This is a genomic window from Paenibacillus sp. FSL L8-0436 (assembly GCF_038593025.1).
In the GTDB taxonomy this organism is placed as follows: domain Bacteria; phylum Bacillota; class Bacilli; order Paenibacillales; family Paenibacillaceae; genus Paenibacillus_AQ.
Window position 1 is genome coordinate 3973162 of record NZ_CP151955.1, and the last position, 230686, is coordinate 4203847.

At 47.7% G+C, this 230686-nt stretch carries 204 protein-coding genes, 3 pseudogenes and 2 riboswitches (2 of these 209 running past the window's edge); of the genes and pseudogenes, 76 read left to right on the plus strand and 131 right to left on the minus strand.

Going from position 1 to position 230686, the window contains the following annotated elements; translation table 11 throughout:
- Positions 1-24, plus strand: the end of a protein-coding gene (locus tag NSS79_RS18025) for a hypothetical protein (RefSeq protein ID WP_342435559.1). Its footprint begins 474 nt before the window's first position; the window shows 24 of its 498 coding nt (coding positions 475-498); its start codon lies beyond the left edge, outside the window; it ends in the stop codon at positions 22-24.
- A 200-nt stretch (positions 25-224) separates the two neighbouring features.
- On the opposite strand, the gene NSS79_RS18030 is transcribed toward NSS79_RS18025, so the two are convergent.
- On the minus strand, positions 225-1190 hold the full coding sequence (locus NSS79_RS18030) for a nitronate monooxygenase (RefSeq protein ID WP_342435560.1): 966 nt from the start codon (positions 1188-1190) through the stop codon (positions 225-227).
- A 182-nt stretch (positions 1191-1372) separates the two neighbouring features.
- Here NSS79_RS18030 and NSS79_RS18035 point away from each other — a divergent pair, with 182 nt between their 5' ends.
- The 7 genes from NSS79_RS18035 to NSS79_RS18065 all read left to right on the plus strand — a co-directional run bounded on the left by NSS79_RS18035 (position 1373) and on the right by NSS79_RS18065 (position 7729).
- Positions 1373-2050, plus strand: coding sequence for a response regulator transcription factor (locus NSS79_RS18035; protein WP_342435561.1), 678 nt, complete (start codon positions 1373-1375; stop codon positions 2048-2050).
- Entirely contained in the window at positions 2047-3054 is a 1008-nt protein-coding gene (locus NSS79_RS18040; RefSeq protein ID WP_340898090.1) for a HAMP domain-containing sensor histidine kinase, read from the plus strand. The genes NSS79_RS18035 and NSS79_RS18040 overlap by 4 nt, the downstream gene beginning before the upstream one ends.
- A 92-nt stretch (positions 3055-3146) precedes the next feature.
- The gene (locus NSS79_RS18045; protein WP_342435562.1) at positions 3147-3860 is read left to right on the plus strand and encodes an ATP-binding cassette domain-containing protein; all 714 of its coding nucleotides are present in this window, start codon (positions 3147-3149) and stop codon (positions 3858-3860) included.
- Positions 3857-4606, plus strand: coding sequence for an ABC transporter permease (locus NSS79_RS18050; RefSeq protein ID WP_342435563.1), 750 nt, complete (start codon positions 3857-3859; stop codon positions 4604-4606). The genes NSS79_RS18045 and NSS79_RS18050 overlap by 4 nt, the downstream gene beginning before the upstream one ends.
- Positions 4603-5361, plus strand: a complete 759-nt coding sequence (locus tag NSS79_RS18055; RefSeq protein WP_342435564.1) for an ABC transporter permease — start codon at positions 4603-4605, stop codon at positions 5359-5361. The genes NSS79_RS18050 and NSS79_RS18055 overlap by 4 nt, the downstream gene beginning before the upstream one ends.
- A gap of 369 nt (positions 5362-5730) precedes the next feature.
- On the plus strand, positions 5731-6714 hold the full coding sequence (locus NSS79_RS18060) for an alpha/beta hydrolase (RefSeq protein WP_342435565.1): 984 nt from the start codon (positions 5731-5733) through the stop codon (positions 6712-6714).
- A 22-nt stretch (positions 6715-6736) separates the two neighbouring features.
- Positions 6737-7729, plus strand: coding sequence for an alpha/beta hydrolase (locus tag NSS79_RS18065; protein ID WP_340898085.1), 993 nt, complete (start codon positions 6737-6739; stop codon positions 7727-7729).
- A gap of 230 nt (positions 7730-7959) precedes the next feature.
- Here the strand turns inward: NSS79_RS18065 and NSS79_RS18070 are convergent, their stop codons facing one another.
- On the minus strand, positions 7960-8517 hold the full coding sequence (locus tag NSS79_RS18070) for a sugar O-acetyltransferase (RefSeq protein ID WP_340898084.1): 558 nt from the start codon (positions 8515-8517) through the stop codon (positions 7960-7962).
- A 113-nt stretch (positions 8518-8630) separates the two neighbouring features.
- Entirely contained in the window at positions 8631-9206 is a 576-nt protein-coding gene (locus NSS79_RS18075; protein ID WP_340898082.1) for a TetR/AcrR family transcriptional regulator, read from the minus strand.
- Between the two features lie 135 nt (positions 9207-9341).
- Here NSS79_RS18075 and NSS79_RS18080 point away from each other — a divergent pair, with 135 nt between their 5' ends.
- The gene (locus NSS79_RS18080; RefSeq protein WP_340898081.1) at positions 9342-10328 is read left to right on the plus strand and encodes a zinc-binding dehydrogenase; all 987 of its coding nucleotides are present in this window, start codon (positions 9342-9344) and stop codon (positions 10326-10328) included.
- An 870-nt stretch (positions 10329-11198) separates the two neighbouring features.
- On the opposite strand, the pseudogene NSS79_RS18085 reads toward NSS79_RS18080, so the two are convergent.
- Positions 11199-11330, minus strand: a pseudogene (locus NSS79_RS18085) (hypothetical protein); the annotation flags it as partial.
- 261 nt (positions 11331-11591) lie between these two features.
- On the opposite strand from NSS79_RS18085, the gene NSS79_RS18090 reads away from it, so the two are divergent.
- The 10 genes and pseudogenes from NSS79_RS18090 to NSS79_RS18135 all read left to right on the plus strand — a co-directional run bounded on the left by NSS79_RS18090 (position 11592) and on the right by NSS79_RS18135 (position 21643).
- Positions 11592-11894: a MazG-like family protein gene (locus NSS79_RS18090; RefSeq protein WP_340898080.1), complete on the plus strand. Its 303-nt coding sequence runs from the start codon at positions 11592-11594 to the stop codon at positions 11892-11894.
- Between the two features lie 466 nt (positions 11895-12360).
- On the plus strand, positions 12361-13041 hold the full coding sequence (locus NSS79_RS18095; protein WP_342435566.1) for a hypothetical protein: 681 nt from the start codon (positions 12361-12363) through the stop codon (positions 13039-13041).
- Positions 13038-13289: a hypothetical protein gene (locus NSS79_RS18100; RefSeq protein ID WP_342440497.1), complete on the plus strand. Its 252-nt coding sequence runs from the start codon at positions 13038-13040 to the stop codon at positions 13287-13289. The genes NSS79_RS18095 and NSS79_RS18100 overlap by 4 nt, the downstream gene beginning before the upstream one ends.
- A 14-nt stretch (positions 13290-13303) precedes the next feature.
- Positions 13304-13822, plus strand: a complete 519-nt coding sequence (locus NSS79_RS18105; protein ID WP_342435567.1) for an immunity 42 family protein — start codon at positions 13304-13306, stop codon at positions 13820-13822.
- 133 nt (positions 13823-13955) lie between these two features.
- A pseudogene (locus NSS79_RS18110) lies at positions 13956-14636 on the plus strand (hypothetical protein); the annotation flags it as partial.
- Positions 14637-14951: 315 nt separating this feature from the next.
- Complete coding sequence (locus NSS79_RS18115; RefSeq protein ID WP_342435568.1) at positions 14952-15464, plus strand: hypothetical protein; 513 nt, start codon at positions 14952-14954, stop codon at positions 15462-15464.
- 1377 nt (positions 15465-16841) lie between these two features.
- Positions 16842-18035, plus strand: a complete 1194-nt coding sequence (locus NSS79_RS18120; protein ID WP_342435569.1) for a transposase — start codon at positions 16842-16844, stop codon at positions 18033-18035.
- 66 nt (positions 18036-18101) lie between these two features.
- The gene (locus tag NSS79_RS18125; RefSeq protein WP_342435570.1) at positions 18102-19262 is read left to right on the plus strand and encodes a hypothetical protein; all 1161 of its coding nucleotides are present in this window, start codon (positions 18102-18104) and stop codon (positions 19260-19262) included.
- Positions 19263-20534: 1272 nt separating this feature from the next.
- On the plus strand, positions 20535-21029 hold the full coding sequence (locus NSS79_RS18130; RefSeq protein ID WP_076114631.1) for a hypothetical protein: 495 nt from the start codon (positions 20535-20537) through the stop codon (positions 21027-21029).
- Positions 21030-21049: 20 nt separating this feature from the next.
- Positions 21050-21643 (plus strand): hypothetical protein, encoded by a 594-nt coding sequence (locus NSS79_RS18135; protein ID WP_076114630.1) that lies wholly within the window; start codon positions 21050-21052, stop codon positions 21641-21643.
- 275 nt (positions 21644-21918) lie between these two features.
- Here the strand turns inward: NSS79_RS18135 and NSS79_RS18140 are convergent, their stop codons facing one another.
- Positions 21919-23055 carry an acyl-CoA dehydrogenase family protein gene (locus NSS79_RS18140; protein WP_256718294.1) on the minus strand — a complete coding sequence of 379 codons (1137 nt, stop codon included), beginning with the start codon at positions 23053-23055 and terminating at the stop codon, positions 21919-21921.
- A gap of 229 nt (positions 23056-23284) precedes the next feature.
- On the opposite strand from NSS79_RS18140, the gene NSS79_RS18145 reads away from it, so the two are divergent.
- The 14 genes from NSS79_RS18145 to NSS79_RS18210 all read left to right on the plus strand — a co-directional run bounded on the left by NSS79_RS18145 (position 23285) and on the right by NSS79_RS18210 (position 57391).
- Positions 23285-24130 (plus strand): 3-hydroxyacyl-CoA dehydrogenase family protein, encoded by an 846-nt coding sequence (locus tag NSS79_RS18145; protein ID WP_076114510.1) that lies wholly within the window; start codon positions 23285-23287, stop codon positions 24128-24130.
- A 40-nt stretch (positions 24131-24170) separates the two neighbouring features.
- Positions 24171-24407, plus strand: coding sequence for a phosphopantetheine-binding protein (locus NSS79_RS18150; RefSeq protein WP_076114511.1), 237 nt, complete (start codon positions 24171-24173; stop codon positions 24405-24407).
- Between the two features lie 33 nt (positions 24408-24440).
- Positions 24441-25520 (plus strand): HAD-IIIC family phosphatase, encoded by a 1080-nt coding sequence (locus tag NSS79_RS18155; RefSeq protein ID WP_076114512.1) that lies wholly within the window; start codon positions 24441-24443, stop codon positions 25518-25520.
- Positions 25521-25532: 12 nt separating this feature from the next.
- Complete coding sequence (fabD, locus tag NSS79_RS18160; RefSeq protein WP_342435571.1) at positions 25533-26489, plus strand: ACP S-malonyltransferase; 957 nt, start codon at positions 25533-25535, stop codon at positions 26487-26489.
- Between the two features lie 25 nt (positions 26490-26514).
- Positions 26515-27483 (plus strand): 2,3-diaminopropionate biosynthesis protein SbnB, encoded by a 969-nt coding sequence (gene sbnB / locus NSS79_RS18165; RefSeq protein WP_342435572.1) that lies wholly within the window; start codon positions 26515-26517, stop codon positions 27481-27483.
- A gap of 16 nt (positions 27484-27499) precedes the next feature.
- On the plus strand, positions 27500-29947 hold the full coding sequence (locus NSS79_RS18170; RefSeq protein WP_342435573.1) for a penicillin acylase family protein: 2448 nt from the start codon (positions 27500-27502) through the stop codon (positions 29945-29947).
- Between the two features lie 93 nt (positions 29948-30040).
- A complete protein-coding gene (locus NSS79_RS18175) occupies positions 30041-38503 on the plus strand; it encodes an amino acid adenylation domain-containing protein (protein WP_342435574.1) in 8463 nt (2820 codons plus the stop codon).
- A gap of 28 nt (positions 38504-38531) precedes the next feature.
- Positions 38532-48416 (plus strand): amino acid adenylation domain-containing protein, encoded by a 9885-nt coding sequence (locus tag NSS79_RS18180; RefSeq protein WP_342435575.1) that lies wholly within the window; start codon positions 38532-38534, stop codon positions 48414-48416.
- 20 nt (positions 48417-48436) lie between these two features.
- Positions 48437-52534: a thioester reductase domain-containing protein gene (locus tag NSS79_RS18185; RefSeq protein WP_342435576.1), complete on the plus strand. Its 4098-nt coding sequence runs from the start codon at positions 48437-48439 to the stop codon at positions 52532-52534.
- A gap of 23 nt (positions 52535-52557) precedes the next feature.
- Positions 52558-53577 carry a 2,3-diaminopropionate biosynthesis protein SbnA gene (gene sbnA, locus NSS79_RS18190; RefSeq protein ID WP_342435577.1) on the plus strand — a complete coding sequence of 340 codons (1020 nt, stop codon included), beginning with the start codon at positions 52558-52560 and terminating at the stop codon, positions 53575-53577.
- Positions 53574-54839 carry an MFS transporter gene (locus NSS79_RS18195; protein ID WP_342435578.1) on the plus strand — a complete coding sequence of 422 codons (1266 nt, stop codon included), beginning with the start codon at positions 53574-53576 and terminating at the stop codon, positions 54837-54839. Before sbnA ends, NSS79_RS18195 begins: the two co-directional genes overlap by 4 nt.
- A gap of 36 nt (positions 54840-54875) precedes the next feature.
- The gene (locus tag NSS79_RS18200) at positions 54876-55589 is read left to right on the plus strand and encodes an alpha/beta fold hydrolase (protein WP_342435579.1); all 714 of its coding nucleotides are present in this window, start codon (positions 54876-54878) and stop codon (positions 55587-55589) included.
- Between the two features lie 1079 nt (positions 55590-56668).
- The gene (locus NSS79_RS18205) at positions 56669-57037 is read left to right on the plus strand and encodes a hypothetical protein (protein ID WP_342435580.1); all 369 of its coding nucleotides are present in this window, start codon (positions 56669-56671) and stop codon (positions 57035-57037) included.
- A 153-nt stretch (positions 57038-57190) separates the two neighbouring features.
- Entirely contained in the window at positions 57191-57391 is a 201-nt protein-coding gene (locus NSS79_RS18210; RefSeq protein ID WP_342435581.1) for a hypothetical protein, read from the plus strand.
- Positions 57392-57504: 113 nt separating this feature from the next.
- On the opposite strand, the gene NSS79_RS18215 is transcribed toward NSS79_RS18210, so the two are convergent.
- Positions 57505-58725, minus strand: a complete 1221-nt coding sequence (locus NSS79_RS18215; protein WP_342435582.1) for an IS256 family transposase — start codon at positions 58723-58725, stop codon at positions 57505-57507.
- 75 nt (positions 58726-58800) lie between these two features.
- Between NSS79_RS18215 and NSS79_RS18220 the strand changes: the two genes are divergently transcribed.
- Together NSS79_RS18220 and NSS79_RS18225 are read left to right on the plus strand one after the other, a co-directional pair.
- Positions 58801-59643 carry an ATP-binding protein gene (locus NSS79_RS18220; RefSeq protein ID WP_342435583.1) on the plus strand — a complete coding sequence of 281 codons (843 nt, stop codon included), beginning with the start codon at positions 58801-58803 and terminating at the stop codon, positions 59641-59643.
- 21 nt (positions 59644-59664) lie between these two features.
- Positions 59665-61155 carry a hypothetical protein gene (locus NSS79_RS18225; RefSeq protein ID WP_342435584.1) on the plus strand — a complete coding sequence of 497 codons (1491 nt, stop codon included), beginning with the start codon at positions 59665-59667 and terminating at the stop codon, positions 61153-61155.
- A 774-nt stretch (positions 61156-61929) separates the two neighbouring features.
- Here the strand turns inward: NSS79_RS18225 and NSS79_RS18230 are convergent.
- The 3 genes from NSS79_RS18230 to NSS79_RS18240 form a co-directional block, all read right to left on the minus strand.
- On the minus strand, positions 61930-62379 hold the full coding sequence (locus NSS79_RS18230; protein ID WP_342435585.1) for a YdeI/OmpD-associated family protein: 450 nt from the start codon (positions 62377-62379) through the stop codon (positions 61930-61932).
- A gap of 51 nt (positions 62380-62430) precedes the next feature.
- Positions 62431-62901 carry a DinB family protein gene (locus NSS79_RS18235; RefSeq protein ID WP_342435586.1) on the minus strand — a complete coding sequence of 157 codons (471 nt, stop codon included), beginning with the start codon at positions 62899-62901 and terminating at the stop codon, positions 62431-62433.
- 274 nt (positions 62902-63175) lie between these two features.
- Positions 63176-63823, minus strand: a complete 648-nt coding sequence (locus tag NSS79_RS18240; RefSeq protein WP_342435587.1) for a FusB/FusC family EF-G-binding protein — start codon at positions 63821-63823, stop codon at positions 63176-63178.
- 634 nt (positions 63824-64457) lie between these two features.
- Here NSS79_RS18240 and NSS79_RS18245 point away from each other — a divergent pair.
- Together NSS79_RS18245 and NSS79_RS18250 are read left to right on the plus strand one after the other, a co-directional pair.
- Positions 64458-64871 (plus strand): MarR family transcriptional regulator, encoded by a 414-nt coding sequence (locus NSS79_RS18245; protein ID WP_342435588.1) that lies wholly within the window; start codon positions 64458-64460, stop codon positions 64869-64871.
- 3 nt (positions 64872-64874) lie between these two features.
- Positions 64875-65627 carry a glucose 1-dehydrogenase gene (locus NSS79_RS18250; RefSeq protein ID WP_342435589.1) on the plus strand — a complete coding sequence of 251 codons (753 nt, stop codon included), beginning with the start codon at positions 64875-64877 and terminating at the stop codon, positions 65625-65627.
- Between the two features lie 149 nt (positions 65628-65776).
- On the opposite strand, the gene NSS79_RS18255 is transcribed toward NSS79_RS18250, so the two are convergent.
- Positions 65777-66121, minus strand: coding sequence for a hypothetical protein (locus tag NSS79_RS18255; protein WP_342435590.1), 345 nt, complete (start codon positions 66119-66121; stop codon positions 65777-65779).
- A 183-nt stretch (positions 66122-66304) separates the two neighbouring features.
- On the opposite strand from NSS79_RS18255, the gene NSS79_RS18260 reads away from it, so the two are divergent.
- On the plus strand, positions 66305-66646 hold the full coding sequence (locus tag NSS79_RS18260) for a hypothetical protein (protein WP_342435591.1): 342 nt from the start codon (positions 66305-66307) through the stop codon (positions 66644-66646).
- 85 nt (positions 66647-66731) lie between these two features.
- On the opposite strand, the gene NSS79_RS18265 is transcribed toward NSS79_RS18260, so the two are convergent.
- The 5 genes from NSS79_RS18265 to NSS79_RS18285 all read right to left on the minus strand — a co-directional run bounded on the left by NSS79_RS18265 (position 66732) and on the right by NSS79_RS18285 (position 70928).
- Positions 66732-67370 carry an ABC-2 transporter permease gene (locus NSS79_RS18265; RefSeq protein ID WP_342435592.1) on the minus strand — a complete coding sequence of 213 codons (639 nt, stop codon included), beginning with the start codon at positions 67368-67370 and terminating at the stop codon, positions 66732-66734.
- The gene (locus NSS79_RS18270) at positions 67363-68232 is read right to left on the minus strand and encodes an ABC transporter ATP-binding protein (protein WP_076111109.1); all 870 of its coding nucleotides are present in this window, start codon (positions 68230-68232) and stop codon (positions 67363-67365) included. The genes NSS79_RS18265 and NSS79_RS18270 overlap by 8 nt, the downstream gene beginning before the upstream one ends.
- The gene (locus tag NSS79_RS18275; RefSeq protein ID WP_342435593.1) at positions 68229-68609 is read right to left on the minus strand and encodes a GntR family transcriptional regulator; all 381 of its coding nucleotides are present in this window, start codon (positions 68607-68609) and stop codon (positions 68229-68231) included. Before NSS79_RS18275 ends, NSS79_RS18270 begins: the two co-directional genes overlap by 4 nt.
- A gap of 166 nt (positions 68610-68775) precedes the next feature.
- A complete protein-coding gene (locus tag NSS79_RS18280) occupies positions 68776-69456 on the minus strand; it encodes a succinylglutamate desuccinylase/aspartoacylase family protein (protein WP_342435594.1) in 681 nt (226 codons plus the stop codon).
- Between the two features lie 173 nt (positions 69457-69629).
- Positions 69630-70928: an alpha-glucosidase/alpha-galactosidase gene (locus tag NSS79_RS18285; RefSeq protein ID WP_342435595.1), complete on the minus strand. Its 1299-nt coding sequence runs from the start codon at positions 70926-70928 to the stop codon at positions 69630-69632.
- A 273-nt stretch (positions 70929-71201) separates the two neighbouring features.
- On the opposite strand from NSS79_RS18285, the gene NSS79_RS18290 reads away from it, so the two are divergent.
- On the plus strand, positions 71202-72062 hold the full coding sequence (locus tag NSS79_RS18290) for an AraC family transcriptional regulator (protein ID WP_081965845.1): 861 nt from the start codon (positions 71202-71204) through the stop codon (positions 72060-72062).
- Positions 72063-72176: 114 nt separating this feature from the next.
- On the opposite strand, the gene NSS79_RS18295 is transcribed toward NSS79_RS18290, so the two are convergent.
- Positions 72177-72437: a hypothetical protein gene (locus tag NSS79_RS18295; RefSeq protein ID WP_342435596.1), complete on the minus strand. Its 261-nt coding sequence runs from the start codon at positions 72435-72437 to the stop codon at positions 72177-72179.
- A 574-nt stretch (positions 72438-73011) separates the two neighbouring features.
- Between NSS79_RS18295 and NSS79_RS18300 the strand changes: the two genes are divergently transcribed.
- On the plus strand, positions 73012-73233 hold the full coding sequence (locus NSS79_RS18300) for a hypothetical protein (RefSeq protein WP_076111114.1): 222 nt from the start codon (positions 73012-73014) through the stop codon (positions 73231-73233).
- Between the two features lie 78 nt (positions 73234-73311).
- Here NSS79_RS18300 and NSS79_RS18305 read toward each other — a convergent pair whose 3' ends face one another.
- Positions 73312-73635, minus strand: coding sequence for a YolD-like family protein (locus NSS79_RS18305; protein WP_076111115.1), 324 nt, complete (start codon positions 73633-73635; stop codon positions 73312-73314).
- A gap of 188 nt (positions 73636-73823) precedes the next feature.
- The gene (locus tag NSS79_RS18310) at positions 73824-74222 is read right to left on the minus strand and encodes a hypothetical protein (RefSeq protein WP_342435597.1); all 399 of its coding nucleotides are present in this window, start codon (positions 74220-74222) and stop codon (positions 73824-73826) included.
- Positions 74223-74457: 235 nt separating this feature from the next.
- Here NSS79_RS18310 and NSS79_RS18315 point away from each other — a divergent pair, with 235 nt between their 5' ends.
- Both NSS79_RS18315 and NSS79_RS18320 read left to right on the plus strand, forming a co-directional pair.
- The gene (locus NSS79_RS18315; RefSeq protein WP_341093553.1) at positions 74458-74649 is read left to right on the plus strand and encodes a hypothetical protein; all 192 of its coding nucleotides are present in this window, start codon (positions 74458-74460) and stop codon (positions 74647-74649) included.
- 313 nt (positions 74650-74962) lie between these two features.
- Complete coding sequence (locus tag NSS79_RS18320) at positions 74963-76093, plus strand: C45 family peptidase (RefSeq protein ID WP_342435598.1); 1131 nt, start codon at positions 74963-74965, stop codon at positions 76091-76093.
- 86 nt (positions 76094-76179) lie between these two features.
- Here the strand turns inward: NSS79_RS18320 and NSS79_RS18325 are convergent, their stop codons facing one another.
- Positions 76180-76707, minus strand: a complete 528-nt coding sequence (locus NSS79_RS18325; RefSeq protein WP_342435599.1) for a GrpB family protein — start codon at positions 76705-76707, stop codon at positions 76180-76182.
- A 167-nt stretch (positions 76708-76874) separates the two neighbouring features.
- On the opposite strand from NSS79_RS18325, the gene NSS79_RS18330 reads away from it, so the two are divergent.
- The 5 genes from NSS79_RS18330 to NSS79_RS18350 all read left to right on the plus strand — a co-directional run bounded on the left by NSS79_RS18330 (position 76875) and on the right by NSS79_RS18350 (position 80696).
- Positions 76875-77045 (plus strand): hypothetical protein, encoded by a 171-nt coding sequence (locus NSS79_RS18330; RefSeq protein WP_342435600.1) that lies wholly within the window; start codon positions 76875-76877, stop codon positions 77043-77045.
- A 161-nt stretch (positions 77046-77206) separates the two neighbouring features.
- The gene (locus NSS79_RS18335) at positions 77207-78142 is read left to right on the plus strand and encodes a LacI family DNA-binding transcriptional regulator (RefSeq protein ID WP_342435601.1); all 936 of its coding nucleotides are present in this window, start codon (positions 77207-77209) and stop codon (positions 78140-78142) included.
- Between the two features lie 55 nt (positions 78143-78197).
- Positions 78198-79460, plus strand: coding sequence for an MFS transporter (locus NSS79_RS18340; RefSeq protein ID WP_342435602.1), 1263 nt, complete (start codon positions 78198-78200; stop codon positions 79458-79460).
- Positions 79461-79478: 18 nt separating this feature from the next.
- Positions 79479-80264, plus strand: coding sequence for a GNAT family N-acetyltransferase (locus NSS79_RS18345; protein ID WP_342435603.1), 786 nt, complete (start codon positions 79479-79481; stop codon positions 80262-80264).
- A gap of 87 nt (positions 80265-80351) precedes the next feature.
- Positions 80352-80696 carry a DUF4190 domain-containing protein gene (locus NSS79_RS18350; RefSeq protein ID WP_342435604.1) on the plus strand — a complete coding sequence of 115 codons (345 nt, stop codon included), beginning with the start codon at positions 80352-80354 and terminating at the stop codon, positions 80694-80696.
- 86 nt (positions 80697-80782) lie between these two features.
- Here the strand turns inward: NSS79_RS18350 and NSS79_RS18355 are convergent, their stop codons facing one another.
- The 10 genes from NSS79_RS18355 to NSS79_RS18400 form a co-directional block, all read right to left on the minus strand.
- The gene (locus NSS79_RS18355) at positions 80783-81991 is read right to left on the minus strand and encodes a response regulator (protein ID WP_342435605.1); all 1209 of its coding nucleotides are present in this window, start codon (positions 81989-81991) and stop codon (positions 80783-80785) included.
- Positions 81988-83754, minus strand: a complete 1767-nt coding sequence (locus NSS79_RS18360; RefSeq protein WP_342435606.1) for a sensor histidine kinase — start codon at positions 83752-83754, stop codon at positions 81988-81990. The genes NSS79_RS18355 and NSS79_RS18360 overlap by 4 nt, the downstream gene beginning before the upstream one ends.
- A 77-nt stretch (positions 83755-83831) precedes the next feature.
- Positions 83832-84656, minus strand: coding sequence for a carbohydrate ABC transporter permease (locus NSS79_RS18365; protein ID WP_342435607.1), 825 nt, complete (start codon positions 84654-84656; stop codon positions 83832-83834).
- Positions 84657-84673: 17 nt separating this feature from the next.
- Entirely contained in the window at positions 84674-85564 is an 891-nt protein-coding gene (locus NSS79_RS18370; protein ID WP_038592609.1) for a sugar ABC transporter permease, read from the minus strand.
- Positions 85565-85679: 115 nt separating this feature from the next.
- Positions 85680-87047 carry an extracellular solute-binding protein gene (locus tag NSS79_RS18375; RefSeq protein WP_342435608.1) on the minus strand — a complete coding sequence of 456 codons (1368 nt, stop codon included), beginning with the start codon at positions 87045-87047 and terminating at the stop codon, positions 85680-85682.
- A 236-nt stretch (positions 87048-87283) separates the two neighbouring features.
- Complete coding sequence (locus NSS79_RS18380; RefSeq protein ID WP_342435609.1) at positions 87284-89482, minus strand: DEAD/DEAH box helicase; 2199 nt, start codon at positions 89480-89482, stop codon at positions 87284-87286.
- The gene (locus tag NSS79_RS18385) at positions 89479-90798 is read right to left on the minus strand and encodes an ATP-binding protein (RefSeq protein ID WP_342435610.1); all 1320 of its coding nucleotides are present in this window, start codon (positions 90796-90798) and stop codon (positions 89479-89481) included. The genes NSS79_RS18380 and NSS79_RS18385 overlap by 4 nt, the downstream gene beginning before the upstream one ends.
- Positions 90799-90806: 8 nt before the next feature.
- Positions 90807-92396 (minus strand): TerB N-terminal domain-containing protein, encoded by a 1590-nt coding sequence (locus NSS79_RS18390; RefSeq protein ID WP_342435611.1) that lies wholly within the window; start codon positions 92394-92396, stop codon positions 90807-90809.
- Positions 92397-92591: 195 nt separating this feature from the next.
- Positions 92592-93803, minus strand: coding sequence for an MFS transporter (locus NSS79_RS18395; protein ID WP_342435612.1), 1212 nt, complete (start codon positions 93801-93803; stop codon positions 92592-92594).
- Between the two features lie 81 nt (positions 93804-93884).
- Positions 93885-94652, minus strand: coding sequence for a DUF1836 domain-containing protein (locus NSS79_RS18400; RefSeq protein WP_342435613.1), 768 nt, complete (start codon positions 94650-94652; stop codon positions 93885-93887).
- A gap of 115 nt (positions 94653-94767) precedes the next feature.
- Here NSS79_RS18400 and NSS79_RS18405 point away from each other — a divergent pair, with 115 nt between their 5' ends.
- Positions 94768-96090 (plus strand): hemolysin family protein, encoded by a 1323-nt coding sequence (locus NSS79_RS18405; protein WP_076111129.1) that lies wholly within the window; start codon positions 94768-94770, stop codon positions 96088-96090.
- Between the two features lie 130 nt (positions 96091-96220).
- On the opposite strand, the gene NSS79_RS18410 is transcribed toward NSS79_RS18405, so the two are convergent.
- Positions 96221-96655, minus strand: coding sequence for a GNAT family N-acetyltransferase (locus tag NSS79_RS18410; RefSeq protein ID WP_342435614.1), 435 nt, complete (start codon positions 96653-96655; stop codon positions 96221-96223).
- Between the two features lie 46 nt (positions 96656-96701).
- Positions 96702-97055: a VOC family protein gene (locus NSS79_RS18415; protein ID WP_342435615.1), complete on the minus strand. Its 354-nt coding sequence runs from the start codon at positions 97053-97055 to the stop codon at positions 96702-96704.
- A gap of 145 nt (positions 97056-97200) precedes the next feature.
- Between NSS79_RS18415 and NSS79_RS18420 the strand changes: the two genes are divergently transcribed.
- Positions 97201-98553, plus strand: coding sequence for a TrkH family potassium uptake protein (locus NSS79_RS18420; protein ID WP_342435616.1), 1353 nt, complete (start codon positions 97201-97203; stop codon positions 98551-98553).
- A gap of 78 nt (positions 98554-98631) precedes the next feature.
- Here the strand turns inward: NSS79_RS18420 and NSS79_RS18425 are convergent, their stop codons facing one another.
- Positions 98632-98910: a hypothetical protein gene (locus NSS79_RS18425; protein WP_038592629.1), complete on the minus strand. Its 279-nt coding sequence runs from the start codon at positions 98908-98910 to the stop codon at positions 98632-98634.
- Positions 98911-99073: 163 nt separating this feature from the next.
- Here NSS79_RS18425 and NSS79_RS18430 point away from each other — a divergent pair, with 163 nt between their 5' ends.
- The 3 genes from NSS79_RS18430 to NSS79_RS18440 all read left to right on the plus strand — a co-directional run bounded on the left by NSS79_RS18430 (position 99074) and on the right by NSS79_RS18440 (position 102028).
- Positions 99074-100306: an aminopeptidase gene (locus NSS79_RS18430; RefSeq protein WP_342435617.1), complete on the plus strand. Its 1233-nt coding sequence runs from the start codon at positions 99074-99076 to the stop codon at positions 100304-100306.
- Positions 100307-100338: 32 nt separating this feature from the next.
- Complete coding sequence (locus tag NSS79_RS18435; protein WP_342435618.1) at positions 100339-101568, plus strand: aminopeptidase; 1230 nt, start codon at positions 100339-100341, stop codon at positions 101566-101568.
- 286 nt (positions 101569-101854) lie between these two features.
- Entirely contained in the window at positions 101855-102028 is a 174-nt protein-coding gene (locus tag NSS79_RS18440) for a hypothetical protein (protein WP_342435619.1), read from the plus strand.
- Positions 102029-102254: 226 nt separating this feature from the next.
- Here NSS79_RS18440 and NSS79_RS18445 read toward each other — a convergent pair whose 3' ends face one another.
- The 10 genes from NSS79_RS18445 to NSS79_RS18490 all read right to left on the minus strand — a co-directional run bounded on the left by NSS79_RS18445 (position 102255) and on the right by NSS79_RS18490 (position 109691).
- Positions 102255-102944: a hypothetical protein gene (locus tag NSS79_RS18445; protein ID WP_342435620.1), complete on the minus strand. Its 690-nt coding sequence runs from the start codon at positions 102942-102944 to the stop codon at positions 102255-102257.
- Between the two features lie 58 nt (positions 102945-103002).
- Positions 103003-103575, minus strand: a complete 573-nt coding sequence (locus NSS79_RS18450; RefSeq protein ID WP_342435621.1) for a WHG domain-containing protein — start codon at positions 103573-103575, stop codon at positions 103003-103005.
- 1 nt (position 103576) lies between these two features.
- Positions 103577-104296 carry an MBL fold metallo-hydrolase gene (locus NSS79_RS18455; RefSeq protein WP_342435622.1) on the minus strand — a complete coding sequence of 240 codons (720 nt, stop codon included), beginning with the start codon at positions 104294-104296 and terminating at the stop codon, positions 103577-103579.
- A 92-nt stretch (positions 104297-104388) separates the two neighbouring features.
- Complete coding sequence (locus tag NSS79_RS18460; protein WP_342435623.1) at positions 104389-104853, minus strand: DUF6773 family protein; 465 nt, start codon at positions 104851-104853, stop codon at positions 104389-104391.
- A 2-nt stretch (positions 104854-104855) separates the two neighbouring features.
- Positions 104856-105029, minus strand: coding sequence for a helix-turn-helix transcriptional regulator (locus NSS79_RS18465; protein WP_342440395.1), 174 nt, complete (start codon positions 105027-105029; stop codon positions 104856-104858).
- 196 nt (positions 105030-105225) lie between these two features.
- Positions 105226-105828 carry a nitroreductase gene (locus NSS79_RS18470; protein WP_342435624.1) on the minus strand — a complete coding sequence of 201 codons (603 nt, stop codon included), beginning with the start codon at positions 105826-105828 and terminating at the stop codon, positions 105226-105228.
- A gap of 198 nt (positions 105829-106026) precedes the next feature.
- Positions 106027-106803: a phosphate ABC transporter ATP-binding protein PstB gene (gene pstB, locus NSS79_RS18475; protein WP_342435625.1), complete on the minus strand. Its 777-nt coding sequence runs from the start codon at positions 106801-106803 to the stop codon at positions 106027-106029.
- A gap of 37 nt (positions 106804-106840) precedes the next feature.
- Positions 106841-107737, minus strand: a complete 897-nt coding sequence (pstA, locus tag NSS79_RS18480; protein WP_341093602.1) for a phosphate ABC transporter permease PstA — start codon at positions 107735-107737, stop codon at positions 106841-106843.
- Positions 107734-108636: a phosphate ABC transporter permease subunit PstC gene (pstC, locus tag NSS79_RS18485; RefSeq protein ID WP_342435626.1), complete on the minus strand. Its 903-nt coding sequence runs from the start codon at positions 108634-108636 to the stop codon at positions 107734-107736. The genes pstA and pstC overlap by 4 nt, the downstream gene beginning before the upstream one ends.
- A gap of 101 nt (positions 108637-108737) precedes the next feature.
- Positions 108738-109691: a phosphate ABC transporter substrate-binding protein PstS family protein gene (locus NSS79_RS18490; protein WP_342435627.1), complete on the minus strand. Its 954-nt coding sequence runs from the start codon at positions 109689-109691 to the stop codon at positions 108738-108740.
- Positions 109692-109947: 256 nt separating this feature from the next.
- Here NSS79_RS18490 and NSS79_RS18495 point away from each other — a divergent pair, with 256 nt between their 5' ends.
- Positions 109948-110844, plus strand: a complete 897-nt coding sequence (locus NSS79_RS18495) for a LysR family transcriptional regulator (RefSeq protein ID WP_342435628.1) — start codon at positions 109948-109950, stop codon at positions 110842-110844.
- 226 nt (positions 110845-111070) lie between these two features.
- Here NSS79_RS18495 and NSS79_RS18500 read toward each other — a convergent pair whose 3' ends face one another.
- The 11 genes from NSS79_RS18500 to NSS79_RS18550 all read right to left on the minus strand — a co-directional run bounded on the left by NSS79_RS18500 (position 111071) and on the right by NSS79_RS18550 (position 119192).
- A complete protein-coding gene (locus tag NSS79_RS18500) occupies positions 111071-111904 on the minus strand; it encodes a class I SAM-dependent methyltransferase (RefSeq protein WP_342435629.1) in 834 nt (277 codons plus the stop codon).
- A gap of 50 nt (positions 111905-111954) precedes the next feature.
- A complete protein-coding gene (locus NSS79_RS18505) occupies positions 111955-112878 on the minus strand; it encodes a DMT family transporter (RefSeq protein ID WP_342435630.1) in 924 nt (307 codons plus the stop codon).
- Positions 112879-113215: 337 nt separating this feature from the next.
- Positions 113216-113401, minus strand: a complete 186-nt coding sequence (locus tag NSS79_RS18510; protein WP_342435631.1) for a hypothetical protein — start codon at positions 113399-113401, stop codon at positions 113216-113218.
- 7 nt (positions 113402-113408) lie between these two features.
- The gene (locus NSS79_RS18515) at positions 113409-114248 is read right to left on the minus strand and encodes a VanW family protein (protein ID WP_342435632.1); all 840 of its coding nucleotides are present in this window, start codon (positions 114246-114248) and stop codon (positions 113409-113411) included.
- Positions 114245-114763 (minus strand): cysteine hydrolase family protein, encoded by a 519-nt coding sequence (locus NSS79_RS18520; RefSeq protein ID WP_342435633.1) that lies wholly within the window; start codon positions 114761-114763, stop codon positions 114245-114247. Before NSS79_RS18520 ends, NSS79_RS18515 begins: the two co-directional genes overlap by 4 nt.
- A gap of 180 nt (positions 114764-114943) precedes the next feature.
- On the minus strand, positions 114944-115666 hold the full coding sequence (queE, locus tag NSS79_RS18525; protein WP_342435634.1) for a 7-carboxy-7-deazaguanine synthase QueE: 723 nt from the start codon (positions 115664-115666) through the stop codon (positions 114944-114946).
- Positions 115659-116141: a 6-carboxytetrahydropterin synthase gene (locus tag NSS79_RS18530; RefSeq protein WP_342435635.1), complete on the minus strand. Its 483-nt coding sequence runs from the start codon at positions 116139-116141 to the stop codon at positions 115659-115661. The genes queE and NSS79_RS18530 overlap by 8 nt, the downstream gene beginning before the upstream one ends.
- Positions 116141-116803, minus strand: a complete 663-nt coding sequence (queC, locus tag NSS79_RS18535) for a 7-cyano-7-deazaguanine synthase QueC (RefSeq protein ID WP_038592673.1) — start codon at positions 116801-116803, stop codon at positions 116141-116143. Before queC ends, NSS79_RS18530 begins: the two co-directional genes overlap by 1 nt.
- Before the next feature lie 30 nt (positions 116804-116833).
- Positions 116834-117334, minus strand: coding sequence for a preQ(1) synthase (gene queF / locus NSS79_RS18540; RefSeq protein WP_038592676.1), 501 nt, complete (start codon positions 117332-117334; stop codon positions 116834-116836).
- Positions 117335-117505: 171 nt separating this feature from the next.
- Positions 117506-117549: riboswitch (PreQ1 riboswitch) on the minus strand.
- A gap of 114 nt (positions 117550-117663) precedes the next feature.
- A complete protein-coding gene (locus NSS79_RS18545; RefSeq protein ID WP_342440396.1) occupies positions 117664-118338 on the minus strand; it encodes an ABC transporter permease in 675 nt (224 codons plus the stop codon).
- A 5-nt stretch (positions 118339-118343) separates the two neighbouring features.
- A complete protein-coding gene (locus NSS79_RS18550) occupies positions 118344-119192 on the minus strand; it encodes an ABC transporter ATP-binding protein (RefSeq protein ID WP_342435636.1) in 849 nt (282 codons plus the stop codon).
- Positions 119193-119347: 155 nt separating this feature from the next.
- On the opposite strand from NSS79_RS18550, the gene NSS79_RS18555 reads away from it, so the two are divergent.
- Positions 119348-119683 (plus strand): hypothetical protein, encoded by a 336-nt coding sequence (locus NSS79_RS18555; RefSeq protein ID WP_342435637.1) that lies wholly within the window; start codon positions 119348-119350, stop codon positions 119681-119683.
- 81 nt (positions 119684-119764) lie between these two features.
- Here the strand turns inward: NSS79_RS18555 and murB are convergent, their stop codons facing one another.
- The 20 genes from murB to NSS79_RS18655 form a co-directional block, all read right to left on the minus strand.
- Entirely contained in the window at positions 119765-120676 is a 912-nt protein-coding gene (gene murB, locus NSS79_RS18560; RefSeq protein WP_342435638.1) for a UDP-N-acetylmuramate dehydrogenase, read from the minus strand.
- A gap of 186 nt (positions 120677-120862) precedes the next feature.
- Positions 120863-121672 (minus strand): (2Fe-2S)-binding protein, encoded by an 810-nt coding sequence (locus NSS79_RS18565; RefSeq protein WP_342435639.1) that lies wholly within the window; start codon positions 121670-121672, stop codon positions 120863-120865.
- A gap of 44 nt (positions 121673-121716) precedes the next feature.
- A complete protein-coding gene (locus NSS79_RS18570; protein WP_342435640.1) occupies positions 121717-122523 on the minus strand; it encodes an ABC transporter ATP-binding protein in 807 nt (268 codons plus the stop codon).
- Positions 122524-122640: 117 nt separating this feature from the next.
- Positions 122641-123675, minus strand: coding sequence for an iron ABC transporter permease (locus NSS79_RS18575; RefSeq protein WP_342435641.1), 1035 nt, complete (start codon positions 123673-123675; stop codon positions 122641-122643).
- Positions 123672-124733 (minus strand): iron ABC transporter permease, encoded by a 1062-nt coding sequence (locus NSS79_RS18580; protein ID WP_342435642.1) that lies wholly within the window; start codon positions 124731-124733, stop codon positions 123672-123674. The genes NSS79_RS18575 and NSS79_RS18580 overlap by 4 nt, the downstream gene beginning before the upstream one ends.
- Before the next feature lie 225 nt (positions 124734-124958).
- Positions 124959-125987 (minus strand): iron-hydroxamate ABC transporter substrate-binding protein, encoded by a 1029-nt coding sequence (locus tag NSS79_RS18585; RefSeq protein ID WP_342435643.1) that lies wholly within the window; start codon positions 125985-125987, stop codon positions 124959-124961.
- 174 nt (positions 125988-126161) lie between these two features.
- Entirely contained in the window at positions 126162-127979 is a 1818-nt protein-coding gene (locus tag NSS79_RS18590) for an APC family permease (protein ID WP_342440397.1), read from the minus strand.
- A gap of 125 nt (positions 127980-128104) precedes the next feature.
- Positions 128105-128264: riboswitch (cyclic di-AMP (ydaO/yuaA leader) on the minus strand.
- 227 nt (positions 128265-128491) lie between these two features.
- On the minus strand, positions 128492-128923 hold the full coding sequence (locus NSS79_RS18595) for a disulfide oxidoreductase (RefSeq protein ID WP_341097689.1): 432 nt from the start codon (positions 128921-128923) through the stop codon (positions 128492-128494).
- Positions 128923-129651, minus strand: a complete 729-nt coding sequence (locus tag NSS79_RS18600; RefSeq protein WP_342435644.1) for a thioredoxin domain-containing protein — start codon at positions 129649-129651, stop codon at positions 128923-128925. Before NSS79_RS18600 ends, NSS79_RS18595 begins: the two co-directional genes overlap by 1 nt.
- A 107-nt stretch (positions 129652-129758) precedes the next feature.
- Positions 129759-131678 carry an ATP-binding protein gene (locus NSS79_RS18605; RefSeq protein ID WP_342435645.1) on the minus strand — a complete coding sequence of 640 codons (1920 nt, stop codon included), beginning with the start codon at positions 131676-131678 and terminating at the stop codon, positions 129759-129761.
- A 178-nt stretch (positions 131679-131856) separates the two neighbouring features.
- Positions 131857-133173, minus strand: coding sequence for a hemolysin family protein (locus NSS79_RS18610; protein ID WP_342435646.1), 1317 nt, complete (start codon positions 133171-133173; stop codon positions 131857-131859).
- Between the two features lie 508 nt (positions 133174-133681).
- Positions 133682-134137: a spore coat protein GerQ gene (gerQ, locus tag NSS79_RS18615; protein ID WP_342435648.1), complete on the minus strand. Its 456-nt coding sequence runs from the start codon at positions 134135-134137 to the stop codon at positions 133682-133684.
- Between the two features lie 150 nt (positions 134138-134287).
- On the minus strand, positions 134288-134710 hold the full coding sequence (locus NSS79_RS18620; RefSeq protein ID WP_342435649.1) for a cell wall hydrolase: 423 nt from the start codon (positions 134708-134710) through the stop codon (positions 134288-134290).
- A 176-nt stretch (positions 134711-134886) separates the two neighbouring features.
- Positions 134887-135642: a glucose 1-dehydrogenase gene (locus NSS79_RS18625; RefSeq protein ID WP_342440398.1), complete on the minus strand. Its 756-nt coding sequence runs from the start codon at positions 135640-135642 to the stop codon at positions 134887-134889.
- 147 nt (positions 135643-135789) lie between these two features.
- A complete protein-coding gene (locus tag NSS79_RS18630; protein ID WP_038599942.1) occupies positions 135790-136182 on the minus strand; it encodes a DUF2500 domain-containing protein in 393 nt (130 codons plus the stop codon).
- A gap of 220 nt (positions 136183-136402) precedes the next feature.
- Positions 136403-136579, minus strand: a complete 177-nt coding sequence (locus NSS79_RS18635) for a hypothetical protein (protein WP_342435650.1) — start codon at positions 136577-136579, stop codon at positions 136403-136405.
- Positions 136580-136737: 158 nt separating this feature from the next.
- Entirely contained in the window at positions 136738-137364 is a 627-nt protein-coding gene (locus NSS79_RS18640; RefSeq protein WP_342435651.1) for a pyridoxamine 5'-phosphate oxidase family protein, read from the minus strand.
- A 114-nt stretch (positions 137365-137478) separates the two neighbouring features.
- The gene (locus NSS79_RS18645) at positions 137479-138771 is read right to left on the minus strand and encodes a hypothetical protein (protein WP_342435652.1); all 1293 of its coding nucleotides are present in this window, start codon (positions 138769-138771) and stop codon (positions 137479-137481) included.
- Between the two features lie 26 nt (positions 138772-138797).
- The gene (locus tag NSS79_RS18650) at positions 138798-140180 is read right to left on the minus strand and encodes an amino acid permease (protein ID WP_342435653.1); all 1383 of its coding nucleotides are present in this window, start codon (positions 140178-140180) and stop codon (positions 138798-138800) included.
- A gap of 40 nt (positions 140181-140220) precedes the next feature.
- Positions 140221-140838, minus strand: a complete 618-nt coding sequence (locus tag NSS79_RS18655) for a LysE family translocator (protein ID WP_342435654.1) — start codon at positions 140836-140838, stop codon at positions 140221-140223.
- A gap of 154 nt (positions 140839-140992) precedes the next feature.
- Between NSS79_RS18655 and NSS79_RS18660 the strand changes: the two genes are divergently transcribed.
- Positions 140993-141919, plus strand: coding sequence for an L-lactate dehydrogenase (locus tag NSS79_RS18660; RefSeq protein WP_342435655.1), 927 nt, complete (start codon positions 140993-140995; stop codon positions 141917-141919).
- 184 nt (positions 141920-142103) lie between these two features.
- Here the strand turns inward: NSS79_RS18660 and NSS79_RS18665 are convergent, their stop codons facing one another.
- The 4 genes from NSS79_RS18665 to NSS79_RS18680 all read right to left on the minus strand — a co-directional run bounded on the left by NSS79_RS18665 (position 142104) and on the right by NSS79_RS18680 (position 146240).
- The gene (locus NSS79_RS18665; protein WP_342435656.1) at positions 142104-143120 is read right to left on the minus strand and encodes a glycosyl hydrolase family 53; all 1017 of its coding nucleotides are present in this window, start codon (positions 143118-143120) and stop codon (positions 142104-142106) included.
- A gap of 751 nt (positions 143121-143871) precedes the next feature.
- Positions 143872-144336 (minus strand): VOC family protein, encoded by a 465-nt coding sequence (locus NSS79_RS18670; protein ID WP_342435657.1) that lies wholly within the window; start codon positions 144334-144336, stop codon positions 143872-143874.
- Between the two features lie 19 nt (positions 144337-144355).
- Positions 144356-145273: a tyrosine-type recombinase/integrase gene (locus NSS79_RS18675; RefSeq protein ID WP_342435658.1), complete on the minus strand. Its 918-nt coding sequence runs from the start codon at positions 145271-145273 to the stop codon at positions 144356-144358.
- Positions 145274-145304: 31 nt separating this feature from the next.
- A complete protein-coding gene (locus NSS79_RS18680) occupies positions 145305-146240 on the minus strand; it encodes a LysR family transcriptional regulator (RefSeq protein WP_342435659.1) in 936 nt (311 codons plus the stop codon).
- Positions 146241-146382: 142 nt separating this feature from the next.
- Here NSS79_RS18680 and NSS79_RS18685 point away from each other — a divergent pair, with 142 nt between their 5' ends.
- The 3 genes from NSS79_RS18685 to NSS79_RS18695 all read left to right on the plus strand — a co-directional run bounded on the left by NSS79_RS18685 (position 146383) and on the right by NSS79_RS18695 (position 150879).
- Positions 146383-147678, plus strand: coding sequence for an amino acid permease (locus NSS79_RS18685; RefSeq protein WP_342435660.1), 1296 nt, complete (start codon positions 146383-146385; stop codon positions 147676-147678).
- 555 nt (positions 147679-148233) lie between these two features.
- Positions 148234-149184, plus strand: a complete 951-nt coding sequence (locus NSS79_RS18690) for an alpha/beta hydrolase (RefSeq protein WP_342435661.1) — start codon at positions 148234-148236, stop codon at positions 149182-149184.
- Positions 149185-149559: 375 nt separating this feature from the next.
- Entirely contained in the window at positions 149560-150879 is a 1320-nt protein-coding gene (locus NSS79_RS18695) for a PQQ-binding-like beta-propeller repeat protein (protein ID WP_342435662.1), read from the plus strand.
- Between the two features lie 13 nt (positions 150880-150892).
- Here the strand turns inward: NSS79_RS18695 and NSS79_RS18700 are convergent, their stop codons facing one another.
- The 3 genes from NSS79_RS18700 to NSS79_RS18710 all read right to left on the minus strand — a co-directional run bounded on the left by NSS79_RS18700 (position 150893) and on the right by NSS79_RS18710 (position 158022).
- Entirely contained in the window at positions 150893-152113 is a 1221-nt protein-coding gene (locus NSS79_RS18700; protein WP_342435663.1) for an aminotransferase class I/II-fold pyridoxal phosphate-dependent enzyme, read from the minus strand.
- A gap of 393 nt (positions 152114-152506) precedes the next feature.
- Entirely contained in the window at positions 152507-157285 is a 4779-nt protein-coding gene (locus NSS79_RS18705; RefSeq protein ID WP_342435664.1) for an S-layer homology domain-containing protein, read from the minus strand.
- A 155-nt stretch (positions 157286-157440) separates the two neighbouring features.
- Positions 157441-158022, minus strand: a complete 582-nt coding sequence (locus NSS79_RS18710) for a hypothetical protein (protein WP_342435665.1) — start codon at positions 158020-158022, stop codon at positions 157441-157443.
- 340 nt (positions 158023-158362) lie between these two features.
- On the opposite strand from NSS79_RS18710, the gene NSS79_RS18715 reads away from it, so the two are divergent.
- Positions 158363-158530, plus strand: a complete 168-nt coding sequence (locus NSS79_RS18715; protein WP_342435666.1) for a hypothetical protein — start codon at positions 158363-158365, stop codon at positions 158528-158530.
- A gap of 241 nt (positions 158531-158771) precedes the next feature.
- Here the strand turns inward: NSS79_RS18715 and NSS79_RS18720 are convergent, their stop codons facing one another.
- On the minus strand, positions 158772-159323 hold the full coding sequence (locus NSS79_RS18720) for a hypothetical protein (protein WP_342435667.1): 552 nt from the start codon (positions 159321-159323) through the stop codon (positions 158772-158774).
- A 135-nt stretch (positions 159324-159458) separates the two neighbouring features.
- On the minus strand, positions 159459-161246 hold the full coding sequence (locus tag NSS79_RS18725) for an ABC transporter substrate-binding protein (protein ID WP_342435668.1): 1788 nt from the start codon (positions 161244-161246) through the stop codon (positions 159459-159461).
- 141 nt (positions 161247-161387) lie between these two features.
- Between NSS79_RS18725 and NSS79_RS18730 the strand changes: the two genes are divergently transcribed.
- Positions 161388-162617 carry an MFS transporter gene (locus NSS79_RS18730; protein ID WP_342435669.1) on the plus strand — a complete coding sequence of 410 codons (1230 nt, stop codon included), beginning with the start codon at positions 161388-161390 and terminating at the stop codon, positions 162615-162617.
- Between the two features lie 308 nt (positions 162618-162925).
- Here the strand turns inward: NSS79_RS18730 and NSS79_RS18735 are convergent, their stop codons facing one another.
- Complete coding sequence (locus NSS79_RS18735) at positions 162926-163627, minus strand: hypothetical protein (protein WP_342435670.1); 702 nt, start codon at positions 163625-163627, stop codon at positions 162926-162928.
- 134 nt (positions 163628-163761) lie between these two features.
- The gene (locus NSS79_RS18740; protein WP_342435671.1) at positions 163762-164718 is read right to left on the minus strand and encodes a YafY family protein; all 957 of its coding nucleotides are present in this window, start codon (positions 164716-164718) and stop codon (positions 163762-163764) included.
- Positions 164719-164840: 122 nt separating this feature from the next.
- On the opposite strand from NSS79_RS18740, the gene NSS79_RS18745 reads away from it, so the two are divergent.
- Complete coding sequence (locus NSS79_RS18745) at positions 164841-165788, plus strand: Gfo/Idh/MocA family oxidoreductase (protein WP_342440399.1); 948 nt, start codon at positions 164841-164843, stop codon at positions 165786-165788.
- A gap of 341 nt (positions 165789-166129) precedes the next feature.
- Here the strand turns inward: NSS79_RS18745 and NSS79_RS18750 are convergent, their stop codons facing one another.
- From NSS79_RS18750 to NSS79_RS18810, 13 genes are all read right to left on the minus strand, one after another.
- Positions 166130-166996, minus strand: a complete 867-nt coding sequence (locus NSS79_RS18750; RefSeq protein WP_342435672.1) for an SDR family oxidoreductase — start codon at positions 166994-166996, stop codon at positions 166130-166132.
- On the minus strand, positions 166993-167502 hold the full coding sequence (locus tag NSS79_RS18755; protein WP_342435673.1) for a hypothetical protein: 510 nt from the start codon (positions 167500-167502) through the stop codon (positions 166993-166995). Before NSS79_RS18755 ends, NSS79_RS18750 begins: the two co-directional genes overlap by 4 nt.
- A gap of 108 nt (positions 167503-167610) precedes the next feature.
- On the minus strand, positions 167611-168177 hold the full coding sequence (locus NSS79_RS18760; protein ID WP_342435674.1) for a MarR family transcriptional regulator: 567 nt from the start codon (positions 168175-168177) through the stop codon (positions 167611-167613).
- Positions 168178-168327: 150 nt separating this feature from the next.
- Positions 168328-169131 carry an undecaprenyl-diphosphate phosphatase gene (locus NSS79_RS18765; protein ID WP_342435675.1) on the minus strand — a complete coding sequence of 268 codons (804 nt, stop codon included), beginning with the start codon at positions 169129-169131 and terminating at the stop codon, positions 168328-168330.
- A 220-nt stretch (positions 169132-169351) separates the two neighbouring features.
- Positions 169352-169825: a flavodoxin domain-containing protein gene (locus NSS79_RS18770; RefSeq protein ID WP_342435676.1), complete on the minus strand. Its 474-nt coding sequence runs from the start codon at positions 169823-169825 to the stop codon at positions 169352-169354.
- Positions 169826-169859: 34 nt separating this feature from the next.
- Positions 169860-170480: a TetR/AcrR family transcriptional regulator gene (locus NSS79_RS18775; RefSeq protein WP_342435677.1), complete on the minus strand. Its 621-nt coding sequence runs from the start codon at positions 170478-170480 to the stop codon at positions 169860-169862.
- Between the two features lie 308 nt (positions 170481-170788).
- A complete protein-coding gene (locus NSS79_RS18780; RefSeq protein ID WP_342435678.1) occupies positions 170789-171292 on the minus strand; it encodes a hypothetical protein in 504 nt (167 codons plus the stop codon).
- Positions 171289-171477 carry a putative immunity protein gene (locus NSS79_RS18785; RefSeq protein ID WP_342435679.1) on the minus strand — a complete coding sequence of 63 codons (189 nt, stop codon included), beginning with the start codon at positions 171475-171477 and terminating at the stop codon, positions 171289-171291. The genes NSS79_RS18780 and NSS79_RS18785 overlap by 4 nt, the downstream gene beginning before the upstream one ends.
- 246 nt (positions 171478-171723) lie before the next feature.
- Positions 171724-172647 (minus strand): hypothetical protein, encoded by a 924-nt coding sequence (locus NSS79_RS18790; protein WP_342435680.1) that lies wholly within the window; start codon positions 172645-172647, stop codon positions 171724-171726.
- An 86-nt stretch (positions 172648-172733) separates the two neighbouring features.
- Positions 172734-173261 (minus strand): GNAT family N-acetyltransferase, encoded by a 528-nt coding sequence (locus tag NSS79_RS18795; RefSeq protein ID WP_342435681.1) that lies wholly within the window; start codon positions 173259-173261, stop codon positions 172734-172736.
- Between the two features lie 786 nt (positions 173262-174047).
- Positions 174048-174926, minus strand: a complete 879-nt coding sequence (locus NSS79_RS18800) for a hypothetical protein (protein WP_342435682.1) — start codon at positions 174924-174926, stop codon at positions 174048-174050.
- A complete protein-coding gene (locus NSS79_RS18805) occupies positions 174896-175621 on the minus strand; it encodes a TetR/AcrR family transcriptional regulator (protein ID WP_342435684.1) in 726 nt (241 codons plus the stop codon). Before NSS79_RS18805 ends, NSS79_RS18800 begins: the two co-directional genes overlap by 31 nt.
- 489 nt (positions 175622-176110) lie before the next feature.
- Positions 176111-176362: a hypothetical protein gene (locus NSS79_RS18810; protein ID WP_342435685.1), complete on the minus strand. Its 252-nt coding sequence runs from the start codon at positions 176360-176362 to the stop codon at positions 176111-176113.
- A 167-nt stretch (positions 176363-176529) separates the two neighbouring features.
- On the opposite strand from NSS79_RS18810, the gene xerS reads away from it, so the two are divergent.
- Both xerS and NSS79_RS18820 read left to right on the plus strand, forming a co-directional pair.
- Positions 176530-177612 carry a tyrosine recombinase XerS gene (gene xerS / locus NSS79_RS18815; RefSeq protein ID WP_342440400.1) on the plus strand — a complete coding sequence of 361 codons (1083 nt, stop codon included), beginning with the start codon at positions 176530-176532 and terminating at the stop codon, positions 177610-177612.
- A gap of 106 nt (positions 177613-177718) precedes the next feature.
- Positions 177719-178585 (plus strand): pentapeptide repeat-containing protein, encoded by an 867-nt coding sequence (locus NSS79_RS18820; protein ID WP_342435686.1) that lies wholly within the window; start codon positions 177719-177721, stop codon positions 178583-178585.
- A 133-nt stretch (positions 178586-178718) separates the two neighbouring features.
- On the opposite strand, the gene mobB is transcribed toward NSS79_RS18820, so the two are convergent.
- From mobB to NSS79_RS18865, 9 genes are all read right to left on the minus strand, one after another.
- Positions 178719-179432 carry a molybdopterin-guanine dinucleotide biosynthesis protein B gene (mobB, locus tag NSS79_RS18825; RefSeq protein ID WP_342435687.1) on the minus strand — a complete coding sequence of 238 codons (714 nt, stop codon included), beginning with the start codon at positions 179430-179432 and terminating at the stop codon, positions 178719-178721.
- A gap of 63 nt (positions 179433-179495) precedes the next feature.
- The gene (gene glp / locus NSS79_RS18830) at positions 179496-180776 is read right to left on the minus strand and encodes a gephyrin-like molybdotransferase Glp (protein WP_342435688.1); all 1281 of its coding nucleotides are present in this window, start codon (positions 180774-180776) and stop codon (positions 179496-179498) included.
- Between the two features lie 223 nt (positions 180777-180999).
- A complete protein-coding gene (locus NSS79_RS18835) occupies positions 181000-181506 on the minus strand; it encodes a DUF4178 domain-containing protein (protein ID WP_342435689.1) in 507 nt (168 codons plus the stop codon).
- A 24-nt stretch (positions 181507-181530) separates the two neighbouring features.
- Positions 181531-181941: a DUF350 domain-containing protein gene (locus tag NSS79_RS18840; protein ID WP_342435690.1), complete on the minus strand. Its 411-nt coding sequence runs from the start codon at positions 181939-181941 to the stop codon at positions 181531-181533.
- Between the two features lie 126 nt (positions 181942-182067).
- Positions 182068-182736 (minus strand): PspA/IM30 family protein, encoded by a 669-nt coding sequence (locus tag NSS79_RS18845; protein ID WP_341093703.1) that lies wholly within the window; start codon positions 182734-182736, stop codon positions 182068-182070.
- 76 nt (positions 182737-182812) lie between these two features.
- Entirely contained in the window at positions 182813-183145 is a 333-nt protein-coding gene (locus tag NSS79_RS18850) for a hypothetical protein (RefSeq protein WP_342435691.1), read from the minus strand.
- 90 nt (positions 183146-183235) lie between these two features.
- The gene (locus tag NSS79_RS18855) at positions 183236-184168 is read right to left on the minus strand and encodes a dihydroorotate dehydrogenase (RefSeq protein WP_342435692.1); all 933 of its coding nucleotides are present in this window, start codon (positions 184166-184168) and stop codon (positions 183236-183238) included.
- On the minus strand, positions 184161-184865 hold the full coding sequence (locus NSS79_RS18860; RefSeq protein WP_038592827.1) for a dihydroorotate dehydrogenase electron transfer subunit: 705 nt from the start codon (positions 184863-184865) through the stop codon (positions 184161-184163). The genes NSS79_RS18855 and NSS79_RS18860 overlap by 8 nt, the downstream gene beginning before the upstream one ends.
- Before the next feature lie 86 nt (positions 184866-184951).
- Positions 184952-185992 carry an NADH:flavin oxidoreductase/NADH oxidase gene (locus NSS79_RS18865; protein ID WP_342435693.1) on the minus strand — a complete coding sequence of 347 codons (1041 nt, stop codon included), beginning with the start codon at positions 185990-185992 and terminating at the stop codon, positions 184952-184954.
- Positions 185993-186182: 190 nt separating this feature from the next.
- Between NSS79_RS18865 and NSS79_RS18870 the strand changes: the two genes are divergently transcribed.
- Positions 186183-187070, plus strand: a complete 888-nt coding sequence (locus tag NSS79_RS18870) for a polysaccharide deacetylase family protein (RefSeq protein WP_342435694.1) — start codon at positions 186183-186185, stop codon at positions 187068-187070.
- 185 nt (positions 187071-187255) lie between these two features.
- Here the strand turns inward: NSS79_RS18870 and NSS79_RS18875 are convergent, their stop codons facing one another.
- Positions 187256-187918, minus strand: a complete 663-nt coding sequence (locus NSS79_RS18875; RefSeq protein WP_342435695.1) for a 3D domain-containing protein — start codon at positions 187916-187918, stop codon at positions 187256-187258.
- A 384-nt stretch (positions 187919-188302) separates the two neighbouring features.
- Between NSS79_RS18875 and ppk1 the strand changes: the two genes are divergently transcribed.
- Positions 188303-190417, plus strand: coding sequence for a polyphosphate kinase 1 (gene ppk1, locus NSS79_RS18880; protein WP_342435696.1), 2115 nt, complete (start codon positions 188303-188305; stop codon positions 190415-190417).
- On the opposite strand, the gene NSS79_RS18885 is transcribed toward ppk1, so the two are convergent.
- The 4 genes from NSS79_RS18885 to NSS79_RS18900 all read right to left on the minus strand — a co-directional run bounded on the left by NSS79_RS18885 (position 190365) and on the right by NSS79_RS18900 (position 194338).
- Positions 190365-191894, minus strand: a complete 1530-nt coding sequence (locus NSS79_RS18885) for a Ppx/GppA phosphatase family protein (RefSeq protein ID WP_342435697.1) — start codon at positions 191892-191894, stop codon at positions 190365-190367. The two genes, ppk1 and NSS79_RS18885, sit on opposite strands and share 53 nt — an antisense overlap.
- A 117-nt stretch (positions 191895-192011) precedes the next feature.
- Complete coding sequence (locus NSS79_RS18890; protein WP_038592842.1) at positions 192012-192734, minus strand: amino acid ABC transporter ATP-binding protein; 723 nt, start codon at positions 192732-192734, stop codon at positions 192012-192014.
- Complete coding sequence (locus NSS79_RS18895) at positions 192721-193380, minus strand: amino acid ABC transporter permease (protein ID WP_038592845.1); 660 nt, start codon at positions 193378-193380, stop codon at positions 192721-192723. The genes NSS79_RS18890 and NSS79_RS18895 overlap by 14 nt, the downstream gene beginning before the upstream one ends.
- Before the next feature lie 136 nt (positions 193381-193516).
- Positions 193517-194338, minus strand: a complete 822-nt coding sequence (locus NSS79_RS18900; RefSeq protein ID WP_342435698.1) for a transporter substrate-binding domain-containing protein — start codon at positions 194336-194338, stop codon at positions 193517-193519.
- A gap of 352 nt (positions 194339-194690) precedes the next feature.
- Between NSS79_RS18900 and NSS79_RS18905 the strand changes: the two genes are divergently transcribed.
- Positions 194691-196436, plus strand: a complete 1746-nt coding sequence (locus NSS79_RS18905) for an alpha-glycosidase (RefSeq protein ID WP_342435699.1) — start codon at positions 194691-194693, stop codon at positions 196434-196436.
- Between the two features lie 155 nt (positions 196437-196591).
- Here the strand turns inward: NSS79_RS18905 and glgA are convergent, their stop codons facing one another.
- Positions 196592-198016 (minus strand): glycogen synthase GlgA, encoded by a 1425-nt coding sequence (gene glgA, locus NSS79_RS18910; RefSeq protein ID WP_342435700.1) that lies wholly within the window; start codon positions 198014-198016, stop codon positions 196592-196594.
- A gap of 35 nt (positions 198017-198051) precedes the next feature.
- Positions 198052-199977, minus strand: coding sequence for a 1,4-alpha-glucan branching protein GlgB (gene glgB, locus NSS79_RS18915; RefSeq protein WP_342435701.1), 1926 nt, complete (start codon positions 199975-199977; stop codon positions 198052-198054).
- Positions 199978-200193: 216 nt separating this feature from the next.
- On the opposite strand from glgB, the gene NSS79_RS18920 reads away from it, so the two are divergent.
- The gene (locus NSS79_RS18920) at positions 200194-201423 is read left to right on the plus strand and encodes a glucose-1-phosphate adenylyltransferase (protein ID WP_342435702.1); all 1230 of its coding nucleotides are present in this window, start codon (positions 200194-200196) and stop codon (positions 201421-201423) included.
- Between the two features lie 121 nt (positions 201424-201544).
- Here the strand turns inward: NSS79_RS18920 and NSS79_RS18925 are convergent, their stop codons facing one another.
- The 5 genes from NSS79_RS18925 to NSS79_RS18945 form a co-directional block, all read right to left on the minus strand.
- Positions 201545-202981 carry a HAMP domain-containing sensor histidine kinase gene (locus NSS79_RS18925; RefSeq protein ID WP_342435703.1) on the minus strand — a complete coding sequence of 479 codons (1437 nt, stop codon included), beginning with the start codon at positions 202979-202981 and terminating at the stop codon, positions 201545-201547.
- The gene (locus tag NSS79_RS18930) at positions 202978-203676 is read right to left on the minus strand and encodes a response regulator transcription factor (RefSeq protein WP_038592865.1); all 699 of its coding nucleotides are present in this window, start codon (positions 203674-203676) and stop codon (positions 202978-202980) included. The genes NSS79_RS18925 and NSS79_RS18930 overlap by 4 nt, the downstream gene beginning before the upstream one ends.
- The gene (locus NSS79_RS18935; protein ID WP_342435704.1) at positions 203669-204952 is read right to left on the minus strand and encodes a hypothetical protein; all 1284 of its coding nucleotides are present in this window, start codon (positions 204950-204952) and stop codon (positions 203669-203671) included. Before NSS79_RS18935 ends, NSS79_RS18930 begins: the two co-directional genes overlap by 8 nt.
- Positions 204953-204987: 35 nt before the next feature.
- On the minus strand, positions 204988-205713 hold the full coding sequence (locus NSS79_RS18940; protein WP_342435706.1) for an ATP-binding cassette domain-containing protein: 726 nt from the start codon (positions 205711-205713) through the stop codon (positions 204988-204990).
- A gap of 90 nt (positions 205714-205803) precedes the next feature.
- On the minus strand, positions 205804-206982 hold the full coding sequence (locus NSS79_RS18945) for an MFS transporter (RefSeq protein ID WP_342435707.1): 1179 nt from the start codon (positions 206980-206982) through the stop codon (positions 205804-205806).
- Between the two features lie 261 nt (positions 206983-207243).
- Between NSS79_RS18945 and NSS79_RS18950 the strand changes: the two genes are divergently transcribed.
- The 4 genes from NSS79_RS18950 to NSS79_RS18965 all read left to right on the plus strand — a co-directional run bounded on the left by NSS79_RS18950 (position 207244) and on the right by NSS79_RS18965 (position 211470).
- Positions 207244-208245, plus strand: coding sequence for an IS110 family transposase (locus NSS79_RS18950; RefSeq protein WP_340899475.1), 1002 nt, complete (start codon positions 207244-207246; stop codon positions 208243-208245).
- A 616-nt stretch (positions 208246-208861) separates the two neighbouring features.
- Entirely contained in the window at positions 208862-209785 is a 924-nt protein-coding gene (locus NSS79_RS18955) for an ArsR family transcriptional regulator (protein WP_342435709.1), read from the plus strand.
- Between the two features lie 106 nt (positions 209786-209891).
- Entirely contained in the window at positions 209892-210644 is a 753-nt protein-coding gene (locus NSS79_RS18960; RefSeq protein WP_342435710.1) for an HAD family hydrolase, read from the plus strand.
- A gap of 97 nt (positions 210645-210741) precedes the next feature.
- Positions 210742-211470, plus strand: coding sequence for a DsbA family protein (locus NSS79_RS18965; protein ID WP_342435711.1), 729 nt, complete (start codon positions 210742-210744; stop codon positions 211468-211470).
- A 97-nt stretch (positions 211471-211567) separates the two neighbouring features.
- Here the strand turns inward: NSS79_RS18965 and NSS79_RS18970 are convergent, their stop codons facing one another.
- From NSS79_RS18970 to NSS79_RS18985, 4 genes are all read right to left on the minus strand, one after another.
- Entirely contained in the window at positions 211568-213850 is a 2283-nt protein-coding gene (locus tag NSS79_RS18970; RefSeq protein WP_342435712.1) for a DNA topoisomerase 3, read from the minus strand.
- Positions 213851-214082: 232 nt separating this feature from the next.
- A complete protein-coding gene (locus NSS79_RS18975; RefSeq protein ID WP_342435713.1) occupies positions 214083-214556 on the minus strand; it encodes a hypothetical protein in 474 nt (157 codons plus the stop codon).
- Entirely contained in the window at positions 214553-215617 is a 1065-nt protein-coding gene (locus tag NSS79_RS18980) for a DNA polymerase IV (RefSeq protein ID WP_342435714.1), read from the minus strand. Before NSS79_RS18980 ends, NSS79_RS18975 begins: the two co-directional genes overlap by 4 nt.
- Before the next feature lie 4 nt (positions 215618-215621).
- A complete protein-coding gene (locus tag NSS79_RS18985) occupies positions 215622-215810 on the minus strand; it encodes a hypothetical protein (protein WP_342435715.1) in 189 nt (62 codons plus the stop codon).
- A 401-nt stretch (positions 215811-216211) separates the two neighbouring features.
- On the opposite strand from NSS79_RS18985, the gene NSS79_RS18990 reads away from it, so the two are divergent.
- Positions 216212-217072, plus strand: a complete 861-nt coding sequence (locus tag NSS79_RS18990; protein WP_342435716.1) for a hypothetical protein — start codon at positions 216212-216214, stop codon at positions 217070-217072.
- A 614-nt stretch (positions 217073-217686) separates the two neighbouring features.
- Here NSS79_RS18990 and NSS79_RS18995 read toward each other — a convergent pair.
- Positions 217687-217920, minus strand: a pseudogene (locus NSS79_RS18995) (helix-turn-helix domain-containing protein); the annotation flags it as partial.
- 313 nt (positions 217921-218233) lie between these two features.
- Between NSS79_RS18995 and NSS79_RS19000 the strand changes: the two are divergent.
- Positions 218234-218659, plus strand: coding sequence for a hypothetical protein (locus tag NSS79_RS19000; RefSeq protein ID WP_038592888.1), 426 nt, complete (start codon positions 218234-218236; stop codon positions 218657-218659).
- Positions 218660-218907: 248 nt separating this feature from the next.
- Here NSS79_RS19000 and NSS79_RS19005 read toward each other — a convergent pair whose 3' ends face one another.
- A complete protein-coding gene (locus tag NSS79_RS19005; RefSeq protein WP_342435717.1) occupies positions 218908-219030 on the minus strand; it encodes a hypothetical protein in 123 nt (40 codons plus the stop codon).
- 88 nt (positions 219031-219118) lie between these two features.
- On the opposite strand from NSS79_RS19005, the gene NSS79_RS19010 reads away from it, so the two are divergent.
- Positions 219119-219319, plus strand: coding sequence for a DUF6199 family natural product biosynthesis protein (locus NSS79_RS19010; RefSeq protein WP_038592891.1), 201 nt, complete (start codon positions 219119-219121; stop codon positions 219317-219319).
- Positions 219320-220634: 1315 nt separating this feature from the next.
- Positions 220635-221084: a hypothetical protein gene (locus tag NSS79_RS19015; protein ID WP_038592896.1), complete on the plus strand. Its 450-nt coding sequence runs from the start codon at positions 220635-220637 to the stop codon at positions 221082-221084.
- An 85-nt stretch (positions 221085-221169) separates the two neighbouring features.
- Here the strand turns inward: NSS79_RS19015 and NSS79_RS19020 are convergent, their stop codons facing one another.
- Positions 221170-222885, minus strand: coding sequence for a proline--tRNA ligase (locus NSS79_RS19020; RefSeq protein WP_342435718.1), 1716 nt, complete (start codon positions 222883-222885; stop codon positions 221170-221172).
- A 573-nt stretch (positions 222886-223458) separates the two neighbouring features.
- Between NSS79_RS19020 and NSS79_RS19025 the strand changes: the two genes are divergently transcribed.
- Complete coding sequence (locus NSS79_RS19025; RefSeq protein ID WP_342435719.1) at positions 223459-225462, plus strand: methyl-accepting chemotaxis protein; 2004 nt, start codon at positions 223459-223461, stop codon at positions 225460-225462.
- Positions 225463-225580: 118 nt separating this feature from the next.
- Here NSS79_RS19025 and NSS79_RS19030 read toward each other — a convergent pair whose 3' ends face one another.
- The 6 genes from NSS79_RS19030 to lpdA form a co-directional block, all read right to left on the minus strand.
- Positions 225581-227068 (minus strand): glutamate synthase subunit beta, encoded by a 1488-nt coding sequence (locus tag NSS79_RS19030; protein WP_342435720.1) that lies wholly within the window; start codon positions 227066-227068, stop codon positions 225581-225583.
- A gap of 233 nt (positions 227069-227301) precedes the next feature.
- On the minus strand, positions 227302-227793 hold the full coding sequence (locus NSS79_RS19035) for a dihydrofolate reductase (RefSeq protein ID WP_342435721.1): 492 nt from the start codon (positions 227791-227793) through the stop codon (positions 227302-227304).
- A 48-nt stretch (positions 227794-227841) separates the two neighbouring features.
- Positions 227842-228636 (minus strand): thymidylate synthase, encoded by a 795-nt coding sequence (locus NSS79_RS19040; protein WP_038592911.1) that lies wholly within the window; start codon positions 228634-228636, stop codon positions 227842-227844.
- A 130-nt stretch (positions 228637-228766) separates the two neighbouring features.
- Positions 228767-229741 carry a S66 peptidase family protein gene (locus tag NSS79_RS19045; RefSeq protein WP_342435722.1) on the minus strand — a complete coding sequence of 325 codons (975 nt, stop codon included), beginning with the start codon at positions 229739-229741 and terminating at the stop codon, positions 228767-228769.
- Positions 229713-230207 carry a hypothetical protein gene (locus NSS79_RS19050; RefSeq protein WP_342435723.1) on the minus strand — a complete coding sequence of 165 codons (495 nt, stop codon included), beginning with the start codon at positions 230205-230207 and terminating at the stop codon, positions 229713-229715. Before NSS79_RS19050 ends, NSS79_RS19045 begins: the two co-directional genes overlap by 29 nt.
- A gap of 291 nt (positions 230208-230498) precedes the next feature.
- Positions 230499-230686, minus strand: partial view of a dihydrolipoyl dehydrogenase gene (gene lpdA, locus NSS79_RS19055; RefSeq protein ID WP_038592917.1) — the 3' end only. It continues 1225 nt past the right edge of the window; 188 of the gene's 1413 nt are visible here — the last part of the coding sequence; its start codon lies off the right edge, out of view; its stop codon occupies positions 230499-230501.

Sequence of the window (230686 nt, forward strand, 5' to 3'; positions counted from 1 at the left end):
CTAGATAATGGTTGTATCGAGTAAACTATTGTTACATTTTTCAATATTGAGTGGGCTACTGATAAACTTTCAAAAGCTCATTCCCACTTGAACCATGAGAAGACAAGAACATAGTCCCATTAGAACCCGAGCCAGGCGAGGATATCTCGCGAAATAAAAAACCACTTAGGCCCGGAAATCCCAAGCTTAAGTGGTTAATCGTGCTTTTATATCTTATAACAACCTTAAGTTGTCGGGTTCAATGCCCCTTGATACTCATTCATTAAATTGTCGATAATCTGCTGTACGGACAAAATCTCTTTAATCTCATGGACTCTGGACCCAGCAAAAACCAAACCGTTCTTAACATCTCCTCTAAGGGAAGTAAGCAAGGACTCCATTGTACAGAAGCGATGTGAACAAACCTTTAGACAATCATAGCATTTGACTATCTTTAATTTGGCATTATCACTGATCCGGTCCGTAAATTCATTCCGAATCGCTCTACCTTCTAGACCCACTGTAGACTTGATGAGGACAGTATCTCCTTGCTGAGCATCTACATACTTTTGCTTGAAGGCTAAGGGAGCATCACACTCATGGCTAGCCACAAAACGGGTACCCATTTGAACACCAGATGCGCCAATCCGAAGGGCTTTTGCGATATCATCCCCTGTCAGAATCCCACCCGCAGCAATAACCGGAATCGAAACGGCCTCTAAGACTTCAGGAAGGATATCAAACATGGATCTGTCTGTACCTAAATGGCCCCCAGCTTCGAACCCTTCCACAACGACTGCGGAGGCACCAAGTCTTTCGGAAATTCTGGCTAATTTGGCGGATGAAACAATAGTTACCACAGGAGTACCATATTCTTTACCCCAAGCATAAATATCTCTAGAAATTCCGGCTCCAGAAATAATAAAGTCAACCTTTTCTTCCAAAGCAACCTTCATTTTTTCGGCAAAATCCTTTACTGCGAATAGTACATTCACACCGATATAGCCACTCCCTTTAGAGAGTTCTCTTGTTTTGCGAATATGCATTCTCAGCTCATCAGCAGTGATCCCTGTACCAGAGATGGTGCCGATCCCGCCTGCATTGGCTACAGCAGCGGCTAGTCCACTTAAGGATATGCCTACGCCCATTCCACCTTGAATAACAGGAACTCTGGATTTAATATGTCCGAATTGGATTGTTGGAAGTTTCAATTAGGCACCTCTTTCACAAATTGTAGATATCATTAAAAACTCCTATGGAGTAATTAGCTATAACTTAACACAGTTAAGTCTTTCCCGATGTGACTGTGAGCATGCTCAAACTATGTTAAATATCATGTCTTATTGTGTTATTCTGTCTAAAAGTGAACTCAATTTAGAGAGCGGGATGTTACTTGAAAAGAAACATATTATATATTGAAGATAATGAGAAAATAGGCAGTTGGGTAAAAGAAGAATTGGAGCAGCGAGGATTTTCAGTTCAGTGGCTGCTTTCTGGTGATGGAGCCGAAAAAGATGTAAATCAGCATGAAATCGTTATTTTGGATATCATGTTGCCCGGTTTAGACGGATTTACTGTGGGGAAACGATTAAAAAAGGCAGCTCCTGCTGTTCCTATTTTGCTGTTAACTGCCCGAACATCGATAGATGATAAGGTAGAAGGTTTACAATTTGCTGATGACTATTTAACGAAACCATTCCATACGGATGAATTAGTTGCAAGATTAGAAGTATTAATCCGTCGAAGTGGCGGAACACATTCCGAACGCATTTCATTAGGGAATGATATTGAAGTAGATCCAGAAGTCCAAATGGTATTTGACAAAATCACAGGAGAAGAAATTATATTGACAGGGAAACAACATCAAATTTTAATGTACTTCTTACGCCACCCTAATCAAGTGTTACCAAAAGAACAAATCTATGAAGCCGTTTGGGAAGAAGCTTTTATAACAGGTGATAAAACATTAATGGTACATATCCATCGACTGCGCCAAAAGTTGGAACGTCATCCGGATTCCCCAGAGATTATTGAAACGTTGAAGGGAATAGGTTATCGGGTGAAACTATGAAACAGACTAAATCATTATTTCGTCGTTTTCTAAAAGGACATTTTCTATTTATCTTTTTTCCTCCGATTGTACTTATTTTCTTATCTGCGTTTATTGAGTCTCCTTTTAATGAAGAAGAGCTGAATAAGTTAAATTATTTTTACGTTGTACTGCTATTGTTTGGTTTTATTATTGTAGCATTTGTTGTAATATCTTGGATTTTCTTCTTGAGGCTTCGTAAACGTCTCACCCGCTTACAGGAAGTCATGTCATTTTCAGCTAATAATAATTCATTTCCTAAACCAATATCTGTTCAAAGAGATCGTATGGATGAAATAGACCAGTTAGGAAGTTCTTTTAATTGGATGATTCAGCAGCTTGAAGACAGCCGCAAGCGAGAATATGAAGAGGAATTATTACGACATCGGCTCATTGCGAATTTATCTCACGACTTACGAACGCCACTTACTATTTTGAGAGGACATATCACCAGATTAAATAAAGAAGCAATAAGTTTAGAAGGACAAAACTCATTAACAGAGATGAACTATACGATTACAAGAGTCGGAGATCTAATGGATGATTTACTTTCCTATACATTGCTTACATCAGGGAAACATCCTTTTGGGCCCATTTCAACAGATATTGGACGTTTAGTAAGAGCATCTGTTGCTGCGTGGTATCCTGTATTTGAAGAAAAAGAAATTCAGGTTGATGTTGATTTACCGGCAGAGGAGACTTTTTATTGGAAAGCAGATCCTAAATGGATGACACGGGTTCTGGACAATTTATTTCAGAATATTCTTCGCCACGCAGCAGAGGGGAAATATGTACACATTATGGTAGATGTAGAAAAAGAACAGATCCTTGTTGCAGACAGAGGTCCAGGTATGGATAACTCTTCCTATGGGCGTGGGGCGGGAATTGGTTTATCGGCTTCAAATTATATGTTGAAAAAAATGAAGCTGAAAGCTGACTTTACATCAAATGAAAATGGCACAAGAGTGGTTATAGGTAGAGCTTAACCTAAAGGTAACCCAGAATTAAACAGCATGATCACCGGGATGTAACTTTGCTTCTTTATAATTAGAACCATAACAGAAAGGAAGTGTTATGGTTGCTTACAGTTGATAACTTAGTCAAACATCGCGGAACTGGGGAAATCTTATCAGGTATTAGTTTTAAAGCTAGACCAGGCAGAGTAACTGGTTTTTTAGGTCCAAATGGGGCAGGTAAAAGCTCTACACTTCGCATCCTGCTTGGATTAGACCGTGCCACCTCAGGGAGTGCGCTAATTAATGGAAAGCCATTCGCAGAATTACATAATCCTCTAGCAACCGTAGGTGCCGCACTTGATGGATTTGGAGCTCATCGTATGCGAACAGGACGGGCACATTTGCGTTGGATTGCCCGTGCCGCAGGATTGTCCCGCTCACGTGTCGAGGAAGTTCTGGAAATAGTGGGTCTTACTAATGCGGCTGGCAAAAGAGTTGGAAGTTATTCCCTTGGTATGGGAAGAAGACTTGGAATGGCTGCTGCATTACTTGGTGATCCACAAATATTGATTTTAGATGAACCCGTAAACGGGCTCGACCCAGAAGGAATTCGTTGGATTCGGACATTTTTACGTGAACGTGCTGAGTCTGGAAACACGGTGTTACTGTCCAGTCATCTAATGGGAGAACTTGCAGAGACTGTTGATGATGTGGTGATTATTAAGCATGGAACAATCGTTGCAGATGGAACATTGGAAGAAGTAATAGGTAACCATTCCACGCTGGAGGAAGCCTTTTTTGCCCTGACATCTGAAAATGCAGGTGAGGTTGTATGAGAGCATTCAACGCGGAACTATCTAAATTGTTCTCCCTGCCGGGCATTTGGCTTGCCTTTCTTCTTGGAGCATTTGCCCCAGCGGTCATTGCTGCCTTGGACAGTATAGCAGAAAAAGATGCGATTATAGCTGGAGTTAGCACACGGCTATCGGAAGTTGGATATATTGGCTTAGCTCTTGGTGTGCAAGGTGTCATTATTCTTGGTGTGCTTGCTGTCAGCAGTGAGTATTTGACAGAGAGCAGTGAATCTGGTGGAGGACAACAGATTACAACAAGTTTAACTGTTGTTTCATCCCGATTTCTTTTTTTGCTGGCAAAAGCAGGCGCTGTGACAGTGATCAGCATACTGTTATGTATTGTTGCTATTATGACAACTGTATCAGCAACGCATCTTATTCTTGGTGAATATGCTCCTGCATTTGAATGGTCTAAACTTATCGGTGCAGTTTGTTACTGGACATTCACTGCTCTTTTAGCACTTGGGATTACTTTGCTAACTAAGAATGGCATCATCCCGCTTGCTGTGCTCATAATAAATTCTTCCGTTGTATCATTTAGTGTCCTGCTTTCTAAGGTTACAAAGTTGGCGTTTTACTTACCAGATAGGGCCGGCGCTGAAATGTTTATGTTTACGAGCGACAGATTTCACACCCCGTTCACAGGCGGTGTAGTCATGTTTGCCTGGGTAGCCGTTATTTTCATTGTTGCAGCTATTGTATTCCATAGGAGGGACGTTGCCTCATGAGTGTCTCATCTAGTAGAAAGATAACACAAATCCTTGGTGCTGAACTGGATAAATTAGTTACATTACCATTGATATGGCGCACTCTTATGGGTACATTTATTCTTAGTTTAGTTTTAGCCGCAGCTTTTACTTCTGTTGGTCTACAAGGGGCAGCAGGAACGCAAAATATACTGACTACAGGTCTTGCTTCTATGGGATATCTTCAAGCAGGCTTCATTATTCTTGGTATATTAGCTACTTGTTCGGAGTATACAGGTGGACAGATTCGAACTACTTTAACTACGATACCTTGGCGTGGGTTCCAATTATCCACGAAGCATTTGGCATTGGCAATTATAACTATTCCTGCTGCGTTTATTATTGCTGCATCAGGTGTACTATATACTTTTATTATGATGAGAGACAAAGCCGTAGTGATTGAAATAGACACAATGATAATAACATTAGCAGGTGCAACAGGCTATCTAACCTTAACCACACTTCTCAGTGCAGCTATAGGTGCTTTATTAAGAAGAACCACTCCTGCTTTAGTGGTACTGCTTGGTTATTATTTCATTGTCAGTCCATTGTCGAGAGATTTTCTCCCTAGTATTAAAAATTATTTTCCGGATACAGCAGGATATTATATGTATATGCCGCCTTCCTCTGATGAGATAAATATCCTTACACCCATGCAAGGGACAGGTATTTCAATGTTATGGACACTGATCTTTTTTACAGCAGCTATTGTATTTTACCGTAAACGAGATGCGTAAGTTTATTCCATCAATGAATCCTACGGGATGTTCTTGAGAAAATTGAGCGGGAATAGCTTAGGAACAAAAATACTCTCTTTTATCTGCTTGTAAAGCAAATAGAAGAGAGTATTTATTATATTGGGTGAGTAAAGTAGTACTCGAAGTATTTAATTTGTAATTCCAAAGCTAGTATTAGTTATATATTTCGGTTCATTACTATGCAGGACATGAGAAGGGTTTCACAGTTTTGGCTGTCATGATAACGTTCTTTCTGTGCCTGTTCATACTCCGTTCATATTGCCGTCACGAAGGGGACATCTTGGTTGATTACACTTTGAATATGTCGCTAGCGCGGCTCTACAGATATAAAGACAGGAGAAGATGAACGTGACAGGAATGGTGGAAATCAAGACAGGGAACAGAATCCGCAAAAAACAGAAACTATGGTTGAAAATAATAGGAGGTCTTCTCGGGGCGCTTGTGCTGTTCATGGGCATCTTGTTTATCGTTAATGTGATCAGTAACGGGGTCGAGAAAAAGAAAATCGAACCGTACGGCCAGTATGTCAATGTGGATGGTAAAAAAATGAATGTGTTTATTCAAGGCAGCGGCGAACAGACAATCGTCCTTCTTCCTGGACAAGGAACTCCGTCGCCAGTGCTTGATTTCAAATTGCTGATCGATGAATTGTCTCCCGAATACAAAGTCGTAGCGATTGAGCCGTTCGGATACGGGTTGAGCGACGAAACTGAGAAGGTAAGAACAACAGAGAATATCGTCAGTGAAGTTCACGAAGCTGTGCAGCAGTTGGGTATTGACCGTTACGTTCTTATGGGACATTCCATCACTGGACTATACGGAGTGTCCTACGTGAACAGCTACCCGGATGAGGTTCTTGCTTTTGTCGGCATCGACAGCAGTGTTCCGAATCAGACCGGCATGGATGTCAAATCGCCTCTGAAATCCATGCAGTTTCTGCAAAAATCAGGTCTGATGAGATTGCTCCAAAAGGTGAGCGAAGATCCATATGAGTCACTTGCCTTCGATGAGTATACTAAAGAACAAATGCGTCTCATTTCGAATCAAGTCGCGACCAATCCAACAATGATGAATGAGCTCAGACATCTCGGTACCAATTTCAAAAATGGAGAACAACTTACCTACCCTAACGATTTGCCGGTGCTTCTCTTCGTCCAGTCGAATAACGAGAACAATGAGCAGTGGGTTCCGCTGCATGAGGCACAAGTCAAACAATCGGCACAGGGAAAAATGATCCCGATGGAAGGCTCACATTACCTGCATCATACGAAATTCAAAGAAATCGCCGGGGCATTCAAAGCTTACATGAAGCAAATACAACCTTTCAAATAATAAGAGTAGGGAGAGAGAGAGTTTGACACAACCAGCAGGAGAGGAAGTAAGGAAGCGTTCAATAGTAAAAAGAGTGCTGCATATTTCATTAAAAGTAATCGCCGCAGTGGTTATAGCTATACTACTTTTTATCGCCATCGTGTTTACCGTAAACAAAATCAGCAGTCATTCAGAACAAAAAAGAATGGAACAGTATGGTCAGCTTGTGTCTGTAGATGGTAAGCATATGAATGTTTTCATCCAAGGCGAAGGCGAAGAAACCGTAGTGCTTCTTCCCGGTTATGGAACAGCGGCGCCTGCACTTGATTTTAAGCCACTCCTATCGGAGTTAAGCCCTTATTATAAAGTCGTCGTGATCGAACCTTTTGGTTACGGATTGAGCGATCAATCCCGGAAGGAGCGCAGTTCAGCCAACATAGTAAGTGAAATTCATGAAGCGTTACAAAGTCTCCGGATCGATCGTTACACCCTTATTGCTCACTCCATTTCCGGGCTCTATAGTCTGGATTATGTGAACCAATATCCAAATGAAGTGAAAGCCTTTATCGGGCTGGACAGCAGTGTTCCATCACTAAGCGAACAGAAAATTGATTCGTCTGATACAGAACCGGTTAAATGGTTCCGCAACCTGGGCTTTGCCCGGTTACAATTGAAACTGAGTGCTGACCCTTATGAAGGACTGCCTTATGATAAAGCGGCTAAAGAACAATTGGACATCTTGATACGCAAAAACATGTATAATACAACTCAATTAAATGAGGCAGTGAGCATGTATTCCAACTTTAAAGCAGCAGAAAAGCTTACTTTTCCTGCCAATTTACCTGTCCTTTTCTTTCTTCAGGCGAATCACCCTGCGACGGACCGATGGATTCCGGAACATGAGAAGCAGATCCAGAACTCTGTACATGGAGAAATGGTCTTATTGGACGCGGGACATTATCTGTATCGTTCCCATCCAAAAGAAATCTCTGAAAAAATAAGGGATTTTACTGGAGGAATAAACTCAACAGATTAACAGTCTGATACCATCATAAATCGCGCGCTGCGCGATTTTTTTTTGCGTTGCAGTTACACTCTTTTACGAACAAAAGGAGACGAAAAAATTTGAAATGACAGGAATCTGCGGAACGGATCTCGCCCCCAATATTTCCAACGGCGGCAGCCTTGAACTAGAAAATAAAGTTATAGACTGCCGCTGTTTGTTGAAATAACGTTTCTGTTAGTTCAAAGCCACGTGGAAGTGAACTAATTTTCTTCCTCTGCAATATGCTTCAATAACTTGGCTGGATTACCTGCAACAATCGTATTTGCAGGTACATCTTTTGTTACTACTGAGCCCGCCGCAACAATAGAATTGTCACCAATTTTCACTCCTGGCAAAATGGCGCAGTGCCCACCAATCCAGACATTGTTGCCAATCGTAATCGGTATGCCGTACCCACTTTTATTTCGGTCCTTCGGTTCAATTGAATGACCAGCTGTATAGATTCCGACGTTCGGTGCAAACATGCAATCGTCGCCAATGTGAACTTCAGCCATATCCAATATGGTGCAGTTATAGCCAGCATAGAAGTTGCGTCCCACATGAATGTTATAACCTATGTCACAATGAAAATTATGCTCGATGCTTATTCCTTCACCAGCGCTTCCAAACAACTCTCGAATCAATCTTTCTTTCTCTTTCCCATCCTCAGGGTCGCAGTCATTGAAAGCCTTAATAAGCTTCTGGACACGCAAGCCTTTCTCCCGTAGTTCATCCGTTCCACGTTCGTAGTAGAACTTTCCTTTCTTAGGTTCGCTCATAAATATCCCCTTATTCCAACGTTTTACTAAGTATATACGATAGGGCGTTCACATAAAAACTATTCTGATATGATCTTGGATTGAAATTACAATCTGTAATAAGATTTACGTTGTCAACAATCACCATTTACCGCTTCTATTATTTTATAGCAGAGCATTGCCATTTCTTCAGCGGATTGCTTCGCACCGCTTCTAATCCAACTTGCAGCTACACTGTAAATGGCACCGCTCCAAAAGTAAGCAGCGTAGTTCGTAAGTAAGGATACTTCTTTTGATCTAATCAATTGTGCGTCTTGCATTTCGCTAAGTATAGTATCTGCCATGTTAACTTTCAGGATAATTTGTAAGCAGTCGATATGTTGTTCTAAAGTTTGAAATAAAGCAAGCCAATAATCATAAGAGTTTCTAATTGGATGATGCAGATTCATCGCAGCAACGATTTTATCTACAATTTCCTTCATCGTACTCTGTAGAATATCTTCTTTGGAGTTGTAATTCCGGTAGTAAGCAGTGCGGGACACCCCGGCCCGTTTAACGATACCTGTAATCGTTATATCCTCAAAAGCCTGATCCTTCATAAGCAGTACCAAAGCAGCTTCAATACTTGATCTAGTGATTCGATTAGATTCCTCATTTGATAACCTGAGGCCTTCCATACGTTGTAACTCCGTAACTTCTTTCTCAGACATTACAATCCCCCCTTCTTTGTTAAGCCCGTTCTATCATGCATTGACCCTGTTTGATATGATGTTACAATTGTAATGTCAGTTCGAATGTATGTTATTTAATGAATTTTGTCAATTGAATTTGAGAGGGGAAATCTTATGAAAGCACTAATTCTTGAAAAACCAGGGGAACTGGACAGCCTTACTGTTGTTACAAATAGGGAAATACCAGAACCCAAAGATAATGAGATCAGAGTGAAGGTCTATGCAGCAGGATTGAACCCTTCGGATTACCAAGTGGCTGAGTACGATGGTCTGGAGTCCGAGAAGAAACGCGTTCTGGGATTAGAAATTGCAGGAATTGTAGATGCCGTTGGCAGCAGCGTGAACAATTTTAAAATTGGAGACCGCGTGTACTATCTTCGCAGCATTAATAATCTCGATGGCGGATTTGCGGAATACTCTGTGACTACAGCTCACACTGCAAGCAAACTGCCGGATGAAGTACCTTTCGAACTGGCAGCGGTAGTTCCGGCAGCAGGATATACGGCGTATCAAGCGATAATGCAGAAACTTAAACCGCAATCCGGTGGCACCATATTGATTCATGGCGGTGCAGGGGGTGTAGGGGGATATGCGATTCAATTAGCAAAAATGTGTGGATTGAAAGTGATTACTACTTGCTTAGGAAAGGATATCGACTATGTACGCGTTCTAGGGGCGGATGAGGCAATTGATTTTACTAAAGGAAGTGTAAATGAAGAAATCTTGAATCTGACTAATGGCCGGGGTGTTGATTACGTTTTAAATACGATAAGTCCCGATAGTGCGACTAAAGACCTTGAGATTCTTGCCTTCGGCGGCGAAATGGTTGTAACGGCTGGATTCCCTGATTTTAGCCGAATCCGTTTTTATGACAAAGGGATGTCTTTACACGAGATAGCACTTGGTGCTGCTCATACACAAGGTGATTTTAATGCACAATCCAATCTGGCAAGGATTGGCGATCATTTTGGTAAATTGCTTGCAGAAGGAAAGATTGTACCTCCACAAATCACAACGATAACCATGGAAGAAATTCCATCCTATTTGAAAAAATTAAAAGAAGGCAAGGTCACCGGCAAGGTTGCAGCCAGAGTCATTTAGGAGCGACTGTTTGCAAAAGAGGGATCAATGGTCGTTCTGGTAGGTGGACGGAAGGGGAAACTGGAGGGAGTTTCGGCGATAATATCAATCAAACGGCCAACCCTGTATAATACCAGCAGCTGTTACATGACTAGAAGATATGAATAAACTGCGCGATCAAGTGTTAAGCCGTTTCGGGAGAAAACTTTAGCTGTTGAGGAAAAAGAACATGATATAACAGTGGAATTGTTCGATCCTGGAAATGTACGGTCAGAGCAAAATCCTGATGGACAACAAGGTCCAAATGCAGTAGCAGAAGAATTATTCAATATGATCATCAGTAATAAAGAATCATGATACTAGTACCCTGACCGTATCAAATTTTATGTACAGTTCAATAGACCGGACAGCATCACTTTAAGCAACATGCTCGCTAGTAACCTTACATTTGTCTTGGTCATTGTACTAGTACAGCTATGGGTGAAACCAACGCTTTATAATGTAATAATGTGTAAGTTTTCTAGACCACAAATATGGTGTCCTTAAAGAACCCACACTAGGTGTGGGTTCTTTAGTGTAGCTTTAGCAATTCGAGGTGCTGGTATTATTCTAATTGCTCGGTTTAGCTGAACATAAGTATCAAAAATGAGACCGTATACACCAATGCGAATCGCATTGAATTGGCCAGAAAACAATGCCTTAAAGGATTACGTAGATTCATTTGTAAAAAACATGACTAAACGCCAATCAAATTGCAGTAAATAACATAATTAAACGACTGTAAACAACCCTAAATAATCGGTTGTTTTTTTGCATTAGATGCATTAGAAAGGGGGTATTCGGCAAATGTACAAGAACATGGCACTATTGCCGATTTGATGATTATCTAAAAGCTCCATTCCAGAAGGCGATGTTATATGAAGTGTAGTAATGGACCGTGGAACGGATCTGTAGCCCGTTGTTGTCCAGACTGTTGCTGCCAAAATGCTGGAGATAATAGTCATAGGTTCTCTCAGCATTATAAACCGATATCTCCGAAATATTGAACCCCTATCCGAAATTCGAGCCATATATAACAGAGATTTTATAGTATATAATGTTTTTCATAAAAGCCATATAATTACATCAAAGAATTTAATTTGCAATAAAAAGTATTATATTTCATTTTATGAAAGGAGAATATGAATTGCCGGAAATATCAATCATAATCCCGACATATAAAAAAGCTTTCTACCAAGACTTATCTATTGCAAATAAAAATTATATATAGGATAGGTGAATAAAATGATTGATTTATTACAGTTACAAAAAAGAGTTTATCAGAATAAAATTGCGAAAGGATTTAATGTTACTGATATTTATAAAGAATTTTGTTTTATATATGGCGAATTATCAGAAGCTTGCGAAGCTTATCTGAAAAAAAAAGACGATTTGGGTGAAGAATTGGCTGATGTTGCACTCTACTTAATAGGGCTTTCGGAACTTCTAGGAATTAACTTGGAAGAAGAGATAGTGTGTAAAATGGAAAAAAATGAAAAAAGAATATACGAAAATAAAAATGGTGTACTTACAAAAGTAAAAGAATAAAACTATTCCTCACTCGGCACACGGTATGACACCTCATGTAAAGATAGGGACAGATCCAATTGAAGCAGGTGACTACATCATTCCAACCAAAGAAGTTTTACGCTTAATGGACAAAATGATGAGCGTAGTTTATTGAACACAACTCACTGGAGTTGTGTTTGTTTTTTTGTCGGTGGACAAGAACATAGTACTATTACCTTGGATGACCTGACACAATTGCATGATATGTTTGCTGCTAAGTGCGAAGGATGTCATACATGCGAGGAATCAATGCCTTCATAAAGCACTTGTTATACGTCAAGTATCATATTGAATAGACCGGTTCATACCGGCAAGGAGGAAGTTATATGTATAGTGCGAGATTAGATTACTACATCATAGAATTCATGTTGAATCAAGCTTGAACCGATATATAGATATGCTGGATTATTTTTCCTCATACATTTAAGAAGAAGGGACTAGCTCTATGAACTATATGGACGAGCAAATTCTTAGCCTCAGGAATATGGTCATTGACCAGGCGACACCTGACAATGATCAAGCGAAATTGGCCCCACTCCCATTATCTGAATCAGAGCAGGACAACCCCGTTGCTGAAAAAAACATGGTGCTGCGAATCGGCAATGAGCACATCACGTTAGAGCCAAGAACGATTCTGGATGGGCATATTGAGGTTAGTGTACCGAAATCCTTTAGTCTTATGCCGCTGGAGAAGGCCAAATTCAAATATCCTTCGGAGCATCGCCCCCAGGTGATCTACACCTCTTTGGAAGAGACGATTAATATCACCTTAAGTCCTGCAGATACGCTCTTGGATGCGGATGAACTCCCTGAGTTTACGGAGCAGATGACCGATGTCTTACGGTCTGTACAACCGATTCGTAATTGGAAAGGCACCGAACAGGTCACCAATCGTTCCGGACTGTCCATCGGAATTATCCGCTTTGTAGCAGCGGGTGTAGACGAGAATCTGTACAATGAAATGCTGCTGTTCATCCATGAAGGACATGTGATGATGGGCACCTTCAACTGTATGGAGTCCAGCATGCAGACGTGGTTGCCTGTAGCGGAACATCTGGTGCAATCGCTCCGTATCCTTCCGCTTCTCTCCCCTTCTCCGCTTAAGAAAGAGGTGGCCTCGTTATGAGCCTGGGCTACGAACATATCCAAATCTCTCCCTATACTCTGGTCAATCTGGAGCTGCTTACCTTGACCAAAAAAATTAACGAGCACACCCGGCTGTATTTTACAGGTGTCATCCCGGAAGACATGCAGGACAGTTATGTGGAATCGACGGGTAAGAACACCGTCATTGCCCGTGGTGTTCATTTTGCGGGAGAAATCACAAAAGATAAATTAACAAAGTCTGTTCGACAACAATTAGGAATAAAGTAAAGGAGTAGCCCATCATGTTAATAGGGGATTCAAATAAATTTGCCATTCAGTTTGACCTTAATGCAGACTATGGTGGTTTTTGGATGTTCGGTAAGTTTTGCTATTGGATAAATGGAATTCGTATTGGCGATTATGAGTCGGGTACATCATTACGAGATGTATTATTTTCACTTGAGTCTTTGGTTAAAGATAATAGCAATCGTTCCAATGAAAAACTATTTAATTTAGATGCTAAGGAGTGTTTCAATAGACTCAATGAAGCCCTGTATGGCGATTCTAACCAATATGACAGCATTTCTATCGAAGAGTCTTGGGCTCGGTTTAACGTCTGTCCGCTCTTGGATATTTTCAACGATTGGAAGATATTCTTAGTAGAGTACAAAGGTAGTGCACGTTTTTTAATAAGGAATTTGAACTCAGTAAAAAAAACAGATGACATTTTAGAATATATTGTTCAGGTGAGAGAATTTGAAACTGAATTATACAAAACTTATGAATTATTAAGCGAAATTTATGAAAACGAGATTAAATAGTACCAACATTATCTTGAAGAGGCTCAGGTATTTTCAAGGTTTCCTTTTGGTGGGGAGTAACCCATTATTCAACCAATAATACACTTAATTCATGTAATAGCATTACAAAAATTTATTCAATTCATTTGTGCGCACAGTGATGTATCTGCAAGGCGGCGCCAGCAGCATGATCCTCCAGGCCCCGGTGATTGATCAGGAAGGTACGGTGAAGGCCCCGGTGTTCGTGGCCGACCTCCCTCCTGTACCGGAGCCGCCGCTGATGAGTATCCAGGCGTACGAGGCCGCCCAAGCCGCAGCCCAGGCTTCATCAAGCAGCCCGGCCGAGGCTCCTGCGGCGAAGATCACAAGCCCGGCAGCGCAACAACAAGCGGAGGCCTTGCTGGGAACGGTGTCCAAGCTGTTAGGGGCGATTCCGGCAGTGGCCCGGGTTGCAGGTGTCTTCCTGAACGCTTTCGGAGGTCCTGCGGGCAAGGCAGTAGGTATGATTATGCAGGCCACTGCAGCGATTCCTGTCCGGAGCACGGGAACGAGTCGAGCCGGGGGCGGAGCCGCTGGAGGGGGTCTGCATCCGCTGAAATATTTGGCGAGTCTGGCGCTGGAAGGGTTGATCAGCCAGTACGAGCTTGAGCAGGGAAAGCAAGACTACTATAGCAAGTGGATCCTGGGAAACGTGTTTACGAGTGCGCGGCAGTTAGCGCATTCGGGCGGCCCGTTGGAGCTCGTTCAAAACCTGCTGGCAGAATCGAAGGCGATGTATCTTACCTATCATCAAGTGCCCGCAGACCTAAGGCAACGCTGGTGGGGCAATTACGAGAGCTATCTCGCTCAGCAGCCACAGCCAGAGACAGAGAACCCTAAACCTAAGTCTGGTGGGAAAAAATGTTTGAGCAATACGGAGAAAATGAGATTCTTACTGCAGAAGCCAAGCGAGAATCGGCGCAGCTTCAAACGGAGTTGGCATGGGATGTTGCCCAGGGGGCCAATGAAACCATTAGGGTAAACCAATCGATGGGTTTGTATGAGCAACGCGATTATCATCCCCAAATGGTGAATGGCTTACACTACTTGAGCAAGGTAAGGCAATGGATTTGAATATAATGTTTATACCATAAAAATGGAGGTCTAAGAAATGTTGGAGAAAATTAAAGAACTAATAAGAAATAATATAGATGAGATTCATTTAACTGGTGTTGTACACATAGAGGAAAATGGAATTGCTGAATTCATTTCTAATACGAATTTTTTATTTTTGGAGTTTGCTGACCAATTTATCCAGTTTGAGGCAATAGATGGTTACGGGAAGCTCCATATTACAATTGTGGATTCTCTTAGATATGAAACTGATATTGAAGATGTGATTCCTAGTAGAACTAAGGTTGGTGACGTTATATTTACCAACCCTTTAGCAGAAAATCACGTGGATAGTATAGTTTTTTTTAACTTAGAGAATATGGAAAATGCACTGATATGTGATGTTTTACATATCAAATTAATAAATGGGCAGGATTTATTTATAGATCCTCAATTTACGGGAATTAATATAGGTGGTCTAGAACAAAAACAATTCTGGGAAGAGAATTTTGTGGAAAGGGTTTTACCACGGGTCGGGGTGTATCCAGAAGAAACTTACATAAAATGTTAACAGTAAATAGGACGGACTTAATGCGTTTTTTTGTTTAGAGCATATTACTATGGTTTTGAGGAATGGGCAGAAGCATGAGCTGAAGCTTTTCCTGCAGCTCGACGTAGGAGCCGCGCGGTCTGCTCCTGCAGTCTCCGGATAGCTAATCGAGCACCATTGTGTCACTGAACTGCAACCGCCCGGGACCGTCGGATAGTATCAGTAGAAGCCTGTGGAGCCTTGTCAGAAGTACACGCAACAGTAATGGAGCACTCAAACTGGGGTAATACAACTAAATTTGTTTCACTAATGATCAGGAGTGACCCTTTTTGAAGTTAAACAAGACCCAAGCTCTTTTGATTCAGCTGAAAGGAAATGTCCTTTGGATGCTCAATTAGTAAAAATTATTAGGAACACCAGCGATGGAAAAGATAAAACTTTAATGAAGCGATATGGGTATGACTTTGTGCGTTATTGTTTTGAAGTATTTAAAATGAGAACTTAATATTCCGACAGTTTGTTTGTGTCGGTGGACAAAAACATACTCCCATAAGAGCCCGCGCCCAGCGCGGGTTTTCTGTTTTAAGGGACCAAGTTCTTGTCCTTTTCTCAGGACAAGAACTTGGTCCCTTTACCGAAAATGGACAAGAACTTAGTCCTATTGCCGATTTAATGATTATCTAAACGCTCTCATAAATTTCATCAAATCTTTTTTCAATAACACATCAAATTTTTCTTCCTTGAACTCATGTGGAGAAGTCATGACTTAGGTAACCAAATTCCACGATTCCGCATAAGTCGGCGTTTTAATTGAAAAGTGATTTCTTCTGGAACTCCAGCGGACTTTATCTGAAATTAGATGAATTGAATAGTACGAACGGAGATTTGTCAGACTACTAAGAGATTAAACACCATTTTAGCAAGAGAACTCCAATCATTATGTGAGAAGGAGCATGTTAGATTTATGTGATGTAAAGTATACTGAAATCATCTTAACTGAAAAAATGACTTTTATCAGCAAACTGTCGAAAGTCGTACCAACTCAAATATGAGAAAAATAATAGTGTTGTTAAATGAAGACCTATTGTACCGGATAGCATTAGCATTCGTTAGTTTGAGCGGCACTTATTTTCAAAAAGGACAGGTGAAAGACGCGGGGATGAAATATTAGACTTAATTTTAGAAGTAAGTATTGTTTGGTATCCGAAGAGATATGTATATGGTGGAGCATATTAGAAATCTATTTCCCGAGCATAATGAGTATATTTTAAATGAGCATTTTGCATTAATCTAAGTCCTTGCTAGACAAAGGAATTTCGAGCATAAAAAAGGACTTCACCCCAACTTGGAGAAGTTTTCAAGTGACCAAACGAGAAAACCCAAGGGAGTGAAGTCACTATGTATATTCTCCAAGAAAGTCTATTTTCCTTTGAGGAACTTCAAAAAATCGAATCGAAAGAACGACTGCCCCTCTTTTTCAGTGCACTGGACCTGAGACCGTGTGCGAGGCAATTGAGAAATCCTTCACCCCGAGGAGCGGACGGGCACTGCCGTCAAGGCATTCTTCGCGCATTACTCGCGGCTCCCTTAGAGAACATCGATACGTTCACCGGCCTAGCGCGCAGATTGGAGTTTGACCTTCGTTTCCGTTACCAATGTGGGCTTCGGCTGGATATCCCTGCCCCTTCGATTTCCACGTTAAGCCGGGTTTTTGCCGAGTTGACTCGCAAAAACCTTGCCCAGCAGTTGTTTGAGGATCTTGTCGCTCAGTGCCAAGAAGCTGGAATCATCGACGGCACTCATGTCGCCATCGACAGCGCAGCCATTGACGCCTACGAGAAAAAGGAACCCAAGCGAAAAAGCGAGCTCACTGGCAATGCCAACTGGGGTGCAAAGTTTGATACCTTCGGCAACAAAGTTAAGTGGTTTGGCTATAAGCTGCATCTGGCCGTCGATGCCAAGAGTGAACTTCCGATGGTGCTAAAGGTGACGCCTGCCCATGTGAACGACGGAGACGAAGGGCCTGCACTCATGACGCTTGCCGCTGCGAAATCCAAAGCGAAATTTTTCATGCTGGATGCAGGCTATGACCAAATGAAAAACTACGAGGCGGCCCGGAACGTCAAGGCACAAGCCATTATTCCGCTCAATCCCAGAAATGAAAAGGAACCGCCAGCGGGGATCACCCGCAAAGGCACACCTTGCTGTTCGATGGGCTTTCCTATGACGTATTGGGGACAGGAGAAGGCAGATTTGAAATTCCGTTGTCCACATGCGACAGGACATGTGAATTGCCCTTTAGGCATGGCCGCTTGTTCGTCCTCCAATTATGGAATGGTGGTCAAAGTTGACAGCCAAAAGGATCTCAGACGTTACGCTCTACCGCATCGCGAAAGCCGAGGCTGGAAGGAAATTTACAATAAACGAACCAGTGTGGAGCGCTGCAATTCTCGAATGAAGGCCTATTTAACCGCTGACCAGCTCCATGTTTGGGGTATTCAAAAAGTGACGACCCACCAATATTTGAATGCGATTGTGTTACTTGCCTCTGCACTTGCCATCGCGAAGCAACGTGTCCGAGACGCCGCTTAAAAATGTCAGCTTCACCGAAATTCTGCCCGTCTGCCCACTTCTAACCCAAATCTCAAAAACGGAGCTTTGGAAATAGCCCTCGACTTTGACTTTGAATTAAAAATTGAATTATGCAAAATGCTCAAATATAAATCCATGAATATATATTATTTGAAAAAGGAGATTATTATGGGAGAATCATGTAGTTACATTGAGACCGGAGAATGTGAAAATAGAAACTGTGAGGTGAATTTATTTTTAAACAAATTTATTAATAGATTATACAAAACGGACCTAAGACATATTGGCTTTAAATGCTTGGATAATACGGGGACAGAGGGAAAAAGGCCTGAAATTTCTTTTATTTATGAAGGGCAAAATATTGTAATCGAAGCTAAGACATTGTATGGTCAAGCAATAAACACCGTAAGTTCATTTACTAAAATTATTGGTGGTTTAATTGAGGATATTAGCTGCAAAAATAAGAAAACGCGCAAAAAATTGAATAAGAAAAAGTCTGAACTGATAGGTGTTAAGTTAACATTCGATGAAACAATATTATCATTGTCTCGTATTTTGAATAGTAAAGACGATAATTCAGAAAAAGAAGACCTAATCTCTAGAGTATTAAGTGCTGCATATAATGAGGTTACCTCTATGGAAAAAAGGAATGTAGAGTTTGGAAATGTGACTTTAGATGTCTCTAAATACAGTAAACACAAGTTTGACAAGAAATTGAAAGAAGTGAAAAGGAATCTTTATAGTAGGCCTGAAATAGGAGAAATGGAAGATATTAATATTATCGAATCAGAATGGGTTCAGCACCCAATTAGGACTGAGGAGTACATCAGAACTAATGAAAAAAAACTAAATTTTTCTATTCATTTTATAGATCCTAGTAATGGAATCGAATTAGATTGCAGTGTGTTAGGCTCTACATTTTTAACTCAGACAAAGCACCTTAATGAAACTATAAAGTCGGCTGAAGATAAATTTAAGAATTACGGATCTGATTATAAGAAAATTCTTTTCTTTAACAACAGTTTTTATAGAATAATGAATGGTAATATTAATGACGGATATGGGGAGTTAATTCGTGAGATAAGAAATATTGTTGAGCGAAGTACTATAGATGAAGTGTGGATTGAATACACAGAGGCACACATCAAGGAGGATCACTATGATTACATTGAAACAGTTTCAAATCAAAGAAAGGGATATGAAAGAATATATCCATATGAAGTGTAAGTGATTAAGTAAAATAATTAATGGATAAAATATATTCACAGCAAGAATTTTGACACAGTATAATACAAAAGGCGCTTCCATTAGGAACAGCTTATTGGACTAAGTTCTTGTCCTTTTTTCAGGACAAGAACAGGGCTTTGTCGGCAATGGGACCATGTATGATACTACGAAATTGTTAAACCAAAAGAACATAGTCCCATTAGAGCCCGCGCCCAGCGCGGGTTTTCTGTTTTAAGGGATCAATTTCTTGTCCTTTGATCAGGACAAGAAATTGGTCCCTTTGCCGAAATTGGACAAGAACATGATACTATTGCCGATTTGATAATCGACTGTAAAGTAAGTATTAAAAGCAAATGTAGTATGAATTCCAGGCGTGGTCGGCGCGTGGAAACCAGGAAGAGCGATGGGAGTCGGTGGTTGGCCAGGAGGACCAGCTACGTGGGCATCAGCCGCGGCGGCGGGTTAAGTTGGATATCTCCGGGCGTCCCGGACAAAACAGCAACTGCAGCACCGGTTAATCGACTCCTACAGAGAGATGCAACAGGATCGTCTGAGCTGCCGCAGCCGGTGTGGGGAAACAGGAATAGCGATGGAAGGCGGTGGCGGCCCGCCGGCAGAAGCCAGGGAAAAGGTCGCCCCGCCTATTCGGCAGCTGCGATAACGAACGCTCCGGATTACAAATGAAGGGATTGTTTTCCTAAGAGGGAAATAGTCCCTTGTAATTAGGTAGTTTACTGTTGAGGTTAAGAACGAATGTATAGGAGGAATAGAAATGAGCGAGCAGCAGCGTACATTAGAATCGTTGAATCAAGGGCGTCCTCGACTGAAGCATTGATCATTCAGAAATTTCGCGGAATAGGAAGAATCCAGTCGCAATTGAACTGTATTAGATTGTCGTTTTAGTAGGGCCAAACAATGTTGGCAAAAGCTCCATTCTTCGGACCTATGAGGTAGCAATGTCCGTGTGCGAACATATCCCAAGTCGATTACAAAATAATGTTGTACACCCGATACAACTGACTTGCAAACAAAGTATGAGGAAATATTGTCTCTGCAACGCAGGGATCACTTTATATTCGGAAAATGCCGTTATTTTATGGAATACACGCATTTGCTTCGATGCAGCAAATACAATCCATCTAAGCCAACAGTTGTAAACAGTCACAATTTGGATGTATCGATTCAAGAGAGTAATTTGATGCAACTTAAAAAGGCGGCTACTATACAGAGTGCAAGATAATTTTTACAGACCAGTTACCAAGGAGTCGCGGCATGGGGCAGGGAAGGTTAATTTCATTTAGAAGAGAACGGATCAATAAGTCTATGAAGCTAATTAGGGACGAGATTGATTACTATTTCAATCTAGATAAAATCACAGTTCGAGTAAAAAACTTTGATTTAAAGGGCAAATCAGTCAGCCTGTATCTTCATTCTGGTAATTGCCATGTTTATAAAGATCCCTCGAAGGGGTGCTCATTATTTCTTCAAGGCTTAGTAGATTTAGATAAGCACAAAGATACAGACAAATCGAATCCCAAGCATTGTCCATATGTTAATCAACTAATGAAAGAGGAACCGGATCGTATGTTTCCGATTTATTTATACAAATATAAATGCGGTCACTACAGTACAGGTCAAGGGCAGCATAGATTTTGTATTTCTGGCACATTAGGCAGACCCATCCCTACAGTGATTTTGGGGTTTGAAATTCATTTGAATTGTGGTTCATGTTCAGAGGAAGGGGTTTATTCACTAAAAATTTTTTAACAGAGGGAGATATTTCATTCATGTATAAAATTAATTTGTTTGAATCATCTATGCACTCTAATCATTTGAACAACAATACATACATAAAGTTTGACTTTGACTTAAAAATCTCTGAAAGCATCCAGTTTATTGACATCCAGGTGTCGGATCAAACACACAGGCTTCAAAACATTTTGGATATTCAGGTATCAGCAAAGGTTAACTCTACTTTCTTAAAGAAAGCTGTGGGTCAAGTCCAACCTAATATTCGTGTGTTCAATCAAGGCTCTGGTTATAGAGAATGGGATTGGATATTTGACTCAAACGATATCTCTGCCATAGAAGGGGTTCGTTCTGGTGACTTGTATTTCACAATTGATGTAACTGTAATAAACATAGCAGTGAAAGCGAAAAATAGAATTGCAGAATACTTAGTCAATGTTTTTCGGTTTCTTTTAATTCCCCTTCGAACGATCAGTGAAGGCTTGAACATCCCCACAAACCAAATAGGAGGTATAGCAAGAGATACAATAAAAAAGTTCATGGCTATAGCATCTTGCAGCGACATGCTTGTAAAAACAATAAATTCTAATATAACAATGAGACCAATAATAATCAGAAGCTTTTTGATTTAAGCATTAAACATCCCCCTTCTTTACTCATACCATTTAAACTATCGGAAACTTACATTCATTTGTAAATACTCTAATGATAAAAACTCTTCTTTAACAAATAAAACCCGTCACTGACGGGTTTTATTTGTTATGGCTTTAGCCAGTTGAGCGCGTGAAACGCGGGAAACATAAAACCACCCGCTATTATAAGAAGAAAAATAAAGTATTAGATTCTTAGATGTTGAATTGACAGTTTTTTTGTATCGGAACAATCGTCGGCTATAGAAAACTAGGTTTTAGATTGTCCGAAATCCGTTCATTGCAATTAAGACTTCATGCATCTGTGATGTTCCTTCTATGATTTCATTGATTCTGGCATCTCTAAAATATCGTTCAATAGGATAATCCCGGCTGCAGCCGTTGGCTCCGTGAATTTGAACAGCATCGCTGGCAATTTTGTTGACTATGCTTGCTGAATAATATTTAGCAGCCCATGTTTCCATAATGGTATCGGGATCGCCAATGTCCTTCAAATTTCCTGCATGAAAGCACATAAGTCTTGCAGCTTTAATACTTACAATCATTTCCGAGATCATCTTCTGGATGAGCTGGTATTCTCTAAGAGGTCTTCCGAATTGCTTTCTTTTTCTAGCGTAATGAACACTTGCCTCCAGACATGCTTGTGCCGTACCAACGGCCCCCCAGGCTACCGTATATCTTCCATAGTCTAAACAGGTTAAAGCTATGTGCGACAGGCCTGTACCCGGTGCCCCTATAATGCTGTCAGCCGGAATCCGGCAATCCTCCAAGGTGAGTTCTGTAATCATGGAAGCCCGGCAGCCGAGCAGTCCCTTCATTGGTTTAATTGTCAGATTCGGATTGTCCCTCTCCACCAGGAAAGCCGTAGGTTTTCCATCCAACTGGGCCATAATAATAAATACGTCAGCGATCTGCCCCATCGTAATCCATTTTTTCACCCCATTCAGGATGTATGAATCTTCATGCAAAATAGCGGATGTACTTACACTTTTGGCATCGCTGCCTACAAGAGGTTCTGTCAGACCAAATGCCCCGATCTTACTGCCGCTGGCCAGCTTAGGGAGCCAGTAATCCTTCTGTGTCTCAGTTCCCCATCTCAGAATACCCAATGCGACCATTCCATGAACGGTTAACAGACTGCGAACAGAGGCACATCCTCTGCCAATCTCTTCGTTAAGCAGCCCGGTTTCCACCATATTAAGCATTGTTCCGCCATATTGCTGTGGAATCATAGTACCCAGGTAGCCTGATTGTTTCATGTATTCAAGAACCTCATCTGTCAATTTTTCCTCTTCATCATGCTGCTGTGCATAAGGGGCTATTTTTTCGTCGGTAAAACATCTGAATTGTTTTTGCAGTTCTATTTGTTCTCTGGTTAAACGAAAATCCATCATATCAGGCCGCCTTATCTATATGGAATTTGGTTGTAATAATAATATATTATTACATAATTATCTTTGATAACAGATTATATTGTATATTTATGCATATTTTTAGTAGACAAATGGATATTTTTGCCTTACTATTGTTTTGTGAATTAGGATCTGATTACATAATAGTCTAACTATTGGAAATAAAACATTATGTGCCATATATCATAAAAAATATAGGAGTGTGCGGAAAATGAAGAAAGTCGGTGTCATCGGAGCAGGTGTCATGGGAGTTGGGGTCGCACAGAATTTGGCTCAATCCGGATTTAATGTGCGACTGGTAGATGTTAACGAGGATATTTTGATACATGCGAAAAGAGAGATATATAACAATGCAAGAATGCACCAGTTCTATACGCGGGGGAAGGAATCCTTTGATCCAGACGAGGTGTTAAGCCGCATCGAAGGCGATCTCCATATGGATGTTCTCAGTGATTGCGACTTTATTATCGAGAACGTAACGGAAAAATGGGAGGTTAAAAAGGATATATATCCGGCTTTGGACAAGATTTGCCCTGAATCTGCGGTTTTTGCAGTCAACACCTCATGTATATCTATTACAAAGATTGGTGGGCTTACCCGTCGCCCCGACCGTATCCTGGGCATTCATTTCATGAATCCTGTACCCTTAAAATCCACGGTGGAGGCCATCCGGGGCGCTTATACTTCACAGGAAACGATTGATTGTGCAGCCGGCATCCTAGCGGGAATGGGCAAGAAATACATATTAGTTAACGATATGCCGGGATTTGTGTCAAACCGGGTGTTAATGCTGACGATCAATGAAGCGATCTGGACGGTACAGGATCAGGTTGCCCCGCCAGAGGATGTCGATCGTATTTTCAAAGAATGTTTCGGCCATACCAGCGGACCGCTTGAAACAGGTGATCTCATCGGGCTGGATACCATACTGTATTCACTTGAAGTGTTGTACGAATCGTACCAGGACCCGAAGTTTAGAGCCTGCCCTCTCTTGCGCCAGATGGTGTCGGCGGGAAAATGCGGACGCAAATCCGGTCAGGGCTTCTATCAATATTAATCTCCATATATGCAAAAAAACAAAAAAAGGAGAATGGCTAATGTCAGATATTAAATCGGATGTTCGTGCATTTTTGTCCCGCTATGTGAAAAATCAGGATATTCAGGATGATGAGGACATCTTCAGCTCTGGTGCTGTTAACTCCCTGTTCGCAATGCAGCTCATTATGTATCTGGAATCCCGCTTCAGCATCCGCATTACGAATCAGGAGATGAATCCCGATAATTTCAAATCTATCAATTCCATTGAACAGACAGTTAACCGGCTGCTTGCTTAGCGGGCTAGATCAAAGGGAAAGGGTGTTTGGGGATTGAACTTACATGGAAATCATACCGGGGATAACGTACAGCAGACTGTCGAGGAAGTCAAAGTTAAGTGCGTCGTATGGGATTTGGATCATACCCTTTGGGAAGGGATTTTGCTTGAGGACAAGCAGGTGGGCTTGAGGGAAGGCGTTCTGGAGGTCATTAAGAGGCTGGATGAAAGGGGCATTCTGCTGTCTATTGCCAGCAGGAACGATGCCAGCCAAGCGATGCTGAAGCTGAAGGAGCTGGGTATCCATAGCTACTTCCTGTACCCGCAAATATCCTGGGAGCCAAAATCAGAATCGGTTAAACGAATAGCTGCCCTGATCAACATCAATCCGAACACCATTGCCTTTATTGATGATCAACCCTTTGAAAGAGACGAGGTCCGTTATTCGCTGCCTGAAGTAAGATGTATTGCCGCTGAAGACATTTCGTCAATCCTGGACAGGCCCGATATGAACCCCAGATTCATTACCGAAGATTCCAGGATGCGCCGGAGCCTGTATAAGAACGATATAGAAAGAAAAGAAGATGAAGAACGTTTTTCGGGTACCATAGAGGAGTTTCTTGCTACCTTGGATTTGGATTTTAGCCTTTACCCGGCCAGCGAGGGAGATTTGCAGCGGGCCGAAGAGCTGACCGTAAGAACCCATCAGCTGAATGCTACAGGCTATACCTATTCTTATCAGGAATTGGATGAGTTCCGGCAATCAGACCGGCACCGGCTTTGGGTAGCGGAGCTGGAAGATAAATATGGAACCTACGGAAAAATCGGACTTGCCCTCGTTGAATGCTCTGAGGATATATGGACGCTCAAACTGCTGCTCATGTCCTGCCGAGTGATGTCCCGCGGCGTCGGGTCCGTCATGCTGAATTTTGTAATGCGTGAAGCCCGCAAGGCGGGATGTAAGCTGAGAGCGGAATTTGTTGAAAATCCTTGGAACCGGATGATGTATGTTACATACAAATTCGCCGGCTTTCAGGAGATCGGAGAGAACGGAAATACGGTGCTGCTTGAACATGATCTGTCTGCTATTCAGCCTTTTCCCGATTACATAAAGATGAAAACCAGCAAAGAATAGGAGAGAGCAACCATGGAGAAGCTTGCTTTTATTTTTCCCGGTCAGGGGTCACAGTACATTGGAATGGGACAGGCGCTTGCCCGGGAGTATTCAGTAGTCCGGCGGACCTTCGAAGAAGCAGGCGATCTTTTGGGATACGATCTTGCCAAGATTTGCTTCGAGGGTAGTTATAGTGATATGTCAGATTCTTCTATCGTTCAACCGGCTCTTCTAACAACGAGTATCAGTGCTTATCGAGTCTATATGCAGGAGATCGGAATTCAGCCCGATTATACAGCAGGACACAGCCTGGGTGAGTACGCTGCACTTACAGTCAGCGGAGCAATTACGTTCAAGGATACCTTACAGCTTGTACACCGGCGTGGGGAACTCACTCAACGTCATATTGAGTCGGGAATTGGTCGAATGACGATAGTAGATGGCGTGGCTTTGGAGAAGGTAGAGCTTGAGTGCAGCTCCGCTGATCCATCAGGCTCCAGGGTTAGCGTCAGCTGTCTGAATGCTCCGGAGCAGACCGCCCTCTCGGGAGAAAATCAGACAATGGATCTGGTTGAGATGAGCCTGAGAAATATGGGTGCAACGATAACCCCTTTATTTCGCAGCGCTCCTTTTCATCATCCTTTAATGGCCGGGGTCTCTGAACAATTTGCCGAATCTCTTCAATCAATTCATTTCTCCCGCCTTCGCTGGCCGGTCATTTCCAATGTGACCGGACAGCCTTACTCGGATGAAGAAACGGCAGCTGACTTGCTGAAACGGCAGATCACTCATCCGGTTAGGTGGGTTGATACGATGAGCTTTCTTAGCGGGCAGAACATCAGCCTGACAGTTGAATTTGGCCCCAAAACCGTATTGAGCAGTTTGGTAAAAGCCAATATCCCTAGTGGAATAACTTCGTTCGGTTTTGATACGGCTTCGGATCGGCAGGCCCTTCATCAATATTTGAGCCTGCAGAACAGCTTCATATAATCCAATCTATATCTAGGAGGTTCTTATGCTATACCTTAATACGGATGATCTGAACCGAATCGGATTACATTGGAAAGAAACGGTTCGTGAAATTGAGAAGGCAACAGAATGCTTGCATGCAGGTGATTTCTCCCAGCCGGTCAAACCCTATGTGCGTTTTAAAGACCCAGCCAACCGCATTATTGCGATGCCAGCCTTTGTCGGCGGATCTTTTTCGATGGCTGGAATCAAATGGATCGCCAGCTTCCCGAACAATATTAATCAGGGGATACAGCGTGCACATTCGGTTACCGTTCTGAACGACGCTTCGTCCGGGCAGCCGGTCTCCATCATAAACAGCGGTCTGATCAGCGGGATCAGAACCGCATCGGTCTCCGGTTTGGTTATACAGAAGTTTTTGCAAGCCCAAAAGAAATCTCATCTAACCGCAGGAATTATCGGATTCGGCCCTATCGGACAGCTCCATCTGAAAATGATCGCTGCGCTTTTCCCGGAAGAAATAGAGCGGGTACTTATCTATGACCTGCGCGGAGTGGATACAGAAAATATCAACAGTTCTATCCGGGACCGCGTTACCGTCTGTGATCACTGGAAAGAGGTTTACGGGAAATCGGATATTTTTATGACATGCACGGTATCGAAACACCGGTATATTGACCGAAAGCCCAAAGACGGAGCTTTACTGCTCAATGTGTCTCTGCGGGATTTCACCGCGGACATTTACGAATACACCCGGCAAATCGCTGTTGACGACTGGGATGAGGTATGCCGGGAAAACACGGACATCGAGATGCTGCATAAGCTTAAGAATCTGCAAAAAGAAGGTACCTTCTCCATCGGGGATATCGTTATCAATGGCGCTTTTAAACACTTGTCCACTGCTGAAGCCGTGATGTTCAATCCGATGGGGATGGCGGTATTTGATATCGCAGTGGGTTCCTATTTTTATCGAATGGCCGCTGAGCTTGGAGCTGGAATTGAGCTTAAAGAGTAGGTAAAGGAGGCTCCTTATGATTTCTTGGGATCTGCTCAACAATATTATGGCTGCTTCGTTTACCCGAGCAGGAATCGGCTATCTCACCCGTTCAAGAGTTCAAACCAAGGGCAGTCTGATCATACCCGGGTTAACATACGAATCCCGGGTATACCGGGACCAAAGAGGCGTACCGCATATCGAAGCGGAGACTGAAGAGGATCTGTATCAGGTGCAGGGATACATCACGGCACAGGACCGTTTGTGGCAAATGGATATGATGCGCCGGCTTGCCGGAGGAGAGCTGGCCGAAATTATCGGCAGCGCCCAGTTAAGAAGCGACAAGCTTTTCCGGACGCTTCAGCTGCGGCAGTCCGCCGAACGTTCTCTTGCTGCTTACTCTGAGAAGACACGTATGATCATGGACAGCTATTGCAAGGGGGTTAACGCTTACATCCAACAGGTGACGGGGAAGGGAAAGCTGGCTTTGGAATTCAAGCTGCTGCGGTATCGGCCGGCTCCCTGGCATCCGATAGACTGCCTCATGATCCTCAAGCTGATGTCATATGACATGAGCGAAAATTGGCGGGCCGAGACTTATCGTTATCAGCTGGCTAAAAAGGCCGGACTCCACTTATGCACCCAATTGTTCCCCGTATATCCGCCGGACGGGTTTGTCACGGTTAAGTCAAGCCCTCAATCCACCGGAGGCGGTAAAGAATGCAGCAGAGTACCATTGCAGCCTTCCATTAATCCGCTCCTTGATCTTGAAGAGCTCCTCGCAGCGACAACAGAGCTACCGGACGAAACAGCTGGGTCCAACGCTTGGGTATTATCGGGGAGACATACCAAATCAGGCTATCCGATTTTGGCCAATGATCCGCACATTAACCACAGTAATCCTTCACTTTGGTATCAATCGCATCTAGTGATCATTAAAGACGGAGTGACTCGTAAAAATGTGATCGGGGTAAGCATACCGGGTGTGCCTGGCATCACGCTGGGCCATAACGAGCACATCGCCTGGGGAGTTACGAACACAAAAATTGATACACAAGATTTGTATATAGAAAAAATAAATCCCAAAGACAAATACAAGTATGAATATGACGAACGCTGGTTAGACGCCGAAATATACCGCGAAAAAATAAAGGTCAAGGGAGAGCCTGAAACCGAGCTTGAGGTTATGGTTACGCATCACGGTCCCATTTTATGTGGCGTACTCGGGATGGATGAAGAGCTTGAAGACGATTCGGAAGCATTGGCCCTGTCATGGCCGGCTCATCTGCCTACCACAGAGCTGGAAGCCGTGCTGGCTTTCAATGATGCGAAAGATTGGAAGGAGTTCAGAACTGCGCTGAGGCAGTATCAGACTCCGGTACTAACCTTCATGTTCGCGTCAAAGGATGACATAGCTTCCAAGGTAGCGGGACTAGTGCCGATCCGGCAGAACCATGACGGCCTGCTGCCCGTTCCGGGATGGAAGAAAGCATATGAACCTACCGGTTATATTCCGTTTGATGAACTTCCAGAGTCAGTGAATCCGCAAGAAGGTATGATTATCAGCGCTAACAACAAATTAGCTGACGAAAGTTATCCATACTTCCTGTCATACGCTTGGGCTCCTCCTTACCGGGCAAACCGTATTTACGAAATGCTCTCCAAAATGTCGGGGATAAGGGCCGAGGAGATGATGAAGCTTCAGGTTGACTACATGAATCCGCAGGCTGATTTGCTTTTGCCAATTCTGCTTCCAAGAATCCGGCTGCACGCTAAGCTTGCTCCTGCTGAACAGTCGGCTTTAGATATCCTGGAGCACTGGAACCGGAAGGACGAAGCGGATCAGGCCGCACCGCTTATTTTTTATAAATGGGTGGATGAATTGGGAAGGGCCATCTTCGAGCCTGTTATGGGAAAGGTGCTCTTCACCCGGATGTTTGATAAGGTCAATGTTCTCGACAGGATGATTATTGAAGCCGATAAGGGAGTTGAAAATGATTGGTTCATTCGTGCAGGGGGATGGGCTGAAGCCGTTGTTAAGAGCTACAAGCAAGCTATCCAGGAGTGTGTCCGGCTGCAGGGGAATACTCCCGGCACTTGGACCTGGGGGACATATCACCGCATTGGTCCCGTGCATCCCTTCGGCGCAGCCGTAAAAGGCCTGAAAGGCTTGCTGAACACCAAAATGCGCCCCATCGGGGGCAGCAATATATCGGTGGGAGCGATGGTTCCGAACGCCACTGGTGCCGTATACTGGTCTGCATCCTGGCGGACGGTGGTTGACCTGTCTGATCTGAAACGCTGCTCCTATGATATCCTGGCACCGGGTCAATCGGGTAATGTATGTAGTCCGCATTATGAGGATCAAGCACAGAATCATGCCGCTGGACTGCAGTTCAATCAAAAAATGGACCCGGAAGAATACCGGCAGGGAACGCTGTTAAAAATGCTCCCGCAAGTGGAAACGGCTAAGCCGTCCTTATAAGAAGCCTATGCTTCCGAAGCAACGATACTCCAAAATCACTTTCAGGTATCCGTTTCATCGTAAATGACATTCTTTGCTATGAGGTGAGTGACGATGTCCCATTTTTTAAGTTTGGTGGAATTGATCCGATGGAGAGCAGCCATGCAGCCCACTCGGCAGGCTCTGGGATTTATGGTGAACGGTCAGGAGCAGGAAATAACCTATGCCGAACTGGACAACCGCGCCCGCTCCATAGCTGCGGTTCTTCAGGAATTGAAGCTGGACGGGGAACGGGCGCTACTGATGTATCCGCCCGGCCTAGAATATATAACGGCTTTTTTCGGGTGTTTGTATGCGGGAATTGTTGCAGTTCCGGTCTATCCGCCGAGGCTTAACCGCTCGTTGTCGCGGATTGAATCTATTGTAGCCAATGCACAGGCTAAGCTAGCGCTAACGAGCGACAGGATCTATCAGAGCATCCAGAATCAGTTAACCGGTTCGTCTGAGCTGCGGAAACTGAAATGGTTAACTTCGCATGACTTCCTCAAAGCGGGAGATGGGGTGTACTGGAAGGAAATGAAATCAAAGGAAAACACCCTGGTCTTCCTGCAATATACTTCTGGATCGACTTCCCAGCCCAAGGGTGTACGGTTGACAAACGGCAATTTGCTGCATAATGCGGGACGGATTACCCATTCCTTTGGCTTAACAGAAGAGACCAAGCTTGTGCTCTGGCTTCCGCCTTATCACGATATGGGATTGATCGGCGGCATTATATCTCCGTTGTATGCTGGACTGCCCTCTACGCTGATGGCGCCGGTGGACTTCCTGCAGAGTCCTTTCCAATGGCTAAAGATGATTTCCGACAAGAGGGCGACTGTAAGCGGAGGACCGAATTTCGCCTATGATTTATGTGTCGAGGCCATAACCGAGGAGCAAATGGAAGGTCTAGATCTGACGAGCTGGCGTTTGGCCTTTAACGGAGCAGAACCAATAAGAGCAGAGACCTTAGAGCGGTTTAGGGACAAATTCTCGGTGAGCGGGTTCAAGAATGATGCCTATTTCCCTTGTTACGGACTGGCTGAATCGACGCTGATGGTTACTGGAGGAGAGCTCGGAAAGGGACCTTCAGTCTCTGCTTTTTCAAGAAAAGCATTGGGTGAGCATAAGGTAAGGACTCCGAAAGATCAGGAAGACCAGATGATCCTGATTGGGTCAGGCGGAAATATGGAAGGCCAGGACATTTGTATTGTACGACCGGATACGTCCGAAGTTTGTGATGTTGATGAAATCGGAGAAATCTGGGTTTCCAGCCCGAGCGTTGCGGAAGGCTATTGGAATAACCAGGAAGCAACCGGGCAGAGTTTTGGAAGAAGGCTCCTAGACGATCCCCGTCTCTATTTGGCAACAGAGGACCTAGGATGTATGCGAAATGGCGAGCTCTATATAACAGGCCGTAAAAAGGATCTGCTGATTATACACGGCATCAATTATTATCCTCAGGATATCGAAGCCTCAGCCGAACAAGCCCATCCCACGCTTCGCCTTGGCCACGGTGCGGTTTTTTCAGTTGAGATGAACCGGCAGGAAATGCTGGTCATTGTACATGAGGTTGAGCGCAAATACCGGAAAAGCTTGAATCCCGAAGAGGTCAGCGATGCCATTCGTTCCCGGATCGCGGAGGAGTTCGGACTGCAGACCTATGCCGTTATTCTCTTGAATCCAGGACGTATTCCCAAAACCTCAAGCGGTAAGATCCAGAGACAGCTATGTAAAAAAGAATTTCTGTCAGGAACCCTGGATATGCTCAGTAATAACTACATTTCAAGTGAACCGCCAACCACAGATTCACCCGATCAGCAGGAGCTGCTGAAGCTGCCGGTTGAAGAGCGGGCTGTGCGCATCGGTCGCTACGTTCGGGGCTTGCTTGCAAATGCGCTGAACATTGATGAGTCCCGTCTTTCAAGGGATGAGTCCATAGTGAACTGGGGATTGGACTCTCTTGCAGCTCTTGAATTGATTAACCGAGTTAACACTGACTTAGGGGTTTCCTTGTCGGTGGTGAACCTGCTTAACGGAACCAACCTTCCCGAATTAACACAGGACATTTGCAGAAAGATGGAGGAAGGGACTGCCGAACCTGCTTCTATTATTAATGAAGAGATGAGCTGGAACCATCAGCTTTCCTATGGACAAAAAGCTTTGTGGTTCCTTCAGCAGTATGAGCCGAGGAACACCGCTTACAATCTGTCGTTTGCCGTTAAATCCTCATCGGGATTTCAAGAGGTCGCACTACAGCAGTCCTTTCAATATCTCATCGAACGACATGAAGTGCTGCGGACTGTCTATCCTATGGAAGATAAACAGCCAGTCGCCAGCACTCTTACAAACGCCATACTCAATTTTGAAATCATCGATGTAGCTGACCATGACGAACAGAAGCTGCGGTCTCTGCTGTCCTGTGAAGCACACAAGCCGTTTAAGCTGGAGCAGGAAGTGTTCCGCATACGGCTTATACGAACTTCGCAGGCAGGCGATATTCTGCTGCTATCCGTGCATCATATCGCGGCGGATCTGTGGTCTCTTGTGCAGCTGATGGAGGAATGGGGGGAGGTATACCCCAAATTGGTAAGCGGTGAGCAAGTCCGGTTGCCGGAGTCTGTCGGACGGTACAGATCCTTTGTTATGCAGCAGCAGGAGCTTCTGGACAGTCGGTGCGGACAAGAGCTTGCTGCTTACTGGGAGGAGCAGTTCTCCAAGCCTATCGAACAGCTTGCATTGCCTTTGGATAAGCCAAGACCTAAAAATATGAGCTATAAAGGCTCCTGTTACGATTTTGAGATTGGGCAGAAATTGACGAAGGCGATTAAAGACCTGTCCAGGGCTCAGGGTGTAACCCTGTATGCCTTGCTTATGGCGTCTTTTCAAGTACTGCTTCATCACTACAGCGGGCAATCAGAGATTTGTGTTGGTACTCCTACTGCTGAGCGCCATGACCCGAATATGAAGGATACGGTCGGGTATTATGTTAATCCGGTTGTAATCCGCGGTTCTGTAGAGGATAACCTGTCCTTTGTCCAATTTCTTAAGACAATCCAACAACAGGTGCTTGGCGCAATTCAGCATCAGGGCTATCCGTTTGCAAGGCTGCTCGAACACCTGCAGGTGACAAGAGACCTCGGGGTTTCTCCTCTATTCCAGGTGATGTTTGTTCTGGAGAAACCGCAGAAGCTGGAGCATCTGTCCAGTATCATTCTTGGACGTTCCGGGGAGAAATTTGCCCTTGGGGAGTTGCAGCTGGAATCTTTCGGACTGCAGCCGCAGACTTCTCAGTTCGACCTTACACTTATGATCGTGGAGACGGAAGGAACGCTCGGAGCCAGACTGGAGTACAATACGGATTTGTTCACAGCGGATACGGCCAAAAAAATGGCAGAAGCATTCAAAGTTCTGCTCGGTGGGATTGCGGCCGATCCGGATTGTCCGGTGTCCCGTTTGCCTGTAATCCCTGCGGACGAACGGAGAAAGGTCCTAACGGAATGGAACGCTACGCAGTGTGAGTACGAGCTGGACAAGCCCTTGATCCGGTGGATTGAAGAGCAGGCCGAACGGACTCCGGACGCGATGGCCGTCCGATTCGAAGGCCGGGAGCTGACTTACAGCGAGCTGAACCGTCAAGCGGAACAACTGGCTAGACGGCTCCGCAGAATGGGCGCTGGTCCAGACCGGTTCGTGGGCATCAGCGTAGAACGCTCGCTTGAGATGATGGTCGGGCTGCTGGGCATCTTAAAGTCCAGGGCAGCCTATGTTCCGCTGGACCCTACGTATCCCCGGGAGCGGCTGGCTTTCATGCTGCAGGACGCTGGAGTGCCGATCCTGCTGACCCAGTCCCATCTGGCCGCAGGACTGCCGGAGCATGCTGCGCAGATCGTGCTTCTAGACGGGCCAAAGTCCGCACCACCGGAGGAGATTGTGGAAGAGGAACCGGTGAAGTCGGCTGCAGGACCGAAGAATGCGGTGTATATGATCTACACCTCGGGTTCGACGGGTACTCCCAAAGGCGTGATTAATATTCAGGAAGCGGTGGTGAACCGCCTGCTGTGGATGCAGGATACTTTCCGCCTCACGCCGGAGGACCGGGTGATGCAGAAGACGCCGATCAGCTTCGACGTATCGGTGTGGGAGTTATTCTGGCCGCTGATGGCCGGAGCCGGGCTAATTATCGCAGCGCCAGAAGGACATAAGGACCCGGATTACCTCCTTCGGCTGATCCGCAAGGAACAGGTGACGACGTTGCACTTCGTGCCGTCGATGCTGCAAATGTTCGTGGAGCAGCCCGGGGTGGAAAACACCGCGAGCCTGAAGCGGGTGATCTGCAGCGGGGAAGCTCTGCCGTATGAACTGCAAGAACGGTATTTCACGCAGGTCGGTGCAGAGCTGTGGAATCTGTACGGGCCGACGGAAGCAGCGATTGACGTGACCTTCTGGAAGTGCAGCCCGGGAACAGGAACGAGCAACATACCGATTGGATATCCGGTGGCCAATACGCAGATGTATGTGCTGAACCGGGAGCTGCAGCCGGTGCCGGCGGGTGTCACGGGAGATTTGTACATCGGGGGCGTGCAGTTAGCCCGAGGATATCACGGCCGGCCGGATTTGACGAACGAGCGGTTCTTGCCGGACCCGTTCCGCAAAGATACGGGATCACGAATTTATAAGACGGGGGATTTGGCCAGATACGGGCCGGACGGAAGACTGGAGTACGCCGGACGGAGCGATGACCAGATCAAGCTGCGAGGATTCCGGATTGAGCTGGGGGAAATTGAAGCGGCAATGCTGAAGCATTCTGAGGTAGTGGAAAGTGCCGTTGTTGTGCGGGAGGACGGCCGTGCCGGGAAACGGCTGATCGGATACTGGACATCGAAGAAGCCGGGGCGTGTGAGTGGGGCAGAGCTACGGAGCTTTCTGAAAGAGGAGCTGCCAGAATACATGGTTCCGGCGGCGTGGGTGGAAGTGGAGGCGATGCCGCTGACACCAAGCGGGAAGACAGACCGCCGTCAGCTGCCGATGCCGCAGGAGAGCAGGCCAGAACTTGCGACAGGGTATGTCCCGCCGTCAACCGAGACAGAGCGCAAGCTGGCTGACATTTGGCAGGATGTGCTGGGTGTAGACCGGGTAGGCGTTAACGATAACTTTTTCACCTTGGGCGGTCATTCCATTATGGCAACACAACTGGCGTCATGGATAAGGGAATCTTTAGAGGCCGAGATCTCGCTGAAAGCGATTTTTGAGAATCCGACAATCAGCGAGATGTCACGTTACCTTGAGCAGCACAGTCTACCCTCTGCTTATGGCGAATCCTCTGAGAAGTTAGAAGGATTTAATGCAGGTGCTGATGACCGCGACGCAGATTATCCGCTTTCTTTTGCTCAGCAGCGGTTATGGTTCCTGAATAACTATATGGAAGATAAAGCGGCCTACAATATTCCCGGCGCACTAAGGTTCAAGGGAAACTTGAATCTACAAGCTCTTCGCAGCAGCCTGAACGAGATCGTCAATCGTCACGAAGGTCTTCGCTCTGCTTTTCATGAGTTAAGCGGTATTCCTTTTGTTCAAATACGAGAATGGGTATGTCTGGAGCTTGAACTGCTGCCTTGTCCATATGCCAAGGAGGATCGGGAATCTGCAATTCAGCGGTTGGCTGCGGAGGAGGCAAGCAGACCCTTTGATCTGTCCAGCGATCCACTCATCCGGGCGTCTTTGTTCCGTTTAGATACGGAAGATCATCTGTTTCTAGTCACGATGCACCATATTGTCTCGGACGGCTGGTCCTTAGCGATATTTACGCAAGAATTGTCCAAGCTCTACAACGCCTATTTGCATCATAAGACTTCACCTCTGACTCCGCTTCAATACCAATATTCACATTATGCACGCTGGCAGCGCCGCTCTTCGGCAGAACCGCAATGGACAAGTCAACTGAATTACTGGAAAAAGAAGCTGCGTAGCCTTAAGCCTGTCCTGATGCTTCCTGCTGATTTCCCGCGTCCCGAACAGCAGCGGTTTAGAGGGAGTGTGCAACGGTTTAGGCTGGATGTTGGATTGCTTGAGTCACTACAAGAGCTGGGGCGTTCTGAGGGAGCTACCTTGTTCATGACTGTTCTGGCGGTATTTACTATGTTGCTTGGCCGATATACGAATGAAGACGATATTGCAGTGGGGACGCCCATCGCAGGCCGGAACCGGAAAGAGATAGAACCCATTATTGGCTTGTTTGCCAATACCCTGGTTCTGCGGACAGATCTGTCAGGGACAACTGACTTTAGACAGTTACTTCGCAAAGTCCGTGAGAGCTGCCTTGAAGCATATGATCATCAGGATGTTCCATTCGAGAAGCTTGTGGAGATATTGCAGCCGGTACGGAATCCTATGTATTCTCCCTTGTTCCAGGTGATGTTCATTTTGCAGAACAACGAGCTTCCGGCTATTAGGCTCGATCATATCCTTACGGAGCCGGTCCAATATGACCAGGGCATTGCCAAGTTTGATTTAACGCTGACGTTCGAAGAAACGGCCAGCGGACTGGAAGGGAATTTCGAATATAACACTGATTTGTTTCATCCGGATACGATAAACAGGATGGCGGGTTATTTCCAGGATCTGCTTCACGCTGTAACAGCGCATCCAGACTGGAATATCCATACCTTGTCTATACCGCAAAAAGAATATCTGCAGACAAGCGGAGAACCGCAGTATGGAGAGGTACAGCCGTCAACCAAAGGATTCATTGGACTGTTTGAAGAGCAGGTACACCGGACACCGAATTCCGCAGCCATTGTATATGAAGGGCATACGGTCTCCTATTCGGAATTAAACGGGCGTGCCGAGCTATTGGCTGCCAGGCTGCTGAAGGAAGGGATCGGGGAAGGTTGCCCCGTCGGTCTTTTTATGGAAAGATCGCCTGATTTTGTGGTGTCCTTCCTGGGGATATTGAAATCCGGAGCCTTATGCGTCCCGATCGATGCTGAATGTTCAACTGGAAGAATCAACACGATAGCCGAAGACTCTGGTATGCTGCTGATTCTTACCCAGCAGCATCTAAAAGAAAAGCTGCCGTCATTCATGGAACAAATCATCACTATTGACGATGCCAGAATAACACGGTCCAATTGTGGCATGGAGGACAGTCTTGAGTTTAAAACCCGCTTGAAGCCTGAACAGCCGGCATGCCTATTATACGCCTCCGGCAGTGGTTCAGCACCCCGGGGAGTTATTGTCACACATTCCTCTCTGACAGTTCAAGCGAAAAGGATGGAAGACTTGCTCAAGAAAGAGCTGACAGAAAAACCTCTGCGGGCAGGATGGACCGGTTCTACTGAATCGGAGAGCCTTCTGACGCAGTTGCAGTATCTTTTATATGGGCATACCCTGTATCCTGTCCGGCATGACATTCGTACAGAATCCACCGAGATGCTCACTTTTGCAAGAAAACATGAAATCGAAGTATTTGTCTGTACGCCGCCTCAGCTGCGAATGCTGATCGGAGAGGGGCTAATACTTCAGCGCCCAACCGCACTGAAGACGATTTGTGTTATCGATGAGCTGCTGGACCAAACACTGTGGAGTAGCTTGGCGAAGAGCGAGGATATCCGTTTCTATCAAATTTTCGGACTGCCGGAGCTGGCGGGAGCAGCGATTGGATGCCGGATTGCAGATTACGCGGAGCCTTGTCTGGGTCAGCCTTTATATGACGTGAAGCCAGCCGTTCTAAACCGGTACAAGCAGCCAGTACCCTTAGGAGCACCCGGAGAACTGTATTTTACCCAATCTGATCCTGGGCCGCTGTATTGGAAAAGCGCTGCTGTACATCATGCAGAAACGAGTTCACTGCAGGCTGAATGGTTCAGTTCCGGTATTTGGGTCCGCAGATTGCAGGACGGTACTATCCGCTACATTGGAACAATAGATGATGACGCCGAATCCGAAGGTTTCCGCATGGAGAAAGAACCTGTTGAAGCTGTCTTGTATCGTCATCCTGCGGTCAGACAGGTGTGCATAAAGAAAATTGACGCGGGTCCTGTCCCTGTGCTTGCAGTATATCTGTCAGTTTATCCAGAGAGCGTAACGGCTTCCGAATTGAAAGAGTACATGCACATGAGGCTGCCGGGTCATTTGATCCCTCGGTATCTGGTTCTGCTTGACAACATTCCTTTAACCTATGGTGGCCAATATGACATGGTGAGCCTGCCTCATCCGGACACCACCAGCAACCCAGCAGAATGCAGCGCAGAACCAAGAAATGCGATTGATGAATTCATATTGAAATACTGGCGGGAGCTTCTTGGAGCACCTAATATGGGCATTAACGATCATTTCTTTGAATGGGGCGGGCATTCCCTGTTGGCTATGGAAGTGATATCTCAGATCCGGGACGAGTTCGGCGTGCACCTTTCTGTTAAGCATTTGTTTGATTCACCTACAGTTGCCCGTTTGAGCAATGAAATCGAGCGTCTTCTCATCGAGGAAATCGAGAGCATGGATGAAGAAGAAGCCCGCTTGCTGCTGGAAGCCGAATAGGGACTAGATCGTAAAGGAGACTGGCAAAATGACAAGCTTTGACCCGCAAGACTCTCGTCTGTCCAAATTATCCGATGCCAAACTTGCGCTGCTGAGCAAAAGGATGAACCGGGGAGAGCATGAGCCGAGAAGGTCCCGTATTATGCAACGGGCAGCCGGAGGTCCGGCTCCATTATCTTCTGCTCAAACCGGAATGTGGTTTATAAGTCAATATGACTCCTTAAGCTCGGAATACAATATGTGTGCTGCTGTAAAAATGACCGGGAATCTTCAAATCGCATCCTTGCAGGAAAGTCTGTCAGCTATTGCCCGCAGGCATGCGGCGCTGCGTACTTCCTTTATCGAGCTGAACGGAGAACCTCAGCAGGTGATGGCGAGCGAGATTAGTATCCCGCTTGAGATTATCGACCTCAGGGGAGAGGAAGAAGATTATGGAGAGGAAACGGCGCTCCGTGCTGCCAAAGCGGATGCGCAGCAGCCATTTGATTTATCGGAAGCGCCGCTTCTGCGGACCAAGCTGTTTCATGTCAGCAGGAATACTTTGATTTTCTATATCAATATGCACCACATTATTTCAGACGGTTGGTCCAAAGGGCTTTTGATCCAAGAAATTATGTCCTGTTATAAAAGCCTAGTGGATCAGGTGGCTGTAAGCTTGCCGGAGCTGCCGGTTCAATATGCGGATTATGCATGGTGGGAACAAGAGTGGCTTCAATCAGAAGGTTACCGGAAGCAGTTGGAGTATTGGAAGAACCATTTACAAAGCCCGCATCCTGTTCTGCAATTACCGATGGAACGTAAATCTCCATTAGTCCCGGCTACTGAGGGTGACATCTGTTCTTTTGAAATTCCAGCGGTATTAACCGCCAAGCTGCGGGAGTTCGGAACGAACGAAGGTGCCACACTGTTCATGACACTGCTGTCTGCCTTCAAGGCCCTGTTGTTCAGATATACGGGACAGGAGAATTTGCTGATCGGTACGCCGGTGGCTAACCGGAACCATTCCGAGACTGCCAATCTGATCGGCTGCTTCGTGAATAGCCTCGTCATCCGTTCGCAACTCTCTGCAGCCTCAACCTTTCGTGAATTGGTTAGGGAGATAAAGCATACATGCCTGAACGCTTTTTCCAATCAGGAAGTTCCGTTTGAAAAGGTGCTCCAAGAACTCCATGTCAGCCGGTCCGCAGGAGTCTCTCCCTTATTCCAGGCCGTGTTCACGCTGCAAAATACGCCGAAACAGAACCTGGAGCTTCCGGGTCTGACATTGGAATACATGAACCTTCATAACGATACAGCCAAGTATAATCTGGTGTTGTCGGTCGAAGAGGAGGGAAGTGTTCTGCAAGGAACGCTGGAGTATCGCAGCGGACTGTTTGATCCTGAGGACATGGAGCGCATGGCGGACCACCTGTTAAATATGATGAAGAGTGCGGTTGAATCGCCAGACATTCCTATATCCCGTCTATCCATTATGAGTGGGGCGGAACTGGAGCGGACGATCAAGGAATACAGCGGAGGAGCGTCGGAAGCTCAGCTGCAACATCACAATCTGGTTGAATGGTTTGAACAGCAAGCCTCACATACGCCCGATCACATTGCCTTAACTTTTAATGAAACGGAGCTGACCTACCGGGAGCTCAATGAACAAGCTAACCGGGTCGCCCATTATCTGCTTCAATCGGGGATACAGGCAGAACAATTCATCGGCTTATATATAGAACGGTCAATCGAAATGATCGTCGGTCTCATCGGCATCCTGAAAGCCGGCGGCGCCTATGTTCCGCTTGATCCCGCGCTGCCTGCCGACAGACTAAGCTATATGCTGCGTGACAGCGGTCTGCAGACGATCATCACATCGAATGGTCTTTCCACTTCGCTTTCAGCATATCAAGGCGCATGGATCGAACTTGACGGGCCTGGAATGTTGCTGTCCGGGAAGCCGACAGGCAATCCCAATTGTACCATCTTATCTGGTCATCTGGCCTATATGATCTATACATCAGGTTCAACCGGACAGCCAAAAGGGGTTATGGTAGAGCACGGCAACGCTGTCCGGCTCTTTGAAACCACACAGTCCTACTTCACATTCAACGAAAAAGATGTGTGGACGCTGTTCCATTCCTATGCTTTTGATTTTTCCGTCTGGGAAATTTGGGGCGCACTCCTGTACGGAGGCCGCCTTGTGATAGTACCTTACTGGATTAGTCGTTCACCGGAAGATTTCTACCGTACCCTGCTTCAAGAGCAGGTTACCGTCCTGAATCAGACACCTTCGGCTTTTCGTCAATTGCTGAAGGCTGAAGAATCCGCGTTTCCTGGCACTGAGCTTGCACTGCGTTACATCGTTTTTGGCGGAGAGGCTCTGGATATGGATTCGCTTAAGCCGTGGTTTCAGCGTCATGGGGAACATGCTGTCCAGTTAGTCAACATGTACGGGATAACGGAGACAACGGTTCATACGACGCTTTACCCGATTAGCAGCTTGGATACAAAAACACACAGTGGAAGTATCATCGGCCGCCCGCTGGGCGATCTTTCCATCTATGTGTTGAACGAGCATTTGCAGCCCGTACCCGTAGGCATTCCGGGAGAAATGTATGTCGGCGGCGCCGGGGTCACGAGAGGTTATTGGAAAAAAGCAGAATTGACTGCAGACCGGTTTATACCTCATCCTTACGTTCACGGAGAGCGGCTTTATAAAACAGGGGATTTAGCCCGCTTTCAGTCCGGTGGGAACCTGGAATATATCGGCCGGATTGACCATCAGGTCAAAATCAACGGTTTCCGCATTGAGCTGGGAGAAATTGAGGCTGTATTGAAACAAGTTCCAGAGATTGGCGAAGGGGTTGTGACCATTAGAGAGGAGCAGGGGCTCTCCGTACTGAAACGCCTGGAGGCGTATTTGGTCAAAAAACCTGGAAGGGAGCTAAACCTTCAGGCTATCCGGGTTTACTTAGGGCAAAAGCTGCCGAATTACATGATTCCTGCTGCATTCTATGAACTGGATACCATTCCGCTTACCCATAACGGGAAAGCGGATCTAAAGGCTATTCTGTCCATGAATGTACAGCAGGTCGACGGGGACAGCAGATTCAGCGCCCCAAGGACCGGGGAAGAACAACAGCTGTGCTCGATATGGCAGAAGGTACTCAGTGTTGATTCCATAGGGATTGATGATAACTTCTTCGAACTTGGCGGCGACTCAATCCGGGCTATTCGCGTAAGGGCGGAGGCTCAGCAGTTGGGGATTCTGTTCACGATTCAGCAGCTGTTCGAGCTCCAGACAATCCGTATGCTAGCAGAAGCTCTCAAACCGGAAGTGCAAATCTTACCTGAAGGTACAACACGGACGGCATTTCACGGTCTCAATGAATCGGACCGGTCCAAAATGCCGGACAGTGTCATCGACGCTTATCCGCTGAGCAGGCTCCAATCCGGGATGTTATTTCATTCGGTCCTGCATCCAAACGGCAGCTCCATTTATCACAACATCACCAGCATCACCTTAGAGGGTCAGCTCGAATTCGCAGCTCTCGACAGAGCTGTTCAAAAGGTGGTTTCAAAGCATCGTGTACTGCGGACTTCCTTTGACCTGACTTCCTACAGTGTTCCGCTGCAGCTGGTACACGGGTGGGCTCAAGCTGAAGTGAACATGGACGATCTGCGTGGCATGTCCACGAGGGAACAGGAAGCCGCGTTAAACAGCTGGCATGAAACGGAACGCAGAACTTCTTTTGACTGGACTTCATTTCCATTGTTTAGAATCCATATTCATCTTTTGACCGAAGATACATTCCAGTTTACGCTCACCGAGCACCATGCCATTCTGGACGGGTGGAGTGTAGCCTCGATGCTGACCGAGTTGTTTGGATACTATAACGATTATATTTGGCAACGGGAGCCCATGCAGGAAACCGCACTGTCCATTGAATACTCTAACTATGTGGAGTTGGAACAGCTGACCTTGGAAGACGAGGGTACCCGAAGATTCTGGGAGAAATACCTGTCAGAAGCGGCTTATAACCGATTACCTGGTGCTACAGGGACCGGTAACAACGGTCTGCGGGAAATCGCAATGGATTCCGCTGAATATACTGTTCCGGCTGAGCTTTTTGACGGTGCCAGGCAGCTGGCGGCAATGGCTTCAGTCCCGCTCAAAAGCGTACTTCTCGCCAGCCATCTGTATGTTCTCCGAACGTTATGCAACGAACCTGATCTGGTTACAGGTCTCGTTGCCAACTGTCGCCCGGAAGAGTTGTCTGGAGATCAGGTGCTCGGATTGTTCCTTAATACACTTCCTCTGCGGCTGCAGTTGAAGGATATAAACTGGCTGGAACTGGTGAAGATCACCTTTAAAACAGAAATGGAAGTCTGGCCGCACCGGCGTCTTCCGCTGGACGAAATCCAAAAAATCGCAGCTGAAGGGCAGCCGTTGTTTGATAGCGTATTTAACTTTACCGATTTCCATATTTATCAATCCTTCGCCGGGGCGCAAAATTTGAGCGTCCTGAACGCGGCAGACATAGCTTACACCAACTTTGATTGGATGACCCAATTTAATCTCGACGCGAGATCATCGGAGCTCAAATTGATTTTGCAGTGGAACACTTCTCGGTTCAGCAAAGAGCAAATGGTGCAATTCAAGGAATATTACTTGCGGACCCTGGAATCAATGACTCAGGAACCCTTGATCCGTTATTCGGCGTTTACCCCTCTCCCTGCGGACGAACGGAGAAAGGTCCTAACGGAATGGAACGCTACGCAGTGTGAGTACGAGCTGGACAAGCCCTTGATCCGGTGGATTGAAGAGCAGGCCGAACGGACTCCGGACGCGATGGCCGTCCGGTTCGAAGGCCGGGAGCTGACTTACAGCGAGCTGAACCGTCAAGCGGAACAACTGGCTAGACGGCTCCGCAGAATGGGCGCTGGTCCAGACCGGTTCGTGGGCATCAGCGTAGAACGCTCGCTTGAGATGATGGTCGGGCTGCTGGGCATCTTAAAGTCCGGGGCAGCCTATGTTCCGCTGGACCCGTCGTATCCCCGGGAGCGGCTGGCTTTCATGCTGCAGGACGCTGGAGTGCCGATCCTGCTGACCCAGTCCCATCTGGCCGCAGGACTGCCGGAGCATGCTGCGCAGATCGTGCTTCTAGACGGGCCAAAGTCCGCACCACCGGAGGAGATTGTGGAAGAGGAACCGGTGAAGTCGGCTGCAGGACCGAAGAATGCGGTGTATATGATCTACACCTCGGGTTCGACGGGTACTCCCAAAGGCGTGATTAATATTCAGGAAGCGGTGGTGAACCGCCTGCTGTGGATGCAGGATACTTTCCGCCTCACGCCGGAGGACCGGGTGATGCAGAAGACGCCGATCAGCTTCGACGTATCGGTGTGGGAGTTATTCTGGCCGCTGATGGCCGGAGCCGGGCTAATTATCGCAGCGCCAGAAGGACATAAGGACCCGGATTACCTCCTTCGGCTGATCCGCAAGGAACAGGTGACGACGTTGCACTTCGTGCCGTCGATGCTGCAAATGTTCGTGGAGCAGCCCGGGGTGGAAAACACCGCGAGCCTGAAGCGGGTGATCTGCAGCGGGGAAGCTCTGCCGTATGAACTGCAAGAACGGTATTTCACGCAGGTCGGTGCAGAGCTGTGGAATCTGTACGGGCCGACGGAAGCAGCGATTGACGTGACCTTCTGGAAGTGCAGCCCGGGAACAGGAACGAGCAACATACCGATTGGATATCCGGTGGCCAATACGCAGATGTATGTGCTGAACCGGGAGCTGCAGCCGGTGCCGGCGGGTGTCACGGGAGATTTGTACATCGGGGGCGTGCAGTTAGCCCGAGGATATCACGGCCGGCCGGATTTGACGAACGAGCGGTTCTTGCCGGACCCGTTCCGCAAAGATACGGGATCACGAATTTATAAGACGGGGGATTTGGCCAGATACGGGCCGGACGGAAGACTGGAGTACGCCGGACGGAGCGATGACCAGATCAAGCTGCGAGGATTCCGGATTGAGCTGGGGGAAATTGAAGCGGCAATGCTGAAGCATTCTGAGGTAGTGGAAAGTGCCGTTGTTGTGCGGGAGGACGGCCGTGCCGGGAAACGGCTGATCGGATACTGGACATCGAAGAAGCCGGGGCGTGTGAGTGGGGCAGAGCTACGGAGCTTTCTGAAAGAGGAGCTGCCAGAATACATGGTTCCGGCGGCGTGGGTGGAAGTGGAGGCGATGCCGCTGACACCAAGCGGGAAGACAGACCGCCGTCAGCTGCCGATGCCGCAGGAGAGCAGATCAGAACTTGCGACAGGGTATGTCCCGCCGTCAACCGAGGCAGAGCGCAAGCTGGCTGACATTTGGCAGGATGTGTTGGGCGTAGACCGGGTAGGCGTTAACGATAACTTTTTCACCTTGGGCGGAGATTCGATCCGGAGCATCTCAGTATTATCGAAGGCCTCAACTGCTGGAATTTTCTTTACGCTGCAGCAGCTCTTTGAATTCCCTATGATTTCAGCGCTGCTGAACCAGATTGGAGCCAATACCGCACAGATAACTGAAGTGAGATCCGTCGAGCCCTTCGCGCTGCTGACTCCTGCTGATGCCGTCAAATTGAAAAGCCTTGGAGTTGAGGATGCGTACCCGTTGACTGTTCTTCAGGCAGGGCTTGTCTATCATAGCAAATTGTATCCGAATACTGCTCTGTATCACGATATCATGAGCTTCACGATTAAGGGGCGTTTTGACGAAGAGGCCTTCAAGCAGGCAATTCAAAATCTGTCTGCGCGGCATTCCATTCTTCGGACAACCTTTGATCTATCCTCTTATAGCGAGCCGGTTCAGCTGGTCCATCTGCAGATAGACGAGGCGCTGATCATTATAGATCTCAGCAAGGTATCTGAAGCAGAGCGGAAAGAAGCGCTACACCGGTTCAAGGAGAGTGAGCGGCAGCTACAATTCGATTGGAGCAAGCCGCTGGTTCGTTTCTTCGTGCATGTGCTGGGAGACGACAAATACTGTGCCACCCTTAGTTTCCACGATTCCATGCTTGACGGCTGGAGTGTTAACGCCCTGATCGCCGAACTGTTCACAGACTATATCAAACGGATCAACGGCTCGGCTACTTCGATAAGAGCCTCGGCTGTTCCTTTCCGTGAATATGTGGCTTTGGAGAGGCTGGCGGCCGCCACTGAGGGGGATAAGCAATTCTGGCTGGATGCATTGGAGGGTATGACTTTTAGCCCGGTCCCGCGGATTACTTCCTCACCTGATGTAGCCGGCAGGTTTACGATTCGTTACTGGAAGGTGGATATCCCGCAGCACGTTTCGGATAAGCTTGTCCAACTGGCTGAGGAAATGGGGGTGCCGCTAAAAAGCATTTTGCTAGCCGTACACATGAGAGTTATGGGCCTGCTGGGCGGTACGGAGGATGTGCTGACGGGGCTGGAGCACAATGGTAGACCCGAGGCAAATCAGGCTGAGAGCATGCTGGGCTTGTTTTTGAATACCATTCCGTTCAGGTTAAATCTCAATGTGGAAGAAGACTCATGGGAATCGCTGATACGGGAAACTTTCCGTACAGAGACCACTTTGCTCCCTTACCGTCGTTATCCCATGGCTCATATCCAAAGGGATCAGGGAGGCCAGCCTTTATTTGAGACAGTCTTTAACTACACCCACTTTCATGTGGCTGAGAAGCTGCTGAGGCTGCCTGAGCTTGAATTGACCGATATGGATACTGTGCTTGAAACCGACTTTCCGCTTCGCGCAGAGTTTTCCCGCGATATTGCCACCGGCCATGTCCGTTTTGAACTGCACTACAACGCCTGCATCTTGTCTGAGAGACAGGTCGGCGAAGTGGCAGGCTATTACCAAAAAGCATTCGATTGCTTGCTCAGTAACCGTCATGCCCGTTATCTGCATCAGGATCTGTTGTCCGAGGAGGAGAAAGAGTTGCTTTTGTACCGGTGGAACCAGAACAATGCTTCAAAGGATCCTTCGTTACCGGATGTATCATTCCCTCAGCTATTTGAAGAGAGAGCAGCGAATTGGTCGAATCGGATTGCTGCGAGTGACCGGGATCAGAGCATCAGTTACTTCGAACTGAATACCCGCTCAAATAAGGCTGCTCGTGAGCTGATCGCTAAGGGCGCGGGTCCAGGCGTATGTATTGCTGTACTCGGCCAGCGTAATCTGAATTTCTTGATTACCCTAATCGCCGTTCTAAAGTCGGGAGGCGTCTATGTTCCGCTCGACCCGCATTATCCGGAGGAGCGGATTGCAGATATGGTGGACATAAGCTGCAGCAGGCTGGTGATTACATCAGATGAGTATTCGGAACCGTTTGAGCGCATGATGGAAACCCGAAATTCAGATCAATTATGCGAGATTGTTACAATGACAGAGCTGCTTCAGGCAGAACACGCTACGGATTCCCCCGGCATGTACCCCGGTAAGGATCAGCTGGCCTATATTATTTTTACATCTGGATCAACAGGCCGGCCGAAAGGCGCAATGGTCGAGCACAAAGGAATGATGAATCATCTGTACGCCAAAATAACCGATCTTCAGCTGACCGAAGGTGATAGGATCGCCCAAAATGCATCGCAATGCTTCGATATTTCCGTGTGGCAATTTTTGTCCGGGCTTTTGGTTGGTGGAAGCGTGCATATCTTCGAGGATGAGCTTGTCTATAACGCAGCTGCCATGCTGCAAGTTATTGAACGCAAAGAAATTACCATTCTGGAAATGGTGCCATCGGTGATACGGACGATGCTGGATCAAACCGACCGGATGGATAAAGCGCCTGAATTGCCTTACCTCCGCTGGATGATCCCTACCGGAGAAGCTCTTCCACCAGATTTGGTTAGGCAGTGGTTCGGGCAATATTCCCATATTCCAATGATGAATGCCTACGGACCAACGGAGTGCTCCGACGATGTTACACATTACCCTATTTACGAAGAACCGGCTAACCCGTGGAGCATTGTCCCGATCGGACGTCCGGTCCGTGGCATGGCGATGTATGTGCTGGACAGCCACCTGAGGCCTGTACCCCTTGGAGTGCCCGGTGAGCTTTATGTAGGCGGGGTCGGTGTGGGAAGAGGGTATGTCGGTAATCCCGAAAAAACGTCAGAGGTCTTTCTGGACAACCGGTTTGATACTTCATTGGGTTCCAGACTGTACAAAACCGGAGATCTGGTCCGTTACCTTGAGGACGGAAATCTGGTGTTCCTCGGGCGCGTGGATCACCAGGTGAAAATCCGTGGTCATCGCATCGAAATCGGGGAGATAGAGACCGTTCTCGGGCGCCATCCGGGAATTCGGGAGAGCGTCGTAGTCGCGCTAGACAAGCCTCCCCATGAAAAATATCTGGCTGGTTATATCGTTACAAAGCCTGGATTAGAGTTGTCAGCCAAGGAGTTGCGTTCCTATCTGAGAGCCCAGCTGCCCGATTACTGCATTCCATCTTATCTATTGTTCATAGATGCGATTCCGTTAACGCCAAACGGCAAGGTTGACCGGAAACAGCTGCCCCTCCCTAATGAGCATCAGGAGTCGAATGACGAGCCTGTTCTACTTCCTGAGAATGCGCTCCAGCAGTCCATTGCCGCTGTGTGGGAGGATGTACTCCAAAGGGAAACGGTCGGAATCGACGAGCATTTCTTTGAAATCGGTGGGGATTCGCTCCGGTTAATGCAAGTTCACAGTAGGCTTGAGCAGACACTGGGCTGTACGATAGCGATTGCTGATTTATTTCAGTATCCTACCATCAAATCGCTGGCTGTGCTGCTCCATGACTCGGCTGAGCAAGATAAACGCAATCGGGAAGAATTATCCGGGACCATGGAACGGGTCAGCCAGCGCAAGGAAAAGATGAAGAAGCGGAGACAAGCCCGCGATCCACAGGAGTAATCCGGAGAGGAGAGATTCAGATGAATTACGAAACAGAGCAGGATAATGCCATTGCGGTTGTGGGGATGTCCATCCGGTTTCCCGGCGCAGGAACCATTGAGGAGTTCTGGAATAATCTCCGAAGCGGAGTCGAGTCGGTTACCTTTTTTACAGAAGAGGAGTTGGAGAAGAATGGAATTCCTTCTTCGGTCTATAAGCTCGACAATTATGTTTCCGCCAAGCCGGTATTAACAGATATTGACCTTTTCGATGCAGAATTTTTTCAATTGACCCCGAAGGAAGCCAGCTTGATGGATCCGCAGCAGCGTCTGTTTCTGGAGTGCGCCTGGGAAGCGCTGGAGTCGGCAGGGTACCATGGAGAGGATTATCCTGGCCCAATCGGTGTTTTTGGCGGTGTTGGAGAAAGCACCTATTTCTTATTTCATATTTTCAGCCAGCCGGATCTGTTGGAACAGTTAGGGAAGATGCAGAGCAAGCTCTTTAACGACAAGGATTTTTTGAGCACGCGTGTGTCCTACAAACTGAATCTTCAAGGTCCCAGCATGACTGTACAGAGTGCATGCTCTACCGCGCTGGTGAATGTTCATTTAGCCTGCCAAAGCCTGCTTAACGGGGAGAGCGACATGGCTCTTGCCGGGGCTGCCTCTATTGCCATGCCCAATCATTCCGGATATCTCTATGAAGAAGGAAATATTTATTCCGATGACGGACATTGCCGTGCGTTTGACAAAGACTCGGGCGGTACCATTTTCGGAGATGGTGTTGGGATTGTGCTGCTCAAACGTTTGGAGGATGCCCTGAAGGACGGAGATACAATCCATGCTGTCATTAAGGGATCCGCGATGAATAACGACGGAAGCATGAAGATTGGCTTCACAGCCCCCAGCGCCAGAGGACAAGCTAAAGTTATTGCGGAGGCGCTCAGCATGGCAGAGACACCTCCAGAAACAATTGGTTATATCGAAACCCATGGTACCGGAACCAAGCTGGGGGATATGATCGAGATTGAAGCTCTGAAGTTGTGCTATGACCAGCCGGACGACAGCAAAATTATACTTGGATCAGTTAAGACCAACGTGGGCCATCTGAATACAGCAGCCGGGATTGCAGGTCTTGTAAAAACGATACTGATCCTGAAACACGGCCAGATTCCGCCAACGCTACATTTCTCCGCACCTAATCCCCGACTGGGGCTGGAAGATTCCTGTTTCGATATCAATACCTCATTAGTAAATTGGGAATCTCGAAATGCGCCGCGGAGAGCTTCGGTCAGTTCCTTTGGCGTTGGAGGAACCAACGTCCACCTTGTACTGGAAGAAGCTCTACCTCTGCATGCTTTGGAGGAGCAGGAATACTTACAGGTGCTGCCGCTTTCCGCTAAGACGCCCGGTGCATTGGAACAGATGACCGAAAATTTACAAACGTATCTGACTCGAAACGAACAAGCACAATTATCCGAGGTGGCCTACACGCTCCAGTTCGGAAGAAAGACGTTCTCCAACCGCAGACTGCTTGTCTGTTCTGGAAGGGACGAAGCCATTGATCTGCTGCAGCATCCGGAAGACAAGCGCGTCGGAACCCTCTTGCAACAATCGCCGATCGCTGATTCTGAGCCTTATGCAAGCATCTTCATGTTTCCAAGCATTGGCGGGGAGTACTTTGGTATTGGAAGAGAATTATTCGAGACCTTTCCGGTTGTAAAAAGAGAAGTGGAGCGTTGTAACGTTCTCTTTAGCTCTCATCTTGGAATAAACGTCAGGGCGATCATTACTTCGAATGGAAGTAGAGGGGAACCGTATGAGCACCGGCTGGATTCCTTATACAGCCTGCCTGTGAATTTTACAGTGGAATATGCTCTAGCTTCTCTTCTCCTCTCCTGGGGGATTCAGCCAGCAGCCGTTATCGGTTGCGGAACAGGGGAATACGCGGCAGCTTGCGTCTCCGGCATACTCAGTTTGGAGAATGCAGTCGCATTGGTATCCGCTCGCGTAAGGCTGATGCTTACAGTCGAAGCTACATCTTCATCCTCCGAAGAGCCGGAGCCTGGCATAACCGCGTTCAAGGGAGAAGTAGATAACCTTGAGTTCCTGACGCCGCACCTTGCTTTCGTCTCCTCTGTAACCGGCACCTGGATTTCTGAAGCTGAAGCTACAGATCCAAGCTATTGGCTTCGGCATTTGCAGAGCCCTGAACGATTCGAGGCAGGAATTCAGCAAATCAAACGTCAGGGATCCAGATTCTTGTTCAGCGAAGTCGGGCCTCTCCAGGTTCTAGGCGCGAGAGTGCAGCGCATGTTCACAGCACAAGGCCAGACCACATATACATTCAGCACGTTAAAAAGGATACATCAGGAGCAATCCGAAGTGTCCAAACTCCTATATCTTGGCGGGATGCACTGGGTCTGCGGTCAAACGATAAATTGGAGTGAAATGCGTCTTGATCAAGGGCCTGGCCGCCGTATTCCGCTGCCTACGTATCCGTTCGAGAGAAAACGTCACTGGATCGAATCTAATTTTTCCGCAGTATTCGGAGGGGAAAGGGATGGCATGATTCAACACCCGCCGGGAATGAACGTAGCAGAGGATAACACTGGCGGTCCCGGGGAGACAACAAAGGAAGAACAGACAGCGTTCATTATCGCCGGAATTTTCGAGGATATTCTCGGTGTGGAGCAGCCGGGTCCACAGGATAACTTCTTTGCACTTGGCGGAAATTCACTTGTTGCCGCACAATTTTTATCGAAGATTAATCATACTTTCCAGTCTCATTTCTCGATGGAACTGATATTCATGGCCCCGACTGTACTAGGGATTGCAGCCGAGGTCAACCGCTTGCGTAGCGAGCAGGTGCAAGACCAGGAGACACCTGGACATCATCCGGTGCTGGGGTCCAGCGCACCAGACGATATTCATCTGGACCCGCAGGTGGCTGAAAGCATTCGGACTCTTGCAGGCCTCTCCGGGAATGAGGCCTTGGAAACTGTAGATGACAGGATCTTCCTGACAGGGGCTACAGGGTTCATCGGGTCACACGTGCTATGTGAGCTGCTTCGAGACACCCAAAGCGATATCTACTGCCTTGTCCGGGCTTTGACGCTACAGGAAGCGATGGAACGGATCTCATCCGTTATGCAGCGCTACTTGATTTGGACGGAGGACCATCGAGATCGCATTATTCCCGTACTGGGGAATTTGGATGAGGAAAGGCTGGGAATAAGCGAAGAGCAATTTGTCGATATCGCCAGCACAACGTCGGTCATTTACCATATGGCTGCTTGGGTGAACTGGATCTATCCGTATTCCGAGCTGAGAGCCGCGAATGTTCTCGGTACTAAAGAAATTATCCGGCTCGCTTCTTACAGCCGTTTGAAGCCTGTACACTTTATGTCTTCTGTTGCTGTGTTTGATTCCCAAGAGTTGCCTCTGACCCGGGTATGTTACGAGAATGAAGACATCGGGCATTTGCGAACCTTCCAGACCGGTTATGCGAACTCCAAATGGGCTTCTGAGCAGCTTCTGCTTGAAGCCCGGGCTTGCGGTCTTCCCGTTTCTATTTTCCGCTCGGCCTATGTAACGGGAAGCAGTCTGAATGGAATAAGCAATATCAATGATTTTGTCTTCCGCATGGTAAAAGGGTGTATCCAAATCGGGGCTGCTCCATACACCGATTTGTATGTCAATATAGCGCCTGTTGATTTTGTGGCCCGATCTATCGTCTTCCTGTCCCGACAAGGAGACAGCTGTCAGCCTATTTATCATATTACCAATCCGGAAACCGAAACCTGGCTTTCACTACTTGAATGGATTCAAAGTTATGGATATGTACTCGATCTGATCCCGGTTAATGATTGGAACGACAAGCTGGAACAAGCCATCCGGGAATCCAAAGACAATGCGCTGACACCTTTTTTATTCTATTTTGCTCCCGAGAAAGAGCCGCATACACCCGGTCAAAAGATTCCTGTACAGGGCAAAATGTACGATATGCAGAATACGGCGGATAGACTTACAGACAATTCCATCCTATGCCCAAAAGTAGACGCTTCCCTATTGACCCGATATTTTGACTATCTGGTGGATTGCGGTTTCTTGGTAAGTCCATTCGCTGCAAGACTATAGCTTATAGAAAGCAGGTTGTTCATATGATCTATTCATCGGTAATTGATCTGATCGGCAGTACACCCGTTGTCGCTTTGCATACAATCGCTCCTTCGGATGGTGCGCAGGTTTTTGTCAAAATCGAGGGCTTTAACCCAGGGGGGAGTATGAAGGACCGAACCGCCTTTAATATTATCAGGCAAGCTGAAGCCAGTGGAGATTTACAGCCGGGCGGGGTTATCGTTGAATCGTCATCGGGTAATTTAGCGATCGGACTGGCCATGATTGCCCGTATCAAAGGCTACCGGATGATTGCCGTAGTCGATCCCAAAATCAACCGTGTAAATCTCAGGATTCTGCAAGCCTATGGGGCGGAGATCAGAATGGTTAATCATCCGGATAAGAACGGCAATTATTTGGCTGCCAGACTTGAACTGGTTCAATCCCTGAGTGAACAGCTGGAGCATGTATACTGGCCTAATCAATATAATAATCCCGCCAATCCAGAAGCGCACCGGTTAGGAACTGCCCGGGAAATCTTTCAAGATTTCGGACAGGATTTGGATTGGGTAGTAACTCCAGTTGGAACAGCAGGGCTATCAACAGGTTGCAGTATGGGTTTAAAGGAGCTCATTCCGGATATTAAGGTTATGGCTGTAGATGCAGAAGGGTCTGTTATCTTCGGGACCCCCCCTGGCCCCAGACTCCAGGTAGGGCTTGGAGCAGCGGTTGTTCCCGGCAATTTGCGGCCAGAGTTCTTTGATAAAGTTGTTCACGTCACAGACCGGGAAGCATTTCAAATGACACGCAGGCTTGCACTGGAAGAAGGAATCTTGGCGGGCGGGTCCTCAGGATCCGCCGTCCACGCAGGTATACAATTAGCCAAATCTTTACCTCCCAGTCAAAAGGTGCTCATCATCCTTCCAGACCGTGGCGAACGATATTACGATACGATCTTCTCGGATGCTTGGTTAGAAGAACACGACATTTTAATGGATGAAGATATCAAGGATCGGTATGTAAATCTCCATTCTACAATCCCTGAAATGAGGATTTCTCAATGAATAAACTTCATCTGAATATAAAGGTCCGGCTTGCTGAATCATTTTTTTCCTCGTTTATCACGTTTATGTTTCTGCCATTTATGGCGATTTATTTTGCCAAATATTTTGGTGAGACGCTTGCTGGTATTCTGGTAGCGGTGATTACGGTAGTCGGTTTGGTATCAAGCCTGTACGGAGGACAGCTTGCCGACAAACTGGGCAGAAAAAAGATTATGCTTTTATCGGAAGTGCTCCGGTTTGTCGCCTTATTCTTTTTAATTTTTTGCAATTCCCCCTGGCAAACATGGCCAAACCTTACTTTTGTTTTGATGATCCTGCTTAACATTGGAAGTGGACTTGCTCTTCCTGCGGCCCAAGCGATGGTGGTCGATGTTAGTACACCGGACAACCGGAAGTTAATTTATCGTCTGGAATATTGGTCCTCGAATTTGGCTTTAGCCATTGGTGTCGGGCTGGGAGGCGTGTTATTCTCAAACCATTTGTTCGAACTATTGATTATCGCGGCTGCCGGCTCGTTGCTATCATTTATTATCGTGAAATTTCTCATAAAGGAGACCTTCTTCACAGAGTTCAAGGAACGTGTACACCTGCGCAAGTTATATTATGATTATAAAATTACCTGGCACGACAAATTGTTTATGATCTACATTCTGGCCTCGATACTGGCATTATCATTGGAATTCCAGGTAATGAATTATACAGGTGTGCGGTTATCGAATAGTACGGATCAGTTTAGCTTGTGGAGTACGGACCGCTTTCAGTTCTCATTAGGTGGTGTGGAGCTTTTTGGGCTGTTGCGTTCAGAGAATGCGGTTATCGTAATCCTGTTCTCGTTGACAGTCGGCTTATTAAGCAGAATTATTAAGGATCGGTGGCTTCTCATATTAGGGGTTCTTATAAACGCAGTTGGCTATTATTTTATTGCGATTGGTAACAATGCCTGGCTGTTATTGGCTATGATGATTCCTGCTACGGTTGGAGAATTGATGTTTTATCCGGTAAAACAAACCTATCTGGCGGAAATTGCACCTGCGGAGAGCCGCAGCGTATATATGGCGGTCAATAGCCTGGTTGGCAGGGCCGCTACAATGCTGGGTGGAGCGGCGATTACGATTGGTCATTGGCTTCCGGTGTGGCTGATGGGATTGCTTTTTCTGGGTACAGGAGTGATGGCGGCCTGGTTATTTGTAATCTTTATGAACAGAATGGAGGAGAGGGCCGCACCGCTTGATTCCACAACAAGCCCCACAATTATGCAGTAACTTGTAAGACGTGGGTCCAGAGAAAGGAGACGACAAATGAGTATGGAACAAGAAGTTAAACTTTTTTGTATCCCTTATGCAGGCGGGCTTGCGGGGGCTTACAACAGTTGGAGACAGTATATAAGTCCTGGCATATTGCTGTACCCGCTCGAATTATCCGGGAGGGGAAGACGCTTCGGAGAACCTATATCTACTGATGTATCCGAGACCGTTCGTGATCTGCTAGAACAAGTGAAGCCGGAAATGAATGGGGGACCATTTGCCGTACTTGGTCATAGTCTAGGAGCGATACTTGCCTATGAGCTTGTCGAAATGATACATAATGAGCTGCAGTTGGATCCGGTCCATGTGTTTTTTTCTGGAAGATCTCCTTTGCATCTTGCAGTAGAGGGCAGCCAGCACCTTCTTCCCGATGATGAGTTCTTGGACTATCTTGTAAGTCTCGGCGGGATTTCTCTTGAACTTCAGCAACATGATGATCTGCTTAAGATGTTCCTCCCAATTACTAGGTCTGATATGCAGATGGTTAAGAATTACCGCCTATCTGTTGATAAGATTACCCCTGTACAATCTAATCTTTCTGTCTTGTTCGGTCAGGATGATACGATTGATAATCTCAAGCAGTTAGAGCATTGGGCGCTGTACAGCGAGGCAGATTGTAGAATTAAAGGATTTTCCGGGGGACATTTTTTTGTTATCCAAAATGCTCCGGAAGTGGTTGCTTTTATTAATAAGACATTGCAAGGATAAAATAAAGCCAGTGCTGTTTATTTTTCAATTTTAGATTTACAAATAGATTCTTAAAACAGTGCTGGCTGTGAACGTATATACATAGAGAACGCTAGTGCTGCTAAAGATGATCGAGTCGAGTTATAAGAGGCTCTCGATGCATTAAGCGAGAAGAAGGCAACTTGTACAGGGAATTGAGCATACGGAAATGTAAGCTAAGTACATTGTATGTGCTATCAAGTGAAAAAAATTCCACTACCCCTTTCATACGACGCGGGTATTATGGCTTTAGCTGGCGCACGACCGGGATGCGGCGTTGGTAAAGACGTTCGACGTGGTGTGGAGAACAGCTTTCCAACTCTGGACCGCCACTAGCGCGCGTGACAACCTTTACACCCATCCAGCCGCAACCCGCCACGGCGGTGACCATGGGGTCGGTCTGGAGTTGGGCGAAATGTACGGGTTCGACATTAAAGCGATGTCCTGCGGAAGCCTGTTCGCTGTGCAGGTTGCGGCCGGGATGGTAACCGAGAGCGGACCCAAGACACGGGTTCTGGCTGTCGGCGCGGACCGGCACTCAGGGATCATGGACGGGGCCGACGCCCGGACGCGAGCGCTGTTTGGGGCCGGTGATGACCGGTTCCGCACCTGATCGAAGGCCTCTGGCGGGCTCTGGCCGTCCCGCCGGGGGCTATCTGCCGTCACCAGTAGAGGATGGCAGCACTTCCGCCACAGCTTTCAATGCCGTTCCCTTGATGGGTTAATTAACCACAGGGCTATTGTATTTATCTTGGCAGGAGGAGAGGCAGGAAGGGCCATGGGAATTGGAATCGGTCCAATCTTTGACCTTGCAGTTGCGTATTCGAATTCTGGTCGACGGTACCGAGGGATTGGTGAATCGCTACTCGTTTACCCTGTGAAGTCGGCGCGGGGGCCACTAAGACCTGCTACATAGGTAGCAGCCACGGTGTCGGTTTTCACCGGAACTCACCAGAATTCTGGAAAAACTAAAGGATTCGACAAGTACTTTTGACTGTCTAATACAGATGTTATCAAGTTTTTTCATTAGGGTACTAACTACATATAGGGGGATTATATAAATGCAGGAATATCCCTTTCCATCTAATCTGTTAACAAGCAGTTTCCCACTAATTAATTGTCTTAAGCGTATTGAATGTGATGTTACTGGTTTATATATTGTTTTTGAAAATGCAAATATTTTATATGTAGGAATGTCACTTAAGATAGACAGGCGAATTTCAAATATTGAAAGTACCCACCACCAACTTCCCACTATTCTTAAAAGACATCCGTTTTCTAGGGTTCATATTATAGAGTTTCCTTGGTGGGAATTGGACATATCAGACGACGATTTAACTTTATATCAGTATATAGTAACCACTGCATTAAGAGGATTCGAAAGTGCCGCTATTCAATATTACAGACCTTTATATAACAGGACTTCATAATTAATTTTAAGCCGATTTGTTCTTTACATGTTTTTGCTTAATATGTATACTACTTAAGTCGTTAGACAATTATAGTGAATTAATAATTAAATTTGAATCTTTGCTTTTGAGGGCGCCCTCTCCAAACCATAGTATGGTAAGGAGGAACATCACATGAGAGTTAACCAAGGTGTTGAAGTTCAAACTAGATGTATAAAAGTTAATATGTATCTGACAAAAAAAGATTTTAATTTTATTGTTTTCAATAAAAAAGATGAAATTGATCCTATTATTTTTAGTTTAAAAGTTTCTAAAATGAGATTGAATTTATTATTAACTTTTATTGCAAGTATTATTGGTTTTAATTATATTTAAATAATTTACTAACTAAAGCCGAGTTGTCGACATTCGGCTTTTTTGTTGGGTCTGTCAATAATTTTGTGTAAACTCTTTTAAGCATAGATTCCCCCGAGGGGGAAGTCGCGAATCTAACGCAAGTGTTGACCGACCCGATCAGGAAAGAAGACGGACAACTGGAGCAGCATTTGCCCCCAGTTTTGTACACGTCCCGTCCATTTCCGAGTGACGTCAACGGTAGCTAAATAGAGCATCTTCAGCAATGCCTCATCCGTAGGAAAGATGCTTTTTCCTTTCGTTACTTTGCGTAGCTGGCGGTGGTAACTCTCGATCATATTGGTGGTGTAGATGAGTTTGCGGATCTCAGGCGGGTACTTGAAAAAGGTAGCGAGTTCGTCCCAATTTGTCCGCCAGGAACGGATAATAAGAGGATATTTAGCGCCCCAGACTTCCTGAAAACGGTCGAGTTCAAGCAAGGCGCCTTCCTCAGTAGCGGCCTTGTATATAGGCTTTAAGTCGGCGGTCACCTTCTTAATGTCCTTGTACGACACGTACCGTGTGGAACTGCGGATCTGGTGAATAATACACTTCTGGATTTCAGTTTGGGGGTAGCAGGCTGCAATCGCTTGAGAGAACCCGGACAGGTTGTCCACGCAGATAATGAGAATGTCCCCCACCCCGCGATTTTTCAGCTCATTGAGCACGCTCAGCCAGAACTTGGAGGACTCGTTCTCCCCGATCCACATGCCCAGCACATCTTTGTTTCCGTCCAAATCAATGCCAATGACCATGTAGGCGGCCTTGTTGATAATGGCCCCGTCTTGTTTGACTTTAAAGTGGATGGCGTCCAGATAGACGACCGCATAGACGCCCTGCAGAGGCCGGTTCTGCCATTCTTTAATGAGAGGAACAATCTTGTTCGTGACATTGGAAATGAGCGTAGGAGAGACTTCAATGCCATACATCTGTCCTAGATGATCCTGGATTTCTCTTGTACTGACGCCTTTGGCATACAGGGCAATGATTTGTTCTTCGATGCCCGTTACGTTCGACTGATGCTTCTTGACGACAAGTGGCTCAAACTCACCCAGACGGTCCCTAGGGATAGCGATTTCCTGTTCACCGTACTCACTGACGACCGTTTTGCGGCTCTTTCCATTGCGACTATTTGGAGTGAGTTTCGCCTTTACTTCATGCTTTCCGTAGCCTAAGTGAGTATCCATTTCGGCTTCCAGCATCTCCTGAATCGTCTCAGCGAATAGCTCTTTTAGAGCATTTTGCGCATCCTGTGCGCTTACCAAATTGTTTTCCTTAATAAATTCCCGTAACTGCTGTTTTGTCCAAAGTCCCATGTGTTCTCCCCAACCTTTCTCTTACTTCCATTTTAATGGGTTTGAGAGTTTACACAATATATTTTACAGACTCGAATGATAGTTTACGGTAGACCGAGAATAGGAAAGACATGGGCTTTACGTTTTGCCATCGATCATTTACCTACAAATTTTGATGCACCATTGCCTATTCTTTATGCCAACTGTAATTCATACCGTGTACCCAGTGAGGAAAAATTCTACTCAGACCTACTTAGCGACTTTAACTTTCCCTTTATATCAAAACGAAATTCATCAGAATTACGGAGACAGGTTGTTAATTTCATGCTTGAAAAAGCAGAAAAATCAAAGCTACGGCGTTTGGTTCTAATCATTGACGAAGCACACCGGCTCACAGAGGCACACTATAATTGGTTGATGGACATTTATAATGCGCTTATCCAGAAAAAAATTTCAATGACTGTTATTTCTGTTGGCCAAGAAGAATTACTTTCAAGACGAACCTTTTTTCTGGAGCAAAAGAGATCTCAGATTATTGGTCGTTTTATGACACATGAACATGACTTTCATGGAATAAGAACCTGGGAAGATATGCAGCTGATATTAAGCGGCTATGATTCACCAGAAATCTCTTGTTATCCTGAAGCAAGCGGGTGTAGCTTCAGTCAATATTTTTTTCCAGAAGGTTATAAAAAGAAGGAAAGATTGGAGAGCGAAGCGAAAATGTTATTTGAGCTATTTGCGGATTTGAGAAAGGAACATGGGGTTTCTGCAGTCTTAGAAATTCCTATGGAATATTTCTCTTTTACTATTGAAAATGCTTTAAAAAAGTACGGGATACATGGTGATCAACATTACTGGATTAATAAAGCGCAGTGGAGGGAAGCCATTGAAATGTCGGGTTATGTAGAGTCAGAGATCTACATGGCTCTTGTTTAAATTGAGCTGGGGGGGATGTTGATGCAAGCAATTTGGAGAAACGAATGGATTCATGAATACGAGACTCCTTGGTCGATATTCGAAAAATTATCATTTGCTAATCGTACAAGCAGAAGAAATATTTTTGAATTTGTTGCAAATAGTATTGAAAAGAATAAAAAAAATCCTAAAAAAGATGAACGAAAAATTGATCTATTCTCCCTTAAAAGCTTTGATGAGACAATCCTAGAAATGATTTTTGGAGTGAACTTAGTAACGTTTACTCAGCAATCCCTACATTCACTGACAATTCCTCTACATAGCCATCGATATCCAGTCACATCCTGGTTTTCTAAACATCTGCGATGGTGTAGCGAATGCATCTCATACGGACATCATAGCTGGTTACATCAATTTAAATTATTGGATTATTGTCCTTTTCACAATACAAAATTAAAAGAGACCTGTCCAAAATGTGAGATTAATATTCCTTTCATATTTTCCAACCGATTTTTTGGAAACGCTTTTTCCTGTAAATGCGGATTTCAATTTGCTGATTTTTCAAATATACTTTGGGGAAATTGGGATACAAAATTTAAGATAGTGGATCCAGCAACTTTACATTGGTTGTCCAAAACCAATAATTCTGAAGGAATCCAAACTCTATTTTCTCCTGAATCCGCGAGTCTAAATATACTTTCCGATTTTCAACCATATGTATCAATGAAATCGTTTACTCAGGATAACAATAAGATACTTATAGATGATTTTTATTATTCTACTCAATTTAACAAAGATCTATATAATAATAATGTGAATACATTCCAAACTGTTAATCGTTATTTAAGAAAGAATCTACTCAGGAATCATTCTAATTGTATAAAACAATTTTGGCAGTTACTAAAAAGTGATGGGGAAGACTTCCCTGATATTTGTCCATACGCTTACGCGTATGTTAACTGGCGTAAAACACTTTTAAAGACTGAACGTTTTTATAGTTCTGATACCCGAAGTAGTCTTGTAGCGCGAAGTGGAGGACGACACGGATATAAGCTGCTTACTAATGCAATAACTGATGACATTAAATTATTATTAGAAGAATATGTTCTTAGTAGTAAGGGGAAACAGGTTAATAAGGATACATTGGAGTGGATTCAAGAACAATGGTCATATCGTTTTAGTTTAGCATTTTTTTATGACTGTCTAAAATATGCCAACGATATTTTGCTGCATGGCAAGAAACATACGGATTGGGATAAGATCCTCATGAGCACAAAAGCCAATTTTAAAATTGCTTTCAAATACCAAGAGATTAAAGGAAAGCGCGCTGAAGGTATAAACTTTAAGATGTATTATGAGAATACAGCTGACACTAAAATACCTGAACATCAATGTCCAAATCATAGCTTAAGAAGAAAGAGAGCTATTTCAAAAATGAAATCATATTTACCGGCACGAATATCCATGGATTACCCCCAAAATTATGAATTGATTAATTACGTAAGTTCCTATATTAAGAAACATGATTATTAAAAACAACTCATTAGGAGTTGTTTTTTTGTGGCCAAAAGGGGGCCTCGTCGGCAATGGGACCATGTTCTTGTCCTACAAGGGACTATGTTCTTGTCCACCGACAACTTAACAATTTTGTCCTAAAAGGGAGAGTATATATCAATCTATATACATATGTACAAAATACGGGTTTTGTGAATAAGTATCAAGTAAATAAACCGGACCATTCTAATTTAGCCGTTTTTGCATCTGATCCCGCTTATTATACCTCGCTTATTATACCTGTGGTATTATAAATGATATTTTACTACTCTTTATCATTTTTTTAGAATATTAATTTCTTTTACCTGCATGATACTTTTGATTTATTTAATGCGTTCATTCAATACGATATTCTGCAATTAGACTGTACTTGGTTATGTAACTCGAATCGTTTGAATTATCAAATGAATTTCTCCGGATCTTACTTAATTCTGATCATGCAGTCCCAACTGCATGATTTGCCGTTAATTCATTTATTCCTTTACTTATAGATCCAATTAGTCCCGTTAATTAATTTGGCAATAAAATTTCATTTACAATGTTAACTGCCTCATTATGAGGTTTACTGTTACATTTTCTCAGATCCTATTTTTTAACTCATGTCACCCCCCTCTTTTATCATCAAATATTTACCATATAATAACATTTAAAAACATGATCCATCCTGAATATTTTGAATTCATCATGAAGTGCTTCACTTAGTTAGCTCCGAAACCTGTATTTCAATTTTTTCGATACATCTAAATACAGGATTTATTTATCTTTAAGTTTGTTAATTAAAGCTATTACCCGGTTATTCTTTGTTTCTTCCTTTTTAGCTATTTCAATATAATTTATCTGCTCTCGCTTAATATAATCAGGCTGAGTTAGGAATGTATTCAGTATGTGGTGATCTTCCAGGCTTTTTGAAATGTAATCAGGCAAAACAATATTACGGTTTTCCTCACATTTTTTAAGAAGTACATGGAGTTTGTCACCGAGCTCTTTATGCACGGCTCTTCGAATAAATTCATTATAAACAAAATAATGCCCATTTTTTGACGGCAACAACGTATGATCAAACTCGTGCCCGTCAACGGTGATTTGAACAGATACTTTACCATTAGTATCGAATACTTCCCTTACTGAATATGGGAAATAAACTACTTTCCATTTCATTTTACCTTCCAGCATCTTTATCTCACTATCAAATTCATAAACCATATTGAATAACACTCCTCATTGTAAAGAAGCTGTTTTCTATCACTCACGTTATCATAGCCACTTTACTGCTTCTAGGTGGTTCGAATTCAGTATATTGTTGCAATAACCTATATGATGTTGAACATGTCGGATCTGCATTAGGATTACATCAGTTTTAGTTATTTCTTCGTATAGTACACATGGTTCCAATAATCTGTCATCAGTAAGTTCATCAAAAAACCTACGGGCCACACTCAATATCTCCTCAACATACTCCGTCATTTCCTCTTTAGTAGGGTAGTCAGAGCACTCCTTATCTAGGGCTTCTGTTATATCCTTGCCGAAGTCAGGTATTTTGAATTCTTCATCCTTCTGCTGCCTAAACCAAAATTTCATACTGGTTGTAGCATGAAATATCTGCTTCCAGTATTTTTGCCTGGCATCTCTCCAAAAATCATCAGGACATACTTCGATAAGTTGCTTCAACATTTCTAACGTCGGTTCAAACTGTCTTCTTAAGACAGCTACCATCTTGTCACTCATGCTCATCAACTCAATTCTCATAATTTAGTATTGTGACTATATTCTTGATTTCAGCAACAAAACCTTCTCATACTCATCAGTGCTATTGGCAAATTTGTGAACCCCTAAGCTAGCTCCACCGAATATGTATTTCAAATAGTTTCCTGATCACTTCGGCGTTCCTCGCTCAGTCTGAATCGCCTTTCAACATTCAGTTTACGCGATCTAATAAGCACTCTTATACACGGAACAAAGTAAAACAGGCTGCCTCTAGGGCAGCCTGTCGTAGTTATTGTTATTTTCGAACCGAAAAAATGAACTTCTCCAATGATCCTATATCGGTAATGCTCTGATTACAAGCATCGCTCTCCAGACATACGTACTGGCCAATAGAAGAAATATTATCCGGCGAAGCGTTCGCTGGCTTGGTCTTAACCGTGAGGAATGCAAGCTCTTGATGACGATTACAGAACAAGCAGTACCCTTTCTTGTTAGTGGGCGTGATTCTTCCCTCGATACCAACGAACTGTCCTTCGAACGGATAGACAATGAATAATTTGTTCGTAGCTATGTCTACCCAACTCAGATACGTTACATATCGGAAGTCGATAGATCCTAAGTCAGGCACCTTCAGCTTCTTATTCTTAGGGAATAGTTTCTGAATCTGCTTCAACGTAATTGGTGGAAATGGCTCCAGATAGGGTTCTAATGCGCTCAGAAATCTCTGGAAATCATATGCACTTTCGAAGGTCGTTATTTGTTCCAGCATTTGCTGCTGATCAGTTGCAAGATTAGGAATGGCTTCAATAATATTCGCAGCTGCACGATATCTTACAGTCTTCAAGACGTTTCGATCCGCGACGGTTCGCAGCGTTTTCTGCAGAAAATCCGTTTGTTTCTTAATGACGTTATATTGATGGTTTCTAATAAATGGTGTATTCATAGCTCTTCAGCCCCTTATTTTTTATATAAAAACATAAGGTGCAAAGCCTATTATTAGAAACGATAAAGTCAAGGTTGGGCGATCGTATCCATCCTACCGCCCCCACGCAAAGTATCGCCCCAGATTAGGCTTTGCATGAGGACTTCCTAGCTAATGAGCAATTCTGCTTTGCCATCAGTACAACCCCCAATCAAATTCACATGTGAAAAGTATATCAAGAAACCCCAGGAGGTGCAATTTTTCTGTTTCCCTCTCACCAATTTTATCGCCAATACATGTAAGCGGTATCAAGATAAAAACACTCTCCGCTCTCTTGAAAATGTACCTGTAGGCTTCAATTCCTCTCCGCTCTGCATGCTCATACCTCAGCTCAAATGGAGATAAGCACTTTACAATAACGGGACCGCATAAATTATGCTGTCTTATTGGCATGTTATCTGAAGTAGTCAATGAGTGCGTCACTCAAGCTAAATTTTACCACCCCTCTCATGCTCCAGTTCAGTTGACTGACATCCTAAAAAGGTTTACATTTAAATAGTTAAACCATATTAACTATTTAAATATTTAAAGTATTTTTTTGAGGTGATGACTACTGGACAAGCAAGATCAGCTATCTTATTTAATCAGCCGCCATATGTTGACACTGGTAGCGAGCTACACCAAATTACTGGACAACAATTTAACGGCGCCCCAATATTTTATGTTGCAGACCCTGGCGAAGCATGACATGCAGACCAGCTCCTATTTTGCCAATGTGCTGGGTGTAACGCTCTCCGCCATCACCAATTTAAGCAGTAAGCTCGTTCAGAAGGGATATATTGAACGTGTGGTATCTGAAACTGACAGGCGCCAGGTGCACTTGAAGATTACAGACCAAGGGCGTGAAGTCGAACAACGGATGCTGGAACGGTACAAACAGCTGACAGACGGATTATGGAGTGAATTTTCCGGCACAGAGCTGGACCTTCTCATCGATTCTTATCAGAAAATGATCGATCATTTAGAGCTGAATATGAACGTAATCAATACAAAGTCACAGGAGGAATAACACATGGGAAGATTAGATCATAAAGTAGCGGTAATTACTGGAGCAGCCGGCGGCATGGGTAAAGCAGACGCCCTGCTGTTCGCCAAAGAAGGCGCCAAAGTTGTAATTACTGACTTACAGGAAGAGAAGCTGCAGGAGGTTGTCCAAGAGATCCGGGAAAACGGCGGTGAAGCCATTGGAATAAAGCAAAACGTTGTCTCCGAAGAAGATTGGGTACGGGTCGTTGATGAAACCTTGAAGGCATACGACCACATCGACATTCTCGTCAACAACGCCGGTGTTTCTGACCCGACTCCATTTATGGAACAAACCGTGGAACGCTGGGAGAGAACGATGGGCATCAATGTAACCAGTATTTTCCTCGGACAAAAAGCAGTTATTCCACACATGATCGCAGCCGGCGGCGGCTCGATTGTCAACATCTCTTCGATCGCCGGGTTGACCGGCGGAAGCGGCGCAGGTCCATACACTGCCAGTAAAGGTGCCGTACGCATGCTGACCAAGGCCACTGCTGTAGATTATGCCAAGCATAACATCCGCGCCAACTCCATACATCCAGGCTATATAGAAACTCCAATGACCGAGGATCTGCTCAAGGATGAAAAAATGAAGCAATGGTTCTTCGCCCAGACCCCGCTTATGCGCCTGGGCACAGCTGAGGACATCGCCAAAGGCGTCCTGTTCCTGGCTTCGGATGATTCCTCCTACATTACAGGCGTTGAGCTGCCAATTGACGGCGGATACTACGCTAAATAAATAATTCTAGGCTGCGCTTCTGCATTTACAGCAAGCTGCTTTGTACACCAAAGACCCAGGTTGTCGGATTCCCTCCGCTTCCCGGGTCTTTTCTCGTTTGAAATCTGTATCGGAAATTTAGAAATTCAAAAATCATGGAGTGAACACCGCTAAACCGCCAAATGTACTGTACCGTCTTTGTAAATATCTACTCTTTGCGCGCAAAGCAGCATGCCCAGTCCATTAGCTTGACCTTTTTCTCTTAAGTCCCTCTCTCTGCGTTCCCAGATTTCTCTGTCATGGATAATGTCATATAAATAGTAGCTCTCGGAATTAGCAGCTTCCATCTCTTCCACGAAGATGAAGCTGCCTTGAAAAAGTGCCTTGAACCACTCAACCGCTTCCGTATGTGAGCTGAATACAGGGAGATCCTGTTCAAACCGCTCCGACAAATAACGTTGCTTCAGCCTGCCGATCCTTACATAATATTCATCAAGTGTTTGTGGAGTAATCATACCAAAGCCCCCTTATGCTACACTAAAAACTTTTTCCAAAAATATCATGTTCCTCAGCGGAGGGATATGATATTCTTCATTCTCGGGCAACAACAATCACTGGCGGATTGTTCACGACTGAGCAGGACGGGTATTGAAATGTAGAGAATACACCACACCATTTATAATAGGGAGGCTATATCTTTGGAAAATACGGATTGGATCTCACTCGCGGCACTGGTACTCACGTTGCTGCTTATGCTCAGGGTAATCAGTCTCAATAAGCGAGTCAACGAATTGCAGTCACAGCTGGAACGGATCGACAGCCGGTCAGCGATGGATGGAGGTTTTATTAAGACGGGAATTGCTGCCCCGACGCCGCAATTTGTGCAGAATATGGATTTAATGCCGGATTTGGAGAACAGGCTGCGCCTGCTGCTGGCCGAAGGCAAGAAAATCCAAGCCATAAAAGTACTGCGTGAAGCGCGGGACTTATCCCTGATGGATGCCAAAAATTATATTGATGATATGGAGCAGGGGAAATAAGGAAAGCTGTACCCGCTTCAATCAGAAACGGCTGCGCCCTCCTTAAAGGAATGGCGCAGCCGTTTCTTTGCAAGTATAGAGAATCCTATATATCCTTACTCGTGAAGATACGTAACGAAATCAGATAAGAGCCAAATAGGATTATAATATAGGCCAGACCGCTGATAACCGGGATCAGAATGCTCTCGGTCTTGCCCGTGCTGACCCAGTTCGCCAGATCAGGTAACCATTTCATGAGCTTGGTCAAAGCGGCGAAATTAAGCATAATTAACATGATAAAAATAAAATTGACCACCTGAGTCCCTTTCTGGCCCAGCCAGTAGTGCAGCGGCAGGTACACTGCGGCTAGCAATGGGAAGCTCGCAATGCACAGGGCAAGCTCTCTCCAGGCAATGGGCTCTGTGGCCCGGCCGGCAAAGAAAGCAACACCATACAGCAGCAAGGTACAAGCTAAACTGAGCAGGCATGAAGGAAGCAGCACCAAATATTTGGCCATTACAATCTGCTGCCTCGGCATAGGAAGACTAATCAGGAATTTCTGATTGTTCTGCTGCACATCCACTGTACATGAATTGATTAGAATCAGCATGGCCGGAAATAAGGCGAACATGGTGTAGCCATCAAAGTTGGTGTAGCCCATAATGATGTAGTATGGAACAAGCAGCAGCAGGAATTTTTGCAACAACATGAAGTCTTTACGGATCAGATACAGCGAGTTATACATGCACATCACATCCTTTTACAGTAAAATACATGATTTCCTCCAGCGTTGGCGTCTCGCAAATTGCATTGTCCTTGAAGAAGCGCTCCCCCTCTGCCCGGTTCCCGACCAGTCCCTCGAAGCCGAGCGCACTTTCCCGAATCCCAAGGAACAAGCGACGGACATCGCGGTCAAGCAGCTCCTTGCCGCCTTTGACCAGCAGATATTTCTCCGTCAGCGCTTCCTTCATCTCATTAAAGACCATCTTCCCGTCATTGATAAAGACGATATAATCGGCAATCCGGTCAAGATCTGTTGTGTTATGCGTGGAGAACAGAATCGACTTCTTCTCATCCTGAATATGTTCAGTGAGCAGATCCAGCATTTCCCTGCGGAACACAGGATCTAGACCCGATGTAGGCTCATCCATTATGAGTAAGTCGGCTCCATGTGACAAGGCAATCGCCAGCGAGAATTTAATCTTCATTCCCTTGGACAAATCCTTAATCTTCTTGCCTGGCGGAAGCTTGAACAGCTCCTGGTATTTCAAGTATGTATTCTCATCCCAGCGGCTGTAAAAAGGCGCAATAATCTTCTTCATCTGCTTGACGGTAAGCTGCTCGTAGTAAATATTCTCATCCGACACATAACCGATTCTGCTCTTGATGGCCGGTTGATGCTCCTGGTTATCAAGCCCGAATAGGCTGATCTCTCCCTGATCCGGATGAACCATGCCCATGATCATTTTAATCAGCGTTGTTTTGCCTGCTCCGTTCGGGCCGATCAGACCGGTAATATACCCTTCCTTCATTGCCAGTGAAATATCCTGCAGCGCAAAACGGTCATAACGCTTGTGCAGGTGACTCAGCTCTATACAGTTACTCATTCCTTCTCCTCCTCATATAGCAGTTTCAGCATGTCCACAATCTCGGCGTATTGGAGTCCAAGCGCCCTGCTCTCATCAATGACATCCTTCAGCTTAAGCTCCATAATCCGCAGCCGCTGCTCCTTGATAAATTCCTGATCAGCCCCGGACACAAAGGAACCCTTGCCGACGATGGAATTGATCAGCCCTTCTCTCTCCAGTTCCTCGTATGCCCGCTTCGTCGTGATGACACTGATTTGCAGCTCTTTGGCCAGCAAGCGGATAGACGGCAGCGGTGTCCCGGATACCAATTCACCCTGTAGAATCAGTTGGCGGATCTGCCCCACAATCTGGGCGTATATCGGCTCACCCGAGGTACTCGAAATCAAAATGTTCATGTTGCTGCACCATCATCCTTTTGTAACAATGTAGTTAGTGTATATATGTAATATATACATTATATATAGGCATGTCAATAATATCCTTTTATAGGACGCAAAACAAGGCTGAACCCTCAATTGCTTGCGGGTTCAGCCTGAAGTGAACAGTCTCTTCTCATCATCTTCAACCAATAAATCCGGTTGTTCTTAAGAAATGGCGCACGATGTCCAACTGGTACTGTACCCGTAAAGAGAAGTCCAGACTCCAGCAAGTCTCAACGGTGACCGCTTTCGTACCGAGAATTTCCCGAACCGCCTTCCGCGAGGTTCCGTTTCGCTCACGCCGCCGGATATTGAAATGATAGGAGGACTGAGTTATCGACCGGTTCATTCGTTTAACGATTTGTTTAGCCACTCTAGCTGTACGGCTTCCCGGACTAATAATTAAAGTCTGGCCAACCCGTTTGGGATTTTTTTGTGAAAGTCCGTTTGCTTCATGCAGATCCAGATACCACGAAGGGCCATGGTGCTGCGCCAGCTGAAATAAGGCTCCTGCCAGCGAATGGCTGGCCTTCGATTTACCACGGTAAGGAAAGCTCCGGTTTAAATCCGGCTTGCCTCTAATCTTCTTACGATAAGCCTTTTTATTCACCAGAGGGACTATAATAAGTCTGCCTTTTAGGAGGATCAGCTCACTGCGGGTGAACATTCCCGCCAGATTTTGCGCTGCACGGATGCTGGCTGGTTCATTCCCGTGTATTCCGGACACCACCATAAAGACCGGGCCGGGACGTAGGCCGCTAACGACATAATAGGGAGTCGCATAAGACGTATCTGGCGCAAGCATACTTTTCTCGACGAACACCGAATCTCACCTCCAGAGCGGTTCCGTAAATGAATATCTATATATAAGATATTCGTACTGCTGCTTACGGTTTGGACACTCCGGGAAAAACATCGTCCATTAGCCTCAGCAGGCTCCCTGTTTAGACAGACAAAAAGCCCGGTTTCCCGGGCTCTGTTAGTCATACTTATATGCTATTGATACTGCGGCAGCCAGTCGCCGTGGGCAGCTATCAATTCATCACACATGTTCACAATATCATCCATCGACAGCTCTGCTGCCGTATGCGGATCTAGCAGGGCCGCATGATAGATATGCTCTTTTTTACCGGTGATTGCCGCTTCGATGGTCAGCAGCTGTGTGCCAATGTTCGTGCGGTTCAGAGCGGCACATTGCGGAGGCAGATCCCCCACAAAGGTAGGTGTAACCCCGCTGCTGTCCACGAGACACGGAACTTCGACACAGGCCTCCCGTGGCAAGTTGGTGATCAGCCCTGTATTCATCACGTTGCCGCCGATCTTGAACGGTACATTCGTCTCGATCGCTTCCAGAATATAAGAGGCATATTCATGCGAGCGTTCATGCTGAAGCTCGTGGTTGCCGACGAGTTCCTCGCGCAGCTGCTGCCAGCGGCCAATCTGCTCCACACAGCGGCGCGGATATTCGTCGAGCGGAATCTGGAAGCGTTCGATCAGCTCCGGGTAGTTCCTTTTTATAAAATAAGGATGGTACTCCGCGTTATGCTCAGACGATTCTGTAATGTAGTAGCCGAACTTCAGCATCATTTCATAACGTACCATATCTGTGTGAGGCTCCAGCTGTTTCTCTGCCGCCCGGCGCTTAATCTCCGGATAAAGATCCTTCCCGTCCTTCGTGACCTCCAGCAGCCAAGCCATGTGGTTGATTCCGGCGATCTTCGCCTGCACTCCCGTCCGGTCGATTCCAAGGTGGTCAAATAATCCGGGGATACACTGCTGCACACTATGACACAGTCCTACTGTCTGCACACCGCCATAGGTGTTCATTACATTCGTCAGAACAGCCATTGGATTGGTATAGTTCAGGAACAGCGCATCCGGGCAGACCTCGCGTACATCCGCAGCAAATTCCAGCATCACCGGGATGGTGCGCAGATTGCGGAAAATGCCGCCGATGCCTACCGTATCCGCAATCGTCTGCCGCAAACCGTATTTCTTCGGAATTTCAAAATCGGTTATGGTGCAGGGATCGTAACCTCCGACTTGAATCGCGTTAATGACATACTTGGCGCCGCGCAGCGCTTCTTTGCGGTCGGAGTAAGCGTTAATCCTGCATGTGCTGCCGCTGCTATTCTTAATGGAGTTAAGCATGTTCTCTGAGTCCTTTAGCCGCTGATGATCAATGTCGAACAAGGCAAGCTCGAAACCCTGCAGCGCCGCTGTCGCCATGCAGTCACCCAGAACGTTTTTGGCAAAAACAGTGCTTCCTGCACCGATAAATGTAATTTTGGACATGAACAATACGCCTCCTGTTGGTTGCGGTAAGAATGCCTGCCATAAGCAAATAAGGAGTTTATGCAAGGATGAATAGGGCAGATGATTGCAGTAACGACAGTCATTATCCGCTGTTTTTTTGCTATATTCACTATAAAATAGAACGCCAGAAATGAGTATGGAGAAATACAAGTGAGATATGGATCTTTGTTGCATTTGGAATCGTAATGTAGTAGCCTGAGATTAAATGCAATATCAATATGACTCAGTCATTCATGTATGGGAGGCCCTTCAATGAATCTCGAACATTCGTACTTCACTGCCAGCTTTAATCTCGTACCAGAAGAGCAGGACATGGCCGTATTATTCAGTGGTGAAGGCAGACCCGTACCCGGACACAAGATCGGCCCCTCCGTGCATGATTACTTTTTAATCCATACCGTGCTGGATGGTGAGGGCTTCTTTCAAAGCGGGAATGTCTCGCGGCACTGCCGGACCGGAGACACATTTGTTATTTATCCGGGGTCCCTATTCAGTTACCAGGCTGACAAGGACAGCCCCTGGCACTACGTATGGGTAGCCTTACAGGGGGAAGCTGTTACGGCACTGCTCTCCGATGCCGGGATTACCAAGGAACGGCCGTTGCTGCATTCCGGGAACACCCGCGAGCTGCACAGCCTGTACGAACATATTCGCTTGGCCTTCCAGCAATCCCCTTATCCCCGGCTGGAAAGCCTGGAGGCCTCCGGCTGGACCCGGCTGCTGCTCCACCAGTTCGGGCTGGCCAACCTCAGTGTCCTTCCAGCCCGTCCCAAAGAAATGCCCGAGGTCATTGACCGCCAGATTGACCAGGCGATCCGTTGGATCTCACTGCAGTTCCACCAGCAGATCAGCATCGACCACATGGCGGCGACGTTGGGTTATCACCGGGTGCATCTGTCCAAGGCATTCAAACAGAAGACCGGTTTGTCTCCCAAGCAGTATCTGCTGAAGATGCGGATGGACAAAGCCAGGGAACTGCTGGGGGGAACACTCACCATCGATCAGGTGGCCTCATCCGTCGGATTTAACGATGCCCTCTACTTCTCCAAGCAGTTCCGCAAATACACTGGCATGCCGCCGAGCGAGTATCGCGCCGTTCTCCGTGAGAGTTAAGGCGAATGATGAACAACCCTGACGGAGTTCACCGGCAGGGTTGTTTTAAAACCTATTAGTCACTATATATGTTCTTGCGTACTTTTAATCTAAAATGCCCGTCTAAGCGCAGCTTTATTTTCTGTCCGACTTGTCAACATATTGACCTGTCAATGGATCATAGTGCGGACGTTCCCCCGCGATCTTAAGCTCAATCCGTTGCACCGAATACAGCAGCTCCCCGAAACCGATAAAAAACACGCCAATCAGGCAGGACCAGATGAACAGATAGAAACCGGCAGATAATGTGCCCATATTCATGGCTACAGGAATCGAAGCAATCAGTCCAAGAACAATTATACCGCCGCCTAAATATTTTAAATGTTCGCCCTTCATGGACTTCCTCCTATCTGCAGAACAGACTCTTTATAATTTGTCAAAATTCATCCCGATTACGCCTGCAACAAGACTAACCAGTAAGTAGACAATGATCATCATGAATAAAACTCTAAACAGGTTGACCGACCTTCTCATTGTTCCTTCACCTCCTGTTAGCCCGCCTTATGGGTTTCAAATTTATCCGGTGGAAAAATGAAATCCTAAATTATTCCAACGGCTACTCGTGCTAATTGTAGTGTTTCAATACCTTCCCGTCAATGTTGCTCCTTGCAGCGTATTAGTTAATTGATGCAATTGGGGTGATGCGGTATACTGCTGTGTAGACTTTATACTATATAGAATGAACTTAATAACTACATAAAAGGGCAAAAGTAGCGGAGGGGAAATTTGGAACTGTAGGAGCGAATGCGTTCGCCTTTGTCTGCGGATTTCCACCGCGAACAGCGGTACAAATCAAAGAAATCTGCAGACAACAGCGGCCGGAAGTCCAAATATTCAGCGTAGCTACGCCATTGCCAAAATAATTACTTTCAATCTATATAGTGCAGAAATGATAAAGGAGGTTGTCCAATTGAAGGAGATTCGAATGCAATCAAAAGACCGCGCAGTAAGCTTCAGACTCATTGAAGAGTCCGGAGAATTTATAGTGTTTGACATGTCATTGTCTGGCCCCGCGCGGGATAGAACAAGCTACAGCGGAACAAGTTTTGAAGCGGCCTGGAAAGCTGTCGAGGCTATAATAGGGGTAACGGCTATACCGGACGAGTTCAAACCATACGCATCAACATTGTAGTAACAAGCAGAATGCAAAATCTTTTATGACATGAACATATAAATTTTAAAGAAAGGGTCCCAGGATTGGGACCCTTATTTATGTAGTCGCTTGAATAACATCGTCAATCTTAATCCAATCATATTCATACTCAATCTGTAATTTGACCTGTCTCAGTTGCAGGTCCACCGACATGACAACGCCCCTGATCTTATGGTCTTGTTCTGGATCGAACAGCGTAATTGTGATCTGTTCGTTATAACGCTTGGAATAAGCAAGTACTTGATCTATTAGCTCCCATTCCTGAGCATCGAGCACGGGTTTGCTTCGCAGACACTGTTTTTCTTCATCCTGGATGATTCGGCGTTTGTGCTCCGGAGTCATCATCCGGCTGCAGTCAAATATGCTGTCAAATTTCTTCATGTTGTCTGACCTCCTCAGCCCCATAAATAAGAACACTTGTTTGTATTATAACCATCTATGAGAATTTAAAGCAACGGAAAAATCCGCCAGTTGAACACTGGCGGACTGAGAGCTAAACGCTATTAGATTGAATATTTCACCAATAAAGATATGCCCGATTCACCGCGACGACCAGGTTATGGGGACAATTACTTCAAATTCTCCACCGGCATGTTCATTAGGAAGTACTGAATAGCCAATTCTTTTTCAATCGTCTTCAATACATCGTCTGTCGTACTCTCGTACACAAACGTTTCCTGCTTTAAATACGTTAATACAATATTGCAGCTATGGTCAAAACTGGCCAGAGCTTTGCTGTCTTTCTCTTCCAAATCCAAGCGCATTCGGGTAACAAGAATTAAATATTCTTCAATCAAAGCCATCCGGTACGCATCTTTCAATACGTCAACTTGTCCCCAAGCATACACGCCCCCCTCTATTACTTCAGAAGAGTGCTCCACATACTCAAGACTTGAGTTCAATAACAGCAATTCGATCCGTTCAAGGATCTCCTGATAAATTCCTTTGATACCTTTCCTTGTATCCACAACCATTCACCTCTCCAACTCCATTTTTCTGAAAAAATCAACCTATCCGTCCTAACCTGGAGGGTGCTTGGGTCTAGATTCACTGTAAACAGTTACTTTAAGAATAACCCGGTTTCAAGCTAATGTATATAATAATAATACAATATTGTAACCATTATGTCTGTTAAATTCTTCTAATCCTGTTTAATGATAAGTAGAGATCATAATGCCACAGTTTCAAAAGGAAGTGAAATGAATGAGAAAAATAGAAATACAGTCGGCCTTGGAGCAAAGTATGAAGCAGCGTGTTCATCTTGTGAGCGGTGAAACTTTTACCGGCCTTTGTGAAATTGACCATCCTTCGGATTCCTTAAGCATTTCAACAAATAAAGGTATACTTACGGTACCTTTTTGGACCATAAAACGTTTTGTTCACAGCAGAACATAGTCATACCATCCTGGCTTTTTTCAAAAAAATCAACCCGCCAACATACGGACTGGCGGATTGATTCATGTACACATTTCATGCAATTATTAGCTGAATTTGAATCCCAAACTTATATCTATAATTTACCATCCAAATGCCATGAATACAAGAAAATTCAACTGTAGCCAAGCATATTGCACATATAGGGCGTGAAATAACTTCACCTTGGAACCACAGCGTCCGATTCAGCATTGTCACGGCTTTGCCGCCGTAGCGGTAACAGTTTTATAATAGAGCTACTCTGCGCAGAGAGTAAACGTAGAAGGAGCTTCACATGGACCTCAAAACATCCATTTACCAGCATATTGTTACGGAAGGAACACATTATGAAGTCGGGCGCGCACTAGGGGCATTTTATAAACACGACACTGTTTTTATGTCCTTTATGTCCTCGCCGTTTATGGGCAGTCCGCCGCTCCATCCGGCTGCCGCTGATAAGGCAATGAATATGTTCGAGAAATATTGTCCCGGGGTCAATCAGGAAATCAAAGGTTTCGCCGATGAAACCGGCATCCGGGAAGAAGCGGTCGTCTTTTACTTCTCTTATTTCCAGTCAGCCGGCCATTGCAGCCAGGCAGCCTTGCGAACCGGTCCTATAGACGAAAGCCGTACATATCACATGCGGACGTACGATTTTGGCTGGGAGGATGCTCCCTATAATCAGCTTTTGCTGAGCACTACCCGTGTGACGGGCAAGCCCCCCCACATCGGATTTTCACTTCAGCTCTTCGGCCGGTATGACGGCATGAATGACGAAGGTCTCAGCGTGACCACGACCTCCGGCAGAATCCGGCCAGAAATGACAGGTGAGGGCTTTGTGTTCCCGGGAGTGGTTCGGGCCCTGCTCGATGGCTGTACTACAACCAGTGAAGCTGTTACCCTGCTGCGCAGCATGCCGATTTCCGATTACAGGAACTTTCTAGTGACCGACAGGCACGGTTCAATGGCATTGATCGAAGCAGCGGGGGCACATAAGGAAATTGAGGTTTATGATGCCAGGGCGGCGAGCCTTTCCCAGCTTGTCGTTTCCACCAATCACTATACGCTGCCAGCCATGCAGCAACATAACCTTCAGCTGATGCATAACTCGCAAGCGAGGCAAGAGGCGATGTACTCGACTCTCTGGAACAGAGGAACGGACTATAATCCGCTGGAAGCAATGAAACAACTGGCAGGTCAGCACCTGCCGGAAGGCGTCTGCTGCCATCACTATGGTGAAGGCTTCGGGACGTTATGGTCGATCGTTTGTGACAATGCCTTACGGGAGGCACATATATGCTTCGGTTCACCCATGATTAACCCTTGGAGAAGCTTTGGGTTCAGTGATCCGCCGGGCATAAACGAATATACCGCCACTTTGCCTAACGAACAGTCCGACGCACAGTTTTGGAGCAATATACTTTAAGAACCTTTCACGTTAAAAAAGAGCGGAAACCGGCTGACCTGTTATTCAGGGTCCGGTTGCCGCTCTATTCATACTTTTTTCTCCGCTCACTGCATGGCTTTGTTTAGGATTGAATGTACAAAAGCTGTCTTGCCCTCCGTATAGGCTTCTCTGTCATTGCGGTATTGTTCTGCCAGGGCCAGCTTTACTTCCTCATACGCCCGAACCGCAGCGGGATGACTCCGCAGATAGTCCCGGAAAGCGAGATGCTCCAGATAACCTTTACCGTCCTTGGGACATACATATAGATGATAATGCATCAAACCGTCATCCTTCTCGCACTCGAATACCTCTCTGCCTTCGATCCCAAGATTTCCAAGATGCACATAACCAAATTCCCGGAACCTCTCAACAATATCAGGCAGTGCCTCATAGCTCTCCATCACAAGATCGAGGTCTATAATCGGTTTGGCCGCCAAACCTTCAATAGAGGTACTGCCCACATGCTCGACAGCAATGACAAGATCTCCGAGGATCTCAAGCATCCGCTCTTTGATTCTGCTGAATTCGGCCTTCCAAGCGGGATTATAAGGAACAACTTCAATAGGAACAGGGCTTACAGCGATGACCGTCACCTTCTTTACTGGGTTTGTTAGTGTTCTGTCAGCTTACTGTAAACCTCCGCTCTTTGTAAATGACCCGGTGCATACTACAGAGTGGCTGCGCACCCCCGATTTCAGATAGCTGGGATAAAATGCAAACCAGTATCTCATACTATCTGTTAGCAGATGGAGGTGAAATCATGCCCAAAAATAGTGCCGATCCCAAACACGACCGTGCAAATAAGAAAGCAGATAAGAAAAGCAACCAGCAAAACCATGCACATCTTACTGAAGAACCCCAAATGTTAAACGCCAATAAGGCTGAAGATTATGTTCCCAGTTTGAATGGTGTCACCAAAAATGAAACTTAAGCTGTAAAATTGTACAGCAAACAGGCTGCGCCCCGTCGCTGAATGATGGGGCGCAGCCTTTTCTTGTCTCCAAGTAAATATTTTTAGTTTTCCATTCAGTTGACTTGTCCCGTGGCTGAATGATAGGCTTTTCTTCTAAGCCTTGTTAAGGAGAATGCCCGATGAAAAAAGCGACAATGAAGGATATTGCCCGCCAGGCAAACGTTTCAGTAGCCACGGTCAGCTATGTGCTGAACAATGTGAAGAACCAGACGATCCCTGACCCGACCCGGCAGAGTATACTGCAAATTGCCCGGGAACTGAACTATGTCCCGAATCTCGCAGCGCGTTCCCTGGTCAAACAACGGACAGGACTGGTCGGCATCCTGATTAACCGGACATCCGCATTGCCCTATTGGAAACGCCAAAATTACATGTCGCTGGTGGAAAGTCTGGAAGCGATGCTAACAGAAGCCGGTTATCATACACTGCTTGTCCGTTTGAATCCCCTTAATCCTGCGATGGACGTAATCCGTGAACGTAAACTGGATGCTGTCTTTGTGCTAGATGTTATGGATGAGATGTTCTACCGGATATCCGCCAATTTTGTGGAAGGCGTTCCGCTGATTCTGATCGACAGCATCATTGATGACCGTCTATTTAACCAGGTTAATTATAACTATCCGCAAGCTCTGCAGGCTGCTGTATCCTCCTCCGCAGCTCCCTCCTGTCTGGTCATGGAGAGCTATTATAACAAGGCGTTATCGGAGTGGGTCATTGCTGAATCCGCCTTGCCGCAGGAGCATATTCATATCGTGAACAATTCGCAAGAGGCACAAAGTGAACTCATGAGCTTTTTGGCCCTTAACCGGGATAAGCACGTCATCGTCATCAATGAATTTTTGGCAAAAGCTGTTGAAAAAACTGCCTTGGCCTCTTCTGTTACAGCGATTTGCACCTGCGGGGTACCGGAAATCCTGCTGGACAGCACGACAATCATACAGTTTCAGAACGATAGAGCACTGACCGCCTATGAATTAATGACATCTGTTTTCCGCGAACAGTACGATACCAGCCTGACAGGCAGCAATCAATTTTTGGTTGAAGTTCTCCAATAAATTCTCTATAATAACTTAAACGTTTAAGTTAAGTAATTACGAGGAGGTTTTATTGATGAATATTCCCAGCGCTGAGATGGTGAATGCCCCACCTGTGCCCCAAGTGAACTATCCGGTTTTACGCAAAAACAAAGTTTTCCTGCTGTTGTTCACAGCCAGTACGCTTACGATACTGGGAAATGCCTTTCACAGTCTCGCTCTTAGTCTGTGGGTGCTGCAAGAGACTGGCAGTGCTAAAATGATGAGCATCATGACTGTCAGCAACCTTGTCATCTGTTCATTGCTAGGAAGCGTGGCCGGTACACTCGCCGATCGCGTCAACCGCAGAACGCTGATTGTATGTGCCTATCTGGTGCAGAGCATCACTGTACTGGGAATCGCTTACGCCCTAACCAGCCCTAATCTCTCCTTCGTCCTGATTGTTTGTCTTACCGGAATTGTAACCTCTGCCGGACAATTTCAGTCTCCTGCCTTCCAGGCTTCCCTGCTGACTGTCGTCGGCAAAGAGCATATTCAGCAGGCAGCAGGCTGGATGACCTTGTCAGAGAACATCTCCCGTACTGTTGGTTACGCTCTTGGCGGAATCTTTGTCGCTGCCTTCGGTGGCGCTTGGGCGATCTTTGTAGATGGGATGACCTTTCTATTAGCCTTCTTGCTGGTGCTAGCCTCAGGCTCATTCACTGGTGTTAAAGCCGCACGTGGACCAAAAAAAACGTTCAAGCAAGATATTTTCAGCGGTTTTCGTTATATTTGGAGTAATCCCTTTTCTAGAGCTGTTACCTTACTGCTTCCCGTACTCACACTATTTTTCCTCTCCTGCCTCATGCTGACGCAAGTCATGGCCGTGCAGGTATGGAAGGCAAGTCCGTTTCAGTTTGGTCTGATGGAGAGCTGCATCCCGCTCGGGTACATGCTTGGATCGGGCTTGATATTGACTGCCGGGAACAGGATCAGGCACCGTGGTCTGCTGGTTGCTGTCAGTCTCCTGCTGCTGGGTCCGCTGTACGCCCTGCTGTCGGTTACTACCTCAATGATGGTGGCCATCCCGCTCATTCTGCTAATCGGCTTCACCTTCTCATTCAGCACTTTACTGATTAATATCATCCTGAGACTCGAGGTTCCTGAGGACCTGCAAGGGCGGATGTTCGGTGTACTGGGGTCCTTAATGAGTGTAGGTCCCCCTTTGGGACTTGCTGTCTTTTCTTCGTCAGCCGACCATTTTGGAGCCTCTGGAACCATGCTTGCTGCCGGTCTTATCCTTTTTCTGTTTGGAACCGGAGCTGCAGTCGGACTTAAAGTAATTCGTGAATATAAATAAGAACAGGAGTGAAGTTCATTGGGCCAGACTGAATTGATTATGAAGTATTTGCGTGAGAATCCGCTGAAAAATGTAACCCCGTTAAAGATGATGACCGCTTATCATCAAGTTATAGACAGCTATCTGGTCCACCAGCAGGAACACTGGGGGATTCTGTTGCTTCTGCCTGCGGACGCTTATTCCTTTGATCAGCGGATATACCCGAATGCCGAGAAAATAGTGCTGATGGATTACAGCAGCCCTGAGGTGCTGCCCGAGCTGCTAAAGCGATTGCCTGGAGAAACGAATCTGGTCTTCAAAATTCAGGAGCAGACACGGATTTCGATTGCCGGTCAATTTCCGCTGCACAAAGTACGATGCTTTTATTCCTATAGTTCTACAGCAGAGCAACGTTTCGATCCGGACGCCGAAGCTGTACTGAACGAACAGATGGATGAACGGCTGCTTCCATTATGGCGGGCGAATGATTACAGCAAGGAAGAAATTGAGCATTATTTTGCAGACGGCGCTTTTTCCATATCCATATTCCGGGGAGACACGCCACTCAGCACCTGCCTCGTCTTCCGCAACGAGGAACAAATCTGGGAAATCGGGGCCGTACGTACGGCCGAAGCCGGCAGAAGAAGCGGACTTGCACAGCGGGTCGTCCGCACTGCGGTATTCCATACGCTGCAGAGAGGTTATATTCCAAGATATCAGGTGGAGGATACCAATATCGCCTCCATTCGTCTGGCCGAATCCGTCGGCCTTACGCTAGCGGTGAAGCTGGAGCATTGGCTAAATTATATAGAACAGCCGAAATGATCAATAATTCATCACCGTAATATTCTGGAAATTGTTATATAATGCAAGGAACAGTAATAACAATTTGTTAGATAAAGGAGTTCGTTCATGAGCTATCAACCGTTTGGGCATCAGGAGTATTATACGCCGCCACCCCCGCCGGCACAGACAAACGGCAAATCCATTGCCTCATTGGTTCTAGGAATTTTGTCTATTGTGACACCTTATATCGGGCTGGTGTTCGGAATTATTGCCATTATACTTTCCGCGATTTCCCTGAAAGAGATTCATACCCGTTATGAAGCGGGTAGAGGTCTTGCCATCGCCGGTCTCGTCTGCGGGATTGTCGGGACGATTATTTACACCATACTTATTCTGCTTTTTATATTGTTTATTTTTGCTTTCAATGAAATGGACACGGTTAACACTTTTTACGGCACCAGCAACATCTGATAGGCTGTAAGAAATGCAGGACTTTCGAGTAAATGAACAAAAAAGGAAGCTGAACCGGTTTCGATAATCGGCGTCAGCTTCCTTTTTTATTGCGGCGGGCAGCCTTTGGTCAGAAGAATATTGATGTTCTGCTGCTGGCGGTATTCAGTCGGAGTCAGTTGGAACTTTTTGCGGAACATCTGAGTGAAATGGCGCATGTCCTGATACCCTACACGTTCTGCGATTTCAGCCAGCTTCAGCTTGGGGTTCAGCAGCAGCAGCTTTGCCTGCTCCAGCCGCAGTGAGGTGACGTATTCTTTGTACCCCTGCCCTGTCTTTTGCTTGAACAACTGGCTGAAGTACGCCGGGTTCAGGAACACGACAGAGGCCATCTTCTCCAGCGATAGATCCTCGTTGTAATGCTCCCTGATAAAATGCAGCGCAACGTCAATGGCCTTCTCTCCGCTTCCCTTCAGCGGTTCCGCCTCAAAGGCTTGTGAAGCGGATGCTTCCCTCATCCGTTTCACGACCTGCGGCACGGTATTGAAATCGTAACTCAAGCCGGAATGCAGGATTTGAAAAGGCATCTTCAGATAATGGTTGAGATGGTCACGGAGCTCCTCCTGGAACGGTTCAATCCGCTCGTTCTCCCTCAAGGTAACCAGGCCGAGTAAACTCTGCCGGTCGAAATTGACGACGAAACCATTCCCATGCAGCTCGATCAGCTCAGAAAGTACATTCTCCACGATAAAATGCTCCAGGCGCGCGCTTTTTTCCCCCGGGTCCAGCTGTACCATCACCAAGTAAAAGTTGTGATAATCTTCGATGAACGGACCAATATCCAAATTGCCGATATCAAGGCCAGAGGCCAGCCGCTGGAATACACCTTCACGCAGAAATCTGAGGCTTGCCTTCAGCCTTTCCCCCTGTCGTGAAACGTCGTTGTCCTTCTGGATCTCCAGCGTCAGATTATTGATGATCTCCTCCAGCTTGTTTTTGCCGATCGGCTTGAGCAGATAATCCCTCGCTCCAAGACGGATCGCCTCCTGTGCGTAGGAGAACTCACTATGAGCGGAGATCACGATCCATTTCACATAGGGATATCTGCGTTTGGAAATTTTCATAAACTCAAGGCCATTCATACCCGGCATTAGGATATCAGTCAACACGATGTGGATACGCTGTTCTTCCAGCACCTTGACAGCTTCCTCGGCCCTTGTGGCCACAAAAACCTGATACTCCGGGTACAGATGCTTAATCGTACGTTTGATGCCTTCGCGGATAACCCGTTCATCATCGGCTATGAGAATATTCACTTGTATGTGTCTCCCTCCACTCTAATCGGAAGCATGATGGCAACCTGTGTCCCTTCTCCGGGTAAACTTTGAATCTGCAGACCGTAACCATCCCCGAACATATACTGCAGCCTGCGGTGGAGATTCTGCAAGCCGATCCCGCCTTTGCCGCCTTCTTTCGGACTGTCTCCGTTTAGCGAATCCTGCAGCCGCTCCAGCTGTTCCGCATTCATGCCATTACCGTTATCTTCAACGAATAATTTCAGAACATTCCCTTCTTCACGGGTGTACACCTTCAAGATACCCTGACGGTTAAGTGATTCCAATCCATGCTTGACAGCATTCTCGATCACCGGCTGCACCGTCATCTTCGGAACGCGGATGTTCAGCCAGCGCTCATCGACTTCGGCGACAATATGCAGCCTGCCTTCAAGACGGATGGAAATGATCTTTAGATAATGGCCGATCTGCTCCATCTCTTCCTCAAGGGTAACTTCCGCGCCGTCTTCCCACTGGCTGCTGTAACGGAACATGGAGGACAATGAGAGTACAAGCTCGCCCAGCTGCTCATTCGCTTCCTCATCAAGCATCCAGTAAATCATATCCAGTGTGTTGTAGAGAAAATGCGGGTTCACCTGGGACTGCAGCGCATGCAGCTCGGCGTTCTTCTCACTGACAGAAGAGAGCTTGACCCGTTCGATCAATTCCTCAATCCGCCGGACCATCCGGTTGAAAGACGCGACGAGAATATTGATTTCCTGATAGGAAGACACATTAACCACGCCCCGGAAGTTTCCGATTTCCACCTGCTTCATCTCCCGGATCACTTTCTTGAGCGGTGAGGATATGGTCTGCGACACAATCGAAGCAATCAGGGTGGATACGAAAATCAGAATGGAAATTACAATCAGCAGGTATCGCTTCATTTCGTTCAATTCCACATTGAGATCTTCGTCCGGAGTGATGCTCATTACCCACCAGCCGGAGAAGGACAGCTTGGAGGCCACTATTAAGCGGTCGCTTTCCTGCTGCACAATGACATCCTTATCCCCCTGCAGGGACGGCAAATTCTCCACGACTGGTGACGGGTCCGTAGCCGAGGATACAAAACGCCCATCCTGAGACATCAGATAAACCTGGCTGTGCGCTCCCAGCTTCAGATTATCCAGCGCATCAAGAACAGGCTGCGGGTTTGTTTCGTACAGAACGATGCCTATCGGTTTGTGTTCATTGAGATCATAGATTTGCCTCCCGAAAGCGAATACAGGACTGTCCTCGACCTCATCAATGAGCGAATGTTCGTACACGCCGAGCCAGACCATTTTCCCTGTAGAAGCCTTAAGCTCATGGTACCAGTCCTCGGTGTGATACTCCGGATCGACCACGTTCATGTAGTTGCCGTAATTATAAATTTTGCCTTTGTCCATGATGACATGGATGCCTACCAGATCGTCCCGCGAATAAAAAATCGAGCCAATGATATTCGTGATGGTCTGTTCATTGATAAAAGCCACTGCCGGTTCATCGGTTGTTTCATTGAGCAGGCGAACCATCTCAAAGTTATTGCTGAGTGATTTGGACAGGGAATCATACCCCTTGTAGAGCAGGGTAAACAGCCCGGCCGTTTGAGCGACGTTCTTCTGCGACAGATCACTGATCTTTTCATGCAGCTGAACAGTAGTCCGGTTATAGTACAGCAGGCTGACAATCAGCAGAATACTGGACATGCAAAAAAGAAACAGCAGAAACAACCGATGGTGGATGGAATGAAAGCCATTTCGCATAGGACTCTCCTCCTTTCAACATCCTGTGTCTGCCGTTCCCTATTATAAATCCAATACAAATTTAAATGCAACGCCCATTAACCCTTAACGGCGCCTGCCACCATGCCTTTTGTAATCCGGTTGGACAGGAAGAAGTAGATTAGGATGACCGGCAGCGCGCCCATGACGAGGAATGCGCCGATATTTCCATAGTTGACTGAATACTGGCTGACAAAAGTGTAGACACCGAATGGCAAGGTCTTCAGTTTCTCGGAAGAAATGAAGGTTGCCGCCAGAATATATTCGTTCCAGATGTTGATAAAGGTCAGGATGCACACCGTCATTACCGGCGGAATCGAAACCGGAAGAATAATGCTGCGGAAGATACGGTATACACTGGCTCCATCGATAAATGCAGATTCCTCAATTTCATGCGGAATGTCTCTCATGAACCCGGAGAGGATAAACACGGCAATTGGCGTGGAGAATGCAATGTAAGGCAGAATCAGTGATAAATGTGTGTTCAGGATATGCATATTTTTGAAAATGATCATCAGCGGCAGCAGAGTTGCCTGCATAGGAATCATCATTCCCATCAGAAAAACCATCATTACAATATTTCCATATTTCCAGCGGAACCGTGAAATCGCATAGGCAACCATGGAGGCCAGCACAATGACGAAAATCATCGTAACAGCCGTAACAAACACACTGTTAGATAAGTATTTCAGATAACTCCCTGACGTATACGCTTCGCTGTAGTTATGCCATTGAAACGATTTAGGGAAGGAAAAGAAGCTGCCATCCATAATTTCTTCGTTAGTCTTCAGGGAATACAGCAACAGCCATAACAAGGGATACAGCTGGGTCACTACAGGAATGGCGAAAAGAAGATACACGATTCCTTTTTTGAAATTTCGCATGATCGCGCACTCCTTTTCTAATTGAATTTCCGCTCGATTTTATTGAATACGGTATTGATGAATCCGGTAAAGACCAGGCAGACCACAACCAGGAAGGTGGCAATCGCACTGCCGTATCCATACTTGAAGGACATAAAGGAACTGTTATACATATGGGTAGAGATTACATCGGTAGCATGTGCCGGGCCCCCCGCCGTCATGACCATGACCAGATCGAAGGCCTGCAGTGAACCGATAAACGCCAGTACAATTGATATTTTAAAGATCGGAACGATCAGCGGCAGGGTGATGTAGCGGTCCGCCTTAAATCCATCTGCTCCGTCAATTTTAGCCGCTTCATAAAGCTCATCCGGAATATTGGACACCCCGGTATACTGAATCAGCAGATGGTAGCCGAAGAACTGCCAAAGCGATACGAAATAGAGTGCGAACATGGCAATCTTGGGTTCAGTGAGCCAGTTATGTGTCCAGCTGTCCAGTCCCAAAGAGATCAGAACCCCGTTCAGCATACCTCCTGCGGAAGCCGGATTGTAGACCGTTTTCCACAATTGGCCGATAATGACGACGGAGAGAATAACCGGTGTGAAATAGATCGAAACCAGTGTATTAGCTCTTTTCAAATAACGGTTAAGTAGAATAGCCATAAACAGGCACAGTGGAATTTCCAGCATGGAAGCCACCGCATACAGCAGTGTTCTTCTTACTGATGGCCAAAAGACAGGATCATTAAAAAACATATCTTTAAAATTGCCGAAACCGATAAACTCTGCAGAAGTGAGACCGTCCCACTTCAATAAGCCTGTATACAATGAAACCAGTATGGGAACAAACACAAGGCATACATACAAGAGCAGACCTGGCAATACGAAGACGGCTATTGTTCGTCCTGGCACCTTTAGTACTTTCATCTTTCCCGCCTCCTAAACAAGCAGATTCTTTTTCTATGTCCATCATAGATCGATGCGAAGAAGCTCTGTCAGCTCGCTTCGCATCGATAGATAATGGGAATGTTTCTATTGCTTCTTATTTATTAGCTTCGAATGCGGTTTGATGTTCCTTGCCCACTGCGGCGGAATCCACTTTTTGTACAAACAGGTTTTGAATGCTGCTCAGGTGAACTTGCGCCGTTGCCGGGTTCATCGTATTGTCAAACGCCAGGTCGCCGCCTTTGACTTCATTGAACAGGCCTGCAATGTTGATCGCAAGATCGGAGTAACCGGCAGCTTTCAAATCGCCGTCTACTTTTTGGCCCAGACCTACGGCATTTTTCAGTTCAAATTGCTTCTTAGGATAGTTGGATGCGAAGAAGTTGAGGAAATCCTTGGTTTCCTGCAAATGCTCGCTGTTTGCGGAAATAGCAAATGCACTGCCTGGTGCAAGCATAAATTCATTAGGGTCGCCTTTACCGTTAACTGTAGGGAATTGGAAAGCTCCGACTTTGCCGGCTACAGATGAAGCATCAATGGCTCCGGTTTCCCATGAACCGATTGACCACATTGCCGCTTTACCAGTTTTGAAGATATTGCCGCCTGCATTGGCATCAATGGATGTTGCACCATCAGGGAATGCGCCGGCTTGGACCAGCTGCTGGAAGGCGTCTACTGCTTCTACGAATGCTGGATCTTCGAACGTTTTCTTGCCGTCAAGCACTTCTTGCAGGAAACCCGGGCCGCCGTTGGTACGGAGCAGAATGTTCATAAACAGGAATGAGCCTGTCCAGGAGTCCTTTTCACCGATCGCAAGGGGTGTGATGCCTTTCTCTTTGAGGATCTTTACATCCTTAAGCATTTCTTCGAATGTGGTTGGCGGGTTCGCAATTCCGGCTTGCTCAAACAGCTCCTTGTTGTAAAACACAACCTCGATATTGTTGCCGTCAGGCAGTGCATACACATTATTATTGAAGCTGTAGTAATCGAGCAGTCCGGTTTGATACGTATCCTTCAGTCCGTTCTGCTCCAGCATATCGTTCAGTGGAGCGAACAGTCCGGCATCTACAAACGGTTTCATTTGTGCAGCAGGGTTAACAATGGTGATGTCTGGCACTTCTTTGGAGGCCGCTTGTGTTTTGAGCTTTACTTTTTGCTGGTCAGTGTTCAAAGTATCCAGTTCAATATGAATGTTCGGGTTTTCTTTTTCATATTCCCCCACCAATTCGCGGATCATTTTGTAGGCGGGTGTTGCAGGGTCAGGATAGATGTTCTGGAAAGTAATCGTTACTTTTTTGCCGCTGTCTTTAGTAGCTTCAACAGTGCTGTTGGTGCTCTTCGGAGCTGCGTTGTTACCCCCGCTGTTATTATTATTGTTGTTGGAGTTGCCGCATGCCGCCAAGGTTAATGCCATAGCAGCAGTTAGACCGATGGAGAATGTCTTTTGCATTTTTCTGTTGACCATTTGTTTGTTGCCCCCTGTCTTCGTGATATGTTCATTATCTTTCGATTAAGCGCTTCCAACAAGGTGGGAACTGCAGAATTAAGGTTTGTTTTTTCTATATATAAAATAAAGCATGCATATTGCGATATCTCTTTCCGATATTGGCTTGCCCTTGCAGAAAAATAGCAGCAGCCCGGGATATGATCATCCGTGGCTGCTGCCGCATCATTAAGGAAATACAGATTGTAGTAGACGCTCTAGTTCTCCACCCGCCACTGCTTAATCACATTCAGCAGCCCAGGCACATCCAGCCCATCCAGTGAAAAGGCTTTGCGCAGCAGCTCATGGGGGATGAATTCATCATACTTTCCGAGATATGGCGCTTCATCCTTGCTGAGCAAGGAGAGCGGGTCCGTCGCAGCGGTTGTTTCAGCCATGATCTCTTCCTCCAGCGTATCCGCATCCACACTGCCGGCGACTACCATATAATAAGGCTCCATCGGTGTGATGGAACGAAGTCCCAGCCGGCCCTTCAGGTTATTCTTCAGCAGCCGTTCCAAAGTCCGGAACTGCCTGCTTCCAGCCCACGGCAGAATGAACATGGAATCGCCGCCTGCCGGCAGGACCGAGCGCGTGAGCAGACCGCTCTCCTTGGCCAGGCGTCGGGCCCGTTCCAACCGGGCCGCCGCGCTTGGCGCCAGATACGGATATAGCGCCGTCGCTCCCAATACCTCACGGATTTTGGCCATGATCCGGGTATGCACATCACCGCCAGCACCAAGCCAGAGAGTATCAACCTTGCCGCGCGAGCCTTTGACATAGACGGCCTTATGGCGGTTGTCTACCTCCTCCACCTTCCACAGCTTGCCCGCCAGCGTGAAGCAGTAGCCCGGTGGAGGGACGGTGGTAATGGAGCCGATTTCCTCGGTGCCATTATAGACGACATGCTCCTCATCGTCTTTGAATACAGCAAGAAAACGGAAATTGTTGACGATCTTCTCACCGGCCAGCCCGATCAGCAGCCCGCCTTCCTCCAATGTCTCAATATGGCCCATGCCCACCATGTACTCCATGAAGGTATCGTAATCCGCCGGGTCAATTCCCCGGAAGGACGGCAGGCTCAGAACAGCTGCCTTCAAATCCTCCGGCTCGGCTTCCCCCATGCTCTTAAGAATGCTCATCGTCTGATGGTACAGGAGCCCAACCGGCAACTGGCGCACATTCAGCGGCTCTACCCATTTCTCCCGCACATACAGCTCAATGACCGCAATCGCCCGCAGCAGCGTCCAAGGCATCCGCGCGGGCAGCTGCGCCTCCTCATCCTCCTCCTCCGGGGTGACGAAGATCATCTCCGAAGCGGAGTCACCGCGTCTGCCGGAGCGTCCCAGCCGCTGGACGAAGCTGGCGCAGCTGTAAGGTGCGCCGAGCTGCAGCACCCGCTCCAGCTCGCCAAGATCTATCCCCAGCTCCAGGGTAAGCGTAGCTGCGGCTACCGCCGGGCCGGGACCTTGCCGGAGCGCGGCTTCCGTCTCTTCGCGCAGCATCGCGGAGATGCTTCCATGATGCACATGGAACACATCCCGCTCGCCGCGTTTGGCTGCCATGCGCCGCATCTCCAGAATCGCCTCCTCGGCGTCCGTACGGCTGTTGGTGAAGATCAACGCCTTCTTCTGATGCGTATGATCGTAAATGAAACCGTAATAGGCCTGGCGGGCCCGCTCCAGGTGTTCAGCCTGCACCTCATCCCGCGCATCCGGGAAGGAGAAATGCTCCACACTCAGCCGCAGCTTGCGCCCCCCTTGCGGTGCGGATACCTCCACGCTCTCCCGCGTACCGGCGGCCAGCCACTCGGTCACGGAAGCATAATCGCTCAGTGTGGCCGAAAGGCCGATCCGCCGGGGATGGCAGCCGGCCATCCGCGAGATCCGGGCCAATTGGCTGAGCACCTGGATGCCGCGGTCCGCCCCCATAAAGGCATGCACTTCATCAACAATAATGAAGCGCAGATCATGGAACAAGGAGGGGATCGCATTCGGGCGGTTCATGAGCAGCCCCTCCAGCGATTCAGGGGTAATCTGCAGCACACCGGAAGGATTCTGCATCAGCTTTGTCTTATCCGCTTGCGGCACATCGCCATGCCAATGCCAGACCGGGATATTGCCTTCCCGCAGCAAATCATTTAACCGTGTGAATTGATCATTGATCAGCGCTTTGAGCGGCGCAATATAGAGAATCCCCACCGAATCAGACGGGCGCTCATAGAGCTCAGTTAATGCGGGAAAGAATGCTGCTTCCGTCTTGCCCGAGGCCGTACCGGAGGCAATCAGCAGGTGATGCGGGGTATCAAACAACACGCGGCAAGCATCTACCTGGGCCTCGCGAAGCGTCTCCCACCGGTTCTTGTAAATAAACTCCTTGATGAAAGGAGCCAGCCTGTAAAACGGATTGTCGCTCATAGGTCAAACTCCGCAAGAAATCCGTCCAGTTCGTTTTGCTCCGTCTCCGCCGGTTTTGCGGTGCGCTCGCCCACCAGCTTCTCGAACGAAATCTCCGGATGCTGGTGAAGGGTGTGTAGCAGATCCATGAAATCACGCACGACCTCGCGCGGGGTCAGCAGTTCATCAGCGCCCAGTCTGCCCACGGCTTCTTCCATGAAATGCACCAGCTGCTCTTGGGTAAGTCTCGCTTCATAGCCGTAATGCAGAGCGTGGATATCCCGCAGCTTCTGAAGCAGCACCAGAATTTCCTCATGGGACAGCATGTCCAGCGCAATAATCGGTCCGGTGAAATTATTCAGCTCGGCTGAGCCGTAACGGCCCGCCACCAGCCGTGAACGCAAAGCCTCGTAGCTGAACAATCCGCGCCGCCCGTCTTCAACGAACTGCGGGGTACCTCCAATAAAGATGCCCAGCCGTTCCGCTTTGCCCTGCATCGTATCGTTGAACATTGTCAGCAGCTTTTCGTAGTTGCTCTGGCGGGAGATACTGTTAGTAATCTTGTAGAGGTTAACACCCTCATCTATAAAGAGCAGCAGACCTTTATAGCCAATGGCACCTGTGAATTCCGCCCATAACTTCATATAATCGTACCAGTTATCATCATCAATTATGACGCCTACGCCAAGTGCTTTGCGCGCTTCGGTGCGGGTGGCGAATTCACCGCGGAGCCAGCGCAGCGCATCTTGCTTCAGCTCATCATCGGCAAGCTTATGACCGTTCCAGTAAGCCGCCAGCACTTTGGCAAAGTCAAAGCCATGCACAAGACCGCGCATCTCAGAGGCTACTGTATAAATCCGCTGCTCTACCTCTTCGCCAAGCTGTAGAGAGTCAGGTCCATACCCCTTCTCCTGCATCACCGCCTGCTGAAGCGTCATAATCCACTTCTGCAGCATGATTTCGAGTGCTCCACCGTCTGGACGGGTCCGGGTCGAGAGGTGGCTCATCAGCTCCCGGTAGGTTGCCAGGCCTTGTCCTTTCGTTCCTACCAGCCGCCGTTCCGGCGAAAGATCGGCATCCGCGACCACAAAGTCCCGGTCCATGGCGTAGTTGCGGATAATTTGCAGCAGAAAGCTTTTGCCGCTGCCGAATTTACCGGTAATCAGCTTGAAAGCTGCTCCGCCCTCAGCAATATTGTCCATATCCCTGAGGATGGCTTCCACCTCCGGCCGCCGGCCGACAGCAATATGTTCCAGTCCGATTCGCGGCACTACACCCGCCGTGAGCGAGTTTACGAGTGCGGTTGTCATCCGTTTCGGTATTTTCAGTTCATTCATCTAGGGATTCACCTCTTCAAATATTGCAGCACGGGCATAAATTCCTCAGTCAATTCCTCACCGTCGATCAGCAGATCACCGAGCATGTCCATGGCAAGTTCGTTAATTTCGTCAAACAGCAGCTCCGGCATCGTCCCCCCGGCAGCGGCCAGCTTCTGCACAACCTTCATTCCATCCTCATCTGCGAGCGCGGACACTGCTTGCCGCTGCAGAGGTGTCAATACGGAAGCAAATGCCTCCCACTCATTGTCTGTGCTGCTCGCGGCAGCGGGCAATACTGGAACACTTATGGTCTCGGAAACAGCATAAATCACTTCTATAGGATCCTCTTCTATAAAGGAAGGGACAGCATAATCAAGCTCCGTATCCCCGGAATTCTCTGAATCCTCCAACTCCGATGAATCCTCAGATTCCTCTATGGTGAGCAGCGTACGGACAATCTCGGAATCGCTCTCCAGCCGTTCAAGCTTCCTCTTGTCAATAACAACCGCCGGACCTTTCCCGGCTTGCTCTGCCTTGCGGAATTCCCGTTTCAGAAAACGGGTCACCAGGTCGTCCATATCCGCATCGACCTTAACGTCTTTCAGCCGTCCGCGGAAGCCCATCAGCTCGCGCAGCTTGTTCTCGGTAAGCCGGAAAAGCCGCGTAATCAGGCTGCGCAGCGGCGGAGATTTACTGATCCTTACGACAGGCACCAGTACGGAGTAGCCGTAGAGCGATATATCATAAACTGCGCTGCGGAACAGGTAACGCTCCCGCAGTACCGGCGGGCCGGGCGGGAACATTTCCACCAGCTTGGAGCCATGTTTGCGGGCTACGTAGGCGTCTATTAATGCAACCACTTGAGGAATATAACGCTCAGCCGCCGCTTTGCCTTCACCGGTGTAAAACTTGGATTTGCTGATATCGTAATCCGACATGACCGTAAGCACGGCAAAGGTCAGCTGTTCCGGTGCAGCAGACAGGCACCTCATCAGCTCCAGCTCCGCCAGATCTCCGGCAAGTCCGCGTGAACGGGCAACAATGCCTGACAGCGGCACGTCCAGTTTATGCACGAAGGCAAAATCGGCAATCCACCCGCCAAGATATTGATCGAGCCGCTTGTATTGATCACGGTAAGCTTCCCATAGCAAGGAGAGCTGTCTGTACCCTTCCTGAGGCTCTTCCCAGCCTACTCCGTTAATCAGCTCATAGACATGCAGAAAGATATAGGAGAGATCAGTCTTCGGATATCTGCCATGTCTGACTTCATCCCGCCAGAAGAAATACCATCTGTATTGCGCTCCCGTCATATGCCCGTATGTAGGCCAATAACTCTTGAATGGAACAAACAGTGTTGCGGCTTCCCTTTGTTCCACCAGCTCACGTGCCCGGTGCACAAATTGGCTTTCCGTAGTAGTTACCGGTTCCTGCTTCTCTTCCATATCCCAGAGCTGAAGCTGTACCGTCTCCTTCGGCGGCTCTTTCTTCTTCACCTTGGCGGCGGCTGACTGCCGCTGCACATTCCCGGCAGCCTCCCGTGGTGGAATCGGCACATTACTCTCCGTGCTTTCCCAGACCAGCTCTGTAAAGTACGGCAGCTTCCCTTCATTATTCATTCTTCCATCGCTCCAATCCTGAAACGTAATCCGAGAAGACCCTGCTCCTGCTCTTATGAAAAAACGGTCCTGTTCACATGGTGTGAAGGAACCGTTTTGTTCTTCTCGAATTATCCGAACCCGCTGTACATTTCACATCTAATATTAGCATTGTTGCAGGATTAACATCAAGTAGATCCGGCAAGGAATACTTCCTTAGAGCAGCTCAGTTCCTTTCGTTTCCTTACCCAGAAACAACACTGCCAGCGCACCGACAATAATGGTTACGAAGAACAGCATAAAGATTGAACTGATGCCGACCTTATCGCCTACCAGAAAGCCTACCAGCAGCGGTGCGATCACACCGCCGATCCGGCCAAAGGAGGTGGCCAGCCCAGCACCCGTCGAGCGGATTGCAGTGGGATACAACTCAGGGGTATAAGCATACATGCCGCCCCATGCGCCAAGGTTAAAGAACGAGAGGCAGATTCCGGCAGCCATCAGCATGCCCTCCGTTGTCGCATTTCCGAACCAGGCAGCGCTGACTGCTGTGAGCAGCAGGTAGATTACCAGTACAAACTTGCGCCCGAACTTTTCAATGAAATAAGCAGCGGTGAAGTATCCGGGCAGTTGGGCCAGCGTCATAATCAGTACATACTCAAAACTCTTAACAAGGCTGAAGCCCTTAATCACCATTACCGTAGGCAGCCACAGGAACATGCCGTAATAGGAGAACACCACCGTGAACCATAGAATCCACAGCATGATCGTTGATTTGCGGTACTCCGGCGACCAGACGATAGCAATACGTTTACTCAGTGAAACCGGGGCCTGCTTAATTTCCGCAAACCGCGGGGAATCATCGATGGCATGCCGCAAATACAGCGCATAAAGTGCCGGTACGGCACCTATGCCGAAGGCGATACGCCAGCCGTAATCCGGAATAACAAAATAGGCAATCAAAGCGGACAAGATCCAGCCTACCGCCCAAAAGCTCTCCAGCAGCACAACCGCCCGGCCTCTCTCTTTTGCAGGCATGCTTTCCGACACCAGCGTTGAAGCAACAGGCAGCTCTCCGCCCAGCCCGAACCCGGCTACAAAACGCAGCACACATAATATCCCGAAGCCTGTAGCAAAAGCCGATAAGCCGCTGGCCGCAGAGAAGATCAACAAGGTCCACAGCAATACTGACTTGCGTCCGAAACGGTCGGCCAAAATCCCCGCCGCTGCCGCCCCTGCTGCCATGCCCACCGAATTAATACTGGTCAAAAATCCAATCTGCTCCGGTTCAAGCGACCACTCCTTGGCGAGCGCTGCAACCACAAAAGAAATCATTCCGACATCCATCGCGTCAAACATCCAGCTTAATCCCGCACTGAACAGCAGTTTCCTTTGCTTCGGATTTCGCAGCAGCGTCATTTGATTCAAGTTCAAGCCCCCTCTTCCCTTACTCCGACTATTCTACCCTGATATTGCTAGTTTCTCTTACACATTCTAAGAGTGCCGCTCCTAAAAATCAAGGAATAAAGCAGCATTAAAGTATTGCCGGGCCAGTGCTTGAAAATAACAGGTTTGTACAGAAATTGCCGAGATCATCAGCATATTTTGCACAGCATCCCTTTGCGGTCTTGTCAGATGATTCAGCCGGTTCATCAATTTATCCATTGCACTTCTTAGCGAGCTGTCCGTTTTCCAGGAATAATCTTTGTTTGCGCTGCGTTCAGCTATCCCTTGCGCCTGCAGCGCAGGGCTGCGCTTAATCTCTTCGAACAGCTCCGCATACCCGTGATACAGCTGCGCTGGTTCAACCAAATCATCATCATCGCGTTCCGGTTTCAGGAAAAGCAGGCGGAAGAGCTGACGTATACTTTCGAAATCAAGCACTGCTTTAAGGTCATCAATGATAAATAGCAGCGCAGCCTGATTAACCGAATACTTTTTTCCTTCCCTCGGTGAGCCGAGATATTCCTTGAAGTCGCGCTTCACCCAATTTTGCATAGCGGTGGCACTCAGTGTGGAATACTCTATGAGATGTCCAAGAGCAGCAATGTCCGAGAGCGAGAACCCTTTGACGTTCCCTCTTTTGATGATCTTTTGCAGGATCGGCGGGATTTCCGTAGAGAGGAACGCAGGCAGGGACATCCCCTGTTTCACCTCTTCGTGATGAAGTTTCGTCCAGACCTCCTGAAGAATATGCAGCGGTTTTTGCTCTGAGTTTCCGGTCAGCGAGAGCAGCAATCCAGACATTTCTTTTCGGCTTAAAGTAAAAGCTTCCATAGATGGCACCCCTTCGCCATTTGATATTTTAATGAAAAGTTCGTACAATAGGTTCAAGTGAACTCATAATATGAGTATAACCTATTTTAATAACGAGAGGGATGGTAAAGATTTTATGGGTATAGGACTTAGTTTGACGTTGGTGGCCATTTTGATTATTTTAACCGCTTTTTTTGTAGCCACGGAATTTGCAGTAGTAAGATTGAGAGGCAGCCAAGTAAGTCAAATGGTTCTCGAGGGAAAGAAGAACGCTTTAGCTGTACAAAGAGTTGCAGCGAACCTTGACGGTTACTTGTCTGCTTGTCAACTTGGGATCACAATCACTGCCCTCGGTATCGGGGCGTTGGCAGAACCTGCATTTGAGCAGCTGCTGATTCCTTTATTCGATTTGGCTGATATCAGTCACAGTGTGAGCGAACCTATTGCTTTTGCATTGGCATTTATTATTGCTACATTCCTGCATGTCGTAGTCGGAGAACTTGCACCGAAGACGGCCGCTATCAACATTCCGGAGAAAATCGGTCAAATTACAGCCCCACTGATTATTTGGTTCTACAAAATATTGTACCCTCTGATCTGGCTCATGAACGGTTCCGCCAATCTGCTTGTCAGCTTGTTCGGGATGAAGCCGGCCAGCGAGCACGGCGATGCGCACAGTGAAGATGAGATTCGTCTGATTCTGTCCGAAAGCTATGAAAGCGGCAAAATCAACAAAGCCGAATATGGCTACGTGAACCGGATCTTCAATTTTGACGAGATGCTGGCCAAAGAAATCATGGTGCCGCGGACAGATATGGTGTGCTTATTCACCGACCACTCGCTGGCGGAGAATTTCAACATCATCCGTAAAGAGCAGTACACCCGATTCCCTGTCGCTGACGGCAGCAAAGATAATATTATCGGGATGATCAATACCAAACAGCTGTACCTGCAGTATGACAACAACCCGGATTTCGATTTTAAAAGCCTGATATTGCCGCTTCTGACTGTGTCTGAGGTAACCCCGGTGAAGAACCTGTTAACCCGTATGCAGGTAGAACGTGTTCATATCGCCCTTCTGCTTGATGAATACGGCGGAACTTCCGGTCTGATTACGATTGAAGATATTCTCGAGGAGATTGTCGGGGAGATCCGTGACGAATTTGACGGGGATGAACGTAAAAACATCGAGAAGCTCAGCGACGTCAATTACTTGTTCGACGGCAAGGTTTCTCTCCTGGAGATCAAGCAGCTGACAGGTCTTGACTTCCACGATGACGAAGTAACGACCATTGGCGGCTGGTTATACAGTCACTTGAGCGAGCCCACTATCGGCAAAAGCATGAATTACGAACATGTTACGCTTACAGTCCGTGAGATGAACAAAAACCGCATCCGCAAGGTTGAGGTGCTTATCGGGGAAAAGGACTCCCTGGAATCTGGGCAACAAACGGAATAATAGCTGAATATATATCAATAAAGGCAAAGGCGCTCCTTGACGGAGCGCCTTTTGTTGTAGCGGAACTTAGTTAGATAAAATCCTGCTCATATAATATTCGTCCACCCAATTCCCGCTTACCTTCATATCACTAATTGCCGATGTACTTCTTGAACAGCATACTCCCGCTCCCGTCATACCCGAGCGCCTCATAGAATCGGTGGGCGGCTTCTCTGCTTGAATTGCTGGAGAGCATCACTTTAAGCGCACCTCTGGCAGCCGCAGCTTCTTCAGCAAATCTCATAAGCGCGGCGCCGTAACCCTTACCTCTCAACTGGGGGGCGATGATCACCCGCTCGATGACTGCGAATGGAAGGTCCCCACTCAGCGCATCCATGCAAAAATGCAGATGGACTGTACCAACAACCTGCCTGTTATCTTCATACACATACAGAAAACTGTCCGGATTGCCGCCAATCTGTTCTATCCTCCGTGGGGATACATTAACACCCGGATGCTCCGGCAACAGAATGCGGTATAGCGTTTCTATCGCGGCAGCATCCTGGGGCAATGCCTCTCTAATCATGTCGGAGTTCTCCTTATCATCCATCTTATATAGATGTTAATCTCTTTTAACAACGGCAAATCATCAATACATTTCCGTCAGGATCCTTGAAGTTAAACCAGTGATCATTCTCAATGTCAGTCAGGATCTCCGCACCGCTGGCTTTGACAAAATCATAAGCAGCATCGATGTCCTCCGTATTTAAATGAAAGGACGGCACATTCAGAACCGACTCGGCTGTGAAAATTCTGCTGTCCAGTACAATACCCGGCCCTTGCATCGGCACCACATACAGATGACCGAACAATACATCACCGTCAAGCGGAAGCCCCAGCAAGCTGCAATACCAGTTCTTTGATCTTTCAATATCACTGACCGGAATGAATACGGCGCCAATCTGATTCAGAATCGGACTTGTCACAGCAAGTACAGCCTCCTCTATGCTTTCTCAGAATAGGTATTACTTTTTAGTAATTCGATAAAATATGCCAATTTCCTTCCCCCGCAAGTTGATCGATTGGAACTTATGATATAATCTGGACAGATGATATCAAGACGTCAGGAGAATGAATTTGGCTAATCTATCCCTCGGACACCTAAGGCTGACGCCACCCAAAATACTATCGCTCGGATTCATGCTGCTGATTGCGGCAGGAACAGTACTCTTATGCCTCCCGGCAGCTTCGACCGGAGACCGGATCTCCTTTATCGACGCCCTCTTTATGGCGACTTCAGCGACCTGTGTCACCGGGCTCGCTGTCATCGACACCGGAACACAGCTGACGGTGTTTGGACAAATTGTCCTCCTGGTGCTGTTCCAGTTTGGCGGTCTCGGATTTGTGACTATGGCCACGCTGATTACACTTGTACTTAACAAACGGATCTCACTCAAAGAAAGGCTGCTGCTGCAGGAATCCATGAACCAGAACTCCATGCAGGGCATCGTCAAGCTGATCCGCCGGGTACTGATCTATTCCCTAGTCATACAGCTTAGCGGAGCAGCCTTGCTTGCCGTAAGGTTCATGCTGGATATGCCTTTCGGAAAAGCAATATATTACGGTTTGTTTCATAGCATTTCTATCTTTAACAATGCCGGATTTGATCTCTTCGGAGATGTGCACGGGCCATTCAGCGGTCTTACCCGCTACGTGGAGGATCCAATTATAAACATCACTTCCATGCTGCTCGTTTTCCTTGGCGGAATTGGGTTTATCGTGTTGTCCGACGTAATCGACTTCCCCAAACGCAAACGTCTGACCTTGCATTCCAAGGTGGTACTCTCCACTTCAGCTATCTTGATTCTGGTCGGGGCGGCAATTTTTTTCTGGCTTGAACTGAACACCACGCTGAAACCGCTGCATGCCGGCGGCAAAATAATGGCCTCCTTCCTGCAGGCGATTACCCCCCGCTCCGGCGGGGTAACAACCATTGAGATTCCACTCTTGCGAGAATCCACTCAATTTCTGATGATTCTGCTGATGTTCATTGGTGCGGCGCCTGGATCAACCGGTGGTGGGATTAAGATTACTACCTTTGCCATACTGGTAAGTACAGCATATGCCAAACTGCGCGGGAAGGAAGACATCGTCATGTTCCGCCACCGGATCTCCAAAGAAAACGTGTACCGGGCCATCACGATGACACTGCTCTCACTGATGCTGGTAGTCATTGCCACCATGTTGTTGTCCGTGACGGAGAGTGCAGATTTCCTGACCGTATTGTTTGAGGCGGTGTCCGCTTTTGGGACCTCGGGCATTACAATGGGGCTGACTACGGAGCTGACGACCATCGGGAAGGTTATGGTGATCATTCTGATGTTTGTCGGACGTACCGGACCGCTGACACTTGCATATGCGCTTAAACCGAAGAACAGCAAGGAGCTCTACCGTTATCCTGAAGGCAATATTACGATCGGGTAGAGCTTTCGAACTTATACCTATATAAAATGCGACCGTTCGCCGGCAGTGAATGCCTTCATCGGTCGCATTTTTGCGATGCTATTCTTCTTCCTGAATGTCCTGGGTATCCAGTGCGGCATCCAGCAGCTGATTAAACAGATCGTCATCATTCTCCAGCAGCGTGTCAATCTCCAGGAACTGCTCTTCGCTCCCCGGTTCACCGGCAAAGCTGAAACTGTAATCCCATTCGCTTCCCCGTTTGCTGAAGAACGTAATTTCATACGGAGACTTATGATTGTCGAGCGTGAACACCGTCCTCCCGACATAGCTCTTATCTTCTTCGCGTTTCAATTCCGCCTTAATAATTTGTACGTTCATGCGCTTTCCTTCCTTTCATCAGATCGTCCACACTCTCCCAGTATAGCATTGAAATGAAAGCAAATCCCTCTCTTTCCGCTGCAATTGACTTTTTTCATCCGGCGGTTAATAATTTAATACAATGCTCATACAGCACTAAAATATAGTAAATGGAGGAAACCCAATGCTCAATTTAGAAGCGAAGCTTAGCAAATATGCAGATCTGGCAGTCGAAATCGGCGTCAACGTTCAACCGGGTCAAATACTGGTCGTGAATGCCCCCGTTTCAGCAGTAGAATTCGTACGGCTTATTACAGCCAAAGCATATGCCATAGGGGCAAGTCTGGTCAAAGTAAACTGGAGTGACGAGAGCATTACCCGCCAGCAGTTTGAACATGCCGCACCGGAAGTCTTCACGAAGGCTCCAACGTGGTACGCGGGAGAAATGACCGAATTCGCCGAGAATGGAGCCGCTATTCTGACTGTAATCGCCGAAGATCCCGACGCACTGAAAGGCATTGATCCGGAACGTATCGCCAATTACCAAAAAACACGCGGTGCTGCGCTTACGAAATACCGTGATTACCAAATGTCCGATAAAATCAGCTGGAGTATTGTCGCTATCCCTACACAAGCTTGGGCCGACAAAGTGTTCCCTGATGTTCCGGCCGAAGAACGTGTGGATAAACTATGGGAGGCTATCTTCCACACTGTCCGTCTTGACCGCGAAGATCCGGTTGCCGCCTGGCAGGAGCATCTTGATACACTAGAACAGAAGGCTGATGTGCTTAATGCCAAGAAGTATAAAAGCCTGCATTACATAGCACCCGGCACAGACCTGACTATCGAACTGCCAGAAGGTCACATTTGGGCGCAAGGAGACAGCATCAATTCCAAAGGCCACACTTTTGTCGCCAACATGCCAACAGAGGAAGTGTTCACAGCACCGCTTAAGACTGGTGTAAACGGTACGGTCAGAAGCACCAAGCCGCTCAGCTACGGCGGCAATATTATTGATGATTTCTCCATCACCTTCGAGAACGGCCGCATCATCAGTGTAAGCGCCGGTAAAGGCCAGGATTCACTGGAGTATCTCATCAGTCTGGATGAAGGCGCCAAATATCTCGGCGAGGTTGCTCTTGTGCCTCACCAGTCCCCGATCTCCGAATCGAATATTTTGTATTTCAATACCTTGTTTGACGAGAATGCTTCCAACCACCTGGCCATCGGCACAGCTTATGCCTTCTGCCTTGAGGGCGGTAAAGAGATGACCCAGGATGAGCTGATCGCCCATGGCCTGAATACCAGTGTCACCCATGTCGATTTCATGATCGGCTCACCTGACATGGATATTTACGGAATTACAGCTGATGGTACACGGGAACCGGTATTCAAAAGTGGAAACTGGGCGTTTTAAACACAGACTACAGATAGCGGAGGAGCAAAATCATGTTGAGTTTCAAGCAAAAGCTGGAGAATTACGCACTGCTGGCTGTAAAAATAGGAGTCAATATACAGCCCGGGCAAACGCTCGTACTCAATGCAGACATCGTTGCCGCAGAGCTTGTCCGCTTGATTGTGCGGAAAGCTTATGAGGCTGGTGCTAAGCTGGTCAAGGTCAATTATACCGACGAGTTCGTCACACGGACCCGCTACGATCTGGCCCCGGCGTCAAGCTTCCTTGAACCGCCGAAATGGCAGGCGGATGAGCTGGAGGATCTGGCACGCAACGGTGCGGCCATCCTGACGGTGATCTCCGCCAATCCTGATCTCCTGAATGGTGTAGAAGCCAGCCGGATATCCGATCATCAGCGCACCGCAGGCCAGGCTATGGCCCCGTACCGTGAAATGATGATGAACAATTATATCAGCTGGAGCGGTATCGCTTTTCCGTCGCCATCCTGGGCGGCCAAGGTATTTCCCGATGCACCGCCGGAAGAACAGGTTGGCCTGCTCTGGGATGCTATCTTCAAGGCGGTACGTGCAGACCAAGAGAACCCCGTTGAAGCTTGGAGCATGCATCTTGGCGGCTTAAAGCAGCGCTGTGACCTTTTGAACGCCAGAAAATACCGCCAGCTGCATTATACCGCTCCCGGAACGGATTTGACCATCGAATTGCCCGAAGGGCATATCTGGTGTCAGGCCGGAGCCGTGAATGGACGCGGAGTCTCTTTCCTTGCCAATATTCCGACAGAAGAAGTATTCACTGCACCGCTGAAGACTGGCGCTAACGGCAAAGTCAGCAGCACGAAGCCGCTCAGCTATGGCGGCAACATCATCGACCGGTTTACGCTTACCCTGGAGAATGGCAAGGTCACAGACTTTACGGCAGAAGTCGGCCAGGAAGCATTGGCTTCCCTGCTGGCTATGGATGAAGGAGCCGCATACTTCGGTGAAGTAGCGCTGGTCCCTTACCACTCTCCAATCTCGGAAAGCGGCATTCTCTATTACACTACACTGTATGATGAGAATGCTTCATGCCATCTGGCACTTGGAGCCGCTTATGCATTTACCTTGCAGGAGGGCATCTCTATGACCAAGGAGCAGCTTGCTGACAAAGGGATGAATCAAAGTCTGACCCATGTGGACTTCATGATGGGTTCCCCGGAAATGAATATAGACGGAATTACAGACGATGGAACTGCTGAACCCATCTTCCGCGCAGGGAACTGGGCTTAAGCAAAGTTTCTGAGCTATTGTGTCCGTTCGATTAATCCCTTATAGCCACACCCCGTTGCTCTCTGAATAGAGGGTAACGGGGTGTTTTTGGTTTGCCAGAAGATAGTTAAAGGCATAATTAACCCAAATTTAAAAATATATTCAAATAATATTCACAATATTGTTGAAATTAATTCACAAATATGTCACAATACAATTAAGGATTGTATTTCCAATCCGGTTTAGGTGTTGGATGAAGCCGATCAGTGCTGAACGGTACTCACAAAACTTTTAGGAGGTCATCCTGATGAAAGAGTCGATATCCCAAGAGCTGGAACGGCCGGAGCTTAAGCGTCCAAGTGTTCAAGCCCCTACAGACTCCAGCATAATCGCATCCAATGCAATCAAATACACAGCTTACATCATGCTACTATTCGGTTTCTTATATTTTCTGATTGCATACCTGGCTCCTATGCTATGAGGTTGCTTCATTATATAGCTTTAATAGAAAACGCTTACGGCTTTTGAGCTCCTGCTGGAGTCCATTAGCCGTTTTTATTTTCTTGCGTTGTTCCTTCATAATAATATCCACAAATGGGAGCACGCAAAAAAAGGTTTTGCCTTCCCTCAACGGACGGCAGAACCTTTCTTTCTGCAAACAACAGCTTCACCGTCTGTGCCAGAACTTTGAAGCCGTTATTTAGTGATTACCAGGACAATGCTTTGCTGATCCAGGCTATGGCAGCAGGCGACCAGGCGGCATCCATTCTGGAGCGCAGCCAAGCTATAGCTTCCTCCCGGGAACCTTCATAAGGTGTAAGGCCATGAATTTCCATCCAATGCCCTACTGTCTCAAACGAAGTGCTGCTCCAACCATTTACTTCTCCCAAGTCATTTTGGCGCGCCTGAATTCCGGAGATTACAATATCAAGAGTGCCTTGCAGCTCTGTGACGGCATTGTCAAAGGCAGTCTTCTTTTCCTTTGCTTTCATATCACCCAAAGAACGCAGCTGGCGGGTATCAATGCCCTCATTGGCACGGATCACCTGCAGCAATGTCAATGCTTCTCTGCTGGCAAGGCCGTTATTGTACCGTTCTTCCAGTTCTTTAGAGCTGCCCACGGCTTTTACAAATGCCGGAAACCAGTCCCGTGAGACGAGAATTGCCTTTTTCTTAATAAACTTGCCGTACCCGGCCAGTCCCTCACCGGGAAACTGTGCACGCCATCCCCATGGATCCAGCTCTGAACCGGTATGCCAGTTCTCGGCTTTGGTCAGCCCATTTAATGACGGATGCTCCGGAATCAGTGAAGCAAGGGGGACAATCCCCAGCTTGGCAATGACCTCAGCCATCTCCTTATAAGTTGTTACACCGCCCTGCACTTCCACGTTTTCCATCTCACTTTCCCCCTTAACGGAATGGTTAAATCACTTAATCATGGTTGTTCTGGACTGCTTACACTGTCTTCATGCAGCTGATTCCTGCAATAAATGTATCAATCAGCCGGGATAAGGAGATTCCCAAATCGAGCGGCAGGCCAAAGCCTCCCTTGTTCTCCAGTGCAGCAAATCCGTGCAGAATACTCCGCAGTCCCCGAACAGCATGCAGCTCTCCTTCTTCTCCAAGCCCGTAACCGGACAGCACATGCAGGATAAAGGATAAAATCTGCTCACCTGCCTCTTCCAGCGCTGTGTTCCCTTGATCAGGTGCTTGCAGTGTTGTTTCGTATAGACCCGGATGCTGCCTTGCAAAGTTCACGTAAGCCTGCCCCATAGCGTGAACGGCTGCATCACCGGTTATCCCCGCAGAAGCCTTTGTCATCGCTGTGTGGAGCTGTTCCAGGCCGTGTACAGCCAGCAGAGTCCGCAGCCCGGCTAGTCCGTTAACATGATTATACAACGACGGAGAGCGTACGCCCAGCTTGGCCGCGAGTGAAGCGAGCGTGACTTCTCCCATCCCCTGCTCATCCGCTAATTCTGCCGCAGCCAATACCAGCGTACGTGTATCCAGTCCAACCCTAGGTGACATCTTATCTTCCTTCCTTTCCTAGCTGTAATTGAGCTTTGCTCACAGCCTGTTTCATGGCTTCTCCAGGCGCCTTCAGCAGGTTGCCGTGTCCAACAGCAAGCACCGCTGCAGACGTTCCTGCAAGCTTAATTGCACTGGCCACAGCCTGCTCCTTATTCCAGGTAGCCAATGCCGGAAATGGAAACCATGTCACAACCGTCCCAGCCACCGCAGTTCTCTTAAATGTCTGAAAAGCATCCCCCGCTATCAGAGCTCCGCTCCGTTGATCCAGAAAAGACATCGAGCCAGGGGTATGACCGGGAGTACTGATTGCGCTTAAAGAGCCGACAGGATCTCCGTCATGGAGCAGAATGTCCGGTTTGGTAGAAATTTTGGTAGGTACACTCCCTTTAATCGGAGTCTGCGGTTCACCTTGTCTAAGCGAACGGTCTCCGCGCAGCAAAGCTGCATCACGCTCAGAGATGTATACAACAGCCTCAGGAAGCCGTTTCTTCAGTTCATCCAGTGCTCCAACATGATCTCCATGAGCATGGGTCAGCACGATTCGGGTAATAGGCAGGTTCAATTTAGCTGCTGTACGGAGGATCCCTTGGACACTAAAAGACATCGCCGCATCAACCAAAGTTAATTCCTGATCTTCTACAACAAGATAGCAATTGACCGGAAACCATCCGGGCATCCACGTAAGCTGCAGCAAATTTCCTTCTTGAGTAATTCTCATAAATACACCCCTTAAAAACTAATGATATTAGTTACAATATAAACTAATGACATTAGTTTTGCAAGAAGCCCTTTCCAAAGTAACACATCCGTCTATTCCAGGTGCTTATCCGCATTTTGATTGGAGCGTTTAATCATGAACCATTGCATCCAGGTAATCCCCAAGAAAAAGACCACGGAGCCAACCAATGTGCTCATTACACTCGCTACTACATCAACTTCGTCCTTACCCAGCAGGTCATAGCTGATCATCAATATTGCCCATATCAGCGCACCTGCAGCTCCACTGATCAGATTGGTTTTCTTGAGCCGCTTTACTTCCCCGGCCTTGCTCGGCAGGAGGAATAGCCCACCACGCATGCTCCGGAGCGTAACATAGAAACAAGCTGCCATCAGGATGAGGAAGCTGTCCAGCCAATACTTCAGATCCAAGTGCAGAACAAACACTTTAACAAAAACACTGGCCGCTATGCCCACAAACACAATCGTAAAGCCGTGCGACATCAACTTATGTACTTCACCTTGAATCCGCTCATCCTTGATCCCCTTACCTTTCATAACTACTCCTCCCAAAATATATCGTTCAAAGTTGTTCCCAGTTCCTTGCAAATGGCAATACATAACCGGATCGTCGGGTTGTAATTCCCCGCTTCAATCAGTCCTATCGTCTGTCTCGTCACGCCCACTGCTTCCGCCAGCTGTTCCTGAGACAGGTCCTTCTGAATCCGCGCCATTTTCAGCTTGATATTCTTCTCACTCACCAGAGCCCTCCCGGAGAATAATTTCACTTACTATTCCATTGTAATCTATAACCGTCATTATGTACATTATATATTTCATCTTTGTTTCAATCCCATAGAAAAAAAGCATCCCGCAGGATGCTTCCATAAGAGTTAGTCCAGTTATTGTTCCTAACAGCAGCTAAGGTGTTTATTCCACAACTCCACTCTCCGGATAGCTGTCTACAACTGTAAGCAGCTGAGCAGCCTCCTTGCGTGGACGGCTGGCGGGAATGATCTCCGGATAACCGGCATGGATCATCGCAATCACCTTCTCTCCCGGCTTCACGCCAATCTTGCTGCGGAATTCCGGAGCATAAATATAAGGATCCGTCTTCCAAATCGTACCTACTCCCCGTTCCCATGCCGCCAGCTGGAAGTTCTGCACAAGTGCGGATGCAGCGGCAAAATCCTCATCCCATTCTCTTTGACGCGGGTCCTCAGGGATCACGACGATTACGGTTAAAGGAATCGATGAAAGATATTCTTTGCGTTTGGCTGCAAATTCCGGATCAGCTGCCCCGCGCTTCAAGAATGTATAAGCAGCATCCCCGAGGAATTCTGCTCCTTCTCCCTGAAAAGCAATAAATCTCCACGGCTGCCGCAATCCGTGATTTGGCGCCCATACCGCGATATCCAGCAGTTCCTCTAGCAGGCCTTCAGGCAGGGGTTCAGGCTTAAACTGTTTAATGGAGCGGCGCTCCTTGATCACTTCGGCAATGCTGCCGTAAGCTGCAGACTGGTTCTGATTCATAAGGATTCCCTCCAGCAGTAAGTTATGATAACCATTCTCAGTGATTGTACATGATTCCAATTACTTTTTCAAACTGGGGAATGTCCTGATCATATTCGTCAAGCCTATCCTGTATCTTGAAGGTGAATGCGCTTGTTCGGTATACAGCCAAGTGGAAAAGGCACCGCCCGAACGGGCAGTGCCTGTAGAACTCTTCGATCAGCCGAAACGGCCCATGATATATTCCTGGGTCATTTGATTCTCCGGATTGCTGAAGACTTTCTCTGTTTTGTCGTATTCCACAAGTGAACCGAGGTAAAAGTATGCGGTAAAATCCGAAATCCGCGCCGCTTGCTGCATATTATGCGTAACAATAACGATGCGAAGCTCTTCCTTGAGTTCCTTGATCAGCTCTTCCACTTTACCGGTCGATACAGGGTCGAGTGCCGATGCCGGTTCATCCAGCAGCAGGATCTGCGGATTAACTGACAATGCACGGGCGATGCATAACCGCTGCTGCTGTCCGCCGGACAACGCCAACGCTGAATCCTTCAGGCGGTCCTTAACCTCGTCCCATAATGCAGCACGCCGCAGACTGCTTTCCACAATTTCGTCAAGTGCCTGCTTACCTTTAATGCCGTGGTATTTGGGACCAAAAGCAATATTGTCATAAATCGACTTATAGAACGGATTCGGTTTCTGCCAGACCATGCCGATCTTTTGCCGCAGCTTGATCACATCCGTACCGTGAGCGTTGATGTCCACGCCGTCAATCCAGATGCTCCCTTTCGTTGTCGAACCGGAGATGTCGTCATTCATGCGGTTAAGCGAACGAAGGAAAGTCGATTTACCACAGCCCGACGGGCCAATAAGTGCAGTAACAGTATTCTGGGCAAAAGGAAGACTGATTCCTTTCACTGCTTCATAGGTGCCGTAAAATATGCTCAGGTCCTCTGTTTGAAATGATTCACGCACCACAGGTTCCGCTATTCCCATCTCTTACTCCTCCTAAAATGTTTCTATAATCAAAGGTTTAGTTCATTCTTTTGGAAGCAGTCAGCTTGCGGTAAATATATCTGCCGAAATATCTTGCGGCCAGATTGAAGATCAATACTGTAATAACGAGCACAGCCGAAGCTCCGGCTGCGATTTGTACGGCATCAGGCGCCAGCCCTTCGCTGTTGACTTTCCAGATATGAACGGCCAGGGTTTCAGCCGGACGGAAAGGATTAAGCGGTGAAGTTTGACTAAGCGGATTCCAGTTGGTGAAATCCAGACGCGGGCTGCTCATGCCCGCCGTGAACATCAGAGCGGCCGCTTCACCGAAGACACGGCCAGCGGAGAGGATCGTACCGGTGATAATCGTCGGCAGCGCCACGGGAAACAATACAGAGGTAACAATCTTCCACTTGGATAATCCAAGGGCAAACCCTGCCTCTTTCTGCTGCTTGGGCACTGTACGGAACGCCTGCTCCGTAATACGCACCATCAGCGGCAAATTAAATACGGTAAGTGCGAGAGCACCGGATATTAAGGAGAACCCCAGATTGAAGGTGTTTACGATCAATAAGAGACCGAACAAACCTACGACAATGGAAGGGAAGGAAGAGAGTACTTCTACGATCAGGCGGATAAAGTTCGTAAGTTTACCTGGACGTGCATACTCCGCCATAAAGATCCCCGCTCCAAGCCCCAGCGGCACAGTTATGATCAGCGTCAGCACCAGCAGGAACAGTGAGTTGAACAACTGTGGACCCACACCTCCGCCTGCACGGATTTTTTGCGGTGCGGAAGTCAGGAAATCCCAACTGATATGGTTTAAGCCACGGATCAGAATATATCCAAGCAATCCAACCAGAATGGCTACAATAAGTAATGCGAAAAAGACGATAACGGTAGTGGCAACCTTGTCTGCTGTTCTCGGCTTCAAATTTTATTTCTCCTTTCGAGCATTCTTACGATGAGGACAAAAGCAAAGGTCATCAGCATAAGAACCAGCGCCATACTCCACAGCGCATTATTGTGCGTTGAACCCATCGTTGTGTTCCCCATGCCAAGCGTAATTACGCTGGTCAAGGTTGAAGCCGATTCGAAAAGCGACCGCGGCACGAAAGGTGCATTCCCGATTACCATCTGTACAGCAAGGGCTTCACCGAAAGCGCGGGCCATCCCCAGCACTACCCCCGTCATAATTGCAGGGAATGTAGTCGGAAGAATCACCCGCGAGATCGTCTGCCACCGTGTAGCACCGAGCGCAAAGGAGGATTCTTTTAAGTTTTGCGGCAAAGAAGCCAGCGCGTCTGCAGCCACGCTTGTAATCGTCGGCAAAATCATTACCGATAGGACAAGCGCGCCTGCAGCAACCCCGATGCCCTGACCTGGCAAGGTATTACGCAGAAACGGCACAATGACACTTAAACCCACAAAGCCGTAAACGACTGATGGGATGCCTGACAGCAGCTCGATAACCGGCTGCAGCAGCTTTTTACCCCAGCCTGGCACAATCTCGGTCATGAACAGAGCTGCGCAGATACTGAGCGGACTTGCGATAAGCGCCGCAAGCAGCGTAACCAGAAATGAGCCGGTAATAAAAGGCAATGCTCCGTAGGAGGGAGTGTCACCTTCCGGGGACCATTTTTTGCCGAACAAGAAATCAGAAAGCTTAATTTCACCGCTGGTAAAGTTAGCAATCCCTTTGGACGCCACAAAATACACCATCGATACAATGATTACTATCAATAGGAGTACACAGAAGGACATATAAGAACGCCCGATAAAATCTTCGATATGATGCTTTTCAATTTTGGATTTCTTAGGTTTTACACTCAAGCTGCTCCCTCTTTCTAAAGTGAAAAGAGAGGCAGAAGGATTCCGCCTCTAATCACATGAAGTTCTAATGGATGAAGTCTGTAAAGCTTGTCAGCCAGGAATTACTTGGTTGATACTTTGCCTTCTACATCACGGGAAACCTGCATTTTCGAAGCCGGGATATATCCAAGCTCTACTACATCGCCGTTCTGCACTTCATCTGTCATGATGTAGTCAAGGAATGCTTTGACATGTTCAGCAGGCTCACCATTTGTGTACATGTGCTCGTAAGCCCACACCGGATATTTACCGGAGATAACATTGTCTACAGAAGGCTCAACACCTTCATAGTTCAGCGTTTTTACAGTTTCATCAAGGTAAGACAATGCCAGATATCCGATAGCCCCTGGAGTTTCGCCGATCATTTTCTTAACAGTACCGGAAGAGTCCTCTTGAATCGATCCTTCTTGGTCTTCTGTTTTAGTTCCAAGTGCGAAGCTTTCAAAGGTTGCGCGTGTACCCGAGCTTGCTGGACGGTTGATGATTTGAATCGCTTGATCCGCTCCGCCAACTTCACTCCAGTTCTTAATTTTACCCGTGAAGATGTCAACCAGCTGCTGTTTAGTCAGGCTGTCTACTCCAGCTTTCGGGTTGCTTACTGCTGCAATCGCTACAACCGCGACTTGATGGTCAACGAGTGATTTTGCTTTTTCTGCATCTGCATCCTTCAGCTTCTCTTCTGCGAACACATCGGAGTTACCGATATCTACTTGCTTCTCAGCAACCTGAGTCAAGCCCGTGCCGCTTCCTCCGCCTTGTACTTGAATATCAACGCCTGCGTTTGCATCCATAAAGCCTTCAGCTGCCATTTCAACAAGTGGCTGGAGCGCTGTGGAGCCCGAAGCCAGAATCGATCCGCTTAATTCTGCGCCGCTGCTTTTTGTAGGTGTATTTGTCGCAGCTGCATTAGTTCCCCCGTTATTAGTTGCCGCATTATTTCCTCCGTTACCGCATGCCGAAAGTGCTACTACACTGGTTAATGCCAAAGCCATGATCCACGATTTTCTGAATTGCATTGTTTTTTGTTCCTCCTAAAGGTTTTGTGTGTGTCTGACCCATTGAATCTGCTTCTTACAAAACTCACTTTGGAAGCATTCCTCTGTGTGTATCTCTTATGACTCTTCCTATTCTAGAGCTCGTTCGTTAGAGAAAAAGCTTATGTTTGTAAAACGAAAGATAAAAATTCTAATAGAAAATGTATAACAGTATAGATATAATCTATATTAAGAAGATGTTTTATTAACTTATTGCCATCCAGACCGGAGGAAATCCATGAATATTGTGAAGCTGCAAATTGTAGTCCTGATTGAAAAATATAAAAAAGTAACGGATGTCGCTGCCGAAATGGGCCTAAAACAGCCTACCGTTTCCTTTCATATGAAAAGCCTTGAGAATGAGCTTGGAGCTTCCCTCTTTCAATACCGCAGCGGGCGTGTGCTGTTAACCGATGCCGGACGGGCGCTTTTTCAATATGCAGTTCGTATTGTTTCCCTCGCTGCAGAAGCGGAACGGAGCGTCAAACAGTTCTCCTCCCTCACATCGGGAAGCCTTACGCTTGAGGCCGGGTACATGCCCGGTACTTACTTTGTTCCTAATATAATGTCGCAATTTATCAATCTTCATCCAGGGATAGATGTGTCGCTTACAATACAACCGGATCACCTTGTGCGCGAACGGCTGAGGGGGCGGGAGATCCAACTGGGGATGCTGCAAGACAGTGAAGGCGGAGATGACTCCTTTCATACCCAGGTGGTTGCCCGGGATGAGGTTGTTCTTATATTTGCACCCGGTCATTCGTTTGCTCAAATTAAAGTGCTGACCCCGGAGCTGGTGGCGCAGGAGCCGTGGATTCAGCATGATCCCGCCTCCAGCCTGAGAGGAACAGCCGATCAATGGGCACAGCTGAACAATGTGCGTGTATGGAATAATACTGTTGTGAATTCACCGGAGGCTTTTAAAAGGATGATTAGTGAAGGCGGAAATGTGGGACTATTCTCCAAAGCAGGGGTTGCAGACGAGGTGGCCTTGGGCCGTTTAAGTTATGCTCCGCTCCCTGGGATTTCGCCCGGGCTTGCGACTTATGTAATGGCTTGGCGAAAAGATTATACCTTAACTCCCTTGCAGCAGGCGTTTGTGGAAATGGCTGCTGCTGAGAGCGTGTTGGTATGATAACAGTTAATTGTATTTATTTAATGTTATTAACTATATGTATTAATTAATGATGTGAATTAAATAAACCGGTGCTCCACTCAGGCTGATTGATTCAGCTCAAAGCAGAGCACCGGTTCTATGTTGAAATACATTTTTTATTTATTCATGCCGTTAACTATCTTTCGATTCTCCGCAGAAACGGCCATCGTCCTTAAAAGGACACCAAAGCTATTCCATCGTAAAGTCAACGTTTCTCTGCTACCAGTGTAAACGTCTTAGGAATTCCTTTGTCGTAAACCTCAGACGACAGGTTGGGCTCCTCCACCAGTTCTCGGATGACTAGACCACTAGCAGCGGCTGCCGTAACGATCTCCCCCAAAGTCCAGCGCCGCCAATAAACAACACTATGCTTCTCACCCGTCTGACCGCCTGAAGCAGGCAAATACTTCGAGTAAGACACCTTTTTCTCTTCCAGAGCCGTATCGAAATAATCGCCGCTAACTTTGTGCTTCCGTACTTTAGCAGTAGATCCTTTGGAAGAAATCAGCTTGGTCGTTACCGGATGAAAGTCGCGCAGCACGAAGGTTCCCCCCGGAGCCAGCAGACGGCAGACAGTATCCATAAACGGGGTCAGGTCAGTGAAATAATGGACAATCCCCATTTCAGCGAAAACGATATCATACCTGCTGTCCAGCACTTCGTCCGGCAGCTTCAGCACATCCGAGACGATATAGGACAGCCCTACTCCGGCTTCCTGCGCCAATTCCGCCGCGTACCGGGCGTTGGCTTCCGAGAAATCGGCAACAGTCACTTCAGCTCCCAGCAGCCCTAGGGCTACCGCCTTCATACCGTTCGAGCCCATCAGATTCATCATCTTCTTCCCGCGGACCTCTCCGAAATAAGCGTTTAACGGGAACAGCCGGGACACTGGATCTTTGGACAGCTTTGCTGCTGCCTCTGACGGAGTGCCGAATCTGCTGGTCCATGCGGCATAGGTATCCTCATTCCACAGCTCTTCACTGGAAGGCACAGCTCCCGGATTGTCTTGCGGTTCTTGTTCTAAGTCTTGATCATTCATACTGTGAAATACCCCTTTATGTTGATAAGTTGTCTGTTAGAATGTGTGCTTTAGGAGGTGCTGGGCAGAGCTTCACTTCTCTTCGCCGCTTTCCTGCGTCCTGCATACAAATAGACTGCAAGCCCTCCCATTACCAATACACCGCCGGCCCATTGGAGGATTGTCAACTGTTCGCCAAGCAGCAGGAAGGCCAGAATACTTGCACCAACCGGCTCTCCCAGAATATTCATCGAAACGGTAGTCGCCGAAGTGTACTGCAGCAGCCAGTTAAACAAAATGTGACCAAATACGGTCGGGACAATTGCCAGCAATACGAAGATTCCCCACTCCCTTGGCGGATAATCAAAGAACGGAATGCCCGCCAGCAGATTGTATACCGCAAAAACAATAGCCGCTGCGATAAATACAATCAGGCTATACAAATACGATGGCATGCGGGCAACCAGCTTCTGTCCGATCAGCAAATGAGCGGCAACCGCTGCTGTTCCGCCAATGGACAGCAAATCACCTTTTAAATTGTCGGAGGACAGGCCGATATCTCCCCAGCCAATAAATACAACTCCAAAGATCGCGATGGCAAGCCCCGCTATGGCGAACATGCTGCTTTTTTCTTTATACAGCAAATAGGCTCCCAGCATAATAAACACCGGCTCCAGTGCCATAATCATCGTCGAGCTGGCTACAGAGGTGAATTTCAGTGAACCCATCCACAGTAAAAAATGCAGAGCCAGCATCGCCCCGGACACAACCAGCAGCAGCCAGTCTTTCCGGCGCAGGGCAAAAGCGGCACCGCTGTAAGGCCGGGCAAAGGGCAGCATCAATAGCGAGGTGAACAGCAGCCGGTACATTCCCTGAACCGATACCGGAGCGGATGACCATTTTATAAAAATAGAAGAAAAAGAAATAGCCACAATTCCAATCAGCATCAATAGCGGAATGGGAACAGGCGGTTTTTTTGAAGTCACAGCAGGCATCCTTTCGGCTCGGATAAAAGTCACTTATGTAAATTTACCGCAGAATCCGGAAAAATGCAGCTTTTTTCATGAAAATTCGCAACAAAGGCTGCAGCTTCCTGAAAACATCAAAGGCATGGCCTCCCGGCCTGCGGCGGAAACCCATGCCTTCGTATATTGATCCGGTAACCGATGAACTCCAGTAACATTAAAGCTTAAGCACAACCTTGATACAATCCTCTTCCTTGTCTCCGAACACCTGGTAGCCATGCTCTGCTCTGCTGATCGGCTAGCAACATACTATGTTATAACCCCAAAGTCCCGGTGTTTATCCGTTATCCCCCGAAGACTCTTTCCTTTAGATGCCCAAGTATTCAAAGAAATCGAATATTCCTTGTAGTACCATCCAGCCTGCAAGCGCAGCAGCTGCTAATACAACAGTAAGTAACACAGTCCATACCCTAATATTGCGTTTCAGTCTGCTTGAGCGTCCCATTCCCACTTCATCATCTGACTTCCAGTACCAATCACCGTCAAGATTCATCAGTTCATCACCCTTCCGCTAATTCAGTGGGCGGATGCAGCAGCGGAGAGTACATCATCAGGGCATGATTTTCGGCTACCGCTTCATCCCCTGCAAGCTCGCCGCTCCGCGTAAATACTCTGCGGCGGATACTGTTGCTGCGGACATAACCGCCCCATGGCTCCAGACGGATAACATGATCAGCCTCGTATACCTCATAATGATAAAGCTGCTTGTCATCGCATCTCCATTCGCCGTACAGATGAGTATCATCCAGGTGCAGCTTCAACTGATAAGTCCGGTCTGTATTGTTCTGAAGCTGCAGATCTAAATAATTATATGCACAAGTAGCCCCGCTGCCGAAAGGTTGTGTCCGCTGTTCGTCGGGAAATACATCATAGCTGTGGCGGTGCCGCTCGGTCACGGTCAGCGGGGTGTGCAGCGTCATCCAGTAGATCAGATTGGACAGCTGGCATAATCCGCCTCCTGTGCCGGAACGAAAACCACCGTAATATAGAACCATTCCGTCCAAGTAACCTTTGCGCCGGGTTGGCTTGCCGATCGTTTGCCAATACGAGAAGGTCTCTCCCGGCGAGATCACCAGACCATCCAGCCTGGCGACGGCCAGACGCAGATTTGCAATCTTATTGTACTGTAGCTCCATGTCCACATTTCGCAGTCTGCGCAGGAGCGGGGTTGAATGCCCGGCTGCCTTATAGGGCAGTGCCTCAGACCGATGTTTTGTTGCCTTGTTCCCGCGCCGGATAAACCATGTCCAGTATCTTTTCCAGGTGAAATATCGCTTGCCGGCGTACAATCTCAACCTGGACCGGCGCACTGGCTTCATCGCAGATTTCCCTGCATTCATTGGAATTCTACCTCTCGCTCCGGCCGAAGCACGGCGAATCTCCCGCCCAGCACTGAATTATGATGCCTGACAATCTCTTCACCGCTAAAATCGGCGTTGCCGAAAGTGCTATGTGCATCCTGGACCAGTACGCTGGAATACCCCATGCTGTAGGCCCGTCTAGTGGTTGTATCGACACAGAATTCGCTTTGCATCCCGCAGATGACAAGATCGGTCACACCCAAACGCTGCAGCTCCTCATGCAGCCGGGTACGGTGAAAAGCATCCCAAGTCGGTTTCTCGACGATGGAGTCTTCCTCCTTCGGCGTAATTCGGCTGCTGATCTGCCAGGTGGGCAAACCCTTCGTATATTCCTCATCCTCGGTATGCTGGATATAAACAACCGGAGCCCCTGCGGAGCGGGCTTTATTCAATAGCGATATAATCCGGTCCATCACGCCTCCTTCATCATGCAGCTTCACCTCATAAGAGAACATGGCTTCTTGGACATCGATAATTAATAAGGCTGTTGTCATGTATGATCCCTCGCTATTCCCTGATTTTTCAATAATTATACCAGAAGAATACGTGAAGAATCCCCCTTGATATTTTACAAATTCATCTGCAAACATTATAAAATTGTCATACCTTTAGATAATTTCTTGTACACCAAAAAACCGGGCCTCTGCATGGCAGAAGTCCGGTTCGAATCTTGATTATTTCCCTCGTTTATTATGCCAGATGAGTGCATGAAGCTGAGGGAGCACCCGTGCCCGGTTCATCTCCGGATCGACGATCACCTGATTAAACAGCCATTCCAGTCTACCCAGCAGACGTACGGAAATGTCACCTTCCTCCGTGACATCCTCATTGCCCGGCTGCAGGAACAGTGGCACCCCAGGGTATCGTTTATGCACTGCTTTGGCATATTCATAATCGCTTTCGTTAAAGACAACAACCTTCAGGCTATGGGCAGCTTTGCCTTTATCATGCAGCTTCCCCATAATGCCATCAAGGATCTCCCAATCCGTCGTCATACCTGAGCTTGGCGGCTTGGGGCTGATTGTCAGCATATCCACATCGTTGAACCAATCCTGCCAGCGGCTGCCCTGCGTTTCGATTGCCGCTTGAATGCCCCGCTCGTGCAACCCCATGATGAACGTGCCCATCGCCTCGCCAATTAGTGCAGGGTTGCCACCCGAGATGGTTACACAGTCAAAATTATTTCCGGCTAGTGAGAGAAGCTCGGCCATAATCTCCTCTGGTGTAAGCATCCGCACCTTATTCTTGGCCGAACCATCCCATGTGAATGCGGAATCGCACCAGCTGCAGTGATAGTCACAGCCATAAGTACGGACGAACATGGTTTTCACTCCGATAACTGCGCCTTCCCCCTGGATGGTTGGGCCGAACATTTCTATGACCGGAATCTTACTCACAGTCACAACCTCCATGCATACGGTAGGAGGGTCCATCCTCCGGAATGTCCTCAGCCAGCACCTCCGCCCAGGAAGTGGGCGTCTCCCACAGCTTAACGGAATATAGCGGCAACGCCGCTTGCTTCAGCTTGTAGGCTATATAACACGCCATGTTCTCCACCGTCGTGCGGAAGGAGAGCAGCGCTACCTTCGATCCCGTATTTGTTAATGTATCCAGCACAGGCTCGTTGCCCATCGCCAGAAAAGCGTGATCCAGCCGGTCGACCAGACTCTGCTGTACCGTGCTTTTAATATCGCTGAAATCAATCACGAAGCCTTCGCCCGAATGCCCCGCCTCCACGGAAGGTTTGCCCTTCAGGACCACCTCAAGCTTGTAGGTGTGGCCGTGGAGATTGCTGCATTTCCCCTTATGTCCAATCAGCTGATGTGCAGCGTCAAAAGTGAATATTTTACAAACCGATACTTCGCCCAGCATTATAAGCCGACCTTCTTTCTCTCAGCCACATATTGCTCAAGGCCACGCTTGCGAAGCAAACATGCCGGGCAGGTGCCGCAGCCGCTGCCAATGATACCGTTGTAGCAAGTCAGTGTGTGCTGACGGATGTAATCAAACTGGCCCAGCTCGTCGGCCATCTTCCAGGTTTCTTTTTTATCCAGCCACATTAGCGGTGTATGAATGACAAACTCATAATCCATGGACAGATTGAGGGTAACATTCAGTGATTTCACAAACACATCACGGCAATCTGGATACCCGCTGAAATCGGTCTGGCATACGCCGGTGACGATATTGGCATATCCTAGCTGCTTCGCCAGAATTGCCGCAAAGGACAGGAACAGCAGGTTCCGGCCATCTACAAAAGTGCTGGGCAATTCATCCCCTTCACCGGATACAATTTCTATATCATCACGGGTCAAAGCATTGGGTGCCAGCTGATTCAGCAATCCCAAATCAAGAATATGCTGCTTCACATTGAACTTGGCGGCAATTTCTTTGGCAACCTCAATTTCAGCGGCATGGCGCTGGTTATAGTTAAAAGTAACGACTTGAACTTCCTCGAAGTGCTGAATAGCCCACACGAGGCAGGTTGTACTGTCTTGTCCGCCGCTGAATACGACAAGCGCTTTTTTATTCATTTCACACTCTCTCCTCTCCACGATCTGGGATCATCGGTTATCCACTTTTTCTGGATATAGGTCATGATTAATCAGCCGGTGTTCGGCCATCGCCTCATACTTGGTTCCCGGACGCCCCCAGTTGCAGTAAGGATCAATGGATATTCCGCCGCGCGGGGTGAATTTGCCCCATACTTCGATGTAACGCGGCTCCATGAGCGAGATCAAGTCATTCATAATAATGTTGACACAGTCTTCATGAAAATCACCGTGATTGCGGAAGCTGAACAGATAGAGCTTCAGGGATTTGGACTCGACCATCTTTTGCTCCGGAACGTACGAAATGTACATCACGCCGAAATCCGGCTGTCCGGTTACGGGGCACAGGCTGGTGAACTCGGGGCAATTAAACTTCACAAAATAATCGCGGCCGGGATGTTTGTTGTCAAACACCTCGAGAATTTCCGGATCATAGCCGAATTTGTACTGCGTCCCTTGATTGCCCAGCAGGGTGACCTCTTGCATTTCCTCTTTCAATCTGCCTTCTGACATGACAAAAAACCCCTCTCTTTTCCCGCGGCTTACTGCCGGAACTGGAAAGAAGAAACGAGATTTCGAAAACATGGCCCTACTAAGAAATTACACAGCATAGCAGGAAATAAGTATAGGCATCTCCCTATACTCCCTTAAGCCCCCTTCAACCGGAGACTTTCTATGCATCAAGATGTCTTAGTTTTTTATAGAGGGAGTTTGCGAACCTCTCCTGCGATGTACACGCAGACTTCTTCTTAAGCTTATTATTAACGTCTTGAACTATAACATGATTGGCAGAAGATTGACAACTATAAAGAATTTGCCTGCTAACAGACTTATTGCCTTTACTACTCTTTGCCGGTTCTCCAGATCCATAGTGCCAGAACGGTCATCCACAGCGGGAGCAGCAGACTCTCGAAAAGTAGCGGGCCGTCGCCGTTTAGAATACGATTTAAATTTTCCACGATTTCAATGCTTGGCAAAGCGGCGAAGAACGGATAAGTCCAGTCCGGCAGTGCCTGATATACGGAAGCAAGCAGGAAAAAGACAACCATGACCGCAGAGCTGACAGCAGAACCATTCTTAGAAGAGTCGAGCTTCAATCCGATGATCATTCCAGCCTCCACAAAAAGGATCCCTCCAGCCAGCATATACGGAAAGACCGACAGCAATTCTGAGGCAAACCCCTGATTGAGCAGAAATACTACCGTTTGTGACAAGACAGAAAACAGCAGAACTGTTAAACCTTTGGCCACGAGAATCTGTCCTCTGCCAAGCGGTGATATAAGCAGCGCATCAAAGGTTTTACTTTCCCGTTCTTCAATGAGACCCGGACCGGTCATCATAATCCCTACCATAACCTGGGCGAACAAAATCCACGTTGACAGCAGCATAAAGTTAATCCCGTTTTTGTCCATGACCGAGATGATAATTTTGGACATAAAAATCGGCAGCATCACGAGAATAATTATAGAAGGGTTGCTTAGCAAATCCTTGCATTCATGACGGATCAGCTTCATCACTTGACTCAACTCAGCTCACTTCCCGTCAGGGCGGCAAATACGTCTGCCAAAGAAGCTTCTTTGCTATGCATGCTGATAAGCTTCCCGCTCGCCATTAGCTGACAAATGTGGTCTTTCGTCATCTCGTCCGCCAATGGCCAGGATGTGCTCATCACTTGATCCTCTTGCCAGTATTCGGTTTCAATCTCTGCCTTTCCGTAAGCCCTTTTCAAGCTCTGCGGGTTATCCAGTGCGACCAATCGTCCAGCATGCATAATGCCTACACGGTCGCTTAACTCCTCCGCCTCATGCATATCATGGGTGGTGATGACAATCGTAGTTCCTTCAGCCTTAATCCTCATTATGTATTTCCTGATAAGCGCCGCCGAGTTGGGATCCAATCCGCTTGTCGGTTCATCCATAAACAGTACTTTGGGCCTGTGCAGCAGGCTTCTGGCGATTAACACACGCTGCTTCCAGCCTTTGGACAAGCTGCCAACCTTGGATTTCTGTCGTTCCTCCAGTTGCAGGCTGCCCATCACTTCATCCACCCGCCCCTTGGCCACACCGTACAAATCGGCAAAAAGTTCAAGGTTGTCGCGGATCGAACTGCGTACATAAAGATTTGGCAGCTCAAAGACAACCCCGATCTGAGCGTGAACCTTCTTTTTATGTTGTGAAATATTCATGCCATTAATCATTATTTGTCCTTCACTGGGCTGAAGCAGTCCGGTCATCATGCGAATGGTTGTTGTTTTCCCCGCCCCGTTGGGGCCTAGAAAGCCAAATACTTCCCCTTCCCCCACTGAAAAAGACAGCCGGTCTACCGCCCGCTTCTCCTGAAACGATTTCGATACCTCCGTAAGCTGAATCAATGGCCTACCCGCCTTTGCCTAAAGTTTGCTTTCCTTCAAGCTTATTCGTAGAAATTGAGAATATCCCAAGGAACTGTTTCAGAAATATGGATTCAATTTCAACGAAAGGGGTAACTTAGAATTTATAATCTCTTAAATAAGGATGGGATCAACTTATGGATCAAACGGTACAGAAGCTTATAGATTGGCTCGATGCTCACGCAATCACAACCATTGTAATCAAAAAGCAGGAGCTTGAAGATCTCGATACAGTCCACTTTCAATTGGAAACCGTAGAGTACCGCACCGCTGAGGATACGATCGATGATTATCTGGATGATGCGCTTATCTTAAGAGGCTCAGGCAATACCCTGAATGCGGATGGTGAACTTGTGCCGCTTCCACAGCATAGTTATGAAATTGCCGTCAGCGGACTACGTTTGGATAATCTTGGTGAAGATAACGCGGAACTCCAGACAGATAGAGCCAAGTATGCTCTCTCCATAAGCTAATCGGAATACTAAGAGCCCACTGCACATGTCTTTATGCTAAGAAAGGCCGCGGTAATTGCTCCCGCGGCCAACGATATGAAGTTATTCTTCTCCGATAATTTCCACTTCAGTCTCCAGCTCGACTCCGAATTTATCCTTCACTGCAGCCCGTACATGCTGAATAAGTCCGATATAATCGCTCGCAGTGGCATTATCTGCGTTGACAATAAATCCGGCATGTTTACGCGAGACTTCCGCACCGCCAATCCGGGTCCCTTGAAGCCCGCTTTCCTGGATCAGCTGTCCGGCATAACGGCCCGGCGGCCGCTTAAAGACACTGCCGCATGACGGGTATTCCAACGGCTGCTTGGATTCACGCAGATAGGTCAATTCATCCATGGAAGCTTTAATTAAAGCAGCATTTCCCGGATTTAGTGCGAATCTGGCTTCCAGCACAATATATTCACCGCTAGCAAAGACACTTTGTCTGTATCCCCACTGAAACTCATCCCCTTGCAGGGTGACGAGCTGCCCTGCCTTATTGATGGCAAGTGCACTTTGCAGCACATCCTTAACTTCGCCTCCATAAGCGCCAGCATTCATGTAGAGAGCACCGCCAACTGTTCCGGGGATACCGCAGGCAAACTCAAGACCTGCCAGTTCCTGCTCCAGAGCATACCTGGATACATCAATGATCTTAGCACCGCACTGGGCGTACAGAAGATCTCCTTGAATTCCCATACTGTTAAGGCCTGAGGTCTGCAGGACGATCCCGCGGATTCCACCGTCACGGATAATTACATTTGAACCATTTCCCAGTACTGTGAGAGGAATATCATTCTTCCGGGCATATGTAACAATATTTTGAATTTCCTCATAAGTGGCAGGTTCAGCCAGTATATCTGCACGGCCGCCCATTTGGGTGAATACATAATCCTTAAGCACTTCATGGCTTTTTACCGTACCGGCTGGAGCCAGTTGCTGCAGATCCTCTTGAATTTTGCTGATATTCATCTTTCATGCTCCTTTTACGCTATGAAAATAATAAATCTTACCTTCTATAATGTTTATGTTGATCCAGCTTTACTTTGAACTATGGCAACCACAACTTTAACAACGAACAGGCTCCCTTGTCAATGACGGGAGCCTGCTGCGGTATGCCTGCTATTTTTAGTATGAAACAATTCTTACAGTTATATCCTAAACCTGCGGCGATGCAGCTTGAATGCGGTATTCGGCTCTACGTGTGGCCCGTTCCTCTTCTTTCAGACGGGGGCAGGTATAGCAGACACTTCCGCCTTCAGTCCGGTAATACAGACAGCAGCGGTTACGCATGTGTACCCTCTGCTCTGGATCAGCAAGCGATTCGATCTTGCGTACCTCAACATCAAATGGATTTCTGGGAAGCTGGAACACTTCCGCAGCCAGGCCTTTCCTCAGATAACTGTAGTCGTCCTGCACGTGAATCAGAAATTCCTTATTGCTGTTGCCTGCTGCAAGCATTTCAATGTAGTAGTTGAACTTAGACGGGAGCTGTCCCCAGATCTCCCCCAGTATCAAACCGCTGGCGGCAGACATTGTACGCAGCAGCGGGCTTGCTGTGTTTCTGTAGAACTCTGTGAACACTTTATTACGCCAAGTAACCCGACCCTGTTCGTCAGCAGGCGCTGGCTCTATCACCCAGGAATTCAAAGAGAAGGCAACGCGGCAATACCCGCTCGCCGGAATGAGATGAATGCGCAAATTAGATAAGTTGATCACCGGCACATTGGAATATAACGAGACCGTATATTGTACTGCCAGCGCCACGCTGGAGAACCAGCCGCCGAAGTATGCAGCTACAGCCTTATCGTCCAGCGCCTTCATCAGCGGTCTGTAGCAGTCCATAAATGCTCTCATACCCTCTACACTAATCAGATCCTGCGCTGTAAATGAATACCTCGCCTCCTCTGGAGGAGATGGATAAAGATCAAATTTGCTGCCTATGTCTTTTATCTGTGCCTCATTCATTCCGTTTCCTCCTTAATTCCCCTAGCTAATCCTTCACTTGTCAATTACATGCCGACAGCTTTATAAGCAGCAAGCTCGTAAGGAAGGCATAAAGGTACACCTGTACGCGGATCGGGAACGATATCACATTCGATTCCGAATACCTTGCGAAGCACATCTGGTGTCATAACCTCCATCGGGTTCCCTTCGCTGATGACGGTGCCTGACTTGATCGCTACCATATGCTGCGCGTAGCGGGAGGCATGGTTCAAATCATGCACCACCATAATGATTGTGCGGCCCTCTTCCTGGTTCAGCTTCTGCAGCAGCTGCAGTACTTCCAGCTGGTGAGCCATGTCAAGGAACGTGGTCGGCTCGTCAAGGAACAGGATATCTGTCTGTTGTGCCAGAGCCATGGCAATCCAGGCACGCTGGCGCTGTCCACCGGAGAGGCGGTCGATTGGACGATCATGGAACTCTTCCATCCCGGTAACGGAAATCGCATTGGCGATAATCGCGCGGTCTTCAGGAGTCATTGTGCCGAAGCCCTTCTGATGCGGGTAACGCCCGTACCCAACCAGTTCGGATACAGTCAGTCCGTCCGGAGCCGTCGGGTTTTGCGGCAGGATGGCCAGTTGACGAGCCACTTCTTTAGTAGATAGGGTATGAATTGATTTGCCGTCGAGCATAACATTGCCGCTCTTAGGTTTCATAATCCGCGCCATCGTCTTGAGAATCGTGGATTTCCCGGAGCCGTTCGCTCCTACCAGCGCTGTGATCTTCCCTGTTGGGAGAGACAGGTTCAACCCATTAACAATCGTAGTCTCCGCATAACCAATACTCAGCTGTTCTGTATTCAAACGTTCCGACATGATCTTCACTCCTTAAAAATTTTATGGAGCATGCGCTCCTTTAAGATTAACGACGCAATAAAACTGACTTTGTAAGCATTCGCTTAGTTTTATGGAGCATTTTGCCCCTTTAGTTAATCAGGCCTTTGATTTGGCCAGTAAATATAGGAAATAGGGAGCGCCGATCAGCGCAACTACAATACCTGTCGGTATTTCAGCCGGCTGCAGAATCCAGCGGCCGATAGTATCCGCGGTAAGCAGCAGCAGCGCGCCGATTAAGGCACAGGCAGGTAGCAGCACCTGATGCTTCGGTCCAACGAGCCTGCGGGCGAGATGGGGCGCAATCAGCCCCACAAAGCCTATGCCGCCGCTTACGGCGACACAGGAGCCGGACAGCGCGACTGCGGCGGCCAGCAGCAGAATGCGTTCCTTCTCCACTGGCATGCCCAGCCCCGCCGAGGTTTGGTCCCCGAGGTTAAGTACATTCAGCACCCGGGCTTTGTAGAACGCAAATGGCAGCAAAATAGCTATCCAAGGTGTCAGCGCAAGCACAAATCTCCAGTCGCCGCCCCAGATTTTACCGGCCATCCAGATCGCCACAAACTGATAATTCTGCGGATCCAGCCTTAACGACAGGATCAATTGGAAAGCATAGATGCCTGCACCTACAGCGATCCCAATAAGTATCATTCTTGTCGGCGAGAGGCCATCCTCACGCCGGAAAGACAGGAAATAAATAAGTGCAGCCGTAAGACTTGCTCCGGCCAGCGCCAGCAGCGGAAGAACAAAGATTGGAGCTGCCGAGGTTGCCGGAACAAATGAGATAAAGATAATCACCGCAAACCCGGCACCGGCATTAATTCCCAGTGTGGAAGGCTCCGCCAGCGCATTGCGCGACAAGCTTTGCAGAATGCAGCCGGAAACCGCAAACCCTGCGCCGACAAGCAGCGAGATCACTATGCGCGGCAGCCGGAAATCAAAGAGAATCAGCTTTTGCTGCTGCGTTCCCTCTCCAAAGACTGTGTGTAAGACATCCAGCGGTGATAATCGCATTAACCCGGTGTTCATACTGACAATAAAGATGACCACGATAAGAACCGCAAGTGAAGTCAATATGGCTGCTTCCCGGGTACGGCGTTGTTTCCCGGTGGGTGAGCGCAGAGCTTTGCTCATGACAGCTCCCCCTTCCGTTTACTCGCCAAGTAAATAAAGAACGGCACGCCGATCACTGCGATTAAAGCGCCTAGCGGTGTTTCATAAGGCGCGTTAATCATTCTGGCCGCAATATCAGCAAATACAATTAGTAAGCTGCCGAGCACTGCAGAGCAGGGAATAATCCAGCGGTAATCGACGCCAACCAGATAACGTGTAATATGGGGGACAATCAGCCCCACAAAAGCAATCGGTCCAACCGTCGAAACCGCGGAGCCGGCGAGAATCACTACAATAATAATCCCGGCTGTTTGCACTAGCCTGGTCCGCTGTCCAAGTCCCGCCGCTACATCGCGTCCGAGACTAAGGAGTGTAATGGATCGGGAGATCAGCAGAGATCCTATCAGAGCTGCCGCAATCCAGGGAAACAAAATACGAAGCTGTGTCCAATTCGTCCCGCCGATCCCGCCTGCCATCCAGAAGGCAATATCCTGGGACAGATGAAACAGAATCGCGATTCCCTGGCTTACCGCCAGCAGCATAGCACTTACAGCGGCGCCAGCAAGGGTCAGACGCAGCGGGGTTAAGCCGCTATGGGAGAGCGAGCCAATCCCGAACACAAGAATGGCTGCCGCTGCTGCGCCGATGAAGCAGTACAGCATAATGTAGAGAAAAGAAGCAGATGGCGCAAAAGCAAAAGCTAACGCCAATCCTGCGCCGGCACCGGCATTCAGACCCAGCAAGCCGGAATCTGCCAGCGGATTGCGGGTCATGCCCTGCATGATTGCTCCTGCGACGGCGAAACAAGCACCAACCAGCGCTCCCGCCAAAGCACGGGGAATCCGCAGTTCCCGAATAATCTGATGCTGCTGCAGATCCGGATTAAACCGGAAGACTGCCTCCCATACCGTCACCAGTCTAATATCCGCGGAACCCACCGAAACGGAAAGTGCCAGACCAAAGACGACAGCGGCAAGGCCGAAAATCAAAATAACTACCGCAGCAACCGGCCTTGTCTTCAGCGGTTGATCTCCTGACGGATTTGTACTGTTAGTTATAGAACGTGTGGATGACACCATAAGTCTTCCCCTTAATAGGATGAGTTCAATGCTCTAATGAGAACAACTATCATTCTCATTATCGCAAATATCTGAATTATGTACAAGCTTTCACAGCTCGCACTTTCACTGTGAACGATTAAGTTAATGTCCTAAAAAAAGGTGCAGGTCATTGTATCTCAAGATACAAGAACCTGCACATCCCTCCACCGTTGAAGAGTTCTCTCTACACACAGTTAAGGCTGATTATTTCACGAGAAAACTCAAGACATCATCAATGGTTTTGGAATTGGCAATGGCTCCGCTGTACAGCCAGCTGCTTGCCTCGCTAAGTTCATGAACATTTCCAGCCTTAACCGCAGGGATACCCTTCCAGATTGCTCCGTTAAGAATGTCAGAGGCTTCGGTCTTGTCACTGTTCACCAGGAAGATATGATCTGCGGTCAGTTCAGCCAATTTCTCCAGCGTGATCGGATTCCAGGTCGCTCTGGATGCCGCAGGAATTTCAGTAACCAGGTTAGGTTGCTTCAAACCCAGATCCCCGTACACTACGGCACCACTGCTGCGTGTTTCATCTACTATAAAGAAGTTCTTCGACACCAGCCACAGAATGGCGACCGAATCATCACCAATGGAGCTGCTGATTTTGGCTTTTGCATCTGCTGCTTTTTGATCGTAATCCGCAATGGCTTGTTCAGCTTCAGCGCTCTTGTTCAGGAGCTCACCGATTTTGAGCAGCGATTTGCGCCAGTCTTTGCTAATCTTGTCACCAAGGACATAAGTAGGTGCGATTTTGTTCAACTGGTCATACAGACCGTTCTGCACACTGGACTCAGACTGCACAATGTGGAAATCCGGTGCAAAGCTGGTCACAGCCTCCAGCGGAAGATCATAGCTGATGGTTGGCACATCTTTAAGATCAGCAATCAGATATTCCTGGGTTCCGTTTGTCACGGACCACTGCGCTACCGGGGTAACGCCCAGTGTTACCAGGTAGTCTTCCATATAAGAAGCAAGTACGCGCTGCGGATTAGCCGGTACCGTGACTTCATGTCCCATGGCGTCTGTCACCGTTTTCTCTGTAGCCGGTGCAGTTGTTTTCGTTGGCGCTGCCGTTGCTTCAGCAGTAGCCGTAGGTGCAGCGGTAGCTTCCGTTCCAGAATTTGCAGCATTCTCATTATTGCTATTGCCGCAAGCGGACAAGAACAAAGTCATAGCCATACATCCGATCAATGCCAGCTTCATGCTGCCTGATCTCTTATTGTTCGAAAACATTAAAAACCCCTCCTGTATTTACATGCATTAATGGTCAAAGGTGTCCGAGGCCTTCGCCTTACTTTTTAAATGATATTGATTCTCATTATCCCTGTCAACAAAATTATTCGTTCTATAAAAAAAGGTTGCCTCCGCAAGCTACGGAAACAACCTCTGCTAACCATATTTATCTGCCTATTTGTGCAAATGATAGGGCACTGTTGCTACAACTATATCTTTTTGATTCATTAGATAAGAGCGAATGAACAGGCTGGTCTGATTATGCAGGATCGCCTGCCACCAATGTTTGGTAATGAACTGTGGAATCAATACGGTAATATGGTCTGTAGTAGCGGTCTTCCACTCTACGGTATCGATAAATTTCACCAGTGGGCGGAGAATGCTGCGGTAACGGGAACGAAGCACGATCAGGCGTACACCCGGGTTCCATTCCTCCCATTTTTGCTCCATCTTGTGAATCTCCTCTTCATCAAAACCAACGTAGACTGCCACCACATTATCTGTTAACGACTTCGCGTAACTGATCGAATGCAGCACAGCGCGTGTAACACCCGCAACCGGAACAACAACGGTACTTCCTTTAATCAGCGGTTTATCCGTGGCAGGACAAATGCGAAGCTGATCAGCTATATTCATATAATGACGGTGAATGCGGTGGAATACGAACATGACAACCGGCAGGAAGATGAAGGCCATCCAGACGCTGGAAAACTTGGTGATGATAAAGATAAGCGTAATCGTCAGGGTAGTCAGCATACCAATTGTATTGACTACAAATTTATTCTGCCAGCCTTTCGGCTTCGTTTTGAACCAGTGCACCATCATGCCAAGCTGCGACAGCGTAAAAGGGATAAATACTCCGACTGCATACAGCGGAATCAGCCCTTCTGTATTTCCGTGGAAAGCAGCTACAAGCACAGCCGACAATACTCCGAGAAAGATAATACCATTAGAGAAGCCAAGACGGTCTCCCCGGACCATGAAGGCATGAGGCAAATATTTATCTTTGGCGAACATGAACGCAAGCAGCGGAAACGCCGAGTAAGCTGTATTCGCCGCCAGGAACAAGATGACGGCCGTTATCCCTTGGATGAAAAAGTACAAACCGCCCCGGCCAAACGTAGATTCGGCAATTTGCGACACGACGGTGGATTTCTCATTAGGAGTAATCCCATACCAGTACGCCAGCAGTGTAATGCCGGTGAACATCAATCCGAGGATGCCTCCCATCAGCATCAAGGTTTTGGCGGCGTTTTTTTCCGCTGGAGCTTTAAAATTCGGAATGGCATTCGACACCGCTTCTACCCCGGTGAGTGCCGAACAACCGGAACTGAAGGCTTTGAGCAATAGGAACAGGCTGACGTTGGAAACGGCGGAACCGATCTCCGGGATTTCGGCATGAGCGCCGCCTGTAATATATTTGTACACCCCGGCAATGATGAGTACAAAGATAGAGACCACGAACAGATACACCGGGATGGCAATAAATGAAGCGGACTCCGTCACCCCGCGGAGATTAATAATCGTCAAGATCAGAATGACGGAGACTGCAATAAGCACAGTATGATTATGAAGACTCGGAAAGGCCGATGTGATCGCATCCGTTCCCGCCGAAGCACTAACTGCAACCGTAAGAATGTAATCTACCAATAAAGAGCCGCCAGCCAAGAGGCCGGTAGGAACGCCCAGATTGCTTTTTGCCACGATATACGCTCCGCCGCCTTGCGGATAGGCAAAGATGGTCTGGCGATAGGAAAAAATAAGGATGGCCAGCAGGCCCAATACGGCTAATGCAATCGGCAATGAATACCAGATGGCGGTGAAGCCCGCGGCCACCAGTACAATCAGAATTTGCTCCGTTCCGTAGGCCACAGACGAGAGTGCATCGGAAGACAGAACAGCCAGTGCTTTCACCTTGGATAACTTTTCATGATCGAGTTCGTTCGACTTCATCGGACGCCCGATCAATAGTCGTTTTACCTTGCTTACCATTGTAGTAACAGTTCCTCTCTTTGTTGAGTTGAAACGGTAATACCGCGCGCCGTTTTCATTGGCAGGTTTCATAAATGCAGGCACAAAAATAAGCATACGGAAATGATCCGCATGCTTACGCATGCTCATTATCCCACCCTTGCTTACGAGGTTAGCTGGCGGATTCGGGCTGTGGTAGCCCTACGGTTCCGGTCATACTGACCTGCCTCCGATTCACCCCATTGACGTTGCCGCCAAGTTTGGTTCCCCCGTTTTTCCTTGCGGAAAATTCAGCGCATATTCAACTTCTCACAAGGACTAATAATAGTCTACAATAGCTTTTCAGTAAAGCGGTGAAAAAAATGAAAAAAGAATGAAAAAACATCCAAAAAGCTCAAATCCAAGATCGGGGATAAGTGGATCTTTCATTCTCTTTCATTATCCCAGCGTTCCGTGATTTTTGAGTGTTTTGGATGTTAATTGTGACAGAAATTAAGGAAATATTTATGCTCTAAATTCTGCAAAGCCTTTTCTTATTCTGCTGGCTCTTCTTGGCGCCCGGTCCAGAGCAAAATTGCGATTAGAGCAAAAGCAATCAACGCAAGCAGAGGTACCGTAATGAACCCTAAAAAGTTCAAATAATCCTCATTGCAGGGTACACCAATTGTGCATGGCAAGATTTTACTGAGTGCAGGGATTTTCTGCTCCGCGTAATGGTACAGGGAGATGCTCCCGCCTATCAGACATAAAGGCAGCACATAAGGAATGATGCGTTTATCTCCCCGGTACGTGGCAATTCCGAGCAGAATCAGCTGAGGATACATAAAGATACGCTGGAACCAGCATAGCCTGCAGGGTTCATAATGCAGCACTTCACTAAGATACAAGCTTCCTGCTACAGCAATTACAGAAACAAACCAGGCCAGATACAGGCAGTGGCGTCTGCAGAAGGTAGAGAATTTCATCATTTGGCATCCGCCGAATCAAGGGCGATTTGCACCTGCGAGTCGATGGCTTTGATATCAAAGGCCTTGTCTACCTTGACTCCATTAACAAATACAGTAGGAGTAGAGGTCACTTTGCTGTCTTCGGCCAGCTTCATATCTCTCTGCAGTTCACTTTCATAGGTGCGTTCCTCAATGTCTTTACGCAGGAGGTCAAAATCTATCGGCAGGTTCTCTTTCTGCGCCAGGCTTACCAGGTAATCAGCGGTCGCCCACTCTTCGCTCTCCTCGCCCTGATTAGCATAGATTGCGTCATAATAGGTCCAGAAAGCTTCACTGTTCTGATGATAGACAGACAAAGCTGCTAATGAAGCTGTTTCGGAATCCGGTCCAATAAAGGCCATATTTACGAAGTAAAAGGCTGCTTTGCCCGGAGTTACGTATTTTTCAACAAGCTGAGGTTTGATGGTACCGGTAAAATCTGAACACGCCGGACATTTATAATCCCCGAATTCGACAATTTTGACTGGAGCATCCTCTTTTCCAAGTCTATGCATCTCGCTGTAATTAAAGTCAGAGTTCCCTTTTGGAATCAGCATGATAAGAGCGACAAAGATAATGATAACGGCTGCTACTGTGCTGAAGATCAGAATTCTCGTTTTTTGCTTCTGCTTTTCCTGTTCTGCCCTGCGCTTCTCCTGCTTGCCCTGTTGGGGAGCCGCGGCACTGTTTCGTTTGTTTTTGCTCAAAGAGAGTTCCTTTCCGTCCACTCAGGACCCGGGTAATGAAAGTCATATAATTTAAAATTATATAATTAAAGTTCTCTCTTTGGCAAACTTCCATAACAAACTTCAGCTCACACCGCCTTTGTTTTCAACTTACTGTTCGGGGTCTCTCCTTCCTTGCTGAAAAGCTGTTCCTTAGCCAGGTCCATCGGATGCAGGGGGATTCTAAAGATGAATTCCGTCTTTCCATCCTGCGGGGAATCGACCCATATCGTACCGTTCATCAAATCAATCAGCTTCTTGCAGATAGCTAGCCCAAGCCCCGTTCCAGGGTATTTCCGGCTGTGAGAGGCATCCGCCTGGGAGAAGGGCTGAAACAGCAGCGGAAGCTTGTCGGGTGAAATGCCGATGCCTGTATCTTTCACCCTAAACTGCAATTGTTCTGAGTTTCCCTCCGTACGGCACAGTTCCACTACTACGTTAATCTCACCTGTATGGGTGAATTTAACGGAATTTCCAATCAAGTTCACAAGAATTTGCCGAATTCGAGCGCTGTCTCCAACTAAATGGTCAGGGATGGCCTGTGCAACCTGGAGTGTGAGATTTAATGCTTTCTCTTTACATACGACCTCGTACAGATTCATACATTCCCTAAGCAGCACTGACAGCTGAAAAGGCTCCTTATGCAGCTGCAGGCCGTCAGCCTCCAAGCGGGAAATATCCAGAATATCACTAATCACATTGAGCAAGGCATGACTGCTTCTATTTTGCAGCTTCAACAAATCCTGGTGCTCCTGATGATGAATCTCGTCAGCGAGCAGCTGATTTATTCCGATGATCCCGTTTAACGGCGTTCTGATTTCATGGCTCATAGTAGCCAGAAATTCGCTTTTCATCCGGACAGCACTTTCAGCCGCTTCTTTGGCAATAATCAGCTCCTGCTGAAACAGGGCAAGCGCGGTCACATCTTCGGCAACGATATAGACAAACCGCTCCTTCTCATTTACCAGCGGAAAAACCGTTGCACTGCAAATCAGCCTGACTCCATTTTTCATTCTCACCGCGAGCTCCAGCTTCGCCGAATGCCCTAACGATGCCCGCTTCACTGCCTCCTTAAGTGCAATTTCATCTTCAAGGCTGTACATTATATTTTTGTAATCTCTCAGTTCTTCTTTACCGTAACCAGTCGTCTGACGTAATGCCGGATTTGCGCTTACAATCTTCTTGCGTACCGGGTCGATGCAGAGCACTATATCCGGACTGAACTCAAACAACGCTACATAACGTTGCTCGTTAAATTTTGCCGAGATGATTACACGCTTCCGGTCCCTGTACAAAAGTGCCAATACAACCGCTACAATGGCAATAAATGAACCTCCCAGAATCATCCCGAGCAGTGAATCCTCCAGAAACAGAGCATCCCCGGCATAGGTAACGCGATCTGAGGTAATGAAAGAAACCCCTGCCATCGCTGCATAATGTGTACCGGTCAAGGCTCCAGTCAGGGTAAGCACAAGTATTATTTTTTTGGCAGAAAAGATGTTATAGGCATTCTCCAGCCACTTTGGATCATAAGAGGCTGTAATGACAGGAACAATAAGCGAGAATAAGACAGACATTATGATGGAGAATAGACTTTGCTGATAGATTGCAGAATACTGCATAGCCATAATTCCGCTGTAGTGCATGATGAGCAGCCCCCCGCTAAAGAGCAGCCCGCCTAAGCCAAGATAGACTCTGCTGCGTGTACGAGGGTTATTAAACAGTTGAAACAGCACATAGGAAGCCGCGATTGGAATGAGCAGCGAGACAATCATCAGGGGCAGATAATAGGACACCGCAGTTTCCAGCCTCATGGCACGCATGCCTATAAAATGCATACTCCACATCCCGATTCCCAGAACAGAAGACATCAATATTATAAAAGGCAACCTTCTTCTGCCCCGTACCAGCCTTTCCGCCAGATCTAGGGCCGCAAAGCAGGATAGAAATGCTATCGCAATGGAAAAGAGGACCAGCAGATCATTATAATGATTCTGATGATTTAGCATTTGGACCTCTCCTTTCTCTCGGTTAGATGTGTACAAAGATGCTAATTACACTTTCTTACCCGACAAGAAACGACTCGAATCAGTCTCCCAATGCTAAATTGTGGTAATGCATTACACACAAAAAAAGGCACTGCGCTAATCCTGCGCTAGTGCCTTTTTTGTGTAATGTTTAATAAGTTTATGCTCCAGCTTCCTCCGTCAAAAACTGCAGCTTCAATAGCTTAATCCTGGAAATCCGCTTGTTCTCGGTTTCCTCTACCACGAACAGATGGCCGTCGAATTCAACGTTTTGCCCTTTTTGCGGCGGATTGACTTCTAACTTGGAGTATAGCCAGCCGCCTATAGTATCATAGTCTTCCGTCTCCATATGAAGCCCCAGTGAGTCGTTGATCTCTTCGATCAGCATGAGGCCGTCTATGGAAAACTCATCCTCCCCCAGTTGCTCAACACCGGGACGCTCCTCATCGAACTCATCCTGAATTTCTCCGACAATCTCCTCCATAATATCCTCAAGCGTAACCATGCCTGACGTACCGCCGTATTCGTCAATCAGAATGGCAATTTGAGTCTTCGCCCGCTGCATCACCTTCAGGAGCGCACTGATCTGAATGGACTCTGGAACGGTAAGAATCGGACGAATCAATTCATTGTACTTTGGCGCCTGATCCCGGATGAGATCCTTAATGTGGATAAAGCCAAGAATATGGTCCTTATCGCCATCACAAACCGGATAACGTGTTCTCATTCCGTCAAAGGCAATCTCAAGGTTCTCTTCTGCCGTCAGATGACTGTTTAGACAGATCATTTCGGTTCGGGGGATCATAATCTCTCTGGCCATCGTATCGGCAAATTCAAAGATATTGTCCACCAGAGCCATTTCTGTATTGTCTATCAGCCCGCTCTTGTTGCTCTCCTGCATGAGGATGCGGATTTCTTCCTCTGTATGCGCCGTGGCCAGCTCTGAGGCCGGTGCCAGTCGGAAGAAACGCAGCAGTCCGCCTGCTAACCCATTGACGATCCAGATAAATGGATACATGATCCGGTAGAAGACGTTCATCGCACCTGCCGTTAGCAGAAGCACCTTCTCCGCTTTGTTCACGGCAATTGTCTTGGGTGCCAGCTCGCCTAGTACAATATGCAGCACCGTGATGAACATAAAGGCAATAATGAGGGAGATCACGTATACGGTTGTTTCACCGAAGCCTAGGCTCGTTACAAGCGGTCCCACAATCGTAGCTATGGCCGGTTCACCCAGCCAGCCGAGTGCGAGCGAGGCAAGCGTGATGCCAAGCTGGCAGGCGGACAGATAAGCATCTAGATTGTGGACAATATTTCTTGCTGCGGGTGCTCTTTTACTGCCCTCCTCAATCAGCGCTTCAATGCGGCCGCTTCGTACCTTGACCATCGCATATTCAACCGAAACAAAAAAGCCGTTAAACAGCACAAGCAAAAGAATAAGACCTACATGTAATATACCGGGTAAAGGGTCGCTCAATTTATACTCCTATCCACCGTTCTTCGTATCGGGTGGATAGGCCCACCTCCTTCGATTTTTCAAGATGTTAGCTTGTGAAACGCCAAACGTTCCTTTCAGTATCAATTTCCCAATGCCTTCAACTCCTGACTAGAATCACGGATTATAAATATATACATTATTATATTATTACTCACTCCATAAAAACAGGTGTAAACCGGAGTAAAAATATGATCTAGTTTTCCTTCTTAGGGACATACTCCGTATAAAAGGTATAAAACAAGGTTAACGAATGCAAAAAAGTCGTAGATGCGCTTTTATATATGTTAAATCTTCCGCACCCTCTCCGTCAAACTTGACGCGTTCAGCTTTGCCCTTCTAGCCATTTTTGGCTTAAATGCTACATGGTAAGACAATGCCCCGCCAGATTCCGGCAGGGCACTGCTTATAGTACAAAAAAACAGCAGCCCCCATTTCCAGGCGGACTGCCGTTTACAAAATGTGTTCTATGGATAGTTGTTCAGGTGGATTAACGGAAGTTGCGGGCGACCGGTGGATTTCCGATGACTCCCGGATACTGATAAGTAAGCGGCTCATCGAAGGTGGCATAATCGAAATAAATCATCAGCAGCACAGTTCTCTGTCCGGTAGCTGGATCGCTGATAATGATATGATCCCGCCCGGCTGCTTCCAGCACGCCTTTGTAAACCTTGGCATTCCAATCCTTGTTGTTCTCATATGTGAAATAAAAGGTCCCGATCTTGCCCAGGTTGAGGCGGAAAATGTTCTCAATGTAGGATTGTTCAAAGGCCGGGGCTGTGGTCGGCATCACGCTTCCTGTAGGCGTCATGGGACTCCCGCTGGTGACTTGAGGCGGCATGCTGCCCATGAAGCCGCTGGCAGGCATTCCGCCTCCGTTCATGCCAGTGGAAGAAGAAGTACTGCCAATCATATAAGTAACGGGACGGTAAGGTTGACCTATCATTTGTGTAAAACCTCCTAAAAGTTTTGTCAGCATTTGCTTCCTTGAATACACTTCGTTTAGAACATGCTGCGACACAATTTTCGCTTGCCAGTTTCAGCGGGGGAGACAGACTACGGAAACACTCTGTCTCTCCCCGCAGGGCCGGCTGTACTAATATACAGCCGGGCAATCCGCGCTGGTTGGAGTAAAGAAGCAATGAGCTTTGTAGCGGCCGGTGTTCTGCTGGTTATACCAGGTAGCAGGACAATCGCCTACAGGACGGAAGAACCATAAGGCATTAGACGCCGGCCAGCGTCGTTCTCCGGCGATGACTCTTTGGGCCAGGCGAATGTCGGATTCCCGGGCACGCTGATAGAAGTACCCCTTCTGGGGCGCTTCAAAGCCACCTGGACTTTGAAACACCATATCGTTCATATTGCGGATATTGTTGAAGTCCAGGCAATTGCCGAGAATCCGGTTGACACCGACATTCCCGACCATAAGCATGCCGGCTTCTCCGTCCTCTTCGGCTTCCGCCCGCATCAGCCGCGCAAGCACCTTCACATCTTCCGAGTTCGCTTTGATGACGGCCACACATTCTCCTCCTTTTGCTTCGTAGCAGTTCTGAAGGCATCCGCTTCTTGCCGGACTTCTTGCACAACCTGCTTCGCAAGCTTCCACATCTCTTGACTGCTCGCTGTATTGTATGTGCATTCGCCTAAGAGGTGACAGTTCACGCCTATTTTCTTTCCGCTATTTGGATTGCATAGTTATGGCTCATAAATCATTTTGCGGGTCATACCACCGTCAATGATAAGCTGTGCTCCTGTAACGAAATTATTATCCGGTGCCGTTAAATAGAGACAGGCTCTGGCGATGTCCTCAGGTCTGCCTACCCGTCCCGAAGGATGCTGGCTATGGTCAATCTCACGCAGCTCCGCATAATCCCCCGTCTCGATCCAGCCCGGACTGATGCAGTTTACCGTGATGCCATCTTCCCCCAGCGTAACCGCCATAGCATGGGTCAGGGCAGCGATGGCTCCTTTGGACGCCGCATAGGCTTCCGTATTCGGTTCTGACATCAATGAACGGGTTGATGACAGATTTACGACGGCTCCGCCTTGCGGATTATTGCGCATAACTTTGGCTGCTTCCCGGGTTGCCAGAAATACACTGCGTGCATTCGTATTGAATACTTTGTCCCACTCCTCCACAGACAGCTCGTACAGCGTAGAGGTATGCGGATTCGCAATGCCTGCATTATTGATCAGAATATCAACGGTTCCGTACTTTGCTGCTGTGTGGGCAACCAGTGCAATAATGTCCTCCTCCTTGCTTACATCGCAAGCGACAAATTCAGCAGTTCCGCCTTGACTGCAGATTTCGGCTGCCGCCATGCCTCCTGTGCTTTTATCGAGCTCTGCGATAATTACGCCGGCTCCCTCGGAGGCATAAGCTTCGGCGATCGCTCTGCCGATACCATGGCCGGCTCCAGTGACAATTACAGTTTTATGCAAATAATTCATCATTTCATAGCTCCTTGTTAGTTATTATTAGGTATAGATCCAGACAATATAAATATCCCCTTGCTTCGCAGACCGGAAACAAGGGGATTGTACAGTAACTTCAGGTCTATTGTAAACCGAGCCAAATTCGTATCACAGACAGTTAAATTAATCAGCTGTGGAGTAATGAAGACTGCGCTGAAACCCGTGATACCTTGTACCTTGGTAAGTCAACACACCTCTGTCTCCTTCTGCGCTCATGCCGAACTCATTTCCGTCCACTTTAAATTCCATCCTGACGCCTTGGTCCGTCTCATAGGTCAAATAGTAGGTTGTACTGGTGCGGCTGCTCTGATTCTCATCCTGAAGCTGCTGCTGGCGGACTTCACTGCGCTTGCTGACGATCCGGGCAGGAACGGTCAACAGGGGTGAGCTGTTGTTCCGGCTCCATTGAAGCAGCCCTCTGCCAGCAGATACAGCGACAATGCCAATCATCAGGGCGAGAAAAATCGGTATTACCGTCCCGGTAAGATCAAACATCCAAGAAGAATCCGGGCCTATCCCCATGACTTATTCCTCCTTAATCCCCATTTTCAGCTTTCCGCATAACTGCAGTCGCTTCTGTACATGTATATGCCTGTTCCGGTTCATACAGCATCACAAAAAGATGAAAACCATATTTGCCGTCAGCAGACGACAGGCTGCCTACCAAAAAGACCACCCGGCTCTCAGATTTGAGAACACAAGTGGTCTTTAAAAACGTTCATTCTGCCTATCAATATTAAGCATGTACAAGATCTAAGAGTTGCTTGGTTTCGTTCTCTTCTTCCGGAAGCATTCCGTTCTCCGCCCAGCAGGCTCTGCATTGTTCTTCAGTTTCACAGAGATGTGCATCATCACAGTTATAGCATAATTGCAGAAGGTTTCTAGTCATATAATCCGTTTCAAAAGTTGTCATTGTAATCTCTCCTATTCGGAATGAAAGTTTGTGAAAAAATGAACTTGCTTTCTATGTGTTAAATATATCACACGGTCAGCGCTTTGTCATGTGATTTTTTTCACATTTTTAAAGAAAATTTTAAATACGTTTTTTTGCTTCATTCAACGCCCAGAACATCAATACATTCGGTTGGTATAGCTGTCTTGCAGTGAAGCTTTTACTTTTTCTGCGTTCATACCAGGAAGTTTGGCATGGTCGGATATCATTTGAGCAACATTCGGCAATTCGGCCTTCGCAATCCAAGAGTCAGGATTCCACAAGCTGGAGCGCTTTAACGATTTTGCACAATGCATATAACATTCTTCCACTTCAATGACTATGCCTACCAGCGGCATCCGCCCATGAGATTCCATTCGGACAAGCAGCTCTTCATCACGGACAATATAAGCATGACCATTCACTCTGAGCGTTTCTTCCAGACCCGGAATGAGGAAGATAAGGCCCGCGTTTGGATTGGACAGAATATTCCTTAGCGAATCCATTCGGCGGTTACCCGGCCGTTCAGGTATGACTAGATGTTTGTCGTCCAGAACAAGCACGAAACCCGGCGCATCCCCTCTGGGTGAAACATCACATAACCCCTCCGCATCGGAAGTGGCCATGATCAACAATGGTGACTTAGCGATAAACTGGCGGCAATGCTCATCCAGGGCATCAATCGCTTTGTTCTTCACCAGTTCGCTTGGATAACCGAGCATAGCCCGCAATTCCTCTTCTGACTTGATTGTATTAAAATCATGCATCTTCTTCACTCCATATGTATGAATTTCATAGATTCACCTGCTGCTTATTGTAACACAGGGAAGACTTGATGAAAAAAAAGAGACTGCAATCTGCAGCCTCCCCGCTAAATCAATTCACATTACCCGCCAGCTTACGCCCCCATTGGTTGTCTGCAGCAGGATAGATCGTCGATTTTCTTTTTTCTCAATTAAGAGCCAGCCGACATCCTTTGAAATAAACTGCAGCTTCACAATCTCCGGATATTCCAAGAGCTTGGATTGCAGAACGCTGCTGGCTGGAAGTGTTGTCCAGGTTGCTCCCGCACTAATCGTCTTGTACATCAGATTTCCTTTCAAGGCCCAGCCGAGTTGAGAATTTAAAAAGGCAGGAGCCAGGTGGCGGTTGATCCCTGTCTGGATGCCCAGACCGAACGAAGCGAATGTCCAGCTTTCGCCGCTATTGGCGGTAAAATATCCATTATATGTGATGGAAGCTTCCTTATCTTTCTGGCAGGCCACCGGCAACCACCCGGATGTGCTGTTATTGCCGAAGAATTCAGGTTCTCCGGTGATCACTTTGTCGCAGCCTCTCCACTGTTCATTCACTAGAAACTCCGGTCCCTGACTCCAGGTTGCTCCACCGTCTTTAGTCATGTAAATCTTGGGCAGTGCTCCGGTCTGGAGTGTCACGAATCCACGGTCTGTATCCTTAAAGATCATCCCGGTCGTCACGCCCGCCATCGGAATTGCATGATTTGGCAGCTTCGGATTATATTGCTCGTTCTGCATAACCATATTCCATGTGGCCCCCCCGTCTGCCGTTGCATACAGCGCTTTGCTCGCTTTAGTGGCATTGATATCCCAGGAGGTCATCAGCCATCCATGGCTCGGAGAGCTGAAGTAGATGGAAGAGATCGTATTCGCATCCGGGAAAGAAGAGATTTTCCAGCTTAGTCCGCCATCGGTTGTACGTAGCACAACGGTTTCCGTTGTTCCAAAAGCACTTCTTATAATCCAGCCGTTCTCAAGATCCGTAAAGAAAATCTCTTGGCTGTACACCGGATTAGACAGAAACTGCACATTTGCGGAAGGTGAAATATTCGCCCAGGTTTCCCCGTTATCTTTGGTCATATAGATCCGAAGCTCATTTTTGGTAACACCCCAGGCCAGTCCTGCAGAATCGGTTAACAATCTGAAATCCGTAAGCCGGGTCTGAATTTGATATTTGGGTGTATCTCTATTGACTAAGTTTTGGGCATCGGGTGTAATCAGGGTAATCGTCTGCCCTTCTTCCGGCGCTTCCGTCGGCTGAGGAGGCTGAGTGGGCTCAGGAGCAGGAGAAGAAGAGCAAGCCGAGAGTATGAGTAGGCTCAGGAGAACCACCAGTAGCGTTCTCAGAACCTTGAAATCTGCTGTTTGGGGTGACAAAGCTCTCTCTCCTCTTCTGTTATCGTTTATTGTTGATTCAGTTTGCTGTTCTTGTATCCGTATAGAAAATAGATCAGTAGTCCGACAGCCAGCCAGATGACAAAGCCGATCCAAGTCTCTCTCCCCAGATTATACATTAAATAAGCGCAGGTTGCCGCACTAAGCAGCGGGATGTATGGCACCCAAGGCACCGTGAACCCTCTCTTCAGATTCGGATGGGTACGGCGCAGCACAATTACACCCAAGGATACCACGAGAAAAGCGAACAATGTTCCAATACTGGTCAGGTTAGCCAGCCGGTCCAGTGGAACAAATCCGGTGAGCACAGCGATCAATCCGCCGACCATCCAGGTACTGCGCACGGGGGTATGCGTCTTGGCACTTACCTTGGACCAGCTTTTCGGCAGCAGCCCGTCCCGTGAGATCGCGAACAAGAGGCGGGTCTGGCCGAAAAGCAGAACAAGCAGAACCGTGGTCATCCCGGCAATAGCGCCTACAGAGATTAGACCGGCAATCATATTCTGGTCCACGAATCGCAGGGCGTAGGAAACGGGATCACTGATATTCAGGCTTTGATAAGGTACGATCCCTGTCAGAACCAGCGAGACAGTAATGTACAGCACGGTACAGATTGCAAGGGATGTAATGATACCGATAGGCAAATCACGCTGCGGGCGCTTCACCTCTTCCGCTGCAGTCGATATGGCATCAAAGCCGATATAGGCGAAAAAGACGGTAGCCGCCCCATTCACCACCCCATGGAAGCCAAACGGCAAAAATGGCGTCCAGTTCTCCGGTTTCACATAGAAAAACCCCGTAACTATGAAGAGAAGCACTACAGACAGCTTAATCACAACCATAATTGCATTAAAGCGGGCCGTTTCCTTGACTCCGCGGGTCAACAAATAGGAGATCAGCAAAATAATGATCATGGCGGGCAGATTTACATAAGTGCCTTTGTCCGCATTATAAGCCCCGGAGAGTGCTGTGGGCAAATGCAGGCCGAAACCATCCAGCAGGCCCTGGAAGTAACCGGACCATCCACTGCTTACCGCCGCTGCCGCAACCCCATATTCCAGCACCAGATCCCAGCCTAGAATCCAGGCCAGCAACTCGCCGAAAGCGACATAGCTATAGGCATAAGCGCTGCCGGACACCGGGAGCGTTGAAGCAAATTCTGAATAACACAGTGCCGACAGCACGCAGGCAAACCCGGCGAGAATGAAGGAAAGCACAAGGCCCGGCCCGGCATGCTCCGCGGCTGCGACTCCTGTCATAACAAATATCCCGGTGCCGATAATGGCCCCTACACCAAGTGTTGTGAGATCCAGCGCACCCAGTGTCTTGCTTAGTTTAGCGCCATCGGCGCTTTGAGGCGCGGTCAGCGGTTTTTTGCGGAATAAATCCATTCTTAAATTCTCTCCTGTCGATGAAATGAGTGTGGAACTCCTAGGGTGCCGTGGTCAGCAGCTTCATGCCCAGTCCGACAAATATAACTCCGGCTGCGATGTTGGCCCCCTCCTGCACACGGGGCTTCTCCAGAAACTTGCTGCTGAAGGCACCGGCAAAATAAGCAAGTGCTCCGAAGATCAGAGCGGTCAGCACAATAAAGATAAGTCCAAGCACAAGCATCTGCATAGGTACGACACCATAGTCATAATTCACGAATTGCGGCAGAAAGGTCAGAAAGAAGATGGCCACTTTGGGATTAAGAATATTCATAATAAGTCCTCTTCGCAGCAATGTCATTTCACCTTTCTTCTCTCCCTCGTTCACTACGAGTGTTATTTTACGGTGCTTCAATGATTTGTAGGCCAAGTTAAATAAATACAGTGCACCGGCAATCTTAAACAGTGTGAACAGCAGCGGTGATGTCTTCACAATGATTGACAGTCCCAGTGCTGCAGCCAACGTATGTACTGTATTCCCCAGTGCCAGTCCGGCAGCGGTGTAGACGCCAGCTTTCCGGCCATTCGTAATCCCCTGGGTAACAGCGAAAATAAGATCCGGACCCGGGATAAGGATCAGTAGAATGGCAGCCCCAAGATACATAAATAGTGTAGCCATACTAAACATAGCTACCTCCTCTCTGCGAAAGCACGTTGTTAACTTGCCCGTTTCGGGTAATGGATTAAAAACAAGCTGCTTGAAAACACTAACTCCAGAGCTTATGATGGTTAAGATTGGACAAAAAAAATCGAAATTCGGAGGAGATGGAACAATGGCCCCCCCATTTAAGCCCAATCGTGTCGTAGTTATCGGTACCGGTGCAGTCGGTACAACAACCGCATATACGCTGCTTCTGCGCAGACGGATGCCTGAATTGGTACTTATCGATGTCAATCATCAGAAAGCGCTGGGTGAAGCACTGGACATGAACCACGGCATGCCGTTTGTCGGCGGTGTAAAGCTGTGGGCAGGAACCTATGAAGATTGCCGGGAAGCGGATATTATTATCGTAACCGCCGGCGCCTCCCAGAAGCCGGGTGAGACCCGGATTGATCTTTTGCGAAAGAACATCGCGATTTTTAAAGATATCATCCAAAAGATTACGAAATACAATCAGCATGCCATTCTGCTGATTGCTACGAATCCGGTAGATATCCTGGCTTATGCCACTCTTAAGATCAGCGGCTTCGACCGCAGACGGGTCATCGGTTCCGGTACAGTGCTCGACAGTGCGCGGTTCCGCTATTTGATCGGTCTTCATAAAGAAATAGATCCCCGCAGCATTCATGGTCAAATTATCGGTGAACACGGTGACTCCGAGCTTCCGGTATGGAGCCTTGCCAACGTGGCCGGCATCGATTTGGGCTTTGATGAAGCGGAACGCAAGGATATCTTTGAAGACACCAAGAACGCCGCCTATGAAATTATCGACGCCAAAGGTTCTACCTCATATGCGATTGCTCTTGCCCTGGACCGGATCGTGGTTTCTATTCTGCACAATGAAGGTTCTGTGCTGAATGTCTCCACGCTGCTGAACAACTATAACGGAGTTTCGGATGTGTTCCTTGGTGCTCCATGTGTCGTTGACCGCTCCGGCGTTCGCGAAGTCCTGGATCTGCCGCTGAGTGAAGACGAAAAGGCCATGTTCCAGAAATCTGCCGAGAAGCTCAAAGCGGAAATTTCCAAGCTTGAATTGTAACCATTTTACTGGTTAGCACGGGGCTGTCCTTGTCATTTCGATGACTGGGACAGCCTTATTTATGCTTCCGGCACGCAAAAGAAACCGCCCTTCAAGCGGATGGAATATTAAGCCCGCGAATAGAAGGACGGATTTTCCTTAAGTACTATAACATGAATCTTTTTTGCCTGACAATGACATTAATTTAATGCTTTAAATTTCCAAGAGCGTTCTGGACCCTTGAGACAGAGTATTTTGTGACTGGCAATTTGTAATACTCTTTCAGCACTTGCTCCGCTTCCTTACCGTAAATATCAAAACCATTGTTGGACGAAGCCTCTTCCAGAGCGTAGAGCTTTGTGCTCCAATCCCACCAGAAGAAACCGGCGAACCAAGGCTCATTCCAAAAGGTTTCAAGTGCCGAACGATAAAAGTTAGCCTGCTCGCTTTCCGAATGAGGCAGATCCTTATGCGTAAAGTCCCACGGCATAGTGGCACAGCCGAGTGCGCTGCGGCAGCCAATTTCGATAAAAACAAGCGGCTTGTTGAATCTTTCGGCTAAAGCCTTAAGCCGGGATTTCTGCTTCTCCCAGGCGGTGAGCATATTCTCATAGGAATCCCCCGGCACAGAGGCTACAGGATAATATGCGCTGGTTCCGATGAGATCGACCGCATCCAGCCACTGAATCCCTTCTTCTTTACCATGATTGGCGTTGTAAACGATGGGGCCGGTATACAGGTTCTTCACCTCACGGATAACTTCCCGCCATTCTGCTTCCCTATATTCTGTAGCTACCATTTCACAGCCGATACAGAACATTTCACAGCCCAGCTCCTCTGCCAGCTCCGCATAATGCTTCAAGAAATTCGTGTAGGACTCGAACCAGGCTGCCCAATAGGCGTCTCCATCCTCAGGAAATCCGATCCGAGCTCTCCAAATCCCGTCTCTGGAGTTGACTACAGGCTTCAGGCAGACCTTCAGGCCCAGCTCCTTCGCATTCCGCACCGCATGTTCAATATCCCGATCTGTCGGCGTGTAACCGTAATCAAAATGAATATCTGTTGAGAACACTGTGTCCTGCCAGGTCCAGAAGGACAATGCGATCCACTCACTTCCGGTATCCGCCAGCTTTTTCATCGAATCTGCCGCATAATCTTTCCGGTACTCTCCTCTTTTTGTTTCCCAGCCATAAGTCATTCCTTTAAAAAAAACTTCCTTCATCCCCAAGTCCTCCTACTAGTTAGTAATAACATGTTATTTCGTGTACCGGTTAACCTTAAATAATTACCAGCTATATTAAACCTCAATAACAGTTAGAATAAATCAAAAACAAAATAATAACAAGTTATTTTTGTTATTGAAGAAAGCCCTAACCACATGAGTCATTTAGCGGCATCTGGATAACAGTAGAGGAAAAGAATTGTACACTGAACTTTACGCGCTGCCCTTTTCAAGTTAGCAATTTTGCAAAAAGAGACATAGTTAACTTAACATTAATTATGTTAACTATTATTCCGGATTTATGCTTTTACCAGTGCTTCTGATGTAGAAAGAAAATTAAGCATTAGACAGGCCCCCACTAAAAACAGCGGCAGCCGTGGACGATAGTCCTGGATTGTACTTTATTGATTCGGATATCTTTGATCCACTTGTTGCGACGTTTGTTATTTTACTCACCGTTTAACAGGAGAAAGGAGGAGAGAAGAGTGCAGGCTTTGCAAGTAACATGGAAAAAGCGCCCAAACTCAGGCGCTTTAAAATAAGCTAGTATATTTATTTGATTTTCGAAAAATCAACTTTATAAGTTACTGAAAACTCTTTCCCAGCATGCAATTTTCTTCAGGTTAAAAATACCTCATTCTATGTAATGATTCCATATTACACCAATTTAAAATACTGGTATACAGTTGCAATTAATCTAAAAATCAGTGTTGATTTTTTCAAGCAGATAAGCGATGCCGATTGCATTCGACTAAAATTCCAGCCTTGTACCGTACTTGCATGCGCTCTCCCTTACAATCATTCTTTTAGAAATCGGATGGTCCTCCTTCAGCTCCAACAGATCCCAAAGATTCCCGTATAAATCCTTAAAGACAGCAACTGTCCCGTACGATTGTTCTTGCGGCTCCCTTACAAATTCAATTCCCTTTGCATTCATTTCCTTATAATCTCTCCAAAAATCATCCGTGTTCAAAAACAGAAACACCCTGCCTCCAGCCTGGTTACCGATAAACGGTTCTTGTTCAGATTTGGATGCTCTCGCGAGCACTATCGTTGTCCCGGTTGAACCAGGCGGGGAAATAACAACCCATCGTTTGTCTTGTTCAGGCTGATAGGTATCCTCAATGACTGTAAAATTCAGTTTTTCTGTATAAAATGTAATGGCTTCATCGTAGTCTTTGACGACTAAAGCGATATGTACAATGGATTGAATCATTTAATACACTCCCTTTGAATTAGATAAACGGTTCAAGCTGAACCTGCAGTCTGGACATGGCTTCTTCCTTCTCCCGGCTTGTAATATGCGTATAAACCGTTGTAGTCTGGATGGACGAATGGCCCAGCAGCTCCTGAACGGTACGCAAATCGGCCCCCTTGCGCAGCAGCATCGTGGCAAAGGAGTGACGCAGCTTATGGCTGGAGTACGGCCGGCGGTGAACCATCGGCACTTCCTGCTGAAAACGGCTAAAGGTGTCTGCAGCTATGCCCTGTATTCCCCGTATCGAGAGTCTGCGTCCTTTCTGAGAGATAAACATCGCCTCCTCTTTGCTAAGCCAAGGGGTGAGACGTTCGTTCAAGGCTTGCTGCAGAAAAGGGGCGACATCCTCCGGCACCGGCACATTGCGCCATTTGCGTCCTTTGCCAAATACACGCAGTGTACGCCGTTCTGCATTATAATCACTCAAATTCAGCGTATGTACTTCCCCCACCCGCAGCCCCATATAAGACATCAGTAAGAAAACAGCCAAATTGCGGCTCCGGTATTTACCTGCTACAGCAGACAAAAACCGCTGCAGATCCACTTCATCCAGATAGACCGGCTCACGGTTTTTTTCGGTTTTGGATTTCTTGATCCCGGCGGCCGGATTGGCTGTCAGCAATTCCAGCTCAATGAGTGCCTTAAACAAGCAATTTACCGAGGCGTGCTTGCGGTTACGCGTCGCATCACTTACCCCGCGTTCACGGACCGAGGTCAGATAGGACACTACTTGAAGCTTTTTAACGGATTCCAGACTTCTGCCATTCAGGCTCCCAAGAAACTCCCGCACATCAGCAAGATAGGATTTCTGTGTGTACGCCGTAAATCCGGCATCCTTCATCCAGATCAGAAAAGCCTCAAGCTCTTCTTCATAGTCAGGCCCCAATTCGTTCATGTATGTCCTCCTCCCCCATGATTTCAACAACCTATTGTACCACAGAATTTAATACACCTTCATTTGTATTTGTATTTCTCCACATTGCCGCATGTTTCTCTACCGTCAGCAAAAATTCCTGAAGTGCCGGCGATTTCCATTTCTTTTGATGGTAGACAGTCTGTGTAGTTACCCGCTGCGATTCATCATTCCAGTTCAGCCGGGCCAGCTTGCCGGCGGCCAGCTCGCTTCTTACCGAAATCAGCGGCAGGAATGAGATGCCGAGGCCGGACATGACACACTGCTTGATCGCCTCGATACTCCAGAATTCCAGCTTAGGATCAGGAAACACTCCTTGGCTGTTCAAATGACGCTCAAACAAGATCCGGTAGGTACAGCCTGTTTCTGTAAACAGGATGGTTTCATTCTTAAGATGCTGCGGTTCGACACTCTCCTGCTGCAGCAAAGGATGATCCGGCGGTGCAATGAGCGTCATCTCTTCATGAATCAATGTTTCACTGCACAAGTCTTTATATTCCGCCTCCGGCTGCAGCAGAAAAGCCAAATCCAGCTCACCGGAGCGGACGGACTCTGTCAGCTCCCAGCAGACGCCTGGTTTCAGTGTGATTTGAACCTGCGGATATTGTCCGCGGAATTCCTTAATGATGCCCGGCAGCCGGAAGGCGGCCAGCGATTCTGGCGCACCAATCCGCAGGACTCCCGATACCTCATTCTCTGCACGCAGGGCATTCTGGGCCAAAGAGTGCATCCGGTGAATTTCCTGCGCATAAGGCAGCAGGCGGCGGCCTGCATCGGTCAGAATAATTTTTTTGCTGATGCGGTCAAACAAAGGCTGGCCAAGCTCTGCCTCCAGTGCTTGAATCTGCGCAGTAATACTGGACTGGGCATAGTCCAGCTTTTGAGCCGCACGGGTAAAACTGCCTGCCTCCACGACTACTAGAAACGTAAATAAATGCCGCGATTCCATATGACTCTCATCAACCTTCCCGGGAAGAATGTATCATCGGTTTTTCGAATGGATAACATTCAAACTTTCCGTTTTCCCTATGGATACATTATCTGATACTCTATAACTAAATACAAGGTAAAAGGAAAGCGGGATCTTATTGATGAAGGAAACTCATACATTGCAACGAAACATCGGTATGCCGCAAGCCATTGCTCTATACATTGGAGCCGTGCTTGGTTCAGGTATATTAATCGTACCCGGACTGGCCGCGGAAATAGCCGGTCCCGCTTCCCTGCTGGCCTGGGGATTCATGACCCTGCTGATTCTGCCTCTGGCTTTGTCGATGGGGCTCCTCTCCGCTAAATTTCCAAATGCCGGAGGTGTGTCCCACTTCGTCACCTTGGCCTTCGGCCCCAAGGCCGGAGCATTGGTGGGCTGGTTCTTCCTGATGTCAGTGCCCATTGGCGGACCTGTGGCTGCACTGACGGGAGCCGGGTATATGACGGCCGCCATGGGCTGGGGGGACGGAGCCCGAATCGCTATCGCCGCCGTGATGCTTGCCATTGGCCTGATCACGAACTGGATGGGCATGCAGGTTGCAGGCAAAGTACAAATTGCCGTCGTTATCGCAATCATAGCTGTGCTGGTCTTCTCGTTTGCCACCGCACTCCCCCGCATGGAAAGCACGCATTTCACGCCTTTTGTTCCCCATGGCTGGATGAGCATCGGGCAGGCGGCAGCTATTCTCTTCTGGTGTTTCATCGGCTGGGAGGCAGTCTCCCATCTTTCAGAAGAGTTCAAGGACCCGCAGCGTGCAGCTGTTAAGGGAGTCACCATCGCCGCTATTATCGTAGGGGTGCTCTATTTCTTATCCGCACTGGCTACAGTTGGAACCCAAAGCTACCTCCGTGGAGGCGCCGATTCCTCGCTCGTCTGGATCATCAGCCAGCCGCTTGGCGCATGGGGCGGCTTCATCGCCGGGCTTACCGGCCTGTTCATCTGCACCGCGACGATTATCGCCTATTCCAGCGCTGCATCACGGGTGGCCTTTGCCTTGTCCCGTCAGGGCTATGCTCCCAAGTGGATGGGACGCCTGTCCAGCCGGTACAAGACACCCACTGGGGCTATTGGTTTCTTGATGCTTTGTTTTGCTGCAGTACTGCTCCTTTACGGCAGTGGCCTGCTCTCCATCACCACGCTGATCCAGTTCCCCAATGCCACTTTCATCCTGACGTACATTGGAGGCTGTGCTGCCGGAATCCGGCTGCTCAAAGGCAACAGGCTTGGAGTAACGATCAGCTGGATATCTTTTATCGCCACGCTGGCGGTGTTTCCGTTTACCGGGTGGGCAATACTGTATCCGCTGCTGATTACGATCGTCTTTATCATCGTCACCGTGTTGGGCAATAAACGCAGCTCCGGCAGTGGTTACTCTCAGACACTGGAACATCGTTAGTCGGCGCGCAGGACCCTTGAATAGAGCAGGCCGCACCCTCTTTGCTGAGCAAGGAGGATGCGGCCTTTTTTTTGAAGAGACTGTCCAAATAACGGAAAGGATGAGCAACAGTTTGGAGTTTATCACTCTTTTTAAGCGGTGGGAAGATCAACTGGAACGTAAGCGAATCTCTGCTGACTGAGGCGGTTTCCGGCAGTGGAAGTGCGGCATAATAATGAAGAGTAACGACTTCACGCTGTTTCTGGGACAAGCGGCTTACCGCCGCCCACAGCAGTTGTTCAGCTGCAGGGCAATGCTTTCAGCGGAATCGTATGCGGAATGCTCCTCGAACATTTCCCTGGCCTGCTGTTCAGTAATCGGACAGTCTTTCAATCGTTCTTCCTCCCCGGTTAGTCAATGAATATACGCTTTATCCCTAGTAAACCGTTCGCTTTTGGGCTAAAAGTTTTTAGGGAGGTTAACGGGGGCTGCAACGCGTTTCGTTTCAGGAAGGTCGCATCCGGTTATGGATTGAAGAGAGATAGAACCCATATTTCATTTAAGGAGACGATAAACATGCCCGAAAATAAAAAGATCGTTCTCGAACCGGCAGCGCAGAAATTTGCCGATGACAATGCAAAGCCCCCTTTCCTTCCTGACCTCGGTCCTGAAAAGGGACGAGAAACGGTGGATACCGTTCAGTCCGGTGAAATAAAAAAACCGGAGGCCGATATCCAGGATCTCTCTGTTCCCGGCGGACCCAAAGGTGAGGTACCGATCCGAATTGTTCGTCCGGTTAACTCTTCTGCTTCATCACTTCCTGTTATCTTATACATTCACGGTGCCGGTTGGGTATTCGGCAACAGCCATACTCATGACCGGCTCATTCGTGAACTGGCGGCCGGCGCGGATGCGGCCGTTGTTTTCCCGGAATACAGCCTGTCTCCGGAAGCCAAGTATCCTACAGCGATTGAGGAAATTTATACGGTGCTGGAATGGATCTCTAAGCATGGATCTGAACATGGTCTTGACGGGGGCCGATTGACTGTAGCCGGTGACAGTGTCGGAGGTAATATGACTGCGGCCATAACGCTGATGGCTAAAGAACGCAAAGGCCCGGCAATCAGCAAGCAGCTGCTGTTCTATCCGGTAACCGATGCTTCATTCGATACGGAATCCTATCACCAGTTCGCCGAAGGTTATTTCCTTCAGCGTGAAGGGATGAAATGGTTCTGGGATCAATATACAACAGATCCGCAGGAACGGGCTCAGATTACCGCTTCCCCGCTGCGGGCCAGCCTGGAGCAGCTCAGCGGTTTGCCGGAAGCCTTGATTATTACAGGAGAAGCCGATGTGCTGCGGGACGAAGGCGAAGCCTATGCCGCCAAACTGCGTGAAGCGGGCGTCCCGGTAACAGCGGCCCGGTTTCAAGGTATCATCCACGATTTTGTCATGCTGAATGCGCTCGCGGATACGAATGCCAACAAGGGAGCACTGCTCTTGGCAACAGCGTGGCTGCGGCAATAGTGCTTAAATAAACAAGATATATGTAACGTGAAATCAGGCCAGCTTCGGGTGTATTCCGAAGCTGGCCTGATGCCTTAAAAACGGCTTAATTACAGTAAAGTGTGCAGCTGCTCAGCAGTTATTTTTACACATAAAATATTTAACCGCCTCCCGCACGAATCCGCTGAAGGTGCAGAGAATCCTCCGAAATTGAATCCCATAACGAGCCCTCCTATTAAATTTTTAGTTGCCCCTTATTACCCCAATCTGGACCGGTTGAAATATTAGTTTACATATTAATTGTTATGTTAACCAATAAACAACTTCCTTATTTTAGAAACTTATTAAGCATTTATACGTCTAACTAATATGAACATTCACAAGGAGATGACTCTTTTGCCACAAGTAAAAAAAATTCTCACATCACTTCTCGCTGTTTCCCTATTATCATCCGGTACCACCCTAACGTTACAAGGAATGGCTACAGACACCGCCTATGCAGCATCCAGCGCCACTTCTGTGAAAGCCGCCAAGGACACCTCTCTCCCTTTGAAGTGGTCTGTCGCAACAGATGGCATTGGCATGTATGACAAGTTGCCCATCTTAAATGGAATCCTCTTTTATACCGCCAATAATACATTGTACGCCAAAAATATAGCTACCGGCCAAGTGAAATGGTCCTACAAAAATGGCGGGGAGCCGCAGATCCTTACGAACAGTTCCATCTTCTTTATCGATAATCACGAACAGCTCGTAAAAGTATCCGCTGACACGGGGAAGCTGCTGTGGAAGGTTAAAGTGTCAAAGCGACCGATAGAAGTCGGAGCACAGGCCCACCTGATTAACGGAAAAGTGTATTTCTCCAATGAAAGCGGCGGCGTAGCTGCCTATCATCCGGTGACAGGCAAGAAAATTTGGGAGAATATGAATATCCCCATGTATGTAGGCACCATTTACGGAGAATATAAAGGCGTACTCGTCGTCTCCAGCACCGTCGATAATACACGCACACAATTTTACGGACTAGATCTTGCTACTGGCAAGAAGTTATGGAGAACTGAGGGCCTTTATAGTTATGTAGGTGTTCAGGAGGGACATTTGGTTCTGCAGAAACAAGTCAAAGAACAATATGATGCTGAAGCCACTCCCGTTCCGGGTCATCTATTAACACTGGTTCAATTGGACCCGGCAACAGGCAAAATATCAGGCCAAGAAGACTACCAGCCTCTGAATAACATCGACAGAATGAGCAATTACTACACTTCCATTCAGAATCCTTATATCTACACGGTGGCTGGGAATCTTGATAAGGATGAATATACGCTAACACGGTTTACACGCGGCCAGAGCAAAGAAACAGCAACAAAAAGCTACGAAAGTTATGGCAGATGGCTGGCCGGTCCCACAAACGGAATGGCTTTCTTTCAAAAAGGAACCCAAATCACCGGAGTCAATCTTCAGAATGACCGTGTTGTGAAGTTCGACAATCCGGCAAGCAAGGTTGAACTGCTGCAGCGGGTCGGCAAGGCTGTATTCACTATTTACGAGAACGGGTACCTCTCCATTAATCATGCAGATACCGGAGCCTTGTTCGGGATTATCAAAACCGGAGCCGGCTACCACTATTTTGGCAAAGTTACGATCGAAAAGGGAATCGCACTGATCCCGACAGAACGTAAATTACTGGCCGTAGCCCTGCCTAAAGAATTGCAGTAAATGATCTTTACGTTTAGCGGCTCCTGCGAAGAAACTCCCCGATTCTCCGGGCAGCTTCCAGGAGCCGCTTTTCTTCTTCAACCAGCGCGATTCTGACGAACCCTTCTCCCTGTGAACCAAAAGCATCCCCCGGGATTACAGCAACACCAGTCTTCAGCAGCAGCTCTTGAGCGAACTTGCGTGATCGGCTAACTTCACCTGGAGTTCCCCAAGCCTCCGGAAGCCGTGCCCAAACAAACATTGTCGCTTTAGGCTTAGCAACAGACCAACCTTCCAAAGACAAAGCTTCAATAAACACATCGCGTCGATGCTCATAAAGCGGAGCTACCTCCAGTTTATCCCCTCCAGCTATCGCCAGCTCCAGCGCAAATGCCGCAGCCTCCTGTATCGGATTAAATACCCCATAGTCTACATTGCTCTTCAGTTCACGGAGTGCTCCGACAGCTTGGCGGTTGCCGGTCATAAAACCAACGCGGCATCCCGCCATATTAAAACTCTTGGAGAACGAATGAAATTCAACCGCCGTCTCTAGTGCTCCAGGTACTTGCAGGATACTTAACGGACGGTAGCCGTCAAACCCCATCTCCGAATACGCCAAATCATGAATAACCAGCACCTCCCATTTCCGGGCTAATGCAATCAGTTTCTCCATGTAAGCCAGATCGGCCGTAACCGAAATCGGATTGCCGGGAAAGCTGAGCAGGATAAAAACCGCCTGCTGCCATATCTCATCAGGAATGCTGTCCAGATCAGGCAGAAAGTCATTTCGCTCCAGCAGAGGGAGATGCCAGGCCTTGACCCCTGCAATCGCCAGTGAACCGGAATAAATCGGATAACCCGGATCAGGGACAATCGCCAAATCTCCGGGGTTGCAAATGGACAAAGCAAGATGGGCCAGCCCGTCCTGGGAACCCATCAGCGCCACCAGCTCTTCCTCATCATCCACTTCAACATCAAACCGCCATTTCATCCAGGCTGCCGCTTGCTTGCGGAACAAGCCGCTTCCCTTGGAAGCGGGATAGGAATAACAGTTCTCTCTGAGAACTGCATTACTTAACGCTTGGCGAATTTCAAGAGCAGGTGCCTGATCCGGACTGCCGATCCCAAGGTCGATGACCTCGATGCCCGACCTCCGTGCTTCTGCTTTCCATTCGGATACCTCCGAGAATATGGAAGAACCCAAATGCGATAGTTTATCCGATCGCCATCCCCGTTTAGAACTGCTGTATGTCAAAATCAAAACCCCCAGCTGTTTTTCCAATTAGTATAGCATGATTTCTTTCACCCGGTTTTACACAAAGCTCACATCAGAAGGGCGCAAACAATTAAAACCATATTATATAATTAATACCTTATAAATCCAATATCAGCCCTCAAATCGGCACAAGCAGATGGTTAGATGAACCTATTAAAATGGATCTCAGATGAAACAGCGTATAATTTATGTTATACGCTGTTTTTCCAGGGCGAATTTGGGCCATTCTACTGGGGTTTTCACTATCCAGTCAATAAGATCTTTCTCCTAAGCTGAGAATCTTGCTAAAGAGATAAACAGCCGCCAGAATTATTGGCGGCTGCGTGTGATTACGTATTTACCTTGTGCTCTCCTGTTTATTGAAAATCCGCTTTACTTCGCTGGCAGTTTCAATAACCGGTATAATACCGTCATCCCTTCGGCACGTGTTGTCTTCCCATCCGGTTTAAACATCCCCCCGGGTTGGCCTTCGATGAGGCCGAGTGCTGCCGCTTCATTCACGGCTTGCTGTGCCCAGGCTCCCATTCGCCCGGCGTCCTGAAATGCCGGGGTCGCACCAGTTACTGCCGCGCCTGCGTTGCTCAAATGATATGCACGCATAATCATTACAGCCATTTCCTGCCGCGAAAGGGAATCCAGCGGCCGGAATGCCCCGCCGGCTCCTCCTATAATTCCAGCTGCGGCAGCGGCATTTACTCCCACCGCGTACCATGCGTCTTCAGGGACATCTGTGAACACGGCTGTTTCTTCCATTTTAAGATTCAACAGTCGGTCCAGCATCCCCGCGAACTCTGCACGGGTCAATATCTGATTCGGAGCAAATAAACCTTCGTCTGTTCCAGTCGCGATATTTCGGGCAGCCATCACTTCAATGGCATGCCGGGCCCAGTGAGAGTTCAGATCTCCAAAGGTCTTGGTGGATTTCGCCAGCAGATAAGCTCCCCATTGAGCCGGCTGGAATTCTATACTTCCACCCGTGATCTTACTGTCAAGATACCGCCAGCTCCCCTGTTCATCCTGCACGTAAATCACGAGCTTATCCGTATCACTTTCTTTATTAGAAACCGGTATTTGTGCGTTCAGAGCAAAGGAGTTCTTTTCCAACGGATCAAGATTTTTAACTGACGAAGTAATAGTATACAGAATACGCCCTTCTGTATTTGCAGGCTGATCCACCGCTGCCTTTTGGGTAAATGTCAGCGTGACCTCTTCCGCTTCGGCCGACAATAACTGCTGCGCGGCTATCGTCCATTTCGAACCCCGGTCAAGAATTTGCAGTGGTTTACCGAGTTGAACCGCCAAGCGGATGACAGATTGCGGAAACCATACAGATATAGCGCCAGCTGCAGAACTATCAACATCTTTAAGATCTATACTTAATACAGCGACTTCAGCATTGTTCAATTCCTTGAGTGCCCATGCTTCATCTACTTTAAGCAGATCCGGCTTTGCGGCTGGCGGGACAACAGCACTCTGGAACTCGGGATTGTTACCAGCAGGTGGGGCTGTATAAATCTGCCCAGCCGAAACCTTAGCCTGGGCAAAACCGATAATTTGCCGGCTTTTATTGATCTCATAGACTGCAATATACGAACCCGCTGCAACAGCGATATCTTCCCCCGGCTTGTAGCTGAGTACTCCGGCAGGCAGGAAATCTCCTTTAACCGGAACTGCTATAGCATCGGCTGATACTTGCACAGCTATACTGTTGAGCGGATCATAGGTCGCCGTTTGTACCGTGGCCGTGCCCTGCGTTTTGCCGGGTACAATATCTATTTCGAGCATCCTGACGGGATATGGTGCTACCTCTCCCCGCTGCAGCAGCTTTGAGCTGAAACGGAAGATTGTCCCCTTTTCGTCCGTCTCATAAATTGCGATATACATTCCAGCTTCCACATCGGCTAGCTCGAAAGGCAGGGCGGAAACCGGAACCGCTTCAGCAGGTACACGGTCAAGCACAATGTCCGGAGTATCCAAAGGCTTCACCGAAACGATTCGCTTTAACTCATGATAGACTTCATCATAAACTGCAGTTTTGACCAGAGCTCTGCCGGGTACACTTCCCGGACTAACTTCAATCGGAGCCACAAGTGGAGGAGCCGCAGTGTCAAACGGTGTCACCGCAACCTCCATCGATTTCCCGCTCTCTCCTGCCGTTTCGCTGGCCGAGGTCACTGTTACATAATAGGTGGTGTCGTTGGCAAGCTCCTTCACTGATAAATAGGTGCTTGTTGCAACGCCTACCGGTGCACCGTAGCCCTCCCCTGCGGTACGCATATAAATATTATAATGATCCGCTTTGGGAGAGGCAGACCAGTTCAGTTCAACCCCGCGATCCCGCGCGCTTGCTGTAACATTCAGCGGTACTGCCGGAGCCGAACCACTGTCATCGAACTGCATCACAACCGTCCTGTAATCTCCTCCTGACTGTGCCATATCCGTGAATACAGCATAGACAATGCCGTCTTCGACATATAGCGAGGTATGATCCACCGCTCCTTTGGAAAAACTTTTGTTCCCGACAAATTCCCAGCCGGTATCTCCTTTGCCGGTATATTTCATTACAATGGCTTTTCCGCCATTTTCCGCTGACCTGAACAAGATGTAGGGTATGCCCTGATCTATAAAAAGACGGGTATAATTCAGGTCGTTATCGGGATTCCCTTCAAAATTTTTGCTGCCGACATAATCCCAGTTCTGCCCGTTAAATTTGACCAGATTCGGCCCCACATCCCGAAAAGCCAGATAAGGCGTTCCCTCGTACACAAATACCGATGTCCACTTGACGGCTTTCGCAGTTGTCATGTTCTTGGTAAATCCGCGTCCGCCTAAAGCTACCCACTGGCCGCCATCATACATCATGACAGTTCCTCGGTTGGCGTTATTATCACGGAAAGCGACATAGGGCGTGATTCCGTCTACAAATAATGATACATAGGTTCCTGCCGCACCTACGGATATGATTCCGTCCCCGACAAGCTCCCAGCCAGTGTCGCCTTTACCGCTATATCTCATTACCATCGCACCCGGCTCTTGGCCATGAGCAGGCTGGACGTTAAAAGCAACAAAAGGTATACCGTTCTTATCAATAGCCAGAGCTACATTATCAACCAGCTTGTCGATGATGCTTCTCCCTCCGACGGGCTCCCATTTGGTTGCACCCTTCCCTGTATATTTCATGACTGTAACACTGTTATGGATATCGGTAGATGCGACATACGGCACGTTATTAAAGAAAGCCAGCGAAGTATATCCAACGCCGCCTTCCAGAAATCCCGGGCTTCCAACATACTCCCATCCGGTAGGCGTATGTTTTTTGACGGACACTTTTCCATTCTCTACGATGGCCAAAAAAGGTGTGCCGTCATTTACGATCAAAGAGTTGTCCATAGTGGCAGAGCTGGAAACAGTTCCTAAAGATTCCCATACGTTCAGACCCGGAGTAGCGTTGACCTCTGCAGATTCGGCTTCATCGCTAATCCCATTCTCATTAAAAGCCCTCACCTTGAAGTAGACTGTCTTGCCACTGGTCAATCCTTCGGTCAATGTATAGGTTGTAGAGCTGTTCCCGGTAACTACAGCAGCCGGTGTATCCGGATAACTGCTGACTTCCGTATCACGCTGGTAGATGTAGTAACCCGTTGCATCTGCTCCAGTAGCGGCAGTAACCGGATCCCAGCTAATGTTTACTTGTGCATTATTGACCGAAGTGGCCTGTACATGCAGTGGAGCAGCTGGCGGCAAGGCCAACGGCGTTATCTTGATTTCATTGGAATAACGTCCATCCACCGTACGGATCATAAACCGGTAGGATGTATTATTTTCAAGCCTCGGAATCACATCACTTCGTCCTTCTCTGCCAACAGAGCTGAACTGTACCCCGTCTTTAAAAATAATGTATCCGGTAGCCTTTTCTGCTGCGTCCCACTCCAGTTGAATTGCCGAATCCCGTACTTGCCCCCAGAGTTTGAAATCGGCATCGTTGTATTTGATGATGGATATGGACCCGGTCTTACCATCTTCTACGTAGCTGACATATGGTACTCCATCCCAGACTGTCATATCAGATAGACTCTGAACTGTTACGGATAATGATCCTCCAAGCTTATTCCAGGTGTAGCTCCCATCTAGGAGCTTGCTTAAGCTTTTGGCAGATACGGTGTTGGGTTCTGTATAATCCCGATACATGGCATACACCTTTCCGGCATCCGCAGATAAGGTGTATGAGCTTACTCTATTATCGGAGACCGAATTTCCAGCCTTCGTCCAATCTCCCAATAATTCACCCGCTGAATGCTCCATAACTGTCAGCCTGTTGCCGTTCGCGGAACTGTCTACATATCCGAAATATAATATCCCGTCTTCGACGATTAACTTAGGCATGCTAAGCGCTCCACCAGTGAAATCCTGGTTGCCGATCCGTTCCCATTCCTTGCGGTCCGGATTGTATTTCTTCACAGTTGCTCTCTGTGCATTGTTGCTTGAAATATAGCCTACATATAAAATACCATCGTCATCTATTGCAAAAGGGGCATCACTGCTCGGATGGCTTCCCTCAGGACTGGGTATCAACGTCCATGCTCCTGCAATGTATTTTTTGATCTGCCACACTTTTTCACCCTTAACGACTCCCGAATACGCCACATATGGGGTTCCATCCACTATCGTTAAGGATATGTGCTCAAGCGTGGTGCTTTCACTGACAAAGACAGGCCCTCCGAGAGTCTCCCATCCCTCTTCCGCCAACTTGCTCACATGCAGTTCATTCTTATCTCCCCTATAAGCCAAATAAGGTATATCATTGTCAATTACGAAGGAGCTGGTCACCGAAGCCTCCGGCATCGGGATTGCCTCCGGCGGAGTAGGAAGCATCTTCCATTTCACTCCGTCATACTTTTGAATGGAAGGAATGCCGTTTCCGCTTTTATAAGCAGCGAGATATTTAATGTACAGTTCGCCCTTGCTGTTATAGGCTATTTCCGGATGGGCAGCTTTCGCAGCAATTTCCCTATTGCCTTCATATATCCAGGTTCCCTCCGCTTCCAATCCTGCCGCGCTGCTCTGGCTCCTCCCGAAGCCCTGCACCAGCATTGCCGCAGAGAGCAGAACGATCAGTAAGCTCCTGCACCATCTATTTCCCTTCACTCTCACTTTTCCATCTCCCCTTGTCTTTTGTATACGTTACATTGGATTGCCTGCACCTATAAAAAATCGGCCTTCCCTGCAGTATTAAGCAAAGAAGGCCGTTCAATGGAACGCTCACTAATGCAGGCTGCAACAGCGGCAATTCCCTAGATCATGACAACTCAGTAAGCATAGCCGCCGGTAAAGGTACCAGAGGTGTATAAGTCAATGCGGTTAATGTTAGAGAGAAAATAAGGAATATTCGTCTCTTGCGCTGCTAAAGTTCCAAACAGCAATCGAATACTATCCTCACCACTGCCGTTGATATCAGTAGCCAAAATTGCCGGCACTAAGGTTCCGGAGGTGGCAATGTCCGGATTCGCGAAGGTATAACGGCTGGAGAACAGCTGAGTCCCCGGACTGTTGAAGGTTCTGGTGTAGTTAGGTCCAACCAGCGAGGAGAAAGTTACACTAATTACATCGGAGTCTACATCGACACTTAACGCTTCGTTGTCTATAAGACTTTGGAACAGTTCGAGAACCGGACTTCCGTAGGCAGTATACGCTGCGTTCGTGAGATTGTTGCGATTGCCTGTATAGTCAAAATAATCTGCATTGGCATTAATATCTGTAGATGATATTGTCCCTACAAAAGTGCTGTCTAAATACAAATCAATAGAGCTGGTAGGTGCTGCTAAGACCTCTTCCGGCACGAGTAAACTTGCCGCAGAGACCGACACCGTAAACAAGAGACCAAGAATCATGAGACCTAATCTTCTGCCGAATATGTGGGTGCGTGATAAACTAATCATCTTCCACTCCTCCTAGATTATATTTGTACAGACGGAAAATTCCGCTGCGCAGCCTCTTCTTGAATCTCTATGAAAATTCGCTATTTCGAATCTAATTATGTTTTATTATATCTATTTATATCTATATATAACGTAATATTTGTTACACTCTAGTAAATAAATTTCTAAATCAAATTAAAATATAATAAACCATTGTGCTTCAACAGGTTAAAAAATGAATCCTGTTCAAGCAGAACCGTTAGTTCACTCTAGGCATAAGATAGGATATCAATAGCGAAGGTGGGCGAATTTTATGTCCAAGAACAAACGCGGCAAAGCATTATGGCGGACTCCCTCCCGGAGCAGAGGAACCTGCCCGATCTGTGGCAGCACGCGAATCAAGCTGCTCTATATCGGCAAAGGTGTTGCCGGCGAGAAGCTTGAAGTCTGCAAGAAATGCGAGGGCAAACAAGCAGGTTGAAAAGATTTAGCCGGGGAACGTAATCTTCTTTCTGAATCACAAGACAGGAAGAACAAAGGGGAGTGCCGCATCTTCGGCACTCCCCTTTGTTCTTCTAATTAATTCAATTCATGCTGCGGCACCCAATTACGGACACCGTTATCTTCAAGAATTCCCAGAGTAACATCCGAGATGCGGCCAAATTCTATCACTGGCAGGGGAGGCATTGAATTAACCTGCTCTCTTCTGCTACACGCCCATTTCAATACAATGTGATGGTATGTTCCCCGCTTGCCGTATCCAGAATCACTTTCCGCTCATGTTTCCAGGTAGGGCTGCTCAGCCCAAGCACCGTATCCGGATCCCGATCCTCACCGCGAATCATAACCCAGTAGTCCTGATTTTCCAGCTTATGCATGAATAATCCAAAATAGCGGCTCCGGTAAAATTCAGCAAAATATTGGCTTTCCCCTAGTGTAGCGATCCGGTATTTCACAACCAGCAGCTCTTGATTCCGGGGGGATTGCAAATATTCATATTGCCAGCCCATAAACGACGAACAAAAGTATTTCACCCCGAACAGCAACAGGATTAAGGAAACCGACAGGATCAGGAGCAGCTGTTTTTGGAGCAGAACCAGTGACACACTTAGCAGGATTACGTGATAGAGGACGATATATCCCCCCGACGGGTGAAACCGCGGTCCAGGCGAATAATCCAACAGCCCAAGAAGGACAAGTAGTACATCGGAAGCAAGTAAGATTCCAAGTAAAAGAAATGCTATTTTTTTGCGGGCAGTCAGCTTGGACAACATAAGGCCCTCCCTTTTCCAATCAGATATATGCCTAATGATATAAGCGGGAGCACATGGAATAAAGAGAAATTACCAGGTTTTTCTTTCCTGTTTTATTGTGAATCCGGCAGGTTTAATTGCCAGGTTATTCATGCTTCACATACGGGTCTCCGGGAAACCCGGTTTGATCCACAGCCTGGAGATGTCCAGAAAACCAAAGGATCCCGTATGCAAGCCGAACAGACTCTGATTCAGCTGGGCTCTTTTGTTCATATGACAGCCATAGAGGACCCAACAATTCTCGCGCAGAATCGCTTCCGTCCGCTCCAGAAGTTCGCCTCTGCCTTCTGCAGGCAGTTCTGCAAAATGCTCCAGTTCCCGCTGTAATTGGTCCCGCTGACAGTCCTGAAGCAACGCGTGCAGATGGTTAGACTTGTTCACAAAGTAATTAATCATTCCCCACTGCCAATCATCTTCGAGCACCTCTTCCGCAAACAGGAAATCCGCCTGCTGCTTGACTTCCTCCATATTGTATTCCTTGTAGGATATCAGGCAAACATGCAGACCGATTTGCTCCGCACGCTGCTGCAGCCACCAAGCTTCTTCAAGCTCATCCTTTCTGGGAACATAAGCAAGCGTAATCTCTTCTCCGCTGTACCCGCTGGATTCCAGCAGCTTCGCCGCCTCTTCAAGTGAATGCTCTTTCCAGATTATACGGCGGCTGTTCCATGGCAGGAAGCTGTCCGCCGGTGTAATCCGGTTACCGCCCAGTTCCCTGATCAGCGCAGATGGATCATAAAGAAGACGCATCGCCTGGCGAAAAAGCGGATTATGCTGAATGCCCTCTTTGCGAAAATTTACGATTATATATCTGCAACCCAGCGCCGGGTAATCAATACTGTTGCCGGAGCAACCATCCGAATAGGAGCCTGAAACTGCGGCATCCGGCAGCTGGTATTGGCGTGCACCGGAGCCCTGATCCGGCAAATACCAGATTTCGACCCGGTCCAAGAGCGGACGAATACTGTAGTAATCATCAAAGGCTGCAAGCACAAGCACATCTTCATTCAAATTCATCAGCCGGTAGGGACCTGTTCCAAGAAGTTCCTGGTCATTATCAGCATCAAAGGGCAGAATCGACATGTGAATGGAGCTTAAGAGATGAAGAAAAAAGAGATTAGGCGACGACAGATTGAAGCGGATCCGGTGATCCCCCTCAAGCTCTACTTCTTCAATCCCCCGAAAGTGCCATAATGCCGAACTGTCCAACTCCACCAGCCGCTGCAGCGTACTTTTCACATCCCGCGAGATCATCACTCTGCCGTGATGGAAACGAACACCTTTGCGCAAATAGAAGATATAGCTGGTATGGTCCTCATTCGCTTCCCACATATGGGCCAGAGCCGGATGAAAGGAATCGCTGACGGCATCATATGTAACTAAAGTACTGCAGATTTGTCCGATCAGATAGGCTTCAAAAGCTGTGTACACAAAAGCGGGGTCAAGCTTCTCCATGCTGCGGTTGCGGGTAATCCGCAGGACATCAAGTCCTGTGGTCGATTCTGTCTCGCTCTGATAGCCCATCTGTTTATTTAACAAGGTTAATAACCTTTCCTTTAACGGACCTTTGACCTCAGGCAGCCCAATTAACTCGATGGCCTGCTTTATTTTCCCGCTGCTAATCAGCTCCAAAAGGTAATTCTCCAATATCTCTTCCACAGTGCGTAAAAACGTCATCGCCGAGGTATGGCCTCTTCCCCGTCCTGCCTGCCACTGGATGAACCCCTTCTCCTCGAGCTTGCGCAAAATAAATTTCACGTTGCGTGGCGTACAGCACAGCACAGATGCCAGCAGCTCAATTGTCACCGGAATAGGCATATGAATAGTAAAGGGATTATTAATCTCCGAGGCAACCCGTAAATAATGTGTGACGTTATTGTCCATGATCCATGCTCCTTTAAAGGTGAAACGGGGAACGCAAACCTTACACTTTTACTTCCCCCTTTTATCATTACAATTATACATAAAGCAGCTTCGATTAGCAGGTTTAAAAATTCAGCAACCAGAGTAGGAGATTCACATTATATGAAACAACATTTGCAGCACATCCATCCCTTAGCCTGGACCATTATTATCGGGACAATGTTCGGACGCCTGGTTACCTCCATGAGCATTCCCTTCTTATCCATCTATCTCACCCAGGTGCTTGGCGCTTCCGCGACACAGACTGGTTTTACGGTAGCTGTAAGCTCACTGGCTGGCGTCCTGGTCAGTTTCTATGGAGGTTATATCTCTGATGTTATCGGGCGTAAAATCGTAATGCTGGTCTCGGTCTTCGGCTGGGCCTGTGTATTCTTCGGCTTCTCTGCCGCCCAGCATTTATGGGTATTCTTCCTGGTTAATACGCTAAACGGCCTATGTCGTGCCGTATTTGAACCTACTTCTCGCGCCTTACTGTCGGATATTACCCCACCGGACCATAAACTGCTCGTGTTCAATTTAAGATACGCCGCCGTCAATCTGGGTGTTGTTTTTGGTCCGATTATTGGCCTGCAGCTGGGATCTGCAAAATCGACCTTCCCGTTTCTGATTGCCGGAATTGTGTATATTGCTTATGGGCTTGTGCTGTTTATGCAGTTCCGCATCCATCATTCCACTCTTCCGCAGCGTTCCGAAGTCCGTGCTCCGAAGCTGCGCGAAGCGCTGGCAACAACCACCCGGGACCGGGTATTCCTGCCCGTACTGCTGGGTACAATCTTCTGTGTGCTGGGATACGGGCATTTCAGCTCCACACTGGCCCAGTATTTAGCAATGAATACCCATTTCACGAACGGAGGACAGGTATTCTCCTATATGCTGTCTCTAAATGCCGTAACCGTATTGGTGGTCCAGTACCCGATTGTCCGCACGGCAAGCCGATTCTCACCGATTGTCCCTTTGATTCTTGGGAATCTTTGCGTAGCGCTGAGCCTGCTGCTGTTCGGAATTGCCGGTGGAGTGGCACTGCTGATGTTCAGTGTCGTATTGTTCACCATAGGCGAGGTACTGCTCTTTACGATGATGGACATGCTCATTGACCGGATTGCCAAACCGGAATGGAAAGGTACGTATTTCGGAACCATAGGCTTTAATAATCTCGGCAATGTAATAGCTCCTATTCTGGGCGGACTGCTGCTGGATCAATTCGGCGCCGCAAATGGACCGGCTGTCTTTGTGCCCCTGGCCTTAACCACCGCCTTAGGACTGCCTTTCCTCATTACCGCCCACAAACGACTTAAGATCAGAGAAATGGGCGCTGGTGATGTAAACATATAGAAACCAAAAACCCGGATAAGCTTAGAGGCTTGTCCGGGTTTACTAATGGTGAACATTGCACACGCAGAGTGAAATTTGTTCGTTTAATCACACATTAAAGACATATTTTGAAAATAGCCCCCAGTAATCGTAATCATATTCTTGCGGATAGCTTATCAAGTGTTTTGAACGATAAATCCAAGTTTTAAGATACATGCCCATCTCTTAATTTCCTCTTGAGTCGGGTTCCACGCATGTAGAATATCACTGAACAAAATCCAATCCCCTTCAGTTATTGTTTACATAATATTATTTATGTTACCTTATTCTTATAAACTTTCTTTCTGGTATTCAATGTCATCCGGTTCAAGAGTTCCGTTCACATAAGCATACCTCATCAACACATTTCCAATGAACATCCCGGGGGAAATCTGGATAGACAGTTCAGCCATAAGTACATGATCCTGAATAAAGTATCTGATAATGTTCCCGACAACCGGTTGATCAAACCATATACCTGCATCACTTTCATTGAACTTAAAAGGATAATCCTTGCCTGAAACTGAGATCGTGTATTCCCGCTCGCCGTTTCCCTTTTGCAGCACAGAGGAAATTTCATTTCTTACGCTATCTTTAGGATCGGAAACCGGAATCTCTGTGAAATCAGCAGTCAATACATGAACCTCCGATTCATGCACACCTGTACCAGTGGCTGTCGTAAGTACAACAGCAATTTCATCTCCCTCTATGCCGTTCAAATCACTGAGGATGACCTTCGGATAAAAAGAGGGGTTGGAGGTATTGCTCCATTCATAATCTCTGGACTCATTATCGAGCTGAACTATCAACGGGGAGTAGCCGCTCTCCGGCTTGCTGATCCCGTACACAGCGATTTTCTGAGCTTTATCTTCCGTCAAAAGAACCTTATGATCACCCGCACTATTATTCTGCTCCGCATTCCGGGACTTGTCCGTTGTACATCCGCTAAGTAAAATAACCCCTGCTGCTATAGCGATAGCAATCTTGTTCACATCACTCCTCCTCGCATTGACCCCAATAGGATTGATAAAACATCAATGCTTAAATTATCGCATAAGCTTTTGAGTATAATGTGTAATTTTAGTTGCAAATCATTTAAATTCCAGTAACTATTTGCCGAGCTTGATCATAGGTACTTATGCTGCAAAGCAGTTATTTTCTCCTTAATGTACTCTCTAAGTAGAAACGGCTCAATAATCTCGGTATCGGTGAGCAGCGCCAGCGCCTTCAGACAGGCATTCTCATAGCTGTACATATTTACGGTCAATAGAAGAAATCCATCCTCTTCAACCTCATGCATAACCTCAAGCCTGTTCACAAGTTCCTGCTTACCCTTTTGTAGGCGTAGGACCACCGGATAGTGTTCTTCTGCCCTCCGGCTTTGTTTAAAGCTCTGCTCCCCGCTGCTCCAATACTTCTCCAAAGAAAACTCCGCCGGGATTCCATATTCTTCTTCCAGTAATTGTACCGCTTCGAACCGCTCGCATTTAAAGGTGCGCATCCCCTCTGCCTCTTCGCAATAAGCGACCAGATACCAAGCCCCTTGTTTGACTACGAGGCCGTAGGGCAGCAGTAACCGGGAAGAAATTTCGTTATTGACCTTTCGGTATTGAACGCTAATCTTTTGTGATTTCCACAGTGCAGCACGCAGAGTCTCCAGACACGGCACCGCATTCTGTTCCGTCCACCAAGGGGTATCCTCGAAATAAAAGACATTTTGGGCTTTGCGGATATCCTCCTGATAAGCAGCTGGCAAGGACTTTTCCAGCTTTAATAACGCGTTCCTCAACTTGAGGCCCGATTCGCTGTTCCTTCCTGATTGAAAGCCCATTCCCGTTAAATAGAGCTGAATCATCTCGTCCCCGTGCAGCTGCCGCAGGTTGACCGTGTAGCCCTCCATTAGCGAAATCCCGCCATTCGGTCCAGGTGCAGATACCATGGGAATTCCAGCCTCCGCCAGAACGTCTATGTCTCTATAAATGGATCGTACCGAGGTTTCTAGTGCGGCCGCCAAGTCACTTGCTTTCATTTTCCCCCTGGATTCTACCAGTAGCAATATCCCAATCAAGCGATGCAAGCGCATATATTCCCTCCTATCCTGCCCACGTAATTATTAGGGTTTTGAAGCTTCTCGAATTCTTGCCACTCTGTTGTCAACAATAGCAGTGTACTATGAAATATATCAGAGAGAAGGAGCTGCTGCAAATGAATATTGGCATATTAGGAACAGGTTTCGGAGCATATCATGCCGCCATATTAAAGAAACTGGATAGCGTTGACCGGGTTGTCATCTTCGGGAGGAACGAAGGCAAGCTGCATAAGCTGAAGGAAGAGCTTGGGGTTGAGATCACATCATCTATAGAGGACATTATGCAAGATTCCGGACTGGATATCATTGATATCTGCCTGCCTTCCCCACTACATAAGAAATACACTCTAGAGGCACTGAAAGCCGGCAAACATGTATTTTGTGAAACTCCGGTTGTGCTAAGCTTAGAAGATGCGACGGCAATGAGAGAGGCTGAGCTTCAATATGGGAAAAGAATTTTCGTCAATCAGTTCATCAAATTTGATCCGGCCTATCAATATCTGTATGAATCCGCACGACTGGAGAAGTATGGCAAGCTGCTGCATGTGTCTGTCAAAAGAGAAACCCCACCACTTTGGGGGAATCTGGGGCTTGACACCCTCCCTACAAATCTGATGATCCATGAGCTGGATTTCATCACCTGGCTGCTGGGTTCAACTGCTCCCTCCTACGTATGGGGAACAAATGGCGGCAAGGAGGAACAAGCGCTGGTTCGTGTATCCTTTGAGGAATCCGGGGTCTCGGCGGAAGTTACCGTTTCTTCGCTTATGCCTGATTCTTACCCCTTTACAGTTGGATATGTGGCTTTCTTTGAGCAGGCGAAGCTGGTCTTTCATGAAAGTGATGACATGCAGGGAAACATCGATACTGCATTGTATGAATACAGCAAGGCCGGCAAGCAAGAGATCGTTCTGGAGAAACAGGATCCATACAAGCAAAGTCTCCAGCATGCGATTCACTGTTTACAAGACGGCTCGGAATCCGTCCTTTCGCTGAATCTAGCACTCCAGTCCATGGAAATAGCGCTTGATCTGAAGCAGCGGTTAACCGGCTCTACAGACTAAGCACGAAATCAGTGAATTAATGTTTAATGATCGGGGCTGTGCCCCGGTCTTTTTCCTGGGTTTAGTATGCAAGTTCGCTGTGTGTAAGGTATGCTCTGGAGTATCAAGGGAACGGTGTAGTAAAGATTTTCTATTGTGAATTTTTCATATGTTGAAATATTATCTTAAATTCAAGTATCAGACTGGCCTAAATAAAAGAAACAGCGGCAGTCATGGACGAAATAAACTCCTAGACTGCCGCTGTTTTTTGAGCTAACGTATTCCTTTAGCTGAATGACCTGTCTGAGATCGGTTTAAAATGCTGCCAACGACACAAATATCAAAATAGATGGACTCCGTCTCTACCGGAAATTTTCTACACGCTCATGCAGAAAGGCGTCTAACGTGCGTGGCTCTCTGCCGAGCAAGCGCTTCACAGTGTCATTTGGACTTTCTGGCACCAGCCTAGACATGGTTTGAATTTCCACAACGTGGTTCGCGAGCCAAGGAGGCATATGCCCGTGCTCGATAAGATTACGGAGTAGTACTTGGGGTTCCATGTTGATGTAACTTATCGGCCGATTAAGCAGGGCGGATAGCTGACTCGCGATCTGGGGATAACTGAAAATCTCCGAACCAGTAAGCGTATATATTTGGCCTGATACCTCGCGGTTGGTTAGAACTTCTGCGGCAACATCTGCGATATCGCGACAGTCAATGAAGTTACACGGTGAATCGCCCATGGAGCCGAAAAATACATTTTGGGTTGTGATCGTTGGTGCAAGGCGTAATAAGTTTTGCATGAACGCATAAGGGCGCAACACGGTGTGGGTGAGACCTGATTCCCTCAGCGTTTTCTCGATTTCTTGATGCCAGCCCGCCACTGCCACTGGAGAGCTCTGCTCAAAGGCAGGGCTGGATATTTTTACGATGTGTTTGATTCCGGTTTCGGCAGCAATCTGAATGATTGAAGTTTCCAATTCGATTTGTCTTGGACTGTTGGACATGGCAAGGAAGAGCTGGCTAGCACCTGTAAACGCGCGGCGCAGCGATTTGGGGTCGGAAGCCTCCACCAATGCGACCTCTATAGTCGATCGGCCTTTTTCTCCAATCTGATCACGCAACTTCTCCGGCTCTCTGCTCAGCGCCCTGACAGGTACGCCAAGATCAACCAAACGTTCCAAAAGCGCACTGCCTATCGTACCTGTTGCTCCCATAATAACTATCATTTTTTCCTTCTCCTTTTGGATGAAAAATTAGTTGTGACCGCAAGACGCCACCGCCATGTCACTATCGTGCTTGCTATGAATCCGGACAACGGGAAATCGATCCAGACACGATCGGCCCAGGCCAAGTGATAGCTTGGAATCATAATTTCTAGTGCAACAGATGTCACCCATGCGGCGTATAGGCCAAACGAGGACCCTGCCAATGCGAACACTCCCACCACGACCAAGTGAGGTGCACCGATGACCCATCTCATATGCCCCACCCGGCTGCGCAACAAAAGGCCAATCATCAAGGCCATCAAGGCCGATGCACCGCCGATTGTGGTCAATGCCCCTATTTGAAGTCCCCTATCGGCAGTAACCAATCCCCCGATACCTGCCATGATGGCAGGAGCAGCATAAGCCATTACAACTTCACGCCATAGTATAAAAGTCTTTTTCTTGGAACCAACAGCCTTGATGCCGTAAACATCATCTGTCTGATTCCCGTATTTCATCTGGTTCATTTAGTTGCTCCCTTCTTCTTTGAAATAGCTCAACGGTTGCTTTCAGTGAGATATAATTAGGTCCCTAACTATATAGGAGTAAAAATAAGCTAGCATCACTAGCCCATTCTACTCATTACTGATATTTCCTTTTGGTTTCGAGCCTAGTTCGCCCGTAAGTGCTGAGATGCCTTGTGTAACTCGGCCTAGCAAGTCGAGAAATACGCTACGCTCCTCGATATTAAGTAAGCCCACCATTGCTTCCAGCCAAGCGAAATGCTCAGGAGCCATTTCACGGAGCTTCTTCGCTCCTTCTTCCGTCAAAATGACTGATCTCTGACGGCCATCGTCTGAGCTTAATCGCCGAGAAACTAGGCCATCCCGTTCAAGAATGTCAATAAGACCAGTTACTGTAGCACGTGTAACGCCTAGATGCTCCGCTAATTGCGAAGGCAACTCTTCACCTTCGTTGTCTTCAAGATCTGCCAATAAACGATATCGCCCTGTTGATAAACCGAATCTAGAGAAATGAATCTCCGAGGCATGCCCAAGCTTGGCTCCCGCTGCCATTAGCCTAGACGCGACGAGTATAGCCTGTGCGTCTATGTCTAGGTTATAGCGGTCAATCTGACGCTTGGATTGTACAAGCGATGGAATAACGTCAATGTCATTTGTTATTTTATTATTGTTGTTCATACATGTAGTATGGTCCCTAATTACTTTTGTGTCAACACATTTTAATAACACTTCAACACAATTTCCAAATATGAAGAAAGACAGGTCCTCATCAACCGAAGATTATACCAAATATAATGGAGTTATACAGTTGTATTTGGTTATGTTATCCTACAATATAACGATAAAATAGAAAAGAGCTGCTAAGACAAAACGGTATAGCGCAAACGATTCCAATCGAAGTCGTTTAATCAGTTTGATGAACGTCACTACTGCAATCATTGCCACAATAAAGGATGTCATAAAGCCAATTAACATTAGTAAGAAATCGTCAGAATTCAGCAAATCGCGACTATCGTACAAATCCAACAAGCTTGCACCAAACATAACAGGCACGGAAATAAGGAACGTGAAATCTGCGGCGGCTTTTTGGCTAGTGCCTAGCAAAAGGCCACCTGAAATCGTCGAACCCGATCTCGAAAATCCCGGCCACAAAGCCAAACACTGGAACAGGCCAATCCCGAATGCCTGTTTATAATTAATCCCATCAATCGTATCAGCGGTTTCAGTTCTCCTACTCCGTGCTGCAATGATCATCAACACCCCACCCACAACTAGACCGATCAAGACAGGGGTTGGGCCGAATAATTTGCTTTTTATTGTGTCCTTGAAGAGAAGATATAGAATTAATGCTGGTAACATAGCCAAAATCATATGAATGACATTTAATCCTTTACTTTTGGAAAAATCCATTCTAAGCATATTAACCCCAATCTTCAAATACCTCCTCCAATAAAGAATTAGAACTGCCATCACTGCACCCAACTGTATAACAATTTTAAATGTTATTGCCGCGTCTCCCTCAAAGCTAAGCAAATTGCCTGCTAAAATAAGATGTCCAGTAGACGATACCGGTAAAAATTCAGTTAAGCCCTCAATTATGCCGAGTATTATTGCTTTAATTACATCACTCATCAGTCGATAGCCCCCTTTCGAAAATAAGCTCATATACAATTTCCAGTATAAGGGGGGGCATATCTATATTCCCATTGCTTAACATAACAATATTCAATTTAGTATGACATAATTGTCACATTACCCATATTATCTATTGAATAAGTGATCAATAAACAAAGACGACTAGTTTACATAGTATTTATTATGTTAACTAATCGTCTTCCTCTTCTTTTATTAGTTAATTCATCGCATGAGCAAAGCTCGTTATCCTGTCCAACGCTAACCCTGTATTGCCTTTTTCTTTTCCTTTGGCGATCCGGAGGATTAATTTGTCCGCTGCAGACATTTTATCGGTATAAATCTCATCTCCGAATACTTCCTTCACAAGGGCCTTTTTGTACAATTCTTCAGGAAAAGCAAGTCGGAGCTCTTGCTCCGCCTGCTCTCCCTTCAAACCTGCGCAAATGAACAGCCCGAGACGTTTACTCTTTAACATCTCCTTATTATCTCGGGAGAATTGCGCCATTTCCTTGCGGATTTTCCCGTAATAGACGGAGCCGCCTAAAATAATATTGTCATACACAGTAAGCGGTGGAACTTTGACGTACTTAAGATTGATCGCTTCCACTTCGCCCCGCAGCTGGGATTTCAAGAGATAGGCTGCCTTCTCTGTACACCCGTATTTAGTGGCATACAAAATCAATGTCTTCATTATACCCGCTCCTTATCAGCTTTCAGAATGGGAATTACCCTGATGCTATCGTTAGCATCGCCTGCAAATGACGTGAAATGAGGGCTGCCTTCTGTTCCTCCGGGGGGTTCTCTACAGTCAGTCTGATAATCAACCCGAAGGCTGCGCTCCAGATAACTTGGGCTGTCAGCTCCAGTTCACGCTCACTTTGTGACGCCAAGCCCTTGAACCTGCGGAGTGTTGCGCACAACATGCCGATTGCATTCCGTTCCTGTGAAGCCCCCATATGCAGCACCACAGTATGCCTGAGGACAGCCGCAGAATCATTAAGCATTACATTGCGGTATTGTGTCCCCTGCTCTATAGCCATGCGAATAAAATGCGACAACGAGCGGCTCAACGCCTCCTCCGGTAATAATTCTTCACTGTTATGTGCCGTGGCAGCGTTCAGGTTCTGAAGCAGATTGCGGTACCCTTGCTCCAGCAATTGCCCGATGATATCTTCTTTCCCCTCAAAATAGTGATAAATAATCCCCGGTGAATACTCCATACGTTCAGCTATTTTGCGGATCGACAGCTTCTGTATTCCATTCTCGGCCACTAATTGGCCTGCCGTTTCCAAAATCAGTGTCCGCATGGCTTCCCGTTCACGCTCTTGCCGGCCTTCTCTGCTCATGGTGACTCCCTTCAAACTACTACAATAATCTGATCCATTAAACAATGTAATGTTATTGAACGTTGTTCAATATGTAACTTCAATATACATCTGTACAACTCGTATTGTCAACATGTATAAAGCTTTTGAATGGATCAGCAGCGGTGCATATCATGAAATAGGCTAGCTTTACACCGGCTACAAAACAACCGATGCAAAGCTAACCCATGTACTGCTCTAGGAGATAATCCGCTCCAATACACTACATCTCTTACTCAAACTATAGAGGATAATGATGTTTCAGACTAATCTCCTTATGAAATAGATGTTTAATTATCGTACCTCTTTTTCCAATCGTCAGACCATTCCTTAAAGGTTAGACCTGTGACTTCTTCAAGCGTCCTTCCGTCCAGCGAATAGGCGCTTCCCATCAGCAACTCGCCTTCTTTAAGCGGGAACGAAGTCCCGCCAATCACTTCTCCATCTGCCATCAGGATGTTAACATTGGTGGTATGCGTCAGATATATTTTTTCGAGCGGATGATTAGATACGGTGAACTTATAAATGGTTATTTTTTTGCCTAGATAGTCATCCGGGGAAACGGCTTGAACACCCCACATTTGCTGATAAGGTGTCGATTCCGTACTTCCATACAGCAGCTTTTTAGTCAACGTATATTCAAAAGCCTCGTCTTCTGTAGAGATGATCTTATAGCCTTGCGCCTTAACATAGTCATGTGCAGTTTGTTCATCCCTTGCAAGTTCTTTACTGCAGCCCATTAGAATCAATAACATAAAGCCGATCCATATGCCAAAATATCTGCGTGTTCTCATTTCTTCCCTCCATTCTTCAGATCAAGCAGAAGACGCTTATCATCCGGGTGCCTCTCTTCAAAAAACGGGAGTACCCGCTCAGTGCAATCAACAGCCCATAAGACAAGTGTTTTGTGCTCAACTTTATTTTGAAGTTCACCAATCGTTTTCCCCTTGTCAGTATCAATAAATTTAACGTTCCCCATTTTGGAACCTCCTTGAACGGATGTTAAGTTAACATAATATTATATATGTCAACCAACAGTTGAAGTTTAAAGTATAGGATGTTCGGAAACAGACCCTTCCACGTAGCTGGATTCTATCCAATCCACATGATATTCCGAGAAAAAAGACGTGCCTGATTCAGACGGCACGTCTACATATACTCTATCATGGAGCCGTCATCTTGTGCTGGCATGAGTTAATTAGGTATGCCCCTTTTGCTACCTGTGCTAGTCGATGTCTTCGATCTTCCATACTCCCTGCTTGCCCGTCAGCAAAACAATCGTGAACCCCCGGTCGGCAATATATCCTTCATCATCCATCAGGTAATAATCCACTTGAAAGCCGGCCCATTTCTCGTCTTTAAAGGGAATCCCCATCAAGGTCAATTTATAAAAATGGTATGTTGAAGAGTTTTCAACAAAGGATAGCAGACGCTCGGCAGTTGTCGGCGAAGACATGGTAGCGCTAAACTGTTCCTTATTCTTACTTGCTATTGCCTCCAGACAGTCCATTACCTCCTGAAGAACCTGCTTATGTTCAGCACTATTGCCTACATCCGGTATCTGTACAAAGACGCCGGGTACAATTGGAGCCTTTTTCTCCATATATTGCAGATCTTTAAGCATGTTAATAAATACCGGAAGCAGATGCTCACGCTGTTCTGCCATAGTATGGATCTCAGCGATGTAGCGCTTTCCCTTCATCTCAACGGAAAATACATCAACCGTCGCATTCCCAGTCCTGTAATTGCCCATATATTCCTTGTACCTAAGCAACCCCGCGTCACTGTTTGTTAGACTCAGCTTGGCTTCTTCGGCAAAGAGAGAAATAAAATTCTGCTCATCCGCAGTCCCCCAGGCCGTTACCCCACCGGCTTCAAAACGTTTCATCGTTTCCGGCATCAACACTCCAAGCGGCAAGGTCCGATGGGCGGAAAAATCAGCAGAAACTTCTTCCCCTTCAATGATGTAAGACTTTCCACTGCCACTATATTCCGGAACGTCAGCCTGCATTAGTGCGATGGACCTGTCAGCAGGCTGATCTGTGGCTTGTACAATAGCCCTTCTGCCCTTTGCAGTTGCCGTTGGCGAGGGTTCAGAAGTTGAGGCTTCTCCAGTATGAACCGCTCCTTGCGCTGCATCAGGAGGCACATTCGCAAGCTTGTCATCATCATTGTTACAACCCGTAAATAACGCAGAAGATAGCGCATTACAGGCGATCCACAATTTTTTTCAATTTATTTTTTAATCCTATTAATACTTAATGTGCTGAAGTATTGACTTGGATTGCCTTGCTTTGGATTAAAGCGCTCTTTAAATTCTCCATGCGTATAGCTGCCGATCACACGGTGCCAGAAGTTGCGGGCAGGCGTATTGGCGCGGATCTGCGACACCTTCCAGTCACCCGGAAACATATCAAACAACCGGTGGGCTGCCCATGTGCCTACACCGCTGCGGCGGTATTTCTGCATCACAAAAAATTCAGTCATGTAGTACTGCCCTTCCGGGTTGCGAAGCAGACGGTCCACCAGTGCGAATCCGGCAATATGCCCATCCACCGTAAACAAATAAGCGAATTTATTGTTGCCGCTGTTCCAGTAAGCTTCAAGTCCGGGATACGCCGGAAAGCCGCCATCACGGTCTACCTCAAGATCCAGGTAACGGGTAAAGTCATACAGATAGAATTGCATGAGTCTGCTGATCGTCTGCTTTTGCTCCTTGGGAACCAGTTCGATTCCAAGCTCCATTAGGTTCACCTCTGCCATTCGCGTTTACTTCACATCATATAACTTTGTCACTTCTGGAGCAAGCCGCCTGCCTCTCATTCCCGGTGCAGCACAAAACATGATAAGATAGATTAGACCGCAACACTTCCGAGGGCCAAGTGGATATTCCGCTAATCCCGAACAATCCCTATGAAAAAAGCTTGCGTCACGCTCTCCAGTGTCTGCAGAATGGAACAGATTCAGTTCTTTCCTTACAACATGCGCTGAAATCCTTGGAGATGGCGTCCATGCTGACGGATCAGCTTACAGCTCTCATGCATACTTGAATGGAAATACATCGCGATTGAATCCGTTGACTTTTGCTGCCCGTTATGTGATTTCATCCTTTTTCCTGGTGATTGTGATTAGGTAAAGATATGTATTGTAGGTGGGCGAATGGGCTAGATGGAGCATGTTGTTACCATAATTATTATTATGTTGACTTGTGAGGGCTATTTAGAGGAATGGAATTCGTTACCTTCCCAAAATCAATACAGCGGCAGCACTTCAAGCAGAAACCTATACATCCTTATATTTGAACAGAATCATCTATTCTTGCTGCCGCTCTTTTGCTCTTTCATCGCATCCGTATGATACTCCGGGACATTGTAAGCACGAATTTGTCTAGCTAATCCACCGATAATACAGCTCCAGCTTCGTGCCCTTTCCCCTTGACAATGCGCAGAATCCATCTGTCCAATGTTGATATTTTCTCCGGATCAATCTCATCACCCAGGATCTCCTTGGCGAGTGCCTTGTTGTACATATGGATAATGAGTTTGAAGACTATCCCGGTTCCTGTACATTGCTCAATACAAGGTACAAACAAACAATAACACCCAAATGAAACGCAGGGAACGCTACCAACTCTAATGTAGATACACTTACTCCCGCCCTCAGCATCCCAATGATCATGGCTGTGATGGAGGTTAGGAGAGCAGCGGCTTTCACTATGACTACAGAAGCAAGCAGATAACCATAAGGCCGCCTGCGAATGAGCAGTACCCCGGTAATTGCCGTGAGCGGAACAACAATAGCTAAATCGAGTGCCTGAATCACTAATGTGCTGTAATGCTCCAACCCTACAGGGGCTGTCCCTTGCCGTAAAGAACTAGCAAGCCTGCCCAGCCATAACATCATAATCATAAACGCGGTAAACAGCAGGAAAACGCCGATGCTTGTGGCCGGTAAACTGTGTTTAAAATAACGTTCTACCTTCTCCCGCTCTAGGGACAACAGTGTCAGAATAAAAGCAAATAAGCTGGCTGAGAACAACATGACATAGATTAGAAACAGGTGATTGTACATAGACAGGAAGCTGTAAGACGCATAAGTATATGTAAAATACCCCAAAGCTCCAGCTAACAGCAAACGTCCTCTGACCCTCCCTTTGAAGCTCATAACCAGTGACACAACCAGCAAAGGAACCCCCAATACCAGCGTAACTCCATCCTGGGCTATAGCCTGAGCAGCAGCGGAAACTGAATCGTGTTTATATATCCCACTACCATATAATTCGACCTTGTCACCCCAAATAGAGGTAATAGATTCAGAGCTTCTTGCCGCCTCCGGGCCGTGACCTGACAGTAATCCGTACCCCGACGCAATTATCGCAAGGAGAATAATTAAACCCGTTAAAATGCCAACTGATCGTCTATATTCCATCGGCGTCTCCCCCTGGTCGAATAGTCAAGCCGAAACGGCTTTGCCGTCCTTTTAAAGGACGAAACCGTTCCAGCCCCCCCCGCAATTAGAAGCATGGCCCCAACATGCCGCGCGATCAGGGCCTCCTTCTGCTCCTCCGGCAGCTCTTTCTCGACGGTCAGCCTCATGATCAGTCCAAATGCCGCGCTCCAAATCACCTGGGCGGTAAGCTCCATTTCCTCCTCTTTACGGGCATCCATTCCTTTGAATTGGCGAAGAATACTGCAGAGCATGCTGATCGCATTGCGCTCCAGTGCAGCCCCTTTATGCAGCACTGCCGTGTGGTTAAGCACAGCTGGTGAATCATTCAGCATCACATTCCGGTACTGGGATTCCTCCGCTGTTGTCACCCGAATGAACTGCGACAGCGACTGGCTTAGCTTCTCCTCAGCCGATTCTTCATTCTGCGAAGTGTGTAATCGGGCTGTTAGCCCATCAATCAACTCCCTGTATCCCTGCTGTAGAAGCTGCTCCACAATAGCCTCCTTTCCCTGAAAATAGTGATAAATGATTCCGGCGGAATAGTCCATCCGTTTAGCAATCTCGCGGATAGATAACTGCTTGATCCCCTTCTCGGCCACCAGCTCACCGGCTGTTGTCAGAATCAAATGACGCATCGCTTCGCGTTCCTGCTCTTGCCTTTGTTCTTTGCTCATGATTTCAAAATTCCTCCATTTGCGTTTAGATCAGTGAATTTAACACTGAAATGTTTTTAAACAGTGTTCAATATACATTATATGGTACTATACTGCTGCGGGATGTGATTATATTGACATTCTTAAGGAACCTCATTTCCAAACTGTATAATTTCCTAACAGAAATAAAGCCTGAGATAGCCCCGGCGGGCATCCCAAGCTTTAGATTTATCATTCAGTTGCCGAATTAAGTTAACATAATTATTGAATAAAATTCGGAAACATTTTGCTCATTCGAAAAGTCTAATCATAGTACATCAGGTGGGGCAAGCAATATTACCTATTGGGTTGATGCATCTGTTGCATCATACGGCTAAAATCGGGGTGGTTAAAACCACATTTGCCAAACGCTGGAAATGAATTGAAGTTGCGCCAGTTTCTGATGAAATAAGAGAAAACGAACCATGGTTGATATCCACGTTTCAGCAGAGCGATGAAAATTGTGTCCATTTATTTTTTAATCCTATTAGTATTTAATGTGCTGAAATATTGACTGGGATTACCTTTCCGGGAGTTGAAGCGCTCCTTGAACTCGTCTCCTGTATAGGACCCGATCACCCGGTGCCTGAAGTTTCGCGCAGGTGTATTCGCACGGATCTGAGAGATCTTCCAATCGCACGGAAACATATCAAACAACCGGTGGGCTGCCCATGTGCCTACACCGCTGCGGCGGTATTTCTGCATCACAAAAAATTCAGTCATGTAGTACTGCCCTCACCTCTGCCATTCGCGTTTACTTCACATCATATAACTTTGTCACTTCTGGAGCAATCTGCCTGCCTCTCATTCCCGGTGCAGCACAAAACATGATAAGATAGATTAGACCGCAACACTTCAAACCTAAGCAAACTATGAAAAAGGTGATTGTTATCAGCATCCAAAAAAACAGCGACCGGAAAAATCTTGACCAGAGGCTGCATCTTATGCCATGGTTTGTACAGCAATTCATTGACTATAAACGGCCGGATCTGTCGCCTTCAACCCTGCTGGAGTATATCCGCGATTATGAATCTTTTTTTGGGTGGCTGCGTGTGGAAGGACTGTCAACGGCCGGCAGCAATGCTGAAATCACTCTGCTTGATCTGGAAACACTCCATATGGATAGTATTGTCGGCTACCGGCTGCATTTAACTACCCGCGCCGAAGGAACGAACACCCGGGTGACGGTATCCCGCAAGCTGTCCGCTCTGCGCTCTCTTTTCCATTACCTGAGCCAGATTGCCGAAGATGAGAATTTCTACCCGCTCTTGAAGCGCAATATTATGGCCAAGGTGGAAATCAAACGCATTCATAAACCGAAAGATACTGCAGCCAAGCTAAAGGGGAAAATTCTCGAAGATGAGGAACTGCTGGAATTTGTGGGCTACATCTATGAAGGTTATGGCCGGGACGTTGAGGCTAATAAGCAGGCCTATTACTCCTTTCAGTTGAACCGGGAACGGGATGCCTGCATCGCCAGTCTGATCTTGAATTCCGGCCTGCGTGTATCCGAGGTGGTTAATCTCAACGTGGATGATCTGGATGTGAATAACAAGCTGCTTTATGTATACCGTAAGGGCAATAATGACGAGACCTTCAAGACACCTGTGTATTTCCGCGAGCAGGCCAAGGATGATCTCTTGCTGTATCTAAGTCTCCGTCAGGCCCGCTACAAGACGCCAAAGAGGGAAAAGGCGTTGTTCATCGCATTGCCCAATGGCAGCCAGGAAGGGAAACGGATGACCAAACGGGCGATTCAAGAGATGATTATCAAATACGCCAAACGTTTCGGGAAGCCGTATTTGACTGTGCACAAGTTGAGGCACTCTTTCGCTACAGACTATTATCTGCAAAATGATATCTACAAAACCAAGGAGCAGCTCGGACACGCTTCGACCGAAACTACCGAAGTCTATGCCCATCTTACGGACAAAACGATGTCCGAAGCGATTGAGCGGCGTGTGGAAAGCTGATGGCATCGCTGCTGCACTGAAGGAAACATGTGAAGCTGCATTATAGCGGAGTTTTGTTCTAATGCTGAAGAGTATTTAATTTTTTATTATTGTAAGGAGCATACCCATGTCAGAGAATTACAATTATTCACCATCCGGCCCGGCCGGAGCTTCTCTCGTATTGCAATCGGACTGCGAGAACTGTTTTGGCTTATGCTGTGCGGCGCTGCCCTTCGCGGCTTCGGTAGACTTCGCGATGAACAAGAATGCCGGACAGCCCTGTCCCAATCTGCAGACGGACTTCCGTTGCGGTATTCATACCGCTCTGAGAGACAAGGGTTTTCGGGGCTGCACGGTGTATGACTGCTTCGGAGCAGGCCAAAAGGTATCCCAAATCACCTACGGCGGCAAGGACTGGCGGCAGGCTCCCAAAACATCATCACAGATGTTCGAGGTATTCCCGGTAATGCGTCAGCTACATGAACTGCTGTGGTATCTCACCGAAGCACTCCATTTCCAGTCGGCCGCCCCGCTTCACAGTGCACTGTCAACCGCTCTGGAGAAGACCGAACAGCTCACGAACCTGAAGGCCGAGGCGCTGCTGAAGCTGGATGTTGCTGCTCACCGGGGGGAAGTCAACGAACTGCTCCTGCGTACCAGTGAACTTGTGCGTGATGCGGCCCGCCGGGAGCTGAAGTCGGTTCCCAAACAACAAGCAAAATATGGCCGCGGCGCGGATCTGATCGGCGGCAAACTGAAGGGTGCGGATCTGCGGTGTGTAAGCCTGCGAGGGGCCTATCTCATCGCTGCTGATCTCAGTGGAGCAAATCTGCAGGCTGCTGACCTCATTGGCGCAGATTTCCGGGATACTAACCTAAGCGGAGCGGATCTGACCGGCAGCCTGTTTCTTACACAGGCACAGCTTAATGCAGCCAAGGGCAATACCTTAACCAAGCTGCCTCCAGCGCTTGCCCGTCCTGATCACTGGACATAGGATCTTCAACAATAGCAGCCCCAGTCTTCCGTTACCATGGAGGACTGGGGCTGCTGCTCCTTACGACCTGATTTTGAAGAGACGGTTCAATGAAGCGCGGACAGAATTTTTTGGGTTTTCTATTGTGAATTTTTCATATGTTGAAATTTTGAAAATAAGTTCGTTGCTGCCACAAAAATTCAGCGATTGCCGCACTGTCGTTGATGCTGAATTGCCGGATTCCCGGCTCAATCCGCACGTTATCCTTCATTTCCTCCCAAAATGCGGCAGCGACCTTATTCTGGACATTGTTCAACAGGCTCAGGTCTTCTTCCTTATGAACCAGTACTAGTTTAGGATAAGCTTCATGTTTGAAGCCCTCAACGAGCACATAATCATAGCTGGAAAAAGCTGAAACCAGCTCTGCCAAACTGCTGCTGCGTTCTTCGATCACCGATGTCTTTCTGCTGCTGGTGATGGCAATTGCGGATGCTCCGGCCTGCCGTTGCTGCCAGGTATCTGTCCCCGGATGATCCATTTCATAGTCATGGGCATCATGTTTAATCACCGCCACAGTGCAGCCGTGCCGCTGCAGCAGCGGAATCAAGTCACAGATCAGCGTAGTTTTGCCGCTGTTTTTATAGCCGACAATCTGGCATACGGCAGGCGGACTCTTGCTGCCTCCGCCATTCGATTCCTCACCCGTTCGAAGACTTCCCGCGGGAACCCGGCTTGTCCTGCCTGCATTTCTGCTGCAGGTATGGCTGTTCTTGCCCTTTCCATTCCTGCCTCGTCCTAGCCTTGAGTTGCCAATGTTCAGCCGCGCAAAGTCCTGGCCTGTTTCACTTCTTTTCTTGCTCCGCTTCATCACGTTCCTGCTTCACCCCTGATCTCTAGTTCCGCACGCTCCCGCATGGCTGCGAGAGTCCATTCAGCCCTGAAGTTCTCCCGGCAGCTTCAGCACCCTTACTTTGGCGCCAGCGCTTAAACCGCGTTCTTCCGGCGGGACGACAATCAGACAATCGCTGTCCTTGATCGTTACCATGACCGATGATTCGTCGATTGCTGCCGGATAGGCATACAAGCAGCCATCACGGAATTCCAGCCTTGCGCGCACATAACGTGTATAATTGTTCACCTTCGAATAATCTGCGCCAAGCACAGCCGTCCATTCCGGCAAAAAGGGCAGCGTAGCCCCCTGCATCAGAGAAATGACCGGCCGTGCAAACAGATGAAAACCTACGAAGCAGGCTCCGGGATTGCCGGAGAGTGCCAGCAGCAGCTTGCCTCCGCGAACAGCGGCTGTTGTGACGCTGCCCGGGCGCATCGTAACTTTATTAAAGAGCATGTCGCCGCTGTTCTCCCGGACCAGATCACCCATAATATCGAAATCCCCCACAGATACCCCGCCCGTAGTGATCACCATGTCATAGCTATCCAGAGCCATTTGCACTTTGCTCCGGGCCAGCTCCAAGTCATCTATGATCGCACCCAGCATGACAGGCTCACCCCCGGTCTCCCGCACCAGCGCTTCCAGCATCGGTGAGTTGCTATTGCGGATTTTGCCGGGTTGAAGTGGCTCATCTACCTCCAAAAGCTCAGTACCCGTAGCGAAAATCCCGATCTTAGGCCGTCTCAGTACTTTGACGGTATGTACTCCAAGCGCTGCCAGCGCAGCGATCTCACCCGCAGCAATCTTCCCTCCTGATCGAAGTACAAGCGCTCCTTCCTTCAGTTCAAAACCCTGCAGGGTAATATTGCGGCCGGCCTGTTGCGGCTTGCGGAGTCCGACAAAACTTTTGCCATCGGCTTCCCGGGTCTCCGTAATCTCCAGCATCACAACCGTATCCGCACCTTCGGGCACCTGCGCCCCTGTCATAATTCGCGCGGCTGTTCCGGTCGTTATATTTACCGCAGGTACAGCTCCGCATGGAATATCATCCACGACTTCCAGCCAGACTACGCGGTCCTGCCCGCAATCCTTGATATCCCCGGCAATCAGCGCATACCCGTCCATCCCTGAGCGGTTAAATGCCGGAAAAGGATGCGGCGCAATCACCGGCTCGGCCAAGAAACGCCCGCAGCTCTGATTCAGCGGTACTTCCTCACCCTCCAGCAATTTTGCATATTCGATCACCCGGGCTTGCGCTTCTTTAACCTGGAGTGCTTTTCGATGAAATTTATGATCCGGCTTATCCTGTCTGCTATTCATAAGAACCCTCCGTCCTCTGTCTCATGTGGCATCATGTGCCTACTGTTTGCTGCTCCGGTACAGAACTATTTTAACATGAGACCCGGGAAAGTGATATTTGGATATGAGTGTCTGCTCACGGTACGTTCCGCTTAGCTTTGCGAGACGAAGCAAAAAGGATACCCGCTATTGAAGCGAAGGTATCCTCTAATCCCCATGTGGGATACAAAATACAGATGTTGAATTACGAAGCCCGGATCACTTTGACATCTCCCGGAATTACTTTCTCGCCCTCATAGAGCATAAACCGCCCGTTCTGCCATTCCACCCGCAGCAGCCGGTAATCATCGGACTGGTACTGCCAGACATGCTGCTCTCCGCCATTGACATACGGCGTCTGTCCTGTTACCGCTGCGAACCCTTCGTATTCTTCCTCCAGGTGGAACATGTAACCATCCAGCTCCAGCGTAGAAGGTACCTCGGCAGGATCATCCAGCCGCCCGTCAATCGGTTGATACAGACTGTACTGCAGCTGTTCACGCTCCTCAATATATAGATAGGAGATTTTGCTTCCGTCGCGGAGTGTTAAGACAACCGCATTGCGGCCGCTGGTTTTCGTCCGTCCCGTTACTTCATAAGTAACCAGTGACACTTCGCAAATATCTCCCGGGGAGAGATTCAGCATACTTTTTGGTGCAGACGGTGCTTCTGTTTTGGAAAAAAGATTACCAATACGTTTCCATATACTCAAACTCCATCATTCCTCCTGTTATATTTAACCTCGTATATAAGCCGCAATAATTAATGCCCCCGTTACATGCAGCGAGCCAGCCAATAATCCATAACCGATTTTGCCCAGCTGGGTGCCATAATCAAGATTAAGCTTACCCCAGCGGCTCAATAGCAGGCGGACTGTCTTTTCAAGGAAAAACAAAAGAACAAAGGAAACTATGGAGACAATAAGCGCATCTACCAGACCCTTTGAAGTGGAAATGGAAGCCGATAATATGTAGGCTTGTGCCAGCAGTTTCAGTACGAAACACGTTGTGACCGCCATATTGCCTGCCTTCAGTTCCTCCAAATCATTATAACGGGTAAACAGCGAATCCACGAACATCAGTACACATAGAAGCACTGCGCCGCTCACCGTCCATACAACCATGGACACCAGTGTTTGGAAATCCATTGCTTTAGCCCCCGCTTATTCAGATTGCTGCTCTATCCGACCACATAGAGAAGGCGAAGGAGAAACTGCTAGTTCCGTCTCCCCTTCGCCTGTGAACACCGGCTTTAGGACCGGTAAGTCCATATCCTATTGTTTGTCGTATTGCTTCATCAGCGCAGCCAGCTCATCTTCTACAGCTTGGTCCTTGCCCAGCTTCTCGAATTCATCGTCAAGCGATTTGTTCCCCGAGCTCATCTCATTGCTGGCTTCTGCCTGAGCTTCAGCTTGCAGCATCTTTTCTTCCATGCGCTTCAATCCGGCGGAAGCCGAGTCAGAGCTGAAACCGCTCATGGCCTTATTAATTTCTGTTTGCGCCTTGGCGGCATTGAAGCGGGCTACCAAAGTCTCACGTTTGTTCTTCATCTGTGTGAGCTGCTTGCGCATTTCATCCAGCTTGGCACGCAGGTTGTCGGCTGAAGCTTTATTCTGCTCGAAGCTTGTTTTGTACTCCACCAGCTTGACTTCAGCGGATTTCTTCTCTTCCAGCGCGCGGCGGGCCAGATCGGCATTGCCGGCTTGGGCTGCCGTATGCGCCTGCTGGTTGCGCTTGGCTACAAGTGCTTCCTGCTCTTCATACAGCTGTTTGAATTTCTTCTCGATGGCGATCTGGGCAGCTACCGCTTTCTCAGCATCCTCCAAATCTTCGGTCATGTCACGGATATATTGGTCCGTCATTTTGACCGGGTCTTCCGCCTTGTCAATAATCGCATTCACATTGGACATGGTCAAATCACGCAATCTTTTAAATATAGACATCGGTTCATTCCTCCAAAATAAAAGTTAATTGCTCATTTGGTATCTTTTACGCAGAGTGTCGAGAATCGTTTCAAATTTATTGCGTTAAATATTGATCTACCTTGCTGTTTACGATTTCTACAACTTTTGTGATGTCCTCTTTGCTCAAATCCTCATAATGAATGCCCATAACCACCGTGACCGTCTTGCCCAGTGCAGCTGATACCTTGAGCGCGATGACTTCACTGATTGTATGCTCTTTGTGATGGGGGACGGCAGAGGTGGATACGCTGATGTTATCACCGTCAACATATGCGGTGCTTGCCGCACCGATGTGGCGGACCCCTCCGGTAATGAGCAGCAGTAAATCACGGCCTACAGCTATTGCAGACAGTTCAATGTCCTCTGGATGGAACTCATAAGCAACCAACCCGATCTCCCCCTTCCCATTATATTAACCTTGAAGCACGAAGATATCTCAGGTCAGCGGAAAAACAGTACGTGCAAAACTTGGGAGAGCTCAAACAATACCGCGGATCTCGTCCAGGGAAGAAATGTTCTCAGCTAGCATGAACTGCTGCAGCTCCTCCACAAGCGTGCTTCCTGCCCGCAGGTTCATGAAATTATAGGTTCCAACCTGGATAACCGTTGCTCCGGCCATAATAAATTCTATAATATCCGTTGCCGAGGTAATTCCGCCCATACCGATTACCGGAATGGACACCCGTTTCGCTACTTGATGCACCATACGCAGCGCCACCGGCTTGATCGCCGGACCGGACAGTCCGGCATACAGATTATTGAACACGCTGCGGCGGCGGCGGACATCGATCTTCATCCCTGAGATCGTGTTAATCAGCGAAACCGCATCTGCCCCCTCTTCCTGGCACATCTCAGCCATTTCGGCGATATCCTCGGCGTTCGGTGACAGCTTCACGGCGAGCGGAAGTTTTGTTGCTGCTCTGACCGCACGCACGACCTCCTGTGCAGCAGGAGTCTTGACACCGAAAGCGATACCTCCTTCTTTTACATTGGGGCAGGAAATATTAAGCTCTATCATGTCCACCGCAGTTGTGCCGGCTAGACTCCGGGCTTCGGCATCCCGCTGGATCAGCTCGGCGCCGAGCACATAATCATGCAATGTATTGCCGCCAAGATTCACGATCCGTGCAGTGTCCAGTGTCTCCCAATATGGAAGTTCCTTGGCCAGAAACCCTTCCACTCCAGGGTTCTCCAGACCGACACTGTTCAGCATGCCGGAAGCCGTCTCATAGACGCGAACACCGGGGTTTCCGGCCTTGGCGTTAAGAGTAAGACCTTTGCCGGAGATTCCTCCCAGCATGGACACATCGTAAAGCTTGCCATACTCACGGCCGAAACCGAAAGTGCCGGAAGCCATGACGATCGGATTCTTAAAATTTACGCCTGCTATATTTGCAGTTAAATTAATCATGGAAGAGCACCTCCTCCGCCAAAAAGACCGGACCGTCCGCACATGCCTTGCGCTGCCCGTCTCGGCAGGACACACTGCATACGAGACATGCGCCTATCCCGCAGGCCATCCGGTTCTCCAGTGAAAGATACACACCCGGTTTTTTGCCTGCTGTCTCGGCTGCGAAGCCTTTTAATTGCGCTGCTTTCAGCATGGGATGCGGTCCACAGACAAAAATATGATCATAACTGGTAAAATCAACACTGTCGAGAATCAGTCCGCCGACATTGACCGTCAGCTCCGCCGCCAAGGGACGAAATGCTTCCGTACGGAAGGCTTCCCGGCTGAATCCCAAATAAATGTCGCTGCCCGGAAGCTTCTGCGCACAGTAATAAAGCGGAGCAATGCCAATCCCCCCGCCTACCAGAGCAACCTTCCCCTCAACTTCGGGAAAGCCATTGCCAAACGGCCCTTCAAGATCAATGTTATCTCCGGGTGTCAGACCGGCAAAGATTTCAGTTCCTTCCCCGACCACATGATAGAGAAATTCGACACCGTCATCGTTTACTTGATGTATGCTAAGCGGTCTGGACAACAGCGGATAGGCTCCCCATGCCCGCAACATGTAGAATTGACCCATTTCACCGCCGTAATTCCCTTCAACCCGAAGGTGGTACACTCCATCAGCCAGCCGCTCGTTAGTTATAACTGTCGCCACGTTATCAAGCTCCTTCAAATTCAATCTTATTAACCATGCCCTAGAAGGAGTATAAAATCTGTGACATATTTCACATTGGTAGAGTGCTATTTTCTGTGCCATACCCCGCGCTCATAGGGTTTCGGCACATTCGCTTTGTCTACCCCGCCAAGCGCTTCCTCAGCATGCAGCGCCCAGTAAGGGTCACTGAGCATTGCCCGGCCAATAGCCACTAGTTCCGCCTTCTCTTCGGCAACAATGGACTGGGCTTCTGCGTAGTTCTCAAGACGTCCTACCGCTATAACCGGAATCTGCAGGCCGCTTCTGATATATTCAGCGAGATCCACCTGATACGCCGGACCTGCGTTAGGTCCGCCATTAGAGCCGACCGGTCCTTCTCCGCCAGAAGATACATGGAACATATCTACGCCAGCGTCTTTATACCGTCGGCAAATGTCCAGAGCATAAGCTTCATCATAGCCGCCTTCGACATATTCTTTGGCCGATACTCTCATCAGCAGCGGCATCTCTGCGGGCAATACTTCTCTGACTGCTTGGACCACTTGTTTGCCGAACAGTGCCAAATCAGCTCCGTACTCATCCTCTCTGATGTTGGTGAGCGGCGAATGGAACTGATGAATCAGGTATCCATGGGCACCATGGATCTCTACCGTGTCAAAACCGGCTTCCACTGCCCTGCGTGCGCCCTCACGGTAAGCCAAGACAAGCTCTGCGATCTCTTCTTTGGAGAGGGGCTGAGGTATTTTGGACTTCTCATCGAACGGAATTGCCGACGGAGCAACCGGCGGCTCCGCATCCAGCGCCTTGCGGCCTGCATGACCTAACTGAATAGCAATTTTGGCGCCGTAAGCATGGACCCCATCCGTAATCTTGCGGTAGGCCGCTATCTGTTCATCGCTCCAGATCCCGGTGTCGTGGTTAGTGATTCTCCCGTCCGGATGCACACCGCTCATCTCTACAATAATAAAGCCGGTTCCGCCAACGGCGCGGCTGACATAATGCACGAAATGCCAATCATCCGGTATTCCGTCCTGTTTGCTCACCGCATACTGGCACATCGGGGGCATAACTATCCGATTCTTTAAAACCAAGGCCTTCAATTCATAGGGCTTGAATAAATCAGTCATTTCCGATTCCAACCTTTCCGGTTATCCGATTTATAGTGGAAGCGAATCTCCCATTTCATTAGTATACACGTAAAATTCACGGCAATAAATCTCAACCTGTGAGCATGGAAGTCCGGCATAAATTAGCCTTCGCTTGGGGATAACAAGGGAGAAACCGCAGTGAGCGAAGTTACATAGGAGGTGTGGATGAATGGATAAGCTGTTAAAAGGGCGGAAACTGCTCATTCTCTTAGCAATTACAATGGTTCTGCTTAGCCCCGTGACCTCTGCAGAGCTTGTTTCAGCCTCTCCTCCCCTGCTGCAGCAACCGGAAGAGAACGGAACCCCTCAGCCACAAAATGCTGCCGAAGATGAAGTAGAGGCTATTGCACCCGGTTCTTCTTCTTCCGCAGCGGCTGCCCGGCGGCAAAAACGCAGCAAAACTCTGTCTCTAAGCCAGCTGATGCGCAAATATCCGGAGACGATCAAGACCCAGGGGCCCCGGAACAGGATGATCGCCCTGACGTTTGATGATGTTCCTGATCCGCGGTTCACTCCGCAGCTGCTGGATGTTCTCCGTAAATATCATGTGAAAGCGACCTTTTTTGTCGTCGGAAGCCGGGCGGAGAAACATCCTGCACTGGTAAAGCGGATGATCAGGGAAGGCCATGTTGTCGGCAACCACTCTTATAATCATCCGGAATTCGGGAAGCTTAGTGTAAATGAATTCCGGACTCAAATTGTGCGTACCGAAAATATTATTGCTGCCCTTGCCGGGTACAAGCCACGATTAATTCGTCCGCCGTATGGGGATGTCAATGAGCAACAGCTCAAATGGGCAAAAAGTCACGGCTACAAGCTGATCAATTGGAATGTTGATTCTTTGGACTGGCGGGGGTTGTCCAAATCGCAGGTAAGAAACAACATTCTGTCTCATGCCGGCAAGGGCGCAATTGTGCTGCAGCATGGCGGCGGCGGCCAGGGAAGTAATCTTCGGGGGACGATCCAGGCGCTCCCGGAAGTTATCAATGTCTTGCGCAAGCGGGGCTATACTTTTGTAACCGTCCCCCAAATGCTTCAGGTTGATAAAAATAAATAACTACTTAAGTTGCTTTAGCCTCTAGGTTGTTCTTATTTCAACTGATATAGCAAAAGCCTCGCCTTCCTTCTAGAACTGGTGTCTTTTTTTTGAAATTAAAAAAGGAAACGAGCTGCCACGGTCTGCGGCATTCTTCGTTTCCTTTTGAGTGTAGCTTAATAGCGGAAAGGAGCTATTAAAGCAGGCTAATCAATAATGTACAAATTCACGTTCTGAAATCCAAAATCCGATACGAAGCTTTGGCTTCCGGGAATAAAGATATCTATACGGTTGCCTTTGATCGCACTTCCCATATCCGTGGCCGTAGCCAGAAATGCCTGCTTCGGCAGCCCGGGATGCGAATGCCCGGTCACCAGCACCTTTGTACCGAGCGGAATCACATTCGGATCTACAGCAATCGTGCCCAGCTTAAGCGCATCGCCGAAATAATCGACCGCCCCCCATTTGCCGTTCTCACTGGCTGCTGAGGAATAAGCTGTAGCCTTGGCCTGAATAACTTTGGCATAGTTGAATTCTTTCCCCCAGGCTTGAACTGTATTGGATTCCTTCTCCACGTTCAGACTGGTTGAAATGACAGAAGCTGGGGACGAGGTGTCTGCAGCGGCAATAAGTTTATTCTCACGTGGAATGGTGAGCTTAAGCCCCGGATAAATATTCACGCTCGCAACCGACTTGTTGGCGTTCATGAGTTCTTCGACACCGATACCGTAGTAGTTCGATAGTGTATAATAGGTGGTAGTTTCTCCTGCAATATGTACGCTGTCCGCCTTGGCGGGAACTGCATGCAGCAGTGTACTGATGCCAACGGCAGCAGCAAGGGCTGTAATGGCTCTGAATCTGATCTTCATATTTGCCTCCTTCATTAGTGGGTGCAAGAGGGTTCCCGTGAGGAATATCTCGCACCAAGATAACTCTGGACGTATGTACCTTTTTCTTTGCCGGCATATCCAGTGCAGTAGTTTGTAAACTAACAGTATTGAATATATCACAATTTTGTAACTAATGCCTAAGAAATTGTTACCATTTTGATAGAATTTGCTTTTTCTCCACGCAACGAAAGGAATACTATTACATATTAATCATATATTCCCAATGTAATAAGAGATTTTTTAAGATATTCGGATATTATCCGCGAAAATTTTACACAGATTTAACAATTCCCCCTTCGGCAAATAGTAGAATGGTAGAATACGATAAAGTTATTAAGACATTGATGCACACTTGGAGGGTCTATGAACACAGAAGAGAAAAAAAACAACCATAGTAGTCCAGCTACTGCTTACCTCAACCGGGACTTAAGCTGGATCGAATTTAACCGCCGTGTACTGCTTGAAGCGCAGGATCTGGATAATCCGCTGATGGAACGGGCCAAATTCCTTGCGATCGTATCCAGCAATCTGGATGAGTTCATCAGTGTGCGTGTAGCCGGAATTCAGGATCAGATTAGAGCCGGCTATACGAAAAAAGATTTTACCGGCTATACCCCCTCCGGATTGTATAAACGTCTGATCAAGCGGGTCACCAAAATTATTGCCGACCAATACCGCACCTTCCGCGATATCTCCCGGCATTTGCATAAAGAAGGCATTGTCTTTGTTAACTATGAGGATCTGACCCATGCTCAGGAATTGTCAATTGAACAGTATTACCGCGACATTATTTTCCCTGTTCTGACTCCGATGGCCGTTGACCAGAGCCGTCCGTTTCCGCTTGTGCACAGCCAGTTCATCTATCTGGCCGTGGTGCTTACCCGTAAGAACAGCCAGGAAGAGGATCCCTATTTCGCCATCCTGCAGATCCCTTCCAACTTGCCGCGGTGTATTCCGCTCCCTCACCGTTCCAACAGCAAAAAACGGCAGTTCGTCTTTATAGAGGATGTTATCCGCCATCATATTCAAACGTTATTCAGCGGCTATGAGCCGGTAGCAGTCAGCGAGTTCCGCCTAACCCGCAACTCTGATCTGACGATTGATGAGGAAGGCGCAGAGGATTTGCTCGAGGAGATTGAAAAGGAGCTGCGCAAACGCCGCCGGGGTGTTCCCGCCCGGCTTGAGGTGCAAAAAGGGATTCATCCTTATGCCCTTGAACAGCTGCAGGCCGAATTCGAGCTTGAGGATTTTGTCTTTGAAATTGAAGGGCCCCTTGACCTCGGGTTCCTGCGGGGATTCGCTGGTAGCCTGAAGGGCTTCAGTTACCTGTTTGATGCTCCGATAGTGCCACAATACCCGGCGGAATTTGAGGAGAATGAAGATTTCTTCGAAGTGCTGAGCGAGCGCGATGTGCTTGTGTACCATCCATACGAATCCTTTGATGCGATGAGCGACTTTATTATTCAGGCCTCCGAGGATGAGCATGTCATGGCCATCAAGATGACCCTGTACCGGGTCAGCGGCAACTCACCGCTGATTACCGCCCTTGCCAATGCCGCAGAATCGGGCAAACAGGTTACCGTGGTAGTAGAGCTGAAGGCCCGCTTTGACGAAGAGCGGAACATTGCCTGGGCACGCAAGCTGGAACAATCCGGCTGCCATGTCGTCTATGGCCTGGTCGGGCTCAAAACGCATGCTAAAGTGACGCTGATCGTCCGTCAGGAAGGGAACGAGCTGCGCCGCTATGTACATGTCGGTACCGGGAACTACAATGACAGCACAGCCAAAGCCTACACCGACCTCAGCCTGTTCACTGCCAATAATGAAATTGGGCTGGATGCCTCAGAGCTGTTCAACCAAATGACCGGTTATTCCGCCAATTATGACTGGAATGCCTTCATCGTGGCTCCGACCAACATGAGCCTGTCGCTGCAAAAGCTGATTCTCCGCGAAGCCGAGCACGCGGCAGCCGGCAGACCGGCACGGATTATAGCCAAGATGAACTCTTTATCCAATCAGGAGGTCATCGACAGCCTGTACAGTGCAGCCCAGGCCGGTGTTGCCATCGATTTGATTGTACGCGGCGTCTGCTGCCTGCGCCCGGGCATTGAAGGCCTCAGTGAGCGGATCACGGTCCGCAGCATCGTTGACCGTTTTCTTGAGCATTCACGCATCTATTATTTCGAGAATGGCGGCAAGCCGGAAGTGTATTTATCCAGCGCCGACTGGATGACACGCAATCTGACCCGGCGGATTGAACTGATGTGTCCGGTGTTAGACAGCCGCATCCGCAAGCAGATCGTCAAGATCCTTGATCTGTCGCTGAAGGATAACGTGAAAGCCAGCTTCCTTCAGCCGAATGGATATTACGAACGGCCGGACGACAAAAAGGCTCCGTTCCGGAGCCAATTAGCCGCTATGGAGGTCAGTCATTGGAAAGGGAGCCGAGCTTTACCTTCACCGACCAAGCATTCTTAAAAGCTTTTAGGGCGTTCTCAATGTCTTCCTGTCCGATATGCACCTCACCTACACCTTCAAGCTCCAGATGAAGAGTATTGCCGTGCAGCTCAGCATTCAATCCGCGGATTACACCGATCTCGGTGCTGTCCAGAGCAATGCTCAGCTGTACGAGCGTACCCAGCTTATGAATCCACTCCTCGTCGGAAGCCAGTAAAATGTCCTTATGTGTCTGGGACAATTTCTGCTTCCGGCTTTTTGTGCTGTAGGAAGCAATAAGCGCACTGAGAATCAATTGCCGGTGGGTAAGACCCCGAATCGGTGAATTCATCAGCCAGTAGCGTGTATGCCGTTTCGACTGGTAGTAATTAATATTCGACCCTGTACGGTGCAGCATGATGGAGACATAGATCAGCATCTTCTGCTCTTCGCGGTCACCTTCATTCCCCAATGCGCCAAACAGACTCATTGCAAGCTTGCAGATATGTTCCAGATGCCCTTTAGAAGTGCGGATATCGAAGCGGATTATCGTATCCAGACTGAACTCCAGCGCACTGTCACACACCGGCTGCTCAGGATTTAAGAGGTCATGCAGCATGCCTTCCCGCAAACCTTCCCCGCTGATGAGTGCCTGACTGGCTCGGATATAGTTGTAAACCGTATGGAAAATGACCAGCCCCGACACAATGATGTCCGCCCGGCTCTTGGACAACCCTTCCATATCTTTCCGTTTCTCATAAGGCGTATCAGGCAGTATCTCCATAAACCGGTCTATCGTTTCACTGGAGAGTACATAACCATGAGAATTCGGCAAGGAATACTCCCTCATCTTCTGGTCCAGCTTGCCTAATGAACGGAGCGTTCCCCCGAGGCCGTATAACGGCAGACCAGCACTGGTACCCAGCCACTCATGCTCGACCAGCCTGCCGGTCACATAAGCTTGGAGCTTCTTCACTTGTTCGCTGTTCCAGTTGCCTTGGTGGCTGAACATGAGGTTGGTGTTAACCGCACCGAAGGGAAAGGAGATGCTGTGCTGATAGCGCCGTCCGCGGAACAGGGTAACCTCCGTACTGCCGCCGCCAATATCAATCACGAATCCGTCCTGCACATCAAAGGCATTAATGACGCCAAGAAATCCAAAGTAAGCTTCCTGGTAGCCGCTGATCACCTCAATTGGAATCAAGGAAGCCTCTGAAAGATATGTAATGATCTCGGAAGAATTTGCGGCGTTGCGAATGGCCGCTGTCGCTCCTGCACGGATCCTATCCACCTCAAAGGCGCTGCAAATCTCCTTAAACTGGCGCAAGACAGGAATAATGGTGTCCATATCTTTCCGCTCGAGCCTGCCCTCTTTTGTAATCTTCTCACTTAACCGGGCAGAGTATTTGCACTCCTTGATGATTTTGTAACCTCCTTGCCGCGTTGTATCATAAATCACAAGACGAATGGAGTTGGAACCAATATCAATGATGCCTATCCGGCAGAGATCATCGCTCATCTGTATGTACCCCCTTCAAGTTGATCGAGCATATCTATATACTATATCACCCATTTAGATCTTAACCAAAAGCAAAACGGCCGCCGGAGTTTTTTCCAGGGGCCGTTTTGTTCGTTTCTATAAGACTTTGCTGAGGAAATCGCGGGTCCGGTCATGTTTTGGATGGCCGAAGACTTCCGCGGGTGTCCCCTGTTCTACGATATAGCCGCCGTCCATAAAAAGAATCCGGTCGCCCACTTCACGGGCAAAGCCCATTTCATGAGTGACAATAACCATCGTCATCCCATCTTCGGCCAGCTTCTTCATCACTTCCAGCACCTCGCCGACCATCTCAGGGTCAAGCGCCGATGTCGGCTCATCGAAGAGCATCACATGCGGCTGCATGGCCAGTGCACGGGCGATGGCGATCCGTTGTTTCTGCCCGCCGGAGAGCTGAGCCGGGTAAGCATCGCGTTTATCTTCAAGCCCAACCGTCCGCAGCAGCTCCATCGCAATTTTTTCAGCTTCCGCCGGCTGCTGCTTTTTTACTTTGAGCGGAGCCAGCATGATATTCTGCAGCACCGATTTGTGCGGGAACAGGTTGAACTGCTGGAACACCATGCCCATTTTTTCACGGGTCACATTAATATCATGTTTCTTCGCTGTGATGGACTCGCCTTCAAAGGTGATTTCTCCCCCAGTGGGCTGCTCCAGCAGATTCAGACAGCGCAAAAAGGTGCTTTTGCCGGAGCCGCTGGGTCCGATGACCACCACAACTTCACCTTTTTGGATTTCGAGGTCAATGCCCTTTAGGATTTCCAGCTTGCCAAAATGTTTTTGCAGGTTGTTAACGGCGATCATCCGTATTCAGCCTCCTTTCGAGAATGCCAAGCAGCTTAGATAAAGTGAATGTAAGGATGAAATACATAATGGAGATGATGATCAGCGGTGTAAGCCCCTCATAAGTAATGGCTGTAATATTTCTGGCCTGGAAAAGAAGATCCGCCACCCCGATCATCGACACAATGGACGACTCCTTAATGATCGTAATGAACTCATTGCCAATAGCCGGCAGCACATTCTTCAGTGCCTGGGGAAGCACAATGTAGCGCATGGTCATCCCTTGTTTCATCCCGAGAGAACGGGCTGCTTCCATTTGGCCGCGGTCCACGCCTTGAATACCGGCACGGAAGATCTCGGCCAGATAAGCCGAACTGTTAATCGTAAGTGTAATCGCACCGGACTGAATCGCCGAAAATTCCAGACCTAATTCTACTAAGCCGTAATGGATGAGAAAGAGCTGTACCAGCATTGGCGTACCGCGCAGAAATTCAACCCACGCAGTAGCGATAAACCGCAGTACACTCCACTTGGACATGCGCAGCAGAGAAACTATAATTCCCAGGACAAAGCCGCAGAGTACCCCAATCAATGCCAGCAGTAAGGTGTATTTTAAGCCGGAGAAAAAAAGATTGCGGTATTCATATGCCATATCGAATAGATTCATTGCAGGCCTAACCTCCTGTCTTCTTGTAGGATTTCAAAAAAATAGAAAACAGCGGATCACCGCCATTTTCTGAATAGTGTAACTGTACTCTGCATAACTGTCATTATTTCTGAAAGTGCCGGAATCTGAGCTTCCTTTATTTGCTTATGGAAAGGTCGCTTGCAGCCGATACGTACTCTTCGATTTTGCCGTCTGCCGTCAAACGCTTCAAGGTTGTATTCACTTGATCCAGCAATTCTGTATTGCCTTTCTTCACTCCGATAACGTATCCGTCATCCTCTACCACTGGTTTGGCGTCAGTAATGACTAGGCCCTTCACATTCTTCACGAACGATTCGGCAACAGGCCCTTCCATAATAGAAGCATCTACACGGTTAGATTGCAGCTGCATAACAATCTCAGTCATTTTGGTCAGCGAGGTCAGCTTCGCCCCTTCAATTTCTTTGGCGATATCTTCCTGAATCGAACCTGTCTGAATGCCAATCTTGGTATTCTTCAAAGCATCCATAGTAGCAAATTTATCTTTATCAGCTTCACGAACGACAACCGCTTGCTCTGCTTTAAAGTAAACATCAGAGAGGCCGACTGCTTCTGCACGTTTTGGTGTATAGCTCAGTCCCGAGATAACAATATCCACTCTTCCGCTCGATAGCTCGTTCAGCAGGGAATCAAAAGGAAGATCCCTGATGACCAGCTCAGCACCCATATCAGCAGCGATGTCCTTGGCAATCTCGATGTCAAAACCTACGATCGTATCCTTGCCATCTATCATTTTATGGAATTCGTAGGGCGGAAATTCTGCGCTGGTTCCCAGCGTCAGTGTTTTGGCTGCAGTTTCGCTGCCTGCGTTGCCATTCGATGCCGCAGTTTTATTATCATCATTGTTATTGGTACCACAGCCGGTCATAAGTCCTACCGCCAGCAGCATGCCTAAAGAAAGTTTACCCCATGTTTTCATCTGTATATCTCCCCTATCCTGTTTTGGTACTCTAAGTTGTGCCTTTGACCGATTTATTATAAATCACTCCGCATGAATATGCAAAGACAAATTTGTGACAATGCCCGTTAAATCAAGGATAGAAAAATATGGTGTAAGCTTGCACTACATTCCCTCATTTTGCACATGCCCTGACTTGAAGTATATACTATTTACTATCTCCAGCTGCTTCCTGGAATAAACGGAAGTGGTTCACAACGACCTCTGGAGTGGTAATAACATGCAAACTGTGTGAAAAGGATGCTTTCGATGTCAGTTTGTTCGAAGTGTTTCAATGATGAGAATGCTCACAAACATTTAGGAGGTGCAGGCCATGCTGCTGGAAGCGATGTACCATGTTCCCCGTGACAAGTGGGCTTATGCCTACGATACAAAAACTATACATCTGCGTGTTCGCACCAAACGTGACGATGTGGACTGTGTAGCAGCCCTTACAGGTGATAAATATGATTGGGATCATACCTTTTATGAAATCATGATGGAAAAAGCCGCCTCTGACGACAGATTCGATTATTGGGAGGCTGCGGTCCGGCCTAAATATAAACGGCTCAGCTATACTTTTCGCGTCAGCAAAGGACAGGAAAATGTATATTTGCTTGATAACGGCATCCGTTCGGAATGCCCTCAGCCGCCTAACCACTTCTACGAGTTTCCCTATATACATCAAATTGATCTGTTCAAGGTTCCCAACTGGGCCAAGGATGCGGTGTTTTATCAAATTATGACCGAACGTTTCGCCAATGGCGATCCCGCCAATGACCCGGAAGGAACCGAAGCCTGGGGTGGAACTCCGAAGCTGGATAATTTTTTTGGCGGAGACTTACAGGGAGTGCTGGATCATCTTGATGATCTGCATGAACTGGGTATCAATGCTGTATATTTCACTCCGCTGTTCCTCTCGCCTTCTAACCATAAATATGACATCGTGGATTATAAAAAAGTCGACCCCCATTTCGGAGATAATGAGCTGCTGAAACATGTAGTCGAGGAATGCCACCGAAGAGGAATACGGGTGATGCTGGACGCCGTCTTCAATCATTGCAGCGACAAATTCCCGCCTTTTCAGGACGTGCTGGAGAAGGGTGAATATTCGGTTTATAAAGATTGGTTCCATATCAACTCCTTCCCGGCTGAGATAGTCGACGGTATTCCTACGTATGACACTTTCGGCTTTTTTGGCAATATGCCCAAATTCAACACAGCAAACTACGAGGTCAGAGCCTACCTGCTGGAAGTCGCCGAATATTGGATCAAGGAGATCAAAGTAGACGGGTGGCGGCTGGACGTTGCCAATGAGGTGGATCATCATTTCTGGCGCGAATTCCGCAAGGTGGTGAAATCCGCCAACCCGGAGGCCTATATCGTTGGTGAGGTGTGGAGTGACTCCCTTACGTGGCTGCTGGGCGATCAGTTCGACTCGGTGATGAACTACCCATTCTCAGGTACGGTGCTGGAATTCTTTAATGGCGGTATGGATGGCATCACCTTCGGACAGCGGATCGGCGCTTTGTTAATGAGATATCCGCAGCAGACAAACGAGGTGGTCTTCAATTTGCTCGGCAGCCATGACACTCCCCGTTTGCTGACGGTGGTCGGAGAAGATAAACGGCGCCTCAAGCTGGCGGTTGTTTTCCTCTTCACCTTTATGGGGACACCCTGCATTTATTACGGGGATGAGATCGGCCTGACCGGCTCAGAAGATCCCGGCTGCCGTAAATGCATGGAGTGGGATGAAAAGAAGCAGGACCGCGAGCTGTATGATTTTTACCGGATGATGATCTTCCTGCGCAAAGAGCACAAAGCCCTTCGAGAAGGCAGATTCCGCATTCTGGTAGCCTGTGAAAATGACCCCTGCATCGTGTATGAACGTGCGGATGAGATCATTCATTTCACGGTCTGGATGAACAATTCCGCGGAGACCCGCACGCTTAGACATCCGATGGAAACCGATGACTGGCAGGATGCGCTTACCGGCGAACCGGTTGCCCCGAAAGAGGGGATTATGCATATCTCGCTTGATCCTTATGGTTACCGGATTCTGTGCCGTAATTTAAGCTGAAGGCAACCAGATTGTGTGCCTATTAAAACCAGTCAAACACGATAAACTGTCTGACTGGTTTTTTTATGCTGTATCCTCTCGAATATTCTTATAAAAAACAAAAAAGACACTCCTAAAGTCTTAACGACCTGTAGGAATGCCTCTTTGTACTTTATTTATTGTGTAATTTTGTTGTAGATGTCGATATACTGCTGCGCGGAAACATTCCAGCTGTAGTCACCGGCAAAAGCGTTTTTCGTGACTTTTTTCCAGTGTTCCGGCTTGCGGTAGAACGATACCGCCCGGCGCAGTGTATGCATCATGTCATGCGCGTTGTAATCCTTAAATGTGAAGCCGTTGCCCTCGCCTGTTTCCTCGTTATAGGCGTGAACGGTATCATTAAGCCCGCCTGTCTCACGGACTACAGGAATACTTCCATAACGCAGCGCCAGCAGTTGGCTGATTCCGCAAGGCTCGAACTTTGATGGCATCAGGAACAGATCGCTGGCCGCATATATTTTGCGCGACAAAGCGTCATTGAACAGAATCTGCGAAGACAGCTTGGTCGGGTACCGCCATGCCGCTTCACGGAACCAGCGTTCATAGGATTCGTCCCCTGTGCCAAGCAGTACAAATTGAATATCATCGTAATACAGCAGCTCATCCAGCACGCGTGTCAGGAGATCAAGACCCTTGGAATCAACCAGCCGCGTAACCATTGCGACCATCGGAATATACGGGGCTACGGGCAACCCTAACTCCTGCTGCAGGCCTAGCTTATTCTCAGCCTTCTTCGCCAGATTTGAACGGTAACGTGTAAAGATTTGCGGATCGCTGTTGGGATTGTAGCTCTTGGTATCAATGCCGTTGACAATACCGCTGAGACTGTCTGCCCGGGAAGAGAGCAAGCCATCCAGACCATATCCATAATAGGCCGTACGGATTTCTTCCGCATAAGTCGGACTGACCGTAGTCACATGATCACTATGGACGATCCCGCCCTTCATATAGTTCACGTTGCCGTAATACTCTACACCGTTGAAGTAGCTGTCATCCAGGCCAAGCAGCTCACCCAGCACGGAATAAGGAAACACGCCTTGGTATAGCAGATTGTGAATGGTAAAGACAGTGCGCATCTCGCTGTAGAACGGATCATGCCGGTAATGGCCCTGAAGCAGCATCGGAATGACTGCAGCATGCCAATCATGGCAATGCAGCACATCCGGCTGAAAATTAATGGCCGGCAGGCATTCCAGAACCGCCCGGTTAAAGAACGCAAACCGTTCACCATCATCCAGATATCCATAAATGCCGTCACGGCCAAAATAATATTCATTGTCGATAAAATAGACCGGAATACCATCGTAAATAATCTGTTCGATGCCGCAATATTGATTGCGCCAGCCGACAGGAACATCCACTACGGCAACATGTTCCATTTGCGAAGTGAACTTCTCCGGAATTCCCCGGTATTTTGGCAAAATCACCCGTACATCCACTCCTGCGCCCTTTAGCGCCTTGGGCAGAGCTCCAATGACATCAGCCAAACCACCTGTCTTAACAAAAGGATGGGCTTCGGCTGCAGCAAATAAAACTTTCATTCAGATTCCCCCTTAAATGTACGAATTCCACTATTTCAAGCTTGTTTGACCACCTTGCGGCCGGATTTCTTGAGCACCAGAAATCCAAGTGCCGGAATGGTCAGCTCTATGCTGTTCAGCTGGTTATGCCATTCTTTCTTGCTGCTCTTCATGGGCTCATTGCTGGCACCCGAGCCGCCAAACCGAATGTCCTCAGAGCTGAATATCTCTTCATAAGTTCCCGGGCGGGGTACGCCAATCCGGTACTGATGCCGTTCCACCGGCTGAAAATTGATAATTACAAGCAAGGTATCAACGGGTCTCTTACCTCTGCGGATATAGGACACAATACTTTGGCCATTATCATCGGCATCAATCCACTGATAGCCTTCCATATCATGATCAAGCTCCCACAATGCTTTTTCCGCCAAATACAGCTTGTTTAGCGCAGCGGTGTAGGCCAGCATTCCGCGGTGGCTTTCATAATCCAGCAGCAGCCAATCGAGCTGCTCCTGATCCTTCCACTCGATAAATTGTCCGAATTCTCCACCCATGAACAGCAGCTTTTTGCCGGGATGGGTAATCTGGTAGCCCAGCAGCAACCGGAGACCGGCAAATTTCTGTTCATAAGAGCCTGGCATCTTGTCCAGCAGCGATTTCTTGCCGTGCACCACTTCATCATGAGAGAGCGGCAGCGTGTAATTCTCGGCATAGGCATAACAAATTGGGAAGGTCAACAAATTATGATGATAGGGCCGTGCCCCAAAATCATGTTCTATGTAGCCCAGTGTGTCATTCATCCAGCCCATATTCCATTTGTAGTTGAACCCGAGTCCACCTTGGTGAGCTGGAGACGTAACGCCAGGCCAGGCGCTGGATTCCTCCGCCATCATCAATGCTTTCGGATAATACTGAAAGATTGCTTTATTCAGCTGCTGTATAAAACGGATGGCTTCAAGATTCTCAAGACCGCCGTTTTGATTGCGTCTGAACTGATGGCCTTGCTTCTCAAAATCGAGCCGCAGCATGCTTGTAACCGCATCAACTCTCATGCCATCTATATGATACTGCTCGAACCAGAACAAGGCATTAGAAATCAGAAAGGAGGAAATTTCCGGCTTGCTGAAATCAAAGGAAAGCGTACCCCAGCCCGGCTTCTCTGCCAGCATAGGATCCGCATACTCATACAGCGGTGAACCGTCAAACATTCTCAGGCCATGTGCATCCTTCGCAAAATGGGCCGGAACCCAGTCAAGAATGACCCCAATGCCTGCCTGATGCAGCTGATCAATTAAATACATCAGCTCATGCGGCTCTCCATAACGGCTCGTTGCGGCAAAATATCCGGTTCCCTGATAACCCCAGGATAAATCATAAGGATGTTCAGCCAGCGGCATAAACTCCACATGGGTATAACTCATCTCCTGCAGATAAGGGATCAGCAGATCGCTCATCTCCCGATACGTGTAGAATTCTCCGTCTTCCTTCTGACGCCAAGTCCCGAAATGCATTTCGTAAATGTTCATTGGCCCGTTGTACGGGGCCTTCGTCCGCCGCCGCCAGGCAGCGTCTCCCCAGCTGTAGCCGCTAAGATCCGCCACCACTGATGCCGTCGCCGGACGCACTTCAGCCTTGAAAGCATAGGGATCAGCTTTAAGGAAGCTGTCGCCATTCGCTGCGACGATCCTGTATTTGTAAAAAGTTCCCGGCTCTATTCCCGGAAAAAAACGACTCCAAAATCCTGAATCGGGTATCTTATATAACGAGTCCACGTCCTGCGTTCCATCCCAGCCGTTATGATTACCAGCCAGTCCTACATATGTCGCATGAGGAGCCCACACGGTAAAGCGTACGCCGGTCATTCCTTCTTCAGCGGCAATGTGCGCGCCCAGCATCGTATAGCTGCGATAATTCGTGCCCTCATGGAACAGGTAAATATCTTCAAATGACGGGAGGTTTTCTGCTTCTTGTATGTCAGGCAAATCATCACCACCTTATTATATAGGATGCACCTATAACATTACCCGAATGTTGGGCGTTTGAAAATGATTTTACAAGCAAAATAAGCTTTCACAGATTAAAGAAAATATGCATGTAATTTTTCTTGCGGTAACGCAATATATTTCACCTATGTCGTTTCAAGCGCTTGTGGGGAGTTTATATTACAAGCATTGACAAAAAAATGGGAGGGATAACAAATGAGTAAAAAAGAATGTATCGCCATGCTCCTGGCGGGTGGTGAAGGCCGCAGATTGGCCCCCCTGACCAGCACAATGGCAAAGCCTGCAGTCCCTTTCGGAGGACAGTATAGAATCATTGACTTTCCCCTCAGCAACTGTGTGAATTCCAATATCGACACTGTAGGCGTACTGACGCAGTACGAAGCTAATTCCTTGCATCAACATATTGGTGAAGGGGAGCCCTGGGGGCTTCACAGCACAACTGATCAGGGTGTCAGACTGCTTCCTTCGGGAGTTGAAGGCCGTGAGAGTTATTCTGGAACAGCCGATGCCATTTATAAGAACATTGAGTTTATTGACAGTCAAAATCCTGAGCATGTACTGATCCTCTCGGCAGATCATATTTACCATATGGACTATCGAAAAATGCTGGATTACCATATCAACAAATCCGCCAAAGCCACCATCTCGGTAATGGAAGTGCCTTGGGATGAAGCAAGCCGCTTTGGTGTAATGAACGTGAATGAGGAGCTGCAAATTTCTGAATTTGCCGAAAAACCAAAAGTCCCTAAAAGCAACCTCGCATCGATGGGGATTTATCTATTTGAGTGGAAATACCTGAAAGAACATCTTCTCCGTGATGCCGCAAATCAGGCTTCCAGCCATGACTTCGGCAAAGATGTGATCCCGACGATGCTGGAGGCCAATGATGAATTGTTTGCCTTCCGTTTTGAAGGCTACTGGAGAGATGTAGGTACAGTAGGCAGCCTCTGGGAAGCCCATATGGATCTTCTGCAAGCCGATAACGGCTTCAAGCTCGACAACTCGAAGTGGCCAATGTATAGCCGGGCCCGCCGGACCAAACCCGCTGCAGTTAAACCACGTACGCAGTTGCAGATCAAAACAGCAGATTGCCTCGTAAATGAAACTTGCCTGCTGGAAGGCAGCCTGCAGCGCTCTGTAGTATTCGGCGGCGTGGAGATCGGCAAAATGACCATGATTAAACAAAGCGTTATTATGCCGGGTGCACGTATCGGCCGGAGCGTAGTGATTGAAAATGCAATAATCGGTGAAGGAGCTGTTATCAAAGACGGCGCTGTAATTAAGGGCAGTGTGGACAACATTGTCGTTGTCGGTCCTAATGAGATTGTGGCCGCCAAACCTGTCATTCGTACTCAGCCTTCCCGCCTACTACAGGAAGTGTACGAAAAAACCGGACGTCTGCGGGCTGAAGGACTTCCTTCATAAGTTATCAACATCCCGTCAGTCTCCAACCTATACAAGAAAAAGCAGCAGTCTCTGATAACCGGAGCTGCTGCTTTTTTCTTGCAATATTTACTTCCTGTCGCTATACACTCATAAAGAGCTGTTACAGTAATTCGGGTCCGTTTTCACCCTCTGCTGCAACCGGAGGCTGTTCCTCGGTCAGCGGCAAAATAACAGTAACCTGCGTTCCTTTGCCCAGCTCACTATCCAATTCCAGCTTTCCGTGATGAAGCTCCACAATTTGCTGGGAAATGGCAAGCCCCAGTCCGGTTCCTCCGTTCAGCGCGTCGACCTGGAAGAAACGATCGCGGACTCTGGAGAGGTGGGCTTCGCTGATGCCAATTCCGCTGTCCCTGACAATGACAGCCATCTCCTCCTTGGAGAGACGGTGGGTGGACAGGACAATGCTGGAATCTTCAGGGGAGAACTTCACGGCGTTGTCCACCAAATTCAGGAATACCTGTTTCAGCCGGTTGGCGTCTCCCTTGATATAGATCGTCCCTTCACATTCCAGCAGCAGATGTATACGTTTCTTCTCCGCTTTGGCCCATACATTCAGTATCGTCTCCTGAAGCACCACTTTGATATCGATAAGAGCAATGGATAGCTTCATCTCATTCTGCTGCAGCTTGGAGAAGTCGAGGATTTCCTCCACCAGTCCGATCAGCCGGTCGCTTTCCTTGGATATAATCCCCATGCCCAGCTTGGTTTCCTCCGGATCGTAGCCACCTGAAATCAGTGTTTCGCTCCAGCCCTTGATGCTGGTCAGCGGCGTCCGCAACTCATGGGAAATCGAGGAAATGAAATCGTCCTTAATCTGATTGCTGCGGATAATTTCATCTGCCATATAGTTGAGTGTGGTTGCCAGATCACCAATCTCATATTTGTAGTCACCTTTGATCCGGGTCGTAAATCTCCCTTTGGCCATCTGCGCCGATACTGCCGTAATATTATTGAGCGGCTTCACGATGGAATTGGCGAGACCGAAGCTAAAGAGCATAACAATAGCCATTACCGCTCCACCGATACCGATGGATACCAGGGTAAGATTCAGCAAATCTGAGTTGATTCTCTCCATGGACGTAAGGTATCTTACAATAAAAGAATCGCGGCCGTTAATGTGCAGCATTTTGGATACCGCCATTACGCTCTCATTCGTCCCTGCCTGTCTGCCTACCCAGCGTCCGATACCTCCGCCAACCGCTTCTGAAACATCGCTGGTCGTAATCGTACGGTCAGGCTGAAATGGCGTAGAGCCGGTAAGGATATCACCGTTAAGGGTCAGTATTTCCAATTCCGTATTATCCATATCGAAGTATTCAAGCAGCTTCGGAAAATGAACGGGCGAACTCTCGTTGGAAAATGTAAATTTGTAGAAGTTTTCCGAGATTCCGATCTGGGTCGTAATTTTATTATAAACACTATCGTAATAATACGTCCGGATGGCCAGCAGAAAAATAACCTCAACGAGGAGGAGCGCCACGAAGACTACAAGAATATAGTGCAGTACAATCTGTCTGCGCATCCCCTTCTTGATCATTGTCCTTGACCCTTCCATTTATAGCCGTGTCCCCATACGGTCTGTAGGTATTCGGGTTCTGAGGGATTATTCTCAATCTTTTGGCGCAGCCGGCGGATATTTACATCAACAATTTTCGGATCACCCATGTACTCCTTGCCCCAGACATGATCCAAGAGCGAGTCGCGGCTGAGCGGCGTGTTTTCTTTTTCCAGGAAAAATTGTACCAATGAAAACTCGGTTGGCGTCAGTTCGATGCCTTCCCCGCTGCGCTTAAACTGTTTGGAAATCAGATCGAGCGTAAACGGCCCCGAATGAAATGAGACCTTTGCAGACTGCTCCCGGTGAACATTGACACGGCGCAGCAGCGATTGTATACGGGCGATCAGCTCCGTAGGACTGAATGGTTTGCTGACATGGTCATCCGCACCGACTGAAAGGGCGTAAACCTTATCCTGCTCCTGGACTTTTGCCGTAAGAAAGATAATCCCGAGCCGTTCATTCGTTTCCCGGATACGTCTGCACACCTCAAATCCGTCGATGCCGGGAACCATTACGTCCAGGAGTGCAATATCAATATCAGGAACCGTAGTCAGCTTGTGCAGTGCTTCATTGCCGTCCGCGGCTTCCAGCACCTCAAATCCGTTACGCTTGAGATTAATAACTATAAAACTGCGGATGGATTCTTCATCCTCCAGGATTAATACCTTACTCATCAATTCCCTTCCTTTCTATAGGCGAGGTGATTTTATTGTTGTCGCCCCCGCTTGTGTTCTGCTCAACTTCTCCCCGGTAGCCGATAAACTTATCAAGATCAAATCCTAATATTTTCCATCCGCTACTCTTTACGCGCTCCCATTCCGCCGGAGAAAAGAATGAGATTTCTGCTACCGTCTCACCGGTATTCGACAAAATAAACTTAAGCGATTTGTCCTGGACCGACTTGGTATCCACTGTAACATTCTCATGCCATTCCGGTAAAAGATCAATCCTGAAGCGGTCCGCCGGATCACGGTATTGCAGCGCGGAAAAGGTTAAGCCATTTTTGCCGTCCCATTTGTAATAAGAATTGAAATAGGGGATCGTCTCAGGATCAAAATATTCCCAGCCCTTCGGCGGCTCCAGCAATCCGATTTCGATAACGCCGTCGCCGTCGATATCCTCGCTGACAATCTTTCTGTCCTTAAAGGTCCGGGCATCTCCGGGGATCACCACACGCAGCTTATTATTCTCCATCACTACCACTGTCGTGTATGCTGAGCGTGAATCCACCGCCGAATCCAGAACTATACCTTCTTTATGCTCTGCCACTTTACCTGAGACAATATTGTAATAATTACTGAAATAAGGGTCCAGATCGTCAAGCTCATCCAAAACCTTAAAGCCGTCGTTGTACTGATAGGTAGTAATTGTGGCAAACTCATTGCGTTTAAAATATACAACCGTGATGTCTTCAATCCCATCCTCATTGAGATCATCGACCATATATTTCGTGTAGGGCTGGGAGAGCACTTCCTCCAGCTCTCCTCCGGAATAGGAGTAGACCACCATCCCTTTCTCTACACCTCGTGAATAACCGGCAATGATATTCAGCTTGCCATCACCGGTTACATCCCTTAAATCAACGGAATCCAATTCCGTTCCGCCACCGTCAAATACCAGCTTCTTCTCCCAGACATCGTCCCGCTTCTCCAGGATCATGCCGTGAATCAGTACGGCCTCGTTCTTCGTCGAATAGAAGACGAGCGTCTCTATCGTTCCGTCCTTGTCCAAATCCTCAGTGAAAATAGAGCTGTCATCGTCACTCACCGGACGGATCAGCGAAGCTCCGGCTGGCATGTGGGACGTGATCGCCGTCATCAGCGAAGCCTTGTCGGCAGACAGCTCCGGCGCCTTCATCCGCAAAACAGGATCGCTGATGAAGGTGCAGCCCGACAGTATGGACAGAGAAAGAGATACCGCCGCCAGACGTCTCAGAACTCGATTATTCAACTTCATCACTCTTTCCTTGTTTCGTGGTGTAATGATTACAGATGCAGGCGTTCTTGTGATGTCAGACGGCGGCCCTTTACATCATGTTTGATCCGTCCGTCTTCAAGCACCCACAGCCGTGTAGCATAACGTTCCGCCAGCTCTAGGGGCAACACCGTCACTACCGTCAGCCCTGTCTCTTTGCAGAGCTTGCGCAGGGTTTCCAGTACTCCCTCCGCTGTACGCGGATCAAGACCGGTAACCGGTTCATCCGCCAGAATCACCTTGGCCCCGTGAACCAGTGCCCGGGCAATCGCCACCCGCTGGCGTTCTCCGCCGCTTAGCTGGCTTGTCTTCATCTTGGCCTTATCCAGCAGACCCAATAAATCCAGCTCGTCCATCGCGCCCATGTAGTCGTCTGAACGGACCATTCCTGTCACCATCCGCCAGAGCGGTGTTTGTGAGGACTGGCCTATCAGCACGTTCTTAAGCGCAGTCCGGTTCGGATTGAGCTCTGCATTTTGTTCCAGATAAGCCCACTCCCGGCGGATCTTCCGTTTGCCGGTAAAGACATTTCCGAGAATATTGACTCCATCCACCCTGAAGTTCCCTCTGTCCCATTTCTCTTTCAGCGCAAGGCAGCGCAGCAGCGTTGACTTACCGCTCCCGCTGGCTCCCAGCAGTACAACAAGCTCACCTGGTTCTAATTGAAAGCCAATGTCCTGCAGAACAGGCATTTTTTCTTCCCCGGCTGCTTTGGCTAAATGTTCAACTGTGATCATAGTTCAGCCTCTCCCTGTCTTTGACTCTACTCTATAGTGTACTCTGAAAGCGTGATCGATTTCCATGCGAGCATCCGTTCTTATCTTACCTCAATTCATCTGGCGTGGCGAGAATAATAACCCTGTCAAACCGAACAATATATAAAAAGCGCCCAGCAAGACAAAAACACCGCCTCCCCAGCCAAATTCTAGCAGCAGTCCGCCGATGCCCGGTCCCACAATACTGCCGATACTAAAATGAAAGGAGGAAACCACATTTGCTGCGGGCAGCAAATTGCGCGGAAGAATATCTGCAGCGTAACTTAGACCCAGCGAGAAGAAAGAACCTACAAGACCGCCTGCCACCATCAGCACAACCAGCGTCAGCAGGAAATGATCACCGGACAGCGGCAGCAAGGTAAAGGCCAGACCGCCACTCACACCGGAAAAGATCAGAATCTTCTTTCGGCCGTATCGGTCGCTCCATATCCCCAGCGGCAGTTGAAACAGCAGACCGCCAATACCGGCGAATGGCAGCAGCGCAGCAATCTGATCCGTGCTGTAGCCAATGCGCAGTCCGTACACAGGGAAATTACTGTTCAGACTAGCTTCCATATAGCCGTAAAGAAGTGCAGGAATCAGGGCATACCAAGCGAGGCTGTAGCTTCGCCCGAAACGCCGCGCTTGTCCCTCCCCATGCTCCACTTTATCCGGGTGAGAATCCGGAAGCTTGATAAGGACCAGCAGCAGCACCAGTATAAAAAGCGCAGCAATAATCAAAAACGGTGCGGCCTGGCCATATCGCAGCAGGCTGATCCCAATCGGGCCGAGACTAAATCCGAGTCCGTAGGACATTCCATACAGCGAGAGATTGCGCCCCCGGTGCTCCGCAGGTGTCATGAGCAGCACCCATAGCTGCGCGGCATAGTTAATGGCCGAGTCTCCAATGCCCACAAACAGGCGCAAGACAAACCAGACCTTGATACCCGGCAGCAGCGGGAACAAGAGCAGTGCCACCAGCACAAGGCTGAGCCCGGCAGCGATCAGCTTCTTGAAGCCGATGGCGCCAAGAACCCGCTCGGCTGCCAGCGTCATCGCAAAAGAGCCTACATATAAAGCAGCGGCATTAAGGCCGTTGAGCGAGGAAGAAACCCCTTTTTGCTCCAGCAGAATGGAGAGCACCGGAAGCAGCAGCCCTTGGCTGAGCCCGGCAGCGATAATAACGGTAATCAGAATCATATAGTTCCATTTGTTGTTCAGTTTGCTTGTTGCGGTGAGCCGGTCTGACACGGATGAATCCTCCTAAATTTTAATGCCCTTGCGGGCACAATGTGTTATGAAAATAGGCTTGAGGTTTAACCGACAAGCATCCTGTACATACCAGATACTAAGCAGGACAGGTGAAGTCGGTAAACTTATTGTGTGTACGACCTCGACTCCTAAATTGAAATACGGCCGTCTTCGAGTACAATGTATTGTTGCCCCGAGCACCTCCATCAAATTTCACTGGATCGGACGGCCCGTAGCCCTGCCAAGAAAGGATGTTTTGTTTTGGATGCTATTCGTCAATGCTGTGCCGGCCTGGATGTTCATCAAGCCACGATTGTCGCCTGTCTTCTCAAAGGACCTTTAGACACCAAACCCACCAAACAGATTCGCGAATTCCCTACCGTCCTCTCCGGTCTTCTCTCCCTCGCCGATTGGCTGGAGCACGAAGGCTGCACCGACGTCGCGATGGAAAGTACCGGGGTCTTTTGGAAACCCGTCTTCAATGTCCTTCAAGATTCCTGTTCCTTGACCGTCGCCAATGCGGCTCATGTCAAGAATATCAAGGGACGCAAGACCGACGTCAAGGATGCGGAGTGGCTGGCCCAGCTTCATCGCTGCGATCTCATTCGCAGCAGCTTTGTGCCGCCTCAAGAGATCCGCAACCTCCGTGATTTGACCCGTTACCGCAAAAAACTCAAAGGCCACGAGGCTTCCGAACGCAATCGCATTCACAAGGTACTTGAGGATGCTAATATCAAACTCTCCAGTTTTGTCTCCGACCTCTTTGGTGTTTCGGGTCGCCTTATGCTTCAAGCCATTGTCAATGGCGAGGTCCTCGAACCTGACGTGATCGCCGACTTGGCTAAAGGCAAGCTTCGCGCCAAACTTCCGGAGTTGACCGCCGCCTTGAACGGGCGCGTTACCAAGCACCACCGCCAAATGATTTCCCATTCCTTGAAGCATCTGGCCTTTCTGGAATCCTCTATTGCTGAACTGGAGGCTGAGATGGACATCGCCTTTGCTCCTCATCTCCCGAAGCTTCAGCTCCTTCAGAGCGTTCCCGGTCTCGGTCCCCATACCGCCAAGATTCTCGTCGCAGAACTCGGGATCGATATGTCTGTGTTCCCGTCCGCTGCCCATCTTGCTTCCTGGGCCGGACTCAGTCCAGGCAGTAACGAAAGCGCCGGTAAAAAAAAAGTTCGGCTACCCTCAAAGGCAACTCCGCACTTCGCAGCGCACTCGTCGAAGCCGCTTGGGCCGCCAGTAAAACCCGAACGTTTTTAGGGGCAAAGTTCTGGGCCCTCGCCCGCAGGCGGGGTAAACCCAAAGCCATTGTTGCCCTCGCTCATAAATTACTCGTCATCGCCTATCACATCTTGAGAACGAATGATCCTTACCGGGAGCTTGGTACCGACTATTTACTTGGGCGAAATGCGATTTCTTCCGAAGATCGTTTAATCCGCCAACTGCAACGACTCGGGTACACCGTTCAGAAGCCGGGGCCCTCCCTATAGCCCTTTTTAAAAGGAGCTTTTTAAGCCTCCCGGGCATCCTATTGCCTTTTTTAGCGGTCACCTCGCAAGGGAGCGATTCGTTTGGACAAGAACCCGTAAAAGTCACTTCGTCTGTCCGCGTTATTTTCCCATCAAAAGTTTTGTGAGCATTTACTTCCTGAGTCGCTTCGAACAAAACTAGCTTCGAAAGCATACGCTTAGTTTTGTGAGCATTTGCTTCCTGAGTCGCTTTGAACAAAGCTGGCTTCGGAAGCTCAGGCCTATGTAATACATTAGTTAAGCAAACGGATGTGAAACGGCAAACACCGAACATTATAGTGGACAACCCTCTTCAAAACAAGAGATAATATATAGAAGTGACGGATTTCCCTGGGGGTGTATGCTTCATGAGCTATGAACTGAAAATTGATGTCTCGCCTGTATATGAACTGCTGGACAGTTTCATGATATATGTTACCGGTAAATGGATCTCCAATCTGGACATAGGTCCCGACTGGGTCCGTGATCTCGACGGCCGCATACCGCCGCAGCAGGTATCCGCTCTGAAGCAGGCTGCCGAATGGCCTTTTACTGACTATGATGTGCTATATGCCTGGGCTTACAACCGCGGGCCCGGCTCCAAAGTGCTGCAGTTCCTGGACGAACTGGAGTCCTCCTCACTGGAGGAGCGCTTCGGGCGATTGTCTCCCCTGTTCCCCGATTTTACGATTGAAGAATGTAAACGGATCAGGGACAGCTATGCTCCGCTTCTTCGCCTTTGGTATGATCAGTACTTCCGCCATGTGGAGCAGAAGATTCTGCCGCTGCTGATTGAGGACGCCTCAGAGAAGAAGCTGCTGGAGAGCAAAATGGACCCTGGAGCGCTGATTGAATACGCCTCAGGCGGAGTGGTAGTCGGAGACATCCCGGATTTGCAGACTATTGTGCTGCTGCCTACGGTACACAACCGGCCGATTAATACGTATTGCTTCTATAATACCTTAATGATCATTCAGTACCCTGTAGATGTGCCTTCTGAAGACGAAGACGAGCCGCCTACCGTACTGCTGCGCCTGACCAAAGCGCTGTCGGACCCGACGCGTCTAAGACTGCTGCGCTATGTGGCTAATGAGCCCAAGACCATATGGGACATGCAGTCCGATTTGAGCCAGTCCAGTGAAATGCTTATGCATCATTTGCTTATCCTGCGGGTCGCCGGTCTCCTGCGCGTCCATCTGGGCAGTGAAGGAGAAGGCAATGAACGTTTCAGCATCCGCGCGGACGGCGCATCGGATCTTCAGATGTTCCTGGAATCCTATATTCGTTTATAATAACAGTACCAAACAGAGACAGAGACAAGCGAATGCTTACGAAGCGAGTTTTGTACGAAGCCCTGCCCATAAGTATCAGCTAACAAAACTTTTAGGAGTGAGCGTTATGAAATATTCAACACAGCAAGTAATTTTCGATTTGGACGACACCCTGGTGCACTGCAACAAATATTTCGACCTCATTCTGGGGCAGTATTTCGAACTCATGTCCGACTGGTTCAGCGGCATTGGTCCTACTACGAGTGAAGTCCGCACCAAACAGGCCGAGATTGATGTAGAGACGGTAAGCACCAGCGGACTGGCCAGTGAAAATTTCCCCAAGTCCCTCATTGCAACCTACCACTATTTTTGCGCCAAATTCAACCGGTCAACCGATCCCTATCAGGAGCAGCAGCTGATGAAGCTTGGACTCAGTGTCTACGATCAGGAAATCGAAGCTTATCCGGGCATGGTCGAGACGCTTGATTCATTGAAACAGGACGGTCATGATTTATATCTGTACACCGGCGGCGACGATACGATTCAACAGCGCAAGATTGAGCAGATGAAGCTGGATGTATATTTCAACGACCGGATCTTTATCCGCCAGCACAAAAATGTAGAATCACTGGAAAATATTCTGAGCAGTTACCCGTTCGAGCGCCAGCGCACCTGGATGATCGGCAACTCTCTGCGCACCGATGTACTCCCTGCCGTGACCGCAGGCATCAACAGCATTTACCTGAAGCAGCAGAACGAATGGCTCTATAACCTGATTGAGCTTCAACGTGAAATGCAGCAATCTGTAGTAACCATTTCTTCCATTCACGAAGTAACCCCGGTTATCCGGACAGCGTCTCTGCGGCAAAATCACGGGTGACAAAAAGACAAGTCCTTGTTACAAATGACATAGGCAACCTCCTGGCAGTGTGATTATACTGTTTGAGAAGATTTTCATCTCATTGCAGGAGGTAGGAATGAACAAGAAGACGAACCCTAAGAACACTCCGGACAGCAGACGCTTACTCCCCATGCTGCTGGCTGTAGTTGTGGTGATCCTCCTTGGTGTGCTTGTCTATATCACGACGAGCAACAAAGACGATGAGGCCATAGTTTTCGACAATCTGCCCAACTATACGGATGTAAAAGGCACCATCGTGGTTGACGGGCTGAAGTATGAGAAGCAGCCGCATCTCGGAAGCGAAGATGCCAAGGTCAAGGTTATTGAATTCGCTGATTTCAAATGCCCTGCCTGCAAGAAATGGACGGAAACTTATCTGGATACGTTCATTAAAGATTATGTAGACAGTGGCAAAGTGCAATTTTATTTCATGAACTTTGCATTTATTGACCGGGATTCTTATCTTGGCGCAAGTGCCGGCGAAGCCATCTATAAGCAGAGTAACGAGAAATTCTGGGAGTATCTTCATAAGTTATATGAGAATCAGGGTGACGAAAGCAAGATCTGGATCACCCAAAAGTTCATCCTAGACTTCGTGAAGGACAATATCGATGGCCTGGACTATGCCCAATTTGAGCAGGATGTCCAGAATCACACCTACATGTATGATGTGAAGGAAGACTTTAAGATTGCCGGCTCTTATGGAGTGAATGGCACACCTAAATTCATGGTGAATGGCGTTCTCCTGCCGAACTCTTCATATGAAACACTGGCCGCTGCCATCGAAGCCGAACTGGTCAAATAAGAATGTAATGTATTTAAAAAGAGGATGTGCTCCGGCCGGAAATCATTAGGCCAGAGTGCATCCTCTTTGATTGCTCGTAAGATTTAAACTTTGCGCTTTATTCTACAGTCAGTTGACCTGTACTCACATCCGAGAGTACCAGTTTGCCCTCTTGCGGCGAGCCGTCCTCGCCGGCAAGCTTCAGCTTGCCTGTTTTGCCTTTCTCAATCAGCGCCTTGACCTGGGCATCACTAAGCGTGCGGCCGTGATTTTCCTTCCAGATGACAAATTTACAGCCTTCCTTGTAATGGGAACAGCCATACCCTTTGCGGCCCATAAAAATCGTTCCACCGCAGCCGGGCCGCGGACACTTCCCGATGATTTTTGGTCCGTCATCCCCTTTGGCCGCAGCTGCTTTTCCGGCAGCTTCCGCCCCTGACTCGCCAGCCGCTTTGCGGGGCTTCGCCTCAGCCGGTTTACCTGTCGGCTTACGTGCCGCACCGGCGCCGCTTCGTCCTTTGGCTCCCGCTTTCAAGGATGGCGTCTCCCCTTCAAAGGAGGTTTTGGCTGCCCGGGACTGTACCCGGACTTTGTCCACAATCATCGAGGCGAAGCGTTTGACGTTCTCCATAAACTGCCCGTCCGCCGCCGTGCCTCTGGCGATTTCATTCAACCGCCGCTCCCACTGGCCGGTCATTTCCGGGGACGTCAGCAGTTCGACGCCTGCACCGCGAATAAGCTCAATGGCAGTCCTGCCCTTTTGCGTGATGGCGATTTTTTTGCCCTGCATTTCCACATATCCCACGTTCTTAAGCCGTTCAATCGTCGCCGCGCGGGTAGCCGGTGTGCCAAGGCCGGAGTCCTTCATCGCGTCGCGCAACTCCTCATCCTCGATCTGCTTGCCCGCACTTTCCATTGCTTTCAGCAGCGTACCCTCTGTGTAGTGCTTGGGCGGCTGGGTGTCCTTCTCTTTGACGATCGCATCACTGCAGATCACCTCATCGGCAGGAACCACTGAGAACGGTTCATTCACTTCAATTTCTTCTTCCTCTTCCTCTTCCTTGCCTTTGCCCTTGGACGGCTTAGCCTTGTCCTTCTTCTGATCGCCGTAAATCACTTTCCAGCCCAGGGACAGCAGCTCCTTGACCGTAGTTTTGAAATTTTCGTTCTCCACCTCGGTAAGTACGGTATGAACCTTATATTCAGCAGCCGGATAAAATTGCGAGAGGAAGCGGCGCACAATTAAGTCGTACAGCTTGGCCTCATCCGTGCTAAGTCCCGATGCTTTGCGGTTAGTCGGCAGAATGGCATGGTGATCTTCAACCTTCGAGGGATTGCAGATAAACTTATTGCCTTTATGGACCAGATTCCGGTTGGCGCCTTTGACCCATTCGTCGTACGATGTTCCTTGCAGGGCGGAAAGCGTCTTGTGCATCTCCGGGATGTTCTGCTCGGTCACGTAGTTGGAGTTGGTCCGGGGATAGGAGATCACCTTATGCTTTTCATATAATGCCTGAGCAATATCGAGCGTTTTTTTGGCGGAAAAAGCATGCTTACCGTTCGCCTCGCGCTGCAGCAGCGTCAAATCATATAACTTATTCGGATACTCTTTCGTCTCTTTGACCTCATAAGAAGCTATCCTGCCCGGCTTGCCCTTGACCTTAGCGGCCAACGCTTCAGCTTTGGCTCCATCCGTCAGGCGTTCCCCTTGCCACATCCCTTTGTAGGTCATCTCGTTCTGAGCGAAATGTCCCTCCACTTCAAAAAACTTAAGCGATGAAAAAGCTTCTATCGTCTTCTGGCGGTCATAGATCAGCGCAAGTACTGGAGTCTGCACCCGCCCGACGGACAGCAGCACATTATGTTTGGTCGTAAACGCCCGCGAGCCGTTCATGCCAATCAGCCAATCCGCTTCACTGCGTGCTCTGGCGGCTTTGGTCAGGTTTTCGTACTCTGAACCGTCCCGCAGCTCCTGGAACCCTTTACGGATCGTCTCCGGAGTCAAATCGGAAATCCACAGCCGTTTCACCGGCTGATTCAGCTTCAGATGCCGCTGTATCAGCGAAAAAATATGCTGTCCCTCCCGCCCCGCGTCGCAGGAATTGACCAATAGGTTGCTGCGTTTGGCCAGTTCTCCAATAACTTTCAGTTGGTCAATGGTACGCGCATTGGGTACTAGCTTGAACTGCTCGGGGATGATCGGCAAATCATTGATATTCCATTTTTTATATTTGTCGTCATAGGCTTCAGGCTCGGCCAACCCGATAAGATGTCCAATCGCCCATGTGATGATGTACTGCTCCCCTTCCAGATAGGAACGGTAATTTTTGGCCTTTGGTTCTATTGCGGCGGCGATATTCCGCCCCATATCCGGTTTCTCCGCAATAATAAGTGTCTTCAAAAAGTATCGCTCCTTAACCTTCATTGTTCCAAAATACGTCCAGTAGTCTATTATACCATTATGTTTAACGTATTACCTGCTATTAATCAGTATAAATTGAGCAACAAATACAGGTGCTCATGGATTCTACCAGGCTTTTTATCATTAAATATAAAGAGCAACTCCAGTTGACGGTGATGGAACCGGTTGTGAATCAAAAATCCCCCGCCAGTATCACTGACGGGGTTTCGTTTTATTTTTGCAGGTCTTTTAATACTGCCCCAAGGTCGGCGGTATACTTGGTCAACCTTAAGCTTATCTCTGTACGCATAACATCACGGGTTAGTCCAAAGCGTTCCTGGTACCCCCGGCAAAAGATTTTATAAAATACCAAAAATTCCTCCTGTTCATCCGCCATCATCCTGATATTCCGCTGCTTCAGTTCTTTTTGTAACTGATAGGTATCCTGGATAATCCTGCGCTGAATGGCTTGCCCGGCCATTAAATAGGCACGTTTAAGAATGTTACCTGAATGTTCGATCTCCTTCAGGCTTTTGCTAACCATAGTATCCATGTAAGGGAGCAATATGAGGTCACGAACCATTGTCCGTTCATCGGCGGTTATCATTTTTCTTACCTCATCATCTTGCTTCTGCTCATACTGCTCCACATGTTCGGTCATTAACATTTTGGTTTTCCATCTCTCATTCCCGTTTAATTTACTCATTTATAATGTCCTCCAATCTGTTCGGCCCGTTCCAGGGCAACTCCAGATTCGAGCAACGAGGAAGCACGTATGAGCGCTCGGCTACCGTACCGGGTTTTGATTTGATCAATTGCCCGTTCTCTGTTGTATGTGCGGATACGGTCATCAAATAAGGTAAGCTGCATGACACTGTCATCGGTCAAATGCGATATAAATATAGCTAAACGACTTAAAGGCATACCGGTCCAATTATCAACGAATAAGCGATAGGCCGCTGCAGCTACCTCATGAGTTAAAGACGATGGCTCCGGCAGTGTCATTTGTCGGCTGTATGAGTTTGATTTATCACCATCGGTTTCTGATACCGCTATAGACACCGTTGCTCCCATATACCGGTATTTCCGCGCTCGTTGGCAAACCTCAATCACCAATTCTAGCAAAACAACCTCGATTTCAGGTAGCCGGGTATACAATTTCCAGCGTAGAGCCTTACCGTGCCCTACTGATTTGATTTGATGGCGTATGCCGGTAACTACCGGGCTGGGATCTATGCCACGGGCAGTCTGCCAGTAATACTCCGCCTGAATATCGCTTTGCTTGCCCATGGTCGTGCGCATTCTCCGCTTAAACTCCCCCAACTCCATACGGGCGATATCTCCAATTGTGGTAATACCCATGCGGTAAAAATTTTTGCTCATTCGACCAGCCACCATAAACATTTCATGCACTGGCAACGGCCAGAGCTCTTTATCTAAATTGTCGTAATCAAGCCTGAAAATTCCGCCGTCCTTCTTCTTGGCAAAGTTGTTTGCCATCTTAGCAAGTATTTTTGTCGGTCCGATCCCCACTCTGATCCAAACACCAGTTGATAACATGACATGCTGCTGAATGGAGTGAATTACCTCCTGCAAATCTCCTCCAAAAAAGCTCAATGAGCCTGTCACATCCAAAAATTGCTCGTCGATACTGAAAGCTTCAACAAGGTCGGTATAATTATGATAGATTTCTGAAATCAGCAGAGAGACCTTTATATACGTACTCATCCGTGGCCGGATGACCACGAGATCCCGGCATTTAGTCATTGCTTCACCCGCGTGACGCGGTGGTTACACCATAGGCTTTGGCGATGGGGCATGCTGCTAATACAATGCCATTCATCCTGGTTGGATCTCCGACTGCGACAGGCTTATCTTTGTATTCAGGGTGGGCAGCCTTTTCGACGCTTGCGTAAAACGCTTGGCAATCTGAAAGTAAAATGATTCGGTCCTTAGGCATATCGCTGCTCCCGTACTGGATGCCACGCGAGGATATTAGAGAGCAGAAAGACTCGTGGCGCACGGACTAATAAGCAAGTAGCCCGAATACACCCATTTCGTATGTCCAATATTTCAATTCGCCTCTGAGTGATCTCTCCCAATTTGTCCAGGTATATGATTTCGATGGTTTGGCCGATACTCATTTTCATGATTGATCGCCTCCGATAAAATAAGAACATTTGTTTGTATTATAACCAAACATATGTTCCTTATACAATAAGTAAGATATTCTTCGAATGGAATAAAAAAGTAATTAATTATCTCCGCTCACTTTATTGCAAATATAGACATAATTGTTTAGACAATCCTTGTTAAGTTTTGTAAAGTGTCTATCTATACTACATATAAGGAGTGTTCCAATTGAAAAAGTTTAAGCTAATGTTAATTTTATTATTAGTTTTTGCATCCTTGCCCGTGCAGAGTGCGCTAGCAAGTGGTTCCATCATAGTTACTGATATTCCGGCTAATATGCCCACCGTGCCAACACCTACACCCCAAGTAACAACGAACCTCACTGCAACGTCAATGTATAATTATTCTGGAGGTTTACTCGATGAAAAAAAGCTGAGTATATACCCACAACTGACGGAGTACATTACTCAGCTAACGGATAATAATGAGAATACAACTGCTCCTATGGAGAAATGGCAGCAGCTAGTATACGTTTTTCCAGAGGAAGTAACGATTAATGGCGCCATTGCAAAATTCATATCAGAAGGTACAGGTGAGTTACTGGCTATTTATTACGATTCCAAAAATGTTTCCATAACATCAACAACATTAGTGAGTGGCAATCGAATTAAAGCTGCTCTGGGTAAAGGTGAAGTAACTGGTGTTAAAAAAGTAATACTTTATGCTAAAGGAACTGATTCTAAGGAAGTTGACTTTAAAGTGACTGTTTCTGAATTTAACGTCTATGGTTTTGGGAAAGATCCCACACCTCAACCAACCCCTACACCAACTCCAGAACAACCAACTGGTGACCAGGCACTACTTACAATTACATTATTGAATGGAATAGAAAAACAATATGATCTTCCTATGAACGAAGTTAACGCTTTTTTGACTTGGTATGATGCCCGTGATGCAGGCAGAGGCCCTGGAATGTATGCAATTGATAAACATAGCAACAATAAAGGTCCCTTTAAAAAGCGTAAAGATTATGTTGTCTTTGACAAAATACTTACCTATGAAGTAAGTGAGTACACAGCAGCAAAATAAACAAAACAAGCCCGTTAGGCAAAGTGGGCAAGCCCCTGTTTTATAGACACTGAAAAAAGACCCTATACTATAAGCTGCTTCCGGTACTCTACCGGAGGCAGCTTATTTAGTCTTCGTTGCGGTCGATGTTGGTTGTAAAATTGAATATAGGCTTCAATTCGTCTTTGTGCCTCGTCCAAATTCCGGATATCACTAGAGTAGAGCCCTTCCGTTTTGAGATGTGTGAAGAAGCTCTCCATGGAGGCATTGTCATAACAATTTCCTCGGCGAGACATGCTGATTTGGGCGTCAACCTTTGGCAGCATGTCGTGGTATGCATGAGATGTGTATTGGAATCCCTGGTCGCTGTGAACGATCAGTCCGGTCACGTCTTTTGTCTTGTGAAAGGCTTTCCCAAAGGTCTGTCGAACCAATGGATTGTCATTTCTCTGACTCATGTGGTAGGCTACAATTTCATTGTTAAAACAAGTCATTCACCGCAGAAAGGACCTTCTTATGATTCATCCAAACTCCATGATCCTGCAGCAAAAACAAAGAGTAGTATCCTCTTCTTGAGACCCCAAATACTTTGCAAAAATGACGAAATGGACATTCATTTGCAGCTCTCTCAATCGTTACATACCGATCTGTTTCATCTCCTGCATCCAGATTTCCAAGCACTTTTTTAGCATCTCGTTCTCCCGCTTCAGCCTTTGGATCTGCCTATCCTGATTCACAGATTCCTTACGCGTTCCCCGCCCATCTATCCGTCCAAACTCGCCAAGTTCCCGGTACTTCTGCATCCATACTTTCAACCGATGTCGATCGGGAATGTTAAACTTCTCCATAATTCTGCGACAGGTGTGTCCTTCTTTAACGTGTAGGCTTTTTCAAGAGGTTTATTCCAATGTCTATCTAAGGGGTACACTTCACGTGCCTAGCGAGTTATTTTATGTATGCTCTAAATTCAAATCTTTCCGAGATGGCCGCAATAAGTCGCGTCAGATTCGTCATATCAGCATCTTTTGGTAAACGTGTTTTTTATTGCTCCGCTAGTTATCTAGGTTTATATGATCAAGAAAAGTATAACTTAAATGTATTTAATCATCAGGAAATAAGTCCAATCTATCATTGCGGATTCACAATATAATAACGTATAACCTTGAAATGGAGTGATGATAGATGGCGACAATTATAAGTTATGGTTCACAGGCAAAAATCCCGTTAAACCCGCTCACTATTGCTACAACAGTTGCAGGGATTCCTGGAGCTGGAGCGGGTCTAGCCACAGCGCAAGTAAATATTAGTCCGGCTAACCCTGCCTCTTTCTCCAGTAGAGTCGAGTTAAATGGTAGTTTTAGTCTTACTGCACTTGCTAATAGTCAATTTTTCGTTATAATTCGGCGTGCTGGAGTTGATATTTATAGATCCTTTTTCCGTTTTACTACAACTACTGATATTCAATTAAATGTTCTGTGGGTTGATGGTCCTTACCTTGGAATCCACAACTATGAATTGGTAATTCAAAATGATAGTAACTTGCCTATAAATCTATTTGGACCCATAGCATTCACAGCAACTGCTATTGGAGGAGACGGCGTAATTTAAGTTATAGAACTAGATTTGGGTTTACTCAGATAACAAATGCGAACTCTTTTGATGCTCAAAATCAAAATTAGCGGTGCAAATTGAAACGGAAAAAAACGTGGATATAAATATACGAAGAATTAAAAAATGAAAAAAAGCCCTGCAGACCATTACGGCTGACAGGGCTTTTACCGGTGCTTTCGGACTGCACGCTATGGCTTGTTTTCTGAAGAAGAAGTCCTTTCCTTTACCTGTGTCATGGCTTTGCCTCACCTTCCTAAGCCTTCAGAATGGTTAATCAGGATCACGTTCTCCGGTCCGTATCTGGCTGCAACCTCGACTGCTACAATACCTGATGTCTCGCCACCGCTATAGCAGACGATGTGCTTCATGTCTGTTTCCTCCCTGGGACTAGACAGCCCCTAAATGTGCAACCTCATTCGCTCAGTCTGCGTAAAATTGATAAAGGAGTTGGTAGAAATGGTGGTCTTCGCTATTCTTTTCATGTTGCTTGCGATACTGAATATTTTCTTTCCGGCAATGGGCTGGTACATACGTTATGGATGGATGATAAAGGGTGACTCCGAACCCAGTGACGCATATCTCATGATGAGTAGAATAAGCAGTGTTATCGTACTTATTGTTTTTCTCATATTCTTTTTGCCTATAATTTTTAGTTAGGGGCTTGCTGATCCCTTAAAATAACTGTTGCTATTTGATTGTTGTCCGCCGCTACACGATTTCCACATTCTGCGGGCCGATTTCGATAATGGTACATACCCAATTGTTTTCCGGGAATGCGGCAAAGTGTCCATCTGGAAATGGCTGAGTGGCCACTGTCCAAACGCTACGTTTATTCCTCATTCCGCTGTACTCGATATCTTCCCGATCTGGGCGGTACTGCTGCGGCTGACCGGGCGGTGGAGATTCTTTTACATCACGGGCGAAGGAATTGCCCTTGCTCCGGCCTTTGCGGTGAATGGTGCCGTGAGATCCTCTCTCTCCCAGCCTGCAGGAACTTTGAAGTCCCCCCCCCCCCCCCCCGCGCTTTCCGCCCTCCTGGTTATCCAGCGGAGTTTTTCCGAAGAGTACCCTCCTCTATAACCGGCGCAGTCACCTGTCTTATGATACGCCAGACGTCATCCAACTTGTCACCGATCTGACTAGGCACATTTCCTCCGGGTCGGTATTGTCATACACGTCCGATTCTTCTTCGGCACTCTCGATGGTTTTAGTAATCTGTTTGATCTGCGGAAGTAGCTTCTGAACATCAGCTATAATTTGATTTTTCCATGTGATTATCATCTTAAAGGAAGAAGAGTAGCTTACGCTGCTCCTCCGCCCCCTTTCATTTTTCTCTCAACACGCTTCTTATAGGCGCCCCACCTAGCTGACAATACTTTAGGGCTGTAATCATTCTCTTCCGCGATCTCTTTCTTTACTCACTTCTTCCATAGGGTCAGCTCCTTCGGCGTCTTGTTCCTCGCCCAGGTTCTACCGGTTTTCGTTCCATCCAGAAGCCTACACTCTTTCTGACTCCGATCGCAAATACCTTGAACGAAATGAACTTGATGAATTTTCAAATGGGTTAGAGCAGTTTGGCATCGACGATGATTTAGAACCCTTTGATTATTTGTTGTTTAGCGGATCTCGTTCTGGAGAGTTTTCCGCTTTGGAGTGTGGCCTGACATTGATTTTGAGACTTTCGAATGCCACGTTTATAAAACTATATACTTTCCTCGTTTTAGATGAATTCAATATAGATGTATTGAAAAAGCTCAAAATCAAACAGTTGGAAAGATATAAACACTATCAAGAGGCACATAACACCTCATATTTTATTTTCCGCCATACTCATATCACAATGCTAATCGAGGCAAAAACTATCATGAGTGGAGTAGGTTTCGTTTATTTAATAATTTCATATATATCCGTTAGTTAGTCCAAGCAGCACGACGGTTTTTTCATATATTAATTTTAAGGAGGTGAATATCCTATGACCATTCAATTTGTAGATTTACGGTTATCGAACCAGGCCGCTTCCGATGCAACTCCAGTTGTGATTCCATTAGCGGCTACCCCTTTGGTATTCGGAGATATCGGGATTCAGACCGCAGGGGTACTGCCAGAGAATCAGAGCAACGTCCGCGTGCTGCTGGCTGGATATGTAAAGACGGAAAACAATCCCTTGTTCAATACGAATACCCTTAGAGTTCGCAGAAATGGAACCATTATTTTTACCACTACATTCGGGGTGGCGATCAGCAGGGAAAATGAAGCTTTTGGTTTCTCTGCTGTAGATGTCCCCCCTGCTGCCATTGTGGCAACCGGGCAAATTCAGTATACGGTTGAAATCTTCACCAATGCAGCTGCCACAGATCCATTTAATAACGTTCAGGCGAGAAACTTCAGCGGAATTGCCGCTGCAGGCAATTTCTCCGGCTAAACAATCTTCTCCTGCCAATCTTAAGGTTGGCAGGAGATTCAAATACATAATCAAAAACGCCGCAAGCTGCTATTAAACCTTCACTTCATTTCAAAGTCCCGGCAATCCGCATAACCGCTTCAGCAATATCCAGTACTTCCTTAATGCTGGCTTTGCGGTCCATATATTCAACTTTCTGCGCTGCAGCATCCTTGCCTACAACAATCGCAACCGGAATACCGATCAGGCCGGAATCCTTAAATTTCACCCCGGCACGTTCATCCCTGTCATCATAAAGCGTGTCAATCCCTAGAGAGGTAAGCTGCGCATACAGTCGTTCAGCCACCGCTGTCTGCTCTTTGTCCTTGGCTGACATCAGCAGAATATGAACATTGTAAGGCGCGAGCGCTTGGGGCCAGATAAGACCCTGTTCATCATGGTTTTGCTCGGCTACAGCAGCCAGCAACCGCGAGATGCCAATCCCGTAGCAGCCCATAATCATCGGGGCGCTTTTGCCTGAATCGTTCAAATACGTGGCTCCCAGCTTCTCACTGTACTTGGTACCCAGCTTGAAAACATGGCCGATTTCAATTCCCTGATGAAAGTGCAGTACCCCTTTCCCGCAATTCGGACAAGTCTCTCCCTCCACGGCATTTCGCAGATCACCCACATGCTGGAGGCTGAAATCCCGTCCAGGTACGACTCCGCGCAGATGGTAATCTTTCTCTCCGGCACCCGCTATACCCGACTCCATGGCCGCAACTGCCGAATCAACCAGCACGGTCAGCGAAAGACCGACTGGACCGACATAACCACTTTCTACTCCGGCGGCAAGCTGCACAGCTTGATAATCTGCCAGGGAGATGTTGCTAGCCCCGATCATTTTGGCCACCTTATGTTCGTTGACCTCATGATCACCGCGAACCAGTACGGCATAAAATTGACCGCCGGCTTCATATATCAGCGTCTTGATGATTTCCTCAGGCTGGATGTGCAATTCCTGCTCGAGTTGTTCAATCGTCCGGGTGTCTGGCGTATGGAACTTCTCGGCAGCAGGTTGGTCCCCTCTTATCATGCGTACTTCTTGCTCTCTCTCAGGAGACCGAACTTCAGCCAATTCCAGATTTGCAGCATAATCGCAGACAGAGCAGACGCCAATGGTATCCTCTCCGATTTCGGAAAGCGCCATAAACTCGTGGCTCCCGCCTTCACCGCCTATGGCCCCGGAATCGGCATGCACGGCCCGGTACAGCAGACCGCAGCGTTCAAAAATCCTTTGATAGGCGTTATACATTCGCACATAAGATTCATCCAGCCCGTCCCAGCTGGTATCGAACGAATAGGCATCCTTCATCAGGAACTCCCTGCCCCGCAGCAGCCCGGAACGCGGCCGGCGTTCATCACGAAACTTGGTCTGAATCTGGAACACAGTCAGCGGCAGCCTCCGGTAGGAATTGATCTCGCCCCGTACCAGTGAAGTTATTACTTCCTCATGGGTTGGACCCAGTACAAACTCCCGGTCATGACGATCTTGAAGCTTGATCAGCTCCTTGCCGTAGACCTCATATCGCTCCGACTCTTTCCACAGCTCAGCAGGCTGCATCGCGGGCATCAGGATCTCCTGTGCACCCGCGGCATCCATTTCCTCGTGGACAATCTGTTCAATCTTGCGCAGCACACGGCGGCCAAGAGGCAAATAGGTATAGATTCCGGCCGCCAGCTGGCGGATGTATCCTGCACGTAGCAGCAGCTGGTGGTTTGCGGTCTCGGCCTCAGCCGGAGCTTCGCGAAGGGTTGTGGCAAGTAATTGACTTTGACGCATAAGGTTCAGCCCTCTCTGGTTTGTTTAGCACAATTTCTCAAGTCTTCTTAAGAAAACGCAAAAAGACACATCCGTCAGGGACGAATGCGTCGTGATACCACCCTATTTCAACCGCCAAGCTGTGCCTGGCAGTCCTCAAGTCCGGATAACGGCCGGGGCCGGCAGCACCTTAATGTCTTTCCAAAGTGCAGCAGCTTTCAAGGCAGGGTACACTTCTCTCGCTTCATGAAGGACCTTTCAGCCGGTGAGTCCTCTCTCTGATCCAAGCGATTCCAGAAACGTAGATCCTTGATCAACGCTATTACGCTATTAATATGGTATTCAATTTAAAGGATAATGCAAAATTCGTCAAGCCCGCTGAGAGATCCATCAGTTTCCACTCTCTCCAATTTCAGTGCAATTAATCCTTTACAATGTAAAATCATATCAGGATGTATGTTATTTCTTTCATATTCAAATATATACATATGAAATTATTGTGTCAATAAACCGAATATATCATTATAACATTTCACAAGGAGCAGTTGCTTACAACTAAATCTGCTTCTATGCAACCAAGGGGGAGCCATAACAATGTACACAAATATTAGAAAAATCATCCACAAACTCACATCCCGTTCACTTCAGAGGAAGATGATGTTGATCTTCACGATTATGCTGGTTATCCCAGTCCTCCTCGTGAGTTACTTCTCCTACTCCAGTGCAAGCCAACAATTGGAGTTGAAGATGCAGGAATCGACACATGCCAGTGTGGATTTGCTGAAAAGTACAATTAACGAAACCGTAAATGCAGCTATCAAAAATGTTCAACAGCTCAGCCAGCAGCTCACTTCCGCCGACATTGATGCTCAAACACCGGAAGCCCGTGAACTCATTGAATTGTTCATGAAAGAACATCCAGAGCTGGAGATCCTTACGGTGGGTAATGAAAAAGGCTCCTGGATGAAGGCACCGGATCCCGGCAAGCAACAGGATTACGATCCGCGTACCAGAGAATGGTACAAGGCGGCCATGCAAAATGCCGGCAAAGTTACCATCGTGGATCCCTTCGTTTCCGCCACTACAGGCAACTACAACCTGTTCATCTCTGAAACGCTAAAAGACGGCAAAGGAGCAGTCACCACCAGCCTTAGCCTTAAAGCGATGAGCGAACGAATCAACCAGGTTAAGCTGGGAGATAAAGGCTACTTTTATGTCGTTGACCGCAATCATAAATTCGTGTCCCATCCTGTCAAAACAGCAGGAGAAGAGATCGACGACTATGTGGTGAAGCTGCTTTCAAATGAGGGCGGAGCGCTGTCCTATACCAATCCGGATTCGGGTCTTGATATGCGGGGCTATTATACCACTGATCCAACCACCGGTTTCACGATTGTCGGTGTCTTAACCACACAAGAATTCTCAGATGCCTCCCTGCCTATACTCTATACCGGCTTAATGGTTCTCGGAGCAGCCCTGATTGTTGCATTGGTATTGATGTACTTTATTGTCCGGGCAATCTCCCGGCCAATCGCCAACCTCAATAACTCGGCACGCCGTGTAAGCGAGGGCTATCTGAATGAACGAATTGTGATTGACCGTACAGATGAGATTGGCCAATTAGCTGAGAACTACAATCTCATGGTCGATTCCTTACGGAATATCGTGATTGACATCTCGGATACGTCCGGACTCTTGGCTGCTTCGAGCCAGCAGCTGACAGCGACTACCGAGGAGAACTCCAAAGCAACAGCCTATGTAGCCGGGCTGGCAGAGGAGTCTTCAAATGGTGCCGAAACTCAAACCGCTGCGATGATGGAGACGTCGCGGGCGATGGAAGAAATGTCCTCCGGCATTCAAAAAATAGCCGGAGCCGCCTCATCCATCGTTGATTCCTCGACCGATACAGGAGCAGATGTGCTCGTCGGGAGCCGCAAGATCGAGCAGGTCAGCAAGCAGATGAACGCCATCCGGGAATCTACGCAACTGTCGGCTCAGCTTATTGGACAATTAAATGGCCTAAACAGCGAGGTCTCGGAAATGAGCAGCGCCATTTCCACTATCGCCGTACAGACTAATCTGCTCTCATTGAATGCAGGAATCGAAGCCGCACGCGCCGGGGAACATGGCAAAGGATTTGCAGTAGTTGCCGCCGAGGTGCGCAAGTTGGCTGATCAATCTAAAATGACTGCCGGCAATATCCAAGACACTATTGTTCAGATGACTGAACTGATCGATCAGACCTATGAAACCATCCAGAATAGAGTGTCGGAAGATGTCGAGCTTGGTATGCAAGTAACGGAAGAAGCCAAAGAAGCCTTCGCAAGCATTGAACATTCCACAGCCAAGATCAATGGACAGATTCATGACATCTCTGCGATCACTGAACAAATGTCAGCAGGTGCAGAAGAAGTCGCAGCATCTGTCCAGGAGATCTCGAACATCTCGCGTTCCGCTTCCGATGCCTTCCAGAATGTAACAGCTGCTACCCAGCAGCAGCTTGCCTCGATGGAAGAGATCACCTCTTCATCGGGTGAGTTGTCCAAAATGGCCGGAGATTTGCAGCAAAAAGTCGAACACTTCAAGCTTGAAGATTAGGCAGCCGCCTAATCTTCAACTGTCAGCTAAATCAGCTCTAATATTAAGAAGCCGTCTTCCACAGCTTATACTGTGAAAGACGGCTTTTAAGGTTTCATGTTCAGATATTCAATATAGATTAGACGAGAACTGTCGATCCCATCAGATATTTATCGACTTCACGTGCAGCTTCGCGTCCTTCATTGATCGCCCAGACCACAAGACTTTGCCCACGGCGCATATCACCGGCGGCAAATACTTTATCCACGTTCGTGTTGAACTTGCCGTAACGAGCCTTCACATTGCTGCGGCGGTCTGTCTCAAGGTTCAACTCCTCGATCATCTCCTGCTCCGGTCCGTCGAACCCAATCGCAATCAGGGCAAGCTGAGCCGGATATACAGCCTCCGTACCAGGAACTGGCTGATAAATCTTACGTCCGGACTCATCCACCATCCGGCGGATTTGTACGGTATGAAGTTCCTTGAGGTTGCCTTCTTCATCACCTACGAATTTCGTAGTCATGATGGAGAATTCACGCGGATCATCGCCAAAGATTGCCTTGGCTTCCTGCTGTGCATAGTCAAGCGTATACACATTCGGAAACTGCGGCCAAGGATTGGCAATCGGATCACGCTCAAGCGGAGCTTTGTCATGCGTACCAAACTGGGTAATGCTGTTGCAGCCATGGCGGAGCGAAGTTGCCACACAGTCAGAACCGGTGTCACCGCCGCCAAGCACAATAACATCCTTGCCTGCAGCAGAGACAAAGTTGCCATCCTGCAGATTGGAGTTCAAGTAGCTCTTAATCGTGCCGTTCAAATAATCCATCGCATACATGACGCCCTTAAGCTCAGCTCCCGGGACGTTGAAACGGCGCGCCTTGGTCGCACCGCCGCAGAGGACAACCGCATCAAATTCATCGACCAGCTGCTGTGTCGGAATATCTTTGCCGATCTCTGTATTCACTACGAAGTTCACGCCTTCGGCAGCCAGTAAGTCAACACGGCGCTGCACGACACGTTTGTCCAGCTTCATGGTCGGAATTCCATATGTCAACAGGCCGCCTACGCGGTCACTGCGTTCAAATACAGTTACAGTATGTCCTGCCTTGTTAAGCTGGGCCGCTGCAGCCAGACCAGCGGGTCCGGAGCCGACGATGGCTACTGTCTTGCCGGTACGCTTCTCCGGCGGACAAGGCACAACCCAGCCTTCCTCAAAGCCCTTATCGATGATGGCAAGCTCTATCGTCTTGATCGTAACCGGCTGGCCGATTAGACCGACGGTACAGGAGCCTTCGCAAGGTGCCGGACAGATGCTGCCCGTAAATTCAGGGAAATTGTTCGTCTTATGCAAGCGTTCAAGTGCTTCCTTCCACAGTCCCCGGTACACCAGATTATTCCATTCGGGAATGAGATTGTGGACAGGGCATCCTGAAGTTCCGCCGGCCATATCAATACCTGTATGACAATAAGGGGTTCCGCAATCCATACAACGGGCGCCTTGTGTCCGAAGCTCGTCCTCGGTTAAATGATGGTGGAATTCTTCCCAGTCTTTCACGCGCTGTTCAGGATCCCGGTCTCCTGGGAGCTGGCGCTTATACTCCATAAATCCAGTAGGTGTAGACATATTTACGTTTCCCCCATCCGTTCTCTTCGTGTTGATGTATAGTACATTGTAACATATTGCGGCAGACTCATGTCGTTTCAGCGCAATGAAGTACCTGCACATTCTATACTACTTTTAAGTTTAGCATTTCTAATTTTAATTATAGTAGCATTCTATACTTTCGCACTGTAATGGATTAATCTGCTGATTATTTGTACTATTTCACATGTTGTGTCAGAGAAAACGCTTTTTCTTCAAACCGTACGTTCATAAACATAGAATCGGTAATCATACGGATTTTTCTCATCGCGAATTCCTGGGGTGTTGGAAATCTCTGTCCATTCACTCCACTCTACCTCAGGAAATTTCGTATCGCCTTCAAACTCATGTTCAATCCGGGTCACAATCAGCTTATCAGCATACGGCAGGAACATCCGGTAGATCTCCGCACCGCCAATAATCATCAGTTCATCACCCTTGCCGCCTTCAGCCAGCGCTTCCTCCACGGTGTGCACGACCTTTGCTCCCTCCGGAGTATAGCTGCGGTCCCGGGTAATAATAATACTCGTTCTGTCCTTGAGGGGTTTGCCCCCGAGCGACTCCCACGTCTTACGGCCCATTAGCATTCGTTTACCAAAAGTTTCGGATTTGAAAAAGGCAAAATCACGCGGCAAATGCCAGGGCATATCATTGTCCTTGCCGATTACACCGTTAGCACCCATTGCCCATATCATGCTGATACTCATATTTCAGCCCCCTTTTCAAGGAATCATCAGAAATGTTTCCAACAAAGACTATATCGCCACTGGTGCTTTAATTCCCGGATGATGAACATAATCTGTAAATTCAAAATCTTCAAAGGTATAATCAAAAATACTGTCCGGCTTTGTGAGAATCTTCAGTGTAGGCAGCGCATAAGGCTCTCTGGACAACTGCTTGGCGACCTGCTCCAGATGGTTTGTATAAATGTGCACATCGCCTCCGGACCAGATGAAATCACCAACCTCAAGGCCGGTCTGCTGGGCAACCATATGTGTGAGCAGGGCGTAGCTGGCAATGTTAAAAGGCAATCCCAGGAAAGTGTCCACTGAACGCATCGTCAGCATGCAGGACAACTTGCCGTCCGCAACATAGAATTGGAACACAAAATGGCAAGGCGGCAGCTTCATCTGCTCAATCTCGCCCACATTCCAGGCACTGACGATATGACGGCGGGAATCGGGATTATGTTTGATCGACTCGATCACATTCGAAATCTGATCAATAATCCGGCCGTCGGCGCTCTCCCAGGCCCGCCATTGGGAACCGTATACGGGTCCCAGCTCCCCGTTCTCATCTGCCCATTCGTCCCAGATCGAAACACCGTGCTCCTTCAGATAGGAAGTATTCGTCTCTCCTCTAAGAAACCACAGCAGTTCATAAACTACCGATTTCAAGTGAATGCGCTTTGTTGTCACCAGCGGAAAACCCTCTTGCAGATCAAAGCGGAGCTGGCGCCCAAATACGGATATCGTACCGGTACCTGTCCGGTCGCTTTTTTCCGTGCCATGATCCAATATATCCTGAAGTAAATCCAAATATTTACGCAACAGTCAGCGCTCCTCTCCTCTTTTTTTCTTATCCTAGTTTACCATGACCTGCCCGCCCTTGTAACTTAGCAAAGAACAGGAAATTTTTTTCGCGAATATTGTTCGAATGCCAGTGATGGCCATATACCGGCTACTCTGAGATCCGCAGCTCAGTTTTTTGCTCAGAGGCCTTCACCACAGCACGTCCGCCAACAGGGAAGGTAAAGATCGGCGAGACATGCCCAAAATTGACATCGGCGATTACCGGGAGGTGGTTCAGCTCTTTTTTACTCTTAATGATCGAGCGTAATATTTCCGGGGTCATCTGTGAAGCACGCTGAAATCTCCCGATGACCAGAGCCTTTACTTGTGCGAAGCCGGGCTGATGAAGCAGCGACTGCAGGTCGCGGTCAAAGTTCCCCGGGCGGGATTCATAGTCATCTTCCACAAAAAGAATCGCGTCCCTCAGGCTGGGCATAAACTCTGTCCCCTGCAGCAGATTCAGTGTGCATAGATTACCACCAATTATAGTGCCTTCTGCGTAACCTTCGTGAATGGCATAAGGCCCGGCGTTTGCTTCAAATACACGATTTTCCTGATCCAAGAACCAGGCATCATCGCTCCACTGCTCCGAAGGAAATATATCCACTTCTCCATCTTCCATCATCATTTTGACAAAATAATCGGAAGTATATTCATTCCCATGACGCATGGACAGTGTAGAGAAATGAGGGCCGGAGTAGGTGATCAATCCTGTTTTGGCATAAATGGCATTCTGCAGTACCGTAATGTCGGAATACCCGCATAACCGTTTGGGATTCGCTGCAATCAAGCCGAAATCCAGTCCCCGCAGCAGCTGGTTGCAATTGAAACCACCAAGCGTCGTCAATATCCCTTTTACCTTAGGATCGCTGAACGCGCTGTGGAGATCCTCAAGTCTGGAGTCCACCGAAGACGAATCGAAGCCATCTCTTTCATAAGCATGCTTGGAAAAAGAAACGGTAAACCCAAAAGCCTCCAATTTCTTTGTTGCTGCCACGATTTGCTCTTCCGCTATAACCCCTAAGCTCATGGAAGGTGAAATAATCCGGATTTCATCACCGGCTTGCAGTTTTGCTGGCTTCATTGTCTTCACTCCCTTTGTGCTTGATTTGCTCCAGCAGCAGGTCTGTAAGGTCATTTACAGGCAGCGTACCGTCTGCCACATAGTCGGATGAGGGAAGAACGGTATGAAGCATTGCCAAGTATGCCTCCCGGCCTCCACGCAAATACCCTTCCATTTCCCGGGTCACATCGCTGCTTGCGGAATCTTTATACTCTCGGATGAATCTTCTGGCCATAGCCACATCAAGCGGAGTGTCGATAAATATAGCATAATCAATAAACCGGCTTAGTTCGTTATGTACATAGGCGAAAGGATAATCGAGTAAAATATACTCCGGCCGGTCCGCTCCGGCAAGCAGCCCTTTCAGGTCAGCCACCAGGGGTTCAAGCTTCCACTCGTTATAGTCAGCCCCCCGTTCCATCCACCGGTCAAACTCATCAGGCCAAGGGAAATCATAGTCATCAAAAAACAAAGCAGCCGAGTTCACCAGCCGCTCCTGCAAGTTTCTGACGGCAGTCGTTTTGCCGCCGCCTGAGACGGCTGCTATGGCGATAACACAAGTTCTGTCTGTAATGTCCCTCTCCTCCTTTTATACCCGCTTACGATGAAAGGACAGCTGTATAGGCCCGTTTCTCTCTTGATCTTACCACAAGTAGTTTCGGCTGCCATCTGAAAAACTAATATGTAATGTGTTAAAAAAAGAAGATGTCTACCAAGCCATTTGCATGGCTCGGCGGACATCCTCTTATTGTTGTCTGCCGAAGCAGTCTATAATTTATTATTTAATTACGTGAATTGGGTGGCCTTCCACAAGCTCAGCCGCTTCCATGACGATTTCGCCAAGGGTTGGATGCGCGTGGATTGTCAATGCGATGTCTTCGAGCGTAGCGCCCATTTCAATCGCCAGACCCAGTTCAGCAATCAGGTTGGAAGCTTCGATACCCACAATTTGTGCGCCCAATACGA

Bases quoted from the DNA above. Each gene is read 5' to 3' on its own strand.
- NSS79_RS18040 (WP_340898090.1), top strand. From the start codon at position 2,047: ATGAAACAGACTAAATCATTATTTCGTCGTTTTCTAAAAGGACATTTT.
- NSS79_RS18050 (WP_342435563.1), top strand. From the start codon at position 3,857: ATGAGAGCATTCAACGCGGAACTATCTAAATTGTTCTCCCTGCCGGGC.
- NSS79_RS18055 (WP_342435564.1), top strand. From the start codon at position 4,603: ATGAGTGTCTCATCTAGTAGAAAGATAACACAAATCCTTGGTGCTGAA.
- NSS79_RS18070 (WP_340898084.1), bottom strand. From the start codon at position 8,517: ATGAGCGAACCTAAGAAAGGAAAGTTCTACTACGAACGTGGAACGGAT.
- NSS79_RS18075 (WP_340898082.1), bottom strand. From the start codon at position 9,206: ATGTCTGAGAAAGAAGTTACGGAGTTACAACGTATGGAAGGCCTCAGG.
- NSS79_RS18080 (WP_340898081.1), top strand. From the start codon at position 9,342: ATGAAAGCACTAATTCTTGAAAAACCAGGGGAACTGGACAGCCTTACT.
- NSS79_RS18090 (WP_340898080.1), top strand. From the start codon at position 11,592: ATGATTGATTTATTACAGTTACAAAAAAGAGTTTATCAGAATAAAATT.
- NSS79_RS18095 (WP_342435566.1), top strand. From the start codon at position 12,361: ATGAACTATATGGACGAGCAAATTCTTAGCCTCAGGAATATGGTCATT.
- NSS79_RS18100 (WP_342440497.1), top strand. From the start codon at position 13,038: ATGAGCCTGGGCTACGAACATATCCAAATCTCTCCCTATACTCTGGTC.
- NSS79_RS18105 (WP_342435567.1), top strand. From the start codon at position 13,304: ATGTTAATAGGGGATTCAAATAAATTTGCCATTCAGTTTGACCTTAAT.
- NSS79_RS18115 (WP_342435568.1), top strand. From the start codon at position 14,952: ATGTTGGAGAAAATTAAAGAACTAATAAGAAATAATATAGATGAGATT.
- NSS79_RS18120 (WP_342435569.1), top strand. From the start codon at position 16,842: ATGTATATTCTCCAAGAAAGTCTATTTTCCTTTGAGGAACTTCAAAAA.
- NSS79_RS18130 (WP_076114631.1), top strand. From the start codon at position 20,535: ATGGGGCAGGGAAGGTTAATTTCATTTAGAAGAGAACGGATCAATAAG.
- NSS79_RS18135 (WP_076114630.1), top strand. From the start codon at position 21,050: ATGTATAAAATTAATTTGTTTGAATCATCTATGCACTCTAATCATTTG.
- NSS79_RS18140 (WP_256718294.1), bottom strand. From the start codon at position 23,055: ATGATGGATTTTCGTTTAACCAGAGAACAAATAGAACTGCAAAAACAA.
- NSS79_RS18145 (WP_076114510.1), top strand. From the start codon at position 23,285: ATGAAGAAAGTCGGTGTCATCGGAGCAGGTGTCATGGGAGTTGGGGTC.
- NSS79_RS18150 (WP_076114511.1), top strand. From the start codon at position 24,171: ATGTCAGATATTAAATCGGATGTTCGTGCATTTTTGTCCCGCTATGTG.
- fabD (WP_342435571.1), top strand. From the start codon at position 25,533: ATGGAGAAGCTTGCTTTTATTTTTCCCGGTCAGGGGTCACAGTACATT.
- sbnB (WP_342435572.1), top strand. From the start codon at position 26,515: ATGCTATACCTTAATACGGATGATCTGAACCGAATCGGATTACATTGG.
- NSS79_RS18170 (WP_342435573.1), top strand. From the start codon at position 27,500: ATGATTTCTTGGGATCTGCTCAACAATATTATGGCTGCTTCGTTTACC.
- NSS79_RS18175 (WP_342435574.1), top strand. From the start codon at position 30,041: ATGTCCCATTTTTTAAGTTTGGTGGAATTGATCCGATGGAGAGCAGCC.
- NSS79_RS18180 (WP_342435575.1), top strand. From the start codon at position 38,532: ATGACAAGCTTTGACCCGCAAGACTCTCGTCTGTCCAAATTATCCGAT.
- NSS79_RS18185 (WP_342435576.1), top strand. From the start codon at position 48,437: ATGAATTACGAAACAGAGCAGGATAATGCCATTGCGGTTGTGGGGATG.
- sbnA (WP_342435577.1), top strand. From the start codon at position 52,558: ATGATCTATTCATCGGTAATTGATCTGATCGGCAGTACACCCGTTGTC.
- NSS79_RS18195 (WP_342435578.1), top strand. From the start codon at position 53,574: ATGAATAAACTTCATCTGAATATAAAGGTCCGGCTTGCTGAATCATTT.
- NSS79_RS18200 (WP_342435579.1), top strand. From the start codon at position 54,876: ATGAGTATGGAACAAGAAGTTAAACTTTTTTGTATCCCTTATGCAGGC.
- NSS79_RS18205 (WP_342435580.1), top strand. From the start codon at position 56,669: ATGCAGGAATATCCCTTTCCATCTAATCTGTTAACAAGCAGTTTCCCA.
- NSS79_RS18210 (WP_342435581.1), top strand. From the start codon at position 57,191: ATGAGAGTTAACCAAGGTGTTGAAGTTCAAACTAGATGTATAAAAGTT.
- NSS79_RS18215 (WP_342435582.1), bottom strand. From the start codon at position 58,725: ATGGGACTTTGGACAAAACAGCAGTTACGGGAATTTATTAAGGAAAAC.
- NSS79_RS18220 (WP_342435583.1), top strand. From the start codon at position 58,801: ATGATAGTTTACGGTAGACCGAGAATAGGAAAGACATGGGCTTTACGT.
- NSS79_RS18225 (WP_342435584.1), top strand. From the start codon at position 59,665: ATGCAAGCAATTTGGAGAAACGAATGGATTCATGAATACGAGACTCCT.
- NSS79_RS18230 (WP_342435585.1), bottom strand. From the start codon at position 62,379: ATGGTTTATGAATTTGATAGTGAGATAAAGATGCTGGAAGGTAAAATG.
- NSS79_RS18235 (WP_342435586.1), bottom strand. From the start codon at position 62,901: ATGAGTGACAAGATGGTAGCTGTCTTAAGAAGACAGTTTGAACCGACG.
- NSS79_RS18240 (WP_342435587.1), bottom strand. From the start codon at position 63,823: ATGAATACACCATTTATTAGAAACCATCAATATAACGTCATTAAGAAA.
- NSS79_RS18245 (WP_342435588.1), top strand. From the start codon at position 64,458: ATGTTGACACTGGTAGCGAGCTACACCAAATTACTGGACAACAATTTA.
- NSS79_RS18250 (WP_342435589.1), top strand. From the start codon at position 64,875: ATGGGAAGATTAGATCATAAAGTAGCGGTAATTACTGGAGCAGCCGGC.
- NSS79_RS18255 (WP_342435590.1), bottom strand. From the start codon at position 66,121: ATGATTACTCCACAAACACTTGATGAATATTATGTAAGGATCGGCAGG.
- NSS79_RS18265 (WP_342435592.1), bottom strand. From the start codon at position 67,370: ATGTATAACTCGCTGTATCTGATCCGTAAAGACTTCATGTTGTTGCAA.
- NSS79_RS18270 (WP_076111109.1), bottom strand. From the start codon at position 68,232: ATGAGTAACTGTATAGAGCTGAGTCACCTGCACAAGCGTTATGACCGT.
- NSS79_RS18275 (WP_342435593.1), bottom strand. From the start codon at position 68,609: ATGAACATTTTGATTTCGAGTACCTCGGGTGAGCCGATATACGCCCAG.
- NSS79_RS18285 (WP_342435595.1), bottom strand. From the start codon at position 70,928: ATGTCCAAAATTACATTTATCGGTGCAGGAAGCACTGTTTTTGCCAAA.
- NSS79_RS18290 (WP_081965845.1), top strand. From the start codon at position 71,202: ATGAATCTCGAACATTCGTACTTCACTGCCAGCTTTAATCTCGTACCA.
- NSS79_RS18295 (WP_342435596.1), bottom strand. From the start codon at position 72,437: ATGAAGGGCGAACATTTAAAATATTTAGGCGGCGGTATAATTGTTCTT.
- NSS79_RS18305 (WP_076111115.1), bottom strand. From the start codon at position 73,635: ATGAAGAAATTTGACAGCATATTTGACTGCAGCCGGATGATGACTCCG.
- NSS79_RS18315 (WP_341093553.1), top strand. From the start codon at position 74,458: ATGAGAAAAATAGAAATACAGTCGGCCTTGGAGCAAAGTATGAAGCAG.
- NSS79_RS18320 (WP_342435598.1), top strand. From the start codon at position 74,963: ATGGACCTCAAAACATCCATTTACCAGCATATTGTTACGGAAGGAACA.
- NSS79_RS18330 (WP_342435600.1), top strand. From the start codon at position 76,875: ATGCCCAAAAATAGTGCCGATCCCAAACACGACCGTGCAAATAAGAAA.
- NSS79_RS18335 (WP_342435601.1), top strand. From the start codon at position 77,207: ATGAAAAAAGCGACAATGAAGGATATTGCCCGCCAGGCAAACGTTTCA.
- NSS79_RS18340 (WP_342435602.1), top strand. From the start codon at position 78,198: ATGAATATTCCCAGCGCTGAGATGGTGAATGCCCCACCTGTGCCCCAA.
- NSS79_RS18350 (WP_342435604.1), top strand. From the start codon at position 80,352: ATGAGCTATCAACCGTTTGGGCATCAGGAGTATTATACGCCGCCACCC.
- NSS79_RS18360 (WP_342435606.1), bottom strand. From the start codon at position 83,754: ATGCGAAATGGCTTTCATTCCATCCACCATCGGTTGTTTCTGCTGTTT.
- NSS79_RS18365 (WP_342435607.1), bottom strand. From the start codon at position 84,656: ATGCGAAATTTCAAAAAAGGAATCGTGTATCTTCTTTTCGCCATTCCT.
- NSS79_RS18370 (WP_038592609.1), bottom strand. From the start codon at position 85,564: ATGAAAGTACTAAAGGTGCCAGGACGAACAATAGCCGTCTTCGTATTG.
- NSS79_RS18375 (WP_342435608.1), bottom strand. From the start codon at position 87,047: ATGGTCAACAGAAAAATGCAAAAGACATTCTCCATCGGTCTAACTGCT.
- NSS79_RS18380 (WP_342435609.1), bottom strand. From the start codon at position 89,482: ATGAGCGACAATCCGTTTTACAGGCTGGCTCCTTTCATCAAGGAGTTT.
- NSS79_RS18385 (WP_342435610.1), bottom strand. From the start codon at position 90,798: ATGAATGAACTGAAAATACCGAAACGGATGACAACCGCACTCGTAAAC.
- NSS79_RS18390 (WP_342435611.1), bottom strand. From the start codon at position 92,396: ATGAATAATGAAGGGAAGCTGCCGTACTTTACAGAGCTGGTCTGGGAA.
- NSS79_RS18400 (WP_342435613.1), bottom strand. From the start codon at position 94,652: ATGGAAGCTTTTACTTTAAGCCGAAAAGAAATGTCTGGATTGCTGCTC.
- NSS79_RS18405 (WP_076111129.1), top strand. From the start codon at position 94,768: ATGGGTATAGGACTTAGTTTGACGTTGGTGGCCATTTTGATTATTTTA.
- NSS79_RS18410 (WP_342435614.1), bottom strand. From the start codon at position 96,655: ATGATTAGAGAGGCATTGCCCCAGGATGCTGCCGCGATAGAAACGCTA.
- NSS79_RS18420 (WP_342435616.1), top strand. From the start codon at position 97,201: ATGAATTTGGCTAATCTATCCCTCGGACACCTAAGGCTGACGCCACCC.
- NSS79_RS18425 (WP_038592629.1), bottom strand. From the start codon at position 98,910: ATGAACGTACAAATTATTAAGGCGGAATTGAAACGCGAAGAAGATAAG.
- NSS79_RS18430 (WP_342435617.1), top strand. From the start codon at position 99,074: ATGCTCAATTTAGAAGCGAAGCTTAGCAAATATGCAGATCTGGCAGTC.
- NSS79_RS18435 (WP_342435618.1), top strand. From the start codon at position 100,339: ATGTTGAGTTTCAAGCAAAAGCTGGAGAATTACGCACTGCTGGCTGTA.
- NSS79_RS18440 (WP_342435619.1), top strand. From the start codon at position 101,855: ATGAAAGAGTCGATATCCCAAGAGCTGGAACGGCCGGAGCTTAAGCGT.
- NSS79_RS18445 (WP_342435620.1), bottom strand. From the start codon at position 102,944: ATGGAAAACGTGGAAGTGCAGGGCGGTGTAACAACTTATAAGGAGATG.
- NSS79_RS18450 (WP_342435621.1), bottom strand. From the start codon at position 103,575: ATGTCACCTAGGGTTGGACTGGATACACGTACGCTGGTATTGGCTGCG.
- NSS79_RS18455 (WP_342435622.1), bottom strand. From the start codon at position 104,296: ATGAGAATTACTCAAGAAGGAAATTTGCTGCAGCTTACGTGGATGCCC.
- NSS79_RS18460 (WP_342435623.1), bottom strand. From the start codon at position 104,853: ATGAAAGGTAAGGGGATCAAGGATGAGCGGATTCAAGGTGAAGTACAT.
- NSS79_RS18465 (WP_342440395.1), bottom strand. From the start codon at position 105,029: ATGGCGCGGATTCAGAAGGACCTGTCTCAGGAACAGCTGGCGGAAGCA.
- NSS79_RS18470 (WP_342435624.1), bottom strand. From the start codon at position 105,828: ATGAATCAGAACCAGTCTGCAGCTTACGGCAGCATTGCCGAAGTGATC.
- pstB (WP_342435625.1), bottom strand. From the start codon at position 106,803: ATGGGAATAGCGGAACCTGTGGTGCGTGAATCATTTCAAACAGAGGAC.
- NSS79_RS18490 (WP_342435627.1), bottom strand. From the start codon at position 109,691: ATGCAATTCAGAAAATCGTGGATCATGGCTTTGGCATTAACCAGTGTA.
- NSS79_RS18495 (WP_342435628.1), top strand. From the start codon at position 109,948: ATGAATATTGTGAAGCTGCAAATTGTAGTCCTGATTGAAAAATATAAA.
- NSS79_RS18500 (WP_342435629.1), bottom strand. From the start codon at position 111,904: ATGAATGATCAAGACTTAGAACAAGAACCGCAAGACAATCCGGGAGCT.
- NSS79_RS18505 (WP_342435630.1), bottom strand. From the start codon at position 112,878: ATGCCTGCTGTGACTTCAAAAAAACCGCCTGTTCCCATTCCGCTATTG.
- NSS79_RS18510 (WP_342435631.1), bottom strand. From the start codon at position 113,401: ATGAATCTTGACGGTGATTGGTACTGGAAGTCAGATGATGAAGTGGGA.
- NSS79_RS18515 (WP_342435632.1), bottom strand. From the start codon at position 114,248: ATGAATGCAGGGAAATCTGCGATGAAGCCAGTGCGCCGGTCCAGGTTG.
- NSS79_RS18520 (WP_342435633.1), bottom strand. From the start codon at position 114,763: ATGACAACAGCCTTATTAATTATCGATGTCCAAGAAGCCATGTTCTCT.
- NSS79_RS18530 (WP_342435635.1), bottom strand. From the start codon at position 116,141: ATGCTGGGCGAAGTATCGGTTTGTAAAATATTCACTTTTGACGCTGCA.
- queC (WP_038592673.1), bottom strand. From the start codon at position 116,803: ATGAATAAAAAAGCGCTTGTCGTATTCAGCGGCGGACAAGACAGTACA.
- queF (WP_038592676.1), bottom strand. From the start codon at position 117,334: ATGTCAGAAGGCAGATTGAAAGAGGAAATGCAAGAGGTCACCCTGCTG.
- NSS79_RS18555 (WP_342435637.1), top strand. From the start codon at position 119,348: ATGGATCAAACGGTACAGAAGCTTATAGATTGGCTCGATGCTCACGCA.
- murB (WP_342435638.1), bottom strand. From the start codon at position 120,676: ATGAATATCAGCAAAATTCAAGAGGATCTGCAGCAACTGGCTCCAGCC.
- NSS79_RS18565 (WP_342435639.1), bottom strand. From the start codon at position 121,672: ATGAATGAGGCACAGATAAAAGACATAGGCAGCAAATTTGATCTTTAT.
- NSS79_RS18570 (WP_342435640.1), bottom strand. From the start codon at position 122,523: ATGTCGGAACGTTTGAATACAGAACAGCTGAGTATTGGTTATGCGGAG.
- NSS79_RS18575 (WP_342435641.1), bottom strand. From the start codon at position 123,675: ATGAGCAAAGCTCTGCGCTCACCCACCGGGAAACAACGCCGTACCCGG.
- NSS79_RS18580 (WP_342435642.1), bottom strand. From the start codon at position 124,733: ATGGTGTCATCCACACGTTCTATAACTAACAGTACAAATCCGTCAGGA.
- NSS79_RS18585 (WP_342435643.1), bottom strand. From the start codon at position 125,987: ATGTTTTCGAACAATAAGAGATCAGGCAGCATGAAGCTGGCATTGATC.
- NSS79_RS18590 (WP_342440397.1), bottom strand. From the start codon at position 127,979: ATGGTAAGCAAGGTAAAACGACTATTGATCGGGCGTCCGATGAAGTCG.
- NSS79_RS18595 (WP_341097689.1), bottom strand. From the start codon at position 128,923: ATGAAATTCTCTACCTTCTGCAGACGCCACTGCCTGTATCTGGCCTGG.
- NSS79_RS18605 (WP_342435645.1), bottom strand. From the start codon at position 131,678: ATGCTAAATCATCAGAATCATTATAATGATCTGCTGGTCCTCTTTTCC.
- gerQ (WP_342435648.1), bottom strand. From the start codon at position 134,137: ATGATAGGTCAACCTTACCGTCCCGTTACTTATATGATTGGCAGTACT.
- NSS79_RS18625 (WP_342440398.1), bottom strand. From the start codon at position 135,642: ATGAATTATTTGCATAAAACTGTAATTGTCACTGGAGCCGGCCATGGT.
- NSS79_RS18635 (WP_342435650.1), bottom strand. From the start codon at position 136,579: ATGACAACTTTTGAAACGGATTATATGACTAGAAACCTTCTGCAATTA.
- NSS79_RS18640 (WP_342435651.1), bottom strand. From the start codon at position 137,364: ATGCATGATTTTAATACAATCAAGTCAGAAGAGGAATTGCGGGCTATG.
- NSS79_RS18650 (WP_342435653.1), bottom strand. From the start codon at position 140,180: ATGGATTTATTCCGCAAAAAACCGCTGACCGCGCCTCAAAGCGCCGAT.
- NSS79_RS18655 (WP_342435654.1), bottom strand. From the start codon at position 140,838: ATGGCTACACTATTTATGTATCTTGGGGCTGCCATTCTACTGATCCTT.
- NSS79_RS18660 (WP_342435655.1), top strand. From the start codon at position 140,993: ATGGCCCCCCCATTTAAGCCCAATCGTGTCGTAGTTATCGGTACCGGT.
- NSS79_RS18665 (WP_342435656.1), bottom strand. From the start codon at position 143,120: ATGAAGGAAGTTTTTTTTAAAGGAATGACTTATGGCTGGGAAACAAAA.
- NSS79_RS18670 (WP_342435657.1), bottom strand. From the start codon at position 144,336: ATGATTCAATCCATTGTACATATCGCTTTAGTCGTCAAAGACTACGAT.
- NSS79_RS18675 (WP_342435658.1), bottom strand. From the start codon at position 145,273: ATGAACGAATTGGGGCCTGACTATGAAGAAGAGCTTGAGGCTTTTCTG.
- NSS79_RS18680 (WP_342435659.1), bottom strand. From the start codon at position 146,240: ATGGAATCGCGGCATTTATTTACGTTTCTAGTAGTCGTGGAGGCAGGC.
- NSS79_RS18685 (WP_342435660.1), top strand. From the start codon at position 146,383: ATGAAGGAAACTCATACATTGCAACGAAACATCGGTATGCCGCAAGCC.
- NSS79_RS18690 (WP_342435661.1), top strand. From the start codon at position 148,234: ATGCCCGAAAATAAAAAGATCGTTCTCGAACCGGCAGCGCAGAAATTT.
- NSS79_RS18710 (WP_342435665.1), bottom strand. From the start codon at position 158,022: ATGATTCTTGGTCTCTTGTTTACGGTGTCGGTCTCTGCGGCAAGTTTA.
- NSS79_RS18715 (WP_342435666.1), top strand. From the start codon at position 158,363: ATGTCCAAGAACAAACGCGGCAAAGCATTATGGCGGACTCCCTCCCGG.
- NSS79_RS18720 (WP_342435667.1), bottom strand. From the start codon at position 159,323: ATGTTGTCCAAGCTGACTGCCCGCAAAAAAATAGCATTTCTTTTACTT.
- NSS79_RS18725 (WP_342435668.1), bottom strand. From the start codon at position 161,246: ATGGACAATAACGTCACACATTATTTACGGGTTGCCTCGGAGATTAAT.
- NSS79_RS18730 (WP_342435669.1), top strand. From the start codon at position 161,388: ATGAAACAACATTTGCAGCACATCCATCCCTTAGCCTGGACCATTATT.
- NSS79_RS18740 (WP_342435671.1), bottom strand. From the start codon at position 164,718: ATGCGCTTGCATCGCTTGATTGGGATATTGCTACTGGTAGAATCCAGG.
- NSS79_RS18745 (WP_342440399.1), top strand. From the start codon at position 164,841: ATGAATATTGGCATATTAGGAACAGGTTTCGGAGCATATCATGCCGCC.
- NSS79_RS18750 (WP_342435672.1), bottom strand. From the start codon at position 166,996: ATGATAGTTATTATGGGAGCAACAGGTACGATAGGCAGTGCGCTTTTG.
- NSS79_RS18755 (WP_342435673.1), bottom strand. From the start codon at position 167,502: ATGAACCAGATGAAATACGGGAATCAGACAGATGATGTTTACGGCATC.
- NSS79_RS18760 (WP_342435674.1), bottom strand. From the start codon at position 168,177: ATGAACAACAATAATAAAATAACAAATGACATTGACGTTATTCCATCG.
- NSS79_RS18765 (WP_342435675.1), bottom strand. From the start codon at position 169,131: ATGAGTGATGTAATTAAAGCAATAATACTCGGCATAATTGAGGGCTTA.
- NSS79_RS18770 (WP_342435676.1), bottom strand. From the start codon at position 169,825: ATGAAGACATTGATTTTGTATGCCACTAAATACGGGTGTACAGAGAAG.
- NSS79_RS18775 (WP_342435677.1), bottom strand. From the start codon at position 170,480: ATGAGCAGAGAAGGCCGGCAAGAGCGTGAACGGGAAGCCATGCGGACA.
- NSS79_RS18780 (WP_342435678.1), bottom strand. From the start codon at position 171,292: ATGAGAACACGCAGATATTTTGGCATATGGATCGGCTTTATGTTATTG.
- NSS79_RS18785 (WP_342435679.1), bottom strand. From the start codon at position 171,477: ATGGGGAACGTTAAATTTATTGATACTGACAAGGGGAAAACGATTGGT.
- NSS79_RS18795 (WP_342435681.1), bottom strand. From the start codon at position 173,261: ATGGCAGAGGTGAACCTAATGGAGCTTGGAATCGAACTGGTTCCCAAG.
- NSS79_RS18800 (WP_342435682.1), bottom strand. From the start codon at position 174,926: ATGGAATATAGACGATCAGTTGGCATTTTAACGGGTTTAATTATTCTC.
- NSS79_RS18805 (WP_342435684.1), bottom strand. From the start codon at position 175,621: ATGAGCAAAGAACAAAGGCAAGAGCAGGAACGCGAAGCGATGCGTCAT.
- NSS79_RS18810 (WP_342435685.1), bottom strand. From the start codon at position 176,362: ATGACTGAATTTTTTGTGATGCAGAAATACCGCCGCAGCGGTGTAGGC.
- NSS79_RS18820 (WP_342435686.1), top strand. From the start codon at position 177,719: ATGTCAGAGAATTACAATTATTCACCATCCGGCCCGGCCGGAGCTTCT.
- mobB (WP_342435687.1), bottom strand. From the start codon at position 179,432: ATGAAGCGGAGCAAGAAAAGAAGTGAAACAGGCCAGGACTTTGCGCGG.
- glp (WP_342435688.1), bottom strand. From the start codon at position 180,776: ATGAATAGCAGACAGGATAAGCCGGATCATAAATTTCATCGAAAAGCA.
- NSS79_RS18840 (WP_342435690.1), bottom strand. From the start codon at position 181,941: ATGGATTTCCAAACACTGGTGTCCATGGTTGTATGGACGGTGAGCGGC.
- NSS79_RS18845 (WP_341093703.1), bottom strand. From the start codon at position 182,736: ATGTCTATATTTAAAAGATTGCGTGATTTGACCATGTCCAATGTGAAT.
- NSS79_RS18855 (WP_342435692.1), bottom strand. From the start codon at position 184,168: ATGATTAATTTAACTGCAAATATAGCAGGCGTAAATTTTAAGAATCCG.
- NSS79_RS18865 (WP_342435693.1), bottom strand. From the start codon at position 185,992: ATGACTGATTTATTCAAGCCCTATGAATTGAAGGCCTTGGTTTTAAAG.
- NSS79_RS18870 (WP_342435694.1), top strand. From the start codon at position 186,183: ATGGATAAGCTGTTAAAAGGGCGGAAACTGCTCATTCTCTTAGCAATT.
- NSS79_RS18875 (WP_342435695.1), bottom strand. From the start codon at position 187,918: ATGAAGATCAGATTCAGAGCCATTACAGCCCTTGCTGCTGCCGTTGGC.
- ppk1 (WP_342435696.1), top strand. From the start codon at position 188,303: ATGAACACAGAAGAGAAAAAAAACAACCATAGTAGTCCAGCTACTGCT.
- NSS79_RS18885 (WP_342435697.1), bottom strand. From the start codon at position 191,894: ATGAGCGATGATCTCTGCCGGATAGGCATCATTGATATTGGTTCCAAC.
- NSS79_RS18890 (WP_038592842.1), bottom strand. From the start codon at position 192,734: ATGATCGCCGTTAACAACCTGCAAAAACATTTTGGCAAGCTGGAAATC.
- NSS79_RS18895 (WP_038592845.1), bottom strand. From the start codon at position 193,380: ATGAATCTATTCGATATGGCATATGAATACCGCAATCTTTTTTTCTCC.
- NSS79_RS18900 (WP_342435698.1), bottom strand. From the start codon at position 194,338: ATGAAAACATGGGGTAAACTTTCTTTAGGCATGCTGCTGGCGGTAGGA.
- NSS79_RS18905 (WP_342435699.1), top strand. From the start codon at position 194,691: ATGCTGCTGGAAGCGATGTACCATGTTCCCCGTGACAAGTGGGCTTAT.
- glgA (WP_342435700.1), bottom strand. From the start codon at position 198,016: ATGAAAGTTTTATTTGCTGCAGCCGAAGCCCATCCTTTTGTTAAGACA.
- NSS79_RS18920 (WP_342435702.1), top strand. From the start codon at position 200,194: ATGAGTAAAAAAGAATGTATCGCCATGCTCCTGGCGGGTGGTGAAGGC.
- NSS79_RS18925 (WP_342435703.1), bottom strand. From the start codon at position 202,981: ATGATCAAGAAGGGGATGCGCAGACAGATTGTACTGCACTATATTCTT.
- NSS79_RS18930 (WP_038592865.1), bottom strand. From the start codon at position 203,676: ATGAGTAAGGTATTAATCCTGGAGGATGAAGAATCCATCCGCAGTTTT.
- NSS79_RS18940 (WP_342435706.1), bottom strand. From the start codon at position 205,713: ATGATCACAGTTGAACATTTAGCCAAAGCAGCCGGGGAAGAAAAAATG.
- NSS79_RS18955 (WP_342435709.1), top strand. From the start codon at position 208,862: ATGAGCTATGAACTGAAAATTGATGTCTCGCCTGTATATGAACTGCTG.
- NSS79_RS18960 (WP_342435710.1), top strand. From the start codon at position 209,892: ATGAAATATTCAACACAGCAAGTAATTTTCGATTTGGACGACACCCTG.
- NSS79_RS18965 (WP_342435711.1), top strand. From the start codon at position 210,742: ATGAACAAGAAGACGAACCCTAAGAACACTCCGGACAGCAGACGCTTA.
- NSS79_RS18975 (WP_342435713.1), bottom strand. From the start codon at position 214,556: ATGAGTAAATTAAACGGGAATGAGAGATGGAAAACCAAAATGTTAATG.
- NSS79_RS18980 (WP_342435714.1), bottom strand. From the start codon at position 215,617: ATGACTAAATGCCGGGATCTCGTGGTCATCCGGCCACGGATGAGTACG.
- NSS79_RS18985 (WP_342435715.1), bottom strand. From the start codon at position 215,810: ATGCCTAAGGACCGAATCATTTTACTTTCAGATTGCCAAGCGTTTTAC.
- NSS79_RS19000 (WP_038592888.1), top strand. From the start codon at position 218,234: ATGGCGACAATTATAAGTTATGGTTCACAGGCAAAAATCCCGTTAAAC.
- NSS79_RS19005 (WP_342435717.1), bottom strand. From the start codon at position 219,030: ATGAAGCACATCGTCTGCTATAGCGGTGGCGAGACATCAGGTATTGTA.
- NSS79_RS19010 (WP_038592891.1), top strand. From the start codon at position 219,119: ATGGTGGTCTTCGCTATTCTTTTCATGTTGCTTGCGATACTGAATATT.
- NSS79_RS19015 (WP_038592896.1), top strand. From the start codon at position 220,635: ATGACCATTCAATTTGTAGATTTACGGTTATCGAACCAGGCCGCTTCC.
- NSS79_RS19020 (WP_342435718.1), bottom strand. From the start codon at position 222,885: ATGCGTCAAAGTCAATTACTTGCCACAACCCTTCGCGAAGCTCCGGCT.
- NSS79_RS19025 (WP_342435719.1), top strand. From the start codon at position 223,459: ATGTACACAAATATTAGAAAAATCATCCACAAACTCACATCCCGTTCA.
- NSS79_RS19030 (WP_342435720.1), bottom strand. From the start codon at position 227,068: ATGTCTACACCTACTGGATTTATGGAGTATAAGCGCCAGCTCCCAGGA.
- NSS79_RS19035 (WP_342435721.1), bottom strand. From the start codon at position 227,793: ATGAGTATCAGCATGATATGGGCAATGGGTGCTAACGGTGTAATCGGC.
- NSS79_RS19045 (WP_342435722.1), bottom strand. From the start codon at position 229,741: ATGAAGCCAGCAAAACTGCAAGCCGGTGATGAAATCCGGATTATTTCA.